This window comes from Nocardia sp. NBC_01009, from assembly GCF_045208035.1.
GTDB lineage: Bacteria > Actinomycetota > Actinomycetes > Mycobacteriales > Mycobacteriaceae > Nocardia.
This window is the reverse complement of sequence record NZ_CP108695.1, coordinates 3442678-3673363: the sequence shown is the minus strand read 5'-3', so window position 1 is coordinate 3673363 and position 230686 is coordinate 3442678. Positions and strand designations below refer to the sequence as shown.

The following is a 230686-nucleotide window of genomic DNA, read 5'->3' as shown; positions in this document are numbered from 1 at the left end:
CCCAGGCCCTGCCGACCCGACTGCGCTCCAGATTGCCGACGATCAGCAGCACGATGATCACCAGAACCATGCCGACCCAGAACCACCAGATGCCGGAGTTGGCCCTTGCGAAGATGTTCGAGGCTTCCGTGTCGCCGACGTTGCCCGCGGAGAACACACCGTTGGGCCGCTCCGTGGATTCACCGACGCGGGGATAGGCGATGCCGGACAGGCCGAGGCTGCCGTTGGTGAGGTCGCCGAGATTGTCGGCGAGCAACCGGACGATCTCGCCGAAGCCGAGCGTCACGATCGCCAGATAGTCGCCGCGCAACCGCAGCGTCGGTGAACCGAGAATCAGACCGGACACCGCGGTGACCGCCGCCGCCAGCGGCAGGCAGGCCAACCAGGCCCAGTCCTCACTCAGCCAACCGCCGTCGGTCTGGTTCCACGGGCTGTTGGGACTCGTCAGCAGACCCACCGTGTACGCGCCGACGGCGTAGAAGCCGACATACCCGAGATCGAGCAGACCAGCCTGTCCGACAACGACATTCAGTCCGATGGCGAGCAGTGCGTACATCGCGAACTGGGCCATGACGCCGCCGAAGCTGGTACCTGGGGTGTCCAGGAACGGCGGAGGGTAGAGCGGCAGCAGCGCCAGCAGAATGATGGCGGGCACGCCGACGCCCCACTGGGCGGGCCGCGACAGCCCGGCCCACCAGGTCCGCAGTGCATCACCGACGCCGTGCTTGGGAGTCTCTTCCTGCCCGCTCATCGGTGGCGGCGGGCTCTTTACCGTGTCGGTCATGCGCGCGCCTTTCCGAGGCTCTCACCGAGAATGCCGGTCGGGCGAATCATGAGCACCAGAACCAGGACAACGAACGCGACCACGTCGCGCCATTCGGTACCGAAGAGGATCTGGCCGTAGTTCTCCGCCAGCCCGAGCAGCAACCCGCCGAGCAACGCGCCCCGCAGATTGCCGATGCCGCCGAGTACCGCGGCGCTGAACGCCTTGATACCCAGGATGAAGCCGCCCGAGTAGATGATCCCGTTCGGAATCTTGAGCGCGTACAGCAGCGCGGCCGCACCGGCGAGCACGCCGCCGATCAGGAAGGTCAACATGATGATTCGCTCCCGCGAGACACCCATGAGCGTCGCGGTGTCGGGATCCTGTGCCACCGCCCGGATGCCGCGACCGAACTTCGTCCGGTTGATCAGCACCTCGGTGGCGATGGCGAGGATGACGGCGGCGACGATGATCACGATCGTCACATTGGTGACATCCGCGCCGCCGAAGCTGAACTGCTTGGTCGGCTCGACCAGCATGATCGGCTTCTGTGCGTTGGTGCCGCCCAGCTTCGGCCACACCTTCGGCACCACGAAGTGCATGATCTCCTGGATCACGAAGGAAGCGCCGATGGCGGTGATCAGAAAGATGAGCGGTTTGGCTCCGCGCTTGCGCAGCGGTCGATACGCCACCCGCTCCAATCCGACTGCCGCGGCGCCGGATACGGCCATACCGAAGATCATCGCCAGTGCGAGATAGGTGATGGTGAGAACGATGCCTTGGGAGTAGACATCACCGCTCGGTGAAAACCCGAGCAGCATAAGCCCGACATACTGGCCGAACAGGCCGAGCATGAAGATTTCGGAATGGGCGAAATTGATCAGCCGCAGTACGCCGTAGACCAGGGTGTAGCCGACAGCGACGAGTGCGTATATCGCACCGTAGGACAATCCGTCGACGGTCAGTCGCCAGAAATCGTCGATCACTCCTTGATAGTTGAAGTCGATCGAGCCGCCGGCTAGTTGTACAGCACCGGCCAATACTGTTGAAGTCATTCGTAATTCGCCCTCATTCATTCGCCCTCACGAAACAGCAGCACGTACAGGGATTCGCGCGAACCCCCATACGTGCTGCGCGTTTCGTGGTGCGGGTTACTTGACTGTGTAGATCCAGATCAGTGCATTGGACAGTTCCCCGTTGGGGTTCCACTTGTACTGACGCGCCAGACCGGGACCGTCATAGGACCGCACGTACTCGAGCAGTTCGGGACGGGTCACCTTGCCGCTATCGATGCCCTTGGTCAGGATCGTGGCCAGATCGTAGGCCTCGACCGAGTAGACGCCGGGCGCTTGACCGTTGAGCGCCTCGTAATCCTTCGCGAACTTCTCCGGGGCCGGACCACACGGGCAGGTCAGCGTCGCGCCGTTGGCCGAGCTACCCGCCTGCGAAAGGAACTGCGGATCGTTGACGCCGTCCGGGCCGACGAAGACGGCCTTGACGCCACCGGACTTCAGCTGCTGCGCCAGCGGTGCGCCCTCGGCGTAGTACCCCGAGTAGAAGACCGCGTCCGCGTTCGCGCCCGCGATCTTGGTGACAGTCGCGGAGAAGTCCTTGTCACCGGTCTTGATGCTGGCCGCGCAGCTCGGATCCGCCGCGGCGCCGAGCCCCTCGGTGATGCTCTTGGCCAGGCCGGTGCCGTAGTCGCTGTTGTCCTGGACGACGCAGACCTTCTTGTAGCCTGCGGTGCCGACGAGGTACTTGGCGACCGACGGACCCTGAACGTCGTCGTTGGCCAGGCCGCGGAAGAACGTATTCCAGCCATTCTGCGTGAGCGTGGCGTTGGTGGCCGAAGAGGTGACCGAGACCAGGCCCGCATCACTGAGGATCTTGCCGGTCGCCTTGGTCTCACCGGAGAACGCGGGACCGACCAGGCCGATGATCGACTTGTCGTTGACGATCTGCGGGATGACCTGGGTGGCTTTCTGCGGGTCGCCCTCGGTGTCGAACTGCTTGAGCTCGATCTTGCAGCCCGCGTTCGCCTTGTTGTGCTGATCGAGCGCCAGCTTCACGCCCGACACGATGTTGATGCCGAGAGCCGCGTTGGGACCGGTCAATGCGCCTGCGAAAGCAATCGTGGTACCGGCCGGACAGGTCGCCTTGCCGTCGCCCGCCGGATCGGCAGCCTTGGCGGGATCGGTCTTCGGGACCTGCTTGCCGTCGATGTCCACCTGTGCCACCGGCTGGATGGACAGGCTTCCCGCACCATTTGTGCCGGATGAACCCGATTCGTTGGTCGATTTGTCACTGCAGCCCGTCAGCACGAGTGCAGCCGCGGCACCGGCTACCAATACTCCTCGTGTCGAACGACTGCGCCATATCGAACTAAGCACGTCCCTCACCTCTACGTCCTGTACTCCCTCGGCTCGCCGAGGAGGCCGACCACGTCGGCCCGGTCAGAACATAGCGTTGCCACGTTAGTTCCGCATCACATTCGCGTCATGCGAACGACATTGTTTCGAATTCTTCTTCGTGAATGCGTTTCAACGAAGTAAATTTTCCGGCCGCGACCCGGCCAGGGCCCTCGGAGGGTCACTTCGGGGCCAGGTTCTCCAGCACCACCTCGGCTACCGCTTTCATGGTAGTCCGGCGGTCCATCGCGGTGCGCTGAATCCACTTGAATGCCTGCGGCTCCGACAGCCCCTGCGTCTGCATGAGCACACCCTTGGCCCGCTCCACCAGTTTGCGCGTCTCCAGCCGATCGGAGAGATTGGCGACCTCGCTCTCCAGCGCGGTGATCTCATGGAAGCGACTCGCCGCCAATTCGATGGCGGGCACCAGATCGGATTTCGTGAACGGTTTCACCAGATACGCCATCGCGCCCGCGTCACGCGCCCGCTCGACCAGATCGCGCTGACTGAATGCAGTCAGAATCACCACCGGCGCAACGCGTTTCGATGCAATTTCGGCCGCGGCGTCGATGCCGTCGCGGCGCGGCATCTTCACATCCATGATGACCAGGTCCGGCCGATGCTCCACCGCGAGATCGACGGCCTGCTGACCGTCACCCGCTTCGCCGACAACCTGGTAGCCCTCTTCGGTCAGCATCTCCACCAGATCCATACGGATGAGCGCCTCGTCCTCCGCGACGACGACCCGCTTCGCCCCGGCGTCCCGCTTCGTGCCGGCGCCCCCTGCTGTAGTGCTCATAGGTAGACCCCTCTGGTTCCGATGCCTGTCCCGACACGCCGAAGGGTGGCCGTGGCCAATGTGCCGGTCCATCGGCCCACCGTTGCGCTGTCGAGTGATGTAAAGAGTACCTTTCACTTCGGCATAGAACCCATATACCCTGCGCAAACCGCCCGTCCGCGCCGCAGACGGGAACCCATTCGCTTTCGACGCCACCCACCCGCTATGCTTTCCAACCGGTGCGCCGATTTGGCGGAACTGGCAGACGCGACGGTCTCAAAAACCGTTGTCCGAAAGGACGTGTGGGTTCGAGTCCCACAATCGGCACCAACACAGCGGGCGGCCTGTGCTCCTCACGAGCACGGGCCGTTTGCCTTGCCGGCACCCCGGCTCGCACGGTCGAACCGGATGCCGACTCAGCGCGTGTTTCCCGCGTAGGGTGAGCAGCACACACCTCGGTTTCGGAGGTCCCCAGCATGCGAGTGAATAGAACGACAGTCGATCTGTCCGAGTATCCGGATCTGGTAGTCGTCTACCTCGGGATGCGGGTGCGCCGACCGCGCGGGATCCTGCGTCTGCTCGGGCTCGGGCCGAAACTCTATAAGTCACACAAGGATCAGCCTGAAGGGCTGCTACTGCACGAGGACGTGGTCTGGGCGCTGTTTCCGCCGCACTGGGGGGCGCGGCAGTACTGGCGCGATCTCGACAGCCTGGAGCGGTGGACTCGCTCGGCGCCGCACCGCGATTGGTGGCAGAAGTTCCTGCGCGACTCCGGCGGCACCGGGTTCTGGCACGAGGCCTATTTCCTGCGCGGCGGGATCGATGCCATGTACGACGATATGGAGACCGCCACGGGGCTCGCACGCTTCGCGCCCGTCGTCGCCTCGCGCGGCCGGAGGTTCTCCACCCGCGGCCGCGTGCACAACGAGACGGCGAAGGTGGCGCCGGTGATCGACGAATCCGATTACTACGGAACCGAATCCGACTGACAGCCGCACCTTGCCGACGGCCGCGGCTTCCCAGTGCTGACGATATCGGCCGGCGACACCATGATTGAATTCATTCATATCGGGTAACAACGCGGATACGCCCAGACCTCGATGACGGGCCGGCCACCGGTCGGCAACGCCCGTCGAGCGTCTCTCCGAACACGAGGGCGTACTTCGTGTACGCCGCGCAACGCACAGATGAATATGTGCTCGTGGCGGTGTGATTCGCGGCCTGACCGCTTCTGAATCGTTATCTGCCGTCCTACCGTATCCCCATGCACGTCCTGTTCGTCTGCAACGGCAATGTCTGTCGTTCGGTGATCGCCGAGCGGCTTACCCGCGCCCTCGCTGTCGAACACCGCCTCGCCGGCCTCACCGCGGAGAGCGCGGGAACCCGTGCGCTGGTCGGCTTCCCCGTGGAACCACTCGCGGCTCAGACCATCTCGGGCCTGGGCGCGGACCCCGACAACTTTCGCGCGCGCCGCCTGGAGCCGGGCATGATCGACCGCGCCGACCTGGTTCTCACGATGACCGAGCAGATCCGCGACCAGGCCACGTCGATGGGTTTCGGCGCGGGGCCGCGCACCTTCACCCTGCTGGAGGCGCACCGGATCGCCAAAGTGACCGGCGCGCGCAGCATTGCCGATCTGCATCGCGCCCGCCACGACCTCGCACTGGTCGGCCGCGAGAACATCGCCGACCCGGTCGGCCTGTCCGAGGCCGCATTCTGTGAGGTCGGCGACCGGATCGCCGAGGCGCTGGTACCGCTGCTGCTGACGCTGGCCCCCCACGAGCAGCACAAGCAAGTCGACGACGAACGTCCCGGTCTCGTGGTCGCGCCGGGAGCCGCGCCCGCACCGCTCGCGGCATTCCTGGCGGCGCACCGGATCCCGTGACACCGGGTGCGGTGCGGGGACGCTTCCGCACGAATTCGGCCCTTGCTGTGTTCATCCTGTGCATCGAGGGTTTAAACTCCCCGCGAACAACATTCCGCCGTTGCTGGTTCGACACACGACAGGAATCAGACATGCCGAAACGAATTTCGGATGTTTCGCTCCATGTTTATGTGACACCGGAAACCCTGGAGCGCGTCGTCGACTCGGTGCGCGCCGTGGTGGACGACCACCTCCAGGATCGCGAGGTGTTCGCGTGGCGCTTCACGCTGCCTGTCGACTCCGACGCACCGGACCACATGATGCTCGAAACCCAGTGGCGGGTAGACCATCCCGGCCAGGAGCCGGATGGCCGCCGCACCTACGAGATCGCGCTGAGCCTGGTCGGGGCCGCGCGCGATCTCACGGCACCGAGCCTGGCCGCCCTGGAGCGCCGGCTGATGCTGGAAACCTCTTGCGGCCCCACCCAATTGGCCGTCCCTCGAACCATCCGGGTACAGCGCCGCGACAGCTTCGACTTCGAGACCGAGCGCGAGCCGCTCTAGCTCAGGCCCGCGACGGGAAGTGGCGAATCAGGCCTTCCTGCACCACGGTGGCGAGCAATTCGCCGGTGCGCGAGAAGAACTTGCCCGTCGCCAGCCCACGGGAGCCCGCGGCGACCGGGGATTCCGTGGCGTACAGCGCCCACTCGTCGAAGCGGAACGGGCGGTGGAACCAGATCGAATGATTGACCGTCGCCGCGATGATCCGGTCGAGACCCCAGGAAAGACCGTGTGTGGTGATGATCGAGTCGAGCACCGTGGTGTCCGACGAATAACCAAGCGTCGCAACATGAATCAGCGGATCGTCGGGCAGCCTGCCGTCGGCGCGCATCCACACCCGGTTGTGATTGAGCCGCTCGCCGGTGCCCTTCATGATCCAGGCCGGGTCGTTGGTGTAGCGCATATCGATCGGATGCGGGGCCTTGATGAACATCTCCAGCTTGTCTTCCAAGCCTTCGAAGCTCTCCTCCACCCGCGGCAGCGTTTCCGGATCCGGAACGACCGGCTGGGTGGCGGAGTGCTCGAGACCCTTGCCCCAATCCTGGAACGCGGCAAGCATGACGAACAGCTCCTGGCCGTCCTGGCTTGCGGTCACCGTGCGGTTGGCGAACGAGCGCCCGTCGCGGTGGCGGTCGACCCGGTATTCGATCGGCTTCTTCACATCGCCACCGCGCACGAAGTGCGCGTTCACCGCGTGTACCGGACGGTCACCGACCGTCCGCCCCGCCGCCATGATCGCTTGCGATACGAGCTGCCCGCCGAACGTGCGGCTCCACACCTTCTCCGGATGCTGGCCGACGAAGACATCCTCGTCGACCTGCTCCAGATCGAGCAGTCCGAGCAACACCTGCAGATCGGAACCCTCCGTCGACGTCGAACCGACGCCGACGGCACCACTCAGGGAAGCAGTCACTCTAATGGTCCTCCTCACCGATACGGTGCACATGGATCAGGTTGGTCGACCCGACGGTACCGGGCGGGGAGCCCGCAACGATTACCACCAGATCACCTTTCTGATATCGCTCCATCGACAGCAGTGCTACATCGACCTGATGGATCATCGCATCGGTGCTGTCCACCGTCGGCACGATGAAGGTTTCGGTGCCCCAGGTCAGCGACAGCTGGCTGCGTACCTCCGGCAGCGGAGTGAACGCCAGCAATGGCAGCGGGGTGTGCAGCCTGGCGAGCCTGCGCACCGTGTCACCGGACTGGGTGAACGCCACCAGCGCCTTGGCGTTGAGCCGCTCACCGATGTCGCGGGCCGCGTAGGAGATGACACCGCGCTTGGTGCGCGGCACGTGGGTCAGCGGTGGCACCCGCGTCGATTCGGTCTCCACTGCGTGCACGATGCGCGCCATGGTGCGCACCGTCTCGATCGGGTACGCACCGACCGAGGTTTCGCCCGACAGCATCACCGCGTCGGCGCCGTCGAGCACCGCGTTCGCGACGTCGGAGGCCTCGGCCCGAGTCGGGCGCGAGTTCTCGATCATCGACTCCAGCATCTGCGTCGCGACGATGACGGGCTTGGCGTTCTCCCGTGCCATCTGGATGGCGCGCTTCTGCACGATCGGCACCTGCTCGAGCGGCAGCTCGACGCCGAGGTCACCGCGAGCGACCATGACCGCGTCGAAGGCGAGCACGATGGCCTCGAGGTTGTCGATCGCCTCCGGCTTCTCCAGCTTGCCGATCACCGGCACGCGGCGACCGACCCGGTCCATCACGTCGTGCACGAGTTCCACATCCGAGGGCGAACGCACGAACGACAGCGCGATGAAGTCCACGCCGAGCTTCAGTGCGAACTCGAGGTCCTCGATGTCCTTTTCCGACAGCGCGGGCACGGAGACATCCATACCCGGCAGCGAAACACCCTTGTTGTTGCTGACCGGTCCGCCCTCGGTCACCCGGCAGACGACATCGTTGCCTTCGACGCCGGTGACCGTCAGCCCGATCTTGCCGTCGTCCACCAGCAACCGGTCTCCCGGCTTGGCGTCCTTGGCCAGTTCCCGGTAGGTGGTCGAGACACGGTCGTGGGTGCCGACGATGTCGTCGACGGTGATGCGGACCTCTTCACCCGTCGCCCACACCGTGCGGTCCTCGATGAACCGGCCGAGCCGGATCTTCGGACCCTGCAGGTCGGCGAGAATACCGACCGCACGACCGAGGTGGTCGGAAGCGGCCCGCACCTTCTTATAGTTCTCGGCGTGGTCGGCGTGTTCGCCGTGGCTGAAATTCAGCCGCGCCACGTCCATGCCGCTTTCGACGAGTTCTCGAATACGGTCCTCGGTGGCAGTGGCCGGGCCGAGAGTGCACACAATCTTCGTCCGTCGCATCACGAGTAGAGCCTAGTCCCGCCGGGTGTGGTGGTCTTGTCGTGGCCTCGGTGAAACCTTGGTGAAAAATTTGCACACAAGTTGGTGGAACATACGAACGAGCGGTCATCGCGCGACATGACGGCTCAATCGCGTTTCCAGCCGGGTCTGCCCGAAACCGAGGACCAGGCAGATCGCCCAGTAGTAGAGCGCCGCGACACCGTAGAGGGCGAAGAAATCGAAGGTCGGGGCGGCCGCGATCTGCGCGGTCCGCAGCAACTCGGTGACCAGAATGGTCGAGGCGAGCGAGGTGTCCTTCACCAGCGAGATCAACGTATTCGACAGCGGTGGCACCGCGATTCGCGACGCCTGCGGCAGGATGATCAGCCGCATCATCATCGGATACGACATGCCGAGCGCCTGCGAAGCCTCCCACTGCCCGTCTGCCACGCTCAGAATCGCCGCGCGCACCACCTCCGCTGCGTAACCGCCGACGTTGAGACTGAAGGCGATCACCGCCGCCGGAAACGGGTCGAGCACGATGTGGAACTGCGGCAGCGCGTAGAAGACGATGAACAGCTGCACCAGCAGCGGCGTACCCCGGATGATCGAAATGTAGAACCGGGCGGCCGCCTGGACCGGCCACACCGGTGACATCCGTGCCAGAGCCACGAGCAGCGCAATGGCCAGACCGATGACGAAACTGATGGCCGTCAGCGGAATGGTCTTGGTGATCGTGGCCTGCAACATCGGCCACAGGTTGTGCCAAATGAGTTCCCGCGTAGCGGCATCCATGGCAGGGCGCTGCTACTTGCTGATGTCGGTGCCGAAGTACTTCTCGGAGATCTGGGCCAGTTTGCCCTCGGCGCGGAGTTGATCGAGCGCCTTGTTCACCTCGGCGACCAGCGCGTCATCCTTGCGCGCCGCGAAAGCCTGGTGGCTGGTTTCACCGGTCTTGCCCGACACCTTCACGCTGGTGTCGCCGGTCTTCTTGGTGTATTCGGCAACGGCGAGGGTGTCGTTGACGGTGGCGTCGACGCGGCCGTTCTTCAGCAGCTGGATGGCCTGCACGAAACCTTCCACCGCTTCGACTTTCGCGCCTGCGCCGGTGGCGACCTTGCTCCAGTTGCTGGTGGCCGACTGAGCGCAGGTCTTGCCGTTCAGGTCGGCGAGAGTGGTGATGCCGTTGTTGTCGGAGCGCGTGACGATGACGCCCTCGGAGGTGGTGTACGGCTGCGACAGCGAGTACTTGGCCTTGCGCTCATCGTTGACCGTCACCTGGTTGGCGACCAGATCGAAGCGCTTGGACTCGAGGCCGGCGAAGATCGCGTCCCACGGCGTCTGCACGAACTCGACCTTCTTGCCCAGCTTGTCGGCAACAGCCTGGACCACCTCGATGTCGTAGCCGGTGAGCTTGCCGTCGGAGCCCTGGTAGCTGAACGGGGAGTAGGTGCCCTCGGTGCCGACCTTGATCACGTTCGGGTCGTCACTACCACATGCGGAAAGCCCGGTGGCGGCGACGATGGCGAGCATGGCGGCGGCGAACAACTTGCGACGCACGAAATCCCTCTCTTCGGTGCGTGGAGTGCCCACACACAACACACAGATCGACCGACGTTACGCCGGGATCGTTTCGAGGAACAGTATCGCGATCATGGTGATCGGAACTGGCTTTAGCACCGTAAATACCCGTCGGGCCGCCGCACCGGTGCGGTGCGGCGGCCCGACGAGGTGAAAAGGCGTGCTCAGTCGCGCAGTGGACGGCCGTCGCTATCGGGCACCTTGCCCACCAGCATCATGATGCCGTCGATCAGCGGCCAGATGCCGCCGATGCCACAGGTCAACCAGGTGACCGCGATCTGCGCGATGGCGATGCCGGTGTAACCGGTGTAGAAGCGGCCGACACCGAACGCGCCGAGGAAGATCTGCAGCAGCCCCGCGATCAGCTTCTGCTTATCCGAGAAGGGCACACCGAACTGGTCACGCCCGTAGGGCGCTTCCGGATCGTTCGGGTTGTATCCCTGTGGCTGCTGGTACGGCGCGGGTGGGTAGCCCCCCGGCTGCCCGTAGCCGCCCGGCTGCTGCTGTGCGTACGGGTCGGCGGGCTGACCGTACTGCGGCTGGCCGTACGGATCGGCCTGCGGATACTGCGGCTGGCTCGGGTACTGCGGCTGGCTCGGGTACTGCGGCTGGCTCGGGTCCGCCGACTTGTTCAAGTCCGGCCCCGTACCGGGCGGGCCATACTGCGGTCCTGGGTTGTAAGGGTCGGTCACTAAATGTCCTCCTCATTTGTGCGGGCACCCTGTGCTGGCCCCCGGCCTTGCGATCTGCCGAGCGAGCAACTGCCGCGACGATCACGAGACATTCTTGCCGGAACCGACATGATTTGTCGCCCTGTCGCTTCGGCTCAGCAGTCCGGCGACCGACGTTGCTCGTCTCGGTACATATCGCGGACAGTGCCCGCGATGTTGCCGTGCGCGCAGAATTGGGGGCTACTTGGGTTCGGCTGCAGTGTCCTTCTGCTCCACAGCAGTGCTGGTGGTCGGCGCTGCGGGTGATTCCTAGTCGGCGGACCGATCCGGCTCGGTGGACTTCTCGGAGCTGGTGGACCTCGTGGAGGGGATGTCCTTCGCCGCGTCGGTTGTCTGCTCGGGCTCCGCAGTCTGCTCGGACTTGTCCAACTCGACGGCGTTGTGCGAATCGTCTGCCGTAATCGCCGCGGCATCCTTGTCGGCGGTGCCGTCGGTGTCCTCGGTCGATTCCGTGTCCTTGTCGGTCACCGCGTCCCGCTGCTGCGCCGCGTCCTCGTCTGCCGACGCGGCGTCGGAGGTCTCGGCCGTCGCCTGCTCCGCTGCCGCAGCGCGCAGGGCGGCGATCTGCCAAGGCCACGGGCGCGATCCGGTGCTGGGTTGCAGCTGCTCGGCGGTCTCACGGCCCTTCGTCGCGAGGACGAAATAGGCGACGGCGGCCAGGAATACCAGGGCCGAGGTGAACGAATTGATCCGGATGCCCGCGATCTTGGTGGCCTCGTCGGCGCGCATCAGCTCGACGAAGAAGCGGCCGACGCAGTAGCCGGCGACGTACAGCGCGAACAGCCTGCCGTGGCCGATTCGGTAGCGTTTGTCGATCTGCACCAGCAGCACCACGATCAGCAGGTTCCACAGCAATTCGTAGAGGAACGTGGGGTGCACAACCTTGTCGACGACGCCGGTGGAGACACCGTTCATCGGGTCGAGCTTGCCGTCGTCGTCGAAGCGCAGGTAGATCTCCAGGCCCCAGGGCAGGTCGGTCTCGCGCCCGTACAGTTCCTGGTTGAAGTAGTTGCCGAGGCGGCCGATGGCCTGCGCGAGCAGGACCGGGGGCGCGATCGCATCACCCAAGGCGGGCAATGGGATTCGGTAGACCCGGCAGCCGATCCACGCACCGACGCCGCCGAGGAACACCGCACCCCAGATGCCGAGGCCGCCCTGATAGATCTTCAGCGCATCGATCGGATGGCCGTCGGCGCCGAAGTACTTCTGCCAGTCGGTGGCCACGTGATAGAGCCTGCCGCCGATGAGGCCGAAGGGCACCGCGAACATCGCGACATCCAGGATCGCGCCGGGCTGCCCGCCGCGTTCGCGCCAGCGCCGCTCGCCCCACCAGATGGCGACGACGATGCCGAGGATGATGCATAGGGCGTAGGCCCGGAGCGGAAACGGCCCGATCTGCCACACACCCTGGGCGGGACTGGGGATGTAGGCCAACACATCAGCGGTGACGCCACCATTGCTCAGAACGCTGTCTGCGAGGACTCGTAAGGTCACGGGCCAACCGTAGCGGAGCGTTATGTGCGACGTTGCCACCACCACACCGCGGCGCCGACGCCGAGGCTCAGCAACCCGGCCCCGATGGCCGACAGCGCTTCGACAACGATCGGCTCGGCCCGGGTCAGCGTCGCGACACACGGTGCGAGAACAAAGAATACGAGCAGGCTCGCCACCACCGGTCGTGGCGAAGGCGACCGCTTCGGTGCGCTCATGCTTGTTTATACGATGGCGCGAGTCAGGCGGTTCAGCGCTGCTTGTCCAATCGGATACCGGGGCGCTGCCTGCAGCACCGAACCGTCGGTGCGGCAGCCAAGCTCACGAGCGGCACGGCTCACTCGTGGCGGTGCGGCAGCGGCCGGTCGAGCGGCCCGATGCAGTGTCAGGAGGCGACTGTCGCGGACCGGACGCCCTCGGCCAGTTCCTCGGTCAGCGCGCGCACCGCGTCCAGCCCCTCGGCGGCGGCGCTCACCAGCGCCGAGCCGACGATGACACCATCTGCGTACGAAGCGATTTCGGCCGCTTGCGCACCCGAGCGCACGCCGAGACCGACGCCGATCGGGATATCGGAATGGGACCGAATCCGCGCACACAGCGCGGGCGCCGCGGAAGACACCACATCGCGGGCACCGGTGACGCCCATGGTCGACGCCGCGTAGATGAACCCTCGGCTCGCTTCCAGCGTCTTCACCAGGCGTTCCTCGGTGGAGGACGGCGCGACCAGGAAAATCCGATCCAGGTCGTGCGCGGCCGAGGCGACGAACCAGTCGTCGGCCTCGTCCGGGATCAGGTTCGGGGTGATGATGCCTGCCCCGCCCGCCGTAGCCAGATCGCGCGCGAACTTGTCGACCCCGTACTGCAGCACCGGGTTCCAGTAGCTCATCACGACGGCCTTACCGCCCGCCGCGGTGATCGCCTCGACCACCGAGAACACGTCGCGCACCCGGACTCCGCCGCGCAGCGCCTGCTCGGCGGCGGCCTGGATGGTCGGCCCGTCCATCACGGGGTCGGAGTACGCGACGCCGACTTCGACAATGTCGCAACCGGATTCGACCATGGCACGGACGACCTCGATGGAGCCTGCGAGGTCCGGATAACCCGCGGGCAGATAGCCGACCAGCGCGGCGCGGTTCTCGGCGCGGCAGGCGGCGAAAGTGTTGGCGAGGCGGGACTGCTGACTCATTCGACGCTCTCCTTGTCGGCGTCGGGTTCGTCGAAGAGCCCGAACCATGTCGCCGCGGTGTCCATGTCCTTGTCGCCACGACCCGACAGGTTCACCAGGATGATCGCGCCCTTGCCCAGTTCCTTGCCGAGTTGCAGCGCACCGGCCACCGCGTGCGCGGACTCGATGGCCGGGATGATGCCCTCGCAGCGGCTGAGCAGCAGCAGCGCGTCCATCGCCTCGGTGTCGGTGACCGGTCGGTACTCGGCGCGCCCGATGTCCTTGAGGTAGGCGTGCTCGGGGCCGACGCCCGGGTAGTCCAAACCCGCGGAGATGGAGTGCGATTCGATGGTCTGGCCATCATCGTCCTGCAGCAGGTACGAGTAGGCGCCCTGGAAGGCGCCGGGCGTGCCGCCGGTGAAAGTGGCCGCGTGCCTTCCGGTTTCGACGCCGTCACCGGCCGCCTCGAAGCCGATCAGCCGGACGCCGGCATCGTCGAGGAAGGGGTGGAAGATGCCGATCGCGTTGGAGCCGCCGCCGACACAGGCCACGACCGCGTCGGGCAGCCGTCCGGTCGAGGACTGCACCTGGGCGCGGGCCTCCAGGCCGACGACGCGCTGGAAGTCACGCACCATCAAAGGGAATGGATGCGGGCCCGCTGCAGTGCCGAAGCAGTAGTACGTGTCGTCCGCGTTGGACACCCAGTCCCGCAGCGCCTCGTTGATGGCGTCCTTGAGGGTTTGCGAGCCGGTGGTCACCGACACCACCGCGGAGCCGAGCAGCCGCATGCGGGCAACGTTCAGCGCCTGCCGTGCGGTGTCGACCGCGCCCATGTAGATGACGCATTCGAGGCCGAGCAGTGCGCACGCGGTGGCGGTGGCGACGCCGTGCTGGCCCGCACCGGTTTCCGCGATGACCCGTGTCTTGCCCATTCGCTTGGCGAGCAGTGCCTGACCGAGCACGTTGTTTATCTTGTGCGAGCCGGTGTGGTTCAGGTCCTCGCGCTTGAGCAGAATGCGGGCGCCACCGGCATGCTCGGCAAGCCGGGTGCACTCGAAGACCGGCGAAGGCCGGCCGGTGTAGTCGCGCTGCAGCCGGTCGAGCTCGTCCAGGAACGAGGGGTCCAGCCTGCACTTCTCGTACTCGGCGGTGACCTCCTCGATCACCGCCATCAGCGCCTCGGGGACATGCCTGCCGCCGTACACGCCGAAGTGTCCGCCGACGTCGGGCTCATGGGTGCTCCTGTGCGCGACGCCGGCGCTGGCCTGCGGTAATGCCGTCACCGCTGTCACCGGCCCCGCCGCGCAGGCTTCGGGCAGGACGGGTGGGTGCCCGCGGTCACCAACTCGGAGACGGCGGCGCGGGGATCGCCACTGGTCACCAGGCCCTCGCCGACCAGCACGGCGTCCGCACCCGCACCCGCATAGGCCAGCAGGTCGCCGGTGCCGCGGATACCGGACTCGGCGATCCGGATGACCTCGGTGGGCAGGCCGGGCGCGATGCGCGCGAACACGTCCCGATCGACCTCGAGCGTCTTGAGGTTGCGGGCGTTCACGCCGATCACCGAGGCGCCCGCCTCGAGTGCGCGGTCGGCCTCTTCCTCGGTGTGCACCTCGACGAGCGCGGTCATGCCGAGCGATTCGGTGCGGTCGATGAGCGAGGACAGCACGTCCTGCTCGAGTGCCGCGACGATCAGCAGGATGACATCGGCACCGTGCGCGCGGGCCTCATGGATCTGGTACGGCCCGACGACGAAATCTTTGCGCAGGATCGGGATGGTCACCGTGGCGCGGACGGCGTCGAGGTCGTCGAGCGAGCCATGGAAGCGGCGACCTTCGGTCAGCACGCTGATGATGCGCGCGCCGCCGTCTTCATATGCCTTGGCCAGACTGGCCGGGTCCGGGATGTCCGCGAGCTCCCCCTTGGAGGGGCTGGCCCGCTTGACCTCGGCGATGACGCCGATGCCGTCCTCGAGGAGTGCGGCGCGGGCGTCCAGCGGCGAAGGCGCCGCCGCAGCCGCGGCCTTGATTGCCTGGAAGTCCAGGAGGGCTTCCCGAGCGGCGACATCCGCGCGGACCCCGTCGAGAATCGAGTCGAGTACCGTCATCTGGCTCGAATCCTTTCTGGGGAGACGCAACTTGCTGCCTGAGAATCCCCCCAGGCGCTGTCTCACCGATGCTGACAAAGAATAAATGGCTGCTTGCGGCGCTCTCGCGCCGGGGTTTGTCGGGACCTGCCCAGACACTTCACTCGGCATGTTTGCCCTGATCATCACGCGGCGAACCGGCCTCCTCGGTCGGGTCGGTGCCCGCGTCGAGCGCGTCCCACAGCACGCGCTCGGAAAGCTGTCCCGAGGCCGAATTCGCCCCGGCGGCAGCGTCTTCCGCCCGTCGCTGCGTCACCTGTTCGGTGGCGGCAGCCCGCCGGAACACCGGGTTGTCGTATTTGCCGGACAGTTGCGCGGCCTCCTGGGGCATCCTGGCGAGCAGTACACCGGCCGTAAAAGCCGCCAGCGCACCCAGCAGCGCGAGCACCGCGGGGAAAGGCGCCGTGACCACCTCGGTGACCGTTGCCCGGCCGGGCAGTTCGGCCAGGGTGCCGGCGCGGGCCGCCGTCGCGCCGGACTTGGTCAGCAGGGCGAAGGCCGGTACGGCGGTGACCGCGGCGACAAGGCCGATCAGCACCCCGACCATCCGGCGCAGCCAGCCACGAGTAGCGAGCACTGCCGCGATCGCGGCGAGCAGCACCAGCGCCAGCGGGGTCAGCGCGCCGAACCAGACACCGCCGTTGAGATGGTTGGTGCGCGGCTCGGTGAGCCCGTCCGTGGACGACACCGTCACCCAGGTCAGTCGCGACGAACCCCAGAGCGCGGCCGCGGCGATCGCCAACAACACGATCGCGCCGATCGGGTACTTGCGCCGGGGCGCGGCCGCATCGACCGCGATCGCCTCGGCAGCGGTCCCCTCGTCGTTCTGATCCGCTGCACTCATCCCGCGCTGCCGTTCTCGCTTCCCGGCTCGGTGCCGTATGCCCGAACCGTCTTCGCGGCCGCGACCGCCTTGAGCACCGCCATCGCCTTGTTCCGGGATTCGACATCCTCATAGTCGGGGTCGGAGTCCGCGACCACGCCCGCACCCGCCTGGACGTAAGCGGTGCCGTCCTTGAGCAGCGCAGTGCGAATGGCAATGGCGGTATCGGCGTCGCCCGCGAAATCCAGATAGCCGACAACACCGCCGTACACGCCGCGCCGGGTCGGCTCCAGTTCTTCGATGAGTTCCATCGCGCGCACCTTCGGCGCGCCCGACAGCGTGCCCGCCGGGAAACAGGCGCGCACCGCGTCCAGCGCGATCTTGCCGGGCGCTAGTCTGCCGTGCACGGTCGACACCAGGTGCATGACGTGGCTGTAGCGCTCGATCTGCCGGTACTCGGTGACCCGCACCGTGCCCGGCTGACACACCCGGCCGAGATCGTTGCGGCCGAGATCGACGAGCATCAGGTGCTCGGCGTTCTCCTTCTCGTCGGCGAGCAGCCCCTTCTCCAACAGCAGGTCGTCCTCCTCGGTGGCGCCGCGCCAGCGGGTGCCCGCGATCGGATGTGTCGTCGCCACACCGTCCTTCACGGTGACCAGGGCTTCCGGGCTGGAACCGACGATGGAGAACGCGGTGCCGCCCGCGCCGTCGGGGATGTGCATCAGATACATATACGGACTCGGGTTCGAGGCGCGCAGCATGCGGTACAGATCGATCGGGGCGCCGTCGTAGTCCATTTCGAAGCGCTGCGACAGCACCACCTGGAAAGCCTCGCCCGCCTCGATCTCTTTGACGAGACGACGCACTCCGGCGCCGAACTCCTCGGAGGTGCGTTTGCGCCGATACTGCGGCTCGGGCTGGTCGAAGACCGACACGGTGGACTCCGACGGTGCGGCGAGCGCGTGGGTCATCCGATCCAGCCGGGCGACCGCGTCGTCATAGGCCTCGTCGACCCGCTCGGCGGTGCCGTTCCAGTTGACCGCGTTGGCGATGAGGGTGATCGCGCCCTCGTGGTGGTCGAATGCCGCCAGATCGGTGGCGAGCAGCAGCACCATCTCCGGCAGTTCCAGATCGTCGAGGGCGAGGCTGGGCAGCCGTTCGATCCTGCGCACCGCGTCATAGCCGAGGTAGCCGACCATGCCCCCGGTCAGTGGCGGCAGGCCGGGCAGCCGCTCGGTCTCGAGCAGTTGCAGGGTCTCGCGCAACGCCACCAGCGGATCGCCACCCGAGGGCGCGTCGACAGGGATGTTGCCGAGCCAGGCGGCCGCGCCGTCGACGACGGTCAGCGCCGACGGACTGCCCGCGCCGATGAACGACCAGCGCGACCAGGAGCGTCCGTTCTCCGCGGATTCGAACAGGAAGGTGCCGGCCCTATCGCCGGCCAGTTTGCGATAGGCCGACAGCGGAGTTTCGGAGTCCGCCAGCACTTTTCGGATCACCGGAACCACCCGATGTTCCGCGGCGAGCTGGTGGAACTGTTCGCGGGTCGTGGTGGTGGGAGTGGACGCGCCAGGCATTGCTCCATCATCCCAGGCCGCTATGACACCGACTCAGCCGCCCTTCGCGGGCCCAACCGGCCGTAAACCAGCCGTCCGGTTCGCACGCGACTTCCGGGGCTGTGGGCGGCGTCACTACACTCGCTGCGTTCCATGTCGCACGCGGTATCCACTTCGAGGGAGAAACTGATGTACCCCTCGCAACCGGTTACGCCGGAGGGTCGGCACACTGCCGGATCGGGCACATCCCAACGAATGGTCGGCTTGAGCTCGATGGGCAGATCCCAGAACTCCACACCGCTGAACGCGCTAGCGTCCTTCGTCACCTATGTGAAGGCCTTGGAGGCACTGGACAAGCACCACTTTCCGGACGAGTACGCCATCCACAGCGACCGCATCAAGGAACTCGAGCCGCTGCGCGCCCACGACATTCTCGATGTCATGGAGATCAAGAACCCCGAGATCGCCGCGCTCATCGGCGTATAGCGACCGAATCTACCGTCCCCGTCATCCCAGGCTTCTCCTGTCGATCCAGCGATAGCCGGAATACGACTCCTACACCCCACCGCGTGCAGGGCGACATGGGGCGAAAGCACGGGTGGCGGGGATCTGGGCAGGCATCGTGGCACCCGAACCGACGCATCGCCCGGTACTGTCGCCGATATGAAGATAGGCCAGCTCGCACCGCAGTTCGAGCTCCCGGATCAATCCGGCACACCACGTTCGCTCGACGTCTTGCTCGCGGACGGCCCCGTGGTGCTGTTCTTCTATCCCGCCGCCAATACCCCGATCTGCACGGCCGAGGCCTGCCACTTCCGCGATCTTGCCGCCGAATTCGCCGCGGCGGGCGCCGCGCCGGTAGGCATCAGTGCCGACACCGTCGACACCCAGGCCGGATTCGCGACCAAGCAGAATCTCGGCTATCCCCTGCTCTCGGATATCGAGGGCACTGTCGCCGCGCAGTTCGGCGTCAAGCGCAGCCTGCTCGGCAAGCTCTCGCCGGTGAAGCGGCACACCTTCGTCATCGACCCTGATCGCACCGTCCGCAAGATCATCACCGGTGAGCTGCGGGCCGATGTGCATGCCGACGAGGCGTTGAAGTTCCTACGCGAACGCGTCCAGTAAGCCGGCCGACGCCGAATATTCGAGACGGCCGTCTCGAAAACGCCGAGTCGATGATCACGTCACCGCAGATGGCCCGGCCTACGCTGAATTCATGACTTCGAGCGAGGTTCGGCCGGACGGGCAGAAATCCACGCTGGCCACGTGGCGCACGAGGATCCTCGGCGGCCTGGCGGTCATCGCCGTGCTGGTCGTCGCCTACTTCATCCTTGCCGCCTTCATCCCACGGTGGTGGGCCCAACGCATCGCAGAGGTGGTGAGCGGCAGTTTCAGCAAGGGCATCGGCTGGGGTCTCGTCTATGGCGGATTGTTCACTGCCATACCGCTTTTCCTGATGTTGCTGGCAGCACTCATGTGGCGTCGCCGCGCGGGCAAGGTGATCGCGGGCGCGGCAGGCGGGCTCGCGGTGATCGCCGCGATCCCGAATCTCATGACGCTGAGCATCGTGCTCGGCGGCAACAGCGCCGCCCACGCCGGGCAGCGGATTCTCGATGTCGATGCGCCCGCCTTCCGAGGCGCGTCACTGGTCGGCGCCATCGTCGCGCTGGTCGTCTTCCTGCTCGTGGTGTTCGTCGTCGTCCGGCGCGGATGGCGGCGCAAGCATCCCGCAAAGCCGGTGACGTCGACTCCGCCGTCCCAGTCCGCCGCGCCCGGGTCACCGAAGCTCACCTAGGAGCGACACCGACACGCCACGATGACATGTGAGTGACCTCACGTCACACAGCAACTTCATGACGGTCGAGCGAAGTCGTGGCAAACTCATTGTCGCGAGTGACTGTGAATATGACTTTCAATAAATCGCTAGACTAACTAACAAAACACGTCACTTGGCTCGAAAGAAGGCAACCAGTGACGAAGTGGCTCGATCCCGTCGAACAGCGAGCTTGGCGTGCGATCGTGGCGCTCATGACCCGCCTACCAGGCGCGTTGGACACCCAGCTGCAGCGCGAGTCCGGGATCACGCACTTCGAATTCTGGGTGCTCACCCTGTTGTCCGAAGAACCCGGCCACCGGTTGCAGATGAGTGATCTTGCCCACAAGGCAAATGCATCGCTATCGCGACTGTCGCATGTCGTGTCGAAGATGGAGCGGATGGGCTGGGCCGAGCGGTCAGCGACCACCGGGCGACGCGGTGTCCAGGCCGTTCTCACAGACTCCGGCTATTCGAAGGTGGTCGAGGCAGCTCCCGGCTATCAGGATGCCGTGCGCCGGCTGGTGTTCGATGGTCTCGATCCGCATCAGACCGCGCAGCTGGCCGACCTGAGCGAAGTGCTGTCGACACAGCTGGCCGATGCCTTGAGTCACGGTGATGCTTCGCCCTCCACCGAGGATCGAACCGAGCAGCCGCCCGCGCCGTAGCACCGGGGCCGCCTGCCGATCTGCCCGAGAGCGGACGCGGACAGTTCGGGCCGTGTTCCCGACGTGTGGCGACTCAGGACTTATCGGCGAGCAGCACGTCGGAGTCGAAGCAGGTGTGCGTGCCAGTGTGACAGGCCGCGCCCTCCTGGTCGACGACCAGCAGAATGGTGTCGCCGTCGCAATCGAGGCGGACCTCGTGGACGTACTGGGTGTGGCCGGAGGTCTCGCCTTTGACCCAGTACTGCTGACGCGAGCGCGAATAGTAGGTCGCCTTGCGCGTTTCCAGCGTCCTGGCCAGGGCTTCGTCGTCCATCCAGGCGACCATCAGCACATTGCCGCTGCCGCGCTCCTGCGCGACCGCGGACACGAGGCCCGCGTCATTGCGCTTGAGCCGGGCGGCGATGGCAGGGTCGAGAGTCATGCCACCGTTATACAGGGGCAGGATCCATTGCTCGGCACGCGCCTGCGCCGTGGGCCGAGGCTTTACCGGCACTGTCCGGCTGAGACAGACAGATTGCGGCGCAGCGCCTCGGCGACACCATCCGGCGCGTCGAGTGCGGCGGTCAGGGGTTCCGGTAGGTCCCCCGCGCCGCCCTATAGCACGCACGGCCCTCGTCGGGGTCGTAGATGTCTCAGACAAGGAGAGCAACGACGATTATGACGACGATCAGCGCCACAATGCCGAAGACGACCAATACCGTTCCCCCCGAACCGGAGCCCGGCGGGGTCTGGTGGCCATACGGCGGCGGGCTCGCCGAGAAACCAGCGGGTTGCCCGGTGGTAGCGGGATATCCGGGCGCGGCCTGAGGCTGCGGCCCTGGGTTGTGCGGATTCAGGGGAAGCTGGGGGCTCGGGTGGGGCTGTGAGCCCTGGTAGGGCTGCGGATGAGGCGGCGAGGCCTGAGGGGACTGCATGCTCGGATAGGGCTGGGAGCCCTGCGAAGACTGCGGGCTCGGATAAGGCTGCACGCTCGGATAGGGCTGCGAGCCACGGGAGGCCTGCGGGCTTGCATAGGGCTGCACGCTCGGGTAAGGCTGTGAGCCCTGGTAGGGCTGCGGATTCAGGTGCGGTTGCGCGCCTGGGGAGCCCTGCTGGCTCGGGTAGGGCTGCACGCTCGGATAAGGCTGCGAGCCCTGAGAAGACTGTGGGCTCGGGTAGGACTGCGGATTCAGCTGCGCAGGCTGCTGCGCGGGCGGGTGCATGGGGGTCGGCGCTGCGGTCGCGGCCGGGCCGGGCTGGCCTGTTACGGGCATCGCGTGGGGGGCCGACATATGCAGTGCTCGATACACCGCGTCCGCGAACTCGGTGCAGGAGCCGTAGCGGTCGGTGGGGCGCTTGCCGAGGGCCCGGATCAGCACCTCGTCCAATGCCGCGGGCAGGTCGGCGCGCCGTGCGGTGACCCGGGGCGGCGGGACTTGGAGGTGACCCTGGATCACCGCGGGCGGGCTCGGCGCTTCGAACGGCGCCGCGCCGGTCAGCAGCCAGTGCAGCGTGCAGGCCAGCGCGTACTGGTCCGCGCGGCCGTCCATCGGGGCACCGGTCAGCTGCTCGGGTGCGGCGTAAGCCAAAGTGGCGGTGAAGGTTCCGGTCAATGTCAGATGACCGGCGTCGTCGCGCAACCGCGCGATGCCGAAGTCGGTGAGAAACACCCGCTCCTGACCGCCGGTCGCGCGGGCGAGCAGAATATTGGCCGGCTTCACATCACGGTGCAGGACTCCGCTGCCGTGCGCGAAATCCAATGCCTTCGCGGTTTCGGCAACGATCTGGGCCGCCCGCGTCGGCGGCAGCTTGCTCCGATCGATCGTCGAGGCGTCGATGCCGTCGACGTACTGCATGGAGATCCACAGCTGCTCGTCCTCGACACCGCGATCGAACACAGTGACGATATTCGGATGGTCCAGCTGGGCGACCAGATCTGCTTCGCGTTCGAACCGGGCCCGGATCTCGTTGTCGCTGAACAACTCCGGGTTGAGCAGCTTCAAGGCCATCGAGCGCGGCAACCGCGGATGCCTGGCCAGATACACCGACCCCATGCCGCCCTGGCCGAGCAGGCGTTCGATGCGGTATCCAGCGAACAGCTCACCTTCACCCAGCACGCCGTTCCTCCGATCGCAGACCTTGATCGAGCAGCAAAACCCTAGCTCGAGGCATTGCCCGTAGCCAGGTCGGCAAAACCTACCTGACGACGATGCCCTCGGTCCGCATAGCGTGTTTGACCTGTGGGATGGTGAGGTCACCGAAGTGGAACACGCTGGCGGCCAGCACCGCATCGGCGCCCGCGTGCACGGCCGGGGCAAAGTGCTCGATCGCACCGGCTCCCCCGCTGGCGATCACCGGCACCGTCACCGCGGCGCGCACCGCGCGGATCATGGGCAGGTCGAAGCCCGCTTTGGTGCCGTCGGCGTCCATCGAGTTGAGCAGGATCTCCCCGACGCCGAGTTCCGCGCCGCGCACGGCCCATTCGACAGCGTCGATGCCCGTGCCGCGCTTGCCGCCGTGCGTGGTGACCTCCCAGCCCGACGGGGTGTCGGGTTGGCCCGGCGGGACGGTGCGGGCATCCACCGACAGCACGATGCATTGGGAACCGAACCGCTCCGACATTTCGCGCAGTACCTCCGGCCTGGCGATGGCGGCGGTGTTGACCGAGACCTTGTCCGCGCCCGCGCGCAGCAGCCGGTCGACATCCTCGACCGTGCGCACCCCACCACCGACGGTGAGCGGGATGAAGATCTGCTCGGCAGTGCGCGTCACCACATCGATCATGGTGCCGCGGTCGCTCGTGGATGCGGAGACGTCGAGGAAGGTCAGCTCGTCGGCGCCCTGGAGGTCGTAGGCGGCGGCCAGTTCGACCGGATCGCCGGCATCACGCAGGTTTTCGAAATTGACGCCCTTGACCACCCGGCCCGCATCGACATCGAGACACGGAATCACGCGTACGGCCAACGTCATCGGCTCACCCTTCCTCGGAAACTGCAAGTACTGCTGCGGCTCATGCTTCGTCGGCGACCGTGCAGATCATGTCCAGGAGTTCTTCGTGGACCCCCGGCGCGGCGGCGAGCACCGAACCCGAGGTGATGGTCCACGGCTCGCCTGCCAGATCGGTCACCACGCCACCCGCGGCGCGCACCAATGCCACGCCCGCGGCGTTGTCCCAGGGATGGTGCCCGAACACGATCGCGCCACCCAGTACACCGGACGCGGTGAACGCCAGGTCGATACCCGTCGAGCCGTGCATCCGCACCCGCGAGGACAACCTGCTCAGCGGGCCGAGCAGATCGAAGCGGAAGCGACCAGGGATGCGCCCGTTGGAATCCACGTTGAACGCCCCGAATCCGATCATCGCCTCGGCCAGCTTGCCGCGCGGCAAGGGCGGCAACGGCTTTCCATCGAGCAATACCGGACCGCCGGACATGGCGGCGTACCGCCGGTCGAGTACCGGCAGCCAGGTCAGCCCGAGCAGTGGTTCGCCGTCGTGCACCAGCGCGAGCAGCATGCCCGAAAGCGGATGCCCGGCGGAGTAATTGAAGGTGCCGTCGATCGGATCGAGCACCCAGGCGGTGCCGGAGGTCAGCTGCGGGCCGCCGAATTCTTCACCGTGCACCTCGATTCCGGTCTGCTGCTCGAGCTGCGCCGAGATGGTGCGCTCCAACTCCAGATCGAGTTCGGTGGCGAAGTCGTTGCGGCCCTTGGCAACCGCGCTCGGCGCGCCGACGCCCTCGACGAAGCGCGCACTGGCGGCATCGAGGATCTCGCTCGCGAGAGCCAGCAGGGACGAAAGTTCGGAATTCGAGCGTGCGGCAGCCATCGGGTCGCAGGCTCAGCGCACCGCGGCCAGCGCCTCGGGCAGCGTGAAGCGGCCCGCGTACAGCGCCTTGCCGACGATCGACCCCTCTACACCCTCGGGCACCAGCTCGGAGATCGCGATCAGGTCCTCGATGGTCGACACGCCGCCCGAGGCGATGACCGGCGCGTCGGTCGCAGCGCAGACCTCGCGGAGCAAGTCCAGGTTGGGACCGGTGAGCGTGCCGTCCTTGGTCACATCGGTGACGACATAGCGGGTGCAGCCGTCGCGTTCCAGGCGCTCGAGCACCTCCCACAGGTCGCCACCGTCGCTGACCCAGCCGCGACCGCGCAGCCGGTGCTCGCCGTCGATGATGCGCACGTCGAGGCCGACGGCGATCCGCTCGCCGTATTTGGCGAGGGCGCGGGCGCACCACTGCGGGTCCTCCAGCGCGGCGGTCCCGAGGTTCACGCGGGCGCAGCCGGTACCGAGCGCGGCCTCGAGCGATTCGTCGTCACGGATGCCGCCGGACAGCTCTACCTGCACATCGAGCTCGCCGACCACCTTGGCGAGCAGTTCCCGGTTGGAGCCACGCCCGAAGGCCGCATCGAGATCGACCAGATGCACCCACTCCGCACCGGCTTCCTGCCACGCCAGTGCCGCATCGCGGGGCGAGCCGTAGTTGGTTTCGCTGCCCGCCTCCCCCTGCACGAGGCGCACGGCCTCACCATTGGCGACATCGACAGCAGGTAGCAGCACAAGACTCACGCCAGCAGCTTAGTTGCTTGCTCCGCGCCCCCCACCTCCGGCCTGCGGATATGCGCTCGGAGAACCCACCCGAGCAATCTCCCCGCAGCTGCCGGCCTGGGTGTCGGATGGTCGTCGATCGGACGGCGCGTGCAGTATGGCAACGCTGGTCACCCGCGCCAGCAGCAGCGGCGGCGCGCGACTCGATACAGCCCGTCGTCGAGAAGGGAGCGGCGATCATGGGCAAACAGAATCGGCGACGCCGAACCGGGCGGGCGGCGCGTACCGAAGGTCCGACGCTGGACGCCACCGCGGTGTCATCGGATCCAGAGCGGATCGCCGACGCGATCACGGCGGCGGCCGTGGCGTCGGCGCAAGGTAATGCTGTTGCGGTGCAGCGCTTCATCGAACAGCTTGCCGGTTCGGGTCCGCTGACGTACGGGCTGGCGGACGGCGTGCGACTGGCTGGTCAGCGCATCGTTGATCGGGTCTTCCAGTACGGCTGGCTGCCGATGGATGTCCATCAGGTGGCCCGTCGGCGCGTCGACGAGTTCGCGGTCGGCTATCTCACCGACGTGATGGCCGCCCACCTCGCGCCTTTCGCGCCCGAGCTGGTGGATGAGACCTGGCGCGCCCAGCTCGACGAGCTGGCCGCCGGCACGTGGTGGGCGGGAGCGCAACCGCATCTCATCCAGTGGGCGGCCCGTCAACTGCTGACCAACACCGAAGCGCTGACGACTGTCGTGGCGGCGCTCGCGCTGCTGGTCGGGCTACCGAAGCTGGAACTGATTCGGCCGTTGCCCGGCTCGGCGAATATGCACCCGGCCACACACCATGGCGTCGACGAGAAGATGCTCGGCCGGGTCCGCGGCCTGCTCGCGAAGGCAGAGTCGACCTCGTTCCCCGAGGAGGCCGAGACCCTGTCGGCCAAGGCTCAGGAGCTGATGACCAAGCATGCCCTCGACCGCGTGCTCGTCGATGCGGACACCGCTGTGCCCGATCTCCCCGGTGCCCGCAGGATCTGGCTCGACACTCCCTATGTGGAGGCCAAGGCGCTGCTCGTCGAGGTGGTCACCCGAGCCAACCGCTGCCGCGCGATCTTCGTCGCGGCGTGGGAGTTCGTGACCGTGGTGGGCGACGACAGCGATCTGGACGCCGTCGAACTGCTGACGACGTCCCTGCTCGTGCAGGCGACCAGGGCGATGATCGCCACCGGTAACCAGACCATTCGCAGCGACGAGTCCCGGTCGCGTGCTTTCCGCAAGGCGTTCCTCACCGCCTACGCCACCCGGATCGGTGAACGACTCGCGGCGGCGAACGAGAGTACGATCGCCGAATCTGCCGACCCCGCACGGCTGCTGCCGGTGCTCGCCTCCCGTCAGCGCACCGTGGATGACGCTTTCGACACCCTCTTTCCCGCGGTGCGCAGCCGTGGCATCACGATCCGCAGTGCCGAGGGATGGGAAGCGGGGCTCGAGGCCGCCGACCGGGCCCGGTTCCAAGGCCACTCGGCGAAGTGTTAACCGGGCAGATCAGGGGCGTATGCGAAATTCCCTCTACTCCCTAGTGTTTCAGTGGCACCGGCCTCGCCTCAGTGCTGCCCCGACAAACCTGCGCGACCGCAGTCGCGCACAGAATGTTGCCTGCCGAGCTGGCATCCACCCCCGGCGAGACTCGCATCGCACACCTCGAAGCGCCGACGCCGAGCGACTTGTTGGCCGCACCCACGATCCGATAACGTTGGCGAAACCAACGTTGGGTCAGCCAACATTCAGTTCGAAAGGTTCCACCCATGAACGAGATCCGTATCGCCCTGGCCGTTGCCGCCCTTCCGCTCGCCGTGCTCGCCACCGCCTGCACGGCGAAAGCCGACGCCACCGACGACAGGCCTACGCAGCGTGAGTTGCGAGAACTGGTGGACCGCAACCAGATCACCGCCCTGGTCGATCGACTGGGCAGCACCCTGGACGAGGGCAGATTCGACGACTTCCGCACGATCTACACCGCTGACGCCACCGCGAAGACTCCCGGCGGCACGGCCGAAGGCCGAGACGCGCTGATCGCGCAAGCCAGCCGAAACCATTCCGGCGATACGCGGATTCAGCACGTCATCAGCAATGTGCGGATCGAACTGAAGGGCGAGACCGCCGACGTCCGAGCCAACACTATTGCCACCTTCGCCCCCGCACCCACCGATCCGAAGACCCCACCGCAGCCGCAGTACACCCTCGGCGGGATCTACCGTTTCGACGCGGTCCGCACCGGCGAGGGCTGGCGGCTGTCACGGGTGGAAACCACGCCGACCTGGTCGATCGGCACCCGCCCCTAACTGTCGGATTCGATGCGCCGCGCCGAGCACCCCCGCGCGATAACAGCAGAGAGCGGCGGCGATCGCGAACACCGCCGTCGCCGCCGCTGCGGCTATCCGGAACCCCTGGCCGATCTGGAACTCCGTTGTGGCACGCTCGATTTCGGCAAGAGAGCAGCGGCCGCGCTCCATTCAGGGAATACCCGAAGACGGATCGTGCCGACTTCGACCCGGGCTAACCGATGAACCGAATTATCGATGCGGTGCTGATCGCGTGTTCGATGCCCGCGACCACGTTCCGACCCGAGAATTCCGAAGCCCCCACCGTGGCAAGGGCTTCGGCGTTGCTACAGCGAGTCCACCCAATTGCGCAGCAGCTGCGCGCCCGCGTCGCCGGACTTCTCGGGATGGAACTGGGTCGCCGCGAGCGGTCCGTTTTCGACGGCCGCCAGGAACGGCACCCCGTGCTCGGCCCAGGTGAGTTTGGGCGAGGCGAAATGTTCGCTCGGCGGGAGGTCCCAGGTTTGGGCGGCGTAGGAGTGGACGAAGTAGAAGCGGGTGTCGGCGTCCATACCCGCAAAGAGGGTGCTGTCGCGCGGCGCGGAGACAGTGTTCCAGCCCATGTGCGGCAGGACCGGGGCCGACAGGCGTTCGACGACACCGGGCCATTCGGCGCAGCCCTCGGTTTCGACGCCGAATTCGACGCCACGCTCGAACAGGATCTGCATGCCGACGCAGATGCCGAGTACCGGGCGACCGCCGGCGAGGCGCTGGCCGATAATGCGCTCGCCGCGCACCTTTCGCAGCCCCGCCATGCAGGCGGCGTAGGCGCCGACACCGGGGACGAGCAGACCGTCCGCGGCGAGCGCGACCTCCGGGTCCGCGGTGACCTCGACCTGCGCGCCCGCACGCACCAGGGCGCGCTCGGCGGAGTGCAGGTTGCCCGAACCGTAGTCGAGTAGGACAACGGATCTCTTGGTCACAGTGTCCCCTTCGTCGACGGCACACCGCTCACCCGCGGGTCCAGTTCGACGGCGGCGCGCAAAGCCCGTGCCACCGCCTTGAATTCAGCCTCGGTGATGTGATGCTGGTCGCGACCGTAGAGCACCCGCACATGCAGCGCAATGCGGGCGTTGAGGGCAATCGACTCGAAGACGTGCCGGTTGAGCACAGTGGAATACGGTGCACCCGCAGTGCCGCGGCTCGACACCGGCGAGCCGGGAATCACCGCGTGCAGTAGGTGATCCGGTTCCCCGGTGTGCACACAGTACGGCCGTCCCGACACATCGACCGCCGCGTGCGCGAGCGTCTCGTCCATCGGAATGAACGCATCACCGAAGCGCCGGATGCCGGATTTGTCGCCCAGCGCTTTACCGAGGGCCTGGCCGAACACGATCGCGGTGTCCTCGACCGTGTGGTGCGCCTCGATCTCGATGTCGCCTTCGGCGCGCACGGTCAGGTCGAAGCTGGCATGTGCACCGAGCGCGGTCAGCATGTGATCGTAAAACGGGACCCCGGTGGAGATCTCGGTCTTGCCGGTTCCGTCCAGATCCAGCTCGACGACAATGCTGGATTCCTTGGTGATCCGCTCCACCCGCGCTGTCCTACTCATGCTCACTTCCATTCGCTTCGGGGGCTGTTCATCGGGGCGTCAGGTCGGTGCCGACCACCAAGGCGCTGACGCGCAGCAGTTCGTCGTTCTCCGCGGCCAGACCGATCGTGGTGCGCAGATAGCCGGGGATGCCGACATCGCGGATCAGCACGCCTTCGTCCAAGTAGCGCTGCCAGGTCTTCGCGGCGTCGGTGAACCGGCCGAACAGCAGGAAGTTGGCGTCGCTGGGGATCACGTCGAAACCGAGGTCGCGCAGGGCCGCCGCGACTCGGTCACGCTGGGCCGCCAATTCGGCGACGCTGGCAAGGGTTTCGTCGGCATGCCGCAGTGCCGCGCATGCGGCGGCCTGGGTCACCACCGACAGGTGGTAGGGCAGCCGCACCAGCAGCATCGCGTCGATCACCGCGGGCGCGGCGACCAGGTAGCCGAGCCTGCCGCCCGCGAAAGCGAACGCCTTGCTCATCGTCCTGGTCACCACGAGTTTGGTGGGATACCGGTCGATCAGGCCGATCGCGCTGGGCGCGGCAGAGAACTCACCGTACGCCTCGTCGACCACCACGATGCCGGGCGCCGCCTCGAGGATCCGTGCCAGATCGTTCTGCGGAATGCTGTGGCCGGTGGGGTTGTTCGGGCTGGTCACGAACACCACGTTCGGCGAGCGTTCGACGATGGCGGTCAGCGCGTAGTCGATGTCGAGAGCGAAGTCCGCGTTGCGCTTGGCCTCGATCCATTCGGTGTCGATGCCCTCGGAGATGATCGGGTGCATCGAGTACGACGGCACGAAACCCAGTGCGCTGCGGCCCGGCCCGCCGAAGGCCTGCAGCAGCTGCTGCAGGATCTCATTGGACCCGTTGGCCGCCCAGACGTTGGCCGTGTCTACCGCGACACCGGTCTGGCCGCGGAGATATGCCGCCAGATCCGACCGCAATGCCACCGCGTCCCGGTCCGGGTAGCGGTGCAGGTCGGCGGCCGCGGCGCGAATGGATTCGGCGACGTCGTCGATGAGCGCCCGGCTCGGCGGGTGCGGGTTCTCATTGGTGTTCAGCTGCACGGGCACCGTCAACTGCGGTGCGCCGTAAGGCTTCTTGCCGCGCAGGTTCTCGCGCAGCGGCAGGTCCTCCAGGCTCACTCGGGAACCGGGCAGGGTGATGTCCGGTGTCATGCGAGCGCCTCGAATCGCGCCTGCACGGCCTGACCGTGTGCGGGCAGATCCTCGGCATTGGCCAGCGCGACCACATGACCGGCCACATCCTTCAACGCCGTCTCGGTGTATTCGACGACGTGGATGCCGCGCAGGAAGGTCTGCACGCTCAAACCCGAAGAGTGCCTCGCACATCCGGCCGTCGGCAGCACGTGGTTGGAGCCCGCACAATAGTCGCCGAGACTGACCGGCGCGTACGCGCCGACGAAAATCGCTCCGGCACTGCGCACGCGTGCCGCGACGGCGGCAGCGTCGGCGGTCTGGATCTCGAGGTGTTCTGCCGCATAGGCATTCACCACGCGCAGGCCCTGCTCGATATTGTCGACGAGCACGGTGCCGGACTGCTTGCCCCGCAACGCCTCCGCGACGCGGTGCGCGTGCTTGACCACCGTCATCTGCGTGCTGAGCGCGGCATCGACGGCGTCGGCCAGCTCGGCGCTGTCGGTGACCAGGACGCTGGCCGCCAGCACATCGTGCTCGGCCTGGCTGATCAGATCGGCGGCGACGTGCACCGGATCGGCGGTGGCGTCGGCCAGGATCGCAATCTCGGTCGGGCCCGCCTCGGCGTCGATCCCGACCAGGCCGCGGCACAACCGCTTGGCCGCGGTGACGTAGATATTGCCGGGGCCGGTGATCAGGTCGACCGGCTCCAACTGGGCGCCGTCGGTGTCGTTGCCGCCGTAGGTCAGCAGCGCGACGGCCTGTGCGCCGCCGACGGCCCACACTTCCTCGACACCGAGCAGCTTCGCGGCCGCCAGGATGGTCGGGTGCGGCAGTCCACCGAACTGTTCCTGCGGCGGTGAGGCGACGACAAGGGATTCGACCCCCGCCGCCTGCGCGGGCACCACGTTCATCACAACGCTGGACGGGTAAACGGCATTGCCGCCCGGCACGTACAGGCCGACCCGCTCGACCGGCACCCAGCGCTCGGTCACGGTACCGCCCGGCACGACCTCAGTGGTGGTGTCGGTGCGGCGCTGATCCGCGTGCACCATGCGGGTGCGTTCGATGGCGACCTCGAGCGCGGCCCGCACGGCCGGATCGAGGTTTTCCAGCGCGGCGTCGAGCTCGACGGCGGGCACCCGGACACCGGGCGGGATCACGCCGTCGAATATCTCGCTGAATTCCAGCGCGGCCGAGACACCGCGGTCACGGATGGCCTCGACCACCGGCCGCACCTGATGCAATACCGAGTCGACGTCGACCCCTCCGCGCGGCAGCGCGGTGCGCAGCTCGGCAGCGGAGGGAGTGCGACCGCGCAGATCAACGCGGGCGAGCTCGATGCGGCTTGTCATCTCGGTGTGCAGTCCTGTCTGTGCTGGTCATGCTTGGGGTTCGGCTACCAGCCTATCGGGCGGTCGCCACCGGTTAACCGCCGCATAGAGACAGATCACGCCACAGCGCGCGCCCCGATCACGTTATCCGGAGATCGGCCGAGGTCGCCGCAGCCGATCGGTGGCGGCTTCGACAGACCAGCGACCGGACGTGGACCTGCCTCGGGCAAGCGACGGGATCGATGCGCTCGCAATCGCGAAGACACCACAGCCCCGCACCGGATCGGAGGAACCGGGGCGGGGCCGCGGGGTTCGATCAGGCGGTGACGAGGCGCTTGATGACCATCGGCTCGGCGAGGATTTCGGCGAGCACGTCGCGCACGTGGAAGAAATGCGATGTGGTGAAGTGCTCGTCGAGGGCATCGGAGCCGGTCCATTCCTCGACGAGAACCATCCTGCCGGCATCGTTGGGGTCGGTGTAGGGCTGGTAACCGAGGCAGCCGGGTTCGGCGAGCGACGGCTCGATCATTGCTTCCAGGGCGGTGCGCAGCCGGTCCTCTTGTCCGGCTGCGGCGCGGAATTCGGCGACAACGTGCAGGTTCATCAGGATTCTCTTTCGGTGTAGAGCGGGTGGGCGGTGTTCGTCAGGCCTGCGCGGGGCCGGTCCCCGCACCGGTGGTGGTGATCGCGGTGGCGATTTCCTGGAGGTCTGCGGGGGTCAGCGTCAGCTCGCGCGCGCCGATCCAGCCGTCGATCTGGCCGATGTTGCGCGCACCGACGATCGCGCCGGTCACGCCCGGCCATGCGGTCGCCCAGGCGAGAGCCGCCTCGGCCACGCCGACGCCGTGCCGTGCCGCGATCGGGCGCAGCGCCGCGACGAGAGCGAGGTTCGCGGTGAGACCGGTGGTGAAGTCCGGGTGCGACGAACGCCAGTCGTCGGCGCCGAGGGTACGGGCCCGCTCCGCATTGAACGCGCCGGTGAGCAGCCCCGATTGCAGCGGCGAGTACACGATCACGCCGGTGCCGTGCTGCTGCGCCCAGGCGATTTCCGGTGCCGCCGAACGGTTGATCGCCGAGAACGGCGGCTGGATCGCATCGACGTGGGCAATGCTTTCGGCGACCTCGAGCTGCGCCGCGTCGTGGTTGGACAGCCCGATCGCGCGCACCTTGCCTTCCTTCTTCAGGTCGGCCATCACCTGCCAGTACTCCGCCAACGGTGTCGCCGCGCCCGCGGCCGCGCCCTCGGCGCCGTAGACGAACACCGCGCCGGTGTCGGGCCAGTGCACCTGATAGAGGTCGATGTGGTCGACGCGCAGCCGGCGCAGCGAGGCCTCCAGCTCCGCACGCACGGTGTCGGGCCGCATGATCCGGCGCGGCGGGCCGGTGCGATCGTCGCCTTCCGACCAGATCAGGCCGGTTTTGGTGAACAGGTAGGGCCGTTCGGTCTCGGGGATGCCCGCGAGCGCGCTGCCGACCAGCTCCTCGGCATGGCCGAGTCCGTACGCGGGTGCGGTGTCGATCCAATTGAGACCTGCGCCGATCGCATGCCGGATCGCGGCGATCGAGTCGGCATCATCGGTGGCGCCCCAGGAGTACTGCCAGCCGGAGCCTGCGATCACCCAGGTGCCGAAGCCGAGCGGAGTGAGGTTCATGCCCGTATCGCCGAAGGGACGAGTGGTGTTCATGGTGTCTGTCTCCAGTCCGTGCCGGAACCGTTCCGGCGGTGAAAACAACTTTCGGCGAACGCAGCGGCGGTAAACAGCGCCGCGCGAGCCTGGGCACACCACGACCACCCTCGCGGGCAACCGCACGGTAATACTGGAATCGTGAGTCTGGATCGACGCGCCGAACTCGGCGAATTCCTGCGTTCCCGGCGGGCGCGCCTGCGTCCTGAGGAGGTCGGGCTGCCCGGCTACGGTAGCCGCCGCCGGGTGCCCGGCCTGCGCCGCGAAGAACTGGCGATGCTGGCTGGCGTGAGTGTCGATCACTATGTGCGCCTGGAACAGGGTCGCACACTGCACTTTTCGGAGTCGGTACTGGACGCGGTGGCCCAGGCGCTGCAGCTGAACCAGGTGGAACGCGAACATCTGTACCGGTTGGCGCGGCCGTGGTCGGGCGAAGAGCCACCCGGCGAGCAGCGGGTGCGCCCCGGTCTGCGCAGACTGCTCGACGCCGCGGGCGACGTGCCCGCGTATGTGGTCGGCCGCGGTACCAACGTGCTGGCCTGGAATCCGCTCGCCGCGGCACTCATCACCGACTTCGGCGCGCTACCGCCCCGCGAACGCAACCTGGCCCGACTGGTCTTCCTCGACGAGGGTATGCGCGAGCTCTACGAGGATTGGCCCGCCAAGGCCGCCGACGTCGTTGCCTACCTGCGGTTGGACGCGGCCCGCAATCCCGGCGACAAGGGCATCGGCACGCTGCTCGCGGAGCTCGGCGACATCCCGGAGTTCCGCAAACATTGGGACAAGCACGAGCTCCGGGACAAAACCCACGGCCGCTACGTCTATCTGCACCCGGTGGTCGGCAGGCTGGATCTCGGTTTCGAAACGCTACGTCTGCCCGACGACCCGGATCAGGCCCTGGTCATGCACACCACCGAGGCGGAATCGGCCAGCGCGACAGCGTTGCAGCTGCTGGCGACGTGGCGGGAGAGCTCCACACATTCCCGCCTGCGATGATCCGATCAGCCTGCTGTCTTGGTGTTGCTGTCGATGAGTGGGGCCCCGCTGCCAGGGTTGATCAACCGCAGCGTCACCGACCTGTTCTGGCCCGCATAGGTCACGCTGGCCACATTGACTTCCACCGAACCGTCTGGGTTGGTGCCTGTACCACCATCGGCCGCGTCAACAGTGTTGAAGCCCGTGACCCGATTCTGCGTCCAGTAATCCTGGAAAGCCGGCTGACTGCCGTAGACCCGCTGGGCGGCGGGAGTCAACTGTTTCCATGCCGCCGCGAACCTCAGATAGGTGAGGTTGTTGTAGAAGTCCACCACTTGATCGATGGATTGCCGCGAGTCTGCCGGGCCGACGCTCTTCGTCTGCCCCGGCGTGCCAGCAGCGGTCGTGGAACTGGCGCCCGACGACACGGAGGACGACGGCGGACTTGCCTGCCCCGACGGTGTGCCGCCACCGCCCTGGGACAGTGCGCCGATCAGGAGCGCGACCACCGTGACCAACCCACCCACCGACGCGCCGATCAGCACCGCCTTGCGCTTGCCGCCCGACTTGCGCGGCACCGGTCTCGGCTGCGTTGTCGTGCGCGGATGTGACGCGGTGCGCGGATGCGCGGCAGTGTTGGGCTGTCTGGTGTTTCGTGGCGGCGGCGCCGGACGCGCTTGCCGTTCGGTGGGCGGATACTGCGTCGACGCGTTGACCGACGGGCGCAGGGCGCGGGTCGCCGATTCGGGCTCACCGACCCTCCGCCTGCCGAAAGCCTCACTGGCAGGAATGAATCCGGCGGGCACCGGCGTAGAACCGGAGTCCGCGAGCGCGGCGAGATGGTCGTGCGCGGCCCGCATGGTGGGCCGGTCCTCGGGTTCCGGACTCAGCAGCTGCAGCAGGAAATCGGTGGCCGGGCCGGCGTGCCGCGGCTCGCTCACCTGGCCGTTGGCGGCCGCGTACAGCACCGCGAGCGGGTTGGCGCTGGAACCGTAGGGCGGCTCACCCTCCAGCGCGTGGAAAAGGGTTGCGCCCAAGGCGAATACGTCCGACGCCGGGGTGGGGTCGGCGCCGCGGGCGCATTCCGGGGCGAGATAGGCGGCGGTCCCGCAGATCAAGCCGGTCTCGGTGAGCGTGACGTCACCGGTGGCACGCGAGATGCCGAAATCGGTGATCTTCACCGTGCCGTGGTCGTCGAGCAGGATGTTGCCCGGCTTGACATCGCGGTGCACGATGCCCGCCTGATGCGCCGCGATCAGCGCCGAGGCCACCTGCTCGCCCATCCGCGAGACCTGTGGCAGCGCCAGCATGCCCTGCGCGGAGATCACCGCGGCCAGGCTGCGCGAATTCATGTACTCCATCACCAGACACGGGTCGCCGTCGTGCTCGGTGATGTCGAACACCACGATGGCGTTCGGATGCTGGAATCGGGCCGCATTGCGCGCCTCGCGGATTGCTCGCTGTCGCATGACGTCGCGGTCCGCCGGAGGCAGGCTGGGTTGGATGTGGATCTGCTTGACCGCTACCGAGCGCTGCAGCCGTTCGTCCATGGCACGCCAGACGACACCTGTGCCGCCGCTACCAATCCGCTCGACCAGGCGGTAGTGTTCCGCGATCAATTGACCGGTATCGATGACGCCTACTCCGAACCTTCTCGAAATCGTGACATACCGCGTATTGACCACCCACGCGTTTCCGGGATGAGTGTAGCGGGCCGCAAACCAGGGCACGCGGCAGCGGGGACATATCCACCGCCCACACCGCGACAATGACTATCGCCGCGCCCGCAGCATACGTCCCGCAGCCTCCACCGCGGGGCCCGAACTACCCGCATCACTGACGAATACGGCGAACGCCAGGTCCCCGTCGATACCGACGAACCAGCCATGCGCGTGCTTGTCGTCGATGTACTCCGCGGTGCCGGTCTTGCCGATCAGGTCGGGAATGTCACGCAGCGCGGTGGCGGTGCCACCGGTGATGGTCTCGCGCATCATGGATTTCACCTGGTCATCGACGGTGGTCGGCAGCGTTTCCGCGGTTTTGTCCGCGACGCCGGGCTGCCCTGTCACCAGTACGGGCGCGGGCGCCGAACCGCGGGCGAGCGCGGCCGCGACCAACGCCATCCCGAACGGCGAGGCTGTCACCTGGCCCTGTCCGATACCGGATTCGACTCGTTGCGCGGGGGTTTCGGCGGGCGGCACCCTACCGGTAACGGTCGTCAGTCCCGGTGTGACGTAGTCGACACCGAGGCCGAGCTGTGTGGCTGCTTTCGTCAATGCGTCGGCGGGCAACTTCACCGCTAAGCCGCCCATGGTGGTGTTGCAGGAGCGCGCGAAGGCGGTGTGCAGCGGCACCTGACCGAGGTCGAAGTTGTCGTCGTTCGGAATCCGGCGGCCCTCGATATTCGCGACGCCAGGGCAGGGCAGCACGGAGTCGGGCGTGACCGACCCCTCTTGCAGCGCGGCCGAGACCGTGACGGTCTTGAAGGTCGAGCCCGGCGGGTACAGACCGGTGAGCGCGATCGGGCCCTGCGCGTCGGCGGCGGCGTTCTGGGCGACCGCGAGCACATTGCCGGTGGACGGTTGCAGCGCGACGATCGTGGCAGGCTGCGCGATCGGCGTGAGCGCGTCCTCGGCGGCGAGCTGGAGGTCGATATTCAGGGTGGTCGTGATGTCGGCGGTCGGCTGCGGATCCTGACCGGCGAGGCGCTTGCTGCCGTCGGGAATCTGGACGCGCACCGCCCAGCCCGTTGCCGCGTCGACCTGCTGCTGCCAGAGTTCGGCCAGGCCCGACAGCGTCGGCGACGCCAGCGACTTGTCGTTGGTCAGCAGCCGGGTCTGCGGGGCGAGGGTGACGCCGCGGGTAGTTTCGAGCGCGGCCTGGATCGGCGCGATGTCGGTGGCGCGCAGGGTGATCGCGGTGATCGGCTTGCCTTGGGCCGCAGCGAGATCCGACTGCAGTGATTGCGCGGTGAGGCCAGAAGCCAGCGGGCCGACAATGGCGGCGATCGCGGCGGTGTCCGCGCCGGGGCTCACGTTCACCAGCGTCACGACCTGCTGGGTCAGCAGTTCACCGCCGGACGTGTCGAGGATCCGGGCAGGCCGGGGGTACATCGGGTCGTAGGCCAGTGGACCGATGTCGAGGCCGGGCGCGACAGCGGTCGGATCCCACTTGACCTTCCAGCCGTCGCCGGTGTCATTCGCGGCGCCGGTGGTGGTGGTGTAGGTCCACACGTTCTTGCCGTCCGGTCCGAACTTCCAGGTGGCGGCGAGGGTGAAGGAGTTCTTGTCCACCGAGCGGACGTCGAAGGTCACCTCTTTGCCGAGACCGTCGTAAAGCCCGTTCAGCGCATCCGCGGCCTTCGTCGGATCGTCGGTCATGGCCGCGGCGGCGGCGATATCGTCGCGGTTCAGCGCGTCGGCGAATTGTCCAGCGACAGTGTCGGGCTGGTCCGGGCCGGAACTGCAGCCGGTCAACGCCAAGGCGGGCGCGGCGAACAGGGTGAGGACCTTCCGGTGGGTGCGCACCCAGCCGACTGTATCTGGCTACCCCGGCGCGCCGGGGTAGCCACGTGGCATCGAGGCCCGCCGGCGGCTGGTCAGTCGGCGAGCCAGGGCCCGTCGGCCAACGCCGCTGCGTCGACGTCGGCGAGGTCGATGTCGAAGACCTCCGACAGGATCTTGGGCAGTTCGCCGGGTGTCAGCTCCCGGACCTCGCCCGAGCCGTCCGGGCGTTCTACGGTCCAGGTGGTGCCGTCCAGGATGTGATGGGCATCCGGGAGGAACCGCTGCACGAACGGCCGCATGGTGAACGGCGAACGCGGCGAGGTCGACACGAAGTGATTGCCCACCGCGAAATCGATGCGGTACTGCGGGTTCGGTGTGAAGGTGTAGCGGGTGATCCAGCCGTCGCGGCCGAACTGGTGCAGCACCCACAGGTCGCTATCCAGCTCGCCGCTGGTGCGCTCCAACCGGAATCGCCACTCGCCGAGGGCGAACTCACCACGACCGTCGGTCAGCTCGTAGGGCTGTAGCGGGCCGGAACCGAATCCGACATCGCAGAGCCACACCCGATCGTCGTCGCTGGTCGTCACGCGCAGCAGCGCGTGGGTGGCGGGCCGTAGGCCGATATCGACGCCCATGGTCACGCGGCCGCTGAGACCGGTGACGCCGAACCCGAGCCGCTCCAGCACGGCCGCGAACAGCCCGACGTTCTCGTAGCAGTAGCCGCCGCGACGCTGCCGGATCATCTTGTTCTGCAACGACTCCAGATCCAGCGGAATGTCACGGCCGAGGACGATCTCCAGGTTTTCGAAGGGGATCGTGGTGGTGTGCGCGTAGACCAGCGCCCGCAAGGTCGCGAGGGTCGGACTGCGGTCACCGTCGAATCCGATGCGCGCCAGATACGCGTCCAGGTCCAGTTCGTCGCCGTTCCAGTGGTAGGCGGGATCGTCGGGCTTGCTCATCACACCTCTTCCTCGTGTCCGTCTCATCGAGGCAACCACACAGCTGCCGGAACTGTTCCTCCGCGGTGCCGCAATCGCGTGACTCAGGCGGCGCACTTCGCGTTCGGCGGCGCGGCAGGGGCGGTGACAAGCCCGTGCGCGACATCCACGATGTAGTCGCGGTCCGGGCCCTCGGTCGGCTCGGCCCCGATGAGCAGGCGTTCGACCACGCAGCCGCCTTCGAAGAACGCCGGGCCGATGCTGTGGCCACCGGGCACCACGGCGCCGTTGAGGTCGCGGCCGGTGACAATGGTGTACATCGAGGTCGGCTTGCCCGCGGCGAGCAAGCCTGCCCGCATCTCCACGCTGGTGGCGTACGGCAACACGTCGTCGCCGGTGCCGTGCACCAGGAACGCGCGCTCGATGTCCATCCGGCCTGCCAGCAGAGCGGGCGACCGTTCGAGGTAGGCCTGCGGACAGGTGGTCGGCGGGCAGCCGCCCGCGTCGCGCTCGATCTGCGCGGGCAGCTTCGGGTCGATTCCCGCCGAGGCCAGCCACATCGTGAAATCATCTGCCGGACCGTAATTGTCGACCCAGTAGTCGAACAGTCCACGCGGGCTGTTGGCCGCGGCGAGGCCGCTCATGATCCCGCCCTGGCTCCAGCCCCATAGTACGGTGCGGGCAATCGAGGGATGCTCGTTCCGGTACCACTGGGTTGCCGCAACGATGTCGTGCGAGCCTGCCGAGAGGTTCCATTCGCCGGGCTTCCATACACTGGTCGCGCTGCGCAGATCCATCGACAGGATCGGGGTCGCGGTGCGCTGCGCGATCGAGGTCAGATAGCCCGCGTGGTCGGCGGCCGAACCGCGGTACCCGTGCACGGCGGTGACCAGGTCCCGCGGTGCGAGATCGCCCGGCGCGCACCGGTACGGCTCGTAGACCAGCCCGGTCGCGTCCTCACCGTCCACGGTCAGCGTGATCGGCCGCACCGCAACTCGCACCTGGCATTCCGGCTCCGCCGACACCGGCGGAGCAACCGAAATGGTCGCCGCGAGCACACTCAGCGCCGCACTACACACCGCAAGCAGTCCGTATCCGCGCGTCATCCTCGCATGATGCCATGCCGCTATCCGTGTCCGGCGGCGCGAACACCGACAAGAATTCCACCCGCGATGGCGGCAATGAACACGACCATCGCAAAGGCTGCAGTGGCACCGGTCAAACCGATTGCGTCGCTGAGGAACCCCGCCGCGAGCGGCAACACCGCCGCAGGCACATAGCCGCCGACATTCTGGGCGGCGTTCGCCTCGGCCAGCCGCGCGGCGGGCACGGCGGCACTGATCGCCGTCAGCCCGGCGAATTGCCCCATCCCCTGCCCGAGACCGGCCAGCACGGCGGCCATGCCGAACAACACGATGGACACGGTGGACACCGACACCGTGAGCGCGATCATGCTCGCCGTGGTCGCGATGGCACTGCCGACCATGATGGTGCGAATCGGCAAGCGCCGCACCGCGAACTGGATGCCGGTCGCGCCGAGGAACATGACGAAGGCCAGCCCGCCCGCGACAACCCGGTTGGTGGCCCCGAGCAGGTTCGACAGCAGCGACGGGCCCAGGGACAGCACGAAGGACGTCGCGGTGATCCCGGGCGCGAAGACCGCGAACCCGAGCAATACCGCTGTCCGTCCGCCCGGGGCCACCGCGGGAATCCGGATCCACGACCCGCGCCCGCCCGCGCCCTTTGACAACCGCAAGCGTGCGACCACCATCGATGCCGAGACCAGCAAAGCGAACTCGACGACGAAAATGGTGACGGTCGGACCGGGCAAGATCTCCGAAAACACCCCGGCCAGCAACGGCCCGAACCCGGCGCCGAGAACCATCGCCGCAGACGCCGCCAGTGCGGCAAGACGTTTGCGCTCCGGACCGCCGACATCGGTGACCGCCGCCATCCCGGCGGAGACGGCGGCACCCACCCCGATCCCGGTCAGCAGCCGGGCGAGCGCGAGCACGAATACCGAAGTCGCCGTGGCGAAGAGCACGCACGCGAGCATCGCGAGCGCGAGTGCAGGCAGCAGCACCGGCTTGCGGCCGAGGCGATCGGACACCACACCGGCCACCAGCAGTGCGCCGAGCAGACCGACGATGTAGCAAGCGAATATCGCGGTCAAGGTGCCCGAGGAGAAGCCGAGCGAGCGCTGCCAGACGACATACAGCGGGGTCGGCGCGTTCGACAGGATGAATACCGCGAACACCGGCCAGGCCGCCAACCAGATCATTGCTCGGTGTGCCCGGTCTCTTCCGGCCGCCTCGTGCGGCCGAGTCACGACTGCCGTCATGCGATCTCCTAGTTCGATTCTTCTCGTACTGGTACGACAATAGTCGAACTTACGTCTGTACGATAGAACTCGTACAAGGCGTCCACGAACCGAGGAGACCCGATGCCGTCGGCCACCCGCGCACCAGACACCACCGCCGCGCCGCTGCCCGAGCCCGCCCGCGCCGATCTCCGCCTCGAAGACGTGCTCGGAGTCCTCAGCGACCCGCTGCGACTTCACATCGTGCAGAAGCTGCTGCTGGAATCGCCCGACACCGATCGCTCCTGCGGCTGGTTCGGCATCGATCGACCGAAATCGACACTCACCCACCACTTTCGCGTGCTGCGCGAGGCGGGCGTCACACGCCAGCAGCAGTATGGGCTCGAACGGCGCAGCCGCGTGCGCATCAAGGACCTCGACGTGCGCTTCCCCGGCCTGCTCGACCTCGTGCGCGCCTGGCGACCGGCGGACTGAGCGCAGGCGAAACCCGGTAATCCTCAACAAGGCACGGCAATTCGGAGCGCGCGAGTCGCGCTGCCGCCTGCTGTCGTCCGCGATCGTCGATCCACGTTCGGGCCTGGCACGGGTCTGCCGCTGGCGAGGAGCATCGTTCCGGGGAGTTGTCATGGCCTGCTTGAATCGCCGCATGTCCGATGCGGCCTCGATCAGCCTCTGACGTCATCGCCGGATCGGCCACGGCAGGCTCGGCGGTTAAGATTCGCCTATGCGTTCGATTGATGCGGCACAGCGGCGAGCCCGACTCGCGGTACGACACCGGCTGGCCACTGCCGCCCGCACCGATGAGGTCACCGATATCGCACGGTCGCTCGTCGTGCTGCACGCGACCGATCCGGCGACGGTGTTCCTGTCGGTCGGCGCGCGCAGCCACACCGCCACTCCGGCACACGTCGAGCAGGCGCTGTACGACGACCGCACCCTGCTACGGCTGCTCGCGATGCGACGCACCATGTTCGTCGCGCCGGTGGAGCTGTTGCCGGTGCTGCAGGCTTCGTGCGCGGACGCGCTTGCCGAGAAGCAGCGCCGCACCTACGGCAAGTTCCTCGAGGTAGCGGGTGTGGTCGACGGCAATGTCCGCGAATGGCTGGCCGATGTCGAAGACGAGACCCACAAGGCGCTACTTGCTCGCGGCGCGGCCACCGGCGCCCAGCTGAGCAAAGACGTGCCCCGCCTGCGCACGCAGGTGGATCCGGCGCCGGGGAAGGCATATTCGAAGCCGACCAGCATCACCACCTGGGTGCTCGTGATCCTCGGTGTCGAAGGCCGCATCGTGCGCGGTCGCCCGAACGGCAGCTGGACGAGCAGCCAATACAGCTGGGCGCCGGTGGAATCGTGGCTGCCCGACGGTGTCGCGACGATGCCCGCAGACCACGCCCGCGCCGAACTGGTCCGAAAGTGGTTGTCGACCTTCGGCCCCGCCCCCATTGCAGATATCAAATGGTGGACCGGCTGGTCCCTCGGCGATGTCCGCAAGGCTCTCGCCCTCCTCGATACCGTCGAGGTCGACCTGGACGGCGTCACCGGCATCCTGCTCGCCGACGACCTGGAGCCCGTCCCCACCCCCGACCCCTGGGTCTCGCTGCTGCCCGCCCTCGACCCCACCCCGATGGGCTGGCAATCCCGCGACTGGTATCTGGGCCCGCACGCACCGGCCCTGTTCGACCGCAACGGCAATATCGGACCCACCATCTGGTGCGACGGCCGCATCGTCGGCGGCTGGGCGCAGCGCAAGGACGGCGAGATCGCCTACCGCCTGCTGGAAGACGTCGGCTCCGACGCCTCGGCCATGATCGAGGCCGAAGTCGCCCGCACCACCGGCTGGTTCGGCGATATCCGCGCCATCCCCCGCTTCCGCACCCCGCTCGAGCGTGAACTCACGGCTTGAGCGGACGCGCGTCGGCGATGTGATGCGGGCTCGGCCACGGACGGTCCGCCTACATATCCAAGCCCAGGTCGAGCACTCGCACCGAGTGGGTGAGTGCGCCCACCGCGAGGTAATCGACGCCGGTGCGGGCGTAGTCGGCGGCGTCGTCGAGAGTCAGGCCGCCGGAGGATTCGAGTCGGGTCTGCGGGGCCTCGGCGTCGCGACGCTGGACGGCGGCCTGGGTCTGCCAGAGCGGGAAGTTGTCCAGCAGGACGAGTTCCACGTTTTCGGCCAGGACCGCGTCCAGTTGTTCGAGGCTGTCGACCTCGACTTCGCAGGCGATGTCGGGGGCCATGGCGCGGACCGCGCGCAGCGCTTCGACCACCGAACCGGCAGCGACCACGTGGTTGTCCTTGATCAGCGCGGCGTCGCCGAGACCCATTCGGTGGTTCACTCCCCCGCCTACCCGCACCGCGTACTTTTGCAGGGCGCGCAGGCCGGGCAATGTCTTACGGCTGTCGCGGATCCGGCATTTCGTGCCGGCGACCTCGTCGACCCACGCGGCGGTGGCCGTCGCGATGCCCGACAGGTGGCAGACCAGATTCAGCATGGTGCGTTCGGCGGTGAGCAGGCCGCGCGTCGGTGCAACCAGTCCGAGCACCGATTGCCCCGGTGTCACCCGGGTGCCATCGGCCACTCGGTCGGTGACCTCGTAGTTCCCTGCCCCGATCACCTCGTCGAGGACGAGCAACCCGACATCGAGCCCGGCGACCGTTCCCGGCTGCCGCGATACCACCGATGCCTTCACCACCGCATCCGCGGGAACAGTTGCCGCAGTGGTGATGTCCGGCCCGTACCGCAGATCCTCATTCAACGCCGTACGAATAAGCGCGAGCACCTCGCCCCGCTCGAGCCCACTATCCGAACTCATCACTGCACTCCTACTCTCCACGCCCGCAGCGGGCAGTATTCGAGGCCCCGAGCCGAGGTGAGTGGCACACCATCGCGGGCGCTTCCCGCGTTGTGCCGCAACCATGTGCCACTGATCGCCCCGGCGGTCACGATGCGCTCGGGAGGGAGTCTCGGGGCCAGGGGTCGGCGACGGCGAATCCGTCGGGGGCCGGGACCGGTTGGCCCTCGGAGCCCAGGCGGAATGCGACGCTGTGTTGCTGGCGTTCGGTCGGCTCCTGATGGTCGGAGCGGGTGTGGCAACCGCGGCTCTCGGTGCGGGCCGCGGCGGCCAGCAGCAGCACTCGGGCGGTCAAGGTGAGCGCGGCGTCCTCGAACTCGGCGATGCGTTGCGCCGCAATGCTGCTGGGCGAGCCGTGCGCAGGGCCGGGTAGCGGCACGACGCCATTCGGTGCGGACGCGTCTTTGTGCTCGGCGGCGCTATCGTGCACCGCCACGCCATTGCGCACCCCACGACCGTCTTGCACCGCCCGATCGGCGGGAATCGCCGCGACATCGTCCATCGACGGATCGATCGCCGCCGCACCGCTCGGGGCCGCACTGCTGTCACGCACCGCCGAACCGGCGGAACCATGGCCCGTCCGCGTCACTCGATGCAGCACCGCGTGCTCCAGCCTGCGTGTCGCATCGGACAGACCGGCGGCATCGCGGACGACGGAGCCGTGGGCGGTCATCAACTGTTGCACCAGCATTCGATCGACGCGAGGTACGGCGCGGAGCGGGATTTCGGTGATGGGCACTTCCTCGCCGAGGCGTTCTGCCGCGGCCGCCCCGGCGCGTTCGCCCACGACGAGCCCCTCGAGCAGGCTGTTGGAGGCCAGCCGATTCGCGCCGTGCAGGCCGGTTCGCGCTACCTCACCCGCCGCGTACAAGCCGGGGACGGCGGTACGACCGTGTGTGTCGGTGACCACCCCGCCGCATTGGTAGTGCGCGGCAGGAGCGACCGGGATGAGGTCGGTGCGGGGATCGATGCCCGCGGCCAGGCAGGAGGCGGTGATCGTCGGAAACCGTTGCGGGAATCCGTCGATGGACCTGGCATCGAGATACACATGGTCGGCGCCGAGTGCCCGCATCCGCGCCGCGATGGCCCGCGACACCACGTCACGCGGTGCCAGATCACCACGGGGGTGCACCCCAGCGGTCACCGAATTGCCTTCGGAATCCACCAGTGTCGCGCCCTCGCCGCGGACGGCCTCGCTGATCAGCGGCCTGCGACCGGTCCCGCCCGGTGTGTACAGCACCGTCGGATGGAACTGGACGAATTCGAGATCGGCCACAGTCGCTCCGGCCCACAGCGCCAGCGCAATACCGTCCGCGGTCGCCCCGGGCGGGTTGGTACTGAGGGCGTACAGCTGGCCGAGCCCGCCGGTGGCCAGCAGCACCGCCGGTGCGTGCACGACCCCGAATCCGCGCTCGGACACTGCGATCACGCCCTGCACGCCGCCGGGACCGGTGACGATCTCCAGTGCCGCGGTCCCGAAGAGGACCGGAAGGCCGGCCGCGTTCAGTGCACGCTGCACCTCAGCGCCGGTGGCGTCGCCGCCGGCGTGGATGATCCGTCGAGTGCTGTGCCCACCCTCGCGGGTGCGCGAAATCTGGCCGTCGCGACCGAGATCGAATACCGCACCCAGGTCCGTCAGCGCGGCGATCGCGTCTTGACCGCCTTCGACGATCGACCGCACCGCATCGACATCACAAAGCCCGGCACCGGCCTCGACGGTGTCGTCCACATGCGACTCCACCGAATCCCCGTGCGGCGCGACGACAGCGATCCCGCCCTGGGCGTACTGGGTAGAGGTGTCGGTCGCTCCGCCCTTGCTGAGGATGAGCACCCGGAGGCCACGCAGCGACGCGGTGCGCGCCGCGGTCAGACCGGCGACACCGCCGCCGATCACGATCAGGTCGGCGTCGGCCTCCCAGTCGATCCGGGGCGGCGCGATCGTCATTTGCTCCTGCCGCTCCGGACGAGCACGCGTGCCCGATTACCGATGTCGGTCCGCCGGCGCACCGGATCATATTCCAGCGCAACCGTTTCCAGCATCGCGCGAGCGGCATTCATTCCCCACCGCCCGGGTTGCCGATCTCGATCATGCGCTGTACCGAGTTACGCGCCAGCGCAGCGGTTTCCAGATCGACGTGCACCTCGTCGCGGTTCTCCACCAAGGCCCGAAGCAGCGCGGCCGGGGTGATCATCTTCATGTACTTGCACGACGCCCGGTCGTTGACGGCCTGGAAGTCGATGCCGGGGGCGGCCTTGCGCAGCTGGTGCAACATGCCGACCTCGGTGGCGACGAGCACCTGGCTCGACTTGGCGGCCCTGGCCGCATCGATCATGCCGCCGGTGGACAGGATGTGCACCCGGTCGGCCGGGAACGAACCCGTACCCGCGAGGTACAACGCCGAAGTGGCGCAACCGCATTCGGGGTGCACGAACAGTTCGGCGTCCGGGTGGGTGCGGGCCTGCTCCTGCAGTTCCTCACCGTTGATGCCCGCGTGCACGTGGCATTCGCCCGCCCAGATCTGCATGTTCTCGCGACCGGTGACGCGCTTGACGTGTGCGCCGAGGAACTGGTCCGGCAGGAACAGCACCTCGCGGTCCGGGTCGATCGAGGCGACCACGTCCACCGCGTTCGAGGAGGTGCAGCAGATGTCGGTGAGTGCCTTCACCGCGGCCGTGGTGTTCACATACGACACGACGACGGCGTTCGGGAATTCAGCCTTCCATGCACGCAATTCGTCCGCGGTGATGGAATCGGCGAGCGAGCAGCCTGCCCGCTGGTCCGGAATCAGCACGGTCTTCTCGGGGCTGAGGATCTTGGCCGTCTCCGCCATGAAATGCACGCCACAGAACACGATGGTGTCCTCGGGCGCCTCGGCCGCGATCCGAGACAGCGCCAGCGAGTCCCCGACATGATCGGCCACGTCCTGGATCTCGGGCAGCTGGTAGTTGTGCGCGAGAATCGTGGCGTTGCGCTCGCGCGCCAATCGCTTGATCTCCTGCGCCCACTCGGGCGTCCCCTCGACGCCGGTGAATCCCGAGGGCCCGTCGGTGACCTGCTCCATCAGCGTGGTGCCAGGCGCGGTTGCGAGCTCTGCTCCCATCGTCGCCATGGTGGCTCCTTCCTCCATGCGCTCGGCAATACCGCCGAATTCGCACCAAACCAGGTTTTCGACTTATAATCGAAAACGTGCCCCATAGTAACACCATCCACGAATCGCTCACCGCGGTGTTCCAGGTCCGGCGCTTCCCCTCCGATATCACCGCAGTTCCCGGCCCCGCAGAGCGCTCCGGCGAGGTCATCCGACGCTGCCCACCCGACCAACGAACCGAACTCGCCGTGCTGCTGTGGCAGCGCGCACTCGACCCACAGAAGGGCACCTGGTCGCTACCGGGCGGCCGACTGCGCGACGATGAAGACCTCGACGACTCGGCCAGGCGCCAGCTCGCCGAAAAGGTCGACGTACGCGAGCTGACCCACCTGGAGCAGTTGTCGGTCTTCAGCAAGCCGGACCGGGTCCCCCACCCGCGCCGCATCGCCTCGGCCTACCTCGGACTCGTCCCGCTGACCGCGGATCCACAGCTGCCCTCCGACACCGCGTGGCACCCGGTCTCCGCCCTGCCCGATATGTCCTTCGACCACGGCACGGTCGTTGACCACGCCCGCACCCGACTCGCCGCGAAACTCTCCTACACCAACATTGCCTTCGCCCTGGCTCCCGACCGCTTCACCATGTCTACCCTGCGCGAAATCTATTGCGCCGCACTCGGCTACGACGTCGACACCACGAACCTGCAACGAGTCCTGACCCGGCGCAGGGTCATCACTCCCACCGGCGCCACCGCAGCCCCCGGCCGCGCGGGTGGTCGGCCCGCCGCGGTGTACCGCTTCACCGACTCCGGCCTCCGCGTCACCGACGAATTCGCGGCGTTGCGCCCGCCGACCTGACCGCCGCCTGTGGGTCGGGTGGTTGGTGGCCGACACCCCCCACTCACGCCGCTGCGCCGCAGGTGGTCCGACACCCGGCAGACCGGATGCCGGACCGTGGTTCGCGGCCGCTATCGCAAGATGCAGGCAGGCCAAAGACACGAAAACCGACTACGCGTCACAGGCCCGCAGGCAACCCCGCGGACAGCAGTCTCAGCGCACCCTGTCGGGCACCCGGTACCGCGGGCCGAATGGCCGCCCGGCTACCGGGCGGCAATCAGCATGGCGGGACGGTGCACTGTCGGACGGTTTCGTCGCCGCGATCCTGTGGTCCGAGAACGTGCAGCACCTCATCGCGGTCGAATTCGGGAAACAGGGCCTCGACGGCTTCGGTCATCGACCGGTCCGGCGCGCCACCGATCTGGTTCAACAGCAGATGTCCCACCTCGTGCCGAACGATATGACCGACATCCGCATCCGAAGCCGCTGCGTCACAGGCGATGACGATCTCGGCCGGGCGTTCCAAGACCAGCCCGCACGGTGCTCCCTCGGTGTGCAGACCCGCCACCGGCAATAGCCGAATTCGCTTGCCTGTCACAGCTTCGGCCCGCTCTATGAATGCCGCCAGGGTCCACGGCAGTGGGACGGCGAGCAATTCCGCCATCCGCCACAGCTGCTCGATGATCGGATCCCTCCGCGGATCGGGACTCACAGGGCATCCAGCGCCCGCACCAGGGCGGACAGGTCGGCATCCGCACGCAGGGCACCGCCACCACGCAACGCCAACCGGGTGACACCGGCCGCACGAATGCTCCGCAACAGCTCCAAATTCCGATGCAGCACTATGACTTCTGGACCGGAATCCGTGAGATAGCATCCGGGAACACCGAAATAGCCCGCCAACGCGACCAGGACCGCGGGATCGCCATCGGAAACCCCGCGCCGCAACGCCTTCAACACCCCGGCCGATACCGGGAACCCCACCCGCCGCGTCAGCTCCCGAGCCACTTCGTCGCCGGACCGCTCCGGTTCCGTCCGCGCGTGAAACGTCGCGAACAGCTGATCGACCCGCTCGGCCACACTCGGGCACCAGTCATCACGCATTCTGCACCCCACCGGCGACACTACTTATCATCCGAGTCTGGGCCCGGCACGGCTGACTGTCCAGTCGCCCCCGAACAGCGGTCATGGCCGCGTTCCCCCGAACGCGGACCGCACCCGACTCGGCGACCTCCGCCGTCGGCGGTCAGCGGTCAGCGGTCACCAATCAGCCGTCGCCCATCAGTGGTCACCTGGCGACCGTCAGCAGTCGACCCGTCACTGTCGGCCGTCACCGGACCAGCCGACACCGGTCAGCTGTCAGCAGTCACCCATCACCGGTGAGCCGTCAGCGGTCGACAGTCCTATCGAATACCGCCGCGTCACGAATCCTGCGACCGATTCTTATGTTTCCGCGTCCGGCGATACTGCCGCTTGCTGGGAACAGGTTGCGCAGCACTGGACCGGCGCAGCGCAGCGCGCCGCCGCCACGCCACCAAATCCGGCCGCTCCCCACGGTGCTCCGGGTATATCCCCGCCAACACCAGCGCCTGGTTACGTTCGTTCATTGCCAACACCTCCTTCCCACCGTCGAAACGACTGCCGATCCACGGTAGCGGCGGCAGCAGTCGGCACTCCACTCATTTATCTGCAAGTGCAACGCCTTCGAGCGTCGACCTATTCGCATGGATGACATACGTGCGGCGCCCACCCGCACTCGACACTGTCGTGGGTGCGACTCAGCCGCGGTCGCGCCTTCAGGTCGCTGCCGTCCTCCGCACCCGTCATGACGGTGCCGCCATTGCTCGAATCGGACATCGAGCAATGGCGGCGCCGGCCGATGCCCCTATCGGCCGGCGCCGCGGCCGCGGATATCGCCGATTCCGAAGAACCCCCTGCGTTCTCGGAAGCGGTGGCATCCGCCGTGTCAGGGCCGCGTTCGGAACCCGTGGCACCGTAGGCATATTCGGAGCGGACCGAGCTTTGGCTCTGCTAGAGATCGATGTCGGACACAGACTGCCGAACCGGCGGGCTCGGCGTCGGAGCGAGCGCCTCCGACCTGCATCGAGCATGGCAGCTTGCCGCCCGCCGATGGACGACTCCACCATCGGATCCAATGAACGTGCAGCTGGAAGGGTGGGAGATCGATTCCGGACCGGAAGATTCGGTCAATTCGCCGACAGCAGCTGGCGCCGGATCGGCCACGAAACCTCGAGGCGCGTCCCGCGAATCGCGAGTGTCGGCACAACGCACCTGTCGATTCGACTCGGGCACGCGATGCAGCACAAACACTCGCACACAGCGCCGACCGCGATGTCGCGGCGATATCGTCGGCCGCCGCCCGGCAGGTCAGGCCGTCTTCATCTGCGGCGTGGGCGGTGGCGGCGCCGGCGCGCGGCGCCCGATGGCGGCCACGCCCCAGAACAGCAGCTCCACCAGCCAGAACAGAATGAGAAACAGCTGTACGACGGTCGCCGGAATGGCGAGGAACGGGACTGCCAGCGCGGCGATCAGCACAAAGCGGGCAATATCCAGCGGGCCTGCGCCACGCAGGCGGCTGCCCAGACGTACTGCGGCCCACATCATCCAGCGACGCGGCACCGAAACGCCCGCCTCGTGCAGCGCGCGCCGAAAGATGCCGTCCGCGTCGGCCACGCCCACCATGCCGGAGCTACGCAGGTAGTCGTGCAGAATCGCGGCTCTGGTGTAGGCGCCGTAGCGGGGTATCAACCAGACGAACGCACGCGGCACCGACGCGAAATCGGTGCGGAAGCCTTCGGGGATAACGAATTCCTCGTCCGCACCGTGATAGACCAGCGGCGCGGCCACCCGCCAGAACTTCGCGTCGAGCTCCTCGACGACTGGCCCGTTACCGACGAACGCCACGACCCGTTCCTCTCTGAACGCAGAGCGTGTCCCCACAATTCTAGGTTGTCGTGGTATTTCGGCACCGACCCGCAGGCAACAGTTCGGCCACCGCGTCAGTAGGTGGGGCGAGACCCCGGCATCGAACCGGATCCGGGCTCCCGGGCCGGCCCGTACTCGCCGTGTGGGACGGCCCCACTACCCGCATGCTCGGCGACGTACGACCGGTAAACGCTTGCCCCGGAGAAGGATCGATCACCGACCGGCGGGGTCGCCCCGAATGGGCCGCTGCTTCCGGTGCCGAGATCGTCCGACGGGTAGAGCGCGGCGACGAACAACACCACCAGCGACGCCAGCAGCGGCTGCACGATCAATGCCAGCCAGCTGCTCACCTCCGTAGGCAGCACCACGATCTGCCCGACGGGCGGATCGTGCGGACGCGGATGCTGCCATCGGGTGAGCTGCTCGCCCACCCAGGACATCGCGAACGCACCGGCGAGAGACCCGGCCAGCAGCCCGAGTTGCACAATCGGCCCGCGCACCGCACGCCACCGCCACGCGCCCACCGCGGACAGCACGCCGGTCACCGCGCCGATGCACACGAAGATCGCGAGCGCGTCGAACTGATGCACGCTCTCCCCGGTCAGTGTGGAGCCACGGCCGGGCTGGACCACCAGCAGCTGCTCGGTCGGGGCCAGCCAACCCCACACGACACCGCCGAGCACGCTGAGCAGCAACACCGCGACACCGACGACCACCGCCGCGCGCACCTCACGCCGGATCCCCGCCGCACCCGCCACCACTAGCGGCGTTCCAGACTCGCCGAGTCGAGCACCCCGTGCCGTGAACACTTCGCCCACCAGCCGTCCGGGCTCACCTGCACGACCATCCGGCGACCGCACTCCGCACAGAAGCGCGGCGGTTCCAGCCCCAGCGCGGCAGCGGTCGGCACCGGGTCATCCAGACCCGGCACGATCCGCTTACCGGTGAACGGGTTGTAGCGCTCGTCCATATCCATGACAGTACTCATCGCGCCTGCCCCTTTCGTCGCAAGGCGGGCGGGTCAGAGCGTTTCGTTGAGCGCTTTGATGGGCATCTTCAACTCGCCGAGCAGATCCAGGTCCGCTTCGGCGGGCCGTCCGAGGGTGGTCAGATAGTTGCCGACGATGACGGCGTTGATGCCGCCGAGGATGCCCTGCTTGGCGCCGAGGTCGCCGAGGGTGATCTCGCGGCCGCCGGCGAAGCGAAGCATGGTGCGCGGCAACGCGAGTCGGAACGCGGCGACAGCGCGCAGCGCGTCGGAGGCAGGCAGCACTTCGAGGTCACCGAAAGGGGTGCCAGGGCGCGGGTTGAGGAAGTTCAGCGGGACCTCGTCGGGATCGAGCTTCGCGAGATCGGCGGCGAATTCGGCGCGCTGCTCCAGGCTTTCGCCCATGCCGAGGATGCCGCCGCAGCACACCTCCATGCCCGCTTCGCGCACCATGCGCAGGGTGTCCCAGCGCTCTTCCCAGCTGTGCGTGGTGACCACGTTCGGAAAGTGCGAACGGGAGGTCTCCAGGTTGTGGTTGTAGCGGTGCACGCCCATGGCGGCCAGCTGGTCGACCTGCTCCTGGGTGAGCATGCCCAGCGAACAGGCGACCTGGATGTCGACCTCGTTGCGGATGGCCTCGACACCCGCGGCGACCTGCGCCATCAGCCGCTCGTCCGGGCCGCGGACAGCGGCGACGATGCAGAACTCGGTGGCGCCGGACTTGGCGGTCTGCTTGGCCGCCTCGACGAGGCTGGGAATATCGAGCCAGGCGGCGCGCACCGGCGACTGGAACAGGCCGGACTGGGAACAGAAGTGGCAGTCTTCCGGGCAGCCGCCGGTCTTGAGGCTGATAATGCCCTCGACCTCGACCTCGGGGCCGCACCACTTCATGCGCACCTCGTGCGCGAGGGCCAGTAGGTCTTCGAGCCGATCGTCGCCGAGCCGCAGCACCTCTAGGGTCTGCTCCTGACTCAGGCCGACACCACGCTCGAGCACCTGCTCGCGGGCAATGGCCAAGATATCGGTCTGAACGGGTGCCTGGGTCACTGCACGAATCCCTTCGTCCGGTGCAGTACACGGTCTATCCGCTGGGGTTCACCCCAGGTGGCCGTGCAACTTGAACGGTGTTCAGGCTAGGGTAATGGTAAGAGTGAGTCAAAACACGACGGGGAAGGAATCCGGGTGCAACTGCACAGGGCGGACGTGGTCGACGGCGCTGTCGCCATTCTCGACCAATACGGTCTCGCCGATCTGACCATGCGCAGACTCGCGGGCTCACTACAAGTGCAGCCCGGGGCCCTGTACTGGCATTTCCCCAATAAACAGGCGTTGCTCGGCGCGGTCGCCGACAAGATTCTCGCGCCGATGGACGAGCCGATCGACGCGATCGAATGGTCGGGCCAGATCACCGAACTGGCGCATCGGCTGCGCAACTGCCTGCTGGCCTACCGCGACGGCGCCGAACTGGTCTCGGCCACCTACGCCTCCCGTCTCACCACGAACAAAGGCCGGGAACGCCTGGTGAGCGCGGCAATCCGCGCAGGCATGCCCCGGCACGAAGCCGAACTGGCCGCCTACACCCTGCTGTACTACGTCCTCGGCCAAACAGTCGACGAACAGTCCAGGATGCAAATGGACTCGGTCGGCGCCCTCCCCGACGACGCCTCCCCCCTCGACGAAACCCCCGACGCCACCGCCCGTTTCGACTTCGGCCTGCAACTGTTCATCGGCGGCGTCCGCCACCTCCTCGGCACCCGCGTCCGCTGACCGCGAACCGCACCTGGCGCCGCCGGCCGAACCCGGAATTCGGCACATTGCCCTCGGGGCAACTTCGGCACCGACGACCATGATCAGGTGGTGGTCGAGCTGGCGCTCGTCGGCGCGACGTTCGACCCCGCGGGCGTTGGGATCCGACGCACCACAGGCGGATTGTCTTGCCCGGTGCCGGGCACGCGACTTTGTCGTTCTTCGTCACCGGCTGCTCAACGCGCCGGATGACAACGCCCCCGGCTTCTTCGCATTGCTGAACCGTGATCGCCTCGAGCGGCCTAGCAACGTGCGGCCACCCCTATACCTGGTCTAATCGTCCGTATCGCGTGCCGATGGCCGACCGCCCAGATGGCGTGGCTACATCGGTGAGCTGTGACGTCGTTTGTCAGTGAATTTCGACGGCGGTCTGCCCATGCTAGATGTCGCATCGGCGAATTGTGAGGTCACGATCGTTCTTGACACCGCCGAATCGCACCACTCCCCCAAGCTGGCCGATTCGGACGGCGCGGTCAGCGGCACTTCCGGACGTTGGACTTCCATCGAGTCCCGCAAACAGCCCGGCGCGTGGAACCGGCTTGTCCGCCGAGTGGCCGTCGCTACTAGACGACGGTCCCGGGCGGCCCGGCCATGGATGTCGGTGGCTCATGGCAGTGTCAGCCGCTGTGACCGCTTCAGCTGATGACGACGCCTGGTTTCATGATCATGGACTGTGTTTCCCGACCTTGATCGCGATCAACGAACCGGGGGCGTCGTGAACACCACGACTGGTGGCCTCGGGTGGATGTACGACACGGATCTGCCGCTGGTCAGCCTCACCTTCGCGCGTCAGATCAACGCCCGGGAGCTTCTGGAGCGGATGGGCGTCGACCAAGACACGGTGGCGATGCGCGGGCCGGATGACTTCCACTACGAGCTGGGCAACCTTCTCTACACATCCGACGGATATGTCGTCACCGCAGGGCATTACAGAAGCTGGGCCTGGGTTGAGGAGCACGGTAGTTGGAAATCCCTTGATGACCGGGGACTGATGCTGCGCGCCTCGATCGGAACCGCGGCACTGGAGTTGCACGCCACCATGAAACCGGGAGTGGTGTTCCAATACGCCGAGGACGGCCGCCTCATCACCGGACTCCGCACCACCGACATCTTCAAACGGACGGGCAGTGACCCGCACCGCTTCGACACCGAGATGCAGGCCCTCGGCGCCCGACTCGAAGAAGACGAATACGGCCACGAATACGGCCCCTTGGGATCCCGCGGAATGTTCTACAGGCTTGCAGAGAACCTCGGCGTCGGGGTGCCTGAAGAAGATGCCCGCATCGACCGTCCCGTCCTCAGCGGCCGGCTCCTGCCCCCAGCCTCGCGGTAGCTGCCGAGTCACCCAACACGCGCGCCGACGTTTCGTGTGATGCAGACGAACCATCACATAATCGGCATGTTGGTGTGTCTGGCGAGCCGCCCGATAGGCGGCATGTGCGGATGTTTCTGTTCGCGGTGGTTGCTTCCGGTGGCTGTGGGCAGTGCTCGACGAGCACCCGCGCGGTGCGGTCAGCGGGTGGTATCGGCGAGTATTCGGCGATTTGGTGAAGTCGGCGCAGGTCTATCGGGCAGTCTGGACCCGCATCAGCGACAATCAGACGTCAACCGCGGTCGGGTGCGACCGTCGCCTGGTCGACAAGGAATTCGTGGATATCGTTGTTCAGCTGCTCGGCGTGGGTGATGTAGAGGCCGTGCCCGGCGGTCGGATATTCGCGGAAGTCGGCGTGGGGCAACAGTTTCGCGACCCGCCGACTGGTGCGATCGACCGGCGCCGACTGGTCGACGCCGCCGTGCACGATGAGCGTGGGCACGCTCAGCTGGCGCAGGTTGGGACGGAAATCGGTGGCGAAGGTGGCCTGCCACACCGCGGTCAGGGCAAACGGTGCCGCGGACAAACAGCGGCGGACCTCGTTGTCGATCACCGCCGCGGACACGGCGTTGAACTGGGTGGCGAAATAGGCTTGGGCGCGGCGGGCGAACCAGTTGGGGCGATCGCGGCGCAGCTCGGCGACGGTGGCATCGCACAGCGCGGCGGGCACACCCTCGGGATTGTCTTCGGTCAGTTCGAGATACGGCAGGGTGGTGGCGAGCAGCACCAGTCCGGCAACCCGGTCGCGTCCGTGCCTGGCCAGGTAGCGGACGGCTTCGCCGCCGCCTGCCGAGTGCGCGACCAGCATGATGTCACGCAGGTCGAGGTGATCGATCAAGGTGGCTACGTCGTCGGCGCGAGTGTCGGCATCGTATCCGCTCGACGGTCGATCGGAACGGCCGTGCCCGCGCCGATCGAGCAGTACGCACCGGTACCCCTGCTCGAGGAAATAGGGGACCTGGTATTCCCACATGTCGGCGTTGAGCGCCCAGCTCGCCAGGAACACCAGCGGCGTGCCCGTGCCGTAGTCCTCGTAGGCAAGTTCGGTTCCGTCGGCGGCGGTGAAGTAAGGCATGGGGACTCCGTGTCGGCTCAGTGTTATGCGGTGACAATGGATTTCGACAGTAGGTGCGCCCGGGCGGCGGGGAATCTGTCGTCTGTAGGTAATTCGGGCCGGGGGCTACCTACCGACGAGCCGCGCGGCGATTGCCGAGCTCGTTGTCGACGGCGGAGCGGGGCGCGGCGACCGCGACCGTTCGGTGTGCCGCGACCGTTCGATATTCTGAGCCGCACCCGGCATGCTCAGCGCCCGAGAACGCATTCGGCTGTTCAATGATGTCCGGCGGCGACCGATTCGAATTCGCGGTAGTCCGTCAAGCTGATGGCGTCGGCCTTCTGAAGCGACTTGGCCATCATTGCGCGCAACGGTGCGGAGGTCATCGCCCGGACCGACAGGTTACGCATGGCGATGGCAGCGCGACTGGCGGGCAGGAAGCCGTTGACACCGCCGGGCGGCAGCTTTTGGCATTCGGTGACGTAGGGGCGCAGTACTTCCTGATAACGGGTGAACGCGGTCGAATAGTCGTCGCGGCTTCGAGCCAGCTCCCCGGCCAGGACATACGCTCCGACCATCGCCATTGCCGTGCCGTTGCCGGACAGCGGTGAGCCGCAATACCCAGCGTCCCCGATCAGCGCGACGCGTCCGCGTGACCATCGATCGATGCGGGTCTGACTGATGCTGTCGAAGAAGAAATCCGGCGCCTGACCCATCGAACTCAGCAATTGCGGTGTGTGCCAACCCATTTCAGCGAACCGATCGCGCAGAATCCGCTGCTGGCCCAGCCGGTCGTGGCGGTCGTAGACCAGATCGGTCGCGGTGAAGCCGAACATGGCCTTGGCGCTGTTCGGCCCCTCGGGCCGGATCGCGGCAAGTAGGCCGCCGGGGGCGTTGTGCATGACAAACCAGTCTTCGAGCTGCAGCCCCTCGACCTGCACGGTGAAGTACGCCAGGTACGCACCCAGGTGGTGGACGAATTCGGACTCAGGTCCGAAAGCCAGCTTGCGCACGTTCGAGTGCAGGCCGTCAGCACCCACGACCAGGTCGAAGGCGCGTGATGCGTGGCGCTGGAAGTCGACCACGACGCCGTCGGGTGTTTCCCGCAGTTCGGTGATGGAATCACCGAACAGGTACTCGACGCCGCTGCGACTGGACGCGTACAGGATATCGGTGAGATCGCCGCGCAGGATCTCGATCTCGGCGACCGCGCCCGCACCGTCGAACAGTTCCGCAGGCATGCTCGCCTTCCATTTACCGTCGGCATCGACATAGGCCAGTCCGCGCTCGTACACGCGCGCTCGTTCGATGGCAGGCAGTACACCCATCCGCTCGGCCACCTCCTTGGCCACGCCGCGCAGATCGACGGCCTGGCCGCCGGGACGAGGAGCGGGCGCTCGTTCCACGACGGTCACCTGGAATCCGTACCGGCTCAGCCAGTGGGCGAACGTCAGCCCGGCGATGCTCGCGCCGGAGATCAGAATGCTGCGATGAATCATGTTGTGAATCTCCTGAAGTCAGGGAAAGGGCAGTGGAGGTAGTAGGGGTGGCCAGCCGAACTCCTGAGTACGGCGGCGGACCGATTCGGCGAGAGCGCCGCCCGAGCCGCGGCCTTCGACGAGCAACCGGGCCGGGTCGGCGTCGAGTGCGGATGCGTGGTCGGCGGCCCACTCCAGGGTGTGCATCGCATCGGAGACGATCGCCGGAGCCTGTCCGGAACGCGGCCCGTAGCGCACCGATAGCACGACGAAATCGTGGCTGCGGCAGAGTCTTCGGCACAATGCGTCGAAATCGTCTGCTGGTTCCGGGCCGCCGATCTCGAATTGCAGCAGTAGCGGCCGCGGCGGCGGGCCGGTGGGACCGGGCCAATAGACCCTGGCGCTCCGGTCTTCGACGGTGGTGCGCAGGTGCAACTCGGCGACCCGGCACGGTGCTGGTGCGGAAGGCATAGGCCAACGTTGGCACCCCGGGAGTACGGCAGGGAAGGTCCGAATGCGCATGGCAGTCTTGCGAGTACGGCATGACCGCGGGGGCGATGAATCGGCAATACTGCTGAGATGAGTTCCCAGTCGGATGAGAGTGTGTCCGTTGCGCCGACCACGCCGGACGCGATCGAACTGCGCCACCTCCGGGCGTTCGTCACGGTGGCCGAGGAGCTCAACTTCGGCCGGGCCGCCGCCCGGCTCTACGTTTCGCAGCCGGCCTTGAGTAGGCAGATTCGCGCGCTGGAACGACTCATCGGCTGTGACCTACTGCGCCGCACCACCCATCAGGTGGAACTCACGCTGGCGGGCGAGGCGCTGCTGGACCGAGCCCGCCGCATCCTCGAGGGGGTCGACGAGGCGGTGGTGGCGACGCGAGCGGTCGGTGGAGAACTGCTGGCTCACATCACCCGCTACTGGGAGCTCTTAGGTGCGGTCGACGCCGAACTCCACGCGATGCGTACGGCATACGAGGATCTACACGCGCAGTTCCCGGCACCGCCGGAGATCTCGATCCGGCCGATCACCGCCGGCGGGGTATCGAGTCTGCTCCTGACACCCGCTCGCCCCGATGCCGGGACCGTGCTCTATCTGCACGGTGGCGGCTACATCGCCGGATCGGCCTTCGGCTACCGCGCGCTCGCGGGTGCGCTGACAGTTGCCGCCAACACCACCACCCTCGTGCTGGACTACCGCCTCGCACCCGAGCACCCCTACCCGGCTGCGGTCGAGGATGCCCTGCGCGGCTACCGCTGGCTGCTGGAAACCGGCACCGATCCCGGCCGGATCACCTTGACCGGCGATTCGATCGGCGCGCACCTGATCCTGTGCACCTTGCTCCGGATCAGGGAAGAGCAGCTTCCGATGCCCGCCGCGGCGGTACTGCTCTGCCCCGGTATCGATCTGCATTGTCCCGAGCACTCAGAGTCCGAGCCCGCACCCGAACCTGCGCAGGCCCGATTCCATCAGCGCATCATCGGCGACTACCTGGCCGGGCATTCCGACGACAACCCCTTCGTGGCCCCACTGCTCGCCGACTTGACCGGCCTACCGCCCATGCTCATCCAGGCCAGCACTGGCGATAACCATCTGACCGACGCGCACCGGCTCACAGATCACGCCCGCGCCCACGATGTGGCCATCAGTTTGGAGCTCTACCCCGTGGATACCCACAACTTCCACATCTTCTGGTCCTTTCTGCCCGAAGCCGCCGACGCGCTCCGCGCCGCGGGCCGCTTCATCCAAGACCACACTGCCGATATTCACGCCCACCCTCGTGTTCGGCCCAGCGCTTAGGCTGAGCGAACCCGAGGCCGGGCATCAACCGCGCGACCAGCGGCATTACAGGTTGTCCGGACTATGTCGGATATTGCGCTGTCGGCAGTGTTCTGCGTGTCGCGCGAGCAGATCACGGTAGGAGTGATCGCTCCACTCGAACATTGCGCCCTCACCGCTTATGGCGCGTTCGCTGTCGCCATCGAAGACGGCCCCGTAGATCACCAGCGATAGACGCTCGCGGGTCCGGTCGGCGGCAGTTGTGGACGATCGAGCGCACGTTCGGGTGGCCGTCGACACGCGAGCACTGCGAGCAGACCGGGAAACACGCCCCAGACGGTTACCAGCACCAACCAAAACAACGGTGGTTGCGGGACCGGGCCAGGCTCGGGATGCTCGAGAGTCACAGGTGTGAAACCCCTGAGTACCAAACGAGCCAGAGTGCGAAATCGGCGAAGAACAACGAGCAGCCACCAAGGATCACCCACCTCCACCCGCTCGCAGCACCAGCGATCAATGCCACACCCGCCATACCCGCAACAATCAGCTTGGTAACGAACAGGGCGTGACTGCCTGCCGAGACCTCCTCGTCAGGCATACCTTCGACCAGCAAACGCCGACCGAAGGGATGCACTGATACACGACGTGCTCACACCGGAAGCGAGGCCGAGGCGACTGCCACGCTGGTGAGTTCAGGTGCCGACGAGGCGGAGACTCACCCCGGCTGCGCGCCTGATCCGGTGTGAGCTGGACTGGGACCGTCAAGTTCTCCGGGCGCGCTCAAGGTGCCAAGGCCGGGCGGCGGGCGAATTGGCTTTCGGGGCGGGGCAGGCCGAAGTGGTCGCGGAGCGTGGTGCCGGTGTATTCGGTGCGGAAGAGGCCGCGCTGCTGCAGGATCGGGACCACGGTTTCCGCGAAGACCTCCAGACCGCCGGGGTAGTAGGGCGGCATCACGTTGAAGCCGTCGGCAGCGCCGTTACGGAACCATTCCTCGATGGTGTCGGCCACCTGCTCTGGTGTGCCCGCGAATACGCGATGCCCACGGGCGCCCGCGAGGCGGTGCAGCAGGCCGCGGACGGTGGGGCGTTCGCGCTGCACGATGCCTGCGACGACCTGCAGGCGGCTACGGGCGTTGTCGGTGACATCGCCTGCGTCGCTGAACAATTCGACGGGCACCGGCTCGTCGAGCGCGAGGTGGCGCAGGCTCTTGCCCGCGATGCCCTCCAACTGCTTCAGGCCGTACTCGGGGACGGTGAGCTCGTTGAACTCCCGTTCCAGCTTCTTGGCGGCCGCCTCGGTGTCGGCGATGAAAGGGCTGATGCCGGGGAGGATCTTGATGTGGTCGGCATCGCGACCGAATTCCCTGGCCTTCGCCTTGATATCGGAATAGAAAGCCTGCGCGTCTTCGAGGCGCTGATGCGCGGTGAAGATCGCTTCGGCGTACTTGCCCGCGAACGCGCGGCCGTCATTGGACGCCCCGGCCTGCACCAGCACCGGATACCCCTGCGGCGTGCGCGGCGCATTGAACGGCCCACGCACCTTCAGATATTCGCCGACGAAGTCGATCGGATGGATCTTGTCCGGGTCGGCGTAGATCCCTGCCGCCTGGTCGAGCACGATCGCGTCGTCTTCCCAGCTGTCCCACAGCGCGACGACCGCATCCACGAACTCTCTGGCTCGGGCGTAGCGCTCGGCGTGCGACGGATGCTCGGCGAGACCGAAATTGGCTGCGGCGAGGTCGGTTCCGGTAGTGACGATGTTCCACCCGGCCCGGCCGCCGGAGATGTGGTCCAGGGTGGAGAACAGCCTGGCCAGGTTGTAGGGCTCGTAGTAGGTGGTCGAGGCGGTTGCGATCAAGCCGAGATGGGTTGTCGCCGTGGCGATGGCGGTGAGCAGCGTGATCGGCTCCAGCCCCGAGCCCGCATTGTGTTTGACATTGGTACGCAATGCCGGCCCGTCGGCGAAGAACACCGCGTCGAGTTTCGCGGCTTCGGCGGTGCGGCCGATCTCCTGGTAATAGGCGACGTCGTAGATCCGGCCGGGCTGACTGTCGGTGTGCCGCCACGCTGCCTCGTGATGCCCAGAGGGGTAGATGAACGCATTAAGGCTGAGTTGACGCGGTGAGCTCATGACGCCTTCTTCTCTTCGTCGATGTGAGGTGGCGTGGTGTCGACGCCGAGGCTGGCCAGCAGCAATTCCCGCAGCCGAGTGAAGCCGGGATCGCTGTGGCGGCGTGGCCGTGCCAGGTCGATGCGCTGATCCAGCGCGATCCGCCCTTCGTCCAGGACCAGCACGCGGTCGGCGAGCAGCACGGCTTCGTCGACATCGTGGGTCACCAGCAGCACCGCAGGCTTGTGCTCGGCACACAGGTCCTGCAGCAGCGCATGCATTTTGATGCGGGTGAGCGCGTCGAGCGCACCGAACGGTTCGTCGGCCAGCAGCAGTTGCGGCTCCCTGACCAGCGAGCGCGCCAGCGCGACCCGCTGCTGCTCGCCGCCGGAAAGCTCCTTGGGCCACGCCTTTTCCCGACCGGCAAGGCCGACCTCGGCCAGCGCGGTGCGCCCGCGATCGGCGGCTCCGGCACCGGAGAGGCCGAGAGTCACATTGTCCAGCAACCGGATCCATGGCAGCAGCCGCGAGTCCTGGAAGACCACGGCGCGTTCGGTCGGCACGGTCAGCTCGCCCGATCCCGGCACGTCGTAGTCCAATTCGGCCAGCGCCCGCAGCAGGGTGCTCTTGCCCGAACCGCTGCGGCCGAGCAACGCGACGAATTCGCCGCGCGCGATATCGAGGTCGATGCCGCGCAAGACCGCCCTGTCACCGAACCCGCGATACAGGTCGCGGGTGCGCACCACGTTCAGTCGGCCAGTGTCTGCCGCCATGACAGTGCCCTCCGTTCCGCCGCGCGCACGGCGATATCGCCGAACAAACCGAGCAGGCCGTAGATCACCAGTCCGACGACGATCACGTCGATCTGGCCGTAGGTGCGGGCCTGCGTCATCAGATAGCCGATGCCGCTGGTGGCATTGACCTGCTCCACGACAACGAGCGCGAGCCAGGCGATGGTCACCGCGAGCCGCAGGCCGGTGAAGAACCCGGGCAGCGATCCGGGCAGCGCGATCCGCCGGATGAATCCCCAGCGCGAAAGCCCTACCGTCGCCGCGAGTTCCACATACCTGGAGTCGACGCTGCGCAGCTGCGCATGCGTGTTGAGGTAGATCGGAATCGCCACACTGGTGGTGATGACGAGCAGTTTCATCTCCTCGCCGATGCCGAACCACACGATGAACAGCGGAATCAGCGCCAGCGTCGGGATCGCCCGCTTGATCTGAATCGGCCCGTCCACCAAGGCTTCACCGATCCGGCTCAGTCCCGCGATCACTGCGAGCACCACCCCGATGACGACACCGAGGCCGAGCCCGACGCCGGCACGTTTGACGGAGGTGAGCAGGTTCGACTGCAGTCTGCCATCGGAAATCAGGTCACCCGCGGTCTCGGCGACCGTCCACGGTGCGGGCAGTGTCTCCGGATCCAGCGTGCCGGAGGCGGATCCGATCACCCAGGCGGCCACCAGCAGCACCGGTCCGACGGCGATGCCGAACGGGATCGGTCGACCGGGGCCGAGCCTGGGCCGACTCGGCTTGCGCCGGGCGAGCACCGGCGCCGGGGCCGTGCGGGCACGGCCGAACCGGCCGAGTACACCGGCATCCACGGTGGCCATCACCGTGCCTTCGCTTCGAACGCGGCGCCGCTTTCGGTGACGGCCTGGGTGACGGGAGCGTCGAAGCGCAGGTCGAAACCGCCTGCGGCGCGTACCTTCTTCGGCAGCTCACCGGCACCGTCGATGACATCGATGGTCGCTTGCTGGCGGTCGATGAGCGCTTGGTCCAGGTGCGGGAAGGTGTAAGTACCGAGCGATTCGACGATGCGTTGGGCGTCGTCGGCGCTGACCTTCTGGATGTCGACGTAATACCGACGCGCCCACTCATCCTGGTGGGTGTTGGCCCATTGGTGCGCCCGCACGTAGGCGCCGACCAATGCGCGGGTGGCCGCGGCCTTCGCCGGGTCCTGCACGACGGCACGGCGCGCGTACAGGTAGGCCAATCCGCCGTAGATACCGGTGGTCTCGGAGTCCGGGATCAGTGAGGTGCCCGGCGTGCGCAGCAGCCGGGTGACGTTCGGCTCGATCAGCGGTGCGATGTCGACTTGCCCGGTACGCACCGCGTCGAGGAACTCGGCCAGTTGCAACCGAATCAGTTGCACGTCACCGGTTTTCAGCCCGGCCTTGGCCAACGCGCGCAACACCGCAGCCTGCTGGGCGGTGCCTTCGGCGTAGGCGATCTTCTTGCCCTTCAGATCGGCCAGCGTGGTTGCGGTCTTGCCGGGAGCCACCGCGAGCTTCAGTGCGCTGGCGCTGGTCTGGTACGCCGCGACGATCGGTACGTCCTGCCCGGCCGCCAGCGCGTGGATCGGCGGGACATCGCCCACCGGCGCGACGTCGGCGGCGCCGCCACGGAAGGCCTCGAGAATCGCGGGCCCGCCGATGAAGTTGGCGAATTCGACCTTGAACGGCAGCTTATCCAGTTCGCCGGACAACCGCAGCACCGATTGCAGCCGCTCCTGCTGGTCGGCGACAACGAGTTTGGTGCCCGCGGGAATCTCGGTCGGCAGCGGGACGTCGGCGACGGTAGTGGCCGAGGTCTTGTCACTGTTCGCACAGCCGGCCAGACCGAGCGTCGCAGCGGTCGCCGCGACGAGCACTGCGGCGATTGTGCGGCCACGGAGGCCGGTGAAGAACGTGCGTGGTTGGTGCATTCTGGCATTGAAGCAAGACAAATCCGGCGCGGATACGGTTACTTTCAGGCTGATTCGAGCCCTATCCCGGCGCCATCAGCGCGGTCCGGCCGCACTGGCCGTCGCACGGACCTGCTGCTGGAAGCGCTGCACGAACGGCAGAATCTGCTGCTCGATCACCGTGTTGTATTCGCGGGGCCGCTGCATCGGGTTGGCGTGGCCGGTGTTTCGCGCCATCACCACCAGCAGCGTGCCGTCGACGCCGCCGGCGCGCTCGATCAGCACCTGGTGGGAGTATTCGACGTCGACCACCCGGTCGTTGTCGGGATTGCGCGGACGGATGAAGACGATGGCCGGGCGCGGTTTGCCGTCCGCGGGGCGCGACAGTGCGCGCAGATCGTTGAGCGCGCCGCCTGCCACGATCGCCAGGAATTGCGACTCGATGAGGCCGTTGCTCGCCGCGTCGCGGGAAAAAATCTTCTCGCGCAGCACATCCGACACCACCCCGCCCAGTTTCGCGACCCTGATACCCGGCATCCCGGCGCCACCCCGGTCGAAGAAGCGGTCGCGGCGCGCGTAGGTTTCCACGGTCAGGCGCAGCCCGCGGCTCTCCCGCGCGCCGGGCAGCCACGCCATCCAACGCAGCATGTCCTCGCCCCGGCCGCGGCTTTCCGGGCGCACCGCGTTCAGGTCCATCGGCGTGCAATCGAGGATCACCGACACCAGGCGGCGGTCGCTGTCGGTGTGGATGTGCCTGGCGACCTCCAGCGCGATCACCCCGCCCATGCTGTGCCCGACCAGCACGATGTTCTTCAGTCCCGACATCTGCGCGGCGCGGATGATCAGCTCGGCTATCACCCTGGTGTCGATGCCGCTGTTGTCGTATTTGATGGCCCACACGACGCCCATTCGGCTCAGCGCGGGCAGCGCCGCGGCGGTATTGCCGGCATTGAGGCCGCCGAGGCCGACCATGTCGACCACGACGGTGTCCCAGTTCTCGGCGTCGGCCGGGAGCGCGACCGGCAGGATGGCAGGCTCGGTGCGCGCCAGCCTGGCCTGCTCCGGCGCGACGTCGTGCACCCAGTACTGGGCGAACAGCACGAGTCCCGCGAGCAGTAGTGCGGCGACCCGCAACAGCACCAGCCGGGTGCGGCGCAACGACTTCCACCCGTGCCCTAGGCCGGTATCCCGCAGGCGGGCTTTGCGTCGCTCGTCCTCCCAGTCCGTGACGGTGGACGGGTGCCGTTCCTCCAACGGCGACATCTCTTCACTGTAGGCACGCTTCCGGGAGGCCTGCCAGGCGAACGCGAAACAACTGCCGCGTCCGAAAACCCGACCGACCGGTAGAGTCCGAGCCGCCATCCCAGGCGGGTGCGGGAATCCGGTGCACTTCCGGAACGGTCGCGCCACTGTGATCGCCCTCGCGGCAACAGTCACTCTCCTGCCTCGACCGAACTTGTCAGTCCGCTCACACACGCCGTACCTGGGCGGGGTGGGACGGATGGACCCTGACAACCCTGGCACGCCCAGTACTCGGCTTCCGTGTTCGGCTCTACGCGACCGGCAAACCCGTCGAACGTATTCGCGACCGCACTGGTGATCTCCTCACACTGGGGCCACCACCTTGGTGTACTCACAATGCTCCTTCCTGTGCAGCGTGCCTGCTCAGATACCGACCGGCGCGACGGCCGAACTCATCGGCCGGGGTGCCGGAATTCCGGCACCGATGAGTTCCGGGCACGCGGACGGTCTGCATGTTCGAGGACTTCCATGCCACAGCCGGGGTCCGAAACGACGTAGTCCGACAAAGGGGCACCGATGGTCGACATCGACGAGTTCGCCGCACATACGGCGCAATACCGGCGGGAATTGCTCGCGCACTGTTATCGGATGGTCGGCTCGGTGGACGACGCCGAGGATCTGGTGCAGGAGACGATGCTGCGGGCCTGGCGCGGCTACGGCGACTTCGAGGGGCGGGCGTCGATGCGGACGTGGCTGTATCGGATCGCGACCAACGCCTGTCTCAACGCGCTGCAGCACAACAGTAGGCGCGTGCTGCCATCGGGACTTTCTGGGCCGTCGGATGATCCGGAAACAGCACCGTTCCTCTCGAACGAGATCCCCTGGCTCCAGCCGATGCCGGATGTCCGCATCGAGCCCGAGTCGGCGGATCCGGCCGCGATCGTCGCCGCGCGCGAAGGAATGCGGCTGGCGTTGATCGCCGTGTGGCAGTATCTGCCGCCACGCCAGCGCGCGGTGCTGATCCTGCGGGATGTGCTGCGCTGGAAAGCATCCGAGGTGGCGGAACTACTGGAGGTGAGCGTCGCCGCGGTCAACAGCACGTTGCAGCGCGCGCACGCCACCCTGCGGCAACTGCCTGTGGCGACGGCCGATATCGCCGAGCCCGACGATCCGGCCGTGCGTGGGGTGCTCGACCGGTACGCGGCCGCGTTCGAGAACGCCGACATGGCGGCACTCACCGAGCTGTTGAAAACCGATGCGGTGATGGAGATGCCGCCGATCCGCGAATGGTTCCGCGGTAACCTTCGCATCGTCCGACTGATCGCCACGCGATGCCCGGCCCGCGCAGGCGAGGTACAGATGGTGCGCACCGCCGCCAACGGGCAGCCCGCCTTCGGGTTCTACCTGCGCGGCGAGGCCCACTCGATTCATGTCCTCACCGCGACCCAGACGGGGATCGAGCGCATCGTTTCCTTCCACGACAGCGGACTCTTCGAAGGCTTCGACCTGCCGAAGTCACTGCCATGACCCGTGACCTGTTCGACCGATCGGTGCTGTATCTCCTGTGCGCTCTGCAGGGACTCGGCTCCGACCTCACCAGACCGACCCCATGCCGCGGCTGGGACCTGAGCAAGCTGCTTGCCCATGTGGACGAATCGATCGCCGCCCTGCGCGAAGGCGTTGCGGGCGGACGAATTTGCGCCGCCCCGGCCATTCGCCGTCCCGGTGCCACCGCCGTCGCACATGTCCAGGCCGCCGCCACCGGCCTACTCGGCGACCTGACCCACTACTCGCCGAATCCCGTGCTGGTGTCCGGCACCCCGTTGTCCGCCCAAACCGTCGGTGCGGCCGGCGCTCTCGAATTGACGGTGCACGCTTGGGATATCGCCGTGGTGCACACGCCGTCCGTACAGATCCCGGACGAGCTCGCAGGCGACCTACTGACCATCGCGCCGCAGCTCGTCCCGATCGCCGGTCGAGATCCGCTGTTCGGCCCCCCGGTCCCCACCTGCACCACCACGCCGGGCGAACAACTGCTCGCCTACCTCGGCCGCAAGATCCCTGTACACGCGCGAGCGGCTGACCCCGCAGCACTGCCCAGCGCATGGTGACCATCCGCCACAGTCGGTTTCGGCGCCGGCCATCTGCGCCCTCCACCCCATGCCCTACAACCCCAGCTGGTCGATCCCTGTTCCTCAACGGCTCCTGGGCGGCTCGCAGTACCGTAATAGCTTGGGCAACAGCAGCTTCGACGGTGTGCGTGTGGCGAATCGAGTCGACCACGACGAAGTCGTGAGTGATACCCCCGTTGCGGCCTGGACCACCGGGGCGCCCGCCCGCGCAGCTTGCCCGCGAGCATGCCCGCATGCCCGCATACCCAGAATGTGCGCTGAACGAACTCACTGGTTCGCGCCCAAGCGCAACTATGCGCGAGGGACCGAACTTTGTGTGCCATCGACGCGAAATCCACTCCAGCCGAACTGGTTCAGCCTTCACCAGGTGCGCGTGAACCACCCCGGAGCGGCGGCAGTAAAGCGGTCGCGCCCCCAAGCACCCGCGCCGGCGGGGATGGCGCCGACCACGTCGACGCCGGTGACCGCTGGCAGATCGGTGCGGTTGCACTCGGCGGCCAGGTCGGGGTCGGCGGGCCAGGAGCCGATCACCAGCCCCGCACAGCGCACGCCCGCCGATTGCAGTGCGCGGGTGGTCAATTCGCTGTGATTGAGCGTGCCGAGCCCGGCCGCGACGACCACCAAAACCGGTGCGTCGAGTCTCTGCGCGAGATCGAGCAGCGTGAATTCGCCCATACGGACGAGCAGTCCGCCCGCGCCTTCGACCAGGGTGAGGTCCGCGTCGGCGAGAGCCTCTATCGCAGCCACGGTTTCGGCCATGGTCAGCAGCGGTCGGCCGCAGCGGCGGGCCGCGGTGTCAGGCGCCAACGGATCCGGGTAGCGGGCGAGTTCGAGGGTTCGGGTGACACCTGCCAGGCGCTCGACCTCGGCGAGATCGCCGGGTTCGCCCGGAGCGACACCGCTTTGGGCGGGCTTGCACACCGCGACCGATCGGCCGGCCACGCAGGCCGCCGCCGCGATCGCCGCTGTCACCACGGTCTTGCCGACCTCGGTGGAGGTTCCGGTGATCAACAGCGGACTCATGGCCACACCTCGCTGAATACGCGGGCCCGCGAAGACTCGGACGCGACCGTGCCGGAGCGCATGCCGACCGACGGCGCGGCGCCCGGCACGGTGTCGCCGCCCGAAGCTGCGGCGCTGAACTGTCCGCTCATGCCGGCACCACGCTCAACCCGCGAGCTTCGGCCAAGACCTCGGTGAGAACGGTGGCGATGGTGTCGAGTTCGGCGGGAGTGAGGTTGGCGCGGGCGGTCAGACGCAGGCGGGAGGTGCCCTCCGGGACCGACGGCGGACGGAAGCAGCCGACGTCGAGACCACGGGACCGGCAGGCTCGTGCGGCGTCGTAGGCGACCTGCGCCTCGCCGAGCACGACCGAGACCACCGCCGAATCCGGTGCCGGCACACCGGCGATACGGGCGATGTCGGCGGCCCGCTCGAGCACGCGGGCGGCCATCCCGGGTTCACGGCGCAGCAATCGCAGAGCTGCACGCGCCGCGCCGACGGCGGCAGGCGCGAGGCCGGTGTCGAAGATGAAGGTGCGTGCGGCATCGATCAGGTGTGCGCGGACCCGCGCACTGGCCAGTACGGCACCACCTTGGGCGGCAAAAGCTTTCGAGAGGGTCGCGGTGATGACCAGGTCCGGCTCCCCGGCCAGGCCGACCTCGTGCGCCAGCCCGCGCCCACCGGTGCCGCGCACGCCGAGACCATGCGCCTCGTCCACGATCAGCACCGCGCCGTTGGCGCGGGTCACCCGGTGCAGTTCGGCAAGCGCAGCCAGGTCACCGTCGGCGCTGAACACCGAATCGGTCAGCACGAGCGCGCGTTCCTCGGTGCGGGCGGCCAACAACCGGTCGACGGCGTCGACATCGCGATGGGCGGCGATCTCCACCCGCGCTCGCGACAGTCGGCAGGCGTCCACCAGTGAGGCGTGACTGCCCGCGTCGGAGACGACAAGCGCGCCGCGTCCGGCCAGCGCGGTCACCGCGCCCAGGTTGGCGGCGTACCCGGAGGCGAACACCAAACCGGCTTCGGCGCCGACGAATTCGGCAAGCTCGGCCTCGAGTTGTTCATGCGCGGCGGTAGTGCCGGTGACCAACCGGGACCCGGTCGAACCAGCCCCCCATTGCCGCACTGCGTCGATGGCACCCTCGACTACCTCGGGATGCCGAACCAGACCGAGGTAGTCGTTGGAGGCGAGATCGATCGACGGCGATTGCGGCGCCCGTGCCCGCAGCTCGCGCCGCAAGCCAGCGGTCACCCGCTCTGCCGCACGCTCGTCCAACCAACTCAACGGATCGGTAGTCACAGCTCCGAAGCGTACTTGAACACCGTTCAGGTCGCGTAATGGACCTAACTTCCGCCACCCGCCGCGGGTGGGATCCCCCCGATCGGCAGCACACCGTTTCCACAGCTCTTCCGCCTCACCCGATCCCCATCCGGCGACTTCGCCGACCAAGCCGCGAGGGCGACCACACATTCTCCGTGCACCCACGACACCGAAGCAGCACCCAGCCCGGCGGCCACCACCGCCAGTCGGCTCGCGAATATTTCCGGCTAGGCCGACTGCGCTTCGACCGCGGCCCGCATGCCCGCCGTGATCGCCGCGACATCGTCCGACGTGCTGATGAACGGCGGCATCGTGTAGATGAGGTTGCGGAAGGGGCGCAGCCATACGCCCGCGGACACGGCAGCCTCGGTTGCTGTGCGCATGTCGACCGGACCATCGAGTTCGATGACACCGATCGCGCCGAGCACCCTGACCTCGACGACCCCGCGCAGGTCGCCGACCGGGGCGAGACCGGCATTCAGCTCGGATTCGATGCGGGCGACCTCGCCGCGCCAGTCGCGTTGCAGCAGCAGCTCCATCGACGCCACGGCGACGGCGCAGGCCAGCGGGTTGCCCATGAACGTGGGCCCGTGCATCAGACCGCCGTGCGCCGCGCTGAGGGTTTCTGCGATCTGCGCGGTACACAACGCCGCGGCCAATGTGAGGTAGCCACCCGTCAGCGCCTTGCCGACGCAGAGGACATCGGGACGCACGCCCGCATGGTCGGCGGCGAAAAGCGCTCCAGTGCGGCCGAATCCGGTGGCGATCTCGTCGAAGATCAGCAGCACGCCGTGTTCGTCGCACAGGCGGCGCAGGTCGGCGAGGTAGCGCGGGTCGTGCCAGCGCATGCCGCCCGCACCCTGGACGACCGGCTCGACAATGACGGCCGCGAGTTCATCGGCGTGCGCGGCCAGCGCACGGTCGAGTTCGGCGACGTAGCCGGATTCGTAGTCGCGGGGCGGCGTCGGCACGAAGATGTGCTCGACCAGTACGTCGGTCCACAGCGAGTGCATCCCGCCGTCCGGGTCGCACACGCCCATCGGCGTGAACGTGTCACCGTGATATCCACCGCGCCAGGTGAGCAGCCGCCGCTTGCCCGGCAGCCCGAGCGCGCGCCAATACTGCAGGCACATCTTCACCGCGACCTCGATGGACACCGATCCCGAGTCGCACAGGAACACCTTGTCCAGGCCGTCGGGGGTGTGCTCGACGAGCAGTTCGGACAGCCGGGCCGCGGGCTCGTGGGTGAGCCCACCGAACATCACGTGACTCATCCGCTGTGACTGGGCGACCAGTGCCGCGTCCAGCACCGGATGCCGGTAGCCGTGGATCGCGGCCCACCAGGAGCTCATACCGTCGACGAGTTCGCGCCCGTCGGACAGGGTCAGCCGGGTCCCGGACGCGCCCGCCACCACGAGCAGCTCGGTCGTCGCGGGGAAACCACCGTAGGGATGCCAAACATGCTCGGCGTCGATGGCGGCGATCTCGTCGGGGGTCATTGCCACAGGAATCCTCGCGGTCGTGCGACTGCCCCGGCCTCCCCGGAGCTGGCTTGAACGGCGTTCAAGTTACCACTCGAGCTGGGTAAGCACGACCTCGCCGGAGGGCACTCCACTCCAACACCTGACCGCACAACCACACCCGGCGACGCCTCACGGCTCCCCGCGCAGCCGTGCACGCGTTCTGGAGCGAGGCAGCAGATACCCGCGTTCGACCACGAAATCCGCCCCGCCCCTGCGGCATTGGCAGATGTTCCTGCTGTGGCACAACCTGCACGCCGCGGGCCGGAGCACCCGCACCCGAGTGGCACGCGACCCGCTTGCCCCGGCATTGCTGTGGGATTACCAGGACGGCTACCCGGCGGGCATTCCCGCACGGCTTCAACGCGCCGTCCTCGGCGGGCTCGCCGCCATCGCCAAGCGCGCGGGTTACCAGCGTCGCTGGTTGAAAATCAGTCCCGACCAGCACTGACGCGCCCGACCCCAACCACCCACATGGACGGTTGCCCGGCTGCCGCTAGTGTCGTTGACATGGCTCAGCCCGACGCAGCGCCCGGTGACGTGACACCACTCGGTGTTTGGCCCGGCACCGCCTACCCTCTGGGCGCTACCTACGATGGCGCAGGCACCAATTTTTCGGTGTTCTCCGAGGTCGCCGATGCAGTCGAGCTGAGCCTGATCGCCAGGGATGGCACCGAGACCAGGATCCCGCTGGAGGAGGTCGACACCTACGTCTGGCACGCGTATCTACCGACGATCGGACCGGGACAGCGCTACGGCTTCCGAGTGCACGGGCCCTACGACCCGGATCACGGATTACGCTGCGATCCCAGCAAATTGCTGCTCGATCCCTACGGGAAAGCTTTCGACGGCGACTTCGACAACGATCCGTCGCTCTACACCCACGGCCTGGATTCCCTGGGGCACACCATGACCGGCGTGGTGATCAACCCGTTCTTCGACTGGGGCTCCGATCGCAGGCCGAATCGGCCCTATCACGAGACGGTGCTCTACGAGGCGCACGTCAAGGGCATGACGATGACGCACTCCGACATTCCCGAGGAGTTGCGCGGCACCTACGCGGGCATCGCGCACCCGGCGATCGTCGGATATCTGAAAAGCCTCGGCATCACCGCTATCGAACTGATGCCGGTGCACCAATTCCTGCACGACCGTGTCCTGCTGGATCAGGGCCTGCGAAATTACTGGGGTTACAACAGTTTCGGCTACCTGGCCCCGCACAACGAGTACGCCGCGAGCCCGCGTGGCGGCGCCGCGGTCACCGAGTTCAAAGCGATGGTGCGCGCCCTGCACGCGGAAGGCATCGAGGTGATCCTCGACGTGGTCTACAACCACACCGGTGAGGGCAATCACCTCGGACCGACCCTCGCCTTCCGTGGTATCGACAACGCCGCCTACTACCGCCTGATGGACGACGACCCGTCGCACTACATGGATTACACCGGCACCGGCAACAGCCTCAACGTGCGCCACCCGCACACCCTGCAGCTGATCATGGACTCGCTGCGCTACTGGATCCTGGACATGCACGTCGACGGCTTCCGCTTCGATCTGGCCGCCACGCTGGCCCGCGAACTGCACGACGTGGACCGGCTTTCCACGTTTTTCGATCTGGTGCAACAGGATCCGGTGGTCAGTCAGGTGAAGCTGATCGCGGAACCGTGGGATGTCGGCGAAGGCGGCTATCAGGTCGGCAACTTCCCCGGCCTGTGGACCGAGTGGAACGGCAAGTACCGCGACACCGTCCGCGACTATTGGCGCGGCGAGCCCGCGACGCTCGGTGAGTTCGCCTCCCGGCTCACCGGCTCCTCGGACCTGTACGAGGACACCGGCCGCAGACCGAGCGCGAGCATCAACTTCATCACCGCACACGACGGGTTCACGCTGCGGGATCTGGTGTCTTACAACGAGAAACACAACGAGGCCAACGGCGAGGACAACCGCGACGGCGAAAGCTGGAACCGGTCCTGGAACTGTGGGGTGGAGGGCCCCACCGACGACCCGGATATCCTCGCCCTGCGCGCCAAGCAAAGCCGCAACCTGCTGGCCACGCTGGTGCTCAGCCAGGGGACGCCGATGCTCTCACACGGCGACGAAATCGGGCGGACGCAAGGGGGGAACAACAATGTGTATTGCCAGGACTCACCGCTGGCCTGGATGGACTGGTCACTGATGCAGACGAATTCGGACCTGCTCGACTTCACCCGCACGGTGATCGCGCTGCGTACCGAGCACCCCATCTTCCGCCGCCGACGCTTCCTGAAGGGCAGGCCGATCCGGTCCAAGGAACATGCCCGCGACATCGCGTGGCTCACCCCGGCGGGCGATCAGATGACGCCTGCGGACTGGGACAGCGGATTCGGCAAGTCGCTGACGGTGTATCTCAACGGACGCGGCATACCCGAACCCGGCCCCCGTGGCGAACACATCACCGACGATTCGTTCCTGCTGTGCTTCAACGCGCACGATTCCGCCCTCGATTTCGCCCTGCCCGGCACCGATTACGGTCCAGAGTGGTCGGTCGCGCTCGACTGCTCGATACCCGACGGCCGCTGCGAAACCGTCTATCCGGCGGCCGCGACCGTCACCCTCCCCGCCCGGTGCCTGCTCGTCCTCCGTTGCACCGCATGACCGAAACGCCCATGACCGAGACGCAGATACACTTCACCGATCCCATTCTCCGTGGCCGCCGAGCTGCCCGGCAGACCACGGTCCGCAGCACCTACCGACTCCAGCTGCGGCCCGATGTGCTGACTTTCACCGAGGCCCGCTCGATCGCGGAATACCTACAGCAGCTGGGTATCTCGCACCTGTACCTCTCGCCGATCCTGACTGCGGTGCAGGGCTCGCCGCACGGCTACGACGTCACCGACCCCACCACCGTGTCGGCGGCGCTCGGCGGCCCGGCCGGCCTGAAGGCGCTCGCCGACGAAGTACGCAGTCGCGGTATGGGTTTGATCGTGGACCTGGTGCCCAACCATGTCGGTGTCGCCGACCCGCAGCAGAACCCATGGTGGTGGGACGTGCTGCGCAACGGACGCGAATCGAAGTTCGCGCACTTCTTCGACATCGACTGGAGCCCGGCCAACGGCGCGGGCGGGCGGCTGGCGCTGCCGGTGTTGCAGAGCGAAAACGACCCGGCGGCCCTGACTGTCGACCGGTCCGGTTCGGAACCGATGCTGGCACTGCACGACCTGCGTTTCCCCATCGCGGCGGGCACCGACGGCGACAACGCGCTACGCATCCACGACAAACAGCACTATCGGCTGGTCAGCTGGAGGGCCGGACTGTGCACCTATCGCCGGTTCTTCGCCGTCAGCAGCCTGGCTTCGTTGCGTCAGGAAGATCCCGAGGTCTTCGATATCACCCATCGCGAGCTCGCCGCCTGGTGCGAGCACGATCTCATCGATGGCGTCCGGGTCGACCATCCGGACGGATTGTCCTACCCCGCCGCCTATCTGACGAAGCTGCGCAGGCTGATCGGACCGCAGCGGCTGCTGCTGGTGGAGAAGATCCTGGCCAACCGCGAGCCGCTCGATGCGACGCTGCCGATCGACGGCACCACCGGCTACGACGCGCTCGCCGATATCGGCGGCGTGCTCATCGACCCGGAGGGTGAGCCCCCGCTCACCGAACTGTCCCGGCGCATCGCCGGGCACGGCAGCGACCGGGCCTGGATCGGCGAGACCGAGCACCGGATCAAACGCGCGGTCGCCGAAAGCATTCTGGCCCCCGAGGTTCGACGGTTGGTCGCCGCTGTCAAACGCGACGCGCGCGCGGAAAGCTTCGACACCATGGCGCTGACCAACGCGACCATCGAAGTGCTGGCGTTCATGCCGGTGTATCGCGTCGACTACGCGCCGCTGGCCGGGATGACCGGCGCGGTGGTCGCCGAAGTCGAGAAGCGCAACACCGAGCTGACCGCACCGTTGAACATCCTGGTGTCTGCCTTGGCTATCGAAGGCGAAGCCAGCGTGCGCTTCAGTCAGGTCTGCGGCGCGCTGACCGCCAAATCCGTCGAAGACACCATGTTCTATCAGGCGGCCCGGCTGGTCTCCTTGCAGGAGGTGGGCGGCAACCCGGCTCGATTCGGCCACTCGCTCAACGAGTTCCACCTGTCCAACAGCGAACGCGCGCAACGCTGGCCTGCCACCATGACCACGCTGTCCACCCACGACACCAAACGTGGTGAGGACGTGCGGGCACGAATCGGGGTGCTGTCGCAGGTTGCCGAGACCTGGGCGCAGTCGGTCGAGTCGTGGGAGGAGCAGACGCCGGGTCCCGACGGCGCGACGACACTGTTCCTGCTGCAGAACATGTTCGGCGTGTGGCCTGCCGACGGCCGCCCGGCCTCCTCGGTAGCGGGCCTGCGCGAGCGACTGCATCTGTTCGCGGAGAAGTCGATTCGCGAAGCGGGCGTGCACACCTCGTGGGAGGAGCCGGATGCCGAGTTCGAGGCATCGGTGCACGGCTGGCTGGATGCGGTGATCGACGGACCGGTCGGCTCCGAAATCGGCGACCTGGTGCACGAGCTCGCGCCACACGCCTGGTCGGATGCGTTGTCGCAGAAGCTGCTCCAGCTGTGCGGGCCCGGCATCCCGGACATCTACCAGGGCTGTGAGCTGTGGGAGGACACCCTGGTCGACCCGGACAACCGGCGGCCGGTGGACTTCGCGGCACGCGCCGGGCTACTGCAATCGCTCACCGGCACACCGGCATTGAACACCAATGGGGCGGCAAAGATGTGGATCGTCGCCTACGCGCTGTGGCTGCGCAGGGAGCGGCCGGACTGCTTCGTCGGCGGCACCTATCTGCCGCTGTTCGCCACCGGCGACCACGCGGGCAGGCTGGTGAGCTATGCCCGTGGCCGGGCGGGCGAGGCGCCCGAGGTGATCGTCGCCACCACCCGGCACAGCATCGGTCTCGCCGAAACCGGGTGGGGCGACACTACGCTCGCATTGCCGCAGGGCAGCTGGACCGACCGGTTAACCGGCCACACTTTCCAGAGCCGGGCTCGACTGGAGAAGCTCTTCGCCCGCCTGCCTGTCGCCCTGCTCGTCCGCTAGCAGGGTGGACACCCCACCGGTCTGCTCGACCAGGTCCGCCGGGAACATGCCGCCGAGGTCCGCGCGCCAGCGCCGCAGATTCACCGGCCGGTAGTCCGGCTCGGTCTTGGCGCTGGACGCTATCCGGACACACTGGTCGATCGGGGTGGCCAACCGCCGCCAGGAATCCCAATGGAAGCGCCGGTTGCGTGGGTTGCGCAGCATCCGAAGCACATTGAGGACGCGGTAGCCGATGCCGAGGGACTTGTGCAGTTCCAGGTGCTTCGCGCCCTCGGCGTGGCAGCGCTTGGAAAGCCCCGCCAACCGCTCCCGGTCGAAGGCGAGGCCGACCGATTCGGCCTCGGTCACCATCCACTGCAGGGTGATGTCGGACAGGCCGCATTCTTTGTAGCCGCCGCCGATATCGCTGTGCACACCCTCGAACCAGACCTGCTTCACTCGATCGAAGTGCTTGCGGTACTTCACGTTCGGCTCGATCGGCACCTCCCAGAGGCACGGCTCGAAGTTGCGGCGCCGCTCGTCGATCGCCAGCGCCTGGCGCGCGCAGTGCACGTTGGATGAGAGCTTCACATCGTGGAACTTATGCCGCAGCGAGGTCAACCCCGGCACGCCGAGCGCGCCGACGGTGTCGAACACACCGAGGAAGTCGATCTTGGCGGGGTACCTGCAGTGCTCGCCGCGGAAGTCGATCCACTCCTGCGGCTCCGGCGGATCCGGGTTCTGCACCGTCCGGTTCGGGGCGACCTGCCGATGAATGCGCAGCGCGTGTGGATACTGACCGTCGATCATCGCCTCCGGCGTCATGATCCCGATTCGGCCGATCAGTCCGGCCAGGCTGCGGGCGGTGAAGGCGCCGCGACTGAAGCCGAAGATGTAGATCTCGTCGCCGGGCTCCCAGTTCAGTGCGAGATGCCAATACGCCGACGACAGGTTCGCCTCCAGCCCGAGTCCGAAAGCACCGCCCATCAGCCGGTCGGTGAGGAACCCGCGCGCCCCGGGCCCCGACACATAGCTCACCCACTGCTGAATCGACTCTCCGGCCGGTCCCGGCGCGGAGAAGCTGATGGTCTGAGCGATCTTGATGATGTTGGATACCGTGCTGCTCGATTCGGCCTTCCAGGTGCCGTCACAACAAACTACCAGGCGTTTCATGGGCAAATTCTCCCGCCGCATCCCCGTGCAAACCTGCGTACTGGACTACTCGAATCATCGAGGCTCGGGTACGGAATGTTAATAAAAACAATGCATTTCAGTAAACGAATACCCCGCGATGTCAATGGGGGAACGCATGAAGAACCAGAAAAGCCCCGGCATACCGGGGCTTTTTCGGGGAAGCTCTCACAACCAGGTAGGGTCGCCGAACACCGCACCCATGTCGTCGACCTCGGGTGAGGTGGCAATCACATACGTGAATTGCCGGATACTGACCGGACCGGTGCAGGTGTTGATCTTGAGATGGAAGTCCCGAATCACCGTCTGAATAAGCTTTCCCGGAATCATGTCCTTCTCGGTCATCGCGACCTCGGCGACCTCACCGGGCGTGAGGTTGAGTGTCACGATCGGGTTGGGGTTCAAGAGGAGAGGTGGTTGGTCTTCGGTGTCCGGGTCGATCCCGATGATGAGATCGGGGGTCCCGCCGAGAGTGCCGGCGCCGACGGTCACCGCGCAACCGATGTGATACCCCACCCGTAGCTTGCCCACCCCTCCGTCGACCTGGCCATAGGCGACCGAGCTGACAAAGGCCTCCCTGGTGGTGCCCACCTGGTTCAACGGCGCGATGCGGCTGATCGTCTCGTCCCTGTTGCCGACCATCAGGTTGCCGCCCAGCGGTGACGCGTAGGTCCTTTCGTGCGGCGGCAGGGTGATGATTTCGGCTTCGGCGCGTGGTGCCGAAGCTACCGGCGAAAGCGCAGCAAGACACACTCCGGCGAGCACTAGAGCTACCTTCGTCATGTTCGACCGCATGACGGAGATACTAGTAGCGCACCGCTATAGCGACAGGCTAGGACACGGCTTGCGCTTCGTATCGTTTCCCTCGGTCACCGCTTGTGCGCCAATACCGCGAACATGGTCACCGACAGGTGGTAGTCGCCGGCGGCGATGCCCGCGTCCAGGTCGGCGCGGAATTGATCATGTTGTGCTGCGGTGATCGCCCCCGCCGCGACGGCCCGCGCCGTCATTTCACCGTAGAGCGGCAGTGCCGATCCCGGGTCCCAGATCACCGCCTCCGAGCCCATGTCGTCGATCTCGAAATCCGCGGCGACCAGCAGACCGCGCAGACGGCGGCCGGACGCCGGATTGGGCGTGTTCGCCAGCAGCGTCTCCGACATGGCCCCCACGACCGCAGGATCACCGGGATGGGTGATCGCGGTGTGCCAATCACTGTCGATGAGCAGCACCCGGCCACCGGGGCGCAGCACCCGGGCGATCTCGGCGGTCGCGGCGGCCGGATCGTCGAGATGCTGGTACACGCGCTCACAGCGGATCGCATCGAAATAGCCGTCGGGGAAGGGCAGTTGGTAGACCGAGCCACCGAGATATCGCGCCCTCGACCCGGCGGCCTCGGCGCGCTGCTCGGCGACATCAACCATGGCCGGATTCGGATCGATGCCGACCGCCTCGCCGTCCGGGCCGACGCGCTCGGCGAACGCCATGACCTCCGAACCGGTGCCCGATCCGATGTCGAGGGCGCGCTCCCCGGCCGTGACCGCGAGCGCCTCGTGCGCCCAGCGCCGGATCCGCTGGATGCTGGGTAGTCGAGCCTGCACATCGAGAATGGCGACGAGCATGTCGATCTGTCCGGAATCGACATGCTCGACGTGGAAGGACGGCCCCATGTCGGGCGTATCGCCATGTGCCATACGCCCGACGGTACCTGCGCCGCAACGTCGCGTGGGGCAGGCCGACCATTCGCCGACCGAAACGCGGGCACGCCGACCAGACCCGTCCGCGCCGACAAGTCGGTCATTCGCGCAGGTGGGCATATATTGCCGACGACCGACCGTCCGCTCGACGGCTACGGTGAGCAGATGCTCCATGGACGAGAAGCCGAACAAGCACTCATCGATCGGCTGCTACAGGGAGCCAGGGAGGGTCGCAGCGGCGCTCTCGTTATTCGCGGCGAGCCCGGAATCGGGAAGACGGCACTGTTGGATTATGCGGCGGCCCAGGGTATTCCGACGGTGCGCAGTGCCGGTGTCGAGTCGGAGGCGGAGCTGCCCTTCGCCGCGCTGCACCTGCTGGTGCGACCGGGACTCGAGTTGGTGGACACGCTGCCCGGCCCGCAGCGCGATGCGCTGCGCGGCGCGTTCGGCCTGACCCAGCACAATCCGGCCGATCGGATGCTGATCGGACTCGCGGTGCTGTCACTGCTGGCCGAGGAAGCCGCCGATGGCCCGCTGCTGTGCCTGATCGATGACGCGCACTGGCTCGACCGTGCGACGGCCGAAACACTGCTGTTCGCGGCCAGACGGCTGGATGCCGAGGGCGTCGTCATCATCTTCGCCACCCGGCCTGCGAACGACGATTTTCCCGCGCCCGGTCTGGCGGAGCTGACCGTGACGGGATTGCGGCAGGACGCGGCGGCGGCACTGGTGGACAGCCACACCGGCGATCTGGCTCCCGCGCTGCGCTATCGACTGCTGACCGAGGCGGCGGGCAACCCGCTGGCACTGCTGGAATTGCCCGCGATGCTGGCCGTCGAGGCAACCGGCTCGGGTTCGGCGAGCACGGGGCCCAACCCGTTGCCGCTGACACAGCGCCTGCAGGTGGCCTTCCACGGCCAGGCCAGCAGGCTGCCCGCACCGACACGGACACTGCTGCTCGTCGCCGCCGCGGCAGGCATCGACGACCTCGGCACGGTGTTGCGGGCCGCGGCAGCCCTCGGCCCGCAGCTGTCGGATCTGCAACCCGCCGAGGACGCCGGGCTGCTGCACAGTAATGGTCGGACGCTGATCTTCCGCCATCCACTGCTGCGTTCGGCGGTCTACCAGGGTGCACCGCTCGCACAGCGCCTCGCCGTGCACTCGGCGCTCGCCGAGGCGTTGCACGATCCCTCGGACGCGGACCTGCGCGCCTGGCATTTGGCCGCCGCGGCAACAGGTCCCGATGAATCGACGGCTACCGCACTCGAGGAAACCGCCGACCGTGCCCGGCGGCGCAGCGGCTTCTCCGGCGCCGTCACCGCCTACGAGCGTGCGGCCGGCTTGAGCATCGACGCGAAAGCCCGCGTCCGGCGACTGGTCTTGGCTGCCGAAACCGCAAGCGAGGCAGGCCAATTGGACCGCGCCCGCACGCTCGCCGAACGCGCGGCAGGCCAGAACAGCGACCCGCTACTCGACGCGCGCCTGGACCTGGTGCGAGCGACCGCGGAATTCGGTGCAGGCAAACCACTCTCGGCCCATCAACTGCTGCTGGCAGGCGCGGACCTGGTGCGCGACGGCGAACCGGTGCACGCGGCCCGCATTCTGGCGCAGGCAGTGCACACGGCCTGGTATCTCGGCGCACCCGAATTGGCGGACGTCGCCGCGCGGCTGACCGCGCTGGCGTTGCCCGAGTCGGATTCGATGACGCCGATCGCCCGCTACACGGTCGCCGCCATCGAGGGCCGCTACACCGTCGACCTGCGCGAGACGGCCGCCGCGGCCCGCCGCACCGGCGCCGACAGCCCGCGGGACCTGGTCCAGATGTGCGGCGCGGGCCTGGTCGTCGGTCAGGATGAGCAGGTCGCGGAGCTGGCGCAGACTCTCATCGCCGAGTGCCGCGACCAGGGTCGCATCGCCCTGCTGCCGACGCTGCTGTTCTTTCGCGGCGAGGCCGAGGTATTCCTCGGCAGGCCGCACGAGGGCCGGATCGCAGCGACCGAGGGACTGCGGATCGCCGAGGACATCGGGCAGGACCATTGGATCAGCCAGCTCAGCAGCTACCTCGCCTACTTGGCCGCATTCGAAGGACGTGAGCAGGACTGCCGGGCACTGGTCGAACGCGCGCTGGCCGAGCAACTCGGCGGCGCCGCGGCGCCCGGTGCGCCATGGACGAATTCGGCGCTCGGCCTCCTCGAGCTCGGCCAGGGCAAGGTCGAGACGGCACTGGCGCGGCTGGAGCTGCTGACCGCCGAACCCGCCCGCCATCATGTCGCCGGGATGCGCGCCCTGCCGGATTTGATCGAGGCAGCGGTTCGGCTGGGCCGTCCGGAGCGGGCCGGAGACGCCATGGAACGGCTGCAGTCGTGGGCCGCGGGCGCACGGCAGGACTGGATCTCCGCGCTCGCCCACCGCTGTCAGGCGCTGATCGGTCCGGAAACCCTGGCGGAGGACCACTTTCAGGCCGCGCTCGCCCTCAGCGGCAGGCCGTTCGAGCAAGCGCGCACGCAGCTGCTGTTCGGCGAATGGTTGCGCCGCAGCCGCCGCAAGGTCGATGCACGCAACCAGTTGTCGCCCGCGTTGGAAATCTTCGAACGACTCGACGCCGCACCGTGGGCCGAGCGCGCTCGCACCGAACTCGCAGCGCTCGGCGTCGGCACCGCGGCACGCCCGGCGACCGGGGTACTTGCCCGGCTCACCCCGCAGGAACTGCAGATCGTGCGGCTCGCGGCGCAGGGCATGTCCAATCGCGATATCGCTGCGCAGCTGTTCCTCAGCCCGCGGACCGTGGGGCATCACCTGTACAAGGCATATCCGAAGCTTGGTGTGTTGTCGCGAGGGGAGCTGGCCGAGCTACCGCTCGACGCGGATTGACCGACTCCGCCGGGCCGAAAACGGTCACCGATCACGGTGGTGGCCGGCGAGATGCTCGGCCGATCACCTCGCCGGTGGAAAACGGGGGTGATCCAGTGGGCCCGCCGAGAGGACGCAGTCCGTGGACGGTCAGCTTGCGGAGAGGACCCGGTCAGTACGGCGTGCCGAGGCCGACCGGCGCTTACCCACCTGCCCGAGAATCCAGCGGGCTGCGGCCACCGCCGCGGCCGCAAGCACCGCGACCTGCAGCGAGCCGGTGATGAGCGCCAGCATCAGGCAGGTCACCAGCCCGGCGGCGAGCGCCTCGAGCTTGTACGTCGGCCACGCGGTGCCCGCGATATCGACGGCGGAAGGGTGAACCGTTGCCATGGGGTCAGGATATACGGATAACGAAGTTCGGTCCACCGAACATTCTCGGGCGGGAACAGCGGGCGGCACTGTCGCGTTGCCCGGGTTATGCCACTCACAGGAGACTATGCACCGAGCACGTCCGACTGGGCCCGCAAGCAGGCGGAAACGTACGAGAGTTCCGGCGGCACCGACGGCACCTCACTGCAGGGCAAGCCGGTAATCCTGCTCACCACGCGGGGCGCGAAGACGGGCTTGCTGCGCAAGACGCCGCTGATGCGGGTCGAACACGACGGGGAATACGCGATCGTCGCCTCGCTGGGCGGCGCACCGAAGAACCCGGTCTGGTACTACAACATCAAGGCCGATCCGCACGTCGAGTTGCGCGATGGCACCGTCACGAAGGACTACATCGCCCACGAGGTCTTCGGTGACGAGAAGGCCCGATGGTGGGAGCGATCCGTCGCTGTCTGGCCGGACTACGCGAACTATCAGACGAAGACCGACCGTCAGATCCCGGTCTTCGTCCTCACCCCGCAGTAATCCGCCACTGCGCACCGCAGGCCCACCCGCCGCGTCGGGCCGATGCGACGGGTGGCAGCATAATTCGGGTGTCCAATCCGCTCGAGGTCCTCGACGAACTGTCCGCTTCCCGTCCCGCACTGAGCGCTGATGAGATCGACGCCGCCGCCAAGCGCATTGCCGACATTATCGAGCCGACCCCGCTGCAGTTCAGCGCCCGACTCTCGGCGCTGACCGGTGCGCAGGTCTACCTCAAACGCGAAGACTTCTCGGCCGTCCGCTCCTACAAGTTGCGTGGCGCCTACAACCTGATCGTGCAGCTCACCCCGGACGAGAAAGCCGCAGGCGTGGTCGCGGCCAGCGCGGGCAATCACGCCCAGGGCGTCGCCTTCGCCTGTAAGGCGATGGGAATCAGCGGCCGCATCTACGTTCCGACCACCACACCGAAGCAGAAGCGTGACCGCATCCGGGTGCACGGCGGCGAGTTCGTGGAGCTGATCGCCGTCGGAGAAACCTACGATGCGGCCGCCGCGGCCGCCGCCGCCGATGTCGAGCGCACCGGCGCGACCATGGTGCCGCCGTTCGACGATGTGCGCACCGCGGCCGGTCAGGGCACCATCGCCGCCGAAATCCTCGAGCAGCTCGGCACCTCCCCCGATCTGGTGGTGGTGCCGGTGGGCGGCGGTGGCTGCCTGGCCGGTATCGGCACCTACCTGCGCAACCGCTCGCCGCAGACCGGCATTCTCGGCGTGGAACCGGCAGGCGCGGCCTCGATGACCGCGGCGCTGGTTGCGGGCGGACCGGTGACGCTGCCGGAGATCGACCCGTTCGTGGACGGTGCCGCAGTGCGCCGGATCGGCGATGTGCCCTTCGCGGCGGTCTCGGGCTTCGGCGGCCGGGTGGTGTCCCATGGCTCGCTGCCATTACTCACCGCCACCGAATCTCCCGGTGGCGCAGGCGCTTTCCGTATCATGCAGGTGGACGAAGGCGCGATCTGCACCGCCATGCTCGACCTCTACCAGAACGAGGGCATCATCGCCGAGCCAGCGGGCGCGCTCGCGGTCACGGGGCTGTCGGAGATCACCGTCGAGCCCGGCTCGACGGTGGTGTGCCTGATCTCCGGCGGCAATAACGACGTGTCCCGCTACGGCGAGATCATCGAGCGTTCGCTGGTGCACCGCGGCCTGAAGCACTACTTCCTGGTGGACTTTCCGCAGGAGCCGGGCGCGCTGCGGCGCTTCTTGAACGAGGTGCTCGGGCCCGACGACGACATCACCCTGTTCGAGTACGTCAAGCGCAACAACCGGGAAACCGGTGCGGCGCTGGTCGGTATCGAACTCGGCACGCCGGATGGGTTGGCGCCGCTGCTGGAGCGCATCGCTGACACTCCGCTCCAGTGCGAGCGGCTGGTGCCGGGTTCTCCGGCCTACCGCTATCTGACCTGACGCCCGCCGGACTCGGGCGCCGTCCCGCCTTTCGTAGGGCGGCGCACGGGTGCCCGTGCTGATCGCTACGCCGCCTCGGGGGTCTCCACGACGGCGGCGGGCCGCCTGGTCGAGCGCAGTCCGGCCAGCACCATCGGCAGCAGCCAAGCCGCCGAGGATTGGTCGAAGGTCAACTGCCCCACCGAAAGCCGGTTGTGCACGAAGCCGACCGAAAGCCCGAGGCGCGGCTCGGCCCAGCCGAACGAGCCGCCGAGACCGATGTGACCGAGACCCGCGCGAGCACCGGGCATCGGCATCGAGTGGTAGCCGAGGTGCCAGAGCATCGGCGCATAGAACAGCGCGTGGTCGAGCCGGTAGCTCTCGATCCGGCGCAGCGCCTTGATGGTCCGCGGCGACAGGTACTGACGACCGTCTGCCGTTCCATTGTTGGCCAGCGCACCGTACATGGTGGCCAGCGCCGATGCGGTGCCCACCCCGTTGCCTGCAGCGAGTTCGGTGTTCAGGATGGGCGGATTCTCGCCCTCCAGGATCGCTTCGACGCCGGGCAGGAACAGGCAGCGGGCAGCCGCACCGAGTGCGCCAGGAATGCCATAGCTGAAACCCAATACCTTTGCGGTGAGCGGGTTTCCGATCGGACGCAGTTGGTTGCCGGCGAGTTCGGCGTAGCTGGTCGGCGCGGAGGCGGGCGGTCGGCCCAGATGAATACCGTCGATGCCGAGCGGCTCGGCGACCTCGGTGCGGAACAGCTCCGCCATACCGTCGCCGGTGATCGCGCGGGCCAGCCCGGCGAGCAGCCAACCGTAGGTGAGCGCGTGATAGGCCGGAACACCCAGCAGGTGATCGGGTTTCGCGGCGGCGAGGCGTTCCTCCATCAGCTGGTGATCGAGGATTTCCAAGCCGGAGGCGATCGGACTCAGCGCGGACAGGCCCGCACGGTGGGTCATTACCTGACGGACGGTGATGCCGGCTTTGCCATTGGCACCGAACTCCGGCCAGTACTCCGCCATCGGGGCGGCATAGTCGAGCAACCCGCGGTCGGCGAGGCGGTGGATCACCGTGGCAGTGACACCTTTGGTCGCCGAGAAGATGATGGATCCGGTGTCCTTGGTCCACGGCGTGTTGCCCGCGCTCCCGGTCCAGATCTCGACGAGAGGCGCACCGCGCAGATGCACCGCGAGCCCCGCACCCGCGCCACGACGGTTTCCGAATGTCTTCACGAAACGGCGTACCAGTGGTCCGAATTCAGCGGCGGCGCTGCCGCCCACCCCGACGGGGAGTTCGCCAGACAGATCGAAGTCCCCGGATGAAGCCACGTTGCTCATTACTCAACGGTAATGGCGTCGGTCACGCTCGGCAACGGTCATTGTCTCGGACAGTTGACGCCGAGTGCTCCGAGCCGCTCGAGAGGGCGGCTACGAGCCTCGGTTTACGAAGCTTTCGAAACGGTAACATCGTAGGTCAACATGGGTTGATACGCCCACAAACGGCCGACGGTGATAACAATTTTCGTTCGGTTTTCGTGCGGCTGCCGGGCCGGACCACCGGCAGCTACCGGATCCGCTCCGACTCGGTGACCTCCTCCGCCGATACCACCACGAACGAATGCCCGGGAACGCCTGTCCCCGAATCGGCTTCGACAGGTTCGCCCCAGGCCAGCAATACCGTTCCGACAATCGGCACGGTGACCGGATGGGCGGACAGGTTGCACACCAGCCGCACCGTCCCTCGGTGCACGACGATCCAGCGCGCGTCCTCGTCGTAGTCGACCGCAACATGGGTCAGCCACGGGTCGGTGAGCTCGGCCCGCGCGCGGCGCAGCGCGATGAGCGCGCGGTAGCAGCCGAGCAGCCCGGCATGGCGCGCGACCCCCAGCTCCGACCAGTCGAGTTTCGAGCGCAGAAACGTCTCCGGGTCCTGCGGGTCGGGCACGTCGTCACTATCCCAGCCGTGCTCGGCGAATTCAGCCTTGCGGCCGGCGGCGGTGGCGGCCCCGATCACCGGATCGGTGTGCGAGGTGAAGAACTGGAAGGGTGTGCTCGCGCCCCACTCCTCCCCCATGAACAGCATCGGCGTGTAGGGCGAGAGCAGCACGAGGGCGGCCTTGATCGCCAGTTGCCCGTCGGCGAGGTTGACGCTCGGCCGGTCACCGATCGCGCGGTTGCCGACCTGATCGTGGGTGCAGGTGTAGGCCAGTAGCGCGCTCGCGGGGATCACCCTGGTGTCCAGTGGGCGGCCGTGGGTGCGGCCACGGAAGCTGGAATACGTTCCGGCATGGAAGAAACCGTTGGTCAGGGTGTGCGCGAGGCAGCCGAGCGTGCCGAAATCGGCATAGTAGCCCTGTCTTTCACCGGAGACCGCGGTATGCACGGCATGGTGCAGGTCGTCGTTCCACTGCCCCGTCAGCCCGTAGCCGCCCGCGGCGCGCGGGGTGATCAGCGTCGGGTCGTTGAGGTCACTCTCCGCGATCAGAGTCAGCGGCCTGCCCAGGTGCGCGGCGAGGCGTTCGGTCTCGGCGGCCAGTTCGGCGAGCAGGTGGGTGGCGGTGCGGTCCACCAGTGCGTGCACCGCGTCCAGCCGCAGCGCATCGATGTGGAACTCGCGCAACCAGCGCAGCGCGTTGTCGACGATGAAGCGGCGCACCGGATCCGAGCCGGGCCCGTCCAGGTTGAGGCTCTGACCCCAGGTATTGCGCCCCTCGGTCAGATAGGGCGCGAAGCGCGGCAGGTAGTTTCCGGAGGGCCCGAGGTGGTTGTAGACGACATCGAGTGTGACGGCCAATCCTCGTGCGTGACAGGCATTCACGAAGCGCTGCAAACCGTCGGGACCACCGTAGGGTTCGGCCACCGCATACCAGAGCACACCGTCGTAGCCCCAGTTGTGGGTGCCGTCGAAGGCGTTCACCGGCATCAGCTCGACCGCGGTCACGCCGAGGTCGACCAGATGATCGAGACGTGCGATCGCCGCGTCGAAGGTGCCGGCCGGAGTGAAGGCGCCGATGTGCAGTTCGTAGTAGATCGCGCCCGCCAGCTGCCGTCCGGTCCAGCCGGAGTCGGTCCATACCGCCGGGTCCAGAGCGTGCAGCGCCGAGCGCCCGTGCACACCGTCGGGCTGTCGAGGCGAGCGCGGATCGGGCAGCACCGTCGGATCGTCATCGAGGAGGAAGCCGTAGCGCGCAGTCGGCGCGGACGCCACCTCGGCTCGCCACCACCCGTCGGTCGACCTGGTCATCGGATGCACCGAACCGTCCACTTCGACCCGCACCCGCTCCGGACGCGGCGCCCACACCTCGAACAGGGTCACCGCGCCAGCATCGCACGCCCGACCTCTCCACACGTGCCGAGCGTGCGGGCATTCCGGACCTGTGCACGGTCCCTGACCAGTGCGACGGGCCTTCCGCAGGGCCGAATCGCCGGTTCCGCGTTCATCGCATGGCCTTCGGACGGCCCCGCCCGACGGCATCACATGGCGCTCCCGGCACCGCACTGACACAGTGAAGACGTGGGTATCTACAACGATCGGATCGTGCCGCGCATCGTCGAGGTGGCCTGCGGCGCGAAGTTCAACAATCCGCAGCGCAAGCGGGTCTGCGCCGGACTGCACGGGCGGGTGGTGGAGATCGGCTTCGGGTCCGGGCTCAATGTGCCCTTCTATCCGGCGGCGGTGCAGTCGATCAGCGCGGTCGAACCGGCGGATCTCGGGTGGAAGCTCGCCGCAGGACGCTTGGCCACGGCCGCGGTGCCGATCGAACGCGCCGGGTTGGACGGTCAATCGCTCCCCTTCGCCGACAGCTCTTTCGACGCCGCCCTCTCGACCTGGACGATGTGCACCATCCCGGACATCGCGACCGCACTGGCCGAGGTGCGCAGGGTGCTCGTTCCCGGCGGCACCCTGCACTTCGTCGAGCACGGCCTCGCGCCGGATACGAAGGTGCAGGTCTGGCAGCACCGGCTCAACCCGATCCAGAAGGCCATCGCGGGCGGCTGTCACCTCGATCGCGATATTCGCGGGCTGGTCGAGACCGCAGGCTTCGAGATACGCGACATCGATATCTTCTACATGCAGGGGCCCAAGTTCCTGACGGCGCTCACCCTCGGTGTCGCAGTGTCGCCCTGACCCACTCCACATATATTGGAACGATCTGTTCAAAATATGTTAGCGTTGGCCTCATGGCACGACCGAGGCGATTCGACGAGGAGCGGGCGGTGGACGCGGCGATGCGCGCGTTCTGGACCGCCGGCTACGAGGGAACCTCCACCCAGGACCTTTGCGAGGCAACAGGACTCGGGCGCAGCAGCATCTACAACACCTTCACAAGCAAGCACGATCTGTTCGATCGAGCGCTACAGCGGTACGTGACCACCAAGAACGCAACCATTTTCGAGCTGCTCGACAGCGACCAGTCGGCCAAAGCGAAGATTCGCGCCCTGCTATGGCAGGTGATCGACGCACCCGAGGAGGAACCGACCGGCTGCCTGGTGGTCAATTCGACCGTCGAGCTGGCCCCGCGCGATCACGCGGTGGCCGCCACACTGCGCACCGATCAGGAGCTGCGATTGGCCGCGCTGACCGCCGCCATCGAAAGCGGCCAGCGGGCAGGCGATATCGAACGCGGCAGGGATGCGCGCGATCTCGCACACTTCGTGAACGCCACCATCGCCGGAATGCGCGTGGCGGCGCGCGGCGGAGCGGGACGGGATGCACTGGAAGCCATTGCCGGCACCGCGCTCAGCGCACTGTAAGACCAGCAAGGCGGCATCGCGCCGCCTTTTCTTTCGAGTTCATTTTGAACTGATCAATCCAAAACTAGAGAGGTATCTGATGCCGTTAGCCGTCTTCGTCCTGGGGTTGTCGATCTTCGCCCAGGGCACCTCGGAGCTGATGCTCGCCGGGCTGCTGCCCGAAATGGCCACCGATCTCGGCGTGACCATTCCGCGCGCAGGACTGCTGATCTCGGCATTCGCCCTCGGCATGCTGGTGGGCGCACCGGTGCTCGCCGTGGTCACGCTGCGCTGGCCACGCCGCGATGCGCTGCTCGGCTTTCTCGCCGTCTTCGTCGCCGCCCACGTCGTCGGCGCCTCGACCGCGTACTACTGGGTGCTGTTCGCGACCAGGGTGGTGAGCGCCTTTGTCTACGCGGGGTTCTGGGCGCTGGCGGCCACCGCCGCGGTGAGCCTGGTGCCGGAGAACGCACGCGGCAAGGCAATGAGCATCGTCGCGGGCGGACTCACCATCGCCACCATCGTCGGGCTGCCCGCGGGCACCGTCATCGGCCAGCACTTCGGCTGGCGCGCGGCATTCTGGGTGGTCGCCGCGCTGTCGGCGCTCTCGGCGATCGGCGTGCTCGCGAAGATTCCCGGCGGACGGCCGACCCGGGTGCCGCAATTGCGCAATGAACTGCGCACCATGGCCAACCCGCGGCTGTGGCTGTCCTACGCGACCACCGCGCTGTCCACCGGGTCGATCTTCGTGACCTTCTCCTACCTCGGCGCCATGCTCGCGGACACCACCGGAATCTCCGAAACCTGGATTCCCGCGGTGCTCGCGCTCTACGGCCTCGGCAGCCTGATCGGCATCAGCATCGGCGGCCGCACCTCCGACGCCCACCCCTTCCGCACCCTCTACGTCGGCGCGGCGGGCATGACCATCATCGCCGCGGGGCTGGCACTGAGCGCGGACCGGCCCGCGCCGGTGATCGTTCTCGTATTCCTCTTGGGCGCCTTCGGTTTCGCCACCAACCCTGCCCTCAACACCCGGGTCTTCACCGTGGCAGGCGCCGCCCCCACTCTCGCCACCGCCACCAACTACTCCGCGTTCAACGTCGGCATCACCGTCGGCCCCTGGCTCGGCGGCATCGCCATCGGCGCCGGCCTCGGCTACGCCTCGGTCGGCTGGATCGGCGCGGCGATGGGCGGTGCCATGCTGGCCACGATCGCCTGGGCCCAACACGTGCACCGCAGGCCCGCTATTGCGACACCGGAACCACAGCCCCTCCCCGAACTCGCCCACTGACCGGAGGACGCCGAACCGCGCACCGCCGCGCGGTTTTCCACCGACAACCGGAACGCTGTGCGATCCGGCCTCGACGACCGATCCGCGACCAGCTCGAAATGCCGAACCCCGACTTACCTTGTGGCAAGCCGGGGTTCGGCGTCGGAGGTAGCTCAGCCGGCCAAGCAGCCGGGACCGAGTAGGGCCTTCAAATCGCCCATCAACGCCGACGACGGCGAGACGCGCAGGCTGTCGTCGAGTTTCAGCAGGGTGGTCTTGTCGCGGGCACCGACCAGCCGCAGGTGCACATCTGCAGTGCCGGGGTGGCTGGTCAGGACGCGCTTGAGGGCGCTCACCTTGTCGGGGGTGCACAGCCTGGTCGGCAGGATCACCGCGAGCGGCTTGGCCACGCCGATCGAGGAGAGGTCGGGGACGGCGAGATCGTTGGCAATCAACGAGATCCGGTCGTCGCGGACCGAGACACGGGCCTTCACCAGGACGACCGCGTCCTCCACGACATCCATGCCGTAGACCGAATACGACTGCGGGAAGAACAGCACCTCGATGCCACCGGTCAGATCTTCCAGCTGTGCGGAGGCCCAGGCCAGACCGTTCTTGTTGATCCGTCGGTTGACCGAGGCAAGGATGCCGCCGATGGTCACCTGGGCGCCGTCCTTGATGTCACCCTCGAGAATGGCGGGGATCTGCGTATCCGCTTGCGCGGCCAGCACATGCTCGACACCGTTGAGCGGATGCCCGGACACGTACAGGCCGAGCATTTCGCGCTCCAAAGCGAGCTTGTGCTTACTCTCCCACTCGTCGTCGGGCACCTTCACGTCGAAGATCGAGGACACCGACTCGTCGGCATCCATCCCGCCGAAGAGATCGAACTGCCCGATCGCCTCGGCCTTCTTGGTCGACATCACCGCGTCGATGGCATCGGAATGGACCAGCAGCAGACCCTTGCGCGGATGCCCGAGCGAGTCGAATCCGCCTGCCTTGATGAGGGATTCGGTGACTTTCTTGGTGCAGGCGATCGCGTCGATCTTGTTCAGGTAGTCCGAGAAGTCGGTGAACTTCGACTTCTCCTTGCGCGCGGCGATGATCGAGGACACCACATTGGCGCCGACATTGCGCACCGCGCCGAGTCCGAACCGGATGTCTTTGCCGACGGAGGCGAAGTTCAGTTCGGACTCGTTGACGTCCGGCGGCAACACGGTGATACCGAGGCGGCGGCAGTCCGACAGATAGACCGCGGCCTTGTCCTTGTCGTCGCCGACGCTGGTCAGCAGTGCCGCCATGTACTCGGCCGGATAGTTCGCCTTGAAGTAGGCGGTCCAGTAGGAGACCAGACCGTAGGCCGCGGCATGCGATTTGTTGAACGCGTACCCGGCGAACGGAAGGATGGTGTCCCACAACGCCTTGATGGCGGCCTTGGAATAGCCATTGGCCTGCATGCCCGCTTCGAAGCCCTCGAACTCCGCGGCCAGCACCTCGGCCTTCTTCTTACCCATCGCGCGGCGCAAGATGTCTGCTCGACCGAGCGAGTAGCCGGCCACCTTCTGCGCGACGTGCATGATCTGCTCTTGGTAGACGATCAGACCGTAGGTTGCGCCGAGGATGTCCTTCAACGGCTCGGCCAGTTCCGGATGGATCGGCTTGACCTCTTGGCGGTTGTTCTTGCGGTCGGCATAGTCGTTGTGCGCGTTCATGCCCATCGGGCCGGGGCGATACAGAGCGCCGACGGCCACGATGTCCTCGAACGCGGTCGGCTGCATGCGGCGCAGCAGGTCGCGCATCGGACCACCATCGAGCTGGAACACACCGAGCGTGTCGCCGCGAGCCAGCAGGTCATAGGTCGCCGGGTTGTCCAATGGCAATGCGTCCAAGTCGATCTCGACGCCGCGGTTCAGTTTCGCGTTGTCGATCGCGTCACCGAGCACCGTCAGGTTGCGCAGGCCGAGGAAGTCCATCTTCAGCAGGCCGATGGCCTCGCACGACGGATAGTCCCAGCCGGTGATGAGGGCACCGTCCTGCGGCCGCTTCCACACCGGGATGGCGTCGGTCAGCGGCTCCGAGGACATGATCACCGCGCAGGCATGCACGCCTGCGTTGCGGATCAGGCCTTCCAGACCCCGTGCGGTCTCGTAGATCTTGGCGATGTCGGGGTTGGTGTCGATAAGCGTCCGGACCTCGGCCGCTTCTTTGTAGCGCTCGTGCTCCGGGTCGGTGATGCCCGACACCGAGATGTCCTTGGCCATGATCGGCGGTGGCAACGCTTTGGTGATCTGGTCGGCGATGGCAAATCCGGGCTGGCCGAACAACACTCGGGCCGAGTCCTTGATGGCTGCCTTGGTCTTGATGGTGCCGAACGTGATGACCTGCGCGACCCTGTCGCTGCCCCACTTCTCGGTGGCATAGCGCACCATTTCACCGCGGCGGCGATCGTCGAAGTCGATATCGATATCGGGCATCGACACGCGCTCGGGGTTGAGGAACCGCTCGAACAGCAGCCCATGCGGAATCGGGTCGATATTGGTGATGGTCAAGGCGTAGGCCACCAGCGAACCAGCGGCCGAACCACGGCCGGGGCCGACTCGGATGCCGACCTCGCGGGCATGCTCGATCAGGTCACCGACCACCAGGAAGTAGGCCGGGAAGCCCATCTCCAGGATGACGTCGATCTCGTACTCGGCCCGATCCACGTAGTCCTGCGGCACGCCGTTGGGGAACCGGCGGTCCAGTCCCCGGGCGACCTCTTTGCGCAGCCAGCTGCCTTCGCTCTCGCCATCGGGCACCGGGAAGACCGGCATCCGGTCGCGGTGTGCCCACACGTCGTCGTAGGGCTGCACCCGTTCACCGATGAGCACCGTGTTGTCGCACGCGCCGGGCACCTCGGCGTCCCAGATCGCGCGCATCTCCTCGGCGGACTTCAGGTAGTAGCCGTCACCGTCGAACTTGAAGCGGGTCGGGTCGCTCAGCGTCTTGCCGGTCTGAATGCACAGCAGCGCCTCGTGATTGGTCGACTGATCCTTGGTGACGTAATGACAGTCGTTGGTGGCGATCGGCGGGATGCCCAGCTGCTTGCTGATATTCAGCAGCCCCTCGCGGACCCGGCGCTCGATGGACAGGCCGTGGTCCATCACCTCGAGAAAGAAGTTGTCCTTGCCGAAGATCTCCTGCCACTTGGCCGCAGCCTCCAGGGCCTCGCGGTCGTGACCGAGGCGCAGGCGGGTCTGCACCTCGCCGGAGGGGCAGCCGGTGGTGGCGATGATGCCCTCGGCATATTGGGCGATGATCTCCTCGTCCATCCGCGCCCACTTGCCGAGCTGGCCCTCGAGCGACGCCAGCGAAGACAGCTTGAACAGGTTGCGCAGGCCGGTCGCGTTCTCCGCGACCATGGTCATGTGCGTGTAGGCGCCGGAGCCGGAGACGTCGTCGCCCTTCTGGCTCGGATCGCCCCACTGGATGCGCTTGGTGTCGAATCGGGAGGCAGGCGCAATGTAGGCCTCGATACCGATGATCGGCTTGATGCCCGCCTTTTTCGCGGAGTTGTAGAACTCGGAGGCGCCGTACATATTGCCGTGGTCGGTCATCCCGACCGCGTCCATCCCCAGCCGTTTCGCCTCGGCGAACAGGGGCGAAATCTTCGCCGCACCGTCGAGCATGGAGTACTCGGTGTGGTTGTGCAGGTGAACGAACGATCCGGACGAGGCGGCCAAGACGGTCCTTCCTCCCAAGGTCTCGACGGGGGTTGGCCTAGCGATTCTAGGCACGTCGGTACGACAAGTTTTCTGAGGCGCGCACGCCGCAAACAGACGCCCCAGGAGGGCCCGGCGTGTCGGTGGCGAAGATCACCGGCGCGTCTGGCGAGTCGCCATGGAGCTGTCCATTTTCCGCGAATGACGTCTAGCGCGGACCGGTCGACACTACGCGACGCCCGCAGCCACGTTCTCCTCCGCGCTGCCGGATCGGCGGAATCTCGACCACCGAGGCGGCGCGCGTGGCAACGTTTATCGCGATGTGCGTACGGGCATGACCGCACAACCGAGGACCGACCCAACTCTGTAGGGGTGCCGATGAATACAGCCAGATCTCTGTTCGTCCTTTCCGCTACACCCGTTGCCGCCGTTGCACTGCTGGCCACGGCCGCACCCGCCACCGCGGAGGGCAAGTTCGCCACCATGTACTCGCTCACCCAGGGCGCCTGTTTCGCACAGGTCGATTCGAGTGTCAACGGTGACGCCTATCCGTCGAGCGCGGCGTTCACCGTCAGCACGACCATGTTCGGCATCGGACCGTGCACGCTGCCGGTCACGCTGAACTGGCGCAATCTCGCCAGCGGCGCGACGGGCTCGTTCACAGTGACCGCGAACGGCCCCGGGTACTGGAGCAACAGCAGCTACTCCGCGATCTTCCAGCCCGGAATCGGCGATTTCACCAGCACGGTGACCATTGGCGCGGCGCACCTGCCGGAACCGGGCAACCGTGAGTTCACGGTGCACGAATACCAGCCGTAGCCTGCGCTTCGGCGCTGCTGTCACCGACCGCGTGACGGCATCGGGATAATCGGGCGATGACGTGGCAGCAACACACCCCTTCGACGGGTACGCGTTGACGACGGCGGCGGTAGCCGTTGTCGCCTCGGTGCTGTTGCTCGCCGGTGCGCTGCTGGTGTGGTCACGGACCCGTCGGTCCGTGACCACACCGGCCGAGCGCGCGGTGCACACCGCGCTGCACACCGCCTCGCTGGCCGCGCGGCACTTGCGCCAGGGCCTGACCGATCAGTCTGCGCAGGAATCGGCGCCGCATCTGCGCGCCCTCACTGGAGCCGAGGCGCTGGGCGTCGCCGATCCGGACGGCACCTTGCTCGCCTGGGACGGCCCGCACTCCGATCTCGCCGAGTATTTCGCCGATGCCGCACGCCGCGCGATGGCGACCGAGCGACCAGTCCTGGTGTCCCGGCCCGGCCGCGTCGAGCACTCCGGGCGCACCTTGATCGCTCAGCCATTGCTGATCGAAAACTCCGGAGTTGCCGGTGCGCTGGGGGTGGTGACCACCGGGCAGCCGGGACCCGGCAGGCTCGGCGCGGTGGCGGAGGTGGCGCGATACGCCTGCGGCCAGCTCGAGTTGGCCGAGCTCGATGCATCCCGCGCCCGCTTGGACCGCGCCGAGGTGCGCGCATTGCGCGCCCAGATCAGCCCGCATTTCATCTACAACGCACTCAATACCGTGGCATCCTTCGTCCGCACCGACCCGGATCGGGCGCGGGAGCTGATCCTCGAATTCGCGGACTTCACCCGCTATTCCTTCCGCGCCGCAGGCGAATTCACCGTCCTCGCGGACGAACTGCGCAATATCGAGCGGTATCTCGCCCTGGAGCGGGCCCGCTTCGGCGATGCGCTCGAGGTACGGCTACAGATCGCGCCGGAGGTGCTCGGCGTCGTGCTGCCCTTCCTCGCGCTGCAACCGCTGGTGGAGAACGCGGTCCGGCACGGCTTGGCGGGGGCGAGCCGCGGCGGCACGGTGAGCATTATCGCCACCGACGCGGGCACCGACTGCGTGATCAGCGTCGAAGACGACGGCATCGGGATGGATCCGGATCTGCTGCGCTCCGGCGCCCTCGACGCGATCGAAACCGGCACCGGCCCTGCGGCTTCCGGCGAATCTGCCCATGTGGGCCTTGCCAATGTCGACGACCGACTGCGCGCCGCCTTCGGCAACGACTACGGCCTGATCGTGGAAACCGCGCCCGGCGCGGGCACCAAGGTGAGCCTGCGGGTCCCCAAGTTCCGGGCCGGCATCCAGGCATGAAGGCTCGACCCGATCCGACGCCGCGAAGCCAGCGCTTACGATGGACCGGCTGTGACCCGGACCACTGACCAGTCCACCGGACCGCTTCGCGTGCTTGCCGTGGACGACGAGAAACCGGCTCTGGACGAGCTGGTGTATTTGCTGCGCGCGCAATCGGGTGTCGGCGAGATCCACAGCGCGGGCGACGCGACCAATGCGCTGCGGCTGATGCGGGCCCATCCCATCGATGCGGTGTTCCTCGACATCAATATGCCCGGGCTGGACGGGATGGAATTGGCGGGCATCCTGTCGGAGTTCGCGAATCCACCCGCCGTGGTGTTCGTGACGGCGCACGACGATCGAGCGGTGGCGGCATTCGATCTCGGGGCCGTCGATTACCTGCTCAAGCCGTTGCGCGAGGCACGATTGGCCGAGGCGGTGCGGCGAATCGCCGCCGCACGCAGCACGCCCGCACCGGTGACCGAGCAGCCGCGCGCCGATCCGAACGAGGTTATCCCCGTCGAGCTCGGCGGCGTCACCACCTTGGTGAACCGCTCGAGCGTGAGCTGGGTGGAGGCGGACGGTGATTACGCGCGGCTGCACACCAGCGCCGGGTCACATCTGGTGCGGATTCCGCTGACCGCGCTGGAATCCCGCTGGGAGAATGCGGGATTCCTGCGGGTGCACCGGTCCTATCTGGTGGCGCTGCGGCTGGTGACCGGACTACGCACGGTCGGCACCGGCACGGTGGTGTGCCTGCGCGCGGACGGGAACGCCGCGGCAGTGGAGCTGCCGGTCAGTCGGCGACAGGTCCGCGAGCTGAAGCAGCGTCTCGTGCACGGCCCTCGACAGCAGCGGAACCACCTGTGACCGGACCGCAGCAGCGACCGACCCGGCAGCGTGTGGTGCTGGCCGAGCGTCGCGGCGCGCGGCGGGTACGCACTCGCGTCGAGGTGGCCGAACAGACCGAGATCGGCGCGGCCATGATCGGCGGGCTCATTCGCGCTCAGCTCGGCCTCGCGCTGCGGCTCGGCCTGGTCACGGTCCTCGTATTGTGCTCGCTGCCATTGCTTTTTCATATCGCAGCGGTCGGCTCGTTCGTGGTCTTCGGTATACGACTGCCGTGGCTGCTGCTCGGTATCGCGGTCTATCCCCTGCTCTACGCCGTCGGCCGGCTGTACGTTCGCCTCGCCGAGCGCAACGAACAGGACTTCCTCGAGCTGGCGGACGAGTGACGTGAACATCGACGCGGCAACCGATCTCACGGAGCGAGTCGGCCGGAGACGACAATGAGCACCAGCACCGCACCCGCGCTCACCATCGCCGCCCTGCTGCTTGCTGCACTCGCCACCGTCGCCATCGGCGTCTACGGCGTGCGCTTGGCGCGGACCACGTCGGACTTCCTCGTTGCCTCGCGTAGTGTCGGGCCGCGCTGGAACGCGGCGGCGATCTCCGGCGAGTATCTTTCCGCCGCTTCCTTTCTCGGTGTTGCCGGGCTCATCGCCAAGTACGGGGCCGACGCGCTCTGGTATCCGGTCGGGTTCACCGCGGGGTATCTCGGATTGCTGTTGTTCGTGGCCGCGCCGCTGCGGCGATCGGGGGCCTACACCGTGCCCGACTTCGCGGAATTCCGGCTCGGGTCGGTGCGGCTGCGCCGGCTGGCGGCGGTCGTAGTGGTGCTGATATGCGGGGTGTACCTGATTCCGCAGTTCCAAGGCGCCGGGTTGACGTTGCGCATTCTGTTGGGCGTGCCGGACTGGGTCGGCGCCGTGGCGGTCGGGGCCATCGTGATCGCGAATGTAGCCGGCGGCGGGATGCGGTCCATCACGCTGGTGCAGGCCTTCCAGTACTGGCTCAAGTTGACCGCGGTGGCGATACCGGCGCTGGTGCTGCTCGGGCATTTCCTCGCCGACGATCGCGAACTCGCCACACCCGCGCCCCCGATCGTCACCGAGCGGACGACGGTCGATGTGAGCACCGATGTGGTCGTTCAGGTGGCCGCGCCACAACTGGTTTCGATCAACGGCACTCTCGACGACCGCGCGGTGACCGGACCGGCGCTGCTGACATCCGGCGAACACGAGCTGGCCGCGGGCACCCAGCTGGTCCTCGATGCCGGCGCTGCCGTGCCGGTGGTGGCCGGTGCGCCCGCCGACGGCGCGGCCTGGTTGCTGCCCGGCGGCGGGTTCGGCGGATCACATCCCACCTACCAGGTGTTCTCGCTGATCGTCGCCACCTTCCTCGGCACCATGGGGTTGCCGCATGTGCTGGTGCGCTTCTACACCAACCCGGACGGCCGGGCGGCGCGGACCACAGCGCTCGCGGTGATCGGGCTGGTCGGAGTGTTCTACCTGTTCCCGGTGCTGCTGGGGGTCTTCGCGCGGCTCTACGTGCCGCAGCTGCTGATCACCGGCACCTCCGATGCCGCGGTGGTGCTGCTGCCGGGATCGGTGCTCGCCGGTCTACCCGGACAGTTGCTCGCGGCGCTGGCGGCCGCGGGCGCGATCGCGGCGTTCCTGTCCACCTCGTCGGGTCTGCTCGTGAGCATCGCGGGCGTGCTCAGCACGGACATGCTGCGCGGGCGCATTCGCGATTTTCGTGCCGCAGCGCTGTGCGCCGGTGCCGTGCCCCTCGGTCTTTCGCTCACCGTCGCCTCACTCGATCTGTCCCGCACCGTCGGGCTCGCATTCTCGGTCGCCGCGTCCACGCTCTGCCCGCTGCTTGCACTCGGCATCTGGTGGCGCGGGCTGACCGCGATCGGGGCGGCCACCGGGCTGATCACCGGCGGTCTGGCGGCGGGCGGCGCGACGGTGGTATCGGTGCTCGGCGGGGTCTCCGACGAGGTGGCGGGCGGCTGGCCCGCGGCGGTGCTCGGCTATCCGGCCGCGATCAGCGTTCCCCTGGCATTCGCATCGATGATCCTGGTCAGCAAGGTGACGCGCCGCCAGAGTGCGCGCACGGTCGGGCGGATCTTCGTGCGCCTGCACGCGCCGGAAAGGCTCGGCATGGGCGCCGACCGGGAGCGCGTGCTGCGCTCCAACTGAGGCTGCCCGCGGTCGAACGAACCGCCGTGGCGATCCGATTTTCGCACTCCGCGGCCGGACCGTTCGTCGCGTCCAGCCGACCGCTCACCGCACAAACAGGCACCTTCACAGAGTGACCTGCGCCACATCATGATTCCCTCATGCCGACCTGGCTACGGTCTGCGCAGTAAGTCACGTCACACGCTAGGACTCCTGATGACCAGTATCGACCTCGACGGCGAGAGCACCGAGCCTCGGCGCTCGGATGCCGCCGCGCCGCCGCGCACGCCGAGCGCCGAGGACTTCGCCGCCGTGCAAGCGAGTCCGCAATTCCAGGAGCTCCGAAGCCGGTTGCGCCGCTTCGTGTTTCCGATGACCGCCCTGTTCCTGGTCTGGTACCTGAGTTACGTGCTGCTCGGCGCTTACGCGCACGACTTCATGGCGACCGAGGTCTTCGGGAACATCAACCTCGGCTTACTGCTCGGCCTCGCGCAGTTCGTCTCCACCTTCGCCATCACCGCACTCTACGTCCGGTTCGCCAACCGCGAACTCGACCCGCGCGCGGCCGCTATTCGTCATTACCTCGAAGGGGGCCGGGCATGACCGTCTTCGCCGACACGCAACACCTTGCTGCAGGGACGGTCGGCAATCCGGCCGCGAACATCGCCATCTTCGCCATCTTCGTCGTGATCACCATGGTCGTGGTGATCAGGGCCAGTCGCAACAACCGCACCGCCGCCGACTACTTCACCGGCGGCCGCGGCTTCTCCGGTCCACAGAACGGTGTCGCCATCGCGGGCGATTACCTTTCCGCGGCAAGCTTTCTCGGCATCGCCGGTGCGATCGCGGTCTACGGCTACGACGGGTTCCTCTACTCGATCGGTTTCTTGGTCGCCTGGCTGGTCGCGCTGCTGCTGGTCGCCGAAATGCTCAGGAACACCGGCAAGTTCACCATGGCGGACGTGCTGAGCTTCCGGTTGCAGGAAGGCCCCGTCCGCACCGCTGCCGCATTGACCACGCTGGCCGTCTCGCTGTTCTATCTGCTGGCGCAGATGGCGGGCGCCGGCGGTCTCGTCGCGCTGCTGCTCGATATCTCCGACAAGACCGGGCAGTCCATCGTGATCGCCGTTGTCGGCGTGCTGATGATCGTGTACGTGCTGGTCGGCGGCATGAAGGGCACCACATGGGTGCAAATCATCAAAGCCGCGCTGCTCATTACCGGTGCCGCGCTGATGACGGTCATGGTGTTCGCCAAGTTCGGCTTCAACTTCTCCGACATCCTCGGCTCGGCCCAGGAAGCGGTGTCCGGTTCGAAGACCAAGGGCGTGGCCGCGCGTGACGTGCTCGCCCCCGGCGCCCAGTACGGCGGCAGCTCGACCTCCAAGCTGAACTTCGTCTCGCTCGGCTTGGCGCTGGTGCTCGGCACGGCAGGTCTGCCGCATGTGCTGATGCGCTTCTACACGGTGCCCACCGCGAAAGAGGCTCGGCGATCGGTGGTCTGGGCAATCGGGCTGATCGGCGCGTTCTACCTGTTCACCCTGGTGCTCGGGTACGGCGCGGCCGCGATCGTCGGCCCCGACCGTATCCTGGGCGCGGCCGGCGGCCAGAACTCGGCGGCGCCGCTGCTGGCGTTCGAGCTGGGTGGCGTTGTGCTGCTCGGCATTATCTCCGCGGTCGCCTTCGCCACGATCCTCGCGGTCGTCGCCGGACTGACCATCACCGCCTCGGCGTCGTTCGCCCACGACATCTACGCGAGCGTGATCAAGAAGGGCAAGGTCGACGAGGACAAGCAGGTCCGGGTCTCCAGGATCACCGCGGTGATCATCGGCGTGCTCGCCATCGGGCTCGGCATCCTCGCCAACGGCCAGAACGTCGCGTTCCTGGTGGCGCTCGCCTTCGCGGTCGCCGCCGCGGCGAACCTGCCGACCATCCTGTTCTCGCTGTTCTGGAAGCGGTTCAACACCACGGGAGCGCTGTTCAGCATGTACGGCGGCCTGATCTCCACCATCGTGTTGATCGTGTTCTCCCCGGCGGTGTCGGGCACCAAGACCTCGATGATCCCGGGTTCCGATTTCGACTGGTTCCCGCTGTCGAATCCGGGAATCGTCTCCATCCCATTGGCTTTCGCGCTCGGTGTGATCGGCACCTTCCTCGGCGGCCGGAAGCGGGAAGATCCGGCGAAGGCCTCGGAGATGGAGGTCCGCTCACTCACCGGCGTCGGCGCGGAGAAGGCGGTCGTGCACTGAGACCTGCCGCCCCGACATTTCGACGGGATGAGACCACATCCCTTGTAGTTCCGATAGGAGTTCCACGTTGACCAGCGCAACCACCGACCTTGACACGACCGGCCTCGACAGCACGTCCGGTGCCGTACCGGCCACCTACTCGCCGGAGGCCGCATTCACCGCGACCGCCAATGCCGGTGCGGCCGTGTACGACCGTGCCGCGGCCGATCGGCTCGGGTTCTGGGCCGAGCAGGCTCGGCGGTTGCACTGGGATCAGCCGTGGACACAGGTCCTCGATTGGCGCGACGCGCCCGTTGCGAAGTGGTTCGTCGACGGCAAACTCAACGTCGCCTACAACTGCGTCGACCGGCACGTACTGGACGGCCACGGCGATCAGGTCGCCATCCACTGGGAAGGCGAGCCGGGCGACTCCAGAGACCTCACCTACAGTGAACTGCTCAGCGAAGTGTCCAGGGCGGCAAACTATCTCACCGAGCTCGGCATGCGGGCCGGCGACCGGGTCGCCATCTACATGCCGATGGTTCCCGAGGCCATCGTCTCGATGCTGGCCTGCGCCCGCCTCGGCCTCACCCACTCGGTCGTCTTCGCCGGGTTCTCCCCCACCGCGTTGCGGCAGCGGGTGGACGATGCCGAGGCGCGGCTGGTGATCACCACCGACGGTCAGTGGCGGCGCGGTGTGGCCGCGCCGCTCAAGGCCGCGGTGGACGAGGCGCTCGGCGGCGCGCCCTCGAGCGTCGAGCACGTGCTCGTGGTGCGCCGCACCAACATCGAGGTGCCGTGGACCGAGGGCCGTGACCTGTGGTGGCACGACACGGTCACCGATGCTTCCCCGGACCACCAGGCGCAGGCATTCGACGCCGAGCATCCGCTGTTCATCCTCTACACCTCCGGCACCACCGGAAAACCCAAAGGCATCCTGCACACCTCCGGCGGCTACCTGACCCAAGCGGCCTACACCCACCACAACGTCTTCGACCACAAGGCCGGACACGACGTCTACTGGTGCACCGCCGACATCGGCTGGGTCACCGGACACAGCTACATCGTCTACGGCCCGCTCGCCAACCGGACCACCCAGGTCGTCTACGAGGGCACACCCAACTCTCCCGACGAGCACCGGCACTTCGACATCATCGAAAAGTACGGTGTCACCATCTATTACACCGCTCCCACCCTGGTGCGAACGTTCATGAAGTGGGGCCGCGAGATCCCCGACGCCCACAACCTGTCCTCGCTGCGACTACTCGGCTCGGTCGGCGAGCCCATCAACCCGGAAGCCTGGCGCTGGTACCGGGATGTCATCGGCGGCAACCGCACTCCGATCGTGGACACCTGGTGGCAGACCGAGACCGGCGCCATCATGATCTCCCCGCTGCCCGGCGTCACCGCGACCAAGCCCGGCGCCGCGATGGCTCCGCTGCCCGGCATCTCCGCCAAGATCGTCGACGACGAGGGCACCGAACTCGAGAACGGCCGTTCCGGTTTACTCGTCCTCGACCAGCCGTGGCCGTCGATGCTGCGCGGCATCTGGGGCGACATGGACCGGTTCCGGGAGACCTACTGGGACCGATTCGCCGAGACCGGTTGGTATTTCGCCGGTGACGGCGCCAAGCTCGACGCCGACGGCGACCTGTGGGTGCTCGGCCGCGTCGACGACGTGATGAACATCTCCGGCCACCGTATCTCCACCGCCGAAGTCGAATCCGCCCTCGTCGGGCACTCCGGAGTCGCCGAGGCCGCGGTGGTCGGTGCCAGCGACGACACCACCGGTCAGGCCATTGTCGCGTTCGTCATCCTCACCGCAGGCGCGACCGACACCGGCGCGGCCCTGGTCACCGAACTGAAAGCCGAAGTGTCCAGGGAGATCAGCCCCATCGCCCGCCCACGCGAAATCCATATCGTCCCCGAACTCCCGAAAACCCGCAGCGGCAAGATCATGCGCCGTCTACTCCGCGACGTCGCCGAGGGCCGAGAACTCGGCGATACTTCGACCCTCGTCGACCCGAAGGTCTTCGAGACCATCGCCCGCGGATAGACGACGCGGAATGCGGCGGACCCGGCCACCACGGTGATGAGGGGGACCGGGTCCACCGCTCCGCGCCACCGGATCATCGGCGCGGGTGTGGTCGCTGCGATGGGTGATCGCGGCTGATACGTCAGTCGGCTTGCCGTTGTGCGACGGAACGCCGGCGTGCGAGCCAGTTGGCATGTTTGCGAGCGGTGAACCGGTAGGCCTCGGCCAACAGTGGTTCGATGGCGTCGAAGGTCTCGTCGCTCGGGTTCACGACACAGACCCAATGCTGAGCACCGTAGGTAGGGTGCGGCATCAGCTGATCCCTGGCCGCATAGTCGTAATCGGTCGCCAGCGTGCCGTTCTCGTCGCGCCGAGTGGGCACCTGCCCGAACATCGCGGTAAAGGTGTCCTTGGTCAGGGAGATGTTCAACCGGTACGCGTCCTCATGGTCCAGCGCGGAGACGGTGTCGTAGTTGTCGCCGGTCACGATGGTCGCGAAGGGGATTTGACGCTTGGCAGGCAGGTCGCGGTTCGGGTCGTAGATGAAGAAACTGTCACCCAGATACCCACTGACCACCACGCCCTCGAACTTCTCACCGATGTAGCGCTTCACTTCGTCGGCATCCATACCGAAACCTTTCTCTAGCGAGATCACCTACCTTGAATTTTCTCATTGAACTTCCCAGTGAGACTTGTCTGAACATGAACGCTATTCGTGCAGAATTTATCGACAAAACCCTCAAACCAGTGAGGGGAGTCACACCGTCGTCTCGACGGCCGCATGGGATTGCGACGACACGTATTCGGCGGCCGTCGCCGCCGTCTTCAGCGCGGGGGTGGATGCCACGTTCGACGAACGTGAATGCCGCCCACGTCAGATCTTCGAACTCGAATCCCGCTAGCCTCGGCCGGTGCCCCCTGGGCCGCCACTCGTCGAACTCCGGCCGGCGGGGTCGGGATGTTCTCACAGCACGAACGGTGCACTGGCGCGAGCCTCGCGCAATGCGCGGGCCCACCAGAGGAGCTGGTCCACTGCACCGTTGACGGATTCGTCGAGCTCGGCATCGCGACGCGGCCAGCTGCCGTCGGCGGCGAAGCGCTGCCATACCTTGGCGATGGGGACGGTGCGGCGAATGGGAACGGCATTCAGTTCGCCGAACACCTGCCGCAGTTGGGCGGCGGCCTGGCTGCCGTCGGAGTCGCGGCCGTAGCTGACGACGGTCACCGGCTTGGCGGCCCATTCGCTGTCGAACCAGTCGATGGCGTTCTTCACAGCCGCCGGGAAGCTTCGGTTGTATTCGGGCGTGACCACGACGAAGGCGTCGGCGGCGGCCAAACGCTGGCCCAATTCGCGCACCGTCGGGGGAACCTGTTCGTCGTGATCGGTGAGCCGATCGGGCAGTCCGACAGTGGCGAGGTCGACGGTGTCCAGCTCGACATCACGACGGCGGCGCAATCGGCCCGCGAACCAATCCGCCACCGTCGGCCCGAATCGGCCGGTGCGGGTGCTGCCGAGGATCAGCGTGACCCGCACCGGGCACGCGGTGAGCGCCACCGGGGCCGGGCCGGCGCCCGGTTCGTCAGTGCCCGCCGCCGCATTCACGGTTCGATCGCCGAGCTCGCTCACCGCACGTCCTGTGCGGGTGCTTCCAGGAAGGCGGGGATGATCGGCAGCAACAGTTCTGGACGGTGCACCAGGGTGACGTGGCTGGTGCCGGGCAGGATGGCCAGCTGCGCGTTCGGCAGGCCTGCGGGTGTGTCGCCCATGATGCCGCCGCCGAAGAGCCGGAACATCTCGACCGCGTGCTCGGGCCTGACGACGTCGGAGTCGCCGATCACCGTCAGCGTCGGCGCTGTGATCTGACGCACCGCCGCTGCCGCAAAAACGGGCAACGCGTTCTGGTCGTGATCCTTGACCCGCGCGACCAACCGCGGGAAGTCCTCAGGACGCGGCGCGTTCTTCATGTAGTCGTTGTAGAACGGCGAACCGTGCAGCATCTCGGGCTGCAGCCCGGCAAGGCCGTCCAGCAGCCCGGGGTGCATCGCGTTGGCGTCGAGGCCGCCCGCCGCGAGCACCTGTTTGCGCACCAGTTCGGGGTGCTTCAGCGAAATCTCCAGTGCGACACCGGCGCCCATGCTGTAGCCGAAGATGTCCGCGCGTTGCACGCCGAGCTGGTGCAGCAGCGCCACCGTGTCCTCCGCCATCTGCGGAGTGCGCAGCGGACGGTCGATGTCGGCGGTGCGGCCGTGTGCCTGCTGTTCGACGGCAATCACCTGGCGGGTCTTGGACAGTTCCGGAATCAGTTGACCGAAGTCGGTGCCGATGCCCGACAACGCGCCGTGCAACAAGACCAACGGCGGCTGCGCGGTCGGAGTCCCGTGCACCTCGTAATACATGTGCAGGCCGTTCACATCGGCGTAGGCGCCGGGAGCCGCGGCCGGAGCGGGCCTCGGCGCGTCGTCGGCGGCCGAGCAGCCCGACAGCAGGGCGGTGGCGGCGAGGGCAGCGGCGACGAATGCGGTGCGGAGTTTCATGTCGGTTCCTTCGGTGGTCGGTGTTGTTCGTTGGCACCAACTCTGGGCTGTGCACCTTCCGGTTTGTTTACGGTCGAATTCCGGTGCCGAGCGCCCGTGCGTCCACCGCTTAAGCTGCGAGTATGCGTTTCGGTGTGCTCGGTCCGTTGACGGTCTGGACGGCGGCGGGCACGGTCGTCCCCATTCCGGGCGCCAAGGTGCGGGCGCTGCTGGCAGATCTGTTGGTCAACGGCGGACAGCCGGTCTCGGCGGATCGGCTCGTCGACGACATCTGGGCCGATGATCCGCCCGGAAACCCCGCGGGCACGCTGGCGGCCAAGGCGTCGCAGCTGCGGAGGGCGCTCGAGGATGCCGAGCCCGGTGGCCGTGAGCTGGTGGTGTCGCCACCACCCGGCTATCGCCTCGGCGGCACCGACGTCGACGCGCTGCATTTCCGTGCACTGGTGGCCACTGCCCGTGCGACCACGGACACGGCCGCGCGCGTCCAGGCGCTCACCGAAGCGCTCGGTCTGTGGCGCGGCCCCGCATACGCCGACTTCCGGGACGCAACCTTCGCCGAACCCGCCATCGCCCAGCTGGAGGAACAGCGGCTGGTCGCTGTCGAGGAACTCGCGGAGGCGCGACTGTCACTCGGCGAATATCGCGAGGTGGCGGGCGATCTCGCGGCATTCGTGCGCGAACACCCACTGCGCGAACGGTTGCGCGCGGGATATTTGCGTGCACTCTACGGTGCGGGCCGCCAGGCTGAGGCGCTCGACAGCTATGAGGACCTGCGTCGACAGTTGGCCGACGAACTGGGCCTCGACCCGAGTCCGGAACTTGTTGCTCTGCACCGCTCGATTCTGGGGCAGGAGCTCCAGCTCGCGGCGCCGCGACCGGAAACAGTATTGCGGCGGCGCAATTCCAATATCCCGGCCCAGCGCACCGAGCTGATCGGCCGCGACGGGGACCTGATTCGGCTGCGCGACACCGTTTCCGCCACCAGGCTGGTGACGCTGACCGGCCCCGGCGGCGTCGGCAAGACCCGGCTCGCGCTCGCCGCGGCTGCCGGACTGACCGAACGGTTTCCTCAGGGCGCCTGGCTGGTCGAGCTGGCGCCGCTGCAACCTACCGCGACCGACGGGTCGACCTGGCTGGCCGAGGCGGTGTCGCAGGTGCTCGGCATCCGAGCCACCGACGGCGCCGATCCGGCGGAGCTGCTCTGCGAGGCACTCGCCGAGCAAGAACTGCTGCTGGTCCTCGACAATTGCGAACACGTCGTCGATTACGCGGCCGACCTCGCCGAACTGCTGCTCGGCGCCGCCCCGAACCTGCACATCCTCGCCACCAGTCGCGAACAGCTGCGACTGCCCGGTGAGGACATCGTCGCGGTCGAGCCCTTGACCGTGCCGACCTGCGACGCCGATCTCACCGAACTCGAACAGTCCAGCGCGGTAAAGCTTTTCCTGACCCGGGCCCGCGCGAGCGCCCGCGACTTCGTCCTCGACACCGACACCGCCGCGCCGGTCGCCACCCTGTGCCGCAGACTCGACGGCATCCCCTTGGCCCTGGAGTTGGCCGCGACCCGGGTGCGGGCGCTCGGTGTGCACGAGATGGTGGCCCGGCTCGACGATCGTTTCCGGCTGCTCGCCACCGGACATCGCGGCGCCCCGCCGCGCCAGCAGACCCTGACCGCAATGATCGACTGGAGCTGGGGTCTGCTCGACAACGAGGAGCGGGCAGTGCTGCGCCGACTGGCTGTGCATGCGGGCGGCTGCACCCTCGACGCCGCCGAAACGGTGTGTGCGGAAGGGATCGACGGGGACACCACCACTACCCGGCTCGATCTGCCCATGGTCGCGGATATTGTTGCGAGACTGGTGGATCGGTCGCTGGTGCACGCAACGGGCAGGCGATTTCGGCTACTCGAGTCGGTGGCGGCGTTCAGCATGGATCGACTGGCGGAGGCGGGCGAAGCGGCCGCGGTCGCCCGGGCCCACCACCGGTATTACCTGCTGCTGGCCGAACGGGCTTCGCCGGAGCTGTATGGCGCGGACCAGCAGCGATGGTTGCATCGACTCGACAGCGAGGATGCGAATCTGCGGGCCGCACTGGACGGATTCGTGCGGGCGAATGATGCGGACCACGCGCTGCGGCTGGTGAATGCGCTGGCCTGGTATTGGCTGCTGCGCGGGCGGTTGAACGAGGCGCGGCGATGGTTCGATGCCGCGCTCGCACTGGGTGGTGCGCCCGAGCATCGCGCACCGGCTCTCGCGTGGAATACCGGGCTCGCGTTCCAGCAAGGCGAATTCACCGACGGTGCCGCGAAGCGCGCCGCGGTGTTCGTGGTTTATGACACCGTCGACGATCCGGCGGGGCGGGCTCGCGCCGAGCTGTTCCTCGCCTTCTCCGCGCTGGAATCCGGCGACCTGCCGGAGCTGGAAGCACTGGTGCGCCGGGCGCTTCCGGTGTGTGAACAGCTCGGTGACCGCTGGGGTATCGCGGCCGCGCACGTGGCGCTGGCGAAATCCGCGCACAGCCGGGTGGATCTGACCGCGTTGGAGCACAATGCCCACTCAGCGGCGCGGATCTTCGCCGAGATCGACGACCGCTGGGGCAGACTACAGGCCGCCGAATGGCTCGGCGGCCTCGCGGAACTGACGGGCGACCTGACCGGAGCCACCGACATCCACACCGAGGCGCTCGGCCTTGCCCAGGAGCTGGAACTGTGGGGCCAGGTGTGCACCCACCTGTGCTGGCTGGGCTGGATCACCATGCAGCACACCGACTTCGACCGCGCCACTGCGCTCGGTGCGCAGGCGCAGCGAATCGCGGCCGAACACGGCTACGGTCCCGGCCGCCTCTTCGCCTCGGTCGTGCTCGCCTTCGCCGCCCGGCGTGACGGCAAACCCGATGTCGCGGAATACATCCTGCGCGAACTGCTGGCACTGACCCCGCCCGACGCCGAAGAGACGCCGCTGTTCCTCCCTATGCTCCAAGTCGAACTCGGTTATCTCCTCGAACAGCGGGGCGAGCCCGCGGCCGCACTCGACCTCCACCTCGCCGCCTTCGACGGCGCCCAACGCATCGCCGCCCCACGCGACACCGCTTTCGCCCTGGCCGGATTGGCTACCGCCACCGCCGGCCTCGGCGAATACGACACCGCCGCACACCTTTTGGGTGCCGCCGAAGCCGTCCGCCTGGCCAACGGCATCGCCCTGCTCCCCGCCGAACGCCCGGACATCGACGGCCCGACCAGCACCGTCCGGGCAGCCCTCGGTGATCCCGCATTCACCGCAGCCCACGCGGCGGGCGCGAAACTGACACCGGGTGCAGCGCGGGCGCTTGCCGCCGCCTCGGCACCGACACCGCGACCCACCGTCGCCGCCGACCATGGCTGACCACCCAACCGGGTGAACTGCGATAGCCATCCGCCGACCGCGCGTCCGTGAGCACCGCTTCCGAGCACGAATGCGGCCCAGGCACCACCAGCCGCACCGACAACACGACCCCCTCACCGCCGAACTGACCCCGCCGCGGGTGAACTGCAACGATCACCCGCCGGAAACACAACGGCGAGCACTCGTTTGCGAGCACGAGTGCGGCCGCCGAGGCACTGGCCCCAGGCCCGACAGTACGACGCACCGCCGGTCCGATCTCAGCTGACCGTCCGACCTGACAGCCCCGGACAAGCACCGGTCGGCCGCACCGCATCGCGCGCTCTCGTGAGCCGCGGCTCGCCCATAACTGCCACGACAGCTGCCCACTTTTCGGCCCGTGGACCTTGGCCGTTTCCCTTGCTCGGTCCGCCGTCGCGCCGGCATATTCGAGGCGTACCGCACGCACGGCGCACCGATTGCTTTCCAGCCTCCTGACCAGCAAACGCGCAAGCATGACACGCCGATCGACGGGTGCCGTGAATGTCGGTTTGAACCGCTCGGGTGGTCTACCACGTAGACAATGCGAGACAGCGGTACCGGCGCGGCGTGCGGTTCGGGGATCGCTTCGGCCGGTCTTTCGACGGCCGCGCATCGAGGAGACCCTATGAAACGTCTGGGACCATTGCTCACCCTCGGGGCGGTGGCCGGGTTGGCCGCTGTCCTGCTCGTCGTCAATATGTCCAAGGAGACCGAGCCGACGCAGGCGAAGCCGAATTCGGTCACCACGACGCAGGCCCCACCGGCTACCGGCGCGCCCACGGCAACACCGTTCCCGGCGAAGGCCGATTACGTCGGCACGATTCCGCTGCAGGCCGGTGGCGCCATCACCCTCTCGATCGCGGTGCAGGGCAGCAAAGCGACCGCATACGCGTGCGACGGCAACACGATCGAGTCCTGGCTGCAGGGCAGCGCTGCGAACGGATCGTTGCAGTTGACCGGCAAGAACGACGCCCGGCTCGACGGCAGCTTCGACGGCAAGGCCGTGCACGGGACGCTGTGGCTCGGCGGCCAGCAGTGGGGCTTCACCGCGGCACCGGTGCAACCGCCCGCGGGGCTGTATGTCTACAACGACGGCGGCCAGCGCGAGAGCTGGATCGTCGACGCGAACGGCGGCGTCACCGGAGTGCGGCGGGCGGCCGACGGTTCCACCGCACCCGCCCCGGCCCTCACGGCCGACGCGACGGCAATCGTCAACGGCAAGAAGATAACTGCGAGCAAGGTCAGTGGTGGTGACAGTGTCGGCTGATCGAGAAGCCCCGACCGTGCGGATCCGGCCGAGCGCAGCGGCGGCGATCGTCGTCCCGCTGCTGATCGGCGCGGCCGTCGCGACAGCGCTCGGTGTGTACGGGAAAGTGCATGACCCACGGTTCTTTTCGGTCAATGTGGCCGGATTCTCCAGCCCGATGGCGGTGAAGACCTGGCTCGCCACGCTCGCGACCGCCTTGGCGCTGTTCCAATTCGCTTCCGCGCTGAGCATGTACGGCAAGATCCGCGGCTTCGCGCCATCCTGGATCGGCGTGGCCCACGTCTGGTCGGGCCGGCTTGCCGTGCTCGCGAGCGTGCCGGTCGCGGTGCACTGCCTGTACGCCCTGGGGTTTCAGGACTATCAGACCCGGGTGCTGCTGCACTCGCTGTTCGGCTGCTTCTTCTATGGCGCCTTCGTCGTCAAGATGCTGCTGCTGACCAGAAAGGGCCTGCCCGGCTGGGTGATTCCGGTTGCGGGCGGCCTGACGCTCAGCGGCCTGGTCGGCATCTGGCTCACCTCGGCACTGTGGTTCTTCCAGCACAACGGCATCACCTTCTGACAGGAGATCGACCCATGACGATCGACGAATTCGTCCTCCGGCGACGCACAGTGGTGGCCGGCGCGGGCGCGGTGGCCGCCGCGGCCGCGCTCACCGCGTGCAGCACCTACGGCAAGAGCGAATCCGCGGCGGCACCCGCGTCGCAACCCGCCACCGCAGCGGCACCCGGCCCGAATGCCGCTGCGGGGCAACCCAACCCGAATGCCATCACCAATACTGCCGATGTCCCGGTCGGTGGCGGCGTGATCAGCGGCGACACCGTGGTGACGCAGCCGAGCGCAGGCACCTTCGTCGGCCTTTCCTCGGTCTGCACGCATGCGGGCTGCAAGGTGGCCGACGTCTCCGGCGGTACCATCAACTGCGCCTGCCACGGCAGCAAGTTCGGCCTGGACGGCTCGGTGGTGAACGGGCCCGCGACCCAACCCCTCGCCGCTAAGAACGTTCGCGTCGAGGGCGATTCGGTGGTGCTGGGGTAGGCCGCCGGTCAGGAAGTGCCGAACATTTCGGCCATACGCCTGTCCATCTCCTCCGGCGGGACATCCTCGATATGGGTGGCCACCGTCCAGCGGTGCCCCCACGGGTCTTCGAACGAGCCGCTGCGGTCACCGTAGAACTGGTCGGCCATAGGGGTGAGCTGCTTGGCACCGGCGGCGAGGGCGGCGGTATAGGCGGCGTCGGCGTCGGCGACGTAGACGTGGAGATTGACCGGAGTTCCGCCGACGGTCTTCGGGTCGAGGAAACCCATATCGGGAGCGGGATCCCCGAGCATGACGACCGAACTGCCGAACATCAGTTCACAATGCGCGATCTTGCCGTCCGGACCGGGCATGCGCATCCGCTCCGATGCGCCGAAAATCTGTTTGTAGAAATCGATGGCCGCCGCAGCGCCGTCGATAGCCAATCCGGGCGAGACCACCGGATATCCATCGGGAACGGGTTTGACATCGGACATGATTGACCTCCGGTAGAAGGCGATGTGTCGGACACGCCGAGCCTATTACCGGCCACGGGCAAAAATGCCCGATCCCACCGATCTAGGCATCAGGCCCGCGATTCATCGGCTCATTCCGTCCACGACACCTGCGTATTGATGGTCTGCTGCAACATGCTGGCGCTGCGCGCGTCACGGTAGGCCTGATGCCCGCCCACGGTGATGCAACCCGATACCGGCAGCGGCAGCCCCAGGTCGACAGTGATCGTTCCGGTGCCCTGCATGACGTAGTCCTGGATGTCGAGCGTCCCCGCGTTATTGGGCATCATCCACACCGACGTCTGCGGCTGCTGCGTCACCTCGAGCTCGATGGTCAGCCGGTCGCCCTCGCGTTTGGTAAGCGTTGCCGTGGTCACCTGGTCGAGCGCGACGCCGCCGGTCACCTCTTGGCGGACCGTCCACACCGCACCCTCGCCGACCGGCTGGTCGGGGAACGCGATCGAGCGGTAGACCGCTTGATAGAAAGCCTGCTCGAGGGCGGCTCTCGCGGCATTCGAGGTATCCGGCGATGGCTCCAGGCGCAATGCGGTGATCGCGCCGAGCTCGCTCATGTCGAAACCCGCGTGGGAACCATCCGCGGCCGTCAGTGCCTTGGCGAGCGACGGGTCCGGGCTCGTGATGGTGCCGAGGGTGAGGTCGACGCCGTCACTACCCGCCCGTGCGGTCATCGGGATGGTCAGCGCGGGCGTGGAGAAATCGCGCGACGGCTGATCGTTGATCTGCTGCGCGATGCGGTAGTCGGTGCGCAAGGTCACTTGCTGCGCGGTGCCTGCCTGGTAGCTGGGGCGCAGCAGGGCGCGCGGCTCGCTGCCCGGCGAGACGACCGTGGTGACCGCCACCGAGATCGGCACCGTCACTTCCTTACCGATTCCGAGCGGCTCGGTGCCGTCGGATTCGTTGCGCGCCTCGGTCCCATCGCTGCAACCGACACCGAACGCCGAAAGCCCGAGCGCAAGCACCATCAGCAGCACACCCGAGCGCGCGGCCCGAGGGGCGTGGGGGGAAGACAACACCGTCACGAGGATCAGAGTACGACCGCTTCCTGAGTGTCAGCTGGGACATGCAGGAGACCGCGTGCAACAGGGCCATCCTTGCTCGAGAGATGATGGTCGTCGTGAGTGACGACCGGCCGACCGAGGAAGACCCCACTGGCGACAGCGCGCAGGTGGCTCGAAAGGGCACTGCCGACCAGGCGGCGCCACCGACAGAACCAACGCCATCGACTCCCGAGCTATCGACCGAGGCCGCAGCGGTCGCACCGTTGCGATTGCGGACCCTGCTGATCATCGCGGCGGTGCTGCTCGGGCTGGATCTGCTCACCAAGACGATCGCGGTCGCCCAGCTGGAACCCGGCGAGCCGGTGTCGATCATCGGCGATTTCGCCCGTCTGTCGCTGGTGCGCAATCCAGGCGCGGCGTTCTCCATGGCCACCGGCATGACCTGGTTGCTGACGCTGGTCGCTGCGTGCGTGGTGATCGGGGTGATCCGCATCGGGCGCACGCTGCGCTCGCTGTGGTGGGCGATCGGGCTCGGCATGGTGCTCGGCGGCGCGCTCGGCAACCTGGTCGACCGAGTATTCCGGGCACCGGGCCCGCTGCAGGGGCACGTGGTCGATTTCGTCGCGATCGGCTGGTGGCCGGTCTTCAATGTGGCCGATTCCGCGATCGTGTGCGGCGCCATCCTGCTGGTGGTGCTGACGGTGTTCGGGTTCGAACCCGACGGCAGTCGGACCGGTCGCGGTGGCGACACCGCGACCGAAGGGGACGTGCCGGACGGCAGCGATTCCGAGAGCAAGCCGAAGAACACCGGACAGGAGAACGCGGCATGAGGGAAACCAGAACCATGCCGGTGCCCGACGGGCTCGACGGTATGCGCGTCGATGCGGGGCTCTCACGGCTGCTCGGCCTGTCGCGCACCGCGGTGGCCGCCATGGCCGAGGAGGGCTCCGTGCAGCTCGACGGCATCGCCGCGGGCAAGTCCGATCGACTCGTCGGCGGCGCCTGGCTGGAGGTCGAGTTCCCGGAACCGAAGCGGGAATTGACGATCGAGGCCGAAGTCGTGGAGGGCATGACCATTCTGTACGCCGACGACGACATCGTCGCGGTGGACAAGCCGGTCGGCGTCGCCGCCCATCCCGGGGTCGGCTGGCACGGGCCGACGGTCGTCGGCGGACTCGCCGCGGCCGGTTACCGCATCTCCACTTCCGGCGCACACGAACGCCAGGGCATCGTGCACCGGCTCGACGTCGGCACCTCCGGGGTGATGGTGGTCGCGCAATCCGAGCGGGCATACACGGTGCTCAAGCGCGCCTTCAAGCAGCGCACCATCGATAAGCGGTATCACGCCCTTGTGCAGGGACATCCGGATCCGAGCAGCGGCACCATCGACGCCCCCATCGGCAGGGCCCGCGGCAACGACTGGAAATTCGCGGTCACCGCCGACGGCCGCCCGAGCATCACCCACTACGACACCGTCGAGGCGTTCCAAGCGGCCAGCCTGCTCGACATCCACCTGGAGACCGGCCGTACCCACCAGATCCGGGTGCACTTCTCTGCGATCCGGCACCCTTGCTGCGGTGACCTGACCTACGGCGCCGACCCGCGCCTCGCCGGACGCCTCGGCCTGGAACGCCAGTGGCTGCATGCCCGCGCGCTCGGCTTCAATCACCCCGCCGACGGCCGGTATCTGGAGATCACCAGCGAGTACCCGGCGGACTTGAAGAACGCGCTCGACATCCTGCGCAATGCCTGACCCCGACTCTCGGTTCCACCCCTGGCGCGCTCTCGCCGTCGTCGCGGCGGCCGTCGGCCTGGTCGCGGTCATGGCGGTGCTCGGCGCGCTGCGGCCGCCGGTTCCCTCCGGCGTCGCCACCGATCGGCTCGGCCCCGAACGGGGCGAGCCGGTCGCGGAATACCTTGCCCGTGCCCATGACTCGCTCACGGGCACGGATACCGACGAGCACTGGGCCCTGGTGTCGTTCACCGAAACACTGACCCCCGAACAGATTCCGGCCCACAGCGGCGGACTCCGCATCGCCCAGGTGATCCATCAGGTCCAGATTCCCCGCGTCCACACCCCGATGGTCGCCGTCGCGGTCCCGGCGGGCGACGCGGTGGCCGTCGCTTCGGCCGACAACGCGGCCTGGCAGCTGCTCGCGCCACCGGTCTCCGACGAACGCTCCGCCCACCTTGTCGCGCTCTCGGCGGCCCGCCTCCGTGCACACTGCGCATGCACCGTCGGCCTCGTCGTCCGCGGCCGACTCCCCCACCTCCGAGACCTTTCCGTCCAGAACGGAATCCGCGCCGTCCAGGCCCTCCCGCCGGACGCCGTATCCGGCAGCTTCGCCGTTGTCCCGCTGCTGCCGGACCAGCACGATGTCGTACTGCCCGGCCCGGACGACGGCCCGCTCCCCGAACGATGACGACGCAGTGTCGGCGGCCGGCCGGTGCCTGCTGAAGCCGTCTACGCAACCAGGGATCTCATGCCGCTCAGTCCGGTATCGTCACCACGCCGTCGAGGTAGCGGCGGCAACGGCCGATGAGCAGCACACGGTTGCCGACGAGCTCGCAGCGCATGCTGCCGCCGCGATGGGATAATTGGCGGGCGGTGAGCTCGGTGCGGCCGAGTTCGCGGGTCCACAGCGGAACCAGCTGGGCGTGTGCCGATCCGGTGACCGGGTCCTCGATCACTCCGAGATCCGGTCCGAAGACCCGGGACACGATATCGGAGGACTCACCGCGGGCGGTGATGACCGCGTCGAATGCCAGCGGCGGGAAGGCCGCGAAGTTCGGATGGGCGTCGCGCACTTCCTGTTCGGAGCCGAGGACGATCACCTCGTCGAATCCGGTGAACGCGCGCACCGGGCGCACACCGAGTGCGTCGATCAGCACCGGATCGGGCTCTATCTCCCTGGATTCGAGCGCGGGCAGATCGAGCACGTATTCGTCGTCGTCGGTCCGGTCGACATGTAGCCAGCCGCTGCGAGTGAAGAAGCTCACCCGGTCTTCACCGGGGTGGATGTCTTCGAGAACCTGAGCCGCCGCTGCCATGGTGGCGTGGCCGCACATGTTCACTTCGAGGGTGGGGGTGAACCAGCGTAGGTGGAATACGGGCCACTCCCCGGGGCGCGCGCCGGCGTCCGGGGGTAACTGCGCGGTATAGAAGGCAGTTTCGGCGAGGTTGTTCTCCTCGGCCAGATTTTGCAGCAGCGCATCCGGCAGCCACGCCGACAGCGGCATGACCGCGGCTGGGTTGCCCGAGAACGGTGCGTCAGCGAACGCGTCGATCTGGTGCAGCAGTACCTCCATATTCGAGAAGGTACTCCAACACCGAATGCTCGCCTCGCACAAGGTATCTCGCGGCGCGGCGAGTCAGATGTCCAGTTGTCGGGCGCCGCCGCTGGGGGTAGCGGGAAGCAGTTGGCCCCGCTGTCCCTGCAGTGCCGCACTGATCCACCAGGCGGCTTCGACGAGCGCGACACCGATGGCGCCACAGATGATTGCCGCGGTGGTGAGCCGGATGTTCGAGGGGTCGAGCTTGAAGAAGTGGCGGGTGAACGGAACGGTGAACAGGAACAGGTACGCCACCACCGACGCCGTGATGAGCACGATCTTCCACCACACGTACGGCCGCGCCACGATGGCCAGCACCCACACCGCGATCATGATGAGCGTGATCAGCGCCGTGGTGCCCGCCTGCTCCTTCTGCTGCTCGCTCGCATGCGGTCCGGCATAGGCGATCAGGTAGGACACGAAGGTCGCGATGCCGATCACCACGCCGGAGGGAATGGCCAGCCGCAGCACCCGAGGAACGAAGCCGGTGCGGGCCCGCTCGTTGTTCGGCGCCAGCGACAGAATGAACGCCGGGATACCGATGGTGAACCAGGCCGCGATCGTGACGTGCCGAGGCAGGAACGGATACGGGATCGGCGCATAGTCGAAGATCTGCGAACCCACCCCGGCGAGCCCGACGAGGAAGGCGAGCAACACCGCGTACACGGTCTTGGTGAGGAACAGGTTCGACACCCGCTCGATGTTGCCGATGACCCGACGACCCTCGCCCACCACGTACGGCAGCGTCGCGAATTTGTTGTCCAGCAACACGATCTGTGCGACCGCGCGAGTCGCGGGGCTACCCGCCCCCATCGCGACGCCGATATCGGAATCCTTCAGCGCGAGTACGTCGTTCACGCCGTCACCGGTCATGGCGACGGTGTGACCGCGAGACTGCAAGGCGCCCACCATGGCTCGCTTCTGGTCCGGACGCACCCGGCCGAAAGTGGTTTCGCGTTCCAAGATGTCGGCGAGCTCGTCGCGGCCATCGGGCAATTCGCGGGCATCGACCGCGTGGTCGCCGCCGGGGAGGTCGAGCGAGGAGGCCACCGCGCCCACCGACACCGCGTTGTCGCCGGAGATCACCTTGATCGAGACGTCCTGGCCGGCAAAGTATTCGAGCGTCTCGCGGGCGTCGGGCCGGATCTTCTGTTCGAGCACCACAAGCGCGGCGGGTGTCACAACGCCCGGCGCGTCGGGAGCGTCGACGACGCGGTCGCTGCGTGCCAGCAGCAGGATCCGCAGGCCGGAGGAGCCGAGCTCCTCGGCGACCCTGGCATCGTCGGATGTCGGGTCGAGCAGCACATCGGGAGCGCCGAGCAGCCAGTCGCCGTGTTCGCCGTAGGAGTACCCGCTCCACTTCTTCGCCGAGGAGAACGGGGCGACCGCGGTGTGCTGCCAGCCGGGACCGGCGGGCAGTTCTTCGCCGATCGCCTGCACGCTCGCGTTCGGGCGCGGATCGTCGGCGGCCAGGGCGGCCAGCGCCTTGCGCACCTCGGCGTCGTCGGCGTCGTCGAGCACCTTGATGTCCGACAGCCGCATCCCGTTCTCGGTCAGCGTGCCGGTCTTGTCGGCGCACACCACATCCACCCTGGCCAGACCCTCGATCGCAGGCAGCTCCTGCACCAGACACTTGCGCCGACCGAGCCGGACCACGCCGACCGCGAAGGCGACCGAGGTCATCAGCACCAGACCCTCCGGCACCATCGGCACCAACGCCGCGACCATGCCGCTGACCGCGGGCCGCCAGCTCTCCTTGCTGGAGAACAGCTGGTTGTAAATGCTCAGCAGGCCCGCGGGGATCAGCAGATAGGTGATGACCTTCAGAATCGTGTCGATGCCGCTGCGCAGCTCGGATTTCACCAGGGTGAACTTGCTCGCCTCCTCGGCCAGCTTCGCCGCATAGGCGTCGCGACCGACCTTGGTCGCGCGGTAGGCGCCGCTGCCGGACACCACGTAGCTGCCCGACATCACCTGCGCGCCGATCCTCTTGTCCACCGGGTCCGCTTCACCGGTGAGCAGCGATTCGTCGACCTCGAGCTGCGCGGACTCCTCGACGGTGCCGTCGACCACGATCTGGTCGCCGGGCCCGAGCTCGATCAGATCGTCCAGCACCACCTCGCGCGGCGCGAGTTCCAACGACTTGCCGTCGCGACGCACCGTCGGTTTGGCCTGGCTGACGATGGCCAACTGGTCCAGGGTCCGCTTGGCGCGGATCTCCTGGATGATGCCGACCGCGCTGTTGGCGACGATCAGCAGGCCGAACATGCCGTCGATGATCGACCCGGTGGCCAGGATCAGGATGAACAGCACACCGAGAATGGCGTTGATCCTGGTGAAGACGTTGGCCCTGACGATCTCGCGCACCGATCGGCTGGCCCGGTCCGGGACGTCGTTGGTCAGTCCGTCGATGCGACGTTGCTCGACCTCCGCCGTGGTCAGTCCGGTGGCGCCCGTTGCCTGCACGGTTATCGACATGACCGCAAGGCTACCGAGAACTACGGTCGTAGCGTGCAGCGAAGCAGGTCGGTCCCAGGTGTTGTGTTCGGCGCAGGCGCGTTTCTCATCTGGGGCCTGTTCCCCGCCTTCTTCGGGCTGCTCGGGTTTGCCGGTCCGGCCGAGGTGGTCGCACAGCGGATCCTGTGGACGCTGATCCTGGTCGTCGGCGTGCTCGTGGTCAACGGCCGGCTGCGCGAGATGCGCGGGATCGACGCGAAGACCTGGCGGCTGGCCGCGGTGGCCTCGACAGCGCTGTCGCTCAACTGGGGTGTGTACGTGTACGGGGTCACCTCGGGGCACGTGGTGGAGTGCGCGCTCGGCTACTTCATCAACCCGCTGGTGACCGTGGCATTCGGCGTGCTCATCTTCCGGGAGCGGCTGGCCCGGGCCCAATGGGCCGCGCTCGGTCTCGGCGCGCTCGCGGTCGCGGTGCTGACCGTCGACTACGGCAGGCCGCCGGTCATCGCGCTCGCGCTGGCCTGTTCGTTCGCGATCTACGGATTGGTGAAGAAGGTGATCGCGCTCGACGCGCTGCGCGGCATCGCCGCCGAGGGGCTGGTCGCCGCGCCGTTCGCGCTCGCGTTCGCCGTCGTGCTGATGGTGTCGGGTCGCAGCGAATTCGGTTCCGGTGCGGGCCATACCGCGCTGATGGTGTCCACCGGTCCGGTCACCCTCGTTCCGCTCCTGTTGTTCGCCGTTGCCGCGCAGCGCGTTCCGCTGTCCACCATGGGCCTGCTCCAGTACCTCACTCCGGCGCTCCAGATGGCCTGGGGCGTCGCCGTCGCCCACGAACCCATGCCGGCATCCCGGTGGGCCGGCTTCGCGCTGATCTGGGCGGCCCTGGCCATTTTCACCACCGATGCACTGCGCCGCGCCCGCAACGGCAGGCGAAATCCGAAGGCCGGCGCCACGACGCCCGAACCGACCCACACACCCGATGCGTAGCGCAGCTATCCGACAGTCATTCGTACACCGGTGAAGCGCCTTTCCGCCGGCAATCTCCGCACATTGCGGTCTCGGCCCACAGCAGCCGGCAAGCGCGCTCCATCAACTATGCGTACCTTCCGGTCGGTTTTTGGCGTCTGGAGTGCTCAGTAGTCGGTGATGATGTGCCCGGGGGTCCAGAGTCCGGAGTGGTCTTGTTCGGTGATCGTGGGCCGTGCCGGGTCCGCGCTCGCATCGAGCCTGCTGAACTGCTGGAGTTCGCCCCAGTCACGACGCCAGTCGTTGTTCAGGTAGGTGGCCAGGCTGCGTGAGCGCAGCAGCATGTCGGTCCAGCCGAGGGGGCCACCGCCGTCGTGGCTCTGCCATAGACTGGTGATTTCGGCGCCGGGGCGGTCGGGCAGGATGCGGTAGGCCGGGATTTCGGCAATGCCGTTGTGGTGGTCGTAGGGGCGCTGGTTCGGAAACTGAAGTCCGACCATCCAATCGGTCAGCACCGGGGGCTTCGAGCCGACGACCTCGTCGAGCGTCTTGGTCTGCGGCACCCGCGGCGGGGTCAGCGCCAGCCACTGTTTCGGGTTGCGGTCGCGATCGACAGCGACAATCCGGATCACGTCGGCGCGATCCGGGATCTCGGTGAACGGCACCCGCAAGTTCCGCCACGACGGCGCGGGACCGATATCAATCGGGGTGACTCGGCCCATGGATTGCGCGGTCGTCGCGGAATCGGTGGCACCGTACTCGATTTCGAGCGACTGACCCGGCGTGACGATGCCGTCGGCATCGACGGACCTGATGCGCCCTGCCGCGCTCAGCGCGATGATGCTCGCGCGATCGCCGGGGTCGGGCAGGCGATACCAGCCGGTGGTCAGGTCGGCGGGCCCGGCGTCGCCGGAGCGATAGGTGCCCAGCATCGGCGTGGTGGCCGGGTCGAGACCGAACGGCAGGGTGGCGCTTGCGGTTCCCGCGGTGTTCTCGGTGGCCGACTTGCTGCTGAGTGCGTCCGCGATACTGCCGGAGGAACTCGCTTCATCGTCGGGGCGTAGGTCCTCGGCAACCCCGGTGCCGCTGAATCCGGTTCCGCTGCCCGACAACGTGCTGATCGCGTCGCCGATCAGCGGCCGCAGCATGCCCACGTTCGGGTCGGTCTCGACCAACACCTGGCCCGCCAGGCCCGACGTATCCCCGGACACCGCAGCGATATTCGAGCGCGCCAGCGAGAACGCCGGATACTGGGCGAGGGCCGCCTTGGCGAACGAGCCGACGTCCCAGACCACGAGCAGCGCCAGCGCGATGGTCAGCGGCGGGAGCAACGAAACACGCCAGCCGAATCGCGAAATCCGGTGCGGCGTACCGGGTTCCGGAGCATGAATGTGCCACCACGCGGACCCGACGAGCAGCAGGACCGTGGCGACGAGGAACAGCTTGTTGAGCCCGAATCCGGCGACGACGGGCGGCTTGTCCCACCACGGAATGCCGTAAGACGAGACGTACCACCATTTGTTGGGACCGGAGAACACCAGCGCGAGCACGAATGCGATCAAGGCGGCGAACAGGGCACGGTTGCGCGGCGCACGCAGCACCCGCGGGCCGACCGCCATGGCCGTGACCATCGCGACGGCTCCGGCCACCCCCGCGTACACGCCGAAATGATGAGTCCACTTGGTGGGCGTGACCATGACAAGAAGCAGCGCGCCGACGGTGACACCGAGAATGCGCCGCGTCGGGCCCGCCGCGGTCTGCGGAATCCGACCGCCCTTGCGCAGCACCATGAGCACGCACACGGCCAGTCCGACGAACATCGCGAAGACGCCGATCCTGCGGCCGACCGAACCGTCGGTCTCGCCTTGAAATAGGTACTGATAGCGCAGATAGTCGTCGAACCACTGCACATCCGGGCCGACGATGTGATGCACGCGCTTCATCTCGAACATCGCCGCGAGCGGCTGATCGGCGAACATCACCGCCAGCGCGACGGCACCTGCCGCAAGCAGCGGTGCGAGCAAGATCGCGTACTCGATAACCCGCTCGCGCACCGAGCGCTGATTACCGATGCGGGCCATGATGATTCGCGCAACCGGTCGCAACCCCGCGAGCAGCGCGGCGATACAAATGACGCCGGAAGGCCCTGCCGTGCAACTGAATGCCGCGACCGAGATCGCCAGCCCGGCGGGCAGCAACCGCCGAGTCCCGATGGCACGCTCGACAAGACACCAGGTGAGCAGCAGCCCGAGTGCCACCGGCGGTTCAGGGCGCAGGCCGTTGTCGTAGGCCAACCAGATGGTCAGAAAGCCGAGCGCCCCGGTCCACATCGCGATCCGGTTGTGCCGCACCGCAACTCCGAGCCGGGGTGCCACCTCACGGCTGAGCAGCAGCCACATCGACACACCACAGAGCAAGGCGGGCAGCCGCACCCACGGGCTTGCGGTGCTCACCTCGGTCATGAGCCGAATCAAGTCGTAATACGGTGTCCCGACCGGATTTTCGGGCACTCCGAAGTACGCGAAATAGTTGGCCATGTAGCCCGCGACACCGGACGCACGCGCCATGCCGAACTGGTATCCGTCGTCGGAGGTGGTGGAACCGATGAAGTACCACAGCACCATCGTTCCGAGCACCACGCCGTCGAGCAGGGAGAACGTCCACCAGCGCTGCGGAAGGCCCTGCCGAGTGCGCCTGCCGTCACGGCGATCGAGCCGGTATAGCGCGACCAGCGAAACAAGGGTGCACAGCACGGCGAGCCAGATCGCCGCTCGCTTGATCGGAGTGGGTGTCGAGGAGAATCTGGTGTCGAGCGCCGCGGTGACACGGGCACCGTCGGCACTGGCCAGATCGCTGAAGATGCCGACCAGCTGCGGTCGATAGTCGCCATTGAGCACGACGGGGAAGCCTGGTGCTTCGAATCCCACCAGGGTGGCGGTCGCGCTGGTGGTGTCGGCATGCACGGTGAGCTCGCAACCGGGGATCAGTTCGTCGACCGGAACGCTGAGCAGCGCCTGGTTTCGCAGCACAACGTCGAGTCGAGCGGCCGTGTCGCCGCGGGGCGGCTGCACCCGCGCGACGAACCCGTACCGCTCGAGATTCGGCGCTCCTGCCGGTCCGGTGGCAGCGAGCACCCCACCTTTCGCACTGAGCTGGTTGATCGCCGTGCAGGGCAGGGTGGCATCGAAAGTCAGTGGCGCATAGGAGACCAGCGGGGCTTCGATGCTGCGTGCGGATCCGGCTTGCGGCCAGGTCAGCGTCGCTGCGTCCACGCAAACCGGCAGCAATGGCACGGCGACCGCGAACAGCGCGCCGAGCAAACCGGCAATCAGTGCGAGCGGCCCGGCCCATCCCCCGCGTCTGTTCGGTTGTGCCGTCCCGGATTCGGATGCCTCGACGGGCGGCTGCCCCGCCCACACCATCGTGTCAGCCACGGTGCCCGATAGTAGCGGAATAGTTTGCCTGCGAAACGTGTTGCCTGCGCGGCCGACCCCCGAGCCGAGCGGGGGCCGACCGCCCGAGGAACTAGCTGGTGCAGGCCACCGACTGCTGGCCGAGGTTGCTCAGCATGGTGCAGGCCCAGGTCTTCTGGACCTTCCACTTGCCGTCTTCGGCGACGAAGGGCACGTCGACGATATTGGTCTGGCCGTTGAGGGTGAAGTTCGCCTTGGCGTTGACGCTGTCGCCGAAGGGGGTCACCTCGGTGACGGCGACCTGGACGTTGGCGCTCTTGGCGGCCTCGGCAAGACGGTTGGGCAGCTCCGGGTCGGCCTGCGCGCCCTGGACCATGTCGAGCTTCTCGGTATTCGGGATCGACGGATCCAGCGCCTTCTGCAGTGCCGTGTTCAGCTCCGACACGGTCGGGACCGGCGGCAGGTTCGAGCTCGCCGACGCCGCGGCCTTGGCACTGGTCGTAGTGCGGGCCGGCTTGGCGGTGTCCTTGTTGTCGTCGCCACCACAAGCGGTCATGCTCAGCGTGGCGGCGATGGCCAGGCCGGCGATCGCGATGCGTCCAGTCTTACGAAGCTTCAACTGCTCGTCCTTTACGTTCGAGTAGGTACGGGTCAACACGGACAGCGTCCAACCGAACGGCAACGCTGCACGAGTATCACAGGCTACCGGTCAGCGGAGACTGCCTAGTGGATCAGCCCGGGACAAACTGATGTCGTCGGCAGCGAACGTACGCGCCGGGCCGGGCCCTGTCGAGCTGGTCTCGAACCGGACGGTGACCACACCCAGTCCCGCGCCCTGCACCCAGCCGTGTCCGAATTCGGGATGCACCACGTCCATGCCCGGATACCACTGGGTTGCCCGCCGCGCCGTCGAATCGGCTTGCGGCGCCTCGGAATCCGACCTGACGGCGGGCGCGGGCACCCATTCGGGCTCCTCGGTGTGCTCCTCGACAGGCGATTGATCCAGCTCGGGGAACAGCGATTCCTGCCGCACTGTCGAGAGCCCACCGAAGCTCACGCCGACCAACCGGATCGGGCCGAGCTCGGCAGGATCGATCGCGGAGCGCTGCGCGGCGGTGCACAGGGTGGCCAGGTCGGCCGTGGCGTAAGGCAGGGTGAACGATCTCGTCACGATGCTCATGTCGGATTTCTTGAGCTTCAGCACCACCGTACGGGCGGCACGGCCATCCTTGCCGAGCCTGGTGTGGGCGGCGCCGGCCATCGCCTCGATCGCGGGCCGCAGCTGGGCGAGGGTGACAATGTCGTTCTCGTAGGTGGTTTCGGCGCTGATCTGTTTGGCCTCGGCGCGTTCGGCCACCGGACGGTCGTCGATGCCGCGGGCCAGCCGGTGCAGCGCCGCACCGATACTGCCGCCGAGGATCGATACCGCCTCCGACTCCGGCAGCGCCGCGAACGCGCCGACGGTCTCGATTCCGAGCGAGCGCAGCCTGCTCTCGGCCACCGGCCCGATCCCCCACAGTTTGCGCACCGGAAGACCGGCGAGCAGCTGCTGTTGGTCCTCCGGCGAAACCACTCGGATGCCATCGGGTTTGGCCAGACCGGAGGCAATTTTGGCCAGCTGCTTACCGGTTCCGGCGCCGACCGAGGCGACCAGTCCGGTCCGCTCGCGGACCAGCGCCCGCAGTTGCTCGCAGAATTCGTGCACCTGTTGCGCGCTCGCTCCTGCCAGTTCGGCCGGCTCGCCGAACGCCTCGTCGAACGACAGCGTCTCCAGCACCGGGATCCGGCTGCGCAACGCATCGAACACCTGCGCGCTCAGCACGCTGTAGACCGCACCGCGCGGCGGCACCACCACCGCGGCGACGCCGACCAACCGCCGGGCCTGATGCATCGGCATCGCCGAGCGCGCGCCGTACACCCGCGCCTCGTAACTCGCTCCCGCCACGACACCGCGCCCGCCGGTGCCGCCCACCAGAACGGGACGCCCACGCAGCGTCGGACGGGTCAGTTGCTCGACCGAAGCGAAGAAGGCGTCCATATCGATATGCAGCACCCACCGGCGGGCCGTGCGGCCGGTGACGGACGCCGCGACGCCTGCCGCTTTTCCACCCGCCGCGCCCACGTCGCCACCTGTCGCGCCTGCGGCGATGGTGGTGTCGTCGGTGCTCACGACCCGAAATCTACGCCGCCCTACCGACAGATCCGGCATGCGCAGGTCTGGGCGGTCACTGTCGGGTTGCTATAGATATCGGGTAACGGCCGCCACGGCCGCCCTGCCGCGTGACCGCGGCGCATGCGATCCCGCGAACAGGCCGTGACCTGCCCTGATCGGCCCAACGCCCGATGTATCCGCATACAACTGCCCAACCATCGCTTGCCGGGATCGGGCTTTTCGGCCACACCGATATGTGATGATCGGTTCATGAAGATCCGCAAGGCCGTGATCCCGGCCGCCGGAATCGGCTCCCGACTCCTCCCGCTGACCAAGGCCATCCCCAAAGAGATGCTGCCCGTCGGCGACAAGCCGGTCATCGAGCACACCGTCCGTGAGCTGGTCGCGTCGGGCATCACCGACATCACCATCGTCGTCAGCAGCGGAAAGTCGTTGATTCAAGACCACTTCCGCCCCAACCCGGCATTGGTCGCGCAGCTGCGCGCGGACGGCAAGACCGCCTACGCCGACGCCGTCGAAGAGGTCGGTGAACTCTCCCGGCTCGGCCACATCACCTACCTCGACCAGCACGGCCCTTACGGCAACGGCACCCCGGTCCTGAACGCGGCCCGCAATGCCGGCGACGAGCCGATGCTGGTGCTGTGGCCCGACGACGTCTTCGTCGCCGAGGTGCCGCGTGCCCAGCAGCTCATCGACGCCTACGAGGCCACCGGCTCCCCGGTGCTCGCACTGATGCCGATGGACCCGGCCGAATCCCAGCGCTACGGCGTACCGGTGGTCGCCGACGACCAGGGCAACGGCCTGCTGCGCATCACCGGCCTGATGGAGAAGCCCAAGCCCGAGGACGCGCCCTCCGACTTCGCCGCGATCGGCGGCTACGTGGTCACCCCCGGCATCATCGATGAGCTGCGTAGGCAGACCGAACGCTGGTATCAGCACCGTGAGGGCGAGGTCTACCTGACCGATGCCATCAACGTGCACGCCGCGGAGAACCCGGTCTTCGGCCAGGTCATCCGCGGCCGCTGGTACGACACCGGCAACCCCGCCGACTACCTGGTCGCCCAATTCGCCTCGGCCCTCGCCCATCCCGAATACGGACCGAGGCTGCGCACGCTCTTCGACTGACGGCGCGCAGCCACCCCGCCAAAAGCGGCTCCGACCGGCACCCGATCCGGCTGCCTCCTGTCGGCGACCAGCCGCGCCGGGTTCGTAAAACCTTGCCTCACAACGAATGCGGACACCGGAAACCGCGGCGCGACCGGCGCCGCTGACGAACGCCGCACCGCTGGCGGTGCGGCGCTCTCAGCCCGCGCGGTTGGCGCTGTCGAGCATCGCCGCCATGACCGACCCTTGATCGCAGGTGGCGGCGAGCTGACCACTTACCGTCCCGGTCCGCCGATGATGGCGCTGTCGCTCGGACCGCACGCGGGCGTGGCATTTACCCCGCGCACCGGCCTGCTCGGAGCGAAAGCGACTGTACAGGCGAAGAGCTCGACGCTGCGCACGTCGTTCTACGAGGAGCTGTTCGGCCTGACGGCACGCTCGAGGTAGCCAGATCGCCGCCGGTCGGCCGCGACCCGAGGCAGCGCCGGTTTCAGAAGCGGCGGATGGCGAAGATGTCGAACTCGCCGAGCGGGTGCAGACCGACGGGAACGCCCCAATCGTGGGCGTCGAGGATCTGCCCGAAGCCGGCGTAGATGCCGACATGGGAGGCGTCGTCGTTGAGGATGACGACATCACCCGGCGAGAGTGCGGCGAACGGGACCGCAGACCCGACCCTGGCCTGCTCCCAGGTGGTGCGCGGCAGCTTGACCCCGACCTGACGGAAGGCCCACTGGACCAGGCCCGAGCAGTCCCAGGTGAAGGGTCCCGTCGCACCCCATTCGTAGGGCTTGCCGACCTGCGTCGCGGCCGCGGTCAACGCGCCGAGTCCAGCGGTACTCGGCAGCGGCAGCATTGCGGAGCCGCTGGAACTGCCCGAACCTGACCCGGAATTGCCCGAACCCGACCCGGAACTGCCCGAACCCGACCCGGAACCTCCCGAACCCGAGGCGCTCCCCGAATCACCGCGCACCGGTCCGGCTAGTAGGAACGTCACGACCGTGGACACCAGAAACCCGATGGCTATCCGGCGCAATGGTTTTCTCGTCACGTGCTCGCCCCTTCCGTCGACCCGGCTACCGCGCGGCACCGGCCTCGTCGATGGAGTGGAGCCGCACATAACAGCACCTGAACCAGACCCGAATATGGCGTCGGCACAAGGTATTTCAGGTGGATCAGTACAGCACGAACAGTCACTGCCGTAACAGGAGTACTGCTACGCACCAGCAGTAACATTGTTGATTGTGCCGGCCCTTTCAAGATCGCGACAAGCATTCCAGCAAATCTTCAGCATGTGATCTTGATCACAATCACTAGGTCGGGTGCGACCTTCGCGAGGAGCGAGGCCACGAGCCGAGCATCGGCCTTCTCATCCCGTGCACCGAGAACGAACACAAAACGCGGGGCGAGACCGAATCGGTCCCGCCCCGCGCTGTCGATCGAATACCGGTCAGACCTTGGCGATGGACACCCGCACGCCGCCGACGATGTCGGCCGCATCCGCGCCCGGGTCACCAAAAGTCAGCTCGGTGGCCAGGATCTCACCAGCGATGAGGTCGCGATGGGTCTGCGCCCAGGCCGCCTGCTCGGCGGGCACCCCGAGGACCACCGTGATGCGGTCGGAAACATCCAGCCCGGCGGACTTTCGGGTCTCCTGCAGATCGCGGATCACATCGCGGGCCCAGCCCTCGGCCTCCAACTCCTCGGTCACCACCGAATTCAGCACCACCAGCCCGGCATTGCCCGGAAGCGCCGCGGTGGACTCGGGCTCGGCGGCAACCAGGCGCTGGGTGTACTCCTCCGGCAGCAGCTGGATGCCCGCCGCCGTGACAACGCCATCGGCATCCTCGGACCACTCGCCCGCCTTGACCGCCTTGATCACCGTCTGCACGTCCTTGCCGAGGCGCGGACCCGCGGCACGGGCATTGACGACCAGCTCGAACCGGCCGTGTACGGCGACGTCGGTGGTCAGATCGACCTTCTTGACGTTCACCTCGTCGGCGATGATGTCCGCGTACGGGCGCAGTCGATCGGCGTCGGGCGCGGCGATGGTCGCCTCGGCCAGCGGCAGCCGCACTCGCAGGTTCTGGGCCTTGCGCAGGCTCAGCACTGTCGAGCAGACCACGCGGACCTCGTCCATCGCGGCGACCAGCTGCGGATCCTGCGGCAGCTCACCCTCCTCGGGCCAATCGGTCAGATGCACCGACTGCTCGCCGGTCAGGCCGCGCCAGATCACCTCGGAGATCAACGGCAGCAGCGGGGCGGCCAGCCGAGTAACCACCTCCAACACCGTGTGCAGGGTATCGACAGCGTCGCGGTCCTCGCTCCAGAACCGCGAACGCGACCGGCGCACATACCAATTGGTGAGCGCGTCGGCGAACGAGCGCAGCTCGTCGCAGGCGCCCGCGATGTCGTAGCCCTCCAGCGCCTCGGTCATCACATCCCTGGTGGCGGCCAGCTTGGCCAGGATGTAGCGATCGAGCACATTCGTGGAGTCGGTACGCCAAGTGCCCGGCCGGGATGCGTAGAGCTGCAGGAAGGTCCACGCATTCCACAGCGGGCGCAGCGCATGGCTGACGCCTTCGCGGATGCCGCGCTCGGTGACGATGAGGTTGCCGCCGCGCAGGATCGGCGAGCTCATCAGGAACCAGCGCATCGCATCGGAGCCGTCCCGGTCGAACACCTCGTTCACGTCCGGGTAGTTGCCCTTGGACTTGCTCATCTTCAGCCCGTCATCACCGAGCACGATGCCGTGCGCAGCAACGGTTTTGAAGGCGGGGCTGTCGAAGAGCGCGGTCGAGAGCACGTGCAGCGTGTAGAACCAGCCGCGGGTCTGCCCGTTGTACTCGACAATGAAATCACCGGGGAAGTGGCCGTCGAACCACTCCTTGTTCTCGAACGGGTAGTGCACCTGGGCATACGGCATCGAGCCCGACTCGAACCAGCAGTCCAGCACCTCCGGCACCCGCCGCATGGTCGACCTGCCGGTCGGATCGTCGGGGTTGGGCCTGGTCAGGTCGTCGATCATCGGCCGGTGCAGGTCAGTCGGGCGCACGCCGAAATCGCGCTCCAGCTCATCGAGCGAGCCGTAGACGTCGGTGCGCGGGTAGGCCGGATCGTCGGACACCCACACCGGGATCGGGCTGCCCCAGTAGCGGTTGCGGCTGATGTTCCAGTCCCGCGCACCCTCCAGCCACTTGCCGAACTGGCCGTCGCCGATGTGCTCGGGCACCCAGCTGATCTGCTTGTTCAGCTCCACCATCCGGTCGCGGAAGGTGGTGACCGCAACGAACCAGGACGGCACCGCCATGTAGATCAGCGGCTGGCCCGAACGCCAGCTGTGCGGGTAGGAGTGCTCGATCGTCTCGTGCCGCAACAGCTTTCCCGCGGCCTTGAGGTCCTTGATGATCACCGGGTTGGCGTCGAAGACCATCAGACCCTCATATGGCGGCACCATCGAGGTGAACTTGCCGCCCGGATCCAGCGGCTGCACCAGCTCGATGCCGTTGGCGGTGGCGACATCCATGTCCTCCTCACCGAAAGCGGGAGCGAGATGGACGATTCCGGTACCGGAGTCGGTGGTCACATAGTCGGCGGTCAGCACCCGATGGGCACGCGGGTGACCGACGAAGAAATCGAACGGCGGCTCGTAGGACAGATCGGCGAGCGCGGCGCCGTCGTACTCCGCGAGCACCTCCGGCTCCTCGCCGAACTCGCGGGCGTAATGCGAGACCCGTTCGGCGGCCAGCACATACCGCTTGCCGTCGGATGCGCGCACCTGCGCGTAGCGCACATCGGGGTGCACCGCGATAGCGAGGTTGGAGGGCAGGGTCCATGGTGTGGTGGTCCAGATCAGCGCGTTGGCGCCGTCGAGCGCGTGCAGCGGGTGCTCGGCGGGCACGCGCAGCACCATGTCGACGGTGACGGCCGGATCCTGACGCATCTTGTAGGCGTCGTCGAGCCGGGTCTCCTGATTGGACAGTGGAGTCTGCTCGTACCAGCTGTAGGGCAGCACCCGGAAGCCCTGATAGATGAGGCCCTTCTCGTACAGCGACTTGAACGCCCACATCACCGACTCCATGAAGTCGAGATCCAGTGTCTTGTAGTCGTTGTCGAAGTCGACCCAGCGCGCCTGACGCGTCACGTAATCGCGCCATTCACCGGTGTAGCGCAGTACCGAAGATTTACAGGCGGCGTTGAATTCCGCCAGCCCCATCGCATCGATCTGTGATTTGTCCGTGATACCGAGCTGCTTTTCCGCCTCGATTTCCGCGGGCAATCCATGGCAGTCCCAACCGAATCGCCGATCGACGCGCTTACCGCGCATCGTCTGGAAACGCGGAACGAGATCCTTCACATAGCCGGTGAGCAAATGCCCGTAATGCGGCAGACCGTTGGCAAACGGCGGGCCGTCATAGAAGACGAACTCCCCGGCGGGAGCGACGGGCCCGGAGGAGGCGGCCTGCGTAACCACGGAGGACTCCGCGGCCGCCAATGACACTGCACCCGAACGGTTTTCAATGCTGGCGCGGAAGGTGTCATCGGCCGACCAAGCGTCGAGGACACGTCGCTCCAGGTCAGGGAAGGACGCCCCGGTGCCTGCGCCGAGGTCGACGCGTGGGTATGCGCTACTGGAAGTGTCGTCCGCCATCGCGGATGCCGTCTCCTCGTGCCGCCGCGCCGTAGGCGCGTATGTGTCAGCACGGGGACGATTCCGGCGCCGGTTGCGCCGATACCGCGGTACCACCCCGCTTGTCCAGCGGCAACTGCGCCGGACCTCTCATTGCAAGCTGTGACGGGCTCACCCGTTCGGTTCTACTGAGCGTGCCGAGTGTTCGCTCGTGCCGCCGTTCTTCCGAAGACTCCCCGGTGATGGCCGGATCAACGCCGCATATGTTTGATTCTAGCCACTGCGGTCAAACCAGTTCTGGTGGCCCGACCTCAACGTTTAGCATGTCGTCCCGGCGGTGGTGCGGAATCGCTGTCCGGGCTCCGCATGGACAGCGCGCTCACCAACAGCAGCACGGCACCCAGTACACAGACAACGATGCATCCCCACGCCCACACCACCGATCCGGTGGTCAGCGCGGCCACTAGCAGGGCAAAGCCGATAGCGGCAAGGACGAGCGTCAAGACGAGCATGTTGACCCCCTAGGCATGCCAGGCGGCAGGACTACAAAGGCGGCCATGTCGGCCTGATAACGAGACTACTTGCCACCCTTGGCAAACGAGGCCGGCGCGAGATTATTGGCAGTATTGGCATCGGCGAAGGCGCCGTCGCCATCGACCGGGACGGCAGAGCCACGGTTCTCCAGCTCCTCGAGCTGCGATTCCAGGTACGACTTCAGCCGCACGCGGTATTCGCGTTCGAAGGTCTTGAGCTGCTCGATCCGGCTCTCCAGCACGCTGCGCTGCTGGGTGATGGTTGCCATGATCTCGGTGTGCTTGCGCTCGGCGTCTGCCTGCAGTGCGTCGGCCTTCTCCTTTGCCTGACGCAGCTGGTTGTCCGAGCGGGTCTGCGCGTCCGACAGCATCGCATCCGACTTCTGACGAGCGTCGGCAATCATGGCCTCGGAGCGAGTACGGGCATCTCCGACGAGTCGCTCGGAATTTGCCCGAGCGTTCGAAAGCAGGTTCTCCGCTTCGGACTTGGCATCGCTGGTCAGCCGGTCCGCCATCTCCTGGGCGAGGCTGAGCACCTTGGCCGCCTGCAGGTTGGCATCGGCGCTCGGCGCTTCCTTGGCGACGGGCGGGGCCACCGGCATCGGGGCGGGCGGCGGGGCCTGCTGCACCGGAGGCTTGATGGGCTCCGGCGGCGGGGCCTGCTGCACCGGAGCTTTCACCGCATTGGGGCTGGCAGGGCCGCGATTCTTCTTGGCATCGGCCAGTTCCGCGTCCAGCTCGGCGACCCGTTGACGCAGGTCGGCGTTCTCCTCGATCAGCCGCGAGAGCTCCTGCTCCACGAGATCCAGGAAGGCGTCTACTTCATCCTCGTTGTAGCCGCGCTTCCCGATCGGCGGTTTGCTGAACGCGACGTTGTGCACATCGGCTGGGGTCAGCGGCATGGAAGGATCCCTTCACGCGTCTTTTGGAGATCTAGCAGATCTAGCAAGCTATCTTCTCGGTTCATTCTGTCACACCGGGGCTACCGGTTGCCCGAGCCTGCCCACGATCGACATCAGGATGAAGACGATGAAAAGCAAGACCATAATCGACAGATCGAGTCGAATTCCCCCCAGTGACACCGGTGGTATCAACCGCCTCAGGAGTTTCACCGGAGGGTCTGTGATCGTGAAGATCACCTCGAGGATGACGACTACGAAGCCGCTCGGGCGCCAGTCGCGAGCAAAACTACGGATGAACTCGACGATCACCCGGCTGATCAGCAACAGCCAGAAGATGAACAGTACGAAGTACAGCACCGCGAACAAGGCCACGACTTCACTCTGCCCGAAAATTCCCGCCGCGCAAAATGACCACACCGCCCCATGCGTGACAGGTCTGAGACCACCCCCGGATCACACCGCTATTTCTGGTTGTAGAAGCCGGTTTCCGCGATCCTGCGCCGCTCCTCGGCCGATACGTCCACGTCGGCCGGTGAGAGCAGGAACACTTTGGTGGCGACCTTGTCGAATGAGCCACGCAGGGCGAAGGCCAGGCCTGCGGCGAAATCGACGAGCCGCTTGGCATCGGCGTTGCTCAGGTCGACCAGGTCCATGATCACCGGGTTGCCCTCACGGAACCGCTCACCGATGATGCGGGCCTCACTGTAGTCACGCGGGCGCAGCGTCGTGATCTTGGACAAGGGACCTCCGTCCTCGAAGATCCCAGGACGACGCGCAGGGGCGGGCTCGGGGCGCACGCGCTCCTCCAGCCGCCGCTCCTCGGCATCGGGATCGACGGCGAGCGCACCTCTGGTGGCTCCCCGCATCATCGGCGCGTTGCCACCGGCACGGAATCGGCCCGCGGTCGGTGCGGACTCGATCCGGGTCGGGCGACGCGGCGCCTCGTAGCGGTCGTCACCGTAGGGCTCGTCGGCGTAGTCGTCCCGACGGGACACCGGGTACCCGGCCTTGTACGGAGACTTGTAAGCCGGCTCCGGGTAATCGGATTCGTCATCGAAGCGATCGGCACCGTACCGATCGTCCGAATAACGGGGGGCGCCATAGCCCCCACGGTCGGAGTAGTCACGGGGCCTACGGGTGGCACGCTCGTCCACGCCACGAGGGGCATGCTCGGCGACATAGTCGTCTTCGTAATCCTCGAGCGGAACCATGCCGAAGTACGCCTTGAACTTGTGCAGCGTGCTCATGACTGCGCCTCGCTGTCGCTCGGCTCCGTCATGACCACGATTGTGGCTGCGTCGGTTACTCGCTCGCTGCGCTCGCTCATTCTGGTCGACCTTCCTTCGGCCCCGGTGGCGGCCGGGTGTTGAAGTCTTGCTCAGCCCTCTTCTGCCCCAAGCATATGTGTCGAATGTGACTGATGAGGTTTCTTTGCTACGCCGAGGTTATCGGTCGGGCGCCCATCAAGGCGGTTCCGACACGCACACACGTGGAACCGTGTTCAATCGCCGATTCCAGATCACCGGACATTCCGGCGGAAAGTTCTCGTGCGCCGGGATGGTCACGCAGTAGCCGGGCATGCACCGCGGCAAGGCGGGCGAACGCGGCGGTGGGGTCGACATCGAGCGGCGGAATCGCCATCAGCCCAGCCAGCCGCAGCCCTGCGGCGTCGGCAACCCGGTCTGCCAGCGCCGCAAGCTCTTCCGGCGCGACGCCGCCGCGGCCGGGATCCTCATCGAGGCTGACCTGAACGAGCACCTCGACCGGGTCGGTCCGCTCCCCCGCATCCACCGCGGCGCGCGCCGCGGTGTCAAGAGCCATTGCCAGTCGTTCGCTGTCCACCGAGTGCACCGCATAGGCCCAGCGCGCAACGGTGCGTGCCTTGTTGCGCTGCAATCGGCCGATCATGTGCCAGCGCACATCCACCAGCCCGCCCAGCTCGACCGCCTTCGCGGTGGCCTCCTGCTCCCTCGACTCGCCGAACTCGCGGCAGCCCAATCGGTGCAGGATGGCGACATCGGCGGCCGGGAAGAATTTCGTCACCGGTAGCAGCCGCACCGACGCCGGGTCACGGCCTGCCGCTCGACACGCCGCGCCGATCCGCTTGTTCAGCCCGGCCAGGTTCTCCGCCAACTCGGCGGTCCGGCCGTCTACTGCCTCGGCCGCAATGGTTTCCGACTCCGCCGCAGCACTCATGACACCGCCGCCTCGGCGCTCGGCTCCGTCGAAACCGCCGGTGCGGCTGCGCCGATGCTTCGCTCGCTCATGCGTCCGCCTGTGCCCAGATCACACTGCCTATCCTGCCGGTAGGCGCGCCGCGGCGGTGACTGAACAGGGTGCGATCCTCGATGGTGCAGCGTGGATCGACCGCGACGGCGGCGACACCGGCCTCGGTGAGCTGCCTGCGGATTCCGGCGCGCAGGTCCAGTGCGGGGGTGCCACGCACGGTGGTGGTCGCGCTGCCGGGCAGATGCGCCTCGACATCGGCGCGCATCGCGGCGGGCACCTCGTACTGGCGGCCGGAGGCGGCCGGGCCGAGGAAGGCGCCGATCCGATCGAGCCGGGCACCGACGGAGATCATCGCGTCGAGTACCCGTGGCACGATGCCGATCCGAGCGCCGATGCGTCCAGCGTGTACGGCGGCGACCACGCCCGCTTCGTCATCGGAGAGCAGAATCGGCACACAGTCCGCGCTCAGGACCACCAGCGCGAGCCCCGGCACGGTGGTCACCAGCGCATCGGTCGCAGGAACCGGCTCGGACCTCGGGCCATCGACAATTTCGACATGGCGGCCGTGGATCTGTTCCATCCACACCAGCCGCTCGGGCGCCAGCCCGATTCCATCGGCCAGCCGATCCCGATTGCGCTGCACCGTCGCCGGATTGTCCCCCACATGATCGCCGAGATTGAACGAATCGTACGGCGGTGCCGAGAAGCCCCCCGCTCGCGTGGTGGTCACCCGTCGAACGGTCAGCGTCGGCGCAATCGTCATGACACCAGCCTAACGGCCGGCGCCGCTCGGCCCCGAATGCGCGTATCCCACGTCACAGCCGTTTTCGGCCCCCGTCGTCCCGGCGGCCACCGGGACCCGGCCCCTGCCGGATCCTGCTTCTTACCTGCGCATGAACGAGGGCACGTCGACGTCGTCATCATCGTCACCCGAATCCGGGGGTTCGATGTGCGTGCGCGAGTTGTTGGCGATCGTCGGCTCGGCGAGGGTGCGTGCGCGTTCGCTGTCCCGATAGCTGGGCACGGATCCCCGAGTGGAGGCTGACTGGCTTGCGGCAGAAGAGGTTTCGGCACGCGAAGACGCCGCCACCTCGCTGGTGCGGCTCTGCGCGATTTCGCCTGCGCGCGCGGAACCGATCGTGCCCCGGTTCGCGGGTTCGAAAGTACGCCGCGCGGGCGCGCCGCTGTCGAAGCCCGCCGCGATCACGGTGACGCGTACTTCGTCGCCGAGCGAATCGTCGATCACTGTGCCGAAGATGATGTTGGCCTCGATGTGCGCGGCCTCCTGCACCAGCGAGGCCGCCTCGTTGATCTCGAACAGGCCAAGGTCGGAGCCGCCCGCGATCGAAAGCAGCACACCGTGCGCGCCGTCCATGGACGCCTCGAGCAGCGGTGAATTGATGGCCGACTCCGCGGCTTTCACCGACCGTCCCTCACCACGCGCCGAACCGATGCCCATCAGCGCGCTGCCCGCGCCGGACATCACGCTCTTGACGTCGGCGAAGTCGACGTTGATCAGGCCGGGGGTGGTGATCAGGTCGGTGATGCCCTGCACACCGTTGAGCAGCACCTCGTCGGCGGAGCGGAAGGCGTCCATCAGACTCACCGCGGCGTCGCCGAGCTGCAGCAGCCGATCGTTCGGAATGACGATCAGCGTGTCGCAGGACTCGCGCAGTAGGTTGATGCCCACCTCGGCCTGGTTGCCGCGCCGCTTGCCCTCGAAGGAGAACGGCCTGGTCACCACACCGATCGTGAGGGCTCCGAGCTTGCGCGCGATCTGAGCGACGACCGGTGCACCACCGGTGCCGGTGCCACCGCCCTCGCCCGCGGTGACGAAGACCATGTCGGCGCCCTTGAGCACCTCTTCGATCTCGTCCTTGTGATCCTCGGCGGCCTTGCGGCCGACCTCGGGGTCGGCACCGGCGCCCAGGCCGCGAGTGAGTTCACGACCGACGTCGAGCTTGACGTCGGCATCGCTCATCAGCAGGGCCTGCGCGTCAGTGTTGACCGCGATGAACTCGACTCCCTTGAGACCTTGTTCGATCATCCGGTTGACGGCATTCACACCGCCGCCGCCGATACCGACGACCTTGATCACTGCAAGGTAGTTGTGCGGGGGCGTCATTGGCTCTCGCCTTCCTTCGATCTAAAGCCTGTCGTTTTCGGATTCTCAACACTCGGCCGGGAGCAAACCCTAAACCTCAACCATAGGGTTGGCGTTATGTCAAGTATCCGACTGGTGCGGAACGCTATTCGCCGCCGCCGCGATCCGTGCGCAGGCGCGCCGAAACGAGTGAGGAGAATCTTGTGTGATCCCTCTCGTCTCGCCGCGCAACACACACTATCGTGGACGGTTGCCCCCGGCGCCCCGTCTCGGTGACCACCTCCGAAAGCGGAGCAGTCCACCGAAAATTCCCCGGGCGCAATGGGTGTCGATCACCTTACCGTGACGAGATTCGGACTCGAAACGTCGTAGACCGTGCCGTCCCTGGTGAGCAGCGGCAAAACCACAGCCGCTTTGCGTTGGGCGTCGTTCGTCCCGCCCCACAGTACCGTGCGGCCATCGTGCAGATTCAGCGAAATATCCGAAATCGACCGCGCGACAACCTCGCCCACCTGAACACTCACCGCGGGCGGCAGCGCAACCAGCACCGATACCGCGGCCCGGGTGACGGGATCGTCGGCGCCGGGATGCCCGGTGAGCAGTTTCGGCACACCGATCGGGGCGGGCTCGATTGCGAATTCGACGCTTTCGCCATCCACCAGATGCGCCCCCTGCGGGCTGTCGAAGAACAACACGGGGGTGCGCTCCTCCACCGTGACCTTGACGGTCGACGGAAATACCCGCTGCACCCGAACCGTGTGCACCTTCGGGATGCCGGCCACCCGCCCCGCCACCGATGTCGTATCGATACGCAGCATCGAAAGACCCGACGGGATCTCCAACTGCACGCGCACCTGTTGTTCGGGCACCGCGACCAACCCGTCGATCCGGACGGTGCGCACCGAAAGCATGGGCGTGAACCAGGCCAGGACACCGAGAACGACGAGCACGCACACACCGAGCGATCCCCACAGCCGGATTCGTCGCCACGGCATCGCGTCTCACCGCCCGTACTGTGGACGAGCTCGCAGCCCGTCGAGAATTTGGCTGCCGAGCATCGTCACATCACCTGCACCCATGGTGATCACCACATCGCCCGGCAGCGCCAGCGCCGCGACCTGACGGCCGACCCGCGACATATCCGGTTGGTAGTGCACAGGTTTGGTGACCGACTGCGCGACAAGCGCACCATTCACCCCGGGCAGCGGCTTTTCTCGCGCACCATAGACATCGAGCACGACCACCTCGTCGGCCAGGCTCAGCGCGGCGCCGAAGTCATCGGCGAAAGTGGCGGTGCGGCTGTAGAGGTGCGGCTGGAACACCACGATGACCCGGCCCTGTCTGGAACGGGCGCCATCGCGGGCTTCCTGCTGGACCAGCTCGGCGGCGGCGCCGAGCACCGCGCGTACCTCGGTCGGATGGTGGGCGTAGTCGTCGAAGACGCGAACACCGTTTTCCCGTCCCGCGAACTGGAACCGGCGGTGCACCCCGCCGAAACCCTCCAGGCCCTGGACGATTTCGGCCACGTCTGCGCCCGCGGCGCGGGCTGCGAGCAGCGCGGCGAGCGCGTTGAGCGCCATATGCCTGCCGGGCACGGAGAGCCGCAGGGTGCGCGGCGCGGGCTCATCGGCGAGCTGGAACTGAACGACGCCACCGACATCGCGCGGCTCCCAGCTGTGCAGGCGCACCCCGACCGGCACCGGCGCGTCGGACAGCTCGCCCGAGCCGTAGCCGAGCACCCGAATGTTCTTCTCCGCGAGCCGGGCGCCGACGCGTTCGGCCAGTGCCAGCGAACCGGGATCGTCCAAGCACACCACCAGCAGTCCGCCCGCGGAGAGCCGATCGGCGAAATCGTCGAAGACCTGCACATAGGCCTCGTCCGAGCCGAAGAAATCCAGGTGGTCGGATTCGATATTGGTGACCACCGCGACGTGCGGGTCGTATTGCAGCAGCGAGCCGTCGCTCTCGTCGGCCTCGGCGACGAAGATCTCACCGGTGCCGTGGTGGGCGTTGGTGCCCGCCTCGTTGAGTTCACCACCGACGGCGAAGGACGGATCGAGCCCGCAGTGCTGCAGGGCCACGATCAGCATCGACGTGGTGGACGTCTTACCGTGCGTGCCGGAAACCAGCAGCGTGCGATGCCCCTGCATGAGCGAGGCGAGCACGGTGGGACGCAACAGCACCGGGATGCCGCGACGATTCGCCTCGACCAGTTCGGGATTGGTCTTCGGTATGGCGGCATAGGTGGTGACCACCGCGGTCGGGCCACCGGGCAGTAGGTCGAGCGCGCTGCCGTCGTGGCCGATGCGCACTTGCGCACCACGAGCGCGCAGCGCGAGCACGCCGCGACTCTCCTTGGCGTCCGAGCCGGACACCGCACCGCCGCGCGCGAGCAGAATGCGCGCGATGCCGGACATGCCCGCACCGCCGATGCCGACCATGTGCACCCGCTCGAGTTCGGGCGGCAGCGCCGACCGCGCGTCCACGGCGGCGGCTTCCACCTGATTGACGCTCGATTCGCTCATCGGCCCGACACCTGCACGACGATCCGCGCGACTTCGTCCGCGGCATCACGGTGCCCGGCGCCTGCGGCGGACAGGCTCATCTCGATCAGCCGTGCGGGGTCGGTCAGCAGTGGGATCACCTCATCGATCACATATTTCGGGGTCAGTTCGGAATCCGCCACAATTCTGCCACCGCCTTGGCCGACAACCGGCCTGGCGTTGAGCTCCTGCTCGCCGTTGCCGTGTGGCAGCGGCACATAGAACGCGGGCAGACCGACCGCCGACACCTCGGCGACGGTCATCGCGCCGGACCGGCAGACGACCGCGTCCGCGGCAGCGTAGGCCAGGTCCATGCGGGAAAGATACGGCACGGCGACATACCGCGATCGGTCGTCACCCGAGTCCGCGACATCGAGTGTGTTCTTGGGGCCGTGCGCGTGCAGCACCGAGATGCCTGCCGCGGCAAGCTGCGGCGCGGCGGCGGCGACCGCCTCGTTCAGTGTCCGCGCGCCCTGCGAGCCGCCGAACACCAGCAGCACCGGGCCCGTGAGGGGCAGACCGAAGTGTGCGCGCGCCTCGGCCTGCAAGGCCGCGCGGTCCAGCGACGTAATGGAGCCACGGACCGGAATGCCGACGACCTCGGCATGCGGGAGCCCGGAATCGGGCACCGCGGCGAGCACGCGGTCCGCGCGGCGGGCGCCGACCTTATTGGCAATGCCTGCTTTCGCATTCGCCTCGTGCACCACCACCGGCACGGCACGCCTGCGCCGTAGCACCCCTTTGCCCGCGGCCAGGTAGGCGGGCAACGCGACGTAGCCGCCGAAGCCGACGATCACATCGGCCTCGACCGCATCGATGATCGCCCTTGTCCTGGCCACCGAGGCACGGACACGACCGGGCAACCGCAGCAGATCGGCGGTCGGCTTACGCGGCAGCGGCACCGGCGGGATCAGTTCGAGCGGATAGCCGCGCTCGGGCACGAGGCGAGTTTCCAGTCCACGTTCGGTGCCGAGGGCGGTCACCCGGATCGAATCGTCGAGGCGTTTGAGCGCATCGGCGACGGCGAGTGCCGGCTCGATATGTCCCGCGGTGCCACCACCCGCGACAATCACCGACAGCGGTCGGCCTGCTGGCCGCACGTCACTCACCTGGATCTTCCCCGATCTCTCGCATGATTCACCGGATAATTCGGCTCCCAAGCCCTGGTCGCCCGCAGCGAACTCGTGCCCCGGCGCTCCGGGGCACGACGTCTGCCGGAATCGGAGCCGGGCTGTGGACGCCGCGCGGGCGGCAGCGCCTGCCGTGCCCGATCGGCACGGGCCTTCTCTGCGGACCTGGCCGCCCTGGCCGCGGCCGAGCGCGCCCTTGCCGCGTCCGCCCGTGCGGGGGAATACACCTCCGGCTTCGGCAGCCGAAGCAACCTGCTGAACCGACCGTCCTGCCCGGCGTGCAGTGCGGCGACCGCCTCCGGTTCGTGCCGGGCGGCGTTGGCAATGAGGCCGAACATCAAAAGAGTGATCGCCAGCGATGAGCCGCCAGCCGAAACGAGTGGCAGCTGTAGTCCGGTAACCGGAAGCAACCCGACCACATAACCGATGTTGATCAGGGCCTGGCCCGCGATCCATGTCGTTGCGGACGCAGTCAGCAGCCGCAAGAACGGATCCGCGGACCGGCTGGCGATACGGATGCCGGTATAGACGAAGAGAGCAAGTAAGGCGAGCACCAGACCGCAGCCCAGAAAGCCGAGTTCCTCGCCGATGATCGCGAAGATGAAGTCGTTGTGGGCATTCGGCAGGTAACTCCACTTGGCTCGACTCTGTCCCAGTCCTCGACCCCAGATGCCGCCATCGGCAAGCGAGTACAGCGCCTGCCGTGCTTGGTAGTTATCGCCCTGTGTGTCGGTACCGGGGTTGAAGAAGGACCGAACCCGATTCGATCGATAGCCAGCAGACATCGCGAGAACGCCCGCCGCGATCACACCTGAGATCGCGATGGTCACAAAGAGCCGAACCGGCAATCCTCCGTACCACAACAGCGAGCCGAGGACGAGACCTACCGCGACCGTAGTGCTGAGATTCGGCTGTACCACAATCAACAGGCAGACCAGCAGGCCAGCCGGGACAAGGGGCACCAGAATGTCTTTGAGGCTCGCCTGATCGGACCGTCGGGAAGCAAGTAGATGCGCGCCCCACACGATCAACGTGACCTTCACGATCTCCGACGGCTGTACCGATACCGGACCGAACATCAACCAGCGTCGCGCGCCCTGCACGCTGGTACCGATGCCGGGAACCAGCACCAGCAGCAGCGCGAGCACCGATAGCGCAAATGTCGGGAACGACGCTTGTCTCAACAGGCGCAACGGGATTCGCAGCGCGATGTAGAACAGCACGGCGCCGAACACTGCGAACAGCGCCTGCTGATTGAACAATGAATACGCCGAGCCGCCCCCCGCATACTCCACGACCCCAGATGCCGAGAGGACCATTACCAGGCCGAGTGTCGTCAGCAACGTGGCGATAGTGACAACCAGATGGAATGACGCAAGCGGCCGCGCCAGCCATGAACCGGCGCGCGCGCCCAGCCAGCGAGCCGATGCCGACGGCCCGCTCACCTTCTGCGAGCTACCGGTCGGCGCAGATTTCCCGGGCTTACTCATGCGGTCACGCCGACTTCTTCGGGCCGGTATCTCCGCGGCGGCAGTCATAGGTATGACCAGCAGCCGCACCGATAACGGTCGATCCTGTCACGACCTGATCAATCCGCGATAGCCACCGGCCCTTTCGCTCCGTCTCGAGCGAAAGGGGCGCCACGTGCTGAGCGCGTATCACGGAGATCATCGGAATTCCCCGGCCTCAGCGGTTCCCAGATCACCGTCTTCCAGAGCGTGCACCGCCGCAGCGAAGCTGCGCCCGCGGTGCGTGTAGTCGGCGAACATGTCCAGTGAGGCCGCGGCCGGAGCCAAAAGCACGGTATCGCCTTGACGGGCGAACCCGGCCGCCGCGCGCACGGCCTCGGCCATGACGGCGTCGGCCTTCTCGGTTCTGCCCATTCCTGCATCGTCTCCCGCGCGCACCTCGACGACCGGGATCTCGGGCGCGTGTCGCGCCAACGCAGCCGCGATTATCGGCGCGTCGACCCCGAACAGCACGGCGGCGACCAAACGCTCGGCAACCTCTTGGACGAGATCCTCGACCGCCGCGCCCTTCAATTGCCCACCGGCGAGCCAGATCACCTGTGCGTGGGCCAGGATCGACGACCGCGCGGCATGCGGATTGGTGGCCTTGGAATCGTCGATGAACTCGACGCCGTCCAGCTCACGCACGAAGGCCGCGCGATGCGGACCGACCTTGTGCTCGATCAGCCCCTCGCGCACGAACTGCGGTGCGACATCGATGGCCCGGGTCAGCGCCGACGCCGCCAGTGCATCGGCGATGCCTGCGGGTCCCTGCGGGCTGATGTCGCCGACTTCGGCCAGGATCGCTGCCTTGGTGAAGGCACGATCGAGCAACTTGCCGTCGACGACGCCGAGCTCACCGTCGGCGGGCACGCCGATCCGGAAACCGATGACCCGACGGGCTTTCGCACGGCGCGCGAGCGAGGCGGCGACCGGATCGTCGAGTCCGACCACACCGATCCGCCCGACCAGCGCGCGTGCCTTCGCGGCGGCGTAGGCGTCGAGGCCGCCGTGCCAATCCAGGTGATCCTCTGCCACATTCAGCACCACGCCTGCCTCCGGTCGCACCGAAGGCGCCCAGTGCAACTGGAACGAGGACAATTCGACCGCGAGCACCTGCGGACCGGGGTTGCGCCGCAGCGCATCCAGGATCGGCAGCCCGATGTTGCCGCACGCCACACTGGCGATGCCCGCGGCGCGCAGGATCGAATGCACCATCGAGGTGGTAGTGGTCTTGCCGTTGGTTCCGGTCACCACCAGCCACTTGCGGACCGGGCCGTAGATCCTGGCCTGATCGACCCACCAGGCGAATTCGACGTCGCCCCACACCGGGGTGCCCTCGGTCACGGCCGCGGCGAGCACCGGCGAGTCCGGCCGCCAGCCCGGGCTGGTGATGACCAGCGCGAAGCGGCTCCAGTCCGCGGACTCCAGTTCGGTGCACGTCGCGATGTCGAGGCCGAGACCGGCCGCCTCGGCGAGCGCGGACGCGCCGCCATCGGTGACCACCGGCCGGGCGCCGATATCGCGTAGCGGCTCGATCAGCGAGCGTCCGGAGACGCCCCAGCCTGCCACGAGAACATCACGGCCACGCAGAAATTCGAGCATGGGCCCCGGCGTTCGCAGGGCCCTCGGAGAATGTTCGACCATCGCTAGTTCACCCGACCGCGGAGAGATATTCGCTGTAGAACAACCCGAGTCCGACCGCGGAAGCGATCGCCGCCAGCAACCAGAATCGGATGATCACCGTAGTTTCAGCCCATTTGCTCAGCTCGAAATGATGATGGAACGGCGCCATCTTGAACAACCGGTTGCGCGTAGTGCGGTACACCGCCACCTGTAGCACCACCGAGGCCGCCTCCGCCACGAACAACGCGCCGATGACGACCATCAGCAGCTCGGTCCTGGTGGTGATGGACAAGCCCGCCAGCATGCCGCCCAAGGCGAGCGAGCCGGTGTCACCCATGAAGATCTTGGCGGGCGCAGCGTTCCACCAGAGGAACCCGACGCACGCGGCAGCACCCGCGGCACAGACCAGGGCCAGGTCCAGCGGGTCACGCACGTTGTAGCAACCGGCTTCCGGTTTGATCGCGCAGGCGTGGTAGTACTGCCAGAACGAGATGACCACGTAGCCGCCGAGTACCAGACTCATCGAGCCTGCGGCGAGACCGTCGAGACCGTCGGTGAGGTTCACCGCGTTAGACCAGGCGACCACGATGATGCAGACGAACGCCAGGAAAATGATCGCGCCCATCGACACCGTGGTGATGTCACGGACGTAAGACAAGTGCCTGCTCGCCGGAGTGAGCCCGTTCGCGCCGCGGAACTGTAGGGCGAGGACACCGAAGATCACCGCGGCGGCCAGCTGGCCGAGGTACTTGCCTGCGGCGGTCAGCCCGAGATTGCGCTGCTTGCGCAGCTTGATGAAGTCGTCGAGGAAGCCGACGAGGCCGAGTGCGGTGGTCAGTCCGAGCACCAGCAGTCCCGACGCGGACGGGCCCTCGGCGTCGTAGCCGATGCCGATCAGATGCGAGCCGAGGTAGCCGGCCCACAGGCCGATCAGGATGGCGACACCGCCCATGGTCGGGGTGCCGCGCTTGGCCTGGTGGCTGGCCGGGCCGTCGACCCGGATCTCCTGGCCGAACCCCTGCTTGGCGAAGGTCCGAATAAGTAGCGGCGTCAGCAGGATCGACACCGCTAGCGCGATGCCCGCCGCGAATAGAATCTGCCTCATCCTGCTGCCTCCGTGTCAGATCCCGCCCTGGTCCCACCCACGTGACCCCGCGCACGCTCCGTACCGGTCAGATATTCGGCGACCTCCCACAGGCCAACCGACTTCGATGCCTTGACCAGCACCACATCGCCCGCCTCGACTTCCTCGTCGAGCAGCGCGATGGCCGAGCCGATATCGGGAACGATGATCGACTCCTCGCCCCATGAGCCTTCCATCACCGCTCCCTGGTGCATCGCCCGGGACGGCCTTCCGGTCCCGACCACGATCAGCCGGTCGACATCGAGGCGTACCGCCAAGCGTCCGATCCGGTCGTGCTCGATCACCGACTCCTCGCCGAGTTCGCCCATTTCGCCGAGCACTGCCCAACTGCGCCGCGCGGTATCACCCGCGCGCGACATGGTGACAAGCGCCTTGAGTGCGGCCCGCACCGAATCAGGATTGGCGTTGTAGGAATCATTGACCACGGTGACGCCGTCGGCGGTGGTCCGCACATCCATTCGACGGGCCGATGCAGCATGAGCGCCGGAGAGCGCTTGCGCGATGGTGTCGAGATCGGCGCCGCATTCCAGGGCTACCGCGACGGCGGAGAGGGCATTGCCGACCTGATGTTCGCCGTGCACGGCCAGTTGTATCGGGATGCTGCCGGACGGCGTGTGCAGCGTGAAGGCTGCCCGCGCTTCGTCGTCGAGCCGGATATCGGTGGCTCGGATGTCGGCACGCTCGGCCTGCCCGACGGTGACCACGCGTGCGGTCGTGCGGTCGGCCATTGCGACGACTTGCTGATCATCGGCATTGAGCACTGCGAGTCCGGCGGTCGGCAACGCCTCCACCAGTTCGCCCTTTGCCTGGGCGATCGCCTCGCGACTGCCGAATTCGCCGAGGTGGGCGGTGCCGACATTGAGTACGACGCCGATCCGCGGCGGCGCGACCTTCGCGAGAGCGGCGATATGGCCAGGGCCGCGGGCGGACAGCTCCAACACCAGGAATCGGGTGTCGGCATCGGCGCGTAGCGCGGTCCACGGATGGCCGAGCTCGTTGTTGAACGATCCCGGCGGGGCCACCACCGGGCCGAGCGGAGCGAGCACGGCGGCGAGCAGGTCCTTGGTCGAGGTCTTGCCGGAGGAACCGGTCACCCCGACGACCGTGAGTCCGCCTGTCGCGGTGTTGGATTGGCGGCGCTCGCGGGGCTCTGCGTGGTCACGCTCCGCTACCTCCTCCGAGCCCGCCGCGGAAAGCCGTTCGACGCTGACCCGCGCCAGCGTGGCCAACGCGGCCAGTACCGCAGCGCCCGAGCCGTCCGAATCATGGGCCAGTGCAACCGAAGTTGCCGGAACCGCGCCCGCGGCGGGCGTCACCACGATGGCGGGCGCCCCGACCGGCCGAGCGGCCAGGACCGCGACTGCGCCCGCGGCAACCGCCGCTGCGGCGAAATCGTGACCGTCGGCGTGCTCGCCGGGCAGGGCAAGGAACAGATCTCCGGAACCGATTCGGCGCGAATCGAATTCGACCGAACCCGTAACCGTCACCTCCGGGTCGGGGACGTCGTGCAGCGTGCCGCCGACGACGTCCGCGATCTCCCGCAGTGTCATCTCGATCATGAAACCGTCAAGTCCTCCGCGTCCGTACCGTGCGGACTTCGCTGTGCCGACTGGAAATGTTGTGTTGCGCCACCGCGGGCGTTTCGTCCAGCTCTGTCAGACCCGAAGTCGTTGTCTGCGTGGGCTGTTCGACTCATACTCGCGCCTTGCTGACGCTCGGCTCCGACGGGTGTCGAGCACGCAGGCACACAATCGGCTCGCTCATCCCTGCGCCTCGCTGACACTCGACTCCCGCACGTGCCGGGCGCGGCCCTCCAACGCCTCCGCAAGCACGTCACGGTCGTCGAAGCGATGCTTGACGCCCTGGATCTCCTGGCCTGGCTCGTGCCCCTTACCCGCGATCAGCACCACGTCGCCGACGCGGGCCCAGTCGACAGCCGCGGCGATCGCCTCGGCACGGTCGCCGATCTCACGTACCTCGCCACGGTCGCCGGCCGGAATCGCCAGTGCACCTGCGCTCAGCGCCGCCCGGATCGCCGCCGGGTCCTCCGAGCGTGGATTGTCATCGGTAATAATCAGCAGGTCGGCGCCGCGCGCACCGGCCGCGCCCATCAGCGCCCGCTTGCCCGCATCGCGGTCACCACCGGCGCCGACGACAACGGCCAGCCTGCCGGGAGCTTCCGGATTGTCGGCGGCGAGGTGCCCGCGCAGGGTCGCGATCACCGATTCCAGCGCGGCGGGCTTGTGCGCGTAGTCGACGATGGCGAGGAAATCCTGGCCCCGGTCGACCCGCTGCATCCGGCCCGGCACATCGACGGTGGCCAGCGCGGGCCCAGCGATCGCGGGATCGACACCTGCGGCCGCGCACACTGCGACCGCGAGCAGTCCGTTCGCGACGTTGTAGCTACCCGGAAGACGCAGGCGCACATCCACATTCACACCGGGTCCGGCAGCAGTGAACTCCTGCTCGCCGCCGTGTGCCACCACCGGACCGGTCAGATGCCAGGTGCTGCTCGCCGCCGCGATCCCATCGATCGTGGCCACGGTGATCGAGGCATCGATGTCGGCGGCCAACCGCCTGCCCCACTCACTGTCGACGCAGACGACTGCGGTGCGCGCGGCGACCGGCGAATCCGGTTCGAACAGCCGCCGCTTGGCGGCGAAGTAATCCTCGAAGTCGGCGTGGAAGTCCAGGTGGTCCTGCGACAGATTGGTGAACGCACCCACCGCGAAGCGCACGCCGTCGACCCGGCCCAGCGCGAGTGCGTGGCTGGAGACCTCCATCACGACCGCGTCCACGCCCTGCTCGACCATCAGCGCGAACATCGCGTGCAGCTGCGGCGCTTCGGGGGTGGTCAGCGCACTCGGCACCCGACGGCCACCGATCCTGGTCTCGATCGTGCCGATCAGCGCGGTGGACCGGCCCGCGGCGGCGAGCCCGGCCTCCACGAGATAGGACGTCGTGGTCTTGCCGGAGGTGCCGGTAATGCCGATGATACGGAGCCGCTGCGAGGGGTTGCCGTAGATGGCGGCCGACAGTTCGCCGAGTACCGCGCGCGGCTGTTCGCGCACCAGCACCGGCACGCCGACCTCGCCCGCCAGTTCCGCGCCCGCTGCGTCGGTGAAAACCGCGACCGCACCACGCTCGACAGCGTCACGGGCGAATCGCGCTCCGTGCGCTTGCGCACCGGGCAGCGCGGCGAACAGGTCTCCCGGCAGCACGGCGTTCGAGCGCTGCTCGATGCCGGTGACCGACACCTCACGCGCAGTCGGCGCACCGCGTAACTCCGCGGCGACCGAGTTAGCCAGAGTCGTCAACAATGACGCCGGTGGGCACTCGGGCCGCAACGCGCGCGGTAGACCAGACTGCACAGAAACCAGGCTCCTCTCGGGGGCGGTGATCGACGTGTCAGGTTACCGGTGACGGCTCCCGGCACGGCCAGGCAGCCCCACCGCAGCATCAAGACACCGCCCTCGAACCCTACGACCCCCGCACCTCATCCGCGGGCTCCGCCACGCTGCCCATGGCACACAACCGGTAACCGGCCGGGCCGGTTTCGCCATGGCTGCCGAGCACTCCGTCACCGTGCAACCAGCGTGGTGTGGCGTACGCCGGGGGCGGCAATCGACGCGGCGCCGTATGAGCGGAATACACCTGTGCCCCGTCCACATGCAATGCGGGCGGGGCACAGACGATCAGACCGGGGCGATTCCTTCATTCCGACTACGCCACACCACCTCAGCTACATGGGCCGGTGTGCAGGTTCGACCCAGGTACAAGGATCCGACGGATTCTGCGGAGGATTATTCAATGCAGCACACTTCAACGGATCCGTCTGATGGCACGTCTGCATATGGCCATCCGAGTTGCAGAATATGTCGGCAGAAGCGGTCCCTGCGCCGATTCCGAAACCTACAAAACTTCCCCCGACCAGCACGACACCGAACGCAAGATGAGCACAGGCACGTCGACTGGGGTCCGATCGGAAGTAAATACAGCAGCCTCTGTGCTCGATATGTTTGCAGCGAACACACAGGAGATGAACAGCAGAAAACAGAGCACCTGCGTCCGCACGAACATTTCATCTATTATCGAGGACTCGAAGGCAACCTTTCGCAGGCCGCGCATATCACGAGCGATGCCTCATCGAATCAATAGATTTGCACCCGTTAGCTCATGCGACAGTTCGGAGGTCGGCATCGCGACAGGAATCTCGTCGACACCGATACCTGTCCCGCCGCGAACCTTTCGGATACAACTCCCGGCAAGACACCACCACTATTGCGCTGTATCGCGAACACCCCGTAGTGAGCTGTAGGCCAACGCTCTCCGTCGGTCGTCCAGACGTAGTCGACAGCCGGGTCACCCGGCCTGCAGCACGAATCGCTTGGGCGGCTCCGACGGCGGAATGCGGTCACGCTGGAGTGCCCAGGAGGCGATGTTGTGGAACAGGGGGGCAACAGAACCCCCGCCACTGCCGTCCGAGCTACGCATGGGCGCGTCGAGCATGAGGCCGACTACGTAGCGGGGATTGTCGGCCGGCGCGATGCCCGCGAAAGTGATCCAGTAGCTGGAAGTGGAGTAGCACTTGCAGCTGGGGTCGATCGCCTGTGCGGTGCCCGTCTTACCGGCGATCTGGTAGCCCTCGATGGCTGCGGGCGCGCCCGTCCCGGTCTGATTTCCATCCACCCGGTCGCGCTGAACGACCGACTGGAACATGGTCCGCAGGGTAGCGGCGGTTTGCGGACTCACGACGCGGACGCCGTCCGGCTGCGGTTCCTCGGTGCGGGTGCCGTCCGGCGCGATCTCGGCCTTCACGATGCGCGGCGGGATGCGGACGCCGTCGTTGGCGATGGCCTGATACATGCCGGTCATCTGCAGCGTCGTCATCGAAAGGCCCTGTCCGATGGGCAGGTTGGCGAAGGTGGAACCGGACCACTGGTCACGGGCAGGCACGACGCCGGAGCTCTCGCCGGGCAACCCGACACCGGTGCGCTGCCCGAGTCCGAAACGTTTCAACATGTCGGCGTACCGTTCCTCGCCGATCCGTTGCGCCAGCATCAGCGTGCCCACATTCGAGGATCGCCCGAAGATTCCAGTGGTGGTGTACGGCGCCACGCCGTGCACCCAAGCGTCATTGACAACGACTCCACCCATGGAGATCGAGCCCGGAACCTGATGCACCTCATCGGGATTCGTCAGCCCGTATTCGATCGCCGCGGCCGCGGTAACGATCTTGTTGACCGATCCCGGCTCGTACACATCGGACACCGATGCGTTCTTTGTGGTGGCCGAATTCCAGTTCTGTGGGCCGAGTTCCGGATTAAAGGTGCTGTCGTTGGCCATGGCCATGACCTGGCCGCTCTTGGCGTCCAGCACCACCGCGGACGCGCCCTGGGCGCCGGATATTTCACGGGCCTGCTGAACCTGCTGCTGCACGTAGTACTGCAGATCCGAATCCAGGGTCAGCTCGACACCGTTGCCGTTGACCACGGGCTGCTTATCTCGCCAGCTACCAGGAATGACAGCGCCGTCGGAGCCGCGATCGTAGGTTTGCGAGCCGTCGGTACCGGCCAGCACCGAGTCCATCGAGGACTCGAGGCCGATGAGGCCATGCCCGTCCCAGCCGGTGGAGCCGATTACATTGGCGGCCAGCGAACCACCCGGATACTTCCGCAGCGGCTGCGCTTCGGCACCCACCTCCCGGTACTGCAACCTGATCTCGGAGGCGATCCGCGCGTCGACGTCGCGAGCCAGGTACACGAATTCCTCGTCGCTCTTCAACTTGTTCAGCACTGCCGTCTCCGACGGCGCCTGCTTGCCGAGCTTTTCGTGAATGGTCTTGGCGATGGCTTTGAGCCGTTCCTCCGGATCAGGAGCCTTATCGCTCTTCGCGCGTGCGGCCTCGAGGTCTTTACGAACCTGAACCGGTTGGAAAGTCAGCGCTTTGGCAGGGGTAGTGAAGGCGAGCAACTTGCCGTTGCGATCGGTGATCGGGCCTCGGGTGGCGTATTCGGGCTCGTGGGTGATGCGCTGACTGGCTGCCTGCGCGGACAGGCCGGGCGCGGAAATGCTCTGCACCCAGAGCAATTGGATAGCGACGACCGTCAGCGCAATCAGCATCACGATCCGGCCTACGCCGAGGCGTAGCCGCAATGGCCGCTCCACGGTCGCCGCGGTGGCGGTCCGCGGTCTCGGAGCGCGTGATGGTTCAGGCCCGCGTCGCTGCGGCGCGGGCCTGGTCTGCGTCAACGGGGGCCTTCGTCGGAGGCCGGCTGATCCTGCGGCGCCGCGGCCTGGGGCTGGGCTCCGGCGGCCTGCGGTGTTTCCGGCTGTGGCTGCGGCGACTCCGGCTGCGGCACATCGACAGGCGCCGCAGACGCGGGCGGCGTGGCCTGCTGTGCCGTCGGCGGCGCCGCGACGGGCACCGGGCTCGCGGCGGCAGGGCTGGTCGGTGTCGGGCTCGAACTGGAGGCATGCGCCTGGGCGCCATTGGCCTGCTCGGTATTCGGCTGCCCTGGCACGGTCGGCTGCCGGGGGGTCGAAACCGGCACCACTCGTTCGCCCTGTGCCAGCACATGTCCCGGCTGCGAGGCGAGCGGCGCCGACGGCGCGGTATTCAACGGCGGCACCGGGGGCCCCTGCGCCGGAGTCGGTTTGCCGATCACCGTCACCGTACCGTCCGGGGCAACGACGATGCGGGCCGGATCCTTGGCGGGGATCATGCCGAACTCACGGGCTCGTGCCGCCAGTGCGGGCGCCGAGTCGGCGGCCTCCACCTCACGCTGCAGTGCGGCCCGCTCTTCCGAGAGCTTCCGGTTGATCTGCCTGGCGTCGCCGAGCTGATAGCTGTCCTCGGCCGCCCTCGTGGTCAGCAGCAGCGTACCGGCGAGACCACAGCCCAGCAGCGCAATGATGGCCGCCACGAACGGGATTCGGGTCGCCATGGCAGACACCCGCCGAGTCGGCAGGTCGGGCGTGTCGGTGAGCTGCTCGGCGCGAAGTCGGCGGCGGGCATAAGCACGTTGCGCCGCACCGGATTTGACCCGCTCGGCAGCCTGAACCCGGCGGGCGACCCGGCCCGGCGCCTCGACGGCACGCGCCCGAACACTCATGAATTCCCCTCCTGGATTCTCTCCGCCGCACGCATCCGTACCGGCGCCGCGCGCGGGTTCTCCTCGATCTCCCGCTCGGTCGCCTTCTCGGCACCACGGGTCAACAGCTTGAATTCCGGTCCCATACCGGGCAATTCGACCGGTAGGTCGACCGGGCTGCGCGATGTCGTGCGCGGCACGAGCTCCTGCTTGACGACCTTGTCCTCGAGCGACTGATAGGACATCACCACGATCCGCCCACCGACCCGCAGCGAATCCAGTGCCGCGGGCAGCGCGGCCCGCAGCGAATCGAGCTCGTGGTTGACCTCCACCCGCAACGCCTGGAAGGTCCGTTTGGCGGGATGCCCGCCGGTCCGCCTCGTCGCGGCCGGGATCGAGGCGTAGAGCACCTCGACGAGTTCGGCGCTCGTGGTGAACGGCTTCTGCTGTCGGCGCCGCACCACCTCCGACGCTATCCGGCCCGCGAAGCGTTCCTCCCCATAGGTTTTCAGCACCCGAGCCAGGTCACCGTGGCTGTAGGTGTTGAGCACGTCGGCCGCGGTGATACCAGTGGTCGGATCCATCCGCATGTCCAACGGCGCGTCTACGGAATAGGCGAAGCCGCGATCGGCCTCGTCGAGCTGCATCGAGGAAACGCCGAGGTCCATCAGGATCGCGCTCACCGAGCCGGTGCTCGCAAGCCCGGCCTCTTGCAGCGCGTCGGCTATACCGTCATATCGCGTGTGCACCAAGGTGATTCGGTCGTCGAACGGACGTAGCCGCTCAGCGGCCAGCGCCAGCGCCGAGGTGTCACGATCGAGCCCGACCAGCCGGATCTGCGGATAGGTGCGCAGGAAGTGCTCGGCATGACCACCGAGTCCGAGAGTGGCGTCTACATAGACGGCGCCCGGCTCACCCAGCGCCGGTCCGAGCAGTTCGTCAGCTCGCCCGAGCAGAACCGGAACATGACGGGGACCGTGCTGTTCACGGTTCACCTCGACCTCCCGGGATTTGCCTCGCGTCGTCCTGCACTACTTGGAGCGCCTGGGCGGATAAAAGTCCGACCATCGTACGGGTCGCCTTGATAGACAGCTGCTTTCGAAAATACGAATGCCGCGTGGTCTCTGTCCGAAACACGGCACCTGGCGTCGGGGAAGTACGTCAGGGTCCACGTCCGGGCAGAGGCCGCGTGGCACTCGTTCGCTCGGTTAGAAGATTCCGCCCAGCGACTCGTCTCTCGCTTCCGCGTAGTCCTCCTCGTGCTCGGCGAGGTAGGAATCCCACGCCTGCTTATCCCATATCTCCAGGAAGTCGACCGATCCGATCACGACGCATTCCTTGTCCAGGTTTGCGTAACGACGATGGTCGGCCGACAACACAATCCGGCCTTGGGCATCCGGCCGTTGCTCATCGGTTCCGGCTGCCAGCGCGCGGACGAATGCGCGAGCCTGCGGGTTGCTTCGAGACGCCGCCGCGGCTCGACGAGCGAGCGCGGTGAACTCTTCCTTGGGATACACGGCAAGGCTGTGGTCCTGACCCTTCGTGACCATCAACCCTCCCGCCAGATCGTCTCGAAACTTTGCAGGCAACGTGAGTCGCCCCTTGTCGTCCAGCCGAGGTGTGTACGTACCGAGAAACAACTCGATACCTCCCGGATCAACCCCACCTGCGCGGGGAGCACGATCACCTCGGATGTACGACTTTCCTGTAGTGCGCGCTCCACATTACCCCACTTTCCCCCACTTTCAATCGAAACGCGGGGTGATCTGGCTCCCCGCGTCGGCGATTGCGCAGGTCATCCCAGCTATCACCGCGGTGGAGAACTTTTCGGGTGCTCGCCGACACGCACCGCCCAGCTGGGCGGGCGCCCGACAACAACCAGCAAACGCCCTGGTGTCACCCTATTCACCGGATGATCGGTGCGTGGTGGGGGATCTTCGTGGGGCGATGTGGGGGATCGGACGAAACCTGACCGGAGATCATCTGACCGTTCGGCGTTTCGCACACAAGACGGCGACGCCGCACCGAATCGGTGCGGCGTCGCCGTCTGTGCTGTGAGATGTCGGCTAAGCCCGAGCTACTCCTGCTCGAACCGTCGCCGGAATCGATCCTCCATGCGCTCGGAGAAACCGCCGGACTTGCGCTGGCGCCCACGTCCGCTCGATCCGCCGCTCGCGCCACCGGATTGGGCTTCGCCCGACCGGTCGCCCTTGGCAGTGCTCTTCGAACTGCCGAGCAGTAGCAGCACGCCTGCGGCGAACATGACAATGAATCCGATCAGGCTGATGATCGGAAAGTCGCCCAGCTTCACCGGAGCGGCAATGCCGGCGACGAGTAGAAACAGACCAAGGACGAACAAAGCTGCGGCCTGGAGTCTGCGACGACTCGAGGTCGAGCGAAGGCGTCCGCCGCGGACGGACGAGGCGAACTTCGGATCCTCAGCATAGAGAGCGCTCTCGATCTGTTCGAGCATGCGCTGCTCGTGCTCGGAGAGTGGCACGGTACCTCCCCCGGCACTAGGACTTGGCTGTCGCCTCCGGGTAGGCGACAGACAGCCGACCTTGGCGGCTATCTGTCACCAATGATACGAGTTCGATCAATGCCGTACCACCTAATGGGCCCAGCCAGCCGAGTCTGTCGCCAAATTGCGGCGGGCGCAGGGCAGACGCGACAGTCGGCGGCGCGCCGACGACTATGCGGTCATGCCGTTGTTCCAGCCCGGCACCGGACGCAAACGAGCCCCCGCGTCGATGAGATCTTCCACATCGTGCAGGAATGCGCCTACCCGCGAATAGAACTCGTCGGCCTGCTGGTCATCGACATCACGATCGAGTCCCGCCTCCAGCGCGGCGCGCGTCTCCGAGCGGGCACTGAAGTAGTCCGCCCACATGACGAATTCGGGGGCCGCGCGTTGCAGGAGCACCCAGGCGCTGCGTGACCGCGCCCGCGGCGCGGCGTCAGCACCCGTGAACGCGAGCACCGCGCCCGCGCCGCGCAATGCCGCGAGGTACGCGGTCCGGAATCGTTCTCGCGGATCCTCCTCGCCCGCCGCCTGCATCAGCAGGCCGTCTGCCTTCTTCAGCAGTTTTCCCGCCCGACCGGGTTGTCCCGCATGTTCGATCCGACCAGACATCAGCCGTCCCTCCACAATCGCGCACCTGGCCCATCGTGTGCGCGGGAGCCGACTTCCCAGCACCGCGCGGATCGAACAGGTATTCGAACGTTTGAATTGAGATTGAATATAGAGACACCCACCGACAAACTTCCGCGCCAGCGCGGCCCGACGAGAGCCATGACTGCCGTCAAGCCCAACCACACCCCCGCACCCGTCGTCGTCGACCTCTCGGTCGCGGCCCTGCGCTCCCGGCTCCACGATGCGCTGGCCGTGTATGTCGCGGCGATGGATTACCCGCGCGGCACCGAGCAGCACCGCGCGCCGATGTGGACCGAGCACACCACCCGTCCCGGCTGGCAGGCGGTCGCCGCCGTCGTACCCGACGATTCCGGGCACATCGACCTACGATCGTCGCCGATCGTCGCGATCGCCTACGGCTACCGCGGCGCCGCACATCAGTGGTGGCACCAGCAGGTGCACAGCGGCATGCGATGCTCGGGCTGGCCGGAACACTCTGCACGCGAACTACTCTCGGACTATTTCGAGCTCACCGAGCTACACGTGCACCCGACCGCGCAGGGCCGCGGCATCGGCGCGACCCTCCTCGCCCGGCTACTGCAGGACCGGCCCGAACGGGCGGTGCTGCTGTCCACCCCGGAGGTGGATAAGGAGAGCAACCGGGCGTGGCGGCTGTATCGCAGGCAGGGTTTCACCGATGTGGTCAGGAACTTCGTCTTCGCGGGCGACACCAGACCCTTTGCCATCCTCGGACGACGGCTGCCGCTGTGAGAATGCGCGGCGAGCGGGCGGCGTGCGCCAGTGAGGGTCACGTGACGGTTGTGGTGGTCGGGTCGGGCCACAATGCGCTCGTCGCGGCCTGCTACCTGGCGCGCGCTGGACACCGGGTCGAGGTGCTCGAGCGCGACGAGGTGCTCGGCGGCGCGGTGTCGACCGTCGAGCGCTTTCCTGGCCATCTGGTCGATCGCGGGTCCTCCGCGCACATCATGGTGCGGCACACCGGGATCATCGAGGAACTCGAGCTGGCCCGGTTCGGGCTGCGGTACATCGATTGCGACCCGTGGGGGTTCACACCGGCAGGTCCGAGCGGCGGCGCACCGATTGTGTTCCATCGCGATCTCGATCGAACCTGTGCCTCGATCGCGACGGCCTGCGGTGCGCGCGACGCTGCCGCCTACCGACGTTTCGTGGAGGTCTGGGGGCCGCGCAGCGCACGGGTGATGCGCGCGTTCGGCGGCTCCCCCACGCCGGGCCGGTTACTGCGCTCGTTCTGGGGGCTCGACGCACGTGCCGGCGGCAGTGCGTTGTCGCGGGAGTTTCTACAGACCGGGGATGCCCTGCTGGACAGTTACTTCGACGACGAGCGGCTCAAAGCGTCGCTGGCCTGGTTCGGCGCGCAGTCGGGTCCGCCCATGTCGGAGCCGGGCACCGCGCCCATGGTCGGCTTCGCCGCGCTGATGCACACCGTGCCGCCCGGCCGCGCCGTCGGCGGCAGTGGTGCGCTGTCCGCCGCGCTCGTCGCGCGCTTGCGTGCCGACGGCGGCGACGTGTCTGCGGGCGATGCGGTCACCGCGCTGGAACGCGCGGGCGCCGGCTGGCGCGTGCGCACCGCATCCGGTCGAAACCTGCATGCCGACACCGTGATCGCGGGCACCCATGTGCTGACCACCCTGGACCTGCTGCGCGAAGGCGGATACGACCCCGCCGTGCTCGACGACTGGCAACGCCGCATCCGGGTCGGGCCCGGCATCGGGATGGTGGTGCGGCTGGCGACTCGATCGCTGCCGAAATATCCCGGCAGCTCGATCGAAGAGTCCGCGCACGGCCTGCAATTGCTGGTGTCCGATCGGCGACAGCTGCGGCGGGCGCACGGCGCCGCGCTGGCGGGCGACCTGCCACCGCGCCCTGTCGTGCTCGCGATGAGTTTCAGCGCACTCGACCCGACCATCGCCGCCCCCGGGGAACACCAGCTTTCACTGTGGGCCCAATGGCACCCTTACCAACTTGCCGACGGCACCGACTGGTCCCAGCACGCCGACCACGAGGCCGACCGCATCATCGCCGAAGTCGATTCCTACGCACCGGGTTTCGCCGACTCGGTGCTGCGACGCCATGTGCAGACACCGGTCGACCTCGAGCGCGAGATGGGCCTGCGCGGCGGCAATGTGATGCACATCGAAATGTCGCTGGATCAAATGATGCTGTGGCGACCGCTGCCCGAGCTCTCGGGGCAAAGGGTGCCGGACGCGCCGGGGCTGTATCTGACCGGCGCATCGACCCATCCCGGCGGCGGTGTTTCCGGGGCGAGCGGGCGCAGCGCCGCGCAGCTGGTCCTGCGCGACCAGCGCCGGAATCGATTCCCTCGACTACGTCGACGATGACCGAACCCACTCGGCCGAATGCGGCGCGTCGACCAGTGGCCGATCCAGGCGGCCCGGGCAGAGTGGGGCGTTATGCCGCGACGCTCCTGCGACAACTCGCGACGACGGGATCCGCTGACGCGACCGCTGTTGCACCACGGCCGCGAGACCTGATTCCCGCGCTCTCGGCGATGCTGTTGGTCCTCGCGCAGATCGCCTATCCGCTGACCTCGGGGGTCGGCCGCGATCAGGTGACCGTCGTGGTGGTGTTGCTTTCGGCGGCCACCGCGCTGGTCCATGCCGGGATGACTCGCGGACCGAGATATGCTGCCGGATTTCTGGTCATCGTGTCGGGGTCGGGGCTGGTTGCCGAGATCATCGGCACCGCAACGGGTTTCCCGTTCGGCTGTTACGACTACGCGGACGGCAGGCTCGGTCCAGCCGTGGCCGGGGTGCCGCTGGTGGTGGCACTGGCCTGGACCGGCGGGCTGTATCCGGTCTGGGTGGTGGCCGGTTTCTTGACGCGCCGGGCGGTCGGCCGGATCGGGTTGACGGCGGTGGGCGCGGTGGGGTGGGACCTATTTCTGGATCCGCAGATGGTCGCCGATGGGCAGTGGAGCTGGTGCGATGTCGATTCGGGGCTGCCAGGGCTCGCCGGGATTCCGTATACCAATTATCTGGGCTGGTTCGCGGTGGCGCTGCTGATGGCCCTGGCGCTGACCGGTTGGGAACGCACCGCGCGCGACGTGCGGCCGTCGCGCTCGACCATCGCGGTCCCGGTCGTTGTTTTCCTGTGGACCTGGCTCGGGTCCGCACTTGCACACGTGGTGTTCTTGGGGCTGCCCGCCTCGGCCTGTTACGGCGGGATCGGGCTCGGGATTCTCGGAGTACCGCTGGTAGTGCGGCTGCGTCGGTCCCGAGGGCGACACAACGGCGACGGTTCCGCCCGTCGCGTGGCCATCTGAACCGATGGCCTGGCACGATGTGACCCGTGCAGCCGAGTCCTCTCACCACGCCGCTAGATGCTCCGGTTCTACCGTCGCCGCGCTCGCCCCGATTAGGGGTCAGGGTCGCGGCGGCAGTCCTGCTGGCGGCATTGCTGGTGCCCGTGCTCGCCGGCTGCCTGCGCGTGCAGGTATCGATGGGCGTGTCGTCCAATGACCGGGTGTCGGGACGGATCGTCGCCGCAGTCGTCCCGGTCGACCCCAACGACAAGGGCCCGCAGCTGAAGTCGCCCGACTCGCTGGCGGCGAAGGTCCGGGTGGAGCCCTACAACCAGGACGGGTATGTAGGCAGCAAGGTGTTCTTCGAGGATCTTTCCTTCGGTGAGGTCTCCCAACTCGGCGGCCTGTCCGAACAGACACAGGGCATGTTCAACCTGCAGTTCCAGCGCACCGGCGACCTGGTCAGTCTCACCGGCAGGGTCGACCTGAAATCCGTTCCGCCGCACGGCTCGGACGTGCAGTTCACGGTGGCGTTCCCGTCGCGCGTCGCCAAGACCAACGGCAACCGCGAAGACGATTCCACCGTCTCGTGGAAACTGCCGCCCGGTGATGTGTCCACGTTGCGCGCCGAGGTCAGCTACGCCGACCCGAACACCCGCTCCTTCGCAGGATGGGCGGGCATCGTCGGCGGCATCACCCTTGCCGTCGCCGCGATCGTCGCCGCGCTGGCCTTCATGAATCGCAACCCCGCGCCGCCCGGCGCGCCCGAGGGCTTCTCGTTCAGCAGCTTGTGGCAGCCGCGGCGGCGCCGCTGAGCCAGTGACCGAGCGCGTCATCCGACGGCCCGCCGACGCGGATCTCTGTCCATCGACACTGGCACTGACCCGTATCGGCACCGGTATTGCGCTGACCGGAAGTGCGATCGCGCTCTACAACCGGTTGACCGTGCCCAGACTGCCCGAGGTCGCCACCCCTGTCGTCGAACCGATCGCCGTCTGCGTTCCTGCGCGTAACGAGGCGGTGCGGCTACCCGCGCTGATCGGCGATCTGCGGGCGCAGGTCGGGGTCCCCCGATTGCGGGTGCTGATCCTCGATGACGCCTCCATCGATGACACCCATGCCGCAGCCATCGACGCGATAGCAGGCGACGAGCGATTCATGGTGTTGCGCAACGAGATCGAGCCCGGACCTGGGTGGACGGGCAAGGCCGCGGCTTGCGCACGGTTGGCCGAGCTAGTCGACGCACCCACGGTGATCTTTCTCGATGCCGATGTCCGGCTGGCACCGCACGCGATCGCTTCGGCGTCAGCCGAATTCCACCGTCGCGGTGTCGCACTGCTGTCGCCGTGGCCGAGACAGCGAACCGGATCGGTGCCCGAGGCCCTGGTGCAACCGCTGCTGTGCTGGTCGTGGGCAGCCACGCTGCCGATTTCGATCGCCAACCGCAGCAGCAGACCGTCGACAGCGGTCGCCTGCGGGCAGTTCCTCGTCTTCGATACCGCCGCCTACCGCGCCGTCGGCGGCCATGGCGCGGTGGCGGCCAGTCCCACCGAGGACCTGGATATCGCTCGAGTCTTGCGCCGCAATGGCTTCCGCACCGCGCTGGTCGCCGCGGGACGCCAGGCGGAGACCAGAATGTACTGTGGCGCCGCCGAACTGGAAGCGGGCTACACCCGCTGGCTGTGGTCCGCCTACGGCGGCTCCGCAGGTGTCGGTGCGGCCGTCGGAGCCATTGCCGCGCTGGCCTATTGGGTTCCACCGCTGGCCGCTGTCGCAGGTAGCGGGGTGCTCCGTCGCGCAGGCCTGCTCGGCTACTCCGCCGCGGTGGCAGGCAGGCTACTGTCTCGTTCCACCGAGGCGGGCAGCCCCGTCACAGCCACGGATGTCCTTGCGGCACTCGCACATCCACTGTCCATCGGCGCATACCTCGGCCTGTGGGCGCGATCCCGCAGCGCACATCGACGCGGCGCACTGCGCTGGAAAGACCGCCCCCTCCCGCCCTGACCCGGTCCGCCCCGCATCCGCTGCAGCGGACCCCGCAGCGTCCGTACTCCTGCTCCGTCCCCACACCCCGTGCTGTAACCGGACAACCACCAACCGGGTGCGCAGCTGTGACACGGGGGTGTGCGGATCGACACCGAGTGCGGCTGCCGTCGGGCGCACCGGTGTGTTGCCTTCGGCTCCCGCGCCCGTTGATTCCGGACGGGAGTGTCGGGGCAGACCGAGCTATGGGACCGCGGTGATACCGATGGTCGGGAGGAAGAAGCAGGAGTGGCCGTTGTTTTCGACAGTGCCGAAGACGGCGGCGAGCACGGTTCCCGAGCCCGTGTCGACCGGGACGGCGCGGATGCCGCCGACCGGGAGGGCAGCGAAGAAGAAGTCCTGGATCGCGCGTTCGGCGAGGGGGCGGATTTCTGCGGGAACCTCGGCGGGGACCATAGCCCGGAGGACGTCGGAGAGCAGGCCCATCGAGGTGGCGCCGCTGCGCCCGTTGCTCAGGTTCATCCAGGCGACGCGCATGCCCGACACGGTCGAAGTGTCGGGGGCAACACCGTAGGGCACGAAGGTGAACATGGCCTGGCCGGCTTTCACGGCGGTGAGGTCGAGGCCGGGGATGTTCACCGTAGTTTTGGGCCACGGGCCGGGAATAGCGCCCGCGATGGCGGGGACCAGGCCGAGGGTGCCGGCGTCGGAGCAGAATGCCGCGGCGGTCGGATACAGGAAGGGGTCCATGCCGACGGCGCGAAGCGCTTGCACCGCCGATTGATACGCGCCGAGCAGATCGGTGGGCGCGGCTGTCTGGGCGAGACCGGGGCGCTCAGCGGCCGCAGCCGGGGCGGGGGCCGCCGGGGCGCCGAAAGCGGTGGCAGGGGCGGCAAGGGCTAGCGCGGCCGTACTCGTCGCGATGGCGGTCAGCGTGGTCAGACGGCGCACAACGGTCACTTCGGACCCTCCTCAACGTCGGCACGATCGAGGTCAGGGTACTTCGGCAAACTCGCTGAGCAGGGAATTTGTGACATAGCAATTTCCGGCGCGTCGCACGCCACGCGATCTGCGATTCGGATCCATGAGGTGGGCGCTGCTCACGGCGACGGGCTAAATAGTCGCGGGAACCGGCCTCTCGGACAAGGGCTGCGCTCACGCTGATTCGTAACCTTGTTCTGGAGTGCCCTTACTTCGCATGCTATTTCGGCTAGACCCCTCGACGGCCCGCGCTCGCCGCGGGTCGCACCATCCAGAGCGACCGAGAGACCTGGCTCGTCGACGTCGCAGCAACCCCCCGCTCGCCGGGTGCGGGTGCTTCCGCCGGGAACGATGGAGGAAACCGAAATGATCACCGAGCAATGCGTCAACCGCTGGGCCCGTCGACATGTCGACCAGTGCCACATCACCGCCGCGAGCTGTCGCGACTGACCGCACCGCCAGATTGTGCACCCGTCACTGGCCGGGTGATGTGACCGCCTGATGAGGGGCCGGTCTCGTTCGTTTCTTCGAAGGACCTCGATATGAGTGCGTCCATCGCATCCGGCGCAGCCGTCTGCGGCCCAGCCGCTGCCGTCGGCGGTGCACCCAGCTCCCCCGACAGCCCCGGCACAACGGCTGCACCCGGCGAGCCCGTCACCCCGGCATCCGGCGAACCCGCCACTTCCGACACCGTCGAGTCCCATGGCATCGCCCAGCCGCCCAGCGCGGGTGCGACGACCTCTGCCTTGCGATCCACCGCCGCCATCGGTGTGCCCGGAACCACCGCGACCGAAGACGTGGCTGCCGCACGCAGCACGCCCGCGCTGAAGGTTGCTCCGACCCGGCACCCGTGGCGGTGGGTGATCAGTGCGGTGGCGCTGGTGCTGCTTGCACAGTTCGTCCATGGTTTGGTGACCAATCCCGGCTGGGATTGGTCCACGTTCGCGAAATACTTCACCGCGAAGTCGGTGCTGTCGGCGCTGCAGGTCACGCTGGAGCTCACGCTGTGGGGCACGGCGCTCGGGTTCCTGATCGGTACCGCGCTCGCGATCGCACGACTGTCGAACAATCCCGTGCTGCGGGTGATCTCGTGGGTCTACATCTGGGCGTTCCGATCGATTCCGTTGATCGTGCAGCTGCTGTTCTGGTTCAACCTCGCCTACCTGTACAACACCCTGTCCCTCGGAATCCCGTTCGGCCCTTCATTCCTGACCTTCGAGGTGAACGGCGTGATCAGCGGGTTCAGCGCGGCGGTGATCGGATTGGCGCTGCACCAGGCGGCGTACTCGGCCGAGATCATCCGCGCCGGTTTCATCTCCGTCGATCCCGGCCAGCTGGAAGCGGCGGCGGCACTCGGTATTCCGCGGCTGCGCCAGTTCCGCACCATCGTCGTTCCCCAAGCGATGCGCTCCATCCTGCCGAACGCGACCAACGAGGTGATCAGCCTGTTCAAGGGCACCTCGATTGTGTCGGTGATGGCGATCGCCGAACTCTTCTACCAGGTCCAGGTGGTCTACGGCCGCAATGGCCGAGTGGTGCCGCTGCTGATGGTCGCCACGGTCTGGTACATCATCCTGACCACGATCCTGTCGGTGGCGCAGTTCTACATCGAACGTCACTACGCCAAGGGCGCGCAGCGCACACCGCCGCCGACACCGTGGCAGCGGGCCTGGCAGCGGCTGCGCGAGGTTGCCGACATCGGTTCGGCCGCACCGCGTGGAGCGACCCGATGAGCGCCGGGGCACTCGAGACAGTCGAACAGCGCACCGGAGCGGCTCCCGCCGTCGAGGTCCGCGGCGTGCGCAAATCGTATGGCGCACACGAGGTGCTTCGCGGCATCGATCTGACCGTCGCCAGGGGCGAAGTGGTCGCTGTGATCGGCCCCTCCGGTTCCGGCAAATCGACGCTGCTGCGGGTGATCAACCATCTGGAGCCGCTAGCGGCGGGCACCGTGCACATCGACGGCGAGCTGATCGGATATCGGCAGCGCCGCAACACTTTGCACGCACTGTCCGACCGCGAGGTCCGCAAGCAGCGCTCGCACATCGGTTTCGTGTTCCAGCAATTCAATCTCTTCCCGCATCTGACGGTGCTCGACAACGTCACGCTCGCGCCGATTTCCGCGCAGGGCCGCCCACGTCAGGAGGTCGAGCGCGAGGCGAAGGCGCTGCTGGACCGCGTCGGCATCGGCGAGCTCGCCGATGTCTACCCGCGGCGGCTGTCCGGCGGACAGCAGCAACGGGTGGCGATCGCACGGGCGTTGGCGCTGCGACCGCCGGTGATCCTCTTCGACGAACCCACCTCCGCGCTGGACCCCGAGCTGGTCGGCGAGGTTCTCGACGTGATCCGCGGACTTGCCGACGGCGGCACCGCGCTGGTCATCGTCACCCACGAGATCGGTTTCGCCCGCGAGGTCGCCGACACTGTCGTGTTCCTCGATGCGGGCGCGATCGTCGAGCAGGGCGCACCCGCCGCGGTTCTCGACAACCCCGAACATCCGCGCACCCGCGCATTTCTGTCCCGAGTCCGCTGAGCGCACGATGCGCGCTCCCCTGATGAACAGGTATTCGATGAAGTTCTCCGCCCTGGTCGGCGTCGCCGCCACGGTCGCAGTGCTGGTCTCCGGCTGCGGCACCGATCCCGACGAGGATACCGTCGTCGCCCCTGCGGGCACGGTCGCCTTCGACCTCTCCCCCGCCCAGTCGGGCCGGGTGCACACAGCCAAGGTCGACGCCATCGCCGCCGAGGTGCCCCAATCCATTCGCGACCGCGGCACTCTGGTGGTGACCGGCGCGTCCGGCACCGCACCTCCGCTGCGCTTCTACGCCACCGACGACAAGACCGTGGTGGGTTCCGAGATCGACTTCGCCACCCTGATCGCCGATATCCTCGGACTGAAACTCGAAGCGACGGTGGCAGATTGGACACAGAACTTCGTCCGGGTGGATTCCGGCGAGGTGGATGCGTTCATCAGCAATGTCACCGTCACCGAGGAACGCAAAGAGAAGTACGACTTCGCCACCTACCGCACCGACAACGTCGCACTCGAGACCCCCAAGGACAGCACGCTCGACTACCGGGACCGTAAGAGCCTGGCAGGCAAGCGTATCGGCGTCGGCACCGGCACCAACCAGGAACAGCTGCTGGTGAAGTGGAACGAGCAGAACGCCGCCGACAAACTGCCCGCCATCGACATCGCCTACTTCGACAAGACCACCGACTACTATCTGGCGCTCGCCTCGCATCGCCTCGACGGCTACATCGGCCCCAACCCCACCGCGATCTACCACGCGGCAACCGCGGATCAGACCAAGATCGTGGCCACCTTCTCCGGCGCGGGCGAGGCGCTCCAAGGCGAGATCGGCGTGCTCACCAAGAAGGACAACGGGCTGATCGGCGCGGTGCACAAGGCCATCGACCACGCCATCCGGTCGGGCACCTACCAGCAGGTCATCGACCGGTGGGGGCTGAAGACCGAAACGGTGACCAGCTCGCGGATCAACCCGCCCGGCCTGCCGAAGAAGTCGTGACAGCCCGATGACACAGCGACTTTCCTCGAATCGGCGACTCTCCCCGGCCACACGACCCGAGCTGTGCGTGCACGCGGTCGCCCAGGACGATCCGTTGGCCACGCCCCTGCTCGCAGAGCTCGCCGTCGAATACAGCACACGCTACGGCCGGACCGTCGGTGCGGTGCACGACTCGCTGCGCGACTATCCGGCCGCGGAGTTCGCGGCACCGGACGGTGCGCTGCTGGTCGTCACCCGCGACGGCGAACCCGTGGCAGGTGGCGCTTTCCGACGCTACGACGACGACACCGCGGAGCTGAAACGCATCTGGACCGCACGTGAGCACCGCAGGCAGGGACTCGGGCTCTTCGTGCTCGAACAGCTGGAGACCGAGATCGCACGGCGTGGCTACCGCCGCATCTACCTGACTACGGGTCCGCGCCAGCCCGAGGCCGTCGCCCTGTATCTGGCCCACGGTTACACCGCGCTCTACGACCCGGACATCCCGTCGGAAGAGATCGGCCCGCATCCCTTCGAGAAGTACCTGCCCGCCCCACATCCCGCCTCCGACCCGGTAGGAGCCCACGCATGAAGTTCCTGCTGTTCACCTTGGTCACCCGGGTTCCGGACCCGATAACCGGACGGCTGCCCGGCACCAGGGAGCGACTGCGCAATGTCATCGAGCAGGCGGGCATCGCCGAAGAGCTCGGCTACGACGGGTTCGCCGTCGGCGAGCGGCACGAGGATCCGTTCCTGTCGGCCGCACCGCCGGTGATCCTGAGCCACATCGCCGCGGTCACCTCGCGCATCTCGTTGTTCACCGCGGTCACCACGCTGAGCCTGCTGGATCCGGTGCGCGCCTTCGAGGACTACTCGACGCTGGACAATCTCTCCGGCGGCAGACTCGAACTGATCATCGGCAAGGGCAACGGCAGTGCACAGGCGGAGCTGTTCCACGTCACCACCGACGATCAGTGGGACCGCAATCGTGAAGGCTACGAGCTGTTCCGGGAGCTCTGGGCCAGCGACAGCGTGACATGGTCCGGCCGGTTCCGGCCCGAACTCCGCGCGGCAAAGGCGCTGCCACGACCGTGGCAGCCGCGTATCCGCATCTGGCACGGCAGTGCGACGAGTCGCGACTCGGTGGAACTGGCCGCGCGCCACGGTGATCCGCTGTTCTCGGCGAATGTCACCAATCCCATCGAGCCGTATGCCGAGCTGGTGCGCCACTACCGGGAGCGGTGGGAGTTCCACGGGCACGACCCCGCCGATGCCATGGTCGGCGCGGGTACCGCCGGATTCCACGTGGCCAGGACCTCGCAGGAGGCCGCGGAGGCGTTCCGGCCGATCTTCGAGGCGCGACTCGCGCTGGCCCGCAAGCTCGGGTTGCCGGTGGTGTTCGAGACCCTCGACGACTTCCTCGCCCGCAGCTCGGCGTTGGTCGGCAGCCCGGAGCAGGTGATCGACAAGGTCGGCCGTCAGCACGAGCACTTCGGCCACGAGGTGACCCACCTGGCCGCGGATCGCGACGGACGCACCGCGATTGCGCACCGCGACAGCCTCGAGCTGTTCCAGTCCGCAGTTGCGCCGGAACTGCGCAGACGGATCCAGAGCAGGCCATTGGCCGTGCACACGGCCACCGATCATCCCGTTCGACCCACCACCGACTACGACCTCGATTCCCAGGGCGACCTCGTCCGCACCGAAACATCTGGAGTACCACAGTGATCCGACCCCGCTATCGAATCGCGGCCGTGGCCGCAGCCGTCACCGCGGCCGCGAGCCTCGCCGCCTGCGGCAGTGATTCGGCAGGGACCGGCGCCGACGCGGGCCCGCCCAAGCCGGGCGGCACGCTGCGCTACGGCCTGTCGGTGGCGCCGACCTGCTCGGATCCCGCACAGTCGGGCACCAACCAGACGCTGTATGTCAGCCGTCAGATCGTGGATTCGCTGACCGATCAGGATCCGAAGACCGGTGAACTGAAGCCCTGGCTTGCGCAGAGTTGGGAGGTCACCCCCGACGCGAAGGTCTTCACCTTCCACCTCTTCGACGGCGTCACCTTCAGCGACGGCACGCCGCTGACCGCGGAATCGGTGCAGAAGACCTTCGACTCGGTCCTCGAGCTGGGCGCGGCGAAGGCGCCGCTCGGCGCGAGCTATCTCACCAACTATGTCGCGACCACTCCGGTGGACAAGCTCACCGCCCGCGTGGAGTTCAGCAAGCCGAATGCCCAATTCCTGCAGGCCACCTCGACCGCGCAGCTCGGCATCCTCGCCGACGTCACCACCGCGAAACCCGCCGAACAACGCTGCGCGGGCGACAACGTCGGCAGCGGCCCGTTCACCTACGCGAGCTACCGGCAGGATGCCTCGGCGACGCTGGCCAAACGCGCCGGATACCACTGGGGTTCGGCGGTGTTCGCGCACCGCGGTGAGGCCTACCTCGACAAGATCGAGTTCACCGTCGTCCCCGAGTCCGGCGTCCGCACCGGCAGTCTCGGCTCCAATCAACTCGATGCCATCAGCGACGCCCTGCCGCAGGACGCGCCCCAGATCGAGGCGACCGGCGGGCGGGTCCTGAGCACCGCGAACCCGGGCGTGCCGTTCGGCTTCCAGCCCAATGTCACCCGCGGGCCACTGCGCGATCCCGCGGTCCGCCAGGCGCTGCTGCCTGCCATCGACCGCAAGCAGCTCATCGACACCGTGCTCGGCCCGCAATTCAAGACCGCGACGAGCTCGCTGGCCAGCACCACGCCGGGCTATCAGGATCTGTCGGCCACACTGCCCTTCGACCAAGCCAAAGCACGCAGCATCCTCGATCAGGCGGGCTGGACACCGGCCGGCGACGGCATCCGCGTGAAGAACGGTGAGCGGCTGGCCTTCTCGGTCCTGTTCAGCCAGGTGTTCGCGGGCAATCAGGCGATCCTCGAACTGGTGCAGCAGCAGCTGCGCCAGATCGGCGTCGAACTGCGGCTGGATCTGGTTGCGGTCGCGGAGTACACCGCGCGGCAGAACGCCAAGGACTACGACAGTGTCTACTACAACAGCACCCGCGCCGACGGCGACATCCTGCGCACCGCATTCAGCGTGGACAGTCGCAATCTCAATGTGCGCGAGCGTATCCCGACGCTGGACGACGCACTCGACGGACAGTTGAGCACCGGCGACGCCGCCGCACGCAACGCCCTCATCCGCACCGCGCAGCAGGCGGTACTGGATTCGGGTCTGTGGATTCCGACGGTCGAACTGTCGCAGGCCATCGGTGCCGGCGGCAACGTGCAGGATCTGAAGTTCGAGGCCTCGGCGCGACTGCAGTTCTTCGACACCTGGCTGAGTGGGCAGTAGCGATGGCGCGCTACGTGACGCTGCGAGCACTGCAGGCGGTGGGAGTGCTGTGGGCGGCCTTCAGCATCTCGTTCGTGGTGCTCTACCTCCTGCCCGCCGACCCGGTGTCCATCGCCGCCGACGCGGGCGGTTCGGGCACGGCGGTGGACAAGGCCGCGGTCGCGGAACTGCAGGCCAGGTATGGGCTGGATCGTCCACTGTGGGAGCAGTACTGGACGGCGCTGACGCACGCGGTGCGCGGCGACCTCGGCCATTCCATCTCGACCGGCCAACCGGTCACCAACGCGATCGGTGACGCACTGCCCTCGACGCTCGGATTGGCGTCGCTGGCATTACTTTTCGCGACCGTCGGTGGTGTGTCGGTGGCCTTCGCCGCGACGTACTCGCGTCGCCCCTGGCTGCGCAACGCGCTGCGGTCGCTGCCCTCGCTCGGCGTTTCGGTGCCGACCTTCTGGACCGGACTGCTTCTGCTGCAACTGTTCTCGTTCCAGTTCCGGCTTGTCCCGGCATTCGGTGGCCACGGCTTCGCAGGAACCATCCTGCCCGCCGTTACCCTCGCCATCCCGATCGGCGCGGTGATCGCCCAGGTGCTCGCGACCGGACTGGAATCGACGTGGCGGCAGCCGTTCGTCGATGTGGCCGTGGCCAAGGGCGGTTCGCGCTGGTGGGTGCAGCGCAAGCATGTGCTGCGCTCGGCGGCGCTGCCCACCTTCACCATCGCGGGTGTGCTGGTCGGCAACATGCTGGCCGGATCGGTGGTGGTGGAGACCGTGTTCGCCCGCACCGGCGTCGGACGTCTCACTCAGACGTCCGTGCTCGCCCAGGACATTCCGGTCGTGCAAGGCATCGTGCTGCTGACCTCGGCTGTCTTCGTCACGGTCAATCTCGCGGTGGACCTGCTCTATCCGCTGCTGGATCCGCGCATCGCGGGGCGCACCCGTCGTGCGCCGAACGAGACCACCGCCGACATCATCACCACCGGCGAGGAGGTGGGTGCCCGTGCCTGATCTACCCGCGGCATCGTTGCCGAAACGACTGGGGCTCTCGTGGCGGTCGTTGCGCCGGATCACCCCACCGATACCTACTGCACGCACGTTCGTGGCCGACCGTGGATCGGCGCAGTGGCGCGATGCCCCCGTCGTGCGTGACAACACCGTGCTGGCTCTGCTGCCGGAATGGCCTTCCCTCGGCTTCGCCTTCGTGCCGTGGCTGCGCATCGACAACATTGCGGAGGTGAACGTCCATGGTTGACGTACTCGACGAGCGGCGCAGCGTGGCAGCGCCGTGGTTGCGGCGGCCAGTATTGCGAGGGAAGACCTTGCGCGGCAATACGGCGCAGATCATCGCCGTCCTGGTCGTACTGATCGCACTGGGGTGGGCGCTGTTGCCGTCGGTGTTCGCCAGTGGCGATCCGCTGACCGGCGTGCCCGCCGAGAAGTTCCGTGGGCCGAGCGCTCAGCACTGGTTCGGCACCGACAATCTCGGCGGCGACCTCTACACAAGGATGGTGCACGGTGCGGGACTTTCGCTGACCGCAACGCTCTCGGCGGTGGCGATCGCGCTGGTCGCCGGGTCGGTGCTCGGCTTGCTGTCCGGGTCGATCGGCGGTGTCCTCGACACCCTCATCATGCGATTCGTCGACGTGCTGCTGTCGATTCCCGCGCTGCTGCTTTCGCTGGCTCTGGTCACCGCGCTCGGGTTCGGCACCCGCAATGTGGCTATCGCCGTGGGTGTTTCGCTGGTCGCCAACTTCGCCAGGGTGATGCGCTCGGAAGTGCTGCGGGTACGCCAAGCACCGTTCGTGGAAGCGGCGCATGCCTCCGGCGTCCGCTGGTACAGCGTGCTCGCCCGACACGTGCTGCCCAACGCCTACCAACCGGTACTCGCCCTTGCCGCGGTCGAATTCGGCATGGCGGTGCTCTCGGTCTCGGCGTTGAGCTTCCTCGGCTACGGCGCGAAACCGCCTACTCCCGAATGGGGCTCACTGATCTCCGAGGGCCGCAACTACCTCGCCACCGCCTGGTGGATGACCACACTGCCGGGCCTGGTGATCATCGCGGTCGTCCTGGCCGCCCAGCGCCTCGGCCGCGCCGTCAGCGGGAGTGAGCACGCATGAGCAACAAAGATTTCCGCAGCGTCTATCCGGCCGATGACGACGCCCTACAAACGAGCGAAGGTGACGGGCCAGCCGGCGGCCGGCCGCTGGTGACGGTCGCCGAAGCGCCGGTACACACCAGCGCCGACCCTCTCGCACCCGGCGCGATCGGGGTCGAATCATCGGCACCCGATGCCGCGCTCCTTCGCATCGACGGTCTCCATGTTCGCTACCGGTCCGACTCCGGTCCCGTCACCGCGTTGGCCGGTTCCTCGCTCACCGTGGCACGTGGTGAGGTTGTCGCCTTGGTCGGTGAATCCGGTTCCGGTAAGTCGACGCTCGCGCAGGCAGTGATCGGGTTGCTCGGGCCGAATGCCGAGATCAACGGCGGGACGGTCACTTTCGACGGGGAGATCGTGGACACCGGGTCCGAGCGGGCGGTGCGGCGACTGCGCGGGGCGCGGATCGGATTCGTCCCGCAGGATCCCGGGCTGTCGTTGAATCCGGTGCAGCGGGTGGGCGATCAGGTCGCCGAGGCGTTGATCGTGCACGGTCTGGCCGACCGGCGCGGCGCCAAGCGGCGGGCGGTGGAGTTGCTCACCGAGGCCGGGCTCGATCGGCCGGAACTGCGGGCCAGGCAGTATCCGCACGAGTTGTCCGGCGGACAGCGGCAGCGGGTGCTGATCGCGGCCGCGCTGATCTGCGGGCCGGAGCTGGTGATCGCCGACGAGCCGACCAGTGCGTTGGATGCGACGGTGGCACGCCGGGTGCTCGATGGGCTTGCCGCGCAGATCACCGCCCGCGGCACGGCCGTCCTGCTGATCACCCACGATCTCGCGGTGGCCGCCGAGCGAGCCGATCGCCTGGTGGTGCTCAACGGCGGCGAGGTCGTCGAAACCGGTCCCACCGCAGCGGTGCTCGCCGAACCTCGGCACCCCTACACGAAGCGCCTGCTCGCGGCATCGCCGAGCCTGGCTCCGTTCGGCGGGTTCCGGCCGCGCCGCAACAGCGAAGAAAAGCCGCTGCTGTCGGTTCGCGAGGTGCACAAGCGCTTCCGTGCGCATTCCGGCGGATCGGTGACCGCGGTCGCCGGTGTCGGCTTCGACCTCGGACGGGGCGAAACGCTGTCGCTCGTCGGCGAATCCGGCTCCGGCAAGTCCACCACCGCACGCATCGCCCTACGGCTCTGCGAACCCGACAGCGGTGCGGTCACCTTCGACGGACACGAGCTGACAAAGGTCCGGGGACCCGAGCTGCGGGCGCTGCGCCGGCGCTTCCAGGTGGTGTACCAGAACCCCTATGCCTCCCTCGACCCACGCTGGCGCGTCGGGTCGATCATCGAGGAACCGTTGCGCGCGTATGGAGTCGGCGACCGCAAAGCCCGGCAGGCGCGGGTGCGGGAACTACTCGGACAGGTTGCGCTGCCGGAGCAATTCAGCCGGCGGCGCCCCGCCGAACTGTCCGGCGGGCAGCGGCAGCGGGTCGCCATCGCGCGAGCGCTCGCGCTGCACCCCGACCTGCTCGTACTCGACGAACCGGTCTCCGCGCTGGACGCCTCGGTGCAGGCCCAGATCCTGGAACTGCTCGACCGTCTTCAGGCCGAACTGCGATTGAGCTATCTGTTCATCTCGCACGACCTGGCAGTGGTGCGCCGGATCAGCGACCGGGTCGCGGTGATGCGCAACGGACGCATCGTCGAAACCGGCCACACCGCCGATATTTTCGACAACCCCCAGCACGAGTACACCCGGGAACTGTTGTCGGCCATCCCCGCCCACGCCGCCGTCACGAAAGGGCAGTCCTGATGCACATCCTTGCCCGCCCCTGCCGCGACGGCGCACAGATCGCCATAGCAGCGGACTACCCACCCCTCGAATCGACTGGAAAGGATCGTGCTGATGTCTGATTCGGACTTCTTCCTCGGTGTGGAGCTCACCGGAACCGGTGTGCATCCGGCGTCGTGGCGCCGCGACGATTCGCGTGCCGAGGATCTGTTCACCGGCGGCTACTGGGTAGACACGATCGCAGCCGCCGAAAGCGCCGGGTTGGATGCGGTTTTCGTGCCCGATTCGTTCGGCGTGCAGCAGGGCGGCGCCGGGGTCGCCAGAGGCGTGCTCGATGCGGTCGCTATCGCCGCCAGGGTCGCCGCGCGCACCCACCGCATCGGACTGATCGCGCAGGCTGCGGTGACGCACACCGAACCGTTCCATCTGTCCAAGGCGATCGCGAGCCTCGATTTCGCCTCGCTCGGCCGCGCGGGCTGGGAGGTCACCGTCTCCGAAGGCGCCGAGCAGGCACGGGCATTCGGCCGCAAGGACGCCCAGGCGGACGAGTCGCTGTGGCACGAGGCGGACGAGGCGATCGATGCGGTCACGCGGCTGTGGGACAGCTGGGAGGACGACGCGGAGATCCGCGACCAGTCGACCGGCCGCTTCGTCGACAGGGACAAGCTGCACTACATCGACTTCGTCGGCGAGAACTTTTCGGTCAAGGGCCCGTCGATCACCCCGCGTGCTCCGCAGGGTCTGCCGATCATCGCGGTCCGCGCCGCCGACGCCCTGAGCACGGCGGTGGCGGTCCACCGCGCCGACCTGATCCGCGTCGCCGCCGCCGATCTCGACGCGGCGGCGGCACAACGCACGGCGCTGCGTGCCGCGCTCGCGGCGGCGGGCCGCGATCCCGACGAGGTCCGAGTGCTACTGGATATCGACATCCACCTGGCCGACACGGTGGCCGCGGCGCAGGACGAGGTGGCTCAACTGGACCGCTGGGCCGACCCGATCTCCACGGCGGACACCAACGCACCGAACACGCTGCGCCACTTCGGCACTCCGGACACGCTGCGCGAACTCATCGCCACCCTCCGCACTCGCGCCGACGGCATCGTCCTGCGCCCCCTCGCCGCACCTGCCGCCCTCCGTCTCCTCGCCGCAGCACCCCTGCCCGGGATCCACACCCGTTCAGGGCACCCAGAAGGAGTGCGAATCCCGGCAACAGGTGCGGACAGCAGAAACCCAGGCACCCTGCGGTCACGCCTCGGGTTGGCGCGGCCGGCCAGCCGCTACGCGCAAATCTCCACCGCTACTTCGGAAGGGACACTGTGATGAGTGGGAAACCTCGCAAGGCGGTTCATCTTGCCGCCCACTTTCCGGGGGTGAACAACACCACCGTGTGGAGTGATCCGGCATCGAAGAGTCAGATCGATTTCACGTCGTTCGTGCATCTGGCCCAGACCGCCGAGCGCGGGTTGTTCGACTTCTTCTTTCTTGCCGAGGGGCTGCGGCTGCGCGAACATCTCGGACGGATCCACGATCTCGATGTCGCGGGCAGACCGGATACGTTCACCGTGCTGAATGCACTGGCCGCGGTCACCGACAAGCTCGGGCTGGCGGGGACTATCAACAGCACCTACAACGAGCCCTTCGAGTTGGCCAAGCAGTTCGCGTCGTTGGATCATCTCTCGGGTGGTCGGGCGGCATGGAATGTCGTCACCTCGTCGGATGCCTTCACCGGCGAAAATTTCCGGCGCGGCGGCTATCTCGAGCACAGTCAGCGCTACCGGCGGGCCGCCGAGGTTGTCGAAGTCAGCCGCGCGCTGTGGGACAGCTGGCCGGGCGATTCGCTGGTGGTAGATCGTGGGGCGGGCGTCTTCGCCCGCGATGTTCCCGAAATCAGCTATCGCAATACACAATTCGATATCTCGGGCCGGTTCGTGCTGCCACCGAGTCCGCAGGGACACCCCGTGTTGCTGCAGGCAGGCGATTCCGACGAGGGCCGGGAGTTCGGTGCGGCCAGCGCCGACGCCATCTTCACCGGGCACGGCTCGCTGGCAGCTGGGCAGAAGTTCTATGCGGATGTGAAAGGCCGCTTGGCGAAATACGGCCGCACCTCCGACGAGCTGAAGATTCTGCCCGCCGCGACCTTCGTGCTCGGCGACACCGCCGAGGACGCGCAGGAGCGGGCCAGGCACATCCGACTCCAGCAGGTCGGCCCGCAGACCGCGATCGCCTTCCTCGAACAGGTGTGGGGCCGTGATCTTTCCGGCTACGACCCGGACGGACCGCTGCCCGATGTCGAACCATCCGGCGACGCCACCATCACCCGCGGCCGGGTACGCCACGCGAAGGACCCGCGCGCCGTGGCCGAGGGATGGCGCGCGAAGGCCGAGGCGGAGCAGCTCAGCATCCGCGAGCTGATCATCGAGGTCACCGCGCGCCAGCAGTTCGTCGGCACGCCGGCCGCGGTCGCCGAGCAGATCGACACCTACGTACAGGCCGACGCCGCGGACGGCTTCATCCTCGTCCCGCATCTCACCCCCGCGGGGCTCGATGAATTCGTCGAGCGCGTGGTACCGGAACTGCAGGAACGCGGCAGTTTCCGCACCGAGTACACCGGCGCCACCCTGCGCGACCATCTCGGCCTGCCCCACCCGCACCAGAACCACCGCAGCACCGCACACGAAGGAGCCCGAGCGTCATGACCACCAGCACCACAACACTTTTCGAGACCGAGTGGGCTTCCTGGCAACACGCCAGAGAGGATCAGCTGCGCGACCCGCTCGGCTTCCTGAGTCTGACCGGACTGCATTGGCTCACCGACCGACCCGAGCGCCTGCCCGGGGTGCCAGGAACCTGGTGGGTGACCGACGACAAAGTGTTCATCACCGCACAGCCCGCCGATCGGCTGGAGTTCGACGGCACCGGCATCGCGGGCGTGCAGATCCTCACCCCCGCCGAAGGCGCACCCGGACTCACTGTGCTGCACGAGGATCGAGTGCTGGAAGTGATTCGCCGCACCGGACAGTACGCGGTACGAGTGCACGATCCGGCCGCGCCGACGCTGCTGAGGTTCGACGGCATCCCGGCCTACGCACCCGATCCGCGCTGGGTGGTCGAGGGCCGATTCGTTCCGTTCGACGCACCGCAGACAGTGACCACCGGCGCCGTTATCGACGGTCTCGAACATCACCACACTGCCGCGGGCACTATCGAATTCCGCATCGGCGAGGTGACCGAACGGGTCATCGCCTTCGGTGAGCCCGCGAACCTGCGGGTGCTGTTCACCGACGCCACCAGCGGTGTCACCACCTACCCCGCGGCCCGCTCGCTGGCCGTGGACGCACCCGACTCCGACGGCACCGTTCGGCTCGACTTCAACCGAGCGGCGAATCTGCCCTGCGCCTTCACCGATTTCGCGACGTGCCCGCTGGCGCCCGCGGAGAACCGGCTGCGCGTGGCCATCGAAGCGGGAGAGCAGAATCCGCGGCTCGGCAGGTCGGCATGAGTATCCCGCTGTCCATCCTCGACCTCGCGCCGATCAGCGCCGGGTCGACCGCGCAGCAGGCCATCCGCAACACCATCGATCTCGCGCAGCACGCCGAAGACTGGGGCTATCACCGGTATTGGCTGGCCGAGCACCATTTCGTTTCGGTGGCCAGCTCCTCATCGATCACGCTGATCGGTCTGGTCGCCGCGGCCACCTCGCGCATCCGGGTCGGCTCGGGCGCGGTGCAGGTGGGGCACCACACATCCGCGTCGATCGTCGAGGCGTTCGGCACCATCGATGCCCTGCACCCGGGTCGCCTCGATCTCGGCCTGGGCCGGTCCGGGCACCGCCGCGCCCAGTTCGGTGCGCAGCCAGAGCATCCGAAGAAGAGTCATCCGGTGCTCGACACGGTGACCGGACGCACCGAGATCAGGGACGGTGTGGTGGTCCCGCCGCCGTTCGATCCCGGCCGGATCGCCGACCGGTCGAAGTTCATCGCTTCGATCGCCGCGCTGCAGCAGGAGGGCGCACAGCCGCTGGACTTCGCCGATCAGGTCGACGAGGTCCGCGCACTGCTCGACGGCACCTACACGAGCGGCGATGGTGTTGCGTTGCACGCGGTTCCTGGCGAGGGCGCGCAGGTGCAGTTGTGGCTGTTCGGCAGCTCGGCAGGCGAAAGTGCCGAACTCGCCGGGCAACTCGGTCTGCCGTTCGCCGCGGCTTACCACGTCGCACCGGGCACTGCGCTGGACGCGGTCGATGCCTATCGGGCGGCCTTCCGGCCGTCGGCCCAGCTGGCCGAGCCCTATGTCGTGATTTCGGCGGATGTGGTCGTCGCGCCGGACGATGCCACCGCACGACGCAGGGCCTCCACCTACGGTCACTGGGTGCACAGCATCCGTAGCGGCGCGGGCGCCGCCGACTATCTCGATCCGGACCAGGCCACTGCGCTGACGCCGGAGCAGCAGCGCCTGGTCGACGACCGCCTGGCCACCCAGTTCGTCGGCGCACCCGCCACCGTCACCCAACGGCTCGCCGCACTGCAACGCGTCACCGGCGCCGACGAACTCCTCGTCACCAGCATCGCCTACGACCACGAGGACCGTCTCGAATCCCATCGCCTGCTCGCCGAGGCGTGGGGGCTGCGCGCCGCCCGCGCTGCCTGAACCGCAGCACCCGATCCGGCGGGCTCCACCGAGGAGGCCGCCGGATCACCTGTCTGTCCTACTTCGGGCTCGAATCTCCCGGTGACCGTCGATCGGCTATCACCGTGAGCTGTTGCGCCGGTATTGCGTCACCGCAGCAGACACCTCGATGCGGCGGGCGTGGCCGCTGGTGGACCCGACCGACTGATCCAGGCTCGACCGATCAGGCGCTGATCGGCGCGGCCGTCACCCCGTAGCCGAGGTTGGTGAGGACCTCGCTGGTCGCCTTCGCGAAGTTGAGGGTGATGAAGTGCAGGCAGGGGGCGCCTTCGTTGATGAGGCGCTGGCCCATTTCGGTGGCGATCTCGATGCCGACCTCGCGGACCGCGGCCTGGTTGGCTTCCGGGTTGTCGCCCGCGGCCCGGTGCAGCCGCTCCGTGACCGCACTGGGCAGCGGGCGGCCGCAGAGTTCCTCGGCGCGCGCGACTGTGCGCAGGGAGGTGATCGGCATCAGCTCGGGGATGATCGGCTTGGCGGCTTCGATCGGGTCGCACGCGGCCATCCGATCGCGCAGGCGCAGATAGTGCTCGACATCGAAGAACATCTGGGTGATCGAATACTCCGCGCCCGCACGCAGTTTCGCGGCCAGGTACCGGGTATCGGTGTCCAGGTCGGGCGAACGGTGATGGCCCTGTGGGAAAGACGCGACGCCCACATGGAAGTCGCCGAGGTCACGCACGATGCGCACCAGTTCCTCGGCATAGGCGACACCCTCGGGATGCTTGGTCCATTCGCCGAGCGGATCGCCCGGCGGGTCACCACGCAGCACCAGGATGTTGCGGATACCGGAATCGGCGTACGCGCCGACCAGCGAGCGCAGCTCGGCGAGGCTGTGCTCGACGGCGGTCAGGTGCGCCACCGGCAGCAACGTGGTCTCCTGCGCCAGGGCGCCGGTCACTCGCACGGTGCGGTCGCGGGTGGACCCGCCCGCGCCGTAGGTCATCGAGACGAAGGCCGGATGCATCCGCTCGAACTGCCGCACCGCACGCCACAGCCTGGCCTCGGCCGTGGCGTCGCGCGGCGGGTTGAATTCCACGGAGAACGGCACCGCAGTGCTCGAATGGGTCCGCAGGCTCTGCACAACCGAGGGTGTTCCAGAGACGTTCGGTGGCGTCGGGGACGGTCGGCCAGGGGTCGAGGGTCCCCGTACGTTGTCGAAAGTCACCGGTCCAGTGTAGTGGCGGGCAGTCGCAGCCTCGCCGGGTCGCCAGGGCTGCTGTTTCGTGCGGCCGCGTATTCTGCGACCAGGCGGCATGGTCGCCACCGCCGAGCAACACGCGCGACAGCCCGGCACCGAAAACTTGCTGCGTCCGGGACAGCACGCACCCGACGCCGTCCACGACCCGCACGACCTTGGAGGCCCCCCTGTCCGCCGGAACCGGTATCCAGACGCCTCGGGGCACGCCGTCGACCGATGCCGGCACGTCGACGGCGTCCAACGACATCGCATCAACCGACTACGCAGCGCTGAAGGCCGGCACCCCCGCCTTCGTCCAGGCCGTCGAAGCGGCGCTCACCGACTTCTTCCGCACCCGCCGGGCCGCAGTCGAACCACTGGGACCGGTATTCGTGCAGGCCGCCGAGGCACTCGTGCTGTTCGTTCTGCGCGGCGGCAAACGGACCAGACCGGCCTTCGCATGGACAGGTTGGCTCGGCGCGGGCGGCGACCCCACCGGATCCGACGCGGCGGCCGTGCTGAAAGCCTGTGCCGCACTGGAATTGGTGCAGGCGTGCGCGCTGATCCACGACGACATCATCGATTCCTCGCGCACCCGCCGCCGCTTCCCCACCGTGCACGTCGACTTCGAGCAGCGCCACCGCGACCGCGGCTGGGCGGGTGATTCCGAGCACTTCGGTGCCAGCGTCGCCATTCTGATCGGTGACCTGGCGCTGGCCTGGGCCGACGATATGGTGCACGCCTCCGGCCTGGAGCCCGCCGCCATCGCCAGGTTCGCGCCGGTCTGGGCGCTGATGCGCACCGAGGTGCTCGGCGGGCAACTGCTCGATATCAACGGCGAGGCAGGCGGCGACGAATCCGTGGCCGCCGCACTCCGAATCAACCGATACAAGACGGCCGCCTACACCGTCGAACGCCCGCTGCACCTCGGCGCGGCCATCGCCGACGCCGAGCCGCGGCTGGTCGAGGACTACCGCACCTTCGGCACCGACATCGGCATCGCCTTCCAGCTGCGCGACGACCTGCTCGGCGTCTTCGGCGACCCCGCCGTCACCGGCAAGCCCTCCGGCGACGACCTGCGCGAGGGCAAACGCACGGTGCTGATCGCCGAGGCGCTACAGCGCGCCGACCGCACCGACCCGGACGCCGCCGCCCTGCTGCGCGCGAGCATCGGCACCGATCTCACCGCCGACGAGGTGGAACACCTGCGTGCCGTACTCACCGGGCTCGGCGCGGTCGACGAGGTGGAACGCCGCATCACCGACCTCACCGAACAGGGCCTGGCCGCCATCGAATCCAGCTCCGCCACCCAGGCCGCCAAGCAGCAACTGCGCGCGATGGCACTGGCGGCGACGAGGCGTGCGGCGTGAAAGTCGTTGCAGGACCGACCGATCGGGTCGTCGTCGTGGGCGCAGGGCTTTCCGGGCTCGCCGCGGCGTTGTATCTGACCGGCGCAGGCCGGACCGTGACGCTACTGGAGCGCGCCGACCACCCGGGCGGTCGCGTCGGGCTGTATCGCGGACCGGATTACGAGATCGACTCGGGCGCGACCGTGCTGACGCTGCCGGAGCTGATCACCGACGCCCTTGCCGCCGTGGGGCGAACCCCGGAATCCTGCACGCCGCCACTGCGCATCCACCGGCTCGCGCCGAGCTATCACGCCCGATTCGCCGACGGCGCCACCATTCGAGTGTTCGCCGACCCGGAGACGATGGCCGAGGAAGTGACCCGGGTCTGCGGGCCGGAGGAGGCGCGCGGCTATCGGCGACTGCGTGCCTGGCTGGCGAAGATCTATGAGGCCGAGTTCGGCGAGTTCATGGACACGAACTTCGATTCGCCGCTGGACATGGTCCGCAAGCCCGAGAAGCGGCGTGCGCTTGCCGCGCTGGTGCGGCTCGGCGGGTTCGGCAGACTCGGGCCGCGTGTCGGCCGGTTCCTGCGTGACAAGCGGCTGGCCCGCCTGTTCACCTTCCAGGCGCTCTATGCGGGCATGCCGCCCGCCGAAGCGCTTGCCGTGTACGGCGCGATCCCCCATATGGACACATCATTGGGCGTCTACTTCCCCGAGGGCGGCATGCGCGCCATCGCCGCCGCCATGGCGGACGCCTTCACCGCCGCGGGCGGCTCCCTGGCACTGAGCACCGAGGTCACCGCGATCGACTACGCAGGCAGACATGCACGACGGGTACGCACCGCCGACGGCCGGACCTTCGACTGCGACGCCCTGGTGCTCACCGCCGATCTCGGCGCCATCGAACGATTCGGGGTGCGCCGCCGCCGACCGCTGCGCGCCGCGCCGTCGGCCGTCGTCGCGCACGGCACCGTCCCCACGCAGGTCGCCGCCACCTGGCCGGTGCAGGCGCACCACACCATCGATTTCGGCGCGGCGTGGGATCGGACGTTCACCGAGATCGCGGCGGGACGCGGGAAGGGCAGGGTGATGAGCGATCCGTCGCTGCTGCTGACGCGGCCCGCGCTCACCGACCCCACCCTCTACGTCGACAGGACCGACGGCCGCCACGAGCCGTTCTCGCTGCTCGCGCCGTGCCCGAATCTCGAATCGGCGCCGCTGGATTGGGACCGGCTAGGCCCGTTCTATCTGCGCGAGCTGCTGAACATCCTGGAATCACGCGGCTACCGCGGCATCACCGAACACTTCACCGTCGATCACCTCGACACCCCGAGCACCTGGCACGCACAAGGCATGCTGGCCGGTACCCCGTTCTCCGCGGCACACCTGTTCCGGCAGACCGGACCATTTCGTCCACGCAATTTTCCGCGCACCAGCGACAATGTAGTTATCGCTGGTTGCGGCACCACCCCAGGCGTGGGAGTGCCCACTACTCTGCTATCTGGAAAACTGGCAGCAAACCGCATAACCGGCGCTCCGAGCCCCGCTCGGGATGAAACCCCACGCACCACCGGGATAGTGTTCCCGGCGAACCACTAAACTCAACGCCGACCTAATTCGCTCGCGGTTGCGACCGCCGACCACTCCGGGGGAACCGACACCGTATGCCACCCCCCGAAGCCAGCGCCGCAGCCGACACCGAGGACTCGATCATCAACACCAACACGAGCCTCGCGGACCGCACCTCGAGCACACCGGCCGCCCGGCCGAGCCGACGTGGCGCGTCCTGGACCGCCGCGCCCATCGTGACGTCCGCGCACGGACTCCGATGGTGGGTGCGGACCTCGGCCGATTTCCTTCGCAGCCCCGAAGGGCATTCGGCGCTGCTCGGTTTCTTCGGCGCGGTGATGATCACCTTCGGTGGATTCGGCGCGGGCAGCGTCCGCAAACGCGATCCGCTACTCGAGGCGATGCACCTGTCCTGGCTGCGATTCGGCCACGGCTACGTGTTGTCCACCATGGTCATCTGGGTCGGCGTGCTGCTGATGATCACCGCGTGGGTTCGGCTCGGCCGCACCACCATCGGCTTCGGAGATCGGCCGGGGGCAGGCGTCACGCTCAACGAGCTACGCGCGATCGTCGGCATCTGGATCTTCCCGCTGCTGTTCGCCGCACCGATGTTCAGCCGCGACGCCTACTCCTACCTGGCCCAGGGCGCGCTGCTGCGTGACGGGTTCGACCCCTACCAGGTGGGCCCGGTCGCCAATCCCGGTGTGCTGCTGGACAACGTGAGCCCGGTGTGGACCACCACGACCGCGCCCTACGGTCCGGTCTTCCTGCTACTCGGCCGCGCGATCACCGCCATCACCGGCGACAACGTGGTGGCGGGAACGATCGCGCTGCGGCTGGTCATGCTGCCCGGCCTCGCGCTGATGATGTGGGCGGTGCCGTATCTGACCAAACATCTCGGTGGTAAGCCGACGGTGGCGCTGTGGCTGGCCGTGCTCAATCCGCTGGTGCTCATCCACCTCATCGGCGGCGTGCACAACGAGATGCTGATGGTCGGCCTCATGTGCGCGGGCATCGCGCTGGTGCTGGAGCGCCACCATGTGGCAGGCATCGTGGTCGTGGCGATCGGCGTTGCCATCAAGGCGACCGCCGGGATCGCGCTGCCGTTCCTGGTGTGGATCTGGATGTTGCACGAGAAGGAACGCCGGGCGCTGGAGCGAGCCGCGAATTCCCCCGGTGCCACTGCGCCGCTGGAAGGCGAGCCGGATGCGGCCAAGTCCAGCGCGGAAATGCCCCACCCCGCACAGATGTTCGCCAAGATCGCCGGACTCGGACTCAGCGTATTCGCGGTGGTCTTTGCGGTGGCCTCGGTGGCGGCCGGTGTCGGCATCGGCTGGCTGACCGCGCTGTCGGGTTCGAAGAAGATCATCAACTGGCTGTCGCTTCCGACGATCATGGCGCACGTCACCACCTGGGTCACCCCGTGGCGGACGGAATCGGTGCTCGGCGTGACCAGGACAATCTGTGCGGTGGCATTGGTCGCGGTGCTGGTATGGACGTGGTGGCGGTTCCGCCACAGCGAACGCGAGGCCGTGCTCGGCATTCTCATTGCGTTCGTCGGAATCGTCATCCTCTCCCCCGCCGCGCTGCCCTGGTACTACTCCTGGCCGCTTGCGCTCGCCGCGGGCTTCGCGCTGTCGACCACCACCCTGATGGTGCTGGTCGGGCTCTGCACCTGGCTCATGCTGGTGTTCCAGCCCGACGGTTCGATCGGGCTGTACGACTTCCGGCACGTGGCCGCCGCGACCTTCGTCGCCGTGGTGGCGGCACTGTCGCTGCGGAAGGTGGACCCGTTGCGCTTGCGGGCCACCACGTCGGCGGATTCGCCGGCACCGTCCGGGCCGTGACCGGTTCCGCCGCGGCCGTAACGGGTTCGGTGATAGAACTCCCCGCGGCATACCGCGAATGCCGGCAGATCGCCGCGGCGCACGGCCGCACCTACTTCCTGGCGACCCGCCTGCTGTCGGCCGAGCGAAGACCCGCAGTGCACGCGCTCTACGCGTTCGCGAGGACAGTCGATGACATCGTCGACCACACGGACGCCATCGAAGGAACTCTCGACCCTGCGGCGATCGCCTATCGCGGCGAGGACTGCGCCGGACTGCTCGATCGGATCGAGAAGCAGCTGCGCAGTCGCCTGGAAGGCAACCCGCTGTCGGAGCAGATCGGCGAACAGCGGGACCGGGTCCTCCTCGCCCTCACCGACACCATCGAACGCTACGACATTGCCCACCAGCACTTCTGGACATTCATGGACGCGATGCGGATGGACATCGTCGGCACGCCGCAGTACCGCGACCGCTACGCGACGATGGCCGAGTTGCGCGAATACATGCGTGGGTCGGCGGCGGCGATCGGACTGCAGTTGCTGCCGGTGCTCGGCACCGTCGTGCCGGTGGCCGAGGCCGAGCCCGCGGCCGCCGCACTGGGCGAGGCGTTCCAGCTGACCAATTTCCTGCGCGACGTCGCCGAGGATCTCGATCGCAGGCGTGTGTACCTGCCCGCCGACGAACTCGCGGCTTTCGGGGTCGACTACGACCTGCTCGTCGACTGTCACCGCACCGGGCGCACTGATCAGCGGGTGCGCGCGGCGCTCGCCCACCTGATCGCGATCAACCGCGACATCTATCGTGTCGCCGACCGAGGCATCGACCTGCTGGAACCGCGCGTCCGACCGGCCATTCGCACCGCGAGCACGCTGTATGCGGGAATTCTCGACCAGATAGAAAATGGCGACTACGCCATCTTCCGCAGACGCGCGGTAGTGCCACAGCGGCATCGCCTACGCGTCGCCGCGCTGGAATTCGGCGCCGCCGCGGTTCGCGGCCCGCACCGGCCGAACTTGCGTCCCTGACCCGCATCGGCCTGCGACGCGGATCGGGGACGGGTCTGGTCAGAAAGGATCGGCAGCGGCGCGGCGGATGACTTCTCGGGCCAATGGGCCGTGCAGGGCATCGATCGGCCTGCCCGGCAGGGTCTCGTCCTCGGTGAAGATCCACTCCAGGATCTCTTCGTCGGTGTACTTGGCGTCCTTCATCACGGTGATCAGGCCGGGCAGCGGTTTGACCACCGCACCCGTATCGTCGAAGAACCGTTCGGGGACGCCAGCGACGCCGCCGCGGCGCACCGCGAGAAGTTGATGGTCGCGCAGCATCTGATGCACCCGGGTCACCACGAGCCCGAGCTTGTCGGCCACCTCGGGCAGCGGCAGCACGGCCACGGACTCGGGAAGGACATCATCGCTGCAGGGAAATGCACTCACCCGGGTAACGGTAGACGGTCCGCCGCCGCACGTCGTGAGACACCCGGGGCGCATTCGCCGATACCATCGTGGAGGCCGCACCGGGCGGCATGTCGCTTGTCGCACTAACAGCGAGGGGTGAGAATTTTGTGAAAGCCGGAGGACATCACTTGATCGGGCAAATACTGGAAGGGCGCTACCGCATCGACGCGCCGATTGCTCGCGGCGGGATGTCGATGGTCTTCCGGGGTGTGGACACTCGCCTGGACCGCCCGGTCGCCATCAAGGTGATGGACCCGAAGTTCGCCGCCGATCCCCAGTTCCTTTCGCGGTTCGAATTCGAGGCGCGCGCGGTCGCGAAGCTCAAGCATCCATCGCTTGTCGCGGTGTACGACCAGGGCGTCGACGGCGAATATCCCTTCCTCATCATGGAATTGGTGGAGGGCGGCACGCTGCGCGAGCTGCTGCGCGAACGCGGCCCGATGCCGCCGCATGCGGCGCGTGCGGTCGCCGAGCCGGTGCTCGCCGCGATCGGCGTCGCGCATGCGGCGGGTCTGGTGCACCGCGATATCAAGCCGGAGAACGTGCTGATCTCGGATGCCGGCGAGGTGAAAATCGCCGATTTCGGTCTGGTTCGCGCGGTGGCCGCGGCCAACACCACTTCGGCGAGCGTGATCCTCGGCACGGCGGCCTACCTGTCGCCAGAACAGGTCACCAGCGGCACCGCCGATTCCCGCAGCGACGTCTACTCCTTCGGCGTGCTGATCTTCGAATTGCTGACCGGCCGGGTCCCGTTCACCGGTGACACCTCCCTGTCGGTGGCGTATCAGCGAATCGAGAACGACGTACCGAGCCCGAGCCAGTTCATCGCGGGGGTGCCCCCGGAGTTCGACGACCTGATCGCGCGCGCAACCGCCCGTGAACCCGGGCACCGCTTCGCCGACGCGAACGAAATGGTCGCCGCCCTGCATCAGATTGCGGTCGCGCTGAACCTGCCCTCGTATCGAGTGCCCGCCCCGCAGGAATCGGCCGAGCATCTCAGCGCCACCTACCGCATCGCCACGCCGGATCAGCACGCCGGCCAAGCCGCTGCCGGCCGCCAGGAACCGCATCCGCCGCAGCACACCAAGGTCGTCACCGCGCCACGGCCCAGGTACGCCGATTACGGCCCGCCGGACGACTACGAGCCGCAGCCCTCGCACCTGCCGCAGCCTTCGCCATATCAGGAATTCGACTCCGAACGCTCCCGCTCGCGCCGCACGACGCTGTTGTGGGTGGCCGTGGTGGCCATCCTGGCGCTGATCGTCGGTGTCGGCGGCTGGTGGCTCGGCGTCGGGCGTTTCTCCGCGGTCCCGCCGATCGCCGGGCTCGATCAAGAACGCGCAATCGCCACGCTGCAGAGCGCGGGCTTCTCCACCGAGATACGACAGAAGGCCTCGGACACCATCCCGGTCGGCGGCGTGGTCGCCAGCGACCCGTCCGCCGGGTCCAAGATCACCAAGAGCACGACGGTGGCGGTGCTGGTGTCCAGCGGCAAACCCCGAGTGCCGGATGTGAAGCCCGGCGATGTCGTGTCGAAGGTCAATCAGCTCATCCGCGACTCCGGGCTGCAACCGGTGGACTCCGGCGAAACCGGAAGTTCCGCACCGAAGGGCTCGTTGGCGAAGATCGATCCGGCGCCCGGCACCGTGCTTCCGATGAACGCCCAGGTGAAGGTGTATCGCAGCAACGGGTCGCAGCCGGTCAAAGTGCCCGACGTGCGCGGACGCGCCACCGCGGACGCCACCAAGATGCTCACCGATGCCGGGATCACGGTGCGGGAGACCCGCATGCAGTACGACAAGAACGTCGAGGGCGACAAGGTGATCGGCACGGACCCGGCCGCGGGCACCACGGTCCAGTCCGGCGACAGTGTCGCACTGCTCGTCTCGAATGCCGTGAAGATACCGACGGTGGTCGGGCAAAACGTCGCCGACGCGCGCGCCAAGCTCCAAGGCTTGGGCCTGCAGGTGACGGTGCGCCAGCTGACACCCTCGGACTCGTCGCTGGTGATCTCACAGAACCCCGGCGGGCTATCGAAGGTCGAGCCGGGCACCACGGTCACGCTGGTCGCACTCCCCTGAACACACCGAACGTCACATCGGGCGTGCGCCCGATGTGACGTTCGGTAGTGCCGAGAAGATCAGCGCAGCATTTCCGCGACCAGGAACGCCAACTCCAGCGACTGCTGGGTGTTCAGGCGCGGATCGCACGCGGTTTCGTAGCGTCCGGATAGATCCAGATCTGAGATGTCCTGGGCGCCCCCGAGACATTCGGTGACGTCCTCACCGGTGAGTTCGATGTGCAGGCCGCCCGGGTGGGTGCCCAGCGCATGATGCACCTCGAAGAAGCCCTGCACCTCATCGATGATCCGGTCGAAGTGGCGGGTCTTGTAGCCGGTGGACGCCTCATGGGTGTTGCCGTGCATGGGATCGCACTGCCAGATGACCTGATGCCCGGTGGCCTGCACCTTCTCGATGATCGGCGGCAGCACATCGCGAACCTTGCCGTTGCCCATGCGCGAGACGATAGTGAGCCGGCCGGGCTCGTTGTTCGGGTCGAGCCGCTCGACGTACTCCACAGCCTGGTCCGGCGTGGTGGTCGGACCGATCTTCAGGCCGATCGGATTGGCGATCAGTTCCGCGAGGGCGATGTGCGCGCCGTCGAGCTGACGGGTGCGCTCGCCGATCCACAGAAAATGCGCCGACAGGTCGTAGAGCACCGGTTCGCCCGCCGGATTCTCGCCGAGGCGCAGCATAGCGCGCTCGTAATCGAGCACGAGGGCCTCGTGGCTGGCGTAGATCCGGGCGGACTGCAGGCTCGGGTCCTTCACCCGGCATGCGGTCATGAACGCGAGACCGCGGTCGATCTCCTCGGCCAGCGCCTCGTAGCGCGCGCCCGCGGGCGACTGGGCCACGAAGTCGCGGTTCCAATCGTGCACCTTGTGCAGGTCTGCCATGCCCGCGCCGGTCAGCGCGCGCACCAGGTTCATCGCCGCGCTCGCGTTGGCGTAGGCGCGGACCAGCCGCGACGGGTCGTGATGGCGCACGGCCGCGTCGGGGGCCAGCGAGTTCACCATGTCGCCGCGGTAGGACTTGAGGCCGAGCGAATCCGTATCGGAGGAGCGCGGCTTCGCGTACTGGCCCGCGATGCGCGCGACCTTGACCACCGGCAGGCTCGCACCGTAGGTGAGCACGACCGCCATCTGCAGCAAGGTGCGGATGTTGCCGCGGATGTGCGGCTCGGTGTTGTCGGCGAAGGTCTCCGCGCAGTCACCGCCCTGCATGAGGAACGCCTCACCACGCGCGACCTCGGCGAGCTGCACGCGCAGCTCCTCCACCTCGGCGGGCACGCAGATCGGCGGCACACTCTCCAGTACCGTCCGCATGTTGGCGGCCTGCTCCGGATCCCACGACGGCTGCTGCAGCGCAGGTCTGGCGAGCGCGTCGTCCAGCCGTCGCCGCAGCTCTGCGGGCAGCGGCGGCAGTTCCGGCAGGCGATCGATGGGTACGTCGACGGTCCAGTTCACCAGTTCAGAATACGGACCGCACGGTCGCACAGATACCCGGAGGTGGGGGAAGCTGACATACCGAAGGTGTCGAGAATCTCCACCCGAGAACCCCTGGAGCGATCGGCGGGCTACCGGCATAGGGTTGCGGGGTCCGGCACCTCTACAACCGCTTCGACTACCGAGGAGAAGACCGATCTCTCTGCGATATTTTTACGATTGCGAATTCATCGAGGACGGCTCCACGATCGACCTCGTTTCCATCGGCGTCGTCTGCGAGGACGGCCGCGAATATTACGCGGTCTCAACCGAGTTCGATCCTGACCGGGCCGGCCCCTGGGTACGCAAATATGTGCTGCCGCAGTTGCCCGCACCGTCCTCGCCGCGCTGGCGCAGCCGCGAGCAGATCCGCGACGACCTCTACAAGTTCCTGGTTCCCCGCTCCACGGTCCAGCCCGAACTGTGGGCCTGGGTCGGCGCCTACGATCACGTGGCGCTGTGCCAACTGTGGGGCTCGATGGTCGACCTGCCGAGCACACTGCCCCGTTACACCAATGAACTGCGCCAGCACTGGGACGCGCACGGCCGCCCCGAACTGCCCCCCGTGCCGGCGGACGCCCACGACGCGCTGGCCGACGCCCGCCACAATTTCGCGAAGTTCGAGGCGATCGAAGTCGCCCGCCGCGCCGCCACTCGCTCGTAATCCCGGCATACGAAACACGAAGGCCCCGAGTCGGATTCGACTCGGGGCCTTCGTTGACGCCAGCGATCAGTGGCTGTTGTTGCCGCCGTGACCGTTGTCCTTCTGCTGTGCCTTCTGCAGCACGGCGAGCTGCTTGTGCTCCTCCGCGTGCTCGATCTCGAAGGCCTGCTCACTTTCCTGCCACGGGTCGGGCCGCAGGAAGCTGCCGGTGCCCGGCTTGCCCGCCGAACCCAGCTTGTTCATCTTCTTGGGCACGTGGGCGCCCTGGTACTCCAGCGGGACCGGGTGGCCGTGGTCGTCGACCGGGCCGAGCGGCTGGTGCACCTCGATGTACTCACCGTGCGGCAGCCGCTTGATCACGCCGGTCTCGATGCCGTGCTCCAGCACCGCCCGGTCGCTGCGCTGCAGGCCGAGGCAGAACCGGTAGGCGACGAAGTACGCAACCGGCGGCGCGACCAGCAGGCCGATGCGGCCCATCCAGGTGGTCGCATTCAGCGAGATGTCGAACTTCAGCGCCAGGATGTCGTTGACACACGACAGCGTCAGCACGACATAGAACGCGATCGACATCGCACCGATGGCGGTGCGGACGGGCACGTCCCGCGGCCGCTGCAGCAGGTTGTGGCCGACGGTGTCGCCGGTGAGGCGCTTCTCGATCCACGGGTAGACGATCAGCACCGTGAACACCAGACCCATGATCAGCGCGACCCAGAACACGGCCGGGATCGTGTAGCGACCCAGGTAGAGCTCCCACGGCGGCATGAGACGGGCGAGGCCGTCGGTCCACATCATGTAGAAGTCCGGCTGCGAACCTGCGGAGACCTGCGACGGGTTGTATGGCCCCAGGTTCCAGATCGGGTTGATCTGCAGCAGACCGCCCATGATGCCGACGATGCCGAGAGTGAAGGCGAAGAACGCACCCTGGTCCGCGGCGAACACCGGCACGATGCGCGCGCCGACCACGTTGTTCTCGGTGCGGCCGGGGCCGGGGAACTGGGTGTGCTTCTGGTACCAGACCAGGGCGACGTGCGCGGCGATCAGCGCGAGGATGATGCCGGGGAACAGCAGCACGTGCGCGATGTACAGACGCGGGATGATGATGTCGCCCGGGAAGTCGCCACCGAAGATCAGCCAGTGCATCCAGGTGCCGACGATCGGGATGCTCATCGTGATACCGCCGAACGCGGCCCGTAGGCCGGTGCCCGACAGCAGGTCGTCGGGCAGCGAGTAACCGAAGAAGCCCTCGAACATCGCCAGGATCAGCAGCAGGCAGCCGATGACCCAGTTGGCCTCGCGCGGCTTGCGGAACGCACCGGTGAAGAAGATGCGGAAAAGATGCACGATGATCGACGCCGCGAACAGCAGCGCGGCCCAGTGGTGGACCTGGCGGACGAACAGGCCGCCGCGCACCTCGAAGGAGATGTTCAACGCGGTCTCGTAGGCCCGCGACATGGTCACGCCGCGTAGCGGCTGGTATGCGCCGTTGTAGACGACCTCGGTCATCGATGGATCGAAGAACAGGGTCAGGTAGACGCCCGAGAGCAGCAGGATGATGAAGCTGTAGAGGGCGATCTCACCGAGCAGGAACGACCAGTGCGTCGGAAAGACCTTGTTGATCGACCGCTTCATGAACGCTGCGGCCTGATACCGCTCGTCCGCGGCGTTCGCTTGGGCTGCGGCCTTACGACCGAGTGCTGAGGTCATGAACGACGCTCCCAGTAAGCCGGGCCGAGCGGCTCGATGAAGTCGCCATTGGCGACCAAGAAGCCCTCGGAATTGACGGTGATCGGCAGCTGCGGCAGTGCGCGAGCGGCGGGACCGAAGACCGGCTTACCCCATTCGGTCGCCAAGAACTGCGACTGATGGCAGGGGCACAGGATCTTGTTGGTCTGCGACTCGAACAGCGAGGTGGGGCAGCCGAGGTGGGTGCAGATCTTCGAATAGGCGAAGTAGTCGCCGAAGTTGAAGCTCTCCTGCCCCTTGCGCTTGATGGCCTTCTGCGCGTCTTCGGTGCGCAGCCGGATCATCATGACGGCGTTACGGATTCCGCGCAGCGACTGCAGCGTCGCGTGCTCGTCGCCGCGCCACTTTTCCTTCCACGGGAAGACTGTCTCCATGGCGCCCGCGTCCATGTCCTCTGGACGCACGAGCACGATGTCCTCCGGGCGACCGGTGTCGCGGCGGATGTAGATGGTCTCGCCGGGGAAATCCGGGGTCCAGCCCGAGACCCACAGCGGCGACTTGTCGCCCTTGGCCCACGGGTTCTTGATCATGCCGCCGACGAAGACGAGCAGCGCGCCGATACCGAGCACACCGACGCCTGCGCCCGCCGTGCGGGTGATCATCTTGCGACGACCCAGCGTCGAGGTATCCAGCGCGTCGCTGAGCTCGGCGACCAGGGTGCGGCGCTCGACCTCGGGCGACCTGCCGTCGTGGCGGTCCTGGATGGACAGCTCGGCGGGGATGAACTTCTTGCGGATCAGCACCACCGCGACACCGATGACCAGCACCGAGATACCGAAGCTCAGGCCGACCAGCGGCGTGAACAGCGAAAAGGCGGCGTTGCCTTCCTCGTCCTTGCCCTTGTACTCCCAAGGCCAGAACAGGAACACACCGACGAGCACCGCGGCGGCCAGGCCGGACACCGCGAACCAGAACGACACCTGCCGCTCGGCCCGCTTCTCGGCGCGGGTACCCGGAATCGGGAACCGCTCGCGCCGGTAGGCGACGTCGACGCCGTCACGCGCGGTGCCGAGCTTGACCAGCTCGTCGCGCGACATCGCGTCGAGCTCTTCCTCGGTGGGATCCAGGTTCACAGTGCTGTGATCGGACGTTGCCCCGGCTTGCTTGGTCACAGCGGGGGTCGCCTCATCTTTCAACAGCTCGATGCTGTCGTCGCCCTCATCCGGCCGACCCATGTCGTTTGGCTCCTTATCCGTCATGACCTTGATCCGATCCACATCGCGGCGCCGACGACGAGCACGATGCCGACCACCCAGATGGCCAGAGCCTCGGTCGCGGGACCGAAGCCGCCGAGACCGTACCCGCCCGGGTCGCGCTCTTCGGTGGCGTTCTTGACGTAGGCGACGATGTCGCGCTTCTCTTCCGGGCTCAGCTGCCGGTCGGAGAACTTCGGCATGTTCTGCGGGCCGGTGAGCATCGCGTCGTAGATCTGCTGCTCACTGGCGGGCTCCAGCGGCGGCGCGAACTTACCGGAGGACAATGCGCCGCCCCTGCCGGTGAAGTTGTGGCAGGACGCGCAGTTCATCCGGAACAGCTCGCTACCGCGGGCGATGTCCGGGCCGCGCAGCGATTCCTGGGCGATCTCACCGTTCGCTTCGCGCACCACACTCGGTCCGCCGCCATTGGCCGCCACGTACGCCATCAACGCATCGGTCTGGTGCTCGTCGAACTTCGGTGGCTTGCGCTGCGCCTGGGCCTCGTTGCGCGCCATCGGCATCCGGCCGGAGGACACCTGGAAGTAGACAGCGGCTTCGCCGACGCCGATGAGGCTCGGGCCGCGGTCGACCACACCCTGCAGGTTCGCACCGTGGCAGGTGATGCACGAGGTTTCATACAGCTGCTTGCCGTCGCGGATCAGCGCGGACTGGTCCTCGTGCGCGGTCGCCACCTGCGGATCCGGCGTGAAAACCGAGGCGAGGAAGCCAGCTCCGACCAGACCCACCAGCAGCGCGAGCCCACCCGCGATACGGCGGCGGGCGCGGCGCTGCTTACGCGTCTTGCTGGCCTGGCCGCTATCGGGGCCCACGGGCTCTGGCGCTGACGGGGGAGATGAACTCATCTGTGTCCCTTTGGAGTAGACGGAACCGACTTGTACAAGATTGGGGGTTGCGTGCCCGGCTCAGCGGACGAAGTAGATCGTGGCGAACAGCCCGATCCAGACGATGTCGACGAAGTGCCAGTAGTACGAAACGACGATCGCGGCGGTGGCCTGCGCCGGGGTGAACTTACTGACCTTGGTGCGGATCAGCAGGAACACGAACGCGATCAGACCGCCGATGACGTGCAGGCCGTGGAAGCCGGTGGTGATGTAGAAGACCGAGCCGTAGGCACTGCTCGAGATCGAGGTGCCCTCCTTGACGAGGTTCGTGTACTCGTAGCCCTGGCCGAGCACGAAGAGGGTGCCCATGATCAGGGTGATCACATACCAGCGGCGCAGGCCGAACACGTCGCCCTTTTCCGCCGCGAACACACCCATCTGGCAGGTGAACGAGGAAGCGACCAGCACGGTCGTGACCGGCACTGCGAGCTTCAGATTCAGCTCGGTCGGCTCCGGCGGCCAGACACCGTGGGCCTGGGCGCGCGCGACGAAATACATCGCGAAGAGCCCGGCGAAGAACATCAGCTCGCTAGACAGCCAGATGATGGTACCGACGCTCACCATGTTTGGCCGGTTCAGCGAATGCACACGCTGAGTAATGGCCGATCCTGGGGTCCCTACTGCGGTCGTCACGGGGGTAAGTATGACTCGTCGTAGTACGACACAAGTACCCGGGTACGAAACTTGTCCGTCCGTGTCGGAAAACGCACGGACAGACAGGCTCTCGTGTTCGATTCGACGCGCCTCGACGCGGCGTGTCGGCAGCACCCGAGGCCCCGCGTCCGAGCAGGCGAAACTCGAGCTTCGCCGCATCCGCTGCGGCCGCTGGGACGTGCGGGCGGCCGCGGACGGCGCTGGTCGGGCTCGCACCGAGGTGGCCGGGCGTGTTGGGTACTGCCAGTCTGGCAGGCGACGGTAAGTAGAAGCTGAGACGAGGAGGCGGATGTGACCCCACGGTGGTGGCGACGACTGCGCGGCCAGGTCGGGTCTGCGGCCCTGGACCCGGATGCTGCCGATCTGGTGGTTGTCGCGACGAGTTTCGACGACGCCGAGGCCTGTTCGGCCGTGCTGGCGCGGGCCGCGGCGTGGCAGCCCGACGCCCCGGCGGTGTTGCGCCACCACCTACGTGTCCCCGCTGAGCAGGTCGAACGAGTGTGCGCCATCGCAGCCCAGGACGGGTACGCGCCTGCTGAGCAGTCCGGGGCCGCGGGTTCGGATGACCTGGCACCGGTGATCCTGCAACGGGTGCAAGTGCTCGATGCGCTGCATTGCTCGCAGGAACGCTCGCGCATGGCGGGACTTGCGCAGCGGCACGACGGCACGGCCGATGGATGGGACGCGTTGCAACCCGGTCACACAACCGAGCAGCAGTAATGAGGTCTGGCCCACTAAGCTGCATCGCGACAAACTGGTGTGCGAACCAGTGTGACGGGAGAAGTGGACATGAGGGCGCGCAGCGAGCGAACGATCGGCGCGGCCGTGCATCGCACGGTCATGCCGCAGCCGAGCCTCGACGAGGCGGAGGCATGATGGTACGCAGCTGGCCCCAGGTGCTCGGGACCCTCGCCGACGGTGGCGACCTTGCCGCGGACGATACGGCGTGGGTGATCAATGAGATCTTCACCGACAATGCGACGCAGGCACAGATCGCCGCCTTCGGTGTCGCCATGAAGATCAAGGGACCGACACCCGCCGAACTGTCGGGCATGGCCTCCGGGATGCTCGCGCACGCACGCCTGGTCCAGGTGGACGGCGATGCCGTCGACATCGTCGGCACCGGCGGTGATCGGTCCGGCTCGGTGAACATCTCCACGATGTCCGCGGTCGTGGTGGCCTCGGCCGGTGTGCCGGTGGTCAAGCACGGCAATCGGGCGGCGTCCTCCAAGAGCGGCGGTGCCGATGTGCTGGAAGCGCTGGGTGTGAAGCTGGCCCTCGGACCGGCGTCGGTCGCCCGGTGCGTGCGGGAGGTCGGCATCGGTTTCTGTTTCGCACCGCTGTTTCACCCCGCACTGCGCTTCGCGGGACCCGCGCGGAAAGAAATAGGCATCCCCACCGTTTTCAACGTGCTCGGCCCGCTCACCAACCCGGCGCAACCGCGTGCCGGATTGGTCGGCTGTGCCTTCACGGATCTGCTGCCGGTCATCGCAGGCGTGTTCGCCGAGCGCGGCGCGAGCGCGCTGGTAGTGCGCGGAAACGACGGTTTGGACGAGATCACCACCTCCGACACCACCGCCGCCTGGATCGTCTCGGGTGGACGAGTGCGGGAGACGACGATCGACCCGGCCCGTCTCGGTATCGCCCGAGTGGATCTCGACGCGCTGCGCGGTGGGGATGCCGAGGTCAACGCAGGCATTGCCCGCGATGTGTTCGCGGGCTCCCCTAGCGCGGTCCGCGACGCTGTCCTGGTGAACTCCGCCGCGGCGATCGTCGCCTACGACCTGTCCCAGGGCGTCGGTGATCCCGATGCCGATGTGCACGACGCGCTTGCCGCCGGTCTCGAACGAGCCGCAGCCGCTATCGACGCGGGCAAGTCCGCCGCGCTGCTCGACCGGTGGTCGAAACTGACCAACACTCTCGGAGACAGCTGAATGAGCCGCACCGTTTGTCCGGATTCGCATCATAGTGACAACTATGTTTCGCGCCGCATGTCGTCAGTCCCGTTGTGTCATCGGCAGTTACAGTGACGGCGCAAACCGGCGCCTCGCCCCACGTTCGGCCTCGGGCGTGCGCCGCCCGGCTCGACTTGCAAGGAGCACACACATGAAGCGGGGCGTTTACGCGGTACCCGGCATCCTGGCGGTGGCCGCGACGATCGCGGCCGCGCCGGCTGCCTTCGCGGCACAGGGCACCCTGGTCGTCAACAACACCGTGTATCGCGAGCCGTCGGGCTGCATGCAAATCAACGCCGGGGTTGCGTCGCTGGCACTCGAGAACCACACCGACAACAGAGTGACCATCTTCAGCGGTTCCGGCTGCCGTGGCGATGTGATGGCAACCCTCACGCCGGGTGAATCCCGTGCGTCCAACGGGTCATCACTCCAGATCGGCTGACCCGCTCCGCCTGCGGCTCACTCCCCCAGCGAGAAACCGGCCTCCACGTCCGCGCTCGAGTACGACTTGAACGCGATGTGGGTGATGGTGCGCGCGACACCGGGGGTCTTGTCGATACGGTCGGTCACCACCTCGGCGATCTGCTGGTGATCGCGCACCCGCACGATCGCGATCAGATCGACATCGCCGGCACAGGAGTAGACCTCGGCGACGCCCTCTGTGTCGGCGAGCGCCTGCGCGGTTTCCGGAATGCGGGCGTTCTCGGCGTTGATCATGACGATCGCGGTAATCATGGGTGTCAGCCTAATGTGCACAGCCGGACGCGGTCCGTCCGTAATCTGCGCCGGGCCGAGCGCAGGCGAGGCAGCCGCCTAATGTGCACAGCCGGACGCAGTACGTCCGTAATCTGCGCCGGGCCGAGCGCAGGCGAGGCAGCCGCCTGAGCGCTCGACATATTCCGCTTCGGGGAGTTGGGCGCGTGCCGCGGCATCCGCTAATTCCACCCATCCCATCCAGCGACCCGCCCCGTAGACGGGCTCGTGATAACCATCGGTGGTGCGCACAATACGGGCCCCCGGGCGCGCCAGCCAGCGCGTGACGAGTGCTACTTCTTCCGGCGACGCTCCGCGCAGCGGAGGCATCGTCGACGCGGCATTCCGACGTAGCGCCGCAACACGGCGCGACCGTGAACCTCCAGAGCTCGCATCGACCACCGCGTCGGCCATGTCGCTTCCCCCGACAACATCGCCTCCGCCAACAGCATCGGCATCGGCATCGGCATCGGCATCGGCATCGGCATCGGCATCGGCATCGGCATCGGCATCGGCATCGGCATCGGCATCGGCATCGGCATCGGCAGACCGGAGCGCACCGGAGCCCGGGTCGCCACCGGTGGGGATGACGGTTTCCGATGCCGCAACGATGTGTTCGACGACCGGCATCGGCGACACACCCCGCGCCGCGTTGCCCGCGCCCGCGAGGCGGCCGTAGCGGATCACCGAGAATTCCCATCCGCCTGTGTCATTCGGGTGCGCGACGATCAGCTCGGCGATCCTGGCGACGGCGGCCAGGCGTTGGGTGCGGCGAAGCGCGCGCACGACCGCGACCACGCGATCGCGCAGCCGGGCGGCTGCTTCGAAATGTTCGGAACGCGAATGGGTTTCGATGCGGTCGAGCATGGCGCGCAGTGGCGCGTCGGAGGTACCCGCGAACAGTGCGCGGACAGCCGCAGACGCCGGCGCGTATTCCTCCCTATTAATAGGGAGACCGGTGACAGTCGCGGCGGGGCAGCCGCCGACCATCGCATGCAGGCAATCGTGCAGGCCCGCAACCGATAACCGAGTGGTGCAGGTGCGCAGCCCGGTGTACTCGGCGACGGTGACCGCCACCTCGGTGGCATCCATCCGAGAGTTGAAGGGGCCCAGCGCATCCCGGTTCGGCGTTCGGACAATCGCGAAGCGTGGGAAGGGTTCGTCGGTCAACGTGATCCACCAGGCGCGCTTGGGAAATTTCGAGCGCCGGTTGTAGGGCGGGGCGTGCGCGACGAGCAGTCGCAGCTCACGCACCCCCGCTTCCAGCGCGTGCGCACACACCACGTGATCGACGCGGGTGGCCAGCGACACCATTTCCTTCATCCGCCCCCTTGTCTCGGAACCGGTGAAGTAGTTGCGAACTCGGCGGCGCAGGTTCACCGCGGTGCCGATGTAGAGCACCTCGTCGGAAGGGCCGCGGAAGAGATAGACGCCGGGACTGGCGGGCAGGTCGGTGGCGAACACGCGCTTGGCGCGCTGCCGGGAGGTCACCCCCGGCAGATAGTCGAGCAGTTCGGTGAGGCTGTGCACCCCTTGATTGCCGACGCGGGCGATCAGCGCGTGCAGGACGTCGACGGTGGCCTGGGCGTCGTCGAGGGCACGGTGCGTCGGCTGCGTGGTCGCTCCGAGCAGTGGAGCGAGCAGGCCGAGCCGGACCGAGGGCGCTTCGTCGCGGGTGAGCACCCGCCTGGCCAGCTTCACAGTGCACAGCACCGGCGCCGAGGGCCACGCGGTTTCGCTGCGGGCCGCCGCGGCGCGCAGGAAGGCCATATCGAACCGCGCATTGTGCGCCACGAGGACAGCTCCCGCCGCGAACTCCAGGAAACCCGGCAGCACCGCCTCGATCCGCGGCGCTTCGTAGACCATGGCGGTGGTGATCCCGGTGATCTGCACGATCGCGGGCGGGATGTCCTGCCCGGGGTTGACCAGGGTGGCGAATTCGCCGAGTACCTCTCCGCCGCGCACCTTGACCGCACCGATCTCGGTGATCGCGTCACCCTCCGGGCTGGTGCCGGTGGTCTCCAGGTCGACGACCACGAAGGTGGTGTCATAGAGCGGCGTATCGAGCTCATCGAAGGCCAGCTGCTTCGCGGCGGCCGGGCGCGGCACGGGGTCGGGCACGGCCAGGAGCGTATGGGGTGGGTCCGACAGGAACGCGCGCGAGATCGCACACGAAATGTCCGAATTTATCCCCGAGGATTTCGTTCTGATACCCGCGAAATGATCTTCAATTCGCAAAAGTGACCCAGATCACATTATTGTCAGAATTGCATCAATCGGCCGAGCGAGGTCGATGGTGCCGGACCGGTGCCATCGGCGCACTACCGCGTGTCGAGTCGAGGCCGACCACCCGTCCGATGTCGAGTCGCCATCACCCCCGCCATCACCGCTGCGACCTTGGGAAATACCCGGAAATCCGATCCATCGACTGGCCCAGACAGAACTTCCGACGCGCCGGGTAGCGACTCGAACGCCGCCCGATAACGGTCGGTCGTTATTGTTTCGTGATTGTTGTGACTCATCTCGCATTTCGCGTGTCGCATTTTTGTTGAATATCGACATTTCGGATGCGCCCGACTTTACAAACCACCGTGATGTGTTCGTAACCTTTTTGAGACCTCACGGAGTTCCACCGCGCTGCAGGGCCGGTGAAACGAAGTCCGCCGCACCACCGGGTACGGCGTCGTGGGGCAGATTCGGAGTACCGCATCATGGCGATCAACACCGTCAAGCGACAGGCGCAGCGTGCCGTTGCCGCCGGAGCCGTCGGCGCTGCCACCATCGGCGCGTTCCTTCTTCCGGCCGCCCCGGCCGCGGCTCAGCCGGTGACCATCCCCGGCATCGGAACCTTCGAGGTTCCCAACGAGATCCCGATCCCGGCCGACATCCCCGGCATCCAGCTGGGCAACCCGCCCGTGCCGCTGCCCTTCATGGCGCCCATCAAGACCCTCGGCGAGGTCGCGCTCGACGCCGCGATGAGCAAGCTCGGCGCGCCGTACGTCTACGGTGCCGCGGGCCCGAACGCCTTCGACTGCTCCGGCCTTGTCAAGTGGTCCTACCAGCAGGCCGGCGTGGAGCTGCCCCGCACCAGCGGCGCCCAGCTCGCCGCGGGCGCCGCGATCTCGACCGACGATCTGCAGCCGGGCGACCTGGTGTCGTTCTACGGCGGCGGACACTCCGGTCTGTACGCGGGCGACGGCAACGTGATCCATGCGTCGACCTCCGGCACCCCGGTGATGCTCGCCCCGATCTCGTCGATGCCGATCGCAGGCGCTCGCCGCTTCTGACCCGCTCCCTCGCCCCCTACGACACGGCGGGTCCATGGGATGGCCTACGTGATCATTTCGTGCCCTACTGGACACAGACGTACGCCATTCCGTAACTTAAATGAGACCTTCCGGAGCCGCGAGGAACAGACCGACCGTTCTCGCAGCTCACGAAGCCGATGCGGCTCATCGAGGGAATGCGTCCGAGCACTTGACGAGAGAACGGGGCACGGCAGGCTGTGGCACATCACCCGAGACAAAGCACGAAACGTCTGGTGGGAGGGGCACTCGCGGCCGGAGTCCTGGCCGCATCGCTCTACGGTGGCAGTCCAGCCGGAGCCGATCCGGCCACCCTGCCGACCACGGCCGGCGAGGCCGTACAGCGGATGATCGATCTGTCGAGGCAGTCCGAGCAGCTCAATCAGCAAGCGCTGAACGTGCAGGCCGACCTCGACACCAAACTCGCCGTCCAGCGCGACGCCGACGCCAAACTGTCCGCGAGCACCGAGGTCGCCGACAATGCGCGCAACGAGGTGCGTAAGTTCCAGCCGATGGTCGACCGCACGGTGATCGCCGCTTATCAGGGCGCGCGGACCAACCGCCTGTTCGCCGTGCTGGCAAGCAACTCGCCACAGCAACTGCTCGATCAGATGTCCACACTGGATGTGTTGTCGGCCAAGACCTCTGATCAACTGAAGCTCTACAAGTCGGCAACCGCCGCCGCCACGGCGGCGGAAACCACCGCCCGCACCGCCGACGACGATGCCCGCGCCGCCGCGACCAAAGCGGATCAGGTGCGTGCCGAGCTGGAACGCAAGCGCGCCGACCTGTCCGGTGCGATCGCCCAGGTGGTCTCGGCGTGGGGCACGCTGTCGGCCAGGGACAAGACCGCGCTGGCGGGCTCGCCCTTCCCGCCCGGCTTCGACCGCGACTCGCTGCTGAGCGGACTCGTGCCGGGCAGCGGAACCAGCGCTCTGGCCGCGGGACTCACCCGCATCGGCGACCCGTATGTCTGGGGTGCGACCGGTCCGAGCCAGTTCGACTGCTCCGGGCTGGTGCAGTGGGCGTTCAAACAGGTCGGCAAGAACGTGCCGCGGACCAGTTCACAGCAAGCCGGCTACGGCACCCCGGTGGACAAGAACGATCTGCAACCCGGTGACGTCGTGTTCTTCTATTCCGACATCTCTCATGTCGGCATCTACGCGGGCAACGGACTCATGTTGCACGCTTCCACTTTCGGTGTCCCGGTGGCCGTGGCACCCATGGGCTCGACGCCATACCACTCCGCTCGGCGATACTGAGTCGCTATGAGCGAGCGCAGCAGTGTCGGGCAGGTCCGCGCGTGGCTATCGGCCCGGCGGCGATTCCAGTTCGTGCTCACCGTCGCGATGGTGATGCTGCTGACCGGCACGTGTGTCGGGTTGCTCATGGTGCCGAACCCGGTGCTGCCGAAACTGCGGGCCGCCCAGCAGGCCAGGGCCGAGAGCCTCGGGCAGGTCGCGGCCGCCGATGACGATCCGCGGCTGGCTCAGGTGCGTCGCACCGTCGAACCCTTCGGCCAACTCGTGACGCGCGTGGTGCCCACCGGAGCCGGGCAGGAGTCGCTCGTCGTCGGCCATCCGGCCCAGCGGATCGAAATCGACGTCCTCGCACGCGAACTCGGCGCGGCGACCACCGCCGTGACCGACCTGTGGGGACCTGACTGGGCCCAGTCGGCGCTGGTGGTCGTAGCGTCCGCCCCCGCCGAGTTCGCCACGCTGCTGCGCGCCACCACCGACCTGCCCGAGGACGTCGCCGCCGCCTCCATCGCCGATCCGTTCGCCCCAGGCACCCGACCGACAGCCCAACGCGTGGTTTTCAGCCCCGACGCAGGCCGCCGCCTCTCCCCCGACGGGCTGCGCACGCTGCTGCGCCACGAACTCACTCACGTCGCCACCCGCGCCGAGACCGTCGACGGCGCTCCCTCCTGGATGCTGGAGGGCTTCGCCGAATACGTCGCCCACCGCGGCCAAGACCACCACTTCGGCGATATCGCCCCCACCGTCACCACACGAGCCCGCGCCGGCGAACTCCCCACCGACCTCCCCGCGGCAGCCGTATTCACCGGCAAACCGGCCGTCCTCGCCTACGAGCAAGCCTGGACGATCTGTGCCTTCGTCGCCGACAAATACGACGAACCCCACCTGGTAGACCTCTATCGCCGCATCGCCGCGAGCAAACAGGACCCCGCCTCCGAGGACCGAATCCTGCAGGAAGTCCTGCACACCACCCGAGCAGACTTCGTCGCCGCTTGGCGCGCCTGGCTCACCCCCCGCGCCGCCTGAGGTTTGCGAACCCACACTGATAGCGCACCCGACGGAACTGCAACACCACCGACACACCTCCAGACAGAACAAGCCCTGCCAGCGATTTCGCAATCAGCTCCCCACAACCGAAGCGCACCCCAGTAACGCCGTAATCACCGAAACCAGCCACACGGCGAGCCTTACCAACCGTCCGCAGCAAGCTTGTTGCCGAGCCGCCGAGCCGCATCGAACCTGGTCGCGACCATCGACACCGACGCCCCTTCGGGACGACGACACCTCCCGAGCGCAGCGAGACCGAGCACTAGAGTTCGCCGCCTGTCCACCTCCACACCAGCCCAAGTGCATCGACCACAGTCGCAAGCCCCAGCGACCAACGCCCCCACTCGGCACGATGACACCTTCCGAGCGAAGCGAGACCGAGCACCAGAGTTCACGGCGCATCCCACCTCTACAGCCGCCTAAGCGCCCAAACCAAAGTCGCAACCTCAGCTACCAACACACCCGCTCAGCACGATGACACCTTCCGAGCAAGCGACACCGAGCACCAGAGTTCACGGCGCATCCCACCTCCACAGCCGCCTAAGCGCCCAAACCAAAGTCGCAAGCTCAGCTACCAACACACCCACTCAGCACGAAGATGCCTTCCGGGCAAAGCGACACCGAGCACCAGAGTTCACGGCGCATCCCACCCCCACAGCCGCCTAAGCGCCTGAACCAAAGTCGCAAGCTCAGCTACCAACACACCCACTAGGCACGATGACACCTTCCGAGCGAAGCGAGACCGAGCACTAGAGTTCGCGGCCCGTCTCGCTTCCGAGCCGTCGAAGCGCATGCGCCGAAGGCGCGAGTCTCGACGGCTCGGAAGCGAGACCAAGGGGGCCGCGAACACGCCGCGGCGCAGCCGCGGCCAAAAAAACACAGCGAACACGCAGCGCCGCAGGCGCTGCAAATCAAACACAGTAGGTTGGTGCGCATGGCCCGAACTCTGCTGGTTACCAATGATTTCCCGCCTCGGCCAGGCGGTATCCAGTCGTATCTGCAAGCGTTGGCCGGTGAGCTGCCGCCGGATGATCTGGTTGTCTATGCGCCGAGGTGGCGTGGGGACAGTCATCTGAAATTCGACGCCAAGCAGAAGTTTCAGGTGGTTCGTCATCCGACCACGTTGATGTTGCCGACGCCGCTGGTGATGCGGCGGGCGGCGCGGTTATTGCGTAGTGAGAACTGTGACACCGTCTGGTTCGGTGCGGCGGCACCGTTGGCGTTGATGTCGCCGATGCTGCGGCGGGCGGGGGCCGAGCGCATTCTGGCGAGTACGCATGGACATGAGGTCGGCTGGTCGATGTTGCCCGGCGCCAGGCAGGCGTTGCGGCAGATCGGCGAGCACACCGATGTCGTCACGTATGTCAGTCGGTATACGCGTGGCCGGTTCGCGTCCGCATTCGGCGCGAATGCGGCGTTGGAGTATCTGCCGCCGGGGGTCGACACCGAGGTGTTCCGGCCGGATCCGGCGGCGCGGGCGGAGCTGCGCGATCGTTATGGGCTCGATGATCGGCCGACCATTCTGTGTCTGTCTCGTCTGGTGCCCCGTAAGGGCCAGGATGCGCTGATCGGCGCCATGCGCGAGATCCGCGAGCGCATCCCCGGCGCAGTGTTGGTGATCGCGGGCGGCGGGCCGTACGAGGAGAAGCTGCACGGGCTCGCGGCGGCGCTCGGTGTCGGCGACGACGTGGTGTTCACCGGGCGAGTGCCGTCGTCGGAGCTGGCCGCACATCACACGCTCGCGGATGTCTTCGCGATGCCGTGCCGCACGCGCGGTGCCGGCCTCGATGTCGAGGGGTTGGGCATCGTGTATTTGGAGGCGTCGGCCGCGGGTGTTCCGGTGGTGGCGGGTCGCTCGGGTGGCGCGCCGGAGACGGTGTTGGAGGGCAAGACCGGCCGGGTGGTGGACGGCCGCAAGACCTCGGAGATCGTCGAGGCCATTGTCGGCATCCTGTCCGATCGCGACGCCGCCGCCAAGATGGGCGCCGAGGGCCGGGCCTGGGTGGAGCAGCAGTGGCGATGGGATAGCCTCGGCGCTCGATTGCGCCACTTGTTGCGGTGAACACCGCCCAACGGGACGGTATACCGTCGGTGGCTGCCTGCCACGACGAGAGCCGAGCGGAGCGGAGCGTCGTCCTGGCAGGCCATCCATTACGCTCAGCGAGGTGAGCAACATCCAGGTCGCAGATATGACCTTCGTCGCCGCCGACGGGTCCGCGGTCGCCGACGTCGTGGCGGCACCGAACAATTGGCGCCGCTGGTGGCCCGACCTCACCCTGGAGGTCCGAGAGGACCGGGGCGACAAGGGAATCCGCTGGTCGGTGACCGGCGGGCTGACCGGAACCATGGAGGTGTGGCTGGAGCCCTCGCTCGACGGGGTGATCCTGCACTACTTCCTGCATGCCGAGCCCTGGTCGGCGAACCGGATGTCGCCACGTCAGCTGCTCGCCGCCAATCGGGCACGCCGGGTGGCGGGCAAGAACATGTCCTTCGAGGTGAAGGCGCGACTGGAGGCAGGGCGCCCGGCCGGCATCGCGCCCGCGAACGCAGACTGACCGCGCACACCCGCTCACCACATCATCTAGGCCACAGCACAATAGAAGGCACAGCACCGTAGCTGGAAAGGAACCGTTGTCCGCCATGGCCGACAGGACCCAGAGGTCGATCATCATCGAGGCACCATCGCAGCGGGTGATGTCCGTCATCGCCGATCTGGAGTCCTACCCGGAGTGGGTTTCGGCGGCCAAGTCCGTCGAAGTATTGGACAAGAGTGCCGACGGCCGGGTTAGCACCGCGCGGTTCGTGCTCGATGCCGGCGTCGTCAAGGACACCTACGTGTTGTCCTATACCTGGCGTCCCGATGACAAGGCCGTCAGCTGGACCCTCGTCAGCGGTGACCTGCAGAAGGCACAGGACGGCACCTACGAACTCATCGACCAGCCCGATGGCACCACGCAGGTGACCTACGAGCTGACCGTCGACCTGAACATCCCGATGATCGGCATGTTCAAGCGCAAGGCCGAGAAGGTGATCACCGATACCGCGCTGAAGGAACTGAAGAAACGGGTCGAAGGCTGATCGCGCGCAGTACCGTGCGCCGCACCCGGGTCGAGCTGTTCATCGGCAAAGGCGGAGTCGGTAAAACGACATTGGCGTGCGCGACCGCGATGTCGTACGCGCGGGCCGGTTCCCAGGTGCTGGTGGCCTCCCTCGACCAGGCGCATTCGCTGGGCGACGCGCTCGGATTCCGATTCCCGCACGATGCCGGCACGGTGACCGGGATCACGAACGTTACGCCCGGCCTCGACGTGATCGAGGTGGATTCCCTTGCGCTGCTGGAGGATCGGTTCCGCGAGGTGGTGCGGATGCTGGCGTCGGACTCCGGGCACGAGCACGGTATCGATGTTGCGGCGCTCGATCCCGCCGAGCTGACAGGGCTACCCGGCGTGCAGGAATTGTTGATGCTGGTGGAGATCACCCAGTTCGCGAACGAGGACGACTGGGATGTCATCGTGGTGGACTGCCCGCCCTCGGCGGACATGCTGCGCATCATGACCGCGCCCGACACGCTGCTCGGCTACGTGGAACGGATCTGGCCGCCGCACGCACGCGCGATGAGCACCATCGGTACCGATCTGCGCCGCGCGGTGCTGGCGGCGACCGTCGAGAAGATCGTCGCCGCGGTCACCGAGGTACGTGATCTGCTCGCCGACCACGGCCGCACCGGGGCCAGGCTGATCACTGTCGCCGAACAGGTGGCGGTCGCCGAATCCGAGCGGGTTCGCTCGGCGGCCGCCCTGCTCGGCCTGCGACTGGACGCTGTTGTGGTGAACAAAGTGCTGCCGCCCGCGCCCGCGGAGCCGGCCGAGGCAGCGCATCCCGCGGTGCACTGGTATCTGAACCGGCGCGGCGAACAACTGGACGTCATCGCACGGTTACAGCGCGATCTCCCGGGCATCCCGGTAGTGATCGCCCAGCACAGCGGCCCCGAACCGGTCGGGCTCGCTTCGCTGGCGGCGCTGTCGTATGCGGTGGACGCGGACTCGGCGCTGCGCGACAATCCCGCAGAGGTTCGCACAAGTTCCGGGGATCCGGTGGTTCGATGGGAATCGGGCACCGGACTGCATTCGGTGTACGCGTTGCGGATGCACCTGCCCGTCGTCGATTCGGCGACGCTGCGACTGGGACGAGTGGAGGACGATTTGATCGTGGGAGCGGACGGGACCCGCCGCCGCGTGCGCCTGGCACCGGTGTTGCGGCGGTGCACGGTAGAGGCAGCCGAACTCGACGGGGGCTATCTGGTCGTCCGTTTTCGTCCCGACCCGGAGGCCTGGCCGACATGAGCGGCAGTGATGACGCGGGCGACGAACGACAGCACGGTATTGATGACGGCGGCGCCCAGGCAGATTCCGGCCGCGGCCAGCGTCCCGGATCGGGCATTTTCGACGACGTCGATGGGCTCGGCGAGTTCGCGGCGGAACTGAAATTGCTGGCCGAGGTCGTCTTGGAGCGAGTCGAACCGATGTTGCGGCACGCCGCTGTGGAGGGCCAGACCGAATGGTCGAGTTGCAGTTGGTGCCCAGTGTGTGCGGCCGCAGCGCTGGTGCGCGGTGAGCACCATGACGTGCTCGCCGCGGTCGCAGATCACGGCACCGCGATCGTCACGGTGCTGCGCGAGGCGCTGGCCGGAGTGCCCGTAGAGCCGGTGTGGCAACCCGACGACGATGCGCCGACAGCCCCATCGGACGATAACTCTGTGTCCCACAATCACACACCACGAGACGACTCGATGCCGAACGACGACAGCACAGCAGAGCAGCCGCGCGACGGTCATACCGCGCAGCGCTCCGGCCGAACGCGTTCCCGGTACGTCGGCATTCCCGTGACGATCAAGCCATGACGCGCCAGATGGCGGGCGCGCGTCCGCTGACGGTCGGTATCGACGTCGGCGGCACCAACATTCGCGCCTCGGTGGTCGATGGCGACGGCGAGATGCTCGACACCGTGCAGGCGCCGACACCGCATTCGGCACGCGCTCTGGAAGATGCATTGGACCGGGTGGTCCGCGAACTGTGCCGTCGGCATCCGATCGGCGCGGTGGGGCTGGCCGTGGCCGGGTTCATCACCGCCGACCGTTCGACCGTGCGGTTCGCACCGCACCTGCCGTGGAAGGACACCCCGGTCGCGCGGCGGCTGAGCGAGCGTCTCGAGCTTCCGGTGATCCTGGAACACGACGCCAATGCGGCGGCGTGGGCAGAATACCGATTCGGTGCGGCGGCCGGCGGACACAACGTCGTGCTCGTCGCGATCGGCACCGGCATCGGTGCGGCGCTGCTCATCGACGGCGAACTGTATCGGGGCACCCACGGTGTGGCGCCGGAGCTGGGGCATCTGCAGGTGGTGCCGGACGGGCGGGCCTGCCCGTGCGGGAAGCGCGGTTGCTGGGAAAGGTATTGCAGCGGAACAGCACTGGCCGACACCGCGATCGAGATGCTGGCCACCGACCCGGTGCATTCGACGGTGCTGGCCAGGGATATCTTCCGCGATCCCGGCTCGTTGACCGGACGTCGGGTCGCCGGGGCCGCACAGGACGGCGACCCGCTCGCGGTGCAGGTCATGGCGGACTTCGCACGCTGGCTCGGACTCGGTCTCGCCTTCGTCAGCGATATTTTCGACCCGGATCTCGTCGTCATCGCGGGCGGAGTGAGCAGTTCGGCGCCGCTGTTCCTCGACGAGGCGCGCGAGGAATACGCCCGCGCGATCACCGGCGCAGGCCACCGCCCGCTGGCCAGAATCCGCACCACACAACTGGGGGAGGCCGCGGGCATGATCGGCGCCGCCGAACTCGCGCGGGCCACTCTCGCCGACACCGGCCGCGGCCGATCGCGAGTCGCTCGTACCAGCCACTGAGAACAGACCAATCAGCCACTGAGAACATGTGGTGAGATACGCCGCTCGGCTTGGATGTGATCTGTAACCAGCGGTAAAGTCGGCAGTTGAAGCAGGTGTGCCCGCAACGATCCCGGTTTCGGGGGAAGGACGTCATGTTCTACTGGCTGCTGAAGTATGTGCTGCTGGGACCGTTCATGCATCTCTACAACAGGCCCACGGTCGAGGGTGTAGAGAACATTCCGACGGACGGTCCGGCAATCATGGCGGGTAATCACCTCTCCTTTGCGGACTGGCTGTTCGCGCCGCTGCTGAGTCCGCGGCGAATCAACTATCTGGCCAAGGCCGAGTACTTCAATACCCCGGGCATCAAGGGCGCCTTCCAGAAGTGGTTCTTCACCACCTCCGGTCAGTTCCCCATCGACCGCACCGGTGCCGACGCCGCCGAGGACGCCCTCAACGCGGCGCGCAAGCTGCTCGATCAGGGCCGCCTCGTCGGCCTGTACCCCGAAGGCACCCGCTCCCCCGACGGCCGCCTGTACAAGGGCAAGACCGGCCTGGCGCGGCTCGCCCTCGAGACCGGCGTCCCCGTCATCCCGGTTGCCGTCATCGGCACCGACGAGGTCAGCCCGCCCGGACCGTTCCGCTGGCGTCGCCGCAAGGTCACCGTCAAATTCGGTACCCCGATCGACTTCTCGCGCTATGAAGGCATGGGCGGCAACCGCTTCGTCGAACGCGCTGTCACCGACGAGGTCATGTACGAGCTCATGCAGCTCGGCGGCCAAGAGTACGTCGATGTCTACGCGGCCAGCCTCAAGAAGGGCGTGCCCTCCGGGCCGCGCGAAGCCGCCCGCATTCCGGAATCGGCCGCCAGCTGATCTATTTCGTCCGGCCGGGAGCGCACGAGTCTGCACTCCCGGCCGTTATCGTCTATCCGTGACGGTGCGCGCGAAGATCTGCGGGATCAGGTCCGAAGCCGATCTGCGCATTGCGCTGGCAGCCGGGGCCGATGCCGTCGGTTTCATCTCGGGTGTCACCCATATCAGCGAAGACGCGCTCGATGCCGAGCTGGCCGCCGAATTTTCCCGTGTGGTACCGCCCTTCGTCACTCGAGTGCTGGTGACCCATCTGGAAGCGGCGGACGCGATTCTGGAGCTGGCCGAGCGGGTCGGCGTCGACGCGATTCAAGTCCACGGCCTGGTATCGGATGACACCCTCCGTGCGGTGCGCGCGAACGCCCGCGGGCGCAAGATCATCAAGGCGATCCATGTGGTCGGGCCGGATGCGGTCGATGCCGCGCTGCGGGCGGCATCGGATTGTGATGCCGTACTGCTGGATTCGCGCACCGAAGACCGGCTCGGCGGCACCGGACGGATCCATGACTGGTCGGTGAGTACGGCCGTGGTCACGGCGCTGCGCGGGCTCGGCCGCCCGGTGATCCTCGCGGGCGGGCTCGGACCGCACAATATTGTCGAGGCGATAGCGCGAGTCGATCCCTTCGCGGTGGACGTCAACAGTGGAGTCGAAACAGCCACGGGCGATAAGAATCCCGATGCCTGCGCGGCGTTTGTGACAGCGGCACACCGGACCGGTCACACCGGATAGCAGCCGGCTACTCGAGAGCGCATTTCGTCCAGAGGCTGAAAGGCCCGGAAATGCCGTAGACAGTTTCGGCGTTGCTGATCGCTTTGCTTTCGGCCTCGGCAATGGTGTCGCCCCGTTCGGAACCCCAGCCGTCGGTTTGGCCGATGACGAGGCTGAGGCAGCCGTTGTGCGACCAGCGGGCGGGTGGGCAGCCGGTGCCGCACGCAGCCTCGGCCTCCTGCGCCGCGGCCTCGCCGCTGACCTGGCTGCGGACCCACGACACCTTGTCGGTCTGCGCGTTGTAGGTGGCGGCGATCCAGCGATCATCGGCGTTCGGGACGGGCGTGGTGGTAGCCGCCGCGGTCGCGGGAGCAACCGGTTTGTCCGAGGTGGCGACGGCCGGTGTGGTGCGCTGCGTGGTGGTCTGGTTCTCGCCGGTGCCCGTGGCCTTGATGTCGGCCTGCTCGTTGTACTCGCGCACCCCGATGATCGCGGTGATCGCGAGCACCCCGACCAGTATCGAACCGAACACCACTACAAACCCTGTGGCGCCATCGTTTTCGTCGAGCAGCTCATCCGGTTCGTCCAGTTGCTCCGCCCGCGCGGACCGCCGAACCGGAACCTGCTCGGACTCGTCCGGATACGGCTGCCGAGACGCCCGCTGCCCATCAGGAGGCGGCCGCCTCGACGCCCGCACTGGTCCATTCGGATATGGCGCGGCCGGCGACTGCTCCGTAGGCGGGCGTAGCGCTCCCGGCCGGTACGGCCCAGCGTCCGGAGACGAAGGATCACTCGACGGCTGCGGTCGAGGGGGCCGCACGGACCTGGGCTGGCGCGGCTGCCGAAGAGCCGAGGGCCCTGCAAGAGTCTGCTCCCCGGGTCGACGAGGCGGAGAATTCGGGAACGACTCATCCAGCGAGTGCTCGCCACCCGGATGCTCGATCCCCATCGGGTGCTGTCCACGGGGCTGCGAGTACCCCATTGGAGGGTGCCGCCTGGATGGATGCACCCACTCGTCCTCGAACTCATTCACCCGGGAGTACGAGTCATTCGACGAGTGCTCGCTGGACGGACGCTCTGTCCCCGCTGGTCGGGACCGCCCGGAAGGCACGTACCCCGATGAAGGCTGCCGCCGGGCAGGACGTCCGGGCTCATTCGAGTACAACTCATCCGAAGCGTGCCCGCCGGCGCGCCGCTCGACCCCTGGTAGGTGTGGCCCGGCAGGAGGCGAAGGCTCGACTGGAGGCTGTTGCCTCGGTGGATGGGCAGGCCCCGGTAGGTGCGGACGTCCGGACGGCGACTGCGCGCCGGGTGGTCGCCCGGAACCGGAAGGGTAGGGCGGGCGGAACCGAGGCAACTGTTCGGCCTGCGGTTGTTCGCTCGGCGGACGGACGGATCCCGGTGGCGACGGCCGCCCGGTCGGAGATGAAGGATCAGTCGGACGCTGTGGTCTCGACGGGCGAACGGACTCGGGTGAGTTCGGCGTGGACTGCTCACGCGGCCGGTGCACGGGCTCGGAGTGGTAAGGCTGTCCGGGCCGGGCCGGCTCATCCCTGGACGAACCCATCGGATACGACTGCGGCAATGCCTGCTGTCCGGGAGGGGGCTGCCTCGGTCTGCGGACCGGCTCGGAGGGATGCGGCGGTTCGGCAGCCGGCCGGCGGGCCGGTGGATAGGCGGATCCTGGCGCGTACCGCTGCCCGGATGGGGGCGGGTAAGGCTGCTCAGGGTTGCGCCCGTGCGGGGATGACATCCGTCCCCCCAATCGTTCTCGTCCGAATAATCCAGCGGCCCCACCCTATCCGTCGAGCGCTCGACCTGCGAGGGTCACAAACCACCACAGGCCATGTAAAGCGCGAATCCGACAACCGTGGTGTGTGACTTGCAGTTCCGATGGCGGCTCGATGATCTCGGTCACAGGATTCGGTGGGATCGGCTCGCCGAGCACCGGATGTGACAACCACTCGATGTGCGGCAACACCTCGGTGCACAATCAGGTGAGTACGTGTCCGACTCCGGCACACCAGCACGATGTCGATGAGCTGTGCATCTATCCGTCCGAGGACTTCCGCACCGCACTGGACGAGCTCCCTGCCTGACCGCGCCCCGGCCTGCCACGAGAATCCGAGCGGCAGTCCGAGATCGAACGCGCGGAGAAACGCAAGCAGCTCCTATAACTACAGCAGTATCGGGGCCGGATTGCAGGCGATAGTGGAGAGGTATGCGCAATGATGGTCGGCTCGGACGCGCGCAACGACGCGAGGACTACGGCTTGCTCGTCGCGGCAGCGACAATGTACAGCGATACTGCCGCCCGCACGGTACGACTCCCGCTCAGCGCCAACGGGATCCGGGCCGCCATCCGACAGCGCCGATGCGACGCCCCGACTTCCTCGTTCGGGGCGTCGCATCGGCCGCAGACTTCGGGCAACCGCCCGACGCCGCGTAAGAGGTTACGCCGCAACCATTTCGGCGGCAGAGGAACCCGCCCAAATTGGGCTTTATGCGGCGGTCGCATGGGCGGATCGAAGCGGTTCGGAGTGCGATCGGACGCCGAGAACTTCGGCCGCAGCGCGTTCGCCGCTACACCCCGCACCGTCCCGGTAGCCCTGACGGAAGTCGGCGGTTTCGGTTCCGGCCCAGTGGATTCCACGGACCGTTCGCCACCGGGCGGAACCGGTGAAGACTCCGAGCGTGTGGTTGCGGTGGGCCACCCGTTCCGATCGCATCAGGTGATGGCATCGAGGTCGGCGAGGGCCGGATGGGCACCAGCGCTCGCGACGGACCATATCGGGCAACCTGTCCATTTCTGGCCGCTTGCCGTGTGAACATTGTGCAAGGCCGGGTCAACCCGACAACAGCTGTTCACCCGCCGTTGAGCTCATTGCGCAAAGGTTGCTCCCATGATTCTCGGTGGTTCGGACTTCGGCGTCTCCCGACGCACCCTGCTGCGTGCCACTGCTCTTGGTCTCGTCGCGACCCCCGCGGTGGCCGCCTGTTCGTCGAACGACGGTCCCACGCTGGTCCGCAACCGCCCGAATCTCACCCACGGCGTCGCGGTCGGCGATCCGCGCACCGACGGTGCGCTGATCTGGGCGCGTTCGGATCAGCCCGCGAAGCTGATCGTGGAGACCGCGGCCACCGAATCCTTCACCGACGCCAAGCGCTTCACCGGTCCGCTGCTGACGCCGGACTCCGACGGCACCGGCCGCGTGCGCGTCAACGGCCTGCCGGCGGGTCAGCAGGTGCACTACCGGGTGACCCTCGAAGGCGAGGACGGCGCGCGCTCCGAGCCGATCACCGGTGTCTTCCGCACAGTCCCCACCGACGCTTCCGATATCAAGCTGCAGTGGTCGGGCGATGTCGTCGGCCAGGGCTACGGCATCAACCCCGACCTCGGCGGCATGCAGATCTTCTCCGTTATGGCCGCGCGCGACCCGCACCTGTTCATCCACTCCGGCGACTCCATCTACGCCGACGGCCCACTGCAGGAATCGGTGACGCTGCCCGATGGCCGGATCTGGCGCAATGTGGTGACGGAGGCGAAAAGCGCTGTCGCCCAAACCCTCGACCAGTTCCGCGGCAACTTCGCCTACAACCTGACCGACCAGAACTACCGTCGCTTCAACAGCTCGGTCGCCCAGGTGGTGCAGTGGGACGACCACGAAACGGTCAACAACTGGTACCCAGGCGGCCTGGTCGCGGCATCCAAGGGCTACGCCGAGCGCAGCATGGACACCCTTGCGACCCGCTCCTGGCAGGCCTTCCACGAGTGGATGCCGTTGGAGCCGAAGGATGCGGTGGACGGACGCCTCTACCGCAAGATCTCCTACGGCCCGCTGCTGGAGGTCTTCGTGCTGGACATGCGGACCTACAAGGACACCAACGACATCGACAACGGACCCAGCGGACGCATCTTCGGTCCCGCACAAACGACATGGCTGATCGAAGGGCTGCGCGATTCCAAGGCCACGTGGAAGCTCATCGCCAACGATCTGCCGCTCGGCGTGATCGTCAAGGACGGCGAGCAGAAGGGCACCACCGCCTACGAAGGCCCGGCCAACGGCGATCCCGGCGCACCGTCGGGCCGCGAAACCGAGATCGCCCGAGTGCTCTCGGCGATCAAGGCGAACAAGGTGGGTGGTGTCGTCTGGCTGACCGCCGATGTGCACTACACCGCGGCCCACCGCTATTCACCCGAGCGCGCCACGTTCACCGACTTCGACGAGTTCTGGGAGTTCGTCTCCGGACCGCTGAATGCCGGTGCGTTCGGCCCGAATCCGCTGGACCCGACCTTCGGTCCGGAAGCGGTCTTCGTGCATGCCCCACCCGTCCAGAACACCGCACCGCTCGACGGCGCCTTCCAACATTTCGGTGAGGTCCTGATCGATGGCAAGTCAAGGGAACTGACGGTCAATTTGTGCGACGCGACCGGATCGGTGCTGTTCAGCCAGCGGCTTTCCCCGCAGGGTCGATAAGTGACGACTTCGAGCGAGCACGGGAGACCGCGCTGTGGTTAGCTTTCGTGCCATGAGCACGCCGCACACTGTCGCCGCCGAAGAATATCTACCCCGTGACACTGCGGATGTCGTTCGCACTGTGCGAGATTCACGCAACCGCGCCGATCGGCTCACCGTGCGCGGCGGCGAGCCGTTCGACGACGGGCTTTCGCTGCCCGATCAGCGCATGGTGCTCTCGCTGCGGCAGATGAACGCGGTGCTCGATATCAATCTCGGCAGGCGCACGGTGCGGGTGCAGGCCGGCGCCAAGCTGTCCGATATCGACCGCAGACTCGGCGCGCACGGTCTCGGCCTGCCGATCGTCGGTGACCACCGCGACATCACCGCGGGCGGTTTCGCGTCGGTCGGCGGTGTGAGCACGGCCTCGCACAAGTACGGCATGTTCATCGACCAGATCGTCGATCTGGAATACGTCGACACCGACGGACGCATCGGCACCTGCGGACGCAACCATCACACCGAGCGCTTCCACCGAATCCTCGGCGCGGGCGGACGAGCGGGCATCATCACCGCGCTCACCCTGGACGCGATCGACATCGACAAGGACCACACCTGGCTGACCACCCATGCCGGCCGGTTCCTGGATTTCGACTCCTTCGTCGAACACGCCTATGCCGAAGTCGCTCGCCCCGGCAACGCGGCACTGCAAGTGGGCCGCTGGGTCGACACCGCGCCGCTGAAGGTGTCGCGACCGGTCGGTACCGGGCATGTGCAGTTGGGCACGGTGCGCTTCGGCCAGTGGTCGAGCCTCTACCCCACCACGCCGACCCGATCGCTGCGTGCGCGGCGTGAGGTCGGCACCAAGACCAGAAAGTCGTTGGGCGTCATCGCCTCTGCCGCGGGCGGGCGCGCAGGCGCCCCGGTGCGCAACGCCGCGGCGGGCGCGCTGATGTTCGCCCCGAAGGTGCTGACGCTGCGCGATGCGGAATACCTCGCCGATACGGTGATCAGCTCGTCCGAGCGTGGACCCGCCTACCGGGTGGCCATTTTCGCGCCGCTGTCGAGCTATACCTCGGTGTTCTACCGGCTGCACGATCTGTTTGCCGGACACCGGGAACGAACCGGATGCTTCACCGTCATCTCCGCGATGACCTACGGCGTGCGCTCGAAGTACCTGCAATCGGAGGCCGCGGTGCACAATCTGCCCGCGGAGGACCACGGCCTCATCACCTTCACCTGCCGTTTGCGGCCCTCGGCGCTGCCCTCGGAACTGTTGCGCGACATCGTGTCCGGAATCGATGAGATCTGCCACTCCGAACAGGCTCTGCGCTACGACTCCACGGATTAGACTCCTGTTGCGCCGCACATAGTCGCCGGCCGGTAGCTTGTCGCTGCCGGCGGGCACGGGCGGTCGACTTCGACACTGTCGGCGGGGTGACGATGCGTTAGTTCAGCTCATCTCCTGTGAAGGGTGCTGTTCCGATGCTCGAATTTCGCCCCGGCGGCGAACTATTTTCGGCCCGCTGCGGCTGACGTTGGGCCTGCTGCCCGCCATGCTCGACTCCGGCTCCGGGCAGGTGATCCAGGTGGGTCCATGGAGCCCGAATACCGGCGCCACACCGAACTTCGCGCCCTACGCCAGCTCACAGGCCGCGTGGACCACTTTCGGGCAATGCGTGGACACCGAGCTGTCGCCGCGCGGCATCCAGGTCACCTCGGTGCACTATCCCGCGCACCGCGCGGACAACGCCGTGACGATCGCGCACTGCAGCGAGGATCCCGCCCGCGAGCCCGCGGCCCGCTGGATCGACACCGCCATCCGCACCCGCCCGGCCCGCCTCGAGCCCCGCTTCGCCCGCACCCACGCTCCACCCACCGCCTCATACACGCCTTCGGCATCTGAGATCCCCGCCCTGAGGGTCTGCCTGGCGATGAGGGACGGGCAGCCGAACGCAAAGCGCCCCATCGGATTCCGATGGGGCGCTTCGTTCTGAACAAGGCAACTGATCTCGCGAGCACATGGGTAACTCGCCGGGCACGGACCGACGCACCAACCAGGTGACCGCCAGCCGCCGACGCCACTGTCGCGGCACCCAGACCCGGCCTGAATACGCGCCAGAGGCGGACCAGTCAGTGCTTCTCTGGGCCGAGGTAGTACTCGAACACCAGACCAGCGGCGGCGCCGAGGACGCACACCACGCCGATGGCGATCAGCCAGAGCTGGAAGAACGCGAAGCCCAGTGCGGTGATGGAGCCCGCGGCGGCCAGGGTGATGGGCCAGAAGCTGCCGGGCGAGAAGAAGCCCAGGTCGCCCGCACCGTCCACGATCTCGGCGTCCTCGTAGTCCTCCGGACGGAGGTCGAGGCGACGCGCGACGAAGCGGAAGTAGGTGCCGATGATCAGCGACAGGCCGGCGGTCAGCACGGTGGCGGTGGTGCCCGCCCACTCGACGCCGGTGCGCGACTGCCCGGTGAAGTAGCCGTACACGATTGCCACGATGACGAAGAACACCGTGAGCAGCTCGAAAATCCGCGCTTCGATCTTCATGTCAGATCAGTCCTCACTTGCTGTCGGCCGCGGCCGCGCTCTTGGTCGTGCGGTCGGTGTTGAACGGCCTCGTGGAGGTGGCGACCGGAGATTCACCGATGGACTCGAGCGCCTCGGCGTTGGTCTTGCCCGTCTTGCGCGACTCGATGTACTTGGCGAACTTCTCCGGCGACACGGCACGGACCTCGAAGTTCATCATCGAGTGGAAGGTGCCGCACATCTCGGCGCACCGGCCGACGAACGCGCCTTCCTTCTCGATCTTGGTGATCTGGAAGACGTTATCCGAATGGTTTTCCTTCGGGTTCGGCATCACGTCGCGCTTGAACAGGAACTCCGGCACCCAGAAGGCGTGCACCACGTCGGCGGCGGCCAGCTGGAATTCGATGATCTTGCCGGTCGGCAGCACCAGAATCGGAACCTCGGTGCTGGAACCGACGGTCTCGATCTTGTCGTAGTGCAGGTAGGACAGGATGTCGTTCTCCGGCTTGCCGTGCACAGGGCCCGGCTGCGGGTGACCGTCCTTGGTCCGCTCCTTGTACTCCTCGAGCTGCTCCTGGTTGGCGGCCTCACGCGTGGTGTCGATGCCGTCGAACGTGAAGCCGTTCTTGAGGTCGACATTGCGGTAACCGAACTTCCAGTTCCACTGGAAGGCGGTCACGTCGACGGTGACGTCGGGGTTGTCGACCTTCTCGTGCACGTAGTTCTGCACGACGACGGTGAAGTAGAACAGCACCGCGATGATGACGAACGGGATCGCGGTGTAGGTCAACTCCAGCGGCACGTTGTAGCCGGTCTGGCGCGGGAACTCCGGGGAGTCCTTCTTCTTGCGGTGGAAGGTGATGGTCCAGAAGGTCAGACCCCACACCAGCACGCCCATCACCAATGCGGCGATGACGGACCAGGTCCACAGCTCACGCATCCGAGTGGCCTGCGGCGTGATGCCCGAGGGCCAGCCGAACCGCAGCCAAACATTGTCGATCGAGCAGCCCGAGACGAGCATCGCGGTGATGCCCAACGACACCGCCAGCCCGGCCCGCCGAAGGATCCGGCCCTGCCGACCCCTCGCGGGTCGTGCCCCGATCTCTTCGCTCGCCTTGTGCGCCACGCTCACGCCTTCCTGGTCGCCACACATTCCGACATTGCACCGCCGAGGGTGCGATCGCCTCGGCGCTACGTTCTAAGCACGTTTCAGGCCGTTCGGACGCGGGCGTCGCTTGCACGCACGCACCACCTGAGAATGGCCTGAGTACTACGCAGCGTAGACCAAACCGGCGTCCGCTTTGTCGTCGGGTCGCATTCGACACTCCGCCGATACCAAATGACGTGGCCACGGGCGCACGACGCACGGATTCCGCGCGTGCGGCATACTCGGACACTGTATTTCGATCGCCGCGTCCTCCTCCCCTGGGCGCGGTGCCGTCATGGATCAGGGCACGCGCCCCGACCGCAGGAAATGAGGTTGCCGACCCCGTGTGTGGACTGCTCGGATTTCTGACATCTGACGTCGCAGCACCGGACACCGTGGAGCAGGTGTACAACGCCCTGCATTGCGTCCGCCACCGCGGCCCCGACGAGCGTGGCACCTGGCACGACGACCACCTGATCTTCGGTTTCAACCGCCTGTCGATCATCGACATCGAGCACTCGCATCAGCCGCTGCGCTGGGGTCCGCCGGAGAACAGGCAGCGCTATGCGCTGACCTTCAACGGCGAGATCTACAACTACCTGGAGCTGCGCACGGAGCTGGCCGAGGCGCACGCGGCCGAGTTTCCCGACGGCAAGATCTTCGACACCGAGGGCGACAGCGAGGCGATCGTTGCCGCGTTCCACTACTGGGGCCCCGAAGCGGTGCGGCGACTGCGTGGCATGTTCGCCTTCGCGATCTGGGACACCGAGACCCAGGAGCTGTTCCTGGCGCGCGACCCGTTCGGCATCAAGCCGCTGTTCCTTGCTACCGGCCCCGGCGGCACCGCATTCGGCAGCGAGAAGAAGAGCCTGCTCGAACTGCTGCCCGTACTCGGCCTGACCGACGCGCTCGACCTGCGCGCGCTGGAGCACTACACGGTGCTGCAGTACGTGCCGGAGCCCGAGACGCTGCACGCCGACATCCGCAGGCTCGAATCCGGCAGCCACGCCACCCTGCGCCAGGGCGAGGCGCCGAAGGTGACCAGGTACTTCACGCCGAAGTTCCAGGTGCGTCCCTTCGCGCCCGGCTCGGCGGCCGCCCGCTACCGGGAGATCGCCGAGGCCATGGAGGACTCGGTCGCCAAGCACATGCGCGCGGATGTCACCGTCGGCTCCTTCCTGTCCGGCGGCATCGACTCCACCGCGGTCGCGGCGCTTGCCATGCGGCACAACCCGAAGCTGATCACCTTCACCAGCTGCTTCGAGCGCGAGGGCTACTCCGAGGCGGATGTGGCCGCGGAGACCGCCGAGGCGATCGGCGCGCGGCACGTCATCAAGACCGTCTCTCCCGCCGAGTTCGCGGCGGCGATCCCCGAAATCGTCTGGTACCTGGACGATCCGGTCGCCGATCCGGCGCTGGTTCCGCTGTACTTCGTGGCTAAAGAGGCCCGCAAGCACGTCAAGGTGGTGCTGTCCGGCGAGGGCGCCGACGAGCTGTTCGGCGGATACACCATCTACCGGGAGCCGTTGTCGCTGAAGCCTTTCGAGCGGCTGCCCGGCGGGCTGCGCAAGCTCGCCGGCAAGCTGTCGGACCGAATCCCCGAGGGCACCAGGGGCAAGAGCCTGCTGCACCGCGGCTCGCTCACCCTCGAAGAGCGCTACTACGGCAATGCGCGCAGCTTCAGCGACGCGCAGCTGCGGTCGGTACTGCGCGATTTCCGGCCCGAATGGACCCATCAGGACGTCACGGCCCCGATCTACGCGCAGTCGCGCGGCTGGGACCCGGTGGCGCGCATGCAGCATCTGGACCTGTTCACGTGGCTGCGTGGCGACATCCTGGTCAAGGCCGACAAGATGACCATGGCCAACTCGCTGGAGTTGCGAGTGCCGTTCCTGGACGTCGAGGTGCTGAAGGTCGCCGAGGGGGTGCCCTACGAGCAGAAGATCACCGACGAGACCACCAAATATGCGCTGCGCCGAGCACTCGAGGGCATCGTGCCCCCACATGTGCTGCACCGCGCCAAGCTCGGCTTCCCGGTCCCGCTGCGGCATTGGCTGCGCGGCGCGGAGCTCTACGACTGGGCACAGCAGACCATCGCGGAATCGCAGACCGATCACCTGCTCGACAAGGGCGCCATCAAGGGCATGCTCGACGACCACCGCACCGGCCGTATCGACCACAGTCGCAGGCTGTGGACGTTGCTGGTGTTCATGATCTGGCACGGCATCTTCGTCGAGAACCGCATCACGCCCGATATCCAGGAGCCTGTCTATCCGGTCTCGCTGTAACCCTTTGTACCTGGCCGGCCGGGGTGCCCGGCGTTCGCTCGAAGCCTATACAGCATGCCCGAGCAGGGAGAGAATGAATTTGCTCAGGGTGAGCGGGCAGGCCGGGTAGTCAGGAGATGCCGTCGTGACCACTGCCAGAGACATCATGAAGTCAGGGGCTCAGTGGGTCTCCAAGGAGCAGACCGTGGAGAACGCCGCGCGCATTATGGCCAGGCGCGATGTCGATGCGCTGGTGGTCGGCGACGACAACGACCGCATGTGCGGCGTCATCGGCTACCGCGACATCGTCCTCAGGTGTGTCGCCGAGGGGCTGCCGGCGGCCAGAACCACAGTGGGCGATCTGTGTTCGGGCACCCCCCGCTGGGTTACCTCCGATGCGGACCTCACGAAGGTGCTCGACGAGATGAACAGTCACCACATCAAGCACCTCCCGGTGATCGAGGATCGGCGGTTGATCGGCACGATCGGCGAAACCGACCTGGTCGATCACTTGGACACCGCCCAACTCGGCGAATTCACCCGGGCCCACGCCGGAACGTGACCCGGGTCCGGCCTACAGCAGGGGCTTGATTTCGTCGGCGGCTTCGAGGCCGTACGCCTTGGTGAGGCGCTCCAGGGCATCGTCCTTGTTCAGTGTCCACTCCTGGGTGCCCATGGTCTCCAGGACGAGGACGGCGATCAGCGAGCCGAGCTGGGCGCTGCGCTCCAGGCTCAGACCCCCGGTGTGGCCGGTGAGGAAGCCGGCACGGAAGGCGTCGCCGACGCCGGTCGGCTCGACCTTGTTCGTCTCCGGGACCACGGATACCCGCACCTCGGTGCCGTCGCGGTCGACGATCTGCACGCCGTTCGCGCCGAGCGTGGTGACACGGATGCCGACATGGCGCGCGACCTCTTCTTCGCTGAGCCCGGTCTTCTGCAGCAGCAGCGCCCACTCGTACTTGTTGGTGAAAAGGTAAGCGGCGCCGTCGATCAGCTGGATGGCCTGATCACCGTCGAGGCGGGCCAGCTGCTGGGACGGATCGGCGGCGAACGGGATGCCGAGCTCGCGACACTGCTGGGTGTGCCGCAGCATGGCCTCGGGATCATTGGCGCCGATGAGCACCAGCTCCAGCTCGTGTTCCTCGGCGAGGTCGCCGATATTGATGTCGCGGGCCTCGCTCATCGCGCCCGGGTAGAAAGACGCGATCTGCGCCATATCGTCGTCGGTGGTGCAGACGAACCGCGCGGTGTGCGCCCGGTCGGAGATCTTCACACCGCTGCAGTCGACACCGTTGGCTTCCAGCCAGGCGCGGTACTCGGCGAAATCCGCGCCGACGGCGCCGACCAGCAGCGGCGTCCGGTTCAGCAGGCCCATGGCGTACGCGATATTGCCCGCGACCCCACCGCGGCGGATCTGCAGATCATCGACCAGGAAGCTCAGCGACACATGGTCGAGTTGGTCGGCCAACAGCGCGTCGGCGAACCGTCCGGGGAAACGCATCAGGTGGTCTGTGGCAATCGATGCCGATACTGCGATAGTCACGAGGCTCGCGGTCCTTAGCTGTCGACAGGAAGACACGCCGAGGTAGAACACCCGGCGACAACTTCACCGTATCAACAACAACATCCGTCGAACATCAACAGCCGCCGGGGTGTCCAGGGGGATTGCTTCGACGGCGGCGACTCAACTGCCCCACAACCGACGGTGGGCCCGCCACGCGAATCCGGTGGCACCGATGGTGCGCCGGGATGCGGGCGAGCCCAGCCGCGTCAGCAGGAGAAGCCGCTCTCTGTCCTCAGTTGAACGAATCGCCGCAGGCGCACGAGCCGGTGGCGTTCGGGTTGTCGATCGTGAAGCCCTGCTTCTCGATGGTGTCGACGAAATCGATCGAGGCACCCTGCACGTAGGGGGCGCTCATCCGGTCGACCGCCAGCGTGACGCCGCCGAAGTCCGCGACGAGGTCACCGTCGAGCGAGCGGTCGTCGAAGAAGAGCTGGTAGCGCAGGCCGGCACAACCACCGGGCTGCACCGCGATGCGCAGTGCCAGGTCGTCGCGACCCTCCTGGTCGAGCAGCGCCTTCGCCTTCAGGGCGGCCGCTTCGGTCAGCGTCGCACCGTGGGTTTCGGTCTCGTTCTGCACAGTCATGAACTCTCCTAGGGACAGCTGTGTTCAACCCGTGAACAGCACACGGCTCGTGGCTGTCAACACCATTCCGCAGGCTGCTATTCCCTATCTTGCCATCATCGCCCGCGGACGGAGCACACGACTGTCGTGTGTGAGCGGCGGCACGCCGGGCACCCCTCGCACGCTCGCGGAACCGACCGCATTTCCTGCCGAGTACCGCATCGAATAGCCTGGTCGCTGTGAAATTGTTCCGTCGCGGCGAGTCCAGCACCACCGACGAGAGCGCCGAAGTGACGGCGGGCTCGAACGGCGGCTCGGCCGCGGGCTCCACCCGGACGGCGGCCCCGGCCACCGAGGGCAAGGGCCGTCCCACTCCGAAACGTCGTGACGCGCAAGGCAAGCGCCGCGGTCCGGTCGCTCCCGCACCACTCACCGCGAAGGAGGCCCGCGCCCGGCGCAAGGCCACTCGCGGCAGCAGGGAAGACCGCAAAGCGGCCTCCTCCGAGCGGCGTCTCGCCGCCCAGGAGCGGCGCGCCAGGATGCTCGCAGGCGAGGACAAATACCTCCTGCCACGCGATCAAGGCCCGGTGCGCGCGTTCGTCCGTGACATCGTCGACGGCAGGCGCAACCTCGTCGGCCTGTTCATGCCGATGGCGTTGGTGCTGATCCTGTCGATGTTCGTCGCGCCCGCGCTGCAGACCATCGTCACCCTGGCAATGCTGGTCATGATGGCATTCATGATGGCAGAGGGCTTCCTGCTCGGCCGGATCGTGAACAACCGGGTCCGCGAGCGGTTCCCCGACAGCACCGACACCGGCTACCGGCTCGGCTGGTACGCCTTCGTGCGCGCGTCCCAGATCCGCAAAATGCGGGCGCCGAAGCCCCGGGTCACTCCGGGCGACGCCGTATAGATCCACACAGCAGACCGGCCCGGCGCGTACAGCGTCGGGCCGGTCTGCTGTGTGCTGTCGGTAGCTCGGGCGCGAGCTTCGGGTTTTCGCCCGGTTTCATCGGTGGTGCGACATCCGACCGAACATCGCCGACAGTTCGGCCTGTTGACGCTGAACGTCACGGTCGACGATGTTCGACGATCCGAAGTGGCCGCAACCTTGCGCGATGACGACTGCGAAACCGACGATGAGGGCGAGGACAACGAGGAAAGTAATCATGGCAGTAATTTTGCGCTCGCCCACTTTCAGCCGAAAGTGGCTGTACTGACATTGTTCGTAAAGATTCAGCCAGTTACACTGAATCCATGTTGTCCAAGGTCGCCGTTGTCACCACCGGCCCCCTCGCCATGTTCGAATTCGGGGTCGTCTGTGAGGTTTTCGGCCTGGACCGGACCTCCGACGGACTGCCTGCCTTCGACTTCCGTGTGTGCGGCGCCGAACCGGGCAAGCCCTTGCACTCCACCACGCCCGGCGTCACCGTCACGCCGGAGTACGGATTGGCGGAACTGCGCGGAGCCGACCTCGTGGCGATTCCCGCATTCCACGCCTCCCTGCTCGGCCCCGGGCTCGATCCTCGCATCGTCGAAGGCGTCCGGGCGGCCGCCGACGCGGGGGCGATCATTCTCACGGTCTGCTCGGGCGTGTTCCTCGCCGGTGCGGCCGGACTCCTCGACGGCCGCAAGTGCACCACGCACTGGCGCTATGTGGACCAACTCGCCGAAATGTTCCCCGAGACCACCGTCGACCCGGACGTCCTGTTCGTCGACGAGGGCAACCTGATCACCAGCGCGGGCACCGCCGCGGGCATCGACGCTTGCCTGCATCTGGTGCGCAGAGAGATCGGCAGCGCCGCCGCCAACGGCATCGCGCGGCGCATGGTGGTGCCGCCGCAACGCGACGGAGGGCAACGCCAGTTCATCGAGCGGCCCGTTGCCGCGTGCACTTCCGACAGCCTCAGCGCCACGCTGCAATGGATGAGCGAGAACCTCGAACTCCAGCACACCATCGACGATCTCGCCGGTCGCTCGGTGATGTCGACGAGAACCTTCGCCCGCCGCTTCGCCGCCGAGACCGGAACCACCCCGGTGAAGTGGCTGACCAACCAGCGCGTCCTCTACGCGAAGCACCTCCTGGAAGACACCGCCGACGGCCTGGAACACATCGCCGCCCAAGCCGGCTTCGGCTCCGGCGCCCTCCTACGTCACCACTTCCAACGCATCGTCGGCATCGCCCCCACCGAGTACCGCCGCCGCTTCGGTGGACATCCGACCGCTGAAGCAGACAGCGCGTAATCGCCCTTCCACGCTCGGCGTCGGTCCGCGCGCACCGGTCGGAGCGCCCGGCCGATCAGCTGGGCAGACCAGGCCCGATGCGGCCGGCGTTGATACGGTTGCGCACGTGTCGGACAGCTCACCCACTCCCAGGCGCGTGCGCCGCACCCGCAGGACATTGGTCCTGGGTGGTGCCCGGTCCGGCAAATCCGCGTTCGCGGAAGCGCTGGCGGCCGACCCGGGGCCGGTGCGTTATCTCGCCACCGCGGTCCTCGATCCCGCCGATCTCGACTTCGCCGAACGCATCGCCCGGCATCGCGACCGCAGGCCGGCCGACTGGACGGTTGTCGAAAGTGCCGATCCCACAGCGGTTCTCACCGATTCGGCGAGCGCTGCCGCGGCCGGCGCGACCTTGATCGACGACGTCGGCACCTGGCTCACCGCACGCATCGACGCCCGTGCCGCCTGGGAATCCCCACGCGGCACCATCGCCCCCGACACCGACGCATTCGTCGAAGCGGTCGAGGCCTATGCGCACCGACTGGTGATCGTCAGCCCCGAGGTCGGGATGGGCGTCATCCCCGCCACCCGATCCGGTCGCCTGTTCCGCGACGAAATCGGCACCCTCAACCAGCGCCTCTCCGCCATCTGCGACGAAGCCTTCTTGGTCGTCGCGGGCCTGCCCATCCACCTCAAATAGTGGGAACCGGGCGATGTGCGCGGCAGTATCCGGGGCGGGCAGTATGAGGCGGCGTAGGAACGAACTGCCCTGACCCCGAAAGGCTCGACAGTGACACACGGATTCGGACCGGTTGCGGCGCCTGACGCGCAGATTCGGGCGGCAGCGCAGCAGCGGCAGGCGCAGCTGACCAAACCCGGTGGTGCGCTGGGACGGCTCGAGGAACTGGGCAACTGGGTGGCGGCATGTCAGGGCGTGTGCCCGCCGAAGCAGTTCGAGCGGGCCCGCGTTGTGGTGTTCGCGGGCGATCACGGTGTCGCTCGGCACGGGGTGTCGGCGTATCCGAGCGAGGTGACCGCGCAGATGGTCGCCAATTTCCTGGGCGGCGGCGCCGCGGTGAACGCGCTGGCTGCGGTGGCAGGTGCGACCGTCCGGGTGGCCGATATCTCCGTCGACACCGACACCGATTCGCAGATCGGCAAGCACAAGGTGCGCCGATCCAGCGGGGCCATCGACCGCGAGGACGCGCTCAGCACCGAGGAAGTACAGGCGGCGCTCTCGGCAGGCATCGCGATCGCCGACGAGGAAATCGACGCGGGCGCAGACCTGCTCATCGCCGGCGACATGGGAATCGGCAATACCACGCCCGCGACCGTGCTCATCGCGACCCTCACCGACACCGAACCGGTTGCCGCGGTCGGGCGCGGCACCGGCGTCGACGATGACGGCTGGGCGCGCAAGGTCGCCGCGATTCGCGATGCCATGCGCCGCGCCCGCCCCGTCGCCAAAGATCCCGTCGAGCTGCTGCGCGTTGCCGCAGGCGCCGATTTCGCCGCCATGGCAGGCTTTCTGGCCCAGGCGGCCGCCCGCCGCACTCCCGTCATCCTCGACGGCGTGGTCGTCACCGCCGCCGCACTGGTCGCCGAAGACCTGGCCGCGGGCGCCAGCGCATGGTGGCTCGCAGGCCATCGCTCCACCGAACCCGCTCACACCCTGGCTCTCACCCGATTGCGCCTCGAACCACTGCTCGACCTGAACATGCGCCTCGGCGAAGGCTCCGGCGCACTGACTGCCCTCCCCATCCTGCGCGCCGCCGTCGCCACCCTCGCCGACATGGCAACGTTCGCCGAAGCGGGCGTCAGCACGGCCGAACCGGCGGCGGAGGACAGCGTGTCCGGCGCGAATGCGGACGCGAACGGCGACGATGAGGGGGGATCCTCGGGCACTGCAGTTCCGTCCAGCGCATCCGACAGCAGTACGGGCGTCTCCGCCGACGGCACGGTGCACGAATCACCGGACACGAAGCCGGATCTGACGAAATGAACGGCCGGCAACCGCGGCTGGGTCGGTGCGCATGAACGAGTTGCGGCTGGCGGTTTCCTGGCTGACGGTGGTGCCGGTCCGAGGGCCGGACACCGTGGACCGTGCGACGGCCGGCCAAGCAATTGCTTTGGCGCCATTGGTCGGTGGCGTGCTCGGCGCCGCGGCCGCCGGGCTGTTGTGGGTGCTGATCTGGGCGGGGGTGGCCGCGCCGCTGGCCGGGCTGCTCGTGGTCGCGGCGTTGGCGTTGCTCACCCGGGGCATGCATCTGGACGGCCTCGCCGACACCATGGACGGACTGGGCAGTTACAGACCGCCCGAACGCGCAAGGCAGATCATGAAATCCGGCGGCGTCGGGCCCTTCGGAGTCGCGGCCGTCGTGTTTTCCATTGGCATCCAGGCATTTTCGTTCGCTGCGCTGGCCCAGGCCGAGCGCTGGTTTGCGGTGATTCTCGCGGTGGTCGTCGGCCGGATCGTGGTGGTGCTCGCGTGCAGGCAGGGCATCGACGCCGCACCCGACGCCGGATTCGGGGCCCTCGTCGCGGGAACCCAATCCAGGCTCATCGTCATAGTGTGGGCAGCAGCCGCGATCACCGCAGGGCTGTCGGTCGTCCCCCACTATCGGTGGCTCGGCCCGCTCGTCGTCTTCCTGACACTAACCGTCTCGGCCCTGCTGGTCGGACACTGTGTCCGCCGATTCGGCGGCCTCTCCGGCGACATCCTCGGTGCCACCCTGGAGATCTCGGTCGCCCTGACCGCAGCAGCCCTCGCATTCCGCGCTTGACCGCTCGCGTTGGACCGAGGGCCGGGTGTCGGACAATACAGTCTGGGTCACTGGAATTTTTCCGGCCGCGCCGGACGAATCGTCTGGGCCGGGCAATAAGGTGTGCGGTATGTCTTCCGAGCGCCTGTATTTTCGTCAGTTGTTGTCCGGGCGGGACTTCGCCGTAGGTGATCCGATCGCGACGCAGATGCGGAATTTCGCCTATCTGATCGGCGATCGCGAGACCGGGGAATGCCTGGTGGTTGATCCGGCGTACGCGGCGGGCGACCTGGTCGACATCGTCGAAGGCGACGGGCTGCGAATGACCGGCGTGCTCGCCACCCACCACCACCCCGACCATGTGGGCGGCACCATGCTCGGATTCACCCTGCGCGGCGTGCGCGAGCTGCTCGAAAAGACGAGTGTCCCAGTGCATGTCAATGCCGAGGAACTGTCCTGGGTCGCCAACGTCACCGGCATCGCGCCCAGCGAGCTCACCGGCCACCAGCACGGCGACAAGGTCACCGTCGGCGCCTTCGACATCGAACTCCTGCACACCCCCGGCCACACCCCCGGCAGCCAGTGCTTCCTGTTCGACGACCGCCTCATCGCAGGCGACACCCTCTTCGTCGACGGCTGCGGCCGCACCGACTTCCCCGGCGGCGACTCCGACGAAATGTTCCGCAGCCTGCGCAACCTCGCCGACCTCCCCGGCAACCCCATCGTCTACCCGGGCCACTGGTACTCCCAAGAACCCTCGGCCCCCCTCGCGTCGGTCAAAGACACCAACTACGTCATGCGCCCCAAAACCCTCGACGAATGGCACATGTTCATGCCCAGCTGACCTCAGACCTCGAGCGGCACACGGTCGCGACTACGCGAGCACCATGGTGTGCCACCCACAGACTGGTGCTCGCGACCAACGGGACATGGCTGCGGTAGACAGCGGGAGACGCGCCATGTCCTGTTTCATCGGCAGAGGGCAGGAAGGAAGCCCTTCGAACGGTGAGTGGCGCATGGATGCGCCACACCGCGAGTGGCAACCGCCATGGTGTGCCACTCACCGACCTCACCACGGGAAGCGGGGACAATGCGGCCCGCAAGTGACCAGCGGACTCCACTGTCGCCGAGACATGGCGCCGCTGGTTTTCGCTGCGGCACGGATGCCACAGAGACGGAGATCGTGGGGCAGCGCGATGGCGCCGTCCTGGGTTGCGGACCCGGGTGGGTCCGCGGGTTACATGCCGCGCATCCAGCCGTGGATGTCGGCGAAGGTGCCGCGTTGGATGCCGGTGAGGGTGTCGCGCAGGGCCATGGTGACCTCGCCGGGTTCGCCTCCGCCGATGGCGAATTCGTCGTCGGCGGAACGGACCCAGCCGACAGGGGTGATCACGGCGGCGGTGCCGCAGGCGAAAACCTCGGTGATCTCACCGGATTCGGCGCCCTTGCGCCATTCCTCGACCGAGACCTTGCGCTCCTCGACCGGGTAGCCCGCGTCGGCGGCCAGGGTGAGCAGGGAGTCGCGGGTGATCCCCGGCAGCAGCGAACCGGACAGTTCCGGGGTCACCAGGCGCGCGTCCGAGCCGGAGCCGAAGACGAAGAACAGGTTGTTGGTGCCCATTTCCTCGACGTAGCGGCGTTCGCAGGCGTCCAGCCAGACCACCTGGTCGCAGCCCTTTTCGGAGGCCTGCGCCTGGGCGAGGAGCGAAGCAGCGTAGTTGCCCGCGACCTTGGCCTCACCGGTTCCGCCGGGCGCGGCACGCACGTATTCGGTGGACAGCCACACCCGCACCGGCTTGACGCCGCGCGGGAAGTACGCGCCCGCAGGCGAACCGAGCAGCAGGTACTTGTAGGCCGTCGCGGGCTTCACACCGAGACCTGCCTCGGTGGCAAACATGAACGGGCGCAGGTAGAGCGACTCCTCGCCGCCCGCCGCGGGCACCCAGCCGCCGTCGAGCTCCAGCAGTTGCCGCACCGATTCGATGAACAGCTCCTCCGGCAATTCCGCCATCGCCATGCGGCGCGCGGACTTGCGGAACCGTGCGGCGTTCGCGTCGATGCGGAAGCAGGAGATGCTGCCGTCGTTCTGACGGTAGGCCTTCAGACCCTCGAAGATGGCTTGGCCGTAGTGGAACACCATCGTCGCCGGATCCAGGGGTAGTGGCCCGTACGGCTCGATGCGGGCGTTGCCCCAGCCTTCGGCCTCGGTGTAGTCGATCGACACCATGTGGTCGGTGAAGAACCGCCCGAACCCGGGTGCCGCGAGGATCTCCTGTACCCGCTGCGCCGGGGTGGGCGCGGGATGCGGAACACGGGTGAACTGTGCGGCAACGGTCATGAGCCTGATCCTATCGGGCGCCGATTCCCCGGTGTACGCCTGTTCCGCAAGCCTGCACAGACATCCCGTTTTCGGCTCGATCACATAGCAACTTGTCACCCGACACGCCGTGCACCGGGTGTGCGAACGCCCGATCCTGCCGCAATGCGTCCCGGCAGCCGACGCCGGACAACCCACATCCGAACCAGCCGATCCGGCACCGGCGCGCGCCGAGCAGGAGCCGGCGGGCCGATCATCCGGCCTGCGCTTCCGCAGTACGGACACAGGTGACGCGCGGGTTTCGACGATGGCTGCACGGACCTCGACATACCGGGCGCCGCGTATGCGACGACCTGATCGCCGCCCACGCGGACCTACTTGGTGTTGGTTTCGACGAAGGGCGGGCGGATGATTTCGCAGCGGAGCCGACGGCCGCGGACGTCGACCTCTACCTCGGTGCCGGGCTGCAGGTCGGCTTCGGTGTCGAGGAGCGCGAGGGCGATGCCGATCTTCAAGGTGGGCGAGAAGGTGCCCGAGGTGGTTTCGCCGACCGGTTCGCCGTCGCGCAGCACCGTCTGGCCTTGGCGCAGCACGCCGCGGTCGAGTGCCTTCAGGCCCAACAGGATTCGGCGTGGGCCCGCCGACTTCTCCTGCTCCAGTGCGGTTTTTCCCCAGAACTCGGGCTTTTTCCAGCCGACGGCCCAGCCGGTGCGCGCCTGCATCGGCGAGATCTCCGGTGACAGTTCGTGTCCGTGCAGCGGATAACCCATTTCGGTGCGCAGGGTGTCGCGGGCGCCGAGACCGGCGGGCTGACCGTCGGCGGCACGCACCTGTTCGACGAGAGCACGAAACAGCGGCTCGGCATCTGCCCATCGGGGCAGCAGTTCGAAGCCGTGCTCGCCGGTGTAACCGGTGCGGCACACCCGAACCGGTCGACCATCCCACTCGGCGTCGGCGTAGGCCATGTACTCCATGTCGGTGGGCAGCCCGAGCGCGGCGAGCACCTCGGTCGAACGCGGTCCCTGCACCGCGAACACCCCATATTCGCGATGCTCGTCGGTCACCGTGATGCCTTCGGGCGCCGCCTTCTGCAGCTCGGCGACCACCGCGGCGGTGTTGGCGGCGTTGGGGACGAGGAAGATCTCGTCATCGCTGACGTAGTAAGCGATCAGATCGTCGATCACACCGCCGTTGGACGCACAGCACAGGGTGTACTGCGCCTTGCCCGGACGGATACGGCCGAGGTCGTTGGTGAGCGCCGAATTCACGAACTCGGCAGCGCCGGCACCGCGCACGGTCGCCTTGCCGAGGTGGCTGACATCGAACAATCCGACCGTCGTGCGGACGGCCTGATGCTCGGCAACCGTGCCCGCATACGACACCGGCATTTCCCACCCGCCGAACGGCGCGAAACTCGCCCCGAGCTCGACGTGAACACCATGGATCGGGCCTTGCAGCAGGTTCGTATCGGTCACCACGGGAGCTTAACCCCGGCGGATTCGCCCTCCGGCCCGTACCTGCTGTTGATCCGGGTTGCGTCGTCAGCCTCGAAACCACATCGGGATCAACGTCGGTCCGTCCTCGGGCAGCGTGTGCGTCACGCTGTCACGCACGAAACCGCAGCGGGTGTACAGACGGGCCGAACGTTCGGTACTGGCTTCCAGGAATGCCGGGACGCCCGCATCGGAGGCGGCTTTCAACCGGTCGCCGAGGAGCGCGGCGCCTGCGCCTTTGCCGCGATGCTGTGGCACCGTGAGGATCACCTGGAGATAGCGGTGCGGGAACTCTCGGGGATGTTCGCTTGCGAGCAGTTCCATCACAGTGGCTGCGCGCTGTAGCGGGCGCAGGTCGGGCAGAGCGTCGGCGCGTTCCCTGGCTTTGGTGGCTTCGGACTCGAATCGTGTCACCGACGTGACAACCTGCCAGACCGACACCGCCCATATCTCGTCGTCGAGGCCCGCGGTCCACACCTCGTCCTCGCCCAATGCGCTGTCGATCAGGGCAGGCACGTAGCCGGCCTGGAACTGCTCGACCGAATACCCTTCGAGCACCCATGCACTTACCGCCTCGTCCACGCCACCCGCGACGAAGGCCTCGATCAGCGCATCGCGCCGGCCGACATCGCCGCGCCGGACC

Annotated in this window: 209 protein-coding genes, 1 tRNA gene and 1 riboswitch (2 of these 211 running past the window's edge); of the genes, 98 read left to right on the top strand and 112 right to left on the bottom strand. The window is 67.3% G+C overall.

Annotated elements, in window-relative coordinates:
• The 4 genes from OHA42_RS16430 to OHA42_RS16415 all read right to left on the bottom strand — a co-directional run.
• Positions 1-751, bottom strand: partial view of a branched-chain amino acid ABC transporter permease gene (locus OHA42_RS16430; protein WP_406239403.1) — the 5' portion only. 650 nt of this gene lie to the left of the window's left edge; only the first 751 of its 1401 coding nucleotides appear in the window; the start codon lies at positions 749-751; its stop codon lies off the left edge, out of view.
• A 29-nt stretch (positions 752-780) separates the two neighbouring features.
• Positions 781-1818, bottom strand: coding sequence for a branched-chain amino acid ABC transporter permease (locus OHA42_RS16425; protein WP_406238059.1), 1038 nt, complete (start codon positions 1816-1818; stop codon positions 781-783).
• Positions 1819-1914: 96 nt separating this feature from the next.
• Positions 1915-3111, bottom strand: coding sequence for a branched-chain amino acid ABC transporter substrate-binding protein (locus OHA42_RS16420; RefSeq protein WP_406238057.1), 1197 nt, complete (start codon positions 3109-3111; stop codon positions 1915-1917).
• Positions 3112-3352: 241 nt separating this feature from the next.
• A complete protein-coding gene (locus OHA42_RS16415; protein ID WP_406238055.1) occupies positions 3353-3970 on the bottom strand; it encodes an ANTAR domain-containing response regulator in 618 nt (205 codons plus the stop codon).
• Between the two features lie 222 nt (positions 3971-4192).
• Between OHA42_RS16415 and OHA42_RS16410 the strand changes: the two genes are divergently transcribed.
• The 4 genes from OHA42_RS16410 to OHA42_RS16395 all read left to right on the top strand — a co-directional run bounded on the left by OHA42_RS16410 (position 4193) and on the right by OHA42_RS16395 (position 6376).
• A tRNA-Leu gene (locus OHA42_RS16410) sits at positions 4193-4279 on the top strand.
• A 146-nt stretch (positions 4280-4425) separates the two neighbouring features.
• Positions 4426-4938: a phenylacetaldoxime dehydratase family protein gene (locus OHA42_RS16405; RefSeq protein WP_406238053.1), complete on the top strand. Its 513-nt coding sequence runs from the start codon at positions 4426-4428 to the stop codon at positions 4936-4938.
• 275 nt (positions 4939-5213) lie between these two features.
• Positions 5214-5834 (top strand): low molecular weight phosphatase family protein, encoded by a 621-nt coding sequence (locus tag OHA42_RS16400; RefSeq protein ID WP_406238052.1) that lies wholly within the window; start codon positions 5214-5216, stop codon positions 5832-5834.
• Positions 5835-5965: 131 nt separating this feature from the next.
• Entirely contained in the window at positions 5966-6376 is a 411-nt protein-coding gene (locus OHA42_RS16395) for a hypothetical protein (RefSeq protein WP_328411606.1), read from the top strand.
• Position 6377: 1 nt separating this feature from the next.
• On the opposite strand, the gene OHA42_RS16390 is transcribed toward OHA42_RS16395, so the two are convergent.
• From OHA42_RS16390 to OHA42_RS16335, 12 genes are all read right to left on the bottom strand, one after another.
• Positions 6378-7286, bottom strand: coding sequence for an acyl-CoA thioesterase (locus OHA42_RS16390; RefSeq protein ID WP_406238051.1), 909 nt, complete (start codon positions 7284-7286; stop codon positions 6378-6380).
• A 1-nt stretch (position 7287) separates the two neighbouring features.
• Positions 7288-8706 carry a pyruvate kinase gene (gene pyk, locus OHA42_RS16385; RefSeq protein ID WP_328411602.1) on the bottom strand — a complete coding sequence of 473 codons (1419 nt, stop codon included), beginning with the start codon at positions 8704-8706 and terminating at the stop codon, positions 7288-7290.
• 102 nt (positions 8707-8808) lie between these two features.
• On the bottom strand, positions 8809-9477 hold the full coding sequence (locus OHA42_RS16380; protein ID WP_406238049.1) for an amino acid ABC transporter permease: 669 nt from the start codon (positions 9475-9477) through the stop codon (positions 8809-8811).
• 12 nt (positions 9478-9489) lie between these two features.
• Positions 9490-10242: an amino acid ABC transporter substrate-binding protein gene (locus tag OHA42_RS16375; RefSeq protein WP_406238047.1), complete on the bottom strand. Its 753-nt coding sequence runs from the start codon at positions 10240-10242 to the stop codon at positions 9490-9492.
• Between the two features lie 185 nt (positions 10243-10427).
• Positions 10428-10955: an NINE protein gene (locus OHA42_RS16370; protein ID WP_406238045.1), complete on the bottom strand. Its 528-nt coding sequence runs from the start codon at positions 10953-10955 to the stop codon at positions 10428-10430.
• A gap of 288 nt (positions 10956-11243) precedes the next feature.
• On the bottom strand, positions 11244-12458 hold the full coding sequence (gene lgt, locus OHA42_RS16365) for a prolipoprotein diacylglyceryl transferase (protein WP_406239401.1): 1215 nt from the start codon (positions 12456-12458) through the stop codon (positions 11244-11246).
• Positions 12459-12508: 50 nt separating this feature from the next.
• Entirely contained in the window at positions 12509-12703 is a 195-nt protein-coding gene (locus OHA42_RS16360) for a hypothetical protein (RefSeq protein ID WP_406238043.1), read from the bottom strand.
• Positions 12704-12870: 167 nt separating this feature from the next.
• A complete protein-coding gene (gene trpA, locus OHA42_RS16355) occupies positions 12871-13671 on the bottom strand; it encodes a tryptophan synthase subunit alpha (protein WP_406238042.1) in 801 nt (266 codons plus the stop codon).
• Entirely contained in the window at positions 13668-14942 is a 1275-nt protein-coding gene (gene trpB, locus OHA42_RS16350; RefSeq protein ID WP_406238040.1) for a tryptophan synthase subunit beta, read from the bottom strand. The genes trpA and trpB overlap by 4 nt, the downstream gene beginning before the upstream one ends.
• Complete coding sequence (trpC, locus tag OHA42_RS16345; RefSeq protein WP_328411591.1) at positions 14939-15757, bottom strand: indole-3-glycerol phosphate synthase TrpC; 819 nt, start codon at positions 15755-15757, stop codon at positions 14939-14941. The genes trpB and trpC overlap by 4 nt, the downstream gene beginning before the upstream one ends.
• Positions 15758-15896: 139 nt before the next feature.
• Positions 15897-16640 (bottom strand): TIGR02234 family membrane protein, encoded by a 744-nt coding sequence (locus OHA42_RS16340; protein WP_406238038.1) that lies wholly within the window; start codon positions 16638-16640, stop codon positions 15897-15899.
• Positions 16637-18196: an anthranilate synthase component I gene (locus OHA42_RS16335; protein WP_406238036.1), complete on the bottom strand. Its 1560-nt coding sequence runs from the start codon at positions 18194-18196 to the stop codon at positions 16637-16639. Before OHA42_RS16335 ends, OHA42_RS16340 begins: the two co-directional genes overlap by 4 nt.
• Before the next feature lie 168 nt (positions 18197-18364).
• Between OHA42_RS16335 and OHA42_RS16330 the strand changes: the two genes are divergently transcribed.
• The 4 genes from OHA42_RS16330 to OHA42_RS16315 all read left to right on the top strand — a co-directional run bounded on the left by OHA42_RS16330 (position 18365) and on the right by OHA42_RS16315 (position 20656).
• Entirely contained in the window at positions 18365-18661 is a 297-nt protein-coding gene (locus OHA42_RS16330; protein WP_406238034.1) for a hypothetical protein, read from the top strand.
• A 177-nt stretch (positions 18662-18838) separates the two neighbouring features.
• Positions 18839-19300, top strand: coding sequence for a peroxiredoxin (locus OHA42_RS16325; protein ID WP_406238032.1), 462 nt, complete (start codon positions 18839-18841; stop codon positions 19298-19300).
• A 91-nt stretch (positions 19301-19391) separates the two neighbouring features.
• The gene (locus tag OHA42_RS16320; RefSeq protein WP_406238030.1) at positions 19392-19970 is read left to right on the top strand and encodes a permease; all 579 of its coding nucleotides are present in this window, start codon (positions 19392-19394) and stop codon (positions 19968-19970) included.
• A gap of 176 nt (positions 19971-20146) precedes the next feature.
• The gene (locus tag OHA42_RS16315) at positions 20147-20656 is read left to right on the top strand and encodes a MarR family winged helix-turn-helix transcriptional regulator (RefSeq protein ID WP_406238028.1); all 510 of its coding nucleotides are present in this window, start codon (positions 20147-20149) and stop codon (positions 20654-20656) included.
• Positions 20657-20729: 73 nt separating this feature from the next.
• On the opposite strand, the gene hisI is transcribed toward OHA42_RS16315, so the two are convergent.
• The 5 genes from hisI to priA all read right to left on the bottom strand — a co-directional run bounded on the left by hisI (position 20730) and on the right by priA (position 25205).
• Complete coding sequence (gene hisI, locus OHA42_RS16310) at positions 20730-21077, bottom strand: phosphoribosyl-AMP cyclohydrolase (RefSeq protein ID WP_406238026.1); 348 nt, start codon at positions 21075-21077, stop codon at positions 20730-20732.
• A 211-nt stretch (positions 21078-21288) separates the two neighbouring features.
• Positions 21289-22752 (bottom strand): protein kinase domain-containing protein, encoded by a 1464-nt coding sequence (locus OHA42_RS16305; protein ID WP_406238024.1) that lies wholly within the window; start codon positions 22750-22752, stop codon positions 21289-21291.
• Between the two features lie 79 nt (positions 22753-22831).
• Complete coding sequence (gene hisF / locus OHA42_RS16300) at positions 22832-23605, bottom strand: imidazole glycerol phosphate synthase subunit HisF (RefSeq protein ID WP_406238022.1); 774 nt, start codon at positions 23603-23605, stop codon at positions 22832-22834.
• 40 nt (positions 23606-23645) lie between these two features.
• Complete coding sequence (locus OHA42_RS16295; protein WP_406238021.1) at positions 23646-24461, bottom strand: inositol monophosphatase family protein; 816 nt, start codon at positions 24459-24461, stop codon at positions 23646-23648.
• 12 nt (positions 24462-24473) lie between these two features.
• A complete protein-coding gene (gene priA / locus OHA42_RS16290) occupies positions 24474-25205 on the bottom strand; it encodes a bifunctional 1-(5-phosphoribosyl)-5-((5-phosphoribosylamino)methylideneamino)imidazole-4-carboxamide isomerase/phosphoribosylanthranilate isomerase PriA (protein WP_328411571.1) in 732 nt (243 codons plus the stop codon).
• A gap of 218 nt (positions 25206-25423) precedes the next feature.
• Here priA and OHA42_RS16285 point away from each other — a divergent pair, with 218 nt between their 5' ends.
• Together OHA42_RS16285 and OHA42_RS16280 are read left to right on the top strand one after the other, a co-directional pair.
• Positions 25424-26707 (top strand): DUF2786 domain-containing protein, encoded by a 1284-nt coding sequence (locus tag OHA42_RS16285; RefSeq protein ID WP_406238020.1) that lies wholly within the window; start codon positions 25424-25426, stop codon positions 26705-26707.
• 269 nt (positions 26708-26976) lie between these two features.
• The gene (locus OHA42_RS16280; protein WP_406238018.1) at positions 26977-27513 is read left to right on the top strand and encodes a nuclear transport factor 2 family protein; all 537 of its coding nucleotides are present in this window, start codon (positions 26977-26979) and stop codon (positions 27511-27513) included.
• A 326-nt stretch (positions 27514-27839) separates the two neighbouring features.
• Here the strand turns inward: OHA42_RS16280 and hisH are convergent, their stop codons facing one another.
• The 6 genes from hisH to OHA42_RS16250 all read right to left on the bottom strand — a co-directional run bounded on the left by hisH (position 27840) and on the right by OHA42_RS16250 (position 33264).
• Positions 27840-28475 carry an imidazole glycerol phosphate synthase subunit HisH gene (hisH, locus tag OHA42_RS16275; protein ID WP_406238016.1) on the bottom strand — a complete coding sequence of 212 codons (636 nt, stop codon included), beginning with the start codon at positions 28473-28475 and terminating at the stop codon, positions 27840-27842.
• Complete coding sequence (gene hisB / locus OHA42_RS16270; protein WP_406238014.1) at positions 28472-29104, bottom strand: imidazoleglycerol-phosphate dehydratase HisB; 633 nt, start codon at positions 29102-29104, stop codon at positions 28472-28474. The genes hisH and hisB overlap by 4 nt, the downstream gene beginning before the upstream one ends.
• 28 nt (positions 29105-29132) lie before the next feature.
• A complete protein-coding gene (locus tag OHA42_RS16265) occupies positions 29133-30266 on the bottom strand; it encodes a histidinol-phosphate transaminase (protein ID WP_406238012.1) in 1134 nt (377 codons plus the stop codon).
• Positions 30263-31600 carry a histidinol dehydrogenase gene (gene hisD / locus OHA42_RS16260; protein WP_406238010.1) on the bottom strand — a complete coding sequence of 446 codons (1338 nt, stop codon included), beginning with the start codon at positions 31598-31600 and terminating at the stop codon, positions 30263-30265. Before hisD ends, OHA42_RS16265 begins: the two co-directional genes overlap by 4 nt.
• Before the next feature lie 295 nt (positions 31601-31895).
• Positions 31896-32183: a putative quinol monooxygenase gene (locus OHA42_RS16255; protein ID WP_406238008.1), complete on the bottom strand. Its 288-nt coding sequence runs from the start codon at positions 32181-32183 to the stop codon at positions 31896-31898.
• 40 nt (positions 32184-32223) lie between these two features.
• Entirely contained in the window at positions 32224-33264 is a 1041-nt protein-coding gene (locus OHA42_RS16250) for an aldo/keto reductase (RefSeq protein ID WP_406238006.1), read from the bottom strand.
• A gap of 141 nt (positions 33265-33405) precedes the next feature.
• Between OHA42_RS16250 and OHA42_RS16245 the strand changes: the two genes are divergently transcribed.
• Positions 33406-34260: a helix-turn-helix transcriptional regulator gene (locus OHA42_RS16245; RefSeq protein WP_406238005.1), complete on the top strand. Its 855-nt coding sequence runs from the start codon at positions 33406-33408 to the stop codon at positions 34258-34260.
• 5 nt (positions 34261-34265) lie between these two features.
• Here the strand turns inward: OHA42_RS16245 and OHA42_RS16240 are convergent, their stop codons facing one another.
• The 5 genes from OHA42_RS16240 to OHA42_RS16220 all read right to left on the bottom strand — a co-directional run bounded on the left by OHA42_RS16240 (position 34266) and on the right by OHA42_RS16220 (position 41024).
• On the bottom strand, positions 34266-35789 hold the full coding sequence (locus OHA42_RS16240; protein WP_406238003.1) for a protein kinase domain-containing protein: 1524 nt from the start codon (positions 35787-35789) through the stop codon (positions 34266-34268).
• 222 nt (positions 35790-36011) lie between these two features.
• Positions 36012-37766, bottom strand: a complete 1755-nt coding sequence (locus OHA42_RS16235; RefSeq protein ID WP_406238002.1) for a penicillin-binding transpeptidase domain-containing protein — start codon at positions 37764-37766, stop codon at positions 36012-36014.
• Positions 37767-37837: 71 nt separating this feature from the next.
• Positions 37838-38704 (bottom strand): arylamine N-acetyltransferase, encoded by an 867-nt coding sequence (locus OHA42_RS16230; RefSeq protein WP_406238000.1) that lies wholly within the window; start codon positions 38702-38704, stop codon positions 37838-37840.
• Between the two features lie 83 nt (positions 38705-38787).
• Positions 38788-39789: an alpha/beta hydrolase family protein gene (locus OHA42_RS16225; protein ID WP_406237998.1), complete on the bottom strand. Its 1002-nt coding sequence runs from the start codon at positions 39787-39789 to the stop codon at positions 38788-38790.
• A gap of 20 nt (positions 39790-39809) precedes the next feature.
• The gene (locus OHA42_RS16220) at positions 39810-41024 is read right to left on the bottom strand and encodes an MFS transporter (RefSeq protein ID WP_406237997.1); all 1215 of its coding nucleotides are present in this window, start codon (positions 41022-41024) and stop codon (positions 39810-39812) included.
• A gap of 102 nt (positions 41025-41126) precedes the next feature.
• On the opposite strand from OHA42_RS16220, the gene OHA42_RS16215 reads away from it, so the two are divergent.
• Positions 41127-41477, top strand: a complete 351-nt coding sequence (locus tag OHA42_RS16215) for an ArsR/SmtB family transcription factor (protein ID WP_406237996.1) — start codon at positions 41127-41129, stop codon at positions 41475-41477.
• Positions 41478-41727: 250 nt separating this feature from the next.
• The gene (locus OHA42_RS16210) at positions 41728-42906 is read left to right on the top strand and encodes a winged helix DNA-binding domain-containing protein (RefSeq protein WP_406237994.1); all 1179 of its coding nucleotides are present in this window, start codon (positions 41728-41730) and stop codon (positions 42904-42906) included.
• 49 nt (positions 42907-42955) lie between these two features.
• Here OHA42_RS16210 and nadC read toward each other — a convergent pair whose 3' ends face one another.
• The 3 genes from nadC to nadA form a co-directional block, all read right to left on the bottom strand.
• The gene (gene nadC / locus OHA42_RS16205; protein ID WP_406237992.1) at positions 42956-43816 is read right to left on the bottom strand and encodes a carboxylating nicotinate-nucleotide diphosphorylase; all 861 of its coding nucleotides are present in this window, start codon (positions 43814-43816) and stop codon (positions 42956-42958) included.
• A 127-nt stretch (positions 43817-43943) separates the two neighbouring features.
• Positions 43944-45800, bottom strand: a complete 1857-nt coding sequence (locus OHA42_RS16200; protein ID WP_406237990.1) for an L-aspartate oxidase — start codon at positions 45798-45800, stop codon at positions 43944-43946.
• A gap of 109 nt (positions 45801-45909) precedes the next feature.
• Positions 45910-46965: a quinolinate synthase NadA gene (nadA, locus tag OHA42_RS16195; RefSeq protein ID WP_406237989.1), complete on the bottom strand. Its 1056-nt coding sequence runs from the start codon at positions 46963-46965 to the stop codon at positions 45910-45912.
• Positions 46966-47042: 77 nt separating this feature from the next.
• Here nadA and OHA42_RS16190 point away from each other — a divergent pair, with 77 nt between their 5' ends.
• On the top strand, positions 47043-47801 hold the full coding sequence (locus OHA42_RS16190; RefSeq protein WP_406237988.1) for an NUDIX domain-containing protein: 759 nt from the start codon (positions 47043-47045) through the stop codon (positions 47799-47801).
• Between the two features lie 256 nt (positions 47802-48057).
• On the opposite strand, the gene OHA42_RS16185 is transcribed toward OHA42_RS16190, so the two are convergent.
• The 6 genes from OHA42_RS16185 to bioB all read right to left on the bottom strand — a co-directional run bounded on the left by OHA42_RS16185 (position 48058) and on the right by bioB (position 52761).
• Positions 48058-48492, bottom strand: a complete 435-nt coding sequence (locus OHA42_RS16185; RefSeq protein ID WP_406237986.1) for a hypothetical protein — start codon at positions 48490-48492, stop codon at positions 48058-48060.
• Positions 48489-48884 carry a hypothetical protein gene (locus tag OHA42_RS16180; RefSeq protein WP_406237984.1) on the bottom strand — a complete coding sequence of 132 codons (396 nt, stop codon included), beginning with the start codon at positions 48882-48884 and terminating at the stop codon, positions 48489-48491. The genes OHA42_RS16185 and OHA42_RS16180 overlap by 4 nt, the downstream gene beginning before the upstream one ends.
• A gap of 1284 nt (positions 48885-50168) precedes the next feature.
• Positions 50169-50705 carry a DUF1353 domain-containing protein gene (locus OHA42_RS16175; RefSeq protein ID WP_406237983.1) on the bottom strand — a complete coding sequence of 179 codons (537 nt, stop codon included), beginning with the start codon at positions 50703-50705 and terminating at the stop codon, positions 50169-50171.
• A gap of 95 nt (positions 50706-50800) precedes the next feature.
• On the bottom strand, positions 50801-51487 hold the full coding sequence (locus tag OHA42_RS16170; protein WP_406237981.1) for a DUF2567 domain-containing protein: 687 nt from the start codon (positions 51485-51487) through the stop codon (positions 50801-50803).
• Positions 51487-51714: a hypothetical protein gene (locus OHA42_RS16165; protein WP_328411524.1), complete on the bottom strand. Its 228-nt coding sequence runs from the start codon at positions 51712-51714 to the stop codon at positions 51487-51489. The genes OHA42_RS16170 and OHA42_RS16165 overlap by 1 nt, the downstream gene beginning before the upstream one ends.
• Before the next feature lie 33 nt (positions 51715-51747).
• A complete protein-coding gene (gene bioB, locus OHA42_RS16160; protein ID WP_406237978.1) occupies positions 51748-52761 on the bottom strand; it encodes a biotin synthase BioB in 1014 nt (337 codons plus the stop codon).
• 135 nt (positions 52762-52896) lie between these two features.
• Here bioB and OHA42_RS16155 point away from each other — a divergent pair, with 135 nt between their 5' ends.
• Positions 52897-53481 (top strand): TetR/AcrR family transcriptional regulator C-terminal domain-containing protein, encoded by a 585-nt coding sequence (locus OHA42_RS16155; protein ID WP_406237976.1) that lies wholly within the window; start codon positions 52897-52899, stop codon positions 53479-53481.
• Between the two features lie 784 nt (positions 53482-54265).
• The gene (locus tag OHA42_RS16150) at positions 54266-54853 is read left to right on the top strand and encodes a DUF6461 domain-containing protein (RefSeq protein ID WP_406237974.1); all 588 of its coding nucleotides are present in this window, start codon (positions 54266-54268) and stop codon (positions 54851-54853) included.
• Between the two features lie 271 nt (positions 54854-55124).
• Here the strand turns inward: OHA42_RS16150 and OHA42_RS16145 are convergent, their stop codons facing one another.
• The 3 genes from OHA42_RS16145 to OHA42_RS16135 form a co-directional block, all read right to left on the bottom strand.
• A complete protein-coding gene (locus OHA42_RS16145) occupies positions 55125-55967 on the bottom strand; it encodes an alpha/beta fold hydrolase (RefSeq protein WP_406237972.1) in 843 nt (280 codons plus the stop codon).
• A gap of 254 nt (positions 55968-56221) precedes the next feature.
• Positions 56222-57445, bottom strand: coding sequence for an FAD-dependent monooxygenase (locus OHA42_RS16140; RefSeq protein ID WP_406237970.1), 1224 nt, complete (start codon positions 57443-57445; stop codon positions 56222-56224).
• A gap of 18 nt (positions 57446-57463) precedes the next feature.
• Entirely contained in the window at positions 57464-57895 is a 432-nt protein-coding gene (locus OHA42_RS16135) for an alpha/beta hydrolase (RefSeq protein ID WP_406237967.1), read from the bottom strand.
• A gap of 108 nt (positions 57896-58003) precedes the next feature.
• Between OHA42_RS16135 and OHA42_RS16130 the strand changes: the two genes are divergently transcribed.
• Positions 58004-59224, top strand: a complete 1221-nt coding sequence (locus OHA42_RS16130) for an alpha/beta hydrolase fold domain-containing protein (RefSeq protein WP_406237965.1) — start codon at positions 58004-58006, stop codon at positions 59222-59224.
• 759 nt (positions 59225-59983) lie between these two features.
• Here OHA42_RS16130 and OHA42_RS16125 read toward each other — a convergent pair.
• The 5 genes from OHA42_RS16125 to OHA42_RS16105 all read right to left on the bottom strand — a co-directional run bounded on the left by OHA42_RS16125 (position 59984) and on the right by OHA42_RS16105 (position 65260).
• On the bottom strand, positions 59984-61333 hold the full coding sequence (locus tag OHA42_RS16125; RefSeq protein WP_406237963.1) for an LLM class flavin-dependent oxidoreductase: 1350 nt from the start codon (positions 61331-61333) through the stop codon (positions 59984-59986).
• The gene (locus OHA42_RS16120) at positions 61330-62085 is read right to left on the bottom strand and encodes an ABC transporter ATP-binding protein (protein ID WP_406237961.1); all 756 of its coding nucleotides are present in this window, start codon (positions 62083-62085) and stop codon (positions 61330-61332) included. The genes OHA42_RS16125 and OHA42_RS16120 overlap by 4 nt, the downstream gene beginning before the upstream one ends.
• A complete protein-coding gene (locus OHA42_RS16115) occupies positions 62061-62924 on the bottom strand; it encodes an ABC transporter permease (RefSeq protein ID WP_406237960.1) in 864 nt (287 codons plus the stop codon). Before OHA42_RS16115 ends, OHA42_RS16120 begins: the two co-directional genes overlap by 25 nt.
• Positions 62924-64018 (bottom strand): ABC transporter substrate-binding protein, encoded by a 1095-nt coding sequence (locus OHA42_RS16110; RefSeq protein ID WP_406237958.1) that lies wholly within the window; start codon positions 64016-64018, stop codon positions 62924-62926. Before OHA42_RS16110 ends, OHA42_RS16115 begins: the two co-directional genes overlap by 1 nt.
• A 75-nt stretch (positions 64019-64093) precedes the next feature.
• Positions 64094-65260 (bottom strand): alpha/beta fold hydrolase, encoded by a 1167-nt coding sequence (locus tag OHA42_RS16105; RefSeq protein ID WP_406237956.1) that lies wholly within the window; start codon positions 65258-65260, stop codon positions 64094-64096.
• A gap of 555 nt (positions 65261-65815) precedes the next feature.
• Between OHA42_RS16105 and OHA42_RS16100 the strand changes: the two genes are divergently transcribed.
• Positions 65816-66766: a sigma-70 family RNA polymerase sigma factor gene (locus OHA42_RS16100; RefSeq protein ID WP_406237955.1), complete on the top strand. Its 951-nt coding sequence runs from the start codon at positions 65816-65818 to the stop codon at positions 66764-66766.
• Complete coding sequence (locus OHA42_RS16095) at positions 66763-67350, top strand: maleylpyruvate isomerase family mycothiol-dependent enzyme (RefSeq protein ID WP_406237954.1); 588 nt, start codon at positions 66763-66765, stop codon at positions 67348-67350. The genes OHA42_RS16100 and OHA42_RS16095 overlap by 4 nt, the downstream gene beginning before the upstream one ends.
• A 381-nt stretch (positions 67351-67731) precedes the next feature.
• On the opposite strand, the gene bioD is transcribed toward OHA42_RS16095, so the two are convergent.
• The 4 genes from bioD to OHA42_RS16075 form a co-directional block, all read right to left on the bottom strand.
• A complete protein-coding gene (gene bioD / locus OHA42_RS16090) occupies positions 67732-68394 on the bottom strand; it encodes a dethiobiotin synthase (protein WP_406237952.1) in 663 nt (220 codons plus the stop codon).
• Positions 68391-68525 carry a hypothetical protein gene (locus tag OHA42_RS16085; RefSeq protein WP_406237950.1) on the bottom strand — a complete coding sequence of 45 codons (135 nt, stop codon included), beginning with the start codon at positions 68523-68525 and terminating at the stop codon, positions 68391-68393. The genes bioD and OHA42_RS16085 overlap by 4 nt, the downstream gene beginning before the upstream one ends.
• Entirely contained in the window at positions 68522-69676 is a 1155-nt protein-coding gene (locus OHA42_RS16080; protein ID WP_406237949.1) for an 8-amino-7-oxononanoate synthase, read from the bottom strand. The genes OHA42_RS16085 and OHA42_RS16080 overlap by 4 nt, the downstream gene beginning before the upstream one ends.
• Before the next feature lie 248 nt (positions 69677-69924).
• Positions 69925-71196: an adenosylmethionine--8-amino-7-oxononanoate transaminase gene (locus tag OHA42_RS16075; protein ID WP_406237947.1), complete on the bottom strand. Its 1272-nt coding sequence runs from the start codon at positions 71194-71196 to the stop codon at positions 69925-69927.
• A gap of 250 nt (positions 71197-71446) precedes the next feature.
• Here OHA42_RS16075 and OHA42_RS16070 point away from each other — a divergent pair, with 250 nt between their 5' ends.
• From OHA42_RS16070 to treY, 3 genes are read left to right on the top strand one after another with little or no spacing between them, the layout of a single operon-like run.
• A complete protein-coding gene (locus OHA42_RS16070) occupies positions 71447-71668 on the top strand; it encodes a hypothetical protein (RefSeq protein ID WP_406237945.1) in 222 nt (73 codons plus the stop codon).
• 59 nt (positions 71669-71727) lie between these two features.
• Positions 71728-73848, top strand: coding sequence for a glycogen debranching protein GlgX (gene glgX, locus OHA42_RS16065; RefSeq protein ID WP_406237944.1), 2121 nt, complete (start codon positions 71728-71730; stop codon positions 73846-73848).
• Complete coding sequence (gene treY / locus OHA42_RS16060; protein ID WP_406237942.1) at positions 73845-76283, top strand: malto-oligosyltrehalose synthase; 2439 nt, start codon at positions 73845-73847, stop codon at positions 76281-76283. Before glgX ends, treY begins: the two co-directional genes overlap by 4 nt.
• Here the strand turns inward: treY and OHA42_RS16055 are convergent.
• The 3 genes from OHA42_RS16055 to OHA42_RS16045 form a co-directional block, all read right to left on the bottom strand.
• Positions 76203-77435, bottom strand: a complete 1233-nt coding sequence (locus tag OHA42_RS16055) for a DUF2235 domain-containing protein (RefSeq protein WP_406237940.1) — start codon at positions 77433-77435, stop codon at positions 76203-76205. The genes treY and OHA42_RS16055 overlap by 81 nt on opposite strands.
• Positions 77436-77621: 186 nt before the next feature.
• Positions 77622-78236, bottom strand: a complete 615-nt coding sequence (locus OHA42_RS16050) for an MspA family porin (RefSeq protein WP_406237939.1) — start codon at positions 78234-78236, stop codon at positions 77622-77624.
• Positions 78237-78322: 86 nt separating this feature from the next.
• Entirely contained in the window at positions 78323-79144 is an 822-nt protein-coding gene (locus tag OHA42_RS16045) for a methyltransferase domain-containing protein (RefSeq protein WP_406237937.1), read from the bottom strand.
• A 126-nt stretch (positions 79145-79270) separates the two neighbouring features.
• Here OHA42_RS16045 and OHA42_RS16040 point away from each other — a divergent pair, with 126 nt between their 5' ends.
• The gene (locus OHA42_RS16040; protein WP_406237936.1) at positions 79271-82018 is read left to right on the top strand and encodes an AAA family ATPase; all 2748 of its coding nucleotides are present in this window, start codon (positions 79271-79273) and stop codon (positions 82016-82018) included.
• Between the two features lie 129 nt (positions 82019-82147).
• On the opposite strand, the gene OHA42_RS16035 is transcribed toward OHA42_RS16040, so the two are convergent.
• Complete coding sequence (locus OHA42_RS16035) at positions 82148-82387, bottom strand: hypothetical protein (protein ID WP_406237934.1); 240 nt, start codon at positions 82385-82387, stop codon at positions 82148-82150.
• Positions 82388-82474: 87 nt separating this feature from the next.
• Between OHA42_RS16035 and OHA42_RS16030 the strand changes: the two genes are divergently transcribed.
• Together OHA42_RS16030 and ilvA are read left to right on the top strand one after the other, a co-directional pair.
• The gene (locus tag OHA42_RS16030; RefSeq protein ID WP_328411489.1) at positions 82475-82909 is read left to right on the top strand and encodes a nitroreductase family deazaflavin-dependent oxidoreductase; all 435 of its coding nucleotides are present in this window, start codon (positions 82475-82477) and stop codon (positions 82907-82909) included.
• 68 nt (positions 82910-82977) lie between these two features.
• The gene (ilvA, locus tag OHA42_RS16025; protein ID WP_406237931.1) at positions 82978-84333 is read left to right on the top strand and encodes a threonine ammonia-lyase IlvA; all 1356 of its coding nucleotides are present in this window, start codon (positions 82978-82980) and stop codon (positions 84331-84333) included.
• A 65-nt stretch (positions 84334-84398) separates the two neighbouring features.
• Here the strand turns inward: ilvA and OHA42_RS16020 are convergent, their stop codons facing one another.
• On the bottom strand, positions 84399-85655 hold the full coding sequence (locus OHA42_RS16020) for a serine hydrolase domain-containing protein (protein ID WP_406237929.1): 1257 nt from the start codon (positions 85653-85655) through the stop codon (positions 84399-84401).
• 226 nt (positions 85656-85881) lie between these two features.
• Positions 85882-87633: a malto-oligosyltrehalose trehalohydrolase gene (treZ, locus tag OHA42_RS16015; protein WP_406237927.1), complete on the bottom strand. Its 1752-nt coding sequence runs from the start codon at positions 87631-87633 to the stop codon at positions 85882-85884.
• A gap of 198 nt (positions 87634-87831) precedes the next feature.
• Here treZ and OHA42_RS16010 point away from each other — a divergent pair, with 198 nt between their 5' ends.
• The 3 genes from OHA42_RS16010 to OHA42_RS16000 all read left to right on the top strand — a co-directional run bounded on the left by OHA42_RS16010 (position 87832) and on the right by OHA42_RS16000 (position 90342).
• A complete protein-coding gene (locus tag OHA42_RS16010) occupies positions 87832-88446 on the top strand; it encodes a class I SAM-dependent methyltransferase (protein ID WP_406237925.1) in 615 nt (204 codons plus the stop codon).
• Positions 88447-88499: 53 nt separating this feature from the next.
• Positions 88500-89072 carry a TetR/AcrR family transcriptional regulator gene (locus OHA42_RS16005; protein ID WP_406237923.1) on the top strand — a complete coding sequence of 191 codons (573 nt, stop codon included), beginning with the start codon at positions 88500-88502 and terminating at the stop codon, positions 89070-89072.
• Positions 89073-89151: 79 nt separating this feature from the next.
• Complete coding sequence (locus tag OHA42_RS16000) at positions 89152-90342, top strand: Cmx/CmrA family chloramphenicol efflux MFS transporter (protein ID WP_406237921.1); 1191 nt, start codon at positions 89152-89154, stop codon at positions 90340-90342.
• Positions 90343-90494: 152 nt separating this feature from the next.
• Here the strand turns inward: OHA42_RS16000 and dnaE are convergent, their stop codons facing one another.
• Entirely contained in the window at positions 90495-93989 is a 3495-nt protein-coding gene (gene dnaE / locus OHA42_RS15995; RefSeq protein WP_406239399.1) for a DNA polymerase III subunit alpha, read from the bottom strand.
• A 411-nt stretch (positions 93990-94400) separates the two neighbouring features.
• On the opposite strand from dnaE, the gene OHA42_RS15990 reads away from it, so the two are divergent.
• From OHA42_RS15990 to acs, 8 genes are all read left to right on the top strand, one after another.
• A complete protein-coding gene (locus OHA42_RS15990) occupies positions 94401-94841 on the top strand; it encodes a hypothetical protein (protein WP_406237919.1) in 441 nt (146 codons plus the stop codon).
• Between the two features lie 94 nt (positions 94842-94935).
• The gene (locus tag OHA42_RS15985; protein WP_406239397.1) at positions 94936-96135 is read left to right on the top strand and encodes a histidine kinase; all 1200 of its coding nucleotides are present in this window, start codon (positions 94936-94938) and stop codon (positions 96133-96135) included.
• A gap of 51 nt (positions 96136-96186) precedes the next feature.
• Positions 96187-96984, top strand: coding sequence for a LytR/AlgR family response regulator transcription factor (locus OHA42_RS15980; protein WP_406237917.1), 798 nt, complete (start codon positions 96187-96189; stop codon positions 96982-96984).
• A complete protein-coding gene (locus tag OHA42_RS15975) occupies positions 96981-97349 on the top strand; it encodes a hypothetical protein (protein WP_406237916.1) in 369 nt (122 codons plus the stop codon). The genes OHA42_RS15980 and OHA42_RS15975 overlap by 4 nt, the downstream gene beginning before the upstream one ends.
• 54 nt (positions 97350-97403) lie before the next feature.
• Positions 97404-99158, top strand: coding sequence for a cation acetate symporter (locus tag OHA42_RS15970; RefSeq protein WP_406237914.1), 1755 nt, complete (start codon positions 97404-97406; stop codon positions 99156-99158).
• Between the two features lie 195 nt (positions 99159-99353).
• The gene (locus tag OHA42_RS15965) at positions 99354-99740 is read left to right on the top strand and encodes a DUF485 domain-containing protein (RefSeq protein WP_379072786.1); all 387 of its coding nucleotides are present in this window, start codon (positions 99354-99356) and stop codon (positions 99738-99740) included.
• Entirely contained in the window at positions 99737-101383 is a 1647-nt protein-coding gene (locus tag OHA42_RS15960) for a cation acetate symporter (protein WP_406237912.1), read from the top strand. The genes OHA42_RS15965 and OHA42_RS15960 overlap by 4 nt, the downstream gene beginning before the upstream one ends.
• Before the next feature lie 67 nt (positions 101384-101450).
• The gene (gene acs / locus OHA42_RS15955) at positions 101451-103418 is read left to right on the top strand and encodes an acetate--CoA ligase (RefSeq protein WP_406237910.1); all 1968 of its coding nucleotides are present in this window, start codon (positions 101451-101453) and stop codon (positions 103416-103418) included.
• 121 nt (positions 103419-103539) lie between these two features.
• Here acs and OHA42_RS15950 read toward each other — a convergent pair whose 3' ends face one another.
• The 3 genes from OHA42_RS15950 to OHA42_RS15940 form a co-directional block, all read right to left on the bottom strand.
• A complete protein-coding gene (locus tag OHA42_RS15950) occupies positions 103540-104025 on the bottom strand; it encodes a DUF6194 family protein (protein ID WP_406237909.1) in 486 nt (161 codons plus the stop codon).
• Between the two features lie 336 nt (positions 104026-104361).
• A complete protein-coding gene (locus tag OHA42_RS15945; protein WP_406237907.1) occupies positions 104362-105024 on the bottom strand; it encodes an NADPH-dependent FMN reductase in 663 nt (220 codons plus the stop codon).
• The gene (locus OHA42_RS15940; protein ID WP_406237905.1) at positions 105021-105932 is read right to left on the bottom strand and encodes an alpha/beta fold hydrolase; all 912 of its coding nucleotides are present in this window, start codon (positions 105930-105932) and stop codon (positions 105021-105023) included. The genes OHA42_RS15945 and OHA42_RS15940 overlap by 4 nt, the downstream gene beginning before the upstream one ends.
• A 122-nt stretch (positions 105933-106054) precedes the next feature.
• On the opposite strand from OHA42_RS15940, the gene OHA42_RS15935 reads away from it, so the two are divergent.
• The 4 genes from OHA42_RS15935 (at position 106055) to OHA42_RS15920 (ending at position 111632) form a co-directional block, all read left to right on the top strand.
• Positions 106055-109312, top strand: coding sequence for a BTAD domain-containing putative transcriptional regulator (locus tag OHA42_RS15935; protein WP_406237903.1), 3258 nt, complete (start codon positions 106055-106057; stop codon positions 109310-109312).
• 643 nt (positions 109313-109955) lie between these two features.
• On the top strand, positions 109956-110597 hold the full coding sequence (locus OHA42_RS15930) for a hypothetical protein (RefSeq protein ID WP_406237901.1): 642 nt from the start codon (positions 109956-109958) through the stop codon (positions 110595-110597).
• Positions 110587-111156 (top strand): DUF6529 family protein, encoded by a 570-nt coding sequence (locus tag OHA42_RS15925; RefSeq protein WP_406237899.1) that lies wholly within the window; start codon positions 110587-110589, stop codon positions 111154-111156. The genes OHA42_RS15930 and OHA42_RS15925 overlap by 11 nt, the downstream gene beginning before the upstream one ends.
• A 14-nt stretch (positions 111157-111170) precedes the next feature.
• Positions 111171-111632 carry a ubiquinol-cytochrome c reductase iron-sulfur subunit gene (locus tag OHA42_RS15920; protein WP_406237897.1) on the top strand — a complete coding sequence of 154 codons (462 nt, stop codon included), beginning with the start codon at positions 111171-111173 and terminating at the stop codon, positions 111630-111632.
• Between the two features lie 8 nt (positions 111633-111640).
• Here OHA42_RS15920 and OHA42_RS15915 read toward each other — a convergent pair whose 3' ends face one another.
• Positions 111641-112108, bottom strand: a complete 468-nt coding sequence (locus OHA42_RS15915; protein ID WP_406237895.1) for a VOC family protein — start codon at positions 112106-112108, stop codon at positions 111641-111643.
• A gap of 110 nt (positions 112109-112218) precedes the next feature.
• Positions 112219-113109, bottom strand: coding sequence for a hypothetical protein (locus OHA42_RS15910; protein ID WP_406239395.1), 891 nt, complete (start codon positions 113107-113109; stop codon positions 112219-112221).
• 203 nt (positions 113110-113312) lie between these two features.
• Between OHA42_RS15910 and lspA the strand changes: the two genes are divergently transcribed.
• Genes lspA through OHA42_RS15895 form a run of 3 tightly spaced genes read left to right on the top strand, consistent with a single transcriptional unit; the run spans position 113313 to position 115568 of the window.
• Positions 113313-113975: a signal peptidase II gene (lspA, locus tag OHA42_RS15905; RefSeq protein WP_406239393.1), complete on the top strand. Its 663-nt coding sequence runs from the start codon at positions 113313-113315 to the stop codon at positions 113973-113975.
• Complete coding sequence (locus OHA42_RS15900; RefSeq protein ID WP_406237893.1) at positions 113972-114898, top strand: RluA family pseudouridine synthase; 927 nt, start codon at positions 113972-113974, stop codon at positions 114896-114898. The genes lspA and OHA42_RS15900 overlap by 4 nt, the downstream gene beginning before the upstream one ends.
• Positions 114891-115568 carry a hypothetical protein gene (locus OHA42_RS15895; protein WP_406237891.1) on the top strand — a complete coding sequence of 226 codons (678 nt, stop codon included), beginning with the start codon at positions 114891-114893 and terminating at the stop codon, positions 115566-115568. Before OHA42_RS15900 ends, OHA42_RS15895 begins: the two co-directional genes overlap by 8 nt.
• 67 nt (positions 115569-115635) lie before the next feature.
• Here the strand turns inward: OHA42_RS15895 and OHA42_RS15890 are convergent, their stop codons facing one another.
• Both OHA42_RS15890 and OHA42_RS15885 read right to left on the bottom strand, forming a co-directional pair.
• Complete coding sequence (locus OHA42_RS15890) at positions 115636-116454, bottom strand: PhzF family phenazine biosynthesis protein (RefSeq protein WP_328411439.1); 819 nt, start codon at positions 116452-116454, stop codon at positions 115636-115638.
• A gap of 63 nt (positions 116455-116517) precedes the next feature.
• The gene (locus tag OHA42_RS15885; protein ID WP_406237889.1) at positions 116518-118956 is read right to left on the bottom strand and encodes an HAD-IC family P-type ATPase; all 2439 of its coding nucleotides are present in this window, start codon (positions 118954-118956) and stop codon (positions 116518-116520) included.
• 33 nt (positions 118957-118989) lie between these two features.
• On the opposite strand from OHA42_RS15885, the gene rarD reads away from it, so the two are divergent.
• The gene (gene rarD / locus OHA42_RS15880; RefSeq protein WP_406237887.1) at positions 118990-119922 is read left to right on the top strand and encodes an EamA family transporter RarD; all 933 of its coding nucleotides are present in this window, start codon (positions 118990-118992) and stop codon (positions 119920-119922) included.
• A gap of 146 nt (positions 119923-120068) precedes the next feature.
• Here the strand turns inward: rarD and OHA42_RS15875 are convergent, their stop codons facing one another.
• From OHA42_RS15875 to OHA42_RS15865, 3 genes are all read right to left on the bottom strand, one after another.
• Positions 120069-123335: an arabinosyltransferase domain-containing protein gene (locus tag OHA42_RS15875; RefSeq protein WP_406237885.1), complete on the bottom strand. Its 3267-nt coding sequence runs from the start codon at positions 123333-123335 to the stop codon at positions 120069-120071.
• A gap of 91 nt (positions 123336-123426) precedes the next feature.
• The gene (locus tag OHA42_RS15870; RefSeq protein ID WP_406237883.1) at positions 123427-123972 is read right to left on the bottom strand and encodes a hypothetical protein; all 546 of its coding nucleotides are present in this window, start codon (positions 123970-123972) and stop codon (positions 123427-123429) included.
• A gap of 51 nt (positions 123973-124023) precedes the next feature.
• Positions 124024-125352 (bottom strand): DNA polymerase IV, encoded by a 1329-nt coding sequence (locus OHA42_RS15865; RefSeq protein WP_406239391.1) that lies wholly within the window; start codon positions 125350-125352, stop codon positions 124024-124026.
• Positions 125353-125736: 384 nt separating this feature from the next.
• On the opposite strand from OHA42_RS15865, the gene OHA42_RS15860 reads away from it, so the two are divergent.
• From OHA42_RS15860 to OHA42_RS15850, 3 genes are all read left to right on the top strand, one after another.
• Positions 125737-126612 (top strand): UTP--glucose-1-phosphate uridylyltransferase, encoded by an 876-nt coding sequence (locus OHA42_RS15860; protein WP_406237881.1) that lies wholly within the window; start codon positions 125737-125739, stop codon positions 126610-126612.
• Between the two features lie 106 nt (positions 126613-126718).
• Entirely contained in the window at positions 126719-126841 is a 123-nt protein-coding gene (locus OHA42_RS15855) for a hypothetical protein (RefSeq protein WP_406237879.1), read from the top strand.
• On the top strand, positions 126838-127038 hold the full coding sequence (locus OHA42_RS15850) for a hypothetical protein (protein WP_406237877.1): 201 nt from the start codon (positions 126838-126840) through the stop codon (positions 127036-127038). The genes OHA42_RS15855 and OHA42_RS15850 overlap by 4 nt, the downstream gene beginning before the upstream one ends.
• Before the next feature lie 43 nt (positions 127039-127081).
• Here OHA42_RS15850 and OHA42_RS15845 read toward each other — a convergent pair whose 3' ends face one another.
• From OHA42_RS15845 to OHA42_RS15735, 23 genes are all read right to left on the bottom strand, one after another.
• Entirely contained in the window at positions 127082-127639 is a 558-nt protein-coding gene (locus OHA42_RS15845) for a C40 family peptidase (RefSeq protein ID WP_406237875.1), read from the bottom strand.
• A 399-nt stretch (positions 127640-128038) separates the two neighbouring features.
• Positions 128039-131239 (bottom strand): isoleucine--tRNA ligase, encoded by a 3201-nt coding sequence (gene ileS, locus OHA42_RS15840; protein ID WP_406237873.1) that lies wholly within the window; start codon positions 131237-131239, stop codon positions 128039-128041.
• A 290-nt stretch (positions 131240-131529) separates the two neighbouring features.
• Positions 131530-131730, bottom strand: a complete 201-nt coding sequence (locus tag OHA42_RS15835) for a hypothetical protein (protein ID WP_328411425.1) — start codon at positions 131728-131730, stop codon at positions 131530-131532.
• Positions 131731-131795: 65 nt separating this feature from the next.
• Positions 131796-132653 (bottom strand): DivIVA domain-containing protein, encoded by an 858-nt coding sequence (locus tag OHA42_RS15830; RefSeq protein ID WP_328411423.1) that lies wholly within the window; start codon positions 132651-132653, stop codon positions 131796-131798.
• A gap of 69 nt (positions 132654-132722) precedes the next feature.
• Positions 132723-133025, bottom strand: a complete 303-nt coding sequence (locus tag OHA42_RS15825) for a YggT family protein (protein WP_228000883.1) — start codon at positions 133023-133025, stop codon at positions 132723-132725.
• Positions 133026-133114: 89 nt separating this feature from the next.
• Complete coding sequence (gene sepF / locus OHA42_RS15820; RefSeq protein WP_328411421.1) at positions 133115-133900, bottom strand: cell division protein SepF; 786 nt, start codon at positions 133898-133900, stop codon at positions 133115-133117.
• A 187-nt stretch (positions 133901-134087) separates the two neighbouring features.
• Positions 134088-134849: a YggS family pyridoxal phosphate-dependent enzyme gene (locus OHA42_RS15815; protein ID WP_406237870.1), complete on the bottom strand. Its 762-nt coding sequence runs from the start codon at positions 134847-134849 to the stop codon at positions 134088-134090.
• A 67-nt stretch (positions 134850-134916) separates the two neighbouring features.
• Entirely contained in the window at positions 134917-135645 is a 729-nt protein-coding gene (gene pgeF / locus OHA42_RS15810; protein ID WP_406237869.1) for a peptidoglycan editing factor PgeF, read from the bottom strand.
• Between the two features lie 120 nt (positions 135646-135765).
• Positions 135766-137007 carry a cell division protein FtsZ gene (gene ftsZ / locus OHA42_RS15805; protein ID WP_379072367.1) on the bottom strand — a complete coding sequence of 414 codons (1242 nt, stop codon included), beginning with the start codon at positions 137005-137007 and terminating at the stop codon, positions 135766-135768.
• Between the two features lie 311 nt (positions 137008-137318).
• Positions 137319-137981 (bottom strand): cell division protein FtsQ/DivIB, encoded by a 663-nt coding sequence (locus OHA42_RS15800; RefSeq protein ID WP_406237866.1) that lies wholly within the window; start codon positions 137979-137981, stop codon positions 137319-137321.
• A gap of 6 nt (positions 137982-137987) precedes the next feature.
• Positions 137988-139511 (bottom strand): UDP-N-acetylmuramate--L-alanine ligase, encoded by a 1524-nt coding sequence (murC, locus tag OHA42_RS15795; RefSeq protein ID WP_328411412.1) that lies wholly within the window; start codon positions 139509-139511, stop codon positions 137988-137990.
• On the bottom strand, positions 139508-140629 hold the full coding sequence (gene murG / locus OHA42_RS15790) for an undecaprenyldiphospho-muramoylpentapeptide beta-N-acetylglucosaminyltransferase (RefSeq protein ID WP_406239389.1): 1122 nt from the start codon (positions 140627-140629) through the stop codon (positions 139508-139510). Before murG ends, murC begins: the two co-directional genes overlap by 4 nt.
• Before the next feature lie 5 nt (positions 140630-140634).
• Positions 140635-142197, bottom strand: coding sequence for a putative lipid II flippase FtsW (gene ftsW / locus OHA42_RS15785; protein WP_406237865.1), 1563 nt, complete (start codon positions 142195-142197; stop codon positions 140635-140637).
• A 129-nt stretch (positions 142198-142326) separates the two neighbouring features.
• Positions 142327-143772: a UDP-N-acetylmuramoyl-L-alanine--D-glutamate ligase gene (gene murD / locus OHA42_RS15780; RefSeq protein WP_406237863.1), complete on the bottom strand. Its 1446-nt coding sequence runs from the start codon at positions 143770-143772 to the stop codon at positions 142327-142329.
• Between the two features lie 49 nt (positions 143773-143821).
• Positions 143822-144898 (bottom strand): phospho-N-acetylmuramoyl-pentapeptide-transferase, encoded by a 1077-nt coding sequence (gene mraY / locus OHA42_RS15775; protein WP_328411404.1) that lies wholly within the window; start codon positions 144896-144898, stop codon positions 143822-143824.
• Positions 144895-146496 carry a UDP-N-acetylmuramoyl-tripeptide--D-alanyl-D-alanine ligase gene (murF, locus tag OHA42_RS15770; protein WP_406237860.1) on the bottom strand — a complete coding sequence of 534 codons (1602 nt, stop codon included), beginning with the start codon at positions 146494-146496 and terminating at the stop codon, positions 144895-144897. Before murF ends, mraY begins: the two co-directional genes overlap by 4 nt.
• 201 nt (positions 146497-146697) lie before the next feature.
• Positions 146698-148308, bottom strand: coding sequence for a UDP-N-acetylmuramoyl-L-alanyl-D-glutamate--2,6-diaminopimelate ligase (locus tag OHA42_RS15765; protein ID WP_406237858.1), 1611 nt, complete (start codon positions 148306-148308; stop codon positions 146698-146700).
• Positions 148309-149299: 991 nt separating this feature from the next.
• On the bottom strand, positions 149300-151189 hold the full coding sequence (locus OHA42_RS15760) for a peptidoglycan D,D-transpeptidase FtsI family protein (protein WP_406237857.1): 1890 nt from the start codon (positions 151187-151189) through the stop codon (positions 149300-149302).
• The gene (locus OHA42_RS15755) at positions 151186-152052 is read right to left on the bottom strand and encodes a hypothetical protein (RefSeq protein ID WP_406237855.1); all 867 of its coding nucleotides are present in this window, start codon (positions 152050-152052) and stop codon (positions 151186-151188) included. Before OHA42_RS15755 ends, OHA42_RS15760 begins: the two co-directional genes overlap by 4 nt.
• Positions 152049-153026, bottom strand: coding sequence for a 16S rRNA (cytosine(1402)-N(4))-methyltransferase RsmH (gene rsmH / locus OHA42_RS15750; RefSeq protein ID WP_406237853.1), 978 nt, complete (start codon positions 153024-153026; stop codon positions 152049-152051). Before rsmH ends, OHA42_RS15755 begins: the two co-directional genes overlap by 4 nt.
• Positions 153027-153239: 213 nt before the next feature.
• Positions 153240-153671, bottom strand: a complete 432-nt coding sequence (mraZ, locus tag OHA42_RS15745; RefSeq protein WP_328411392.1) for a division/cell wall cluster transcriptional repressor MraZ — start codon at positions 153669-153671, stop codon at positions 153240-153242.
• Between the two features lie 437 nt (positions 153672-154108).
• The gene (locus OHA42_RS15740; protein WP_406237851.1) at positions 154109-154531 is read right to left on the bottom strand and encodes a DUF3040 domain-containing protein; all 423 of its coding nucleotides are present in this window, start codon (positions 154529-154531) and stop codon (positions 154109-154111) included.
• Between the two features lie 192 nt (positions 154532-154723).
• On the bottom strand, positions 154724-155164 hold the full coding sequence (locus OHA42_RS15735) for an SAV_6107 family HEPN domain-containing protein (RefSeq protein ID WP_406237850.1): 441 nt from the start codon (positions 155162-155164) through the stop codon (positions 154724-154726).
• 159 nt (positions 155165-155323) lie between these two features.
• Here OHA42_RS15735 and OHA42_RS15730 point away from each other — a divergent pair, with 159 nt between their 5' ends.
• The 5 genes from OHA42_RS15730 to OHA42_RS15710 all read left to right on the top strand — a co-directional run bounded on the left by OHA42_RS15730 (position 155324) and on the right by OHA42_RS15710 (position 160472).
• Positions 155324-155935: a GNAT family N-acetyltransferase gene (locus OHA42_RS15730; RefSeq protein WP_406237848.1), complete on the top strand. Its 612-nt coding sequence runs from the start codon at positions 155324-155326 to the stop codon at positions 155933-155935.
• A 2-nt stretch (positions 155936-155937) separates the two neighbouring features.
• On the top strand, positions 155938-157545 hold the full coding sequence (locus tag OHA42_RS15725; protein WP_406239388.1) for a phytoene desaturase family protein: 1608 nt from the start codon (positions 155938-155940) through the stop codon (positions 157543-157545).
• Between the two features lie 170 nt (positions 157546-157715).
• Positions 157716-158489, top strand: coding sequence for a carotenoid biosynthesis protein (locus OHA42_RS15720; RefSeq protein WP_406239387.1), 774 nt, complete (start codon positions 157716-157718; stop codon positions 158487-158489).
• A 26-nt stretch (positions 158490-158515) separates the two neighbouring features.
• Complete coding sequence (locus OHA42_RS15715) at positions 158516-159283, top strand: LppM family (lipo)protein (protein WP_406237847.1); 768 nt, start codon at positions 158516-158518, stop codon at positions 159281-159283.
• A 4-nt stretch (positions 159284-159287) separates the two neighbouring features.
• Positions 159288-160472 (top strand): glycosyltransferase, encoded by a 1185-nt coding sequence (locus tag OHA42_RS15710; protein WP_406237845.1) that lies wholly within the window; start codon positions 159288-159290, stop codon positions 160470-160472.
• A 222-nt stretch (positions 160473-160694) separates the two neighbouring features.
• On the opposite strand, the gene OHA42_RS15705 is transcribed toward OHA42_RS15710, so the two are convergent.
• Positions 160695-161411, bottom strand: a complete 717-nt coding sequence (locus tag OHA42_RS15705; RefSeq protein ID WP_406237843.1) for a hypothetical protein — start codon at positions 161409-161411, stop codon at positions 160695-160697.
• A 285-nt stretch (positions 161412-161696) separates the two neighbouring features.
• A riboswitch (SAM riboswitch) is annotated at positions 161697-161790 on the top strand.
• Between the two features lie 439 nt (positions 161791-162229).
• Here OHA42_RS15705 and OHA42_RS15700 point away from each other — a divergent pair.
• The 14 genes from OHA42_RS15700 (at position 162230) to OHA42_RS15635 (ending at position 176811) form a co-directional block, all read left to right on the top strand.
• Positions 162230-163165, top strand: a complete 936-nt coding sequence (locus OHA42_RS15700; RefSeq protein WP_406239385.1) for an amino acid ABC transporter permease — start codon at positions 162230-162232, stop codon at positions 163163-163165.
• Positions 163162-163965, top strand: a complete 804-nt coding sequence (locus OHA42_RS15695; RefSeq protein ID WP_406237841.1) for an amino acid ABC transporter ATP-binding protein — start codon at positions 163162-163164, stop codon at positions 163963-163965. The genes OHA42_RS15700 and OHA42_RS15695 overlap by 4 nt, the downstream gene beginning before the upstream one ends.
• A gap of 22 nt (positions 163966-163987) precedes the next feature.
• Positions 163988-164962, top strand: a complete 975-nt coding sequence (locus OHA42_RS15690; RefSeq protein ID WP_406237839.1) for an ABC transporter substrate-binding protein — start codon at positions 163988-163990, stop codon at positions 164960-164962.
• A gap of 7 nt (positions 164963-164969) precedes the next feature.
• On the top strand, positions 164970-165533 hold the full coding sequence (locus tag OHA42_RS15685) for a GNAT family N-acetyltransferase (protein WP_406237837.1): 564 nt from the start codon (positions 164970-164972) through the stop codon (positions 165531-165533).
• Positions 165530-166669, top strand: coding sequence for an LLM class flavin-dependent oxidoreductase (locus tag OHA42_RS15680; RefSeq protein ID WP_406237836.1), 1140 nt, complete (start codon positions 165530-165532; stop codon positions 166667-166669). The genes OHA42_RS15685 and OHA42_RS15680 overlap by 4 nt, the downstream gene beginning before the upstream one ends.
• Positions 166666-168285: an ABC transporter substrate-binding protein gene (locus tag OHA42_RS15675; protein WP_406237834.1), complete on the top strand. Its 1620-nt coding sequence runs from the start codon at positions 166666-166668 to the stop codon at positions 168283-168285. Before OHA42_RS15680 ends, OHA42_RS15675 begins: the two co-directional genes overlap by 4 nt.
• A 2-nt stretch (positions 168286-168287) precedes the next feature.
• Entirely contained in the window at positions 168288-169292 is a 1005-nt protein-coding gene (locus OHA42_RS15670) for an ABC transporter permease (protein ID WP_406237832.1), read from the top strand.
• Positions 169285-169536, top strand: a complete 252-nt coding sequence (locus tag OHA42_RS15665) for a hypothetical protein (RefSeq protein ID WP_406237831.1) — start codon at positions 169285-169287, stop codon at positions 169534-169536. Before OHA42_RS15670 ends, OHA42_RS15665 begins: the two co-directional genes overlap by 8 nt.
• Positions 169529-170401, top strand: a complete 873-nt coding sequence (locus tag OHA42_RS15660; RefSeq protein WP_406237829.1) for an ABC transporter permease — start codon at positions 169529-169531, stop codon at positions 170399-170401. The genes OHA42_RS15665 and OHA42_RS15660 overlap by 8 nt, the downstream gene beginning before the upstream one ends.
• Positions 170398-172185 (top strand): dipeptide ABC transporter ATP-binding protein, encoded by a 1788-nt coding sequence (locus tag OHA42_RS15655; protein ID WP_406237827.1) that lies wholly within the window; start codon positions 170398-170400, stop codon positions 172183-172185. The genes OHA42_RS15660 and OHA42_RS15655 overlap by 4 nt, the downstream gene beginning before the upstream one ends.
• Before the next feature lie 93 nt (positions 172186-172278).
• A complete protein-coding gene (locus OHA42_RS15650; RefSeq protein WP_406237825.1) occupies positions 172279-173484 on the top strand; it encodes an LLM class flavin-dependent oxidoreductase in 1206 nt (401 codons plus the stop codon).
• The gene (locus OHA42_RS15645) at positions 173484-174860 is read left to right on the top strand and encodes an NtaA/DmoA family FMN-dependent monooxygenase (protein ID WP_406237823.1); all 1377 of its coding nucleotides are present in this window, start codon (positions 173484-173486) and stop codon (positions 174858-174860) included. Before OHA42_RS15650 ends, OHA42_RS15645 begins: the two co-directional genes overlap by 1 nt.
• Complete coding sequence (locus tag OHA42_RS15640; protein WP_406237821.1) at positions 174857-175663, top strand: DUF1684 domain-containing protein; 807 nt, start codon at positions 174857-174859, stop codon at positions 175661-175663. Before OHA42_RS15645 ends, OHA42_RS15640 begins: the two co-directional genes overlap by 4 nt.
• Positions 175660-176811 (top strand): LLM class flavin-dependent oxidoreductase, encoded by a 1152-nt coding sequence (locus OHA42_RS15635; RefSeq protein ID WP_406237820.1) that lies wholly within the window; start codon positions 175660-175662, stop codon positions 176809-176811. The genes OHA42_RS15640 and OHA42_RS15635 overlap by 4 nt, the downstream gene beginning before the upstream one ends.
• Positions 176812-177013: 202 nt before the next feature.
• On the opposite strand, the gene OHA42_RS15630 is transcribed toward OHA42_RS15635, so the two are convergent.
• Positions 177014-178015: a methylenetetrahydrofolate reductase gene (locus OHA42_RS15630; RefSeq protein ID WP_406237818.1), complete on the bottom strand. Its 1002-nt coding sequence runs from the start codon at positions 178013-178015 to the stop codon at positions 177014-177016.
• Positions 178016-178203: 188 nt separating this feature from the next.
• On the opposite strand from OHA42_RS15630, the gene OHA42_RS15625 reads away from it, so the two are divergent.
• The 4 genes from OHA42_RS15625 (at position 178204) to OHA42_RS15610 (ending at position 183801) form a co-directional block, all read left to right on the top strand.
• Positions 178204-179397: a polyprenyl synthetase family protein gene (locus tag OHA42_RS15625; RefSeq protein ID WP_406237816.1), complete on the top strand. Its 1194-nt coding sequence runs from the start codon at positions 178204-178206 to the stop codon at positions 179395-179397.
• Positions 179394-180977: a phytoene desaturase family protein gene (gene crtI, locus OHA42_RS15620; RefSeq protein WP_406237814.1), complete on the top strand. Its 1584-nt coding sequence runs from the start codon at positions 179394-179396 to the stop codon at positions 180975-180977. Before OHA42_RS15625 ends, crtI begins: the two co-directional genes overlap by 4 nt.
• A 65-nt stretch (positions 180978-181042) precedes the next feature.
• The gene (locus tag OHA42_RS15615; protein ID WP_406237812.1) at positions 181043-182794 is read left to right on the top strand and encodes an alpha-(1->6)-mannopyranosyltransferase A; all 1752 of its coding nucleotides are present in this window, start codon (positions 181043-181045) and stop codon (positions 182792-182794) included.
• A complete protein-coding gene (locus OHA42_RS15610; RefSeq protein WP_406237810.1) occupies positions 182791-183801 on the top strand; it encodes a phytoene/squalene synthase family protein in 1011 nt (336 codons plus the stop codon). Before OHA42_RS15615 ends, OHA42_RS15610 begins: the two co-directional genes overlap by 4 nt.
• A gap of 39 nt (positions 183802-183840) precedes the next feature.
• On the opposite strand, the gene OHA42_RS15605 is transcribed toward OHA42_RS15610, so the two are convergent.
• Positions 183841-184209 (bottom strand): Rv2175c family DNA-binding protein, encoded by a 369-nt coding sequence (locus tag OHA42_RS15605; protein ID WP_328411350.1) that lies wholly within the window; start codon positions 184207-184209, stop codon positions 183841-183843.
• 149 nt (positions 184210-184358) lie between these two features.
• Here OHA42_RS15605 and pknB point away from each other — a divergent pair, with 149 nt between their 5' ends.
• Entirely contained in the window at positions 184359-186311 is a 1953-nt protein-coding gene (pknB, locus tag OHA42_RS15600; RefSeq protein WP_406237808.1) for a Stk1 family PASTA domain-containing Ser/Thr kinase, read from the top strand.
• Positions 186312-186370: 59 nt separating this feature from the next.
• Here pknB and OHA42_RS15595 read toward each other — a convergent pair whose 3' ends face one another.
• On the bottom strand, positions 186371-187756 hold the full coding sequence (locus tag OHA42_RS15595) for a class II 3-deoxy-7-phosphoheptulonate synthase (protein ID WP_406237807.1): 1386 nt from the start codon (positions 187754-187756) through the stop codon (positions 186371-186373).
• A gap of 181 nt (positions 187757-187937) precedes the next feature.
• Between OHA42_RS15595 and OHA42_RS15590 the strand changes: the two genes are divergently transcribed.
• Entirely contained in the window at positions 187938-188438 is a 501-nt protein-coding gene (locus OHA42_RS15590; protein ID WP_406239383.1) for a polyadenylate-specific 3'-exoribonuclease AS, read from the top strand.
• A gap of 66 nt (positions 188439-188504) precedes the next feature.
• Here the strand turns inward: OHA42_RS15590 and OHA42_RS15585 are convergent, their stop codons facing one another.
• The 4 genes from OHA42_RS15585 to OHA42_RS15570 all read right to left on the bottom strand — a co-directional run bounded on the left by OHA42_RS15585 (position 188505) and on the right by OHA42_RS15570 (position 192912).
• Positions 188505-190142, bottom strand: a complete 1638-nt coding sequence (locus OHA42_RS15585; RefSeq protein WP_406237805.1) for a cytochrome bc complex cytochrome b subunit — start codon at positions 190140-190142, stop codon at positions 188505-188507.
• Positions 190139-191218, bottom strand: coding sequence for a ubiquinol-cytochrome c reductase iron-sulfur subunit (locus OHA42_RS15580; protein ID WP_406239381.1), 1080 nt, complete (start codon positions 191216-191218; stop codon positions 190139-190141). Before OHA42_RS15580 ends, OHA42_RS15585 begins: the two co-directional genes overlap by 4 nt.
• A gap of 158 nt (positions 191219-191376) precedes the next feature.
• Positions 191377-192240 carry a cytochrome c gene (locus OHA42_RS15575; RefSeq protein ID WP_328411342.1) on the bottom strand — a complete coding sequence of 288 codons (864 nt, stop codon included), beginning with the start codon at positions 192238-192240 and terminating at the stop codon, positions 191377-191379.
• Between the two features lie 60 nt (positions 192241-192300).
• Positions 192301-192912 carry a heme-copper oxidase subunit III gene (locus OHA42_RS15570; RefSeq protein ID WP_406237802.1) on the bottom strand — a complete coding sequence of 204 codons (612 nt, stop codon included), beginning with the start codon at positions 192910-192912 and terminating at the stop codon, positions 192301-192303.
• Positions 192913-193224: 312 nt separating this feature from the next.
• Here OHA42_RS15570 and OHA42_RS15565 point away from each other — a divergent pair, with 312 nt between their 5' ends.
• The 3 genes from OHA42_RS15565 (at position 193225) to OHA42_RS15555 (ending at position 195330) form a co-directional block, all read left to right on the top strand.
• Entirely contained in the window at positions 193225-193653 is a 429-nt protein-coding gene (locus tag OHA42_RS15565; RefSeq protein ID WP_406237800.1) for a hypothetical protein, read from the top strand.
• A 152-nt stretch (positions 193654-193805) separates the two neighbouring features.
• Complete coding sequence (gene trpD, locus OHA42_RS15560) at positions 193806-194867, top strand: anthranilate phosphoribosyltransferase (RefSeq protein ID WP_406237799.1); 1062 nt, start codon at positions 193806-193808, stop codon at positions 194865-194867.
• A 172-nt stretch (positions 194868-195039) separates the two neighbouring features.
• Positions 195040-195330 (top strand): hypothetical protein, encoded by a 291-nt coding sequence (locus OHA42_RS15555; RefSeq protein WP_406237798.1) that lies wholly within the window; start codon positions 195040-195042, stop codon positions 195328-195330.
• 17 nt (positions 195331-195347) lie between these two features.
• On the opposite strand, the gene OHA42_RS15550 is transcribed toward OHA42_RS15555, so the two are convergent.
• Together OHA42_RS15550 and OHA42_RS15545 are read right to left on the bottom strand one after the other, a co-directional pair.
• Positions 195348-195623: an Lrp/AsnC ligand binding domain-containing protein gene (locus tag OHA42_RS15550; protein WP_328411334.1), complete on the bottom strand. Its 276-nt coding sequence runs from the start codon at positions 195621-195623 to the stop codon at positions 195348-195350.
• Between the two features lie 78 nt (positions 195624-195701).
• Positions 195702-197762 (bottom strand): DEDD exonuclease domain-containing protein, encoded by a 2061-nt coding sequence (locus OHA42_RS15545; protein WP_406237796.1) that lies wholly within the window; start codon positions 197760-197762, stop codon positions 195702-195704.
• Between the two features lie 590 nt (positions 197763-198352).
• Between OHA42_RS15545 and OHA42_RS15540 the strand changes: the two genes are divergently transcribed.
• The 11 genes from OHA42_RS15540 (at position 198353) to OHA42_RS15490 (ending at position 208746) form a co-directional block, all read left to right on the top strand.
• Positions 198353-198928, top strand: coding sequence for a C40 family peptidase (locus tag OHA42_RS15540; RefSeq protein WP_406237794.1), 576 nt, complete (start codon positions 198353-198355; stop codon positions 198926-198928).
• A 254-nt stretch (positions 198929-199182) separates the two neighbouring features.
• Positions 199183-200208 (top strand): NlpC/P60 family protein, encoded by a 1026-nt coding sequence (locus OHA42_RS15535; protein ID WP_406237792.1) that lies wholly within the window; start codon positions 199183-199185, stop codon positions 200206-200208.
• A 6-nt stretch (positions 200209-200214) separates the two neighbouring features.
• Positions 200215-201231 carry a hypothetical protein gene (locus OHA42_RS15530; protein WP_406237791.1) on the top strand — a complete coding sequence of 339 codons (1017 nt, stop codon included), beginning with the start codon at positions 200215-200217 and terminating at the stop codon, positions 201229-201231.
• A 955-nt stretch (positions 201232-202186) separates the two neighbouring features.
• The gene (locus tag OHA42_RS15525) at positions 202187-203314 is read left to right on the top strand and encodes a glycosyltransferase family 4 protein (protein WP_406237789.1); all 1128 of its coding nucleotides are present in this window, start codon (positions 202187-202189) and stop codon (positions 203312-203314) included.
• 103 nt (positions 203315-203417) lie between these two features.
• Positions 203418-203807: a polyketide cyclase / dehydrase and lipid transport gene (locus tag OHA42_RS15520; protein ID WP_406237787.1), complete on the top strand. Its 390-nt coding sequence runs from the start codon at positions 203418-203420 to the stop codon at positions 203805-203807.
• An 85-nt stretch (positions 203808-203892) separates the two neighbouring features.
• Positions 203893-204330 carry an SRPBCC family protein gene (locus tag OHA42_RS15515; RefSeq protein WP_406237786.1) on the top strand — a complete coding sequence of 146 codons (438 nt, stop codon included), beginning with the start codon at positions 203893-203895 and terminating at the stop codon, positions 204328-204330.
• 14 nt (positions 204331-204344) lie between these two features.
• The gene (locus OHA42_RS15510) at positions 204345-205595 is read left to right on the top strand and encodes an ArsA family ATPase (RefSeq protein WP_406237784.1); all 1251 of its coding nucleotides are present in this window, start codon (positions 204345-204347) and stop codon (positions 205593-205595) included.
• Complete coding sequence (locus OHA42_RS15505; RefSeq protein ID WP_406237783.1) at positions 205592-206152, top strand: hypothetical protein; 561 nt, start codon at positions 205592-205594, stop codon at positions 206150-206152. The genes OHA42_RS15510 and OHA42_RS15505 overlap by 4 nt, the downstream gene beginning before the upstream one ends.
• Positions 206149-207162: an ROK family glucokinase gene (locus OHA42_RS15500; RefSeq protein WP_328411316.1), complete on the top strand. Its 1014-nt coding sequence runs from the start codon at positions 206149-206151 to the stop codon at positions 207160-207162. The genes OHA42_RS15505 and OHA42_RS15500 overlap by 4 nt, the downstream gene beginning before the upstream one ends.
• Before the next feature lie 134 nt (positions 207163-207296).
• Positions 207297-208019 (top strand): lysophospholipid acyltransferase family protein, encoded by a 723-nt coding sequence (locus OHA42_RS15495; protein ID WP_328411314.1) that lies wholly within the window; start codon positions 207297-207299, stop codon positions 208017-208019.
• A gap of 58 nt (positions 208020-208077) precedes the next feature.
• A complete protein-coding gene (locus OHA42_RS15490; protein ID WP_406237781.1) occupies positions 208078-208746 on the top strand; it encodes a phosphoribosylanthranilate isomerase in 669 nt (222 codons plus the stop codon).
• Between the two features lie 7 nt (positions 208747-208753).
• Here OHA42_RS15490 and OHA42_RS15485 read toward each other — a convergent pair whose 3' ends face one another.
• Entirely contained in the window at positions 208754-209257 is a 504-nt protein-coding gene (locus tag OHA42_RS15485) for a DUF4189 domain-containing protein (RefSeq protein WP_406237779.1), read from the bottom strand.
• Positions 209258-210629: 1372 nt separating this feature from the next.
• On the opposite strand from OHA42_RS15485, the gene OHA42_RS15480 reads away from it, so the two are divergent.
• The 4 genes from OHA42_RS15480 (at position 210630) to OHA42_RS15465 (ending at position 215178) form a co-directional block, all read left to right on the top strand.
• Positions 210630-210824 (top strand): hypothetical protein, encoded by a 195-nt coding sequence (locus tag OHA42_RS15480; RefSeq protein ID WP_406237777.1) that lies wholly within the window; start codon positions 210630-210632, stop codon positions 210822-210824.
• Between the two features lie 803 nt (positions 210825-211627).
• Entirely contained in the window at positions 211628-213202 is a 1575-nt protein-coding gene (locus OHA42_RS15475; protein WP_406237775.1) for an alkaline phosphatase D family protein, read from the top strand.
• 52 nt (positions 213203-213254) lie between these two features.
• A complete protein-coding gene (locus OHA42_RS15470) occupies positions 213255-214532 on the top strand; it encodes an FAD-binding oxidoreductase (protein ID WP_406237773.1) in 1278 nt (425 codons plus the stop codon).
• Between the two features lie 205 nt (positions 214533-214737).
• Complete coding sequence (locus OHA42_RS15465; RefSeq protein WP_406237771.1) at positions 214738-215178, top strand: hypothetical protein; 441 nt, start codon at positions 214738-214740, stop codon at positions 215176-215178.
• 136 nt (positions 215179-215314) lie between these two features.
• Here the strand turns inward: OHA42_RS15465 and OHA42_RS15460 are convergent, their stop codons facing one another.
• Positions 215315-215731, bottom strand: a complete 417-nt coding sequence (locus OHA42_RS15460) for a cytochrome c oxidase subunit 4 (RefSeq protein WP_378679352.1) — start codon at positions 215729-215731, stop codon at positions 215315-215317.
• A gap of 13 nt (positions 215732-215744) precedes the next feature.
• Complete coding sequence (locus tag OHA42_RS15455; protein WP_328412868.1) at positions 215745-216731, bottom strand: cytochrome c oxidase subunit II; 987 nt, start codon at positions 216729-216731, stop codon at positions 215745-215747.
• Between the two features lie 470 nt (positions 216732-217201).
• On the opposite strand from OHA42_RS15455, the gene asnB reads away from it, so the two are divergent.
• Together asnB and OHA42_RS15445 are read left to right on the top strand one after the other, a co-directional pair.
• Positions 217202-219145, top strand: a complete 1944-nt coding sequence (asnB, locus tag OHA42_RS15450) for an asparagine synthase (glutamine-hydrolyzing) (protein WP_406239379.1) — start codon at positions 217202-217204, stop codon at positions 219143-219145.
• A gap of 124 nt (positions 219146-219269) precedes the next feature.
• Entirely contained in the window at positions 219270-219686 is a 417-nt protein-coding gene (locus tag OHA42_RS15445; RefSeq protein WP_406237769.1) for a CBS domain-containing protein, read from the top strand.
• Between the two features lie 12 nt (positions 219687-219698).
• On the opposite strand, the gene OHA42_RS15440 is transcribed toward OHA42_RS15445, so the two are convergent.
• Positions 219699-220667 (bottom strand): carbohydrate kinase family protein, encoded by a 969-nt coding sequence (locus OHA42_RS15440; protein ID WP_406237767.1) that lies wholly within the window; start codon positions 220665-220667, stop codon positions 219699-219701.
• Positions 220668-220920: 253 nt separating this feature from the next.
• Positions 220921-221271 carry an iron-sulfur cluster assembly accessory protein gene (locus OHA42_RS15435; RefSeq protein ID WP_328411298.1) on the bottom strand — a complete coding sequence of 117 codons (351 nt, stop codon included), beginning with the start codon at positions 221269-221271 and terminating at the stop codon, positions 220921-220923.
• Positions 221272-221489: 218 nt separating this feature from the next.
• Between OHA42_RS15435 and OHA42_RS15430 the strand changes: the two genes are divergently transcribed.
• Entirely contained in the window at positions 221490-222161 is a 672-nt protein-coding gene (locus tag OHA42_RS15430) for a DUF3043 domain-containing protein (protein WP_406237766.1), read from the top strand.
• 96 nt (positions 222162-222257) lie between these two features.
• Here OHA42_RS15430 and OHA42_RS15425 read toward each other — a convergent pair whose 3' ends face one another.
• On the bottom strand, positions 222258-222419 hold the full coding sequence (locus tag OHA42_RS15425) for a hypothetical protein (RefSeq protein ID WP_406237764.1): 162 nt from the start codon (positions 222417-222419) through the stop codon (positions 222258-222260).
• 86 nt (positions 222420-222505) lie between these two features.
• Between OHA42_RS15425 and OHA42_RS15420 the strand changes: the two genes are divergently transcribed.
• The 5 genes from OHA42_RS15420 to OHA42_RS15400 all read left to right on the top strand — a co-directional run bounded on the left by OHA42_RS15420 (position 222506) and on the right by OHA42_RS15400 (position 227077).
• Positions 222506-223492, top strand: a complete 987-nt coding sequence (locus OHA42_RS15420) for a helix-turn-helix domain-containing protein (protein WP_406237762.1) — start codon at positions 222506-222508, stop codon at positions 223490-223492.
• 106 nt (positions 223493-223598) lie between these two features.
• Complete coding sequence (locus tag OHA42_RS15415; RefSeq protein ID WP_406237760.1) at positions 223599-224171, top strand: bifunctional adenosylcobinamide kinase/adenosylcobinamide-phosphate guanylyltransferase; 573 nt, start codon at positions 223599-223601, stop codon at positions 224169-224171.
• A gap of 90 nt (positions 224172-224261) precedes the next feature.
• Positions 224262-225473, top strand: coding sequence for a nicotinate-nucleotide--dimethylbenzimidazole phosphoribosyltransferase (gene cobT, locus OHA42_RS15410; RefSeq protein ID WP_406237758.1), 1212 nt, complete (start codon positions 224262-224264; stop codon positions 225471-225473).
• Between the two features lie 31 nt (positions 225474-225504).
• Positions 225505-226254 carry an adenosylcobinamide-GDP ribazoletransferase gene (locus tag OHA42_RS15405; protein ID WP_406237756.1) on the top strand — a complete coding sequence of 250 codons (750 nt, stop codon included), beginning with the start codon at positions 225505-225507 and terminating at the stop codon, positions 226252-226254.
• A gap of 109 nt (positions 226255-226363) precedes the next feature.
• Positions 226364-227077: an MBL fold metallo-hydrolase gene (locus OHA42_RS15400; RefSeq protein ID WP_406237754.1), complete on the top strand. Its 714-nt coding sequence runs from the start codon at positions 226364-226366 to the stop codon at positions 227075-227077.
• A gap of 393 nt (positions 227078-227470) precedes the next feature.
• Here the strand turns inward: OHA42_RS15400 and OHA42_RS15395 are convergent, their stop codons facing one another.
• The 3 genes from OHA42_RS15395 to OHA42_RS15385 all read right to left on the bottom strand — a co-directional run.
• Entirely contained in the window at positions 227471-228571 is a 1101-nt protein-coding gene (locus OHA42_RS15395) for a branched-chain amino acid aminotransferase (RefSeq protein WP_406237752.1), read from the bottom strand.
• Positions 228572-228924: 353 nt separating this feature from the next.
• Positions 228925-230025, bottom strand: a complete 1101-nt coding sequence (gcvT, locus tag OHA42_RS15390) for a glycine cleavage system aminomethyltransferase GcvT (protein WP_406237750.1) — start codon at positions 230023-230025, stop codon at positions 228925-228927.
• Positions 230026-230091: 66 nt separating this feature from the next.
• A protein-coding gene (locus OHA42_RS15385) for a GNAT family N-acetyltransferase (protein ID WP_406237748.1) crosses the window boundary here: on the bottom strand, positions 230092-230686 show its 3' portion. It continues 17 nt past the right edge of the window; only the last 595 of its 612 coding nucleotides appear in the window; its start codon lies beyond the right edge, outside the window — the gene reads right to left on this strand; it ends in the stop codon at positions 230092-230094.

Excerpts from the sequence above, each read along its gene's own strand:
- OHA42_RS15885 (WP_406237889.1), bottom strand. The coding sequence starts at position 118,956 with ATGTCGATAACCGTGCAGGCAACGGGCGCCACCGGACTGACCACGGCG.
- OHA42_RS16050 (WP_406237939.1), bottom strand. The coding sequence starts at position 78,236 with ATGACGAAGGTAGCTCTAGTGCTCGCCGGAGTGTGTCTTGCTGCGCTT.
- murC (WP_328411412.1), bottom strand. The coding sequence starts at position 139,511 with ATGAGCGAATCGAGCGTCAATCAGGTGGAAGCCGCCGCCGTGGACGCG.
- OHA42_RS16360 (WP_406238043.1), bottom strand. The coding sequence starts at position 12,703 with ATGAGCGCACCGAAGCGGTCGCCTTCGCCACGACCGGTGGTGGCGAGC.
- OHA42_RS15830 (WP_328411423.1), bottom strand. The coding sequence starts at position 132,653 with ATGCCGCTGACCCCAGCCGATGTGCACAACGTCGCGTTCAGCAAACCG.
- nadC (WP_406237992.1), bottom strand. The coding sequence starts at position 43,816 with ATGAGTTCGGATAGTGGGCTCGAGCGGGGCGAGGTGCTCGCGCTTATT.
- OHA42_RS16215 (WP_406237996.1), top strand. The coding sequence starts at position 41,127 with ATGCCGTCGGCCACCCGCGCACCAGACACCACCGCCGCGCCGCTGCCC.
- OHA42_RS15935 (WP_406237903.1), top strand. The coding sequence starts at position 106,055 with ATGCGTTTCGGTGTGCTCGGTCCGTTGACGGTCTGGACGGCGGCGGGC.
- OHA42_RS16400 (WP_406238052.1), top strand. The coding sequence starts at position 5,214 with ATGCACGTCCTGTTCGTCTGCAACGGCAATGTCTGTCGTTCGGTGATC.
- OHA42_RS16120 (WP_406237961.1), bottom strand. The coding sequence starts at position 62,085 with ATGGCGGCAGACACTGGCCGACTGAACGTGGTGCGCACCCGCGACCTG.
- OHA42_RS16255 (WP_406238008.1), bottom strand. The coding sequence starts at position 32,183 with ATGAACCTGCACGTTGTCGCCGAATTCCGCGCCGCAGCCGGACAAGAG.
- OHA42_RS15640 (WP_406237821.1), top strand. The coding sequence starts at position 174,857 with ATGACCACCAGCACCACAACACTTTTCGAGACCGAGTGGGCTTCCTGG.
- glgX (WP_406237944.1), top strand. The coding sequence starts at position 71,728 with ATGGCTCAGCCCGACGCAGCGCCCGGTGACGTGACACCACTCGGTGTT.
- OHA42_RS15915 (WP_406237895.1), bottom strand. The coding sequence starts at position 112,108 with ATGTCCGATGTCAAACCCGTTCCCGATGGATATCCGGTGGTCTCGCCC.
- OHA42_RS16285 (WP_406238020.1), top strand. The coding sequence starts at position 25,424 with ATGGGCAAACAGAATCGGCGACGCCGAACCGGGCGGGCGGCGCGTACC.
- mraY (WP_328411404.1), bottom strand. The coding sequence starts at position 144,898 with ATGAGGCAGATTCTATTCGCGGCGGGCATCGCGCTAGCGGTGTCGATC.
- OHA42_RS16320 (WP_406238030.1), top strand. The coding sequence starts at position 19,392 with ATGACTTCGAGCGAGGTTCGGCCGGACGGGCAGAAATCCACGCTGGCC.
- OHA42_RS16250 (WP_406238006.1), bottom strand. The coding sequence starts at position 33,264 with ATGAACACCACTCGTCCCTTCGGCGATACGGGCATGAACCTCACTCCG.
- OHA42_RS15990 (WP_406237919.1), top strand. The coding sequence starts at position 94,401 with ATGAATACAGCCAGATCTCTGTTCGTCCTTTCCGCTACACCCGTTGCC.
- OHA42_RS15395 (WP_406237752.1), bottom strand. The coding sequence starts at position 228,571 with ATGACCGTTGCCGCACAGTTCACCCGTGTTCCGCATCCCGCGCCCACC.
- OHA42_RS16240 (WP_406238003.1), bottom strand. The coding sequence starts at position 35,789 with ATGGACGAACGGCTGCAGCGCTCGGTAGCGGTCAAGCAGATCCACATC.
- OHA42_RS15970 (WP_406237914.1), top strand. The coding sequence starts at position 97,404 with ATGAGCACCAGCACCGCACCCGCGCTCACCATCGCCGCCCTGCTGCTT.
- OHA42_RS15405 (WP_406237756.1), top strand. The coding sequence starts at position 225,505 with ATGAACGAGTTGCGGCTGGCGGTTTCCTGGCTGACGGTGGTGCCGGTC.
- OHA42_RS16335 (WP_406238036.1), bottom strand. The coding sequence starts at position 18,196 with ATGCCTGGCGCGTCCACTCCCACCACCACGACCCGCGAACAGTTCCAC.
- OHA42_RS16100 (WP_406237955.1), top strand. The coding sequence starts at position 65,816 with ATGGTCGACATCGACGAGTTCGCCGCACATACGGCGCAATACCGGCGG.
- OHA42_RS15800 (WP_406237866.1), bottom strand. The coding sequence starts at position 137,981 with ATGCCGTGGCGACGAATCCGGCTGTGGGGATCGCTCGGTGTGTGCGTG.
- OHA42_RS15515 (WP_406237786.1), top strand. The coding sequence starts at position 203,893 with ATGGCCGACAGGACCCAGAGGTCGATCATCATCGAGGCACCATCGCAG.
- OHA42_RS15575 (WP_328411342.1), bottom strand. The coding sequence starts at position 192,240 with ATGAGTTCATCTCCCCCGTCAGCGCCAGAGCCCGTGGGCCCCGATAGC.
- OHA42_RS16330 (WP_406238034.1), top strand. The coding sequence starts at position 18,365 with ATGTACCCCTCGCAACCGGTTACGCCGGAGGGTCGGCACACTGCCGGA.
- OHA42_RS15720 (WP_406239387.1), top strand. The coding sequence starts at position 157,716 with ATGCTGTTGGTCCTCGCGCAGATCGCCTATCCGCTGACCTCGGGGGTC.
- OHA42_RS16095 (WP_406237954.1), top strand. The coding sequence starts at position 66,763 with ATGACCCGTGACCTGTTCGACCGATCGGTGCTGTATCTCCTGTGCGCT.
- OHA42_RS15525 (WP_406237789.1), top strand. The coding sequence starts at position 202,187 with ATGGCCCGAACTCTGCTGGTTACCAATGATTTCCCGCCTCGGCCAGGC.
- OHA42_RS15585 (WP_406237805.1), bottom strand. The coding sequence starts at position 190,142 with ATGACCTCAGCACTCGGTCGTAAGGCCGCAGCCCAAGCGAACGCCGCG.
- OHA42_RS16075 (WP_406237947.1), bottom strand. The coding sequence starts at position 71,196 with ATGACCCCCGACGAGATCGCCGCCATCGACGCCGAGCATGTTTGGCAT.
- OHA42_RS16180 (WP_406237984.1), bottom strand. The coding sequence starts at position 48,884 with ATGCGTGATGACTGGTGCCCGAGTGTGGCCGAGCGGGTCGATCAGCTG.
- OHA42_RS15680 (WP_406237836.1), top strand. The coding sequence starts at position 165,530 with ATGAAGTTCCTGCTGTTCACCTTGGTCACCCGGGTTCCGGACCCGATA.
- OHA42_RS15465 (WP_406237771.1), top strand. The coding sequence starts at position 214,738 with ATGCTCGACTCCGGCTCCGGGCAGGTGATCCAGGTGGGTCCATGGAGC.
- OHA42_RS16220 (WP_406237997.1), bottom strand. The coding sequence starts at position 41,024 with ATGACGGCAGTCGTGACTCGGCCGCACGAGGCGGCCGGAAGAGACCGG.
- OHA42_RS15550 (WP_328411334.1), bottom strand. The coding sequence starts at position 195,623 with ATGATTACCGCGATCGTCATGATCAACGCCGAGAACGCCCGCATTCCG.
- OHA42_RS15495 (WP_328411314.1), top strand. The coding sequence starts at position 207,297 with ATGTTCTACTGGCTGCTGAAGTATGTGCTGCTGGGACCGTTCATGCAT.
- treY (WP_406237942.1), top strand. The coding sequence starts at position 73,845 with ATGACCGAAACGCCCATGACCGAGACGCAGATACACTTCACCGATCCC.
- murF (WP_406237860.1), bottom strand. The coding sequence starts at position 146,496 with ATGATCGAGATGACACTGCGGGAGATCGCGGACGTCGTCGGCGGCACG.
- OHA42_RS15425 (WP_406237764.1), bottom strand. The coding sequence starts at position 222,419 with ATGATTACTTTCCTCGTTGTCCTCGCCCTCATCGTCGGTTTCGCAGTC.
- OHA42_RS15865 (WP_406239391.1), bottom strand. The coding sequence starts at position 125,352 with ATGGACGCCTTCTTCGCTTCGGTCGAGCAACTGACCCGTCCGACGCTG.
- OHA42_RS16405 (WP_406238053.1), top strand. The coding sequence starts at position 4,426 with ATGCGAGTGAATAGAACGACAGTCGATCTGTCCGAGTATCCGGATCTG.
- ftsZ (WP_379072367.1), bottom strand. The coding sequence starts at position 137,007 with ATGACGCCCCCGCACAACTACCTTGCAGTGATCAAGGTCGTCGGTATC.
- OHA42_RS15755 (WP_406237855.1), bottom strand. The coding sequence starts at position 152,052 with ATGAGTGTTCGGGCGCGTGCCGTCGAGGCGCCGGGCCGGGTCGCCCGC.
- OHA42_RS15540 (WP_406237794.1), top strand. The coding sequence starts at position 198,353 with ATGGCGATCAACACCGTCAAGCGACAGGCGCAGCGTGCCGTTGCCGCC.
- OHA42_RS16005 (WP_406237923.1), top strand. The coding sequence starts at position 88,500 with ATGGCACGACCGAGGCGATTCGACGAGGAGCGGGCGGTGGACGCGGCG.
- OHA42_RS15660 (WP_406237829.1), top strand. The coding sequence starts at position 169,529 with ATGGTTGACGTACTCGACGAGCGGCGCAGCGTGGCAGCGCCGTGGTTG.
- OHA42_RS16135 (WP_406237967.1), bottom strand. The coding sequence starts at position 57,895 with ATGCCTTCCGCACCAGCACCGTGCCGGGTCGCCGAGTTGCACCTGCGC.
- OHA42_RS15500 (WP_328411316.1), top strand. The coding sequence starts at position 206,149 with ATGACGCGCCAGATGGCGGGCGCGCGTCCGCTGACGGTCGGTATCGAC.
- OHA42_RS16110 (WP_406237958.1), bottom strand. The coding sequence starts at position 64,018 with ATGCACCAACCACGCACGTTCTTCACCGGCCTCCGTGGCCGCACAATC.
- OHA42_RS15900 (WP_406237893.1), top strand. The coding sequence starts at position 113,972 with ATGAGGGAAACCAGAACCATGCCGGTGCCCGACGGGCTCGACGGTATG.
- OHA42_RS15815 (WP_406237870.1), bottom strand. The coding sequence starts at position 134,849 with ATGAGTGCTGCGGCGGAGTCGGAAACCATTGCGGCCGAGGCAGTAGAC.
- OHA42_RS15400 (WP_406237754.1), top strand. The coding sequence starts at position 226,364 with ATGTCTTCCGAGCGCCTGTATTTTCGTCAGTTGTTGTCCGGGCGGGAC.
- dnaE (WP_406239399.1), bottom strand. The coding sequence starts at position 93,989 with ATGCTCGACGGTGCGGCGAAGATTTCGCCCCTGTTCGCCGAGGCGAAA.
- OHA42_RS15920 (WP_406237897.1), top strand. The coding sequence starts at position 111,171 with ATGACGATCGACGAATTCGTCCTCCGGCGACGCACAGTGGTGGCCGGC.
- OHA42_RS16200 (WP_406237990.1), bottom strand. The coding sequence starts at position 45,800 with ATGACGATCGCGCCGCCCCGGATCGACTGGGAGGCCGACGCCGACCTG.
- OHA42_RS16225 (WP_406237998.1), bottom strand. The coding sequence starts at position 39,789 with ATGACGCGCGGATACGGACTGCTTGCGGTGTGTAGTGCGGCGCTGAGT.
- OHA42_RS16115 (WP_406237960.1), bottom strand. The coding sequence starts at position 62,924 with ATGGCCACCGTGGATGCCGGTGTACTCGGCCGGTTCGGCCGTGCCCGC.
- OHA42_RS15910 (WP_406239395.1), bottom strand. The coding sequence starts at position 113,109 with ATGGTGCTTGCGCTCGGGCTTTCGGCGTTCGGTGTCGGTTGCAGCGAT.
- OHA42_RS16030 (WP_328411489.1), top strand. The coding sequence starts at position 82,475 with ATGCCACTCACAGGAGACTATGCACCGAGCACGTCCGACTGGGCCCGC.
- OHA42_RS15635 (WP_406237820.1), top strand. The coding sequence starts at position 175,660 with ATGAGTATCCCGCTGTCCATCCTCGACCTCGCGCCGATCAGCGCCGGG.
- OHA42_RS16265 (WP_406238012.1), bottom strand. The coding sequence starts at position 30,266 with ATGACACCGGACATCACCCTGCCCGGTTCCCGAGTGAGCCTGGAGGAC.
- OHA42_RS16325 (WP_406238032.1), top strand. The coding sequence starts at position 18,839 with ATGAAGATAGGCCAGCTCGCACCGCAGTTCGAGCTCCCGGATCAATCC.
- OHA42_RS15960 (WP_406237912.1), top strand. The coding sequence starts at position 99,737 with ATGACCGTCTTCGCCGACACGCAACACCTTGCTGCAGGGACGGTCGGC.
- OHA42_RS16415 (WP_406238055.1), bottom strand. The coding sequence starts at position 3,970 with ATGAGCACTACAGCAGGGGGCGCCGGCACGAAGCGGGACGCCGGGGCG.
- OHA42_RS15505 (WP_406237783.1), top strand. The coding sequence starts at position 205,592 with ATGAGCGGCAGTGATGACGCGGGCGACGAACGACAGCACGGTATTGAT.
- OHA42_RS15930 (WP_406237901.1), top strand. The coding sequence starts at position 109,956 with ATGAAACGTCTGGGACCATTGCTCACCCTCGGGGCGGTGGCCGGGTTG.
- OHA42_RS15420 (WP_406237762.1), top strand. The coding sequence starts at position 222,506 with ATGTTGTCCAAGGTCGCCGTTGTCACCACCGGCCCCCTCGCCATGTTC.
- nadA (WP_406237989.1), bottom strand. The coding sequence starts at position 46,965 with ATGGCGACGATGGGAGCAGAGCTCGCAACCGCGCCTGGCACCACGCTG.
- OHA42_RS15670 (WP_406237832.1), top strand. The coding sequence starts at position 168,288 with ATGGCGCGCTACGTGACGCTGCGAGCACTGCAGGCGGTGGGAGTGCTG.
- OHA42_RS16145 (WP_406237972.1), bottom strand. The coding sequence starts at position 55,967 with ATGCCTTACTTCACCGCCGCCGACGGAACCGAACTTGCCTACGAGGAC.
- OHA42_RS16395 (WP_328411606.1), top strand. The coding sequence starts at position 5,966 with ATGCCGAAACGAATTTCGGATGTTTCGCTCCATGTTTATGTGACACCG.
- OHA42_RS15735 (WP_406237850.1), bottom strand. The coding sequence starts at position 155,164 with ATGTCTGGTCGGATCGAACATGCGGGACAACCCGGTCGGGCGGGAAAA.
- OHA42_RS15645 (WP_406237823.1), top strand. The coding sequence starts at position 173,484 with ATGAGTGGGAAACCTCGCAAGGCGGTTCATCTTGCCGCCCACTTTCCG.
- OHA42_RS15690 (WP_406237839.1), top strand. The coding sequence starts at position 163,988 with ATGAACAGGTATTCGATGAAGTTCTCCGCCCTGGTCGGCGTCGCCGCC.
- pgeF (WP_406237869.1), bottom strand. The coding sequence starts at position 135,645 with ATGACGATTGCGCCGACGCTGACCGTTCGACGGGTGACCACCACGCGA.
- OHA42_RS15725 (WP_406239388.1), top strand. The coding sequence starts at position 155,938 with ATGCGCGGCGAGCGGGCGGCGTGCGCCAGTGAGGGTCACGTGACGGTT.
- OHA42_RS15890 (WP_328411439.1), bottom strand. The coding sequence starts at position 116,454 with ATGGAGGTACTGCTGCACCAGATCGACGCGTTCGCTGACGCACCGTTC.
- trpA (WP_406238042.1), bottom strand. The coding sequence starts at position 13,671 with ATGAGTCAGCAGTCCCGCCTCGCCAACACTTTCGCCGCCTGCCGCGCC.
- trpC (WP_328411591.1), bottom strand. The coding sequence starts at position 15,757 with ATGACGGTACTCGACTCGATTCTCGACGGGGTCCGCGCGGATGTCGCC.
- OHA42_RS16280 (WP_406238018.1), top strand. The coding sequence starts at position 26,977 with ATGAACGAGATCCGTATCGCCCTGGCCGTTGCCGCCCTTCCGCTCGCC.
- hisB (WP_406238014.1), bottom strand. The coding sequence starts at position 29,104 with ATGAGTAGGACAGCGCGGGTGGAGCGGATCACCAAGGAATCCAGCATT.
- OHA42_RS16425 (WP_406238059.1), bottom strand. The coding sequence starts at position 1,818 with ATGACTTCAACAGTATTGGCCGGTGCTGTACAACTAGCCGGCGGCTCG.
- murD (WP_406237863.1), bottom strand. The coding sequence starts at position 143,772 with ATGCTCGAATTTCTGCGTGGCCGTGATGTTCTCGTGGCAGGCTGGGGC.
- OHA42_RS15435 (WP_328411298.1), bottom strand. The coding sequence starts at position 221,271 with ATGACTGTGCAGAACGAGACCGAAACCCACGGTGCGACGCTGACCGAA.
- OHA42_RS16035 (WP_406237934.1), bottom strand. The coding sequence starts at position 82,387 with ATGGCAACGGTTCACCCTTCCGCCGTCGATATCGCGGGCACCGCGTGG.
- OHA42_RS16150 (WP_406237974.1), top strand. The coding sequence starts at position 54,266 with ATGTACGACACGGATCTGCCGCTGGTCAGCCTCACCTTCGCGCGTCAG.
- OHA42_RS16130 (WP_406237965.1), top strand. The coding sequence starts at position 58,004 with ATGAGTTCCCAGTCGGATGAGAGTGTGTCCGTTGCGCCGACCACGCCG.
- OHA42_RS16125 (WP_406237963.1), bottom strand. The coding sequence starts at position 61,333 with ATGAGCTCACCGCGTCAACTCAGCCTTAATGCGTTCATCTACCCCTCT.
- OHA42_RS15695 (WP_406237841.1), top strand. The coding sequence starts at position 163,162 with ATGAGCGCCGGGGCACTCGAGACAGTCGAACAGCGCACCGGAGCGGCT.
- OHA42_RS15965 (WP_379072786.1), top strand. The coding sequence starts at position 99,354 with ATGACCAGTATCGACCTCGACGGCGAGAGCACCGAGCCTCGGCGCTCG.
- hisD (WP_406238010.1), bottom strand. The coding sequence starts at position 31,600 with ATGACAAGCCGCATCGAGCTCGCCCGCGTTGATCTGCGCGGTCGCACT.
- OHA42_RS15895 (WP_406237891.1), top strand. The coding sequence starts at position 114,891 with ATGCCTGACCCCGACTCTCGGTTCCACCCCTGGCGCGCTCTCGCCGTC.
- OHA42_RS16230 (WP_406238000.1), bottom strand. The coding sequence starts at position 38,704 with ATGAGCAAGCCCGACGATCCCGCCTACCACTGGAACGGCGACGAACTG.
- ileS (WP_406237873.1), bottom strand. The coding sequence starts at position 131,239 with ATGGCGGACGACACTTCCAGTAGCGCATACCCACGCGTCGACCTCGGC.
- hisI (WP_406238026.1), bottom strand. The coding sequence starts at position 21,077 with ATGACTCTCGACCCTGCCATCGCCGCCCGGCTCAAGCGCAATGACGCG.
- OHA42_RS15655 (WP_406237827.1), top strand. The coding sequence starts at position 170,398 with ATGAGCAACAAAGATTTCCGCAGCGTCTATCCGGCCGATGACGACGCC.
- OHA42_RS16340 (WP_406238038.1), bottom strand. The coding sequence starts at position 16,640 with ATGAGTGCAGCGGATCAGAACGACGAGGGGACCGCTGCCGAGGCGATC.
- OHA42_RS16020 (WP_406237929.1), bottom strand. The coding sequence starts at position 85,655 with ATGAGCAACGTGGCTTCATCCGGGGACTTCGATCTGTCTGGCGAACTC.
- OHA42_RS16165 (WP_328411524.1), bottom strand. The coding sequence starts at position 51,714 with ATGAGTACTGTCATGGATATGGACGAGCGCTACAACCCGTTCACCGGT.
- OHA42_RS15685 (WP_406237837.1), top strand. The coding sequence starts at position 164,970 with ATGACACAGCGACTTTCCTCGAATCGGCGACTCTCCCCGGCCACACGA.
- OHA42_RS15855 (WP_406237879.1), top strand. The coding sequence starts at position 126,719 with ATGCGGACACCGGAAACCGCGGCGCGACCGGCGCCGCTGACGAACGCC.
- ftsW (WP_406237865.1), bottom strand. The coding sequence starts at position 142,197 with ATGACTGCCGCCGCGGAGATACCGGCCCGAAGAAGTCGGCGTGACCGC.
- OHA42_RS15460 (WP_378679352.1), bottom strand. The coding sequence starts at position 215,731 with ATGAAGATCGAAGCGCGGATTTTCGAGCTGCTCACGGTGTTCTTCGTC.
- OHA42_RS15650 (WP_406237825.1), top strand. The coding sequence starts at position 172,279 with ATGTCTGATTCGGACTTCTTCCTCGGTGTGGAGCTCACCGGAACCGGT.
- OHA42_RS15950 (WP_406237909.1), bottom strand. The coding sequence starts at position 104,025 with ATGGATGCCGACGAAGTGAAGCGCTACATCGGTGAGAAGTTCGAGGGC.
- OHA42_RS15475 (WP_406237775.1), top strand. The coding sequence starts at position 211,628 with ATGATTCTCGGTGGTTCGGACTTCGGCGTCTCCCGACGCACCCTGCTG.
- OHA42_RS16045 (WP_406237937.1), bottom strand. The coding sequence starts at position 79,144 with ATGGCACATGGCGATACGCCCGACATGGGGCCGTCCTTCCACGTCGAG.
- OHA42_RS15835 (WP_328411425.1), bottom strand. The coding sequence starts at position 131,730 with ATGCTCGTCTTGACGCTCGTCCTTGCCGCTATCGGCTTTGCCCTGCTA.
- bioD (WP_406237952.1), bottom strand. The coding sequence starts at position 68,394 with ATGAGTCCGCTGTTGATCACCGGAACCTCCACCGAGGTCGGCAAGACC.
- OHA42_RS16070 (WP_406237945.1), top strand. The coding sequence starts at position 71,447 with ATGTTCCTGCTGTGGCACAACCTGCACGCCGCGGGCCGGAGCACCCGC.
- OHA42_RS16380 (WP_406238049.1), bottom strand. The coding sequence starts at position 9,477 with ATGGATGCCGCTACGCGGGAACTCATTTGGCACAACCTGTGGCCGATG.
- OHA42_RS15580 (WP_406239381.1), bottom strand. The coding sequence starts at position 191,218 with ATGTCGCGCGACGAGCTGGTCAAGCTCGGCACCGCGCGTGACGGCGTC.
- OHA42_RS16000 (WP_406237921.1), top strand. The coding sequence starts at position 89,152 with ATGCCGTTAGCCGTCTTCGTCCTGGGGTTGTCGATCTTCGCCCAGGGC.
- OHA42_RS15615 (WP_406237812.1), top strand. The coding sequence starts at position 181,043 with ATGCCACCCCCCGAAGCCAGCGCCGCAGCCGACACCGAGGACTCGATC.
- sepF (WP_328411421.1), bottom strand. The coding sequence starts at position 133,900 with ATGAGCACGCTGCACAAGTTCAAGGCGTACTTCGGCATGGTTCCGCTC.
- OHA42_RS16295 (WP_406238021.1), bottom strand. The coding sequence starts at position 24,461 with ATGGCTGCCGCACGCTCGAATTCCGAACTTTCGTCCCTGCTGGCTCTC.
- OHA42_RS15455 (WP_328412868.1), bottom strand. The coding sequence starts at position 216,731 with ATGCTCGTCTCGGGCTGCTCGATCGACAATGTTTGGCTGCGGTTCGGC.
- OHA42_RS15480 (WP_406237777.1), top strand. The coding sequence starts at position 210,630 with ATGATCTCGGTCACAGGATTCGGTGGGATCGGCTCGCCGAGCACCGGA.
- OHA42_RS16055 (WP_406237940.1), bottom strand. The coding sequence starts at position 77,435 with ATGAAACGCCTGGTAGTTTGTTGTGACGGCACCTGGAAGGCCGAATCG.
- OHA42_RS16140 (WP_406237970.1), bottom strand. The coding sequence starts at position 57,445 with ATGATTCATCGCAGCATTCTGATCTCCGGCGCGAGCATCGCCGGGCTG.
- OHA42_RS16105 (WP_406237956.1), bottom strand. The coding sequence starts at position 65,260 with ATGTCGCCGTTGGAGGAACGGCACCCGTCCACCGTCACGGACTGGGAG.
- OHA42_RS15730 (WP_406237848.1), top strand. The coding sequence starts at position 155,324 with ATGACTGCCGTCAAGCCCAACCACACCCCCGCACCCGTCGTCGTCGAC.
- trpD (WP_406237799.1), top strand. The coding sequence starts at position 193,806 with ATGATGGTACGCAGCTGGCCCCAGGTGCTCGGGACCCTCGCCGACGGT.
- OHA42_RS15860 (WP_406237881.1), top strand. The coding sequence starts at position 125,737 with ATGAAGATCCGCAAGGCCGTGATCCCGGCCGCCGGAATCGGCTCCCGA.
- OHA42_RS15940 (WP_406237905.1), bottom strand. The coding sequence starts at position 105,932 with ATGAAACTCCGCACCGCATTCGTCGCCGCTGCCCTCGCCGCCACCGCC.
- hisF (WP_406238022.1), bottom strand. The coding sequence starts at position 23,605 with ATGACGTTGGCCGTACGCGTGATTCCGTGTCTCGATGTCGATGCGGGC.
- OHA42_RS16085 (WP_406237950.1), bottom strand. The coding sequence starts at position 68,525 with ATGAGCGGACAGTTCAGCGCCGCAGCTTCGGGCGGCGACACCGTGCCG.
- OHA42_RS15470 (WP_406237773.1), top strand. The coding sequence starts at position 213,255 with ATGAGCACGCCGCACACTGTCGCCGCCGAAGAATATCTACCCCGTGAC.
- OHA42_RS15555 (WP_406237798.1), top strand. The coding sequence starts at position 195,040 with ATGAAGCGGGGCGTTTACGCGGTACCCGGCATCCTGGCGGTGGCCGCG.
- OHA42_RS16210 (WP_406237994.1), top strand. The coding sequence starts at position 41,728 with ATGCGTTCGATTGATGCGGCACAGCGGCGAGCCCGACTCGCGGTACGA.
- OHA42_RS15530 (WP_406237791.1), top strand. The coding sequence starts at position 200,215 with ATGAGCGAGCGCAGCAGTGTCGGGCAGGTCCGCGCGTGGCTATCGGCC.